General features: G+C 55.9%; 199 protein-coding genes, 4 tRNA genes, 3 rRNA genes, 1 pseudogene and 1 riboswitch (2 of these 208 cut by a window edge). Of the genes and pseudogenes, 118 read left to right on the forward strand and 89 right to left on the reverse strand.

Annotated features, from left to right (window positions below; genetic code table 11):
• Window positions 1-510: the beginning of a bifunctional phosphoribosylaminoimidazolecarboxamide formyltransferase/IMP cyclohydrolase gene (purH, locus tag BY447_RS11725; protein ID WP_110331181.1), read on the reverse strand. The gene continues 1,080 nt to the left of window position 1, outside the view; the window shows 510 of its 1,590 coding nt (coding positions 1-510); it begins with the start codon at window positions 508-510; its stop codon lies beyond the left edge, outside the window.
• Window positions 511-1,142: 632 nt separating this feature from the next.
• Here purH and BY447_RS11730 point away from each other — a divergent pair.
• The 8 genes from BY447_RS11730 to aceK all read left to right on the forward strand — a co-directional run bounded on the left by BY447_RS11730 (window position 1,143) and on the right by aceK (window position 12,380).
• A 16S ribosomal RNA gene (locus tag BY447_RS11730) occupies window positions 1,143-2,684 on the forward strand.
• Window positions 2,685-2,770: 86 nt separating this feature from the next.
• A tRNA-Glu gene (locus BY447_RS11735) sits at window positions 2,771-2,846 on the forward strand.
• 212 nt (window positions 2,847-3,058) lie between these two features.
• A 23S ribosomal RNA gene (locus BY447_RS11740) occupies window positions 3,059-5,968 on the forward strand.
• Between the two features lie 196 nt (window positions 5,969-6,164).
• Window positions 6,165-6,280 (forward strand): 5S ribosomal RNA (gene rrf / locus BY447_RS11745).
• The 16S, 23S and 5S rRNA genes sit together here with 1 tRNA gene alongside, the layout of an rRNA operon.
• Window positions 6,281-6,459: 179 nt before the next feature.
• Window positions 6,460-7,389, forward strand: coding sequence for a homoserine O-acetyltransferase MetA (gene metA, locus BY447_RS11750; RefSeq protein ID WP_110331182.1), 930 nt, complete (start codon window positions 6,460-6,462; stop codon window positions 7,387-7,389).
• Window positions 7,390-7,651: 262 nt separating this feature from the next.
• Window positions 7,652-9,250: a malate synthase A gene (gene aceB / locus BY447_RS11755; protein WP_107319235.1), complete on the forward strand. Its 1,599-nt coding sequence runs from the start codon at window positions 7,652-7,654 to the stop codon at window positions 9,248-9,250.
• Window positions 9,251-9,267: 17 nt separating this feature from the next.
• Window positions 9,268-10,569 carry an isocitrate lyase gene (aceA, locus tag BY447_RS11760; RefSeq protein WP_110331183.1) on the forward strand — a complete coding sequence of 434 codons (1,302 nt, stop codon included), beginning with the start codon at window positions 9,268-9,270 and terminating at the stop codon, window positions 10,567-10,569.
• Window positions 10,570-10,631: 62 nt separating this feature from the next.
• Window positions 10,632-12,380, forward strand: a complete 1,749-nt coding sequence (gene aceK / locus BY447_RS11765; RefSeq protein WP_110331184.1) for a bifunctional isocitrate dehydrogenase kinase/phosphatase — start codon at window positions 10,632-10,634, stop codon at window positions 12,378-12,380.
• Here the strand turns inward: aceK and iclR are convergent.
• A complete protein-coding gene (iclR, locus tag BY447_RS11770; RefSeq protein WP_033784456.1) occupies window positions 12,355-13,182 on the reverse strand; it encodes a glyoxylate bypass operon transcriptional repressor IclR in 828 nt (275 codons plus the stop codon). The two genes, aceK and iclR, sit on opposite strands and share 26 nt — an antisense overlap.
• Window positions 13,183-13,376: 194 nt before the next feature.
• Here iclR and metH point away from each other — a divergent pair, with 194 nt between their 5' ends.
• Window positions 13,377-17,060, forward strand: a complete 3,684-nt coding sequence (metH, locus tag BY447_RS11775; RefSeq protein WP_110331933.1) for a methionine synthase — start codon at window positions 13,377-13,379, stop codon at window positions 17,058-17,060.
• A 433-nt stretch (window positions 17,061-17,493) separates the two neighbouring features.
• Here the strand turns inward: metH and BY447_RS11780 are convergent, their stop codons facing one another.
• The 5 genes from BY447_RS11780 to pgi form a co-directional block, all read right to left on the reverse strand.
• Window positions 17,494-19,584 (reverse strand): YjbH domain-containing protein, encoded by a 2,091-nt coding sequence (locus BY447_RS11780; protein ID WP_013359754.1) that lies wholly within the window; start codon window positions 19,582-19,584, stop codon window positions 17,494-17,496.
• Window positions 19,584-20,327 carry a capsule biosynthesis GfcC family protein gene (locus tag BY447_RS11785; protein WP_033784457.1) on the reverse strand — a complete coding sequence of 248 codons (744 nt, stop codon included), beginning with the start codon at window positions 20,325-20,327 and terminating at the stop codon, window positions 19,584-19,586. The genes BY447_RS11780 and BY447_RS11785 overlap by 1 nt, the downstream gene beginning before the upstream one ends.
• Window positions 20,324-20,971: a YjbF family lipoprotein gene (locus tag BY447_RS11790; RefSeq protein WP_110331185.1), complete on the reverse strand. Its 648-nt coding sequence runs from the start codon at window positions 20,969-20,971 to the stop codon at window positions 20,324-20,326. Before BY447_RS11790 ends, BY447_RS11785 begins: the two co-directional genes overlap by 4 nt.
• Window positions 20,972-21,168: 197 nt before the next feature.
• Entirely contained in the window at window positions 21,169-21,426 is a 258-nt protein-coding gene (yjbE, locus tag BY447_RS11795) for an exopolysaccharide production protein YjbE (protein WP_013359757.1), read from the reverse strand.
• Window positions 21,427-21,992: 566 nt separating this feature from the next.
• Entirely contained in the window at window positions 21,993-23,639 is a 1,647-nt protein-coding gene (gene pgi, locus BY447_RS11805) for a glucose-6-phosphate isomerase (RefSeq protein WP_110331187.1), read from the reverse strand.
• A gap of 391 nt (window positions 23,640-24,030) precedes the next feature.
• Window positions 24,031-24,223: riboswitch (Lysine riboswitch) on the forward strand.
• 113 nt (window positions 24,224-24,336) lie between these two features.
• Here pgi and lysC point away from each other — a divergent pair.
• From lysC to panS, 3 genes are all read left to right on the forward strand, one after another.
• The gene (lysC, locus tag BY447_RS11810) at window positions 24,337-25,689 is read left to right on the forward strand and encodes a lysine-sensitive aspartokinase 3 (RefSeq protein WP_033734867.1); all 1,353 of its coding nucleotides are present in this window, start codon (window positions 24,337-24,339) and stop codon (window positions 25,687-25,689) included.
• 240 nt (window positions 25,690-25,929) lie between these two features.
• Window positions 25,930-26,622, forward strand: a complete 693-nt coding sequence (gene aqpZ, locus BY447_RS11815) for an aquaporin Z (RefSeq protein ID WP_110331188.1) — start codon at window positions 25,930-25,932, stop codon at window positions 26,620-26,622.
• A gap of 183 nt (window positions 26,623-26,805) precedes the next feature.
• Complete coding sequence (panS, locus tag BY447_RS11820; protein ID WP_110331189.1) at window positions 26,806-27,723, forward strand: ketopantoate/pantoate/pantothenate transporter PanS; 918 nt, start codon at window positions 26,806-26,808, stop codon at window positions 27,721-27,723.
• 86 nt (window positions 27,724-27,809) lie between these two features.
• Here the strand turns inward: panS and BY447_RS11825 are convergent, their stop codons facing one another.
• The 6 genes from BY447_RS11825 to BY447_RS11850 all read right to left on the reverse strand — a co-directional run bounded on the left by BY447_RS11825 (window position 27,810) and on the right by BY447_RS11850 (window position 34,074).
• The gene (locus tag BY447_RS11825) at window positions 27,810-29,435 is read right to left on the reverse strand and encodes a Na/Pi cotransporter family protein (RefSeq protein WP_013359762.1); all 1,626 of its coding nucleotides are present in this window, start codon (window positions 29,433-29,435) and stop codon (window positions 27,810-27,812) included.
• Window positions 29,436-29,545: 110 nt separating this feature from the next.
• A complete protein-coding gene (locus BY447_RS11830) occupies window positions 29,546-30,538 on the reverse strand; it encodes an ABC transporter ATP-binding protein (protein WP_110331190.1) in 993 nt (330 codons plus the stop codon).
• Window positions 30,539-30,540: 2 nt separating this feature from the next.
• Window positions 30,541-31,326 (reverse strand): ABC transporter permease, encoded by a 786-nt coding sequence (locus BY447_RS11835; RefSeq protein WP_013359764.1) that lies wholly within the window; start codon window positions 31,324-31,326, stop codon window positions 30,541-30,543.
• 11 nt (window positions 31,327-31,337) lie between these two features.
• Window positions 31,338-32,183, reverse strand: coding sequence for an ABC transporter permease (locus BY447_RS11840; RefSeq protein WP_013359765.1), 846 nt, complete (start codon window positions 32,181-32,183; stop codon window positions 31,338-31,340).
• Window positions 32,180-32,992, reverse strand: a complete 813-nt coding sequence (locus tag BY447_RS11845) for an alkaline phosphatase family protein (protein WP_033784463.1) — start codon at window positions 32,990-32,992, stop codon at window positions 32,180-32,182. The genes BY447_RS11840 and BY447_RS11845 overlap by 4 nt, the downstream gene beginning before the upstream one ends.
• 20 nt (window positions 32,993-33,012) lie before the next feature.
• Window positions 33,013-34,074 (reverse strand): ABC transporter substrate-binding protein, encoded by a 1,062-nt coding sequence (locus BY447_RS11850; RefSeq protein ID WP_110331191.1) that lies wholly within the window; start codon window positions 34,072-34,074, stop codon window positions 33,013-33,015.
• 206 nt (window positions 34,075-34,280) lie between these two features.
• On the opposite strand from BY447_RS11850, the gene BY447_RS11855 reads away from it, so the two are divergent.
• The 4 genes from BY447_RS11855 (at window position 34,281) to ubiA (ending at window position 36,962) form a co-directional block, all read left to right on the forward strand.
• Window positions 34,281-34,988, forward strand: a complete 708-nt coding sequence (locus BY447_RS11855) for a UTRA domain-containing protein (RefSeq protein ID WP_199226928.1) — start codon at window positions 34,281-34,283, stop codon at window positions 34,986-34,988.
• A gap of 69 nt (window positions 34,989-35,057) precedes the next feature.
• Window positions 35,058-35,468 carry a phosphate-starvation-inducible protein PsiE gene (gene psiE / locus BY447_RS11860; RefSeq protein ID WP_110331192.1) on the forward strand — a complete coding sequence of 137 codons (411 nt, stop codon included), beginning with the start codon at window positions 35,058-35,060 and terminating at the stop codon, window positions 35,466-35,468.
• Window positions 35,469-35,554: 86 nt separating this feature from the next.
• Window positions 35,555-36,067: a chorismate lyase gene (gene ubiC, locus BY447_RS11865; RefSeq protein ID WP_013359770.1), complete on the forward strand. Its 513-nt coding sequence runs from the start codon at window positions 35,555-35,557 to the stop codon at window positions 36,065-36,067.
• Between the two features lie 28 nt (window positions 36,068-36,095).
• Window positions 36,096-36,962 (forward strand): 4-hydroxybenzoate octaprenyltransferase, encoded by an 867-nt coding sequence (gene ubiA, locus BY447_RS11870; protein WP_370422478.1) that lies wholly within the window; start codon window positions 36,096-36,098, stop codon window positions 36,960-36,962.
• Between the two features lie 61 nt (window positions 36,963-37,023).
• Here ubiA and plsB read toward each other — a convergent pair whose 3' ends face one another.
• Complete coding sequence (gene plsB / locus BY447_RS11875) at window positions 37,024-39,447, reverse strand: glycerol-3-phosphate 1-O-acyltransferase PlsB (RefSeq protein WP_110331193.1); 2,424 nt, start codon at window positions 39,445-39,447, stop codon at window positions 37,024-37,026.
• 128 nt (window positions 39,448-39,575) lie between these two features.
• On the opposite strand from plsB, the gene BY447_RS11880 reads away from it, so the two are divergent.
• The 4 genes from BY447_RS11880 (at window position 39,576) to BY447_RS11895 (ending at window position 42,455) form a co-directional block, all read left to right on the forward strand.
• Window positions 39,576-39,944, forward strand: coding sequence for a diacylglycerol kinase (locus BY447_RS11880; RefSeq protein ID WP_013359773.1), 369 nt, complete (start codon window positions 39,576-39,578; stop codon window positions 39,942-39,944).
• A gap of 105 nt (window positions 39,945-40,049) precedes the next feature.
• Window positions 40,050-40,664 carry a transcriptional repressor LexA gene (gene lexA / locus BY447_RS11885; protein WP_013359774.1) on the forward strand — a complete coding sequence of 205 codons (615 nt, stop codon included), beginning with the start codon at window positions 40,050-40,052 and terminating at the stop codon, window positions 40,662-40,664.
• 99 nt (window positions 40,665-40,763) lie between these two features.
• Window positions 40,764-42,086 (forward strand): MATE family efflux transporter DinF, encoded by a 1,323-nt coding sequence (gene dinF, locus BY447_RS11890; RefSeq protein ID WP_110331194.1) that lies wholly within the window; start codon window positions 40,764-40,766, stop codon window positions 42,084-42,086.
• Window positions 42,087-42,242: 156 nt separating this feature from the next.
• Window positions 42,243-42,455 carry a CsbD family protein gene (locus BY447_RS11895; RefSeq protein WP_013359776.1) on the forward strand — a complete coding sequence of 71 codons (213 nt, stop codon included), beginning with the start codon at window positions 42,243-42,245 and terminating at the stop codon, window positions 42,453-42,455.
• A 64-nt stretch (window positions 42,456-42,519) separates the two neighbouring features.
• Here the strand turns inward: BY447_RS11895 and zur are convergent, their stop codons facing one another.
• On the reverse strand, window positions 42,520-43,041 hold the full coding sequence (gene zur, locus BY447_RS11900) for a zinc uptake transcriptional repressor Zur (protein ID WP_033734886.1): 522 nt from the start codon (window positions 43,039-43,041) through the stop codon (window positions 42,520-42,522).
• A 451-nt stretch (window positions 43,042-43,492) separates the two neighbouring features.
• Between zur and traF the strand changes: the two genes are divergently transcribed.
• From traF to pspG, 3 genes are all read left to right on the forward strand, one after another.
• Window positions 43,493-44,743 (forward strand): conjugal transfer protein TraF, encoded by a 1,251-nt coding sequence (gene traF / locus BY447_RS11905; protein WP_013359778.1) that lies wholly within the window; start codon window positions 43,493-43,495, stop codon window positions 44,741-44,743.
• Window positions 44,744-44,849: 106 nt separating this feature from the next.
• A complete protein-coding gene (gene dusA, locus BY447_RS11910) occupies window positions 44,850-45,842 on the forward strand; it encodes a tRNA dihydrouridine(20/20a) synthase DusA (protein ID WP_013359779.1) in 993 nt (330 codons plus the stop codon).
• A 180-nt stretch (window positions 45,843-46,022) separates the two neighbouring features.
• Window positions 46,023-46,289 (forward strand): envelope stress response protein PspG, encoded by a 267-nt coding sequence (gene pspG, locus BY447_RS11915; RefSeq protein ID WP_107319239.1) that lies wholly within the window; start codon window positions 46,023-46,025, stop codon window positions 46,287-46,289.
• 222 nt (window positions 46,290-46,511) lie between these two features.
• Here pspG and BY447_RS11920 read toward each other — a convergent pair whose 3' ends face one another.
• Window positions 46,512-47,495 (reverse strand): quinone oxidoreductase, encoded by a 984-nt coding sequence (locus BY447_RS11920; protein ID WP_110331195.1) that lies wholly within the window; start codon window positions 47,493-47,495, stop codon window positions 46,512-46,514.
• Window positions 47,496-47,591: 96 nt separating this feature from the next.
• On the opposite strand from BY447_RS11920, the gene dnaB reads away from it, so the two are divergent.
• The 6 genes from dnaB (at window position 47,592) to BY447_RS11950 (ending at window position 52,557) form a co-directional block, all read left to right on the forward strand.
• Window positions 47,592-48,998, forward strand: a complete 1,407-nt coding sequence (gene dnaB, locus BY447_RS11925) for a replicative DNA helicase (protein WP_033734894.1) — start codon at window positions 47,592-47,594, stop codon at window positions 48,996-48,998.
• Between the two features lie 129 nt (window positions 48,999-49,127).
• The gene (locus BY447_RS11930) at window positions 49,128-49,607 is read left to right on the forward strand and encodes an Lrp/AsnC family transcriptional regulator (RefSeq protein WP_003855753.1); all 480 of its coding nucleotides are present in this window, start codon (window positions 49,128-49,130) and stop codon (window positions 49,605-49,607) included.
• Window positions 49,608-49,848: 241 nt separating this feature from the next.
• Window positions 49,849-50,463, forward strand: coding sequence for a YitT family protein (locus BY447_RS11935; protein ID WP_110331196.1), 615 nt, complete (start codon window positions 49,849-49,851; stop codon window positions 50,461-50,463).
• A 36-nt stretch (window positions 50,464-50,499) separates the two neighbouring features.
• On the forward strand, window positions 50,500-51,693 hold the full coding sequence (locus BY447_RS11940) for an aromatic amino acid transaminase (RefSeq protein ID WP_110331935.1): 1,194 nt from the start codon (window positions 50,500-50,502) through the stop codon (window positions 51,691-51,693).
• 121 nt (window positions 51,694-51,814) lie between these two features.
• A complete protein-coding gene (locus BY447_RS11945) occupies window positions 51,815-52,234 on the forward strand; it encodes a secondary thiamine-phosphate synthase enzyme YjbQ (protein WP_110331197.1) in 420 nt (139 codons plus the stop codon).
• A complete protein-coding gene (locus BY447_RS11950) occupies window positions 52,234-52,557 on the forward strand; it encodes an MmcQ/YjbR family DNA-binding protein (protein WP_013359786.1) in 324 nt (107 codons plus the stop codon). The genes BY447_RS11945 and BY447_RS11950 overlap by 1 nt, the downstream gene beginning before the upstream one ends.
• 52 nt (window positions 52,558-52,609) lie before the next feature.
• Here the strand turns inward: BY447_RS11950 and BY447_RS11955 are convergent, their stop codons facing one another.
• Window positions 52,610-53,674: an NAD(P)-dependent alcohol dehydrogenase gene (locus tag BY447_RS11955; RefSeq protein ID WP_013359787.1), complete on the reverse strand. Its 1,065-nt coding sequence runs from the start codon at window positions 53,672-53,674 to the stop codon at window positions 52,610-52,612.
• A 232-nt stretch (window positions 53,675-53,906) separates the two neighbouring features.
• On the reverse strand, window positions 53,907-56,735 hold the full coding sequence (uvrA, locus tag BY447_RS11960) for an excinuclease ABC subunit UvrA (protein WP_110331198.1): 2,829 nt from the start codon (window positions 56,733-56,735) through the stop codon (window positions 53,907-53,909).
• A gap of 224 nt (window positions 56,736-56,959) precedes the next feature.
• On the opposite strand from uvrA, the gene ssb1 reads away from it, so the two are divergent.
• Complete coding sequence (ssb1, locus tag BY447_RS11965; protein ID WP_033734905.1) at window positions 56,960-57,517, forward strand: single-stranded DNA-binding protein SSB1; 558 nt, start codon at window positions 56,960-56,962, stop codon at window positions 57,515-57,517.
• A gap of 69 nt (window positions 57,518-57,586) precedes the next feature.
• Here ssb1 and BY447_RS11970 read toward each other — a convergent pair whose 3' ends face one another.
• The gene (locus tag BY447_RS11970) at window positions 57,587-58,108 is read right to left on the reverse strand and encodes an isochorismatase family protein (RefSeq protein WP_098051782.1); all 522 of its coding nucleotides are present in this window, start codon (window positions 58,106-58,108) and stop codon (window positions 57,587-57,589) included.
• A 119-nt stretch (window positions 58,109-58,227) separates the two neighbouring features.
• On the opposite strand from BY447_RS11970, the gene BY447_RS11975 reads away from it, so the two are divergent.
• Both BY447_RS11975 and BY447_RS11980 read left to right on the forward strand, forming a co-directional pair.
• Complete coding sequence (locus BY447_RS11975) at window positions 58,228-59,055, forward strand: AraC family transcriptional regulator (protein WP_110331199.1); 828 nt, start codon at window positions 58,228-58,230, stop codon at window positions 59,053-59,055.
• 77 nt (window positions 59,056-59,132) lie between these two features.
• Window positions 59,133-60,092: a DMT family transporter gene (locus BY447_RS11980; protein ID WP_110331200.1), complete on the forward strand. Its 960-nt coding sequence runs from the start codon at window positions 59,133-59,135 to the stop codon at window positions 60,090-60,092.
• A gap of 923 nt (window positions 60,093-61,015) precedes the next feature.
• Here the strand turns inward: BY447_RS11980 and BY447_RS11985 are convergent.
• Window positions 61,016-61,411: a transposase gene (locus BY447_RS11985; RefSeq protein ID WP_013359793.1), complete on the reverse strand. Its 396-nt coding sequence runs from the start codon at window positions 61,409-61,411 to the stop codon at window positions 61,016-61,018.
• 524 nt (window positions 61,412-61,935) lie between these two features.
• Here BY447_RS11985 and BY447_RS11990 point away from each other — a divergent pair.
• Window positions 61,936-63,192, forward strand: coding sequence for an oligosaccharide flippase family protein (locus BY447_RS11990; RefSeq protein WP_013359794.1), 1,257 nt, complete (start codon window positions 61,936-61,938; stop codon window positions 63,190-63,192).
• An 8-nt stretch (window positions 63,193-63,200) separates the two neighbouring features.
• The gene (locus BY447_RS11995; RefSeq protein WP_013359795.1) at window positions 63,201-64,151 is read left to right on the forward strand and encodes an ATP-grasp fold amidoligase family protein; all 951 of its coding nucleotides are present in this window, start codon (window positions 63,201-63,203) and stop codon (window positions 64,149-64,151) included.
• A 54-nt stretch (window positions 64,152-64,205) separates the two neighbouring features.
• On the opposite strand, the gene BY447_RS12000 is transcribed toward BY447_RS11995, so the two are convergent.
• On the reverse strand, window positions 64,206-64,487 hold the full coding sequence (locus BY447_RS12000) for a YjcB family protein (RefSeq protein WP_013359796.1): 282 nt from the start codon (window positions 64,485-64,487) through the stop codon (window positions 64,206-64,208).
• Window positions 64,488-64,742: 255 nt separating this feature from the next.
• Window positions 64,743-65,168, reverse strand: coding sequence for a superoxide response transcriptional regulator SoxS (soxS, locus tag BY447_RS12005; protein WP_013359797.1), 426 nt, complete (start codon window positions 65,166-65,168; stop codon window positions 64,743-64,745).
• Window positions 65,169-65,268: 100 nt separating this feature from the next.
• On the opposite strand from soxS, the gene soxR reads away from it, so the two are divergent.
• From soxR to BY447_RS12025, 4 genes are all read left to right on the forward strand, one after another.
• Complete coding sequence (gene soxR / locus BY447_RS12010) at window positions 65,269-65,754, forward strand: redox-sensitive transcriptional activator SoxR (protein ID WP_013359798.1); 486 nt, start codon at window positions 65,269-65,271, stop codon at window positions 65,752-65,754.
• Between the two features lie 39 nt (window positions 65,755-65,793).
• Window positions 65,794-66,459, forward strand: a complete 666-nt coding sequence (locus BY447_RS12015) for a glutathione S-transferase family protein (protein ID WP_095706362.1) — start codon at window positions 65,794-65,796, stop codon at window positions 66,457-66,459.
• 359 nt (window positions 66,460-66,818) lie between these two features.
• Complete coding sequence (locus tag BY447_RS12020; RefSeq protein WP_110331201.1) at window positions 66,819-68,168, forward strand: NCS2 family permease; 1,350 nt, start codon at window positions 66,819-66,821, stop codon at window positions 68,166-68,168.
• Between the two features lie 145 nt (window positions 68,169-68,313).
• Window positions 68,314-69,963 (forward strand): Na+/H+ antiporter, encoded by a 1,650-nt coding sequence (locus tag BY447_RS12025; RefSeq protein WP_013359801.1) that lies wholly within the window; start codon window positions 68,314-68,316, stop codon window positions 69,961-69,963.
• A 45-nt stretch (window positions 69,964-70,008) separates the two neighbouring features.
• Here BY447_RS12025 and BY447_RS12030 read toward each other — a convergent pair whose 3' ends face one another.
• The gene (locus BY447_RS12030; protein ID WP_013359802.1) at window positions 70,009-70,911 is read right to left on the reverse strand and encodes a LysR family transcriptional regulator; all 903 of its coding nucleotides are present in this window, start codon (window positions 70,909-70,911) and stop codon (window positions 70,009-70,011) included.
• Between the two features lie 103 nt (window positions 70,912-71,014).
• Between BY447_RS12030 and BY447_RS12035 the strand changes: the two genes are divergently transcribed.
• The 3 genes from BY447_RS12035 (at window position 71,015) to BY447_RS12045 (ending at window position 72,814) form a co-directional block, all read left to right on the forward strand.
• Window positions 71,015-71,440 (forward strand): CidA/LrgA family protein, encoded by a 426-nt coding sequence (locus BY447_RS12035; protein ID WP_013359803.1) that lies wholly within the window; start codon window positions 71,015-71,017, stop codon window positions 71,438-71,440.
• Window positions 71,433-72,128 carry an LrgB family protein gene (locus tag BY447_RS12040; RefSeq protein WP_110331202.1) on the forward strand — a complete coding sequence of 232 codons (696 nt, stop codon included), beginning with the start codon at window positions 71,433-71,435 and terminating at the stop codon, window positions 72,126-72,128. Before BY447_RS12035 ends, BY447_RS12040 begins: the two co-directional genes overlap by 8 nt.
• A gap of 140 nt (window positions 72,129-72,268) precedes the next feature.
• Window positions 72,269-72,814, forward strand: coding sequence for a YfaZ family outer membrane protein (locus BY447_RS12045; RefSeq protein ID WP_013359805.1), 546 nt, complete (start codon window positions 72,269-72,271; stop codon window positions 72,812-72,814).
• Between the two features lie 81 nt (window positions 72,815-72,895).
• On the opposite strand, the gene BY447_RS12050 is transcribed toward BY447_RS12045, so the two are convergent.
• The 3 genes from BY447_RS12050 to acs all read right to left on the reverse strand — a co-directional run bounded on the left by BY447_RS12050 (window position 72,896) and on the right by acs (window position 76,973).
• A complete protein-coding gene (locus BY447_RS12050; protein ID WP_013359806.1) occupies window positions 72,896-74,551 on the reverse strand; it encodes a cation acetate symporter in 1,656 nt (551 codons plus the stop codon).
• Window positions 74,548-74,877, reverse strand: a complete 330-nt coding sequence (locus tag BY447_RS12055) for a DUF485 domain-containing protein (RefSeq protein WP_013359807.1) — start codon at window positions 74,875-74,877, stop codon at window positions 74,548-74,550. The genes BY447_RS12050 and BY447_RS12055 overlap by 4 nt, the downstream gene beginning before the upstream one ends.
• Before the next feature lie 140 nt (window positions 74,878-75,017).
• Window positions 75,018-76,973 (reverse strand): acetate--CoA ligase, encoded by a 1,956-nt coding sequence (gene acs, locus BY447_RS12060; RefSeq protein ID WP_095706360.1) that lies wholly within the window; start codon window positions 76,971-76,973, stop codon window positions 75,018-75,020.
• A gap of 585 nt (window positions 76,974-77,558) precedes the next feature.
• Between acs and gltP the strand changes: the two genes are divergently transcribed.
• The 4 genes from gltP to BY447_RS12080 all read left to right on the forward strand — a co-directional run bounded on the left by gltP (window position 77,559) and on the right by BY447_RS12080 (window position 83,667).
• Window positions 77,559-78,860, forward strand: coding sequence for a glutamate/aspartate:proton symporter GltP (gene gltP, locus BY447_RS12065; RefSeq protein ID WP_013359809.1), 1,302 nt, complete (start codon window positions 77,559-77,561; stop codon window positions 78,858-78,860).
• Window positions 78,861-79,528: 668 nt separating this feature from the next.
• A complete protein-coding gene (gene murQ, locus BY447_RS12070; protein ID WP_033781566.1) occupies window positions 79,529-80,440 on the forward strand; it encodes an N-acetylmuramic acid 6-phosphate etherase in 912 nt (303 codons plus the stop codon).
• Window positions 80,440-81,894 carry a PTS N-acetylmuramic acid transporter subunit IIBC gene (gene murP, locus BY447_RS12075; RefSeq protein WP_110331203.1) on the forward strand — a complete coding sequence of 485 codons (1,455 nt, stop codon included), beginning with the start codon at window positions 80,440-80,442 and terminating at the stop codon, window positions 81,892-81,894. The genes murQ and murP overlap by 1 nt, the downstream gene beginning before the upstream one ends.
• A 228-nt stretch (window positions 81,895-82,122) precedes the next feature.
• Window positions 82,123-83,667: a methyl-accepting chemotaxis protein gene (locus BY447_RS12080; RefSeq protein ID WP_110331204.1), complete on the forward strand. Its 1,545-nt coding sequence runs from the start codon at window positions 82,123-82,125 to the stop codon at window positions 83,665-83,667.
• A gap of 9 nt (window positions 83,668-83,676) precedes the next feature.
• On the opposite strand, the gene BY447_RS12085 is transcribed toward BY447_RS12080, so the two are convergent.
• Window positions 83,677-84,642 (reverse strand): AraC family transcriptional regulator, encoded by a 966-nt coding sequence (locus tag BY447_RS12085; protein ID WP_013359813.1) that lies wholly within the window; start codon window positions 84,640-84,642, stop codon window positions 83,677-83,679.
• A 104-nt stretch (window positions 84,643-84,746) separates the two neighbouring features.
• Here BY447_RS12085 and BY447_RS12090 point away from each other — a divergent pair, with 104 nt between their 5' ends.
• From BY447_RS12090 to BY447_RS12100, 3 genes are all read left to right on the forward strand, one after another.
• On the forward strand, window positions 84,747-85,934 hold the full coding sequence (locus BY447_RS12090) for an MFS transporter (RefSeq protein WP_033734929.1): 1,188 nt from the start codon (window positions 84,747-84,749) through the stop codon (window positions 85,932-85,934).
• 212 nt (window positions 85,935-86,146) lie between these two features.
• A complete protein-coding gene (locus BY447_RS12095) occupies window positions 86,147-86,356 on the forward strand; it encodes a DUF1471 domain-containing protein (RefSeq protein WP_009092571.1) in 210 nt (69 codons plus the stop codon).
• 198 nt (window positions 86,357-86,554) lie between these two features.
• Window positions 86,555-87,607 carry a YncE family protein gene (locus tag BY447_RS12100; RefSeq protein ID WP_110331205.1) on the forward strand — a complete coding sequence of 351 codons (1,053 nt, stop codon included), beginning with the start codon at window positions 86,555-86,557 and terminating at the stop codon, window positions 87,605-87,607.
• A 50-nt stretch (window positions 87,608-87,657) separates the two neighbouring features.
• Here BY447_RS12100 and sbmA read toward each other — a convergent pair whose 3' ends face one another.
• The gene (gene sbmA / locus BY447_RS12105; protein ID WP_110331206.1) at window positions 87,658-88,899 is read right to left on the reverse strand and encodes a peptide antibiotic transporter SbmA; all 1,242 of its coding nucleotides are present in this window, start codon (window positions 88,897-88,899) and stop codon (window positions 87,658-87,660) included.
• Between the two features lie 275 nt (window positions 88,900-89,174).
• Here sbmA and BY447_RS12110 point away from each other — a divergent pair, with 275 nt between their 5' ends.
• Genes BY447_RS12110 through BY447_RS12120 form a run of 3 tightly spaced genes read left to right on the forward strand, consistent with a single transcriptional unit; the run spans window position 89,175 to window position 93,017 of the window.
• Entirely contained in the window at window positions 89,175-89,909 is a 735-nt protein-coding gene (locus tag BY447_RS12110) for a gluconate 2-dehydrogenase subunit 3 family protein (protein ID WP_095706354.1), read from the forward strand.
• A 2-nt stretch (window positions 89,910-89,911) separates the two neighbouring features.
• A complete protein-coding gene (locus BY447_RS12115; protein ID WP_013359818.1) occupies window positions 89,912-91,696 on the forward strand; it encodes a GMC family oxidoreductase in 1,785 nt (594 codons plus the stop codon).
• Between the two features lie 10 nt (window positions 91,697-91,706).
• Window positions 91,707-93,017, forward strand: a complete 1,311-nt coding sequence (locus BY447_RS12120; RefSeq protein ID WP_095706352.1) for a c-type cytochrome — start codon at window positions 91,707-91,709, stop codon at window positions 93,015-93,017.
• A gap of 46 nt (window positions 93,018-93,063) precedes the next feature.
• Here the strand turns inward: BY447_RS12120 and BY447_RS12125 are convergent, their stop codons facing one another.
• The 4 genes from BY447_RS12125 to BY447_RS12140 form a co-directional block, all read right to left on the reverse strand.
• The gene (locus BY447_RS12125) at window positions 93,064-94,473 is read right to left on the reverse strand and encodes an MFS transporter (protein ID WP_110331207.1); all 1,410 of its coding nucleotides are present in this window, start codon (window positions 94,471-94,473) and stop codon (window positions 93,064-93,066) included.
• A gap of 182 nt (window positions 94,474-94,655) precedes the next feature.
• Complete coding sequence (gene abgT / locus BY447_RS12130; RefSeq protein WP_110331208.1) at window positions 94,656-96,173, reverse strand: p-aminobenzoyl-glutamate transporter; 1,518 nt, start codon at window positions 96,171-96,173, stop codon at window positions 94,656-94,658.
• 158 nt (window positions 96,174-96,331) lie between these two features.
• Window positions 96,332-97,774, reverse strand: coding sequence for a M20 family metallopeptidase (locus tag BY447_RS12135; RefSeq protein ID WP_110331209.1), 1,443 nt, complete (start codon window positions 97,772-97,774; stop codon window positions 96,332-96,334).
• On the reverse strand, window positions 97,771-99,084 hold the full coding sequence (locus BY447_RS12140; protein ID WP_033781579.1) for an amidohydrolase: 1,314 nt from the start codon (window positions 99,082-99,084) through the stop codon (window positions 97,771-97,773). The genes BY447_RS12135 and BY447_RS12140 overlap by 4 nt, the downstream gene beginning before the upstream one ends.
• Window positions 99,085-99,198: 114 nt before the next feature.
• Here BY447_RS12140 and BY447_RS12145 point away from each other — a divergent pair, with 114 nt between their 5' ends.
• Together BY447_RS12145 and yjdN are read left to right on the forward strand one after the other, a co-directional pair.
• Window positions 99,199-100,095 (forward strand): LysR family transcriptional regulator, encoded by an 897-nt coding sequence (locus BY447_RS12145; protein ID WP_013359824.1) that lies wholly within the window; start codon window positions 99,199-99,201, stop codon window positions 100,093-100,095.
• A gap of 73 nt (window positions 100,096-100,168) precedes the next feature.
• Complete coding sequence (yjdN, locus tag BY447_RS12150) at window positions 100,169-100,606, forward strand: VOC family metalloprotein YjdN (protein WP_013359825.1); 438 nt, start codon at window positions 100,169-100,171, stop codon at window positions 100,604-100,606.
• A 122-nt stretch (window positions 100,607-100,728) separates the two neighbouring features.
• Here the strand turns inward: yjdN and BY447_RS12155 are convergent, their stop codons facing one another.
• The 3 genes from BY447_RS12155 to BY447_RS12165 all read right to left on the reverse strand — a co-directional run bounded on the left by BY447_RS12155 (window position 100,729) and on the right by BY447_RS12165 (window position 103,886).
• Window positions 100,729-101,595 carry a nucleoside-specific channel-forming protein Tsx gene (locus BY447_RS12155; RefSeq protein ID WP_033781580.1) on the reverse strand — a complete coding sequence of 289 codons (867 nt, stop codon included), beginning with the start codon at window positions 101,593-101,595 and terminating at the stop codon, window positions 100,729-100,731.
• A 279-nt stretch (window positions 101,596-101,874) separates the two neighbouring features.
• On the reverse strand, window positions 101,875-103,230 hold the full coding sequence (locus BY447_RS12160; protein WP_033781582.1) for a sensor histidine kinase: 1,356 nt from the start codon (window positions 103,228-103,230) through the stop codon (window positions 101,875-101,877).
• On the reverse strand, window positions 103,227-103,886 hold the full coding sequence (locus tag BY447_RS12165; RefSeq protein ID WP_003855687.1) for a response regulator: 660 nt from the start codon (window positions 103,884-103,886) through the stop codon (window positions 103,227-103,229). Before BY447_RS12165 ends, BY447_RS12160 begins: the two co-directional genes overlap by 4 nt.
• A gap of 331 nt (window positions 103,887-104,217) precedes the next feature.
• Between BY447_RS12165 and BY447_RS12175 the strand changes: the two genes are divergently transcribed.
• The 3 genes from BY447_RS12175 (at window position 104,218) to BY447_RS12185 (ending at window position 106,969) form a co-directional block, all read left to right on the forward strand.
• Window positions 104,218-104,586, forward strand: a complete 369-nt coding sequence (locus tag BY447_RS12175) for a helix-turn-helix domain-containing protein (RefSeq protein ID WP_013359828.1) — start codon at window positions 104,218-104,220, stop codon at window positions 104,584-104,586.
• Window positions 104,587-104,756: 170 nt separating this feature from the next.
• The gene (locus BY447_RS12180; RefSeq protein ID WP_110331211.1) at window positions 104,757-105,653 is read left to right on the forward strand and encodes a LysR family transcriptional regulator; all 897 of its coding nucleotides are present in this window, start codon (window positions 104,757-104,759) and stop codon (window positions 105,651-105,653) included.
• Between the two features lie 110 nt (window positions 105,654-105,763).
• A complete protein-coding gene (locus BY447_RS12185; protein WP_110331212.1) occupies window positions 105,764-106,969 on the forward strand; it encodes an MFS transporter in 1,206 nt (401 codons plus the stop codon).
• Window positions 106,970-107,024: 55 nt separating this feature from the next.
• Here BY447_RS12185 and BY447_RS12190 read toward each other — a convergent pair whose 3' ends face one another.
• Together BY447_RS12190 and BY447_RS12195 are read right to left on the reverse strand one after the other, a co-directional pair.
• Window positions 107,025-109,415, reverse strand: a complete 2,391-nt coding sequence (locus BY447_RS12190) for a glucose/quinate/shikimate family membrane-bound PQQ-dependent dehydrogenase (protein ID WP_110331213.1) — start codon at window positions 109,413-109,415, stop codon at window positions 107,025-107,027.
• A gap of 276 nt (window positions 109,416-109,691) precedes the next feature.
• Window positions 109,692-110,291, reverse strand: a complete 600-nt coding sequence (locus BY447_RS12195; RefSeq protein WP_110331214.1) for a hypothetical protein — start codon at window positions 110,289-110,291, stop codon at window positions 109,692-109,694.
• A 401-nt stretch (window positions 110,292-110,692) separates the two neighbouring features.
• Between BY447_RS12195 and BY447_RS12200 the strand changes: the two genes are divergently transcribed.
• Window positions 110,693-111,934, forward strand: coding sequence for an MFS transporter (locus BY447_RS12200; RefSeq protein ID WP_110331215.1), 1,242 nt, complete (start codon window positions 110,693-110,695; stop codon window positions 111,932-111,934).
• A gap of 439 nt (window positions 111,935-112,373) precedes the next feature.
• Here the strand turns inward: BY447_RS12200 and BY447_RS12205 are convergent, their stop codons facing one another.
• Window positions 112,374-113,531: a Gfo/Idh/MocA family protein gene (locus tag BY447_RS12205; RefSeq protein WP_013359835.1), complete on the reverse strand. Its 1,158-nt coding sequence runs from the start codon at window positions 113,529-113,531 to the stop codon at window positions 112,374-112,376.
• Window positions 113,532-113,800: 269 nt separating this feature from the next.
• On the opposite strand from BY447_RS12205, the gene BY447_RS12210 reads away from it, so the two are divergent.
• Both BY447_RS12210 and BY447_RS12215 read left to right on the forward strand, forming a co-directional pair.
• A complete protein-coding gene (locus BY447_RS12210) occupies window positions 113,801-114,685 on the forward strand; it encodes a BadF/BadG/BcrA/BcrD ATPase family protein (RefSeq protein ID WP_110331216.1) in 885 nt (294 codons plus the stop codon).
• A gap of 40 nt (window positions 114,686-114,725) precedes the next feature.
• A complete protein-coding gene (locus tag BY447_RS12215; RefSeq protein ID WP_110331217.1) occupies window positions 114,726-115,844 on the forward strand; it encodes an ROK family transcriptional regulator in 1,119 nt (372 codons plus the stop codon).
• A gap of 59 nt (window positions 115,845-115,903) precedes the next feature.
• Here the strand turns inward: BY447_RS12215 and BY447_RS12220 are convergent, their stop codons facing one another.
• Both BY447_RS12220 and BY447_RS12225 read right to left on the reverse strand, forming a co-directional pair.
• Window positions 115,904-116,995, reverse strand: coding sequence for an ABC transporter ATP-binding protein (locus BY447_RS12220; RefSeq protein ID WP_107319253.1), 1,092 nt, complete (start codon window positions 116,993-116,995; stop codon window positions 115,904-115,906).
• Window positions 116,996-117,007: 12 nt separating this feature from the next.
• Window positions 117,008-117,607: a GNAT family N-acetyltransferase gene (locus BY447_RS12225; RefSeq protein WP_110331218.1), complete on the reverse strand. Its 600-nt coding sequence runs from the start codon at window positions 117,605-117,607 to the stop codon at window positions 117,008-117,010.
• Between the two features lie 550 nt (window positions 117,608-118,157).
• Between BY447_RS12225 and BY447_RS12230 the strand changes: the two genes are divergently transcribed.
• From BY447_RS12230 to BY447_RS12245, 4 genes and pseudogenes are all read left to right on the forward strand, one after another.
• Window positions 118,158-119,489 carry an extracellular solute-binding protein gene (locus BY447_RS12230; RefSeq protein ID WP_033781595.1) on the forward strand — a complete coding sequence of 444 codons (1,332 nt, stop codon included), beginning with the start codon at window positions 118,158-118,160 and terminating at the stop codon, window positions 119,487-119,489.
• A 57-nt stretch (window positions 119,490-119,546) separates the two neighbouring features.
• Window positions 119,547-120,419 (forward strand): carbohydrate ABC transporter permease, encoded by an 873-nt coding sequence (locus tag BY447_RS12235; protein ID WP_013359841.1) that lies wholly within the window; start codon window positions 119,547-119,549, stop codon window positions 120,417-120,419.
• Entirely contained in the window at window positions 120,419-121,234 is an 816-nt protein-coding gene (locus BY447_RS12240; protein ID WP_010252038.1) for a carbohydrate ABC transporter permease, read from the forward strand. The genes BY447_RS12235 and BY447_RS12240 overlap by 1 nt, the downstream gene beginning before the upstream one ends.
• Window positions 121,235-121,337: 103 nt before the next feature.
• Window positions 121,338-122,669, forward strand: a pseudogene (locus BY447_RS12245) (glycoside hydrolase family 28 protein).
• 1 nt (window position 122,670) lies between these two features.
• Here BY447_RS12245 and BY447_RS12250 read toward each other — a convergent pair.
• On the reverse strand, window positions 122,671-123,741 hold the full coding sequence (locus BY447_RS12250) for a tartrate dehydrogenase (protein WP_110331219.1): 1,071 nt from the start codon (window positions 123,739-123,741) through the stop codon (window positions 122,671-122,673).
• A 64-nt stretch (window positions 123,742-123,805) separates the two neighbouring features.
• Between BY447_RS12250 and BY447_RS12255 the strand changes: the two genes are divergently transcribed.
• Together BY447_RS12255 and BY447_RS12260 are read left to right on the forward strand one after the other, a co-directional pair.
• Entirely contained in the window at window positions 123,806-124,744 is a 939-nt protein-coding gene (locus tag BY447_RS12255) for a LysR family transcriptional regulator (protein ID WP_110331220.1), read from the forward strand.
• Window positions 124,745-124,948: 204 nt separating this feature from the next.
• Window positions 124,949-126,040: a YncE family protein gene (locus tag BY447_RS12260; protein WP_095706339.1), complete on the forward strand. Its 1,092-nt coding sequence runs from the start codon at window positions 124,949-124,951 to the stop codon at window positions 126,038-126,040.
• Window positions 126,041-126,069: 29 nt separating this feature from the next.
• Here the strand turns inward: BY447_RS12260 and BY447_RS12265 are convergent, their stop codons facing one another.
• The 4 genes from BY447_RS12265 to BY447_RS12280 all read right to left on the reverse strand — a co-directional run bounded on the left by BY447_RS12265 (window position 126,070) and on the right by BY447_RS12280 (window position 129,400).
• Window positions 126,070-126,363, reverse strand: a complete 294-nt coding sequence (locus BY447_RS12265) for a DUF1330 domain-containing protein (RefSeq protein ID WP_095706338.1) — start codon at window positions 126,361-126,363, stop codon at window positions 126,070-126,072.
• An 11-nt stretch (window positions 126,364-126,374) separates the two neighbouring features.
• Complete coding sequence (gene yghU, locus BY447_RS12270) at window positions 126,375-127,241, reverse strand: glutathione-dependent disulfide-bond oxidoreductase (protein ID WP_013359849.1); 867 nt, start codon at window positions 127,239-127,241, stop codon at window positions 126,375-126,377.
• Between the two features lie 218 nt (window positions 127,242-127,459).
• Complete coding sequence (locus BY447_RS12275; RefSeq protein ID WP_003855643.1) at window positions 127,460-128,338, reverse strand: sugar phosphate isomerase/epimerase family protein; 879 nt, start codon at window positions 128,336-128,338, stop codon at window positions 127,460-127,462.
• 18 nt (window positions 128,339-128,356) lie between these two features.
• Entirely contained in the window at window positions 128,357-129,400 is a 1,044-nt protein-coding gene (locus BY447_RS12280) for a Gfo/Idh/MocA family protein (RefSeq protein WP_110331221.1), read from the reverse strand.
• 340 nt (window positions 129,401-129,740) lie between these two features.
• Between BY447_RS12280 and BY447_RS12285 the strand changes: the two genes are divergently transcribed.
• The 3 genes from BY447_RS12285 (at window position 129,741) to BY447_RS12295 (ending at window position 133,014) form a co-directional block, all read left to right on the forward strand.
• Window positions 129,741-130,766, forward strand: a complete 1,026-nt coding sequence (locus tag BY447_RS12285) for a LacI family DNA-binding transcriptional regulator (RefSeq protein WP_013359852.1) — start codon at window positions 129,741-129,743, stop codon at window positions 130,764-130,766.
• 150 nt (window positions 130,767-130,916) lie between these two features.
• Window positions 130,917-131,834, forward strand: coding sequence for a TIM barrel protein (locus tag BY447_RS12290; protein WP_107319259.1), 918 nt, complete (start codon window positions 130,917-130,919; stop codon window positions 131,832-131,834).
• A 10-nt stretch (window positions 131,835-131,844) separates the two neighbouring features.
• On the forward strand, window positions 131,845-133,014 hold the full coding sequence (locus tag BY447_RS12295) for a Gfo/Idh/MocA family protein (RefSeq protein WP_013359854.1): 1,170 nt from the start codon (window positions 131,845-131,847) through the stop codon (window positions 133,012-133,014).
• Between the two features lie 139 nt (window positions 133,015-133,153).
• On the opposite strand, the gene BY447_RS12300 is transcribed toward BY447_RS12295, so the two are convergent.
• The 11 genes from BY447_RS12300 to aspA all read right to left on the reverse strand — a co-directional run bounded on the left by BY447_RS12300 (window position 133,154) and on the right by aspA (window position 145,064).
• Window positions 133,154-134,170 carry a fimbrial protein gene (locus BY447_RS12300; protein WP_370422410.1) on the reverse strand — a complete coding sequence of 339 codons (1,017 nt, stop codon included), beginning with the start codon at window positions 134,168-134,170 and terminating at the stop codon, window positions 133,154-133,156.
• The gene (locus BY447_RS12305; protein WP_110331222.1) at window positions 134,167-134,685 is read right to left on the reverse strand and encodes a fimbrial protein; all 519 of its coding nucleotides are present in this window, start codon (window positions 134,683-134,685) and stop codon (window positions 134,167-134,169) included. The genes BY447_RS12300 and BY447_RS12305 overlap by 4 nt, the downstream gene beginning before the upstream one ends.
• Complete coding sequence (locus BY447_RS12310; protein ID WP_110331223.1) at window positions 134,676-137,204, reverse strand: fimbria/pilus outer membrane usher protein; 2,529 nt, start codon at window positions 137,202-137,204, stop codon at window positions 134,676-134,678. The genes BY447_RS12305 and BY447_RS12310 overlap by 10 nt, the downstream gene beginning before the upstream one ends.
• 20 nt (window positions 137,205-137,224) lie before the next feature.
• Window positions 137,225-137,905 (reverse strand): fimbria/pilus periplasmic chaperone, encoded by a 681-nt coding sequence (locus BY447_RS12315; RefSeq protein ID WP_110331224.1) that lies wholly within the window; start codon window positions 137,903-137,905, stop codon window positions 137,225-137,227.
• Window positions 137,906-137,956: 51 nt separating this feature from the next.
• Window positions 137,957-138,535 (reverse strand): fimbrial protein, encoded by a 579-nt coding sequence (locus BY447_RS12320; protein ID WP_013359859.1) that lies wholly within the window; start codon window positions 138,533-138,535, stop codon window positions 137,957-137,959.
• 799 nt (window positions 138,536-139,334) lie between these two features.
• Window positions 139,335-139,410 (reverse strand) — tRNA-Phe (locus BY447_RS12325).
• A 107-nt stretch (window positions 139,411-139,517) separates the two neighbouring features.
• A complete protein-coding gene (dicD, locus tag BY447_RS12330; RefSeq protein ID WP_033731223.1) occupies window positions 139,518-140,096 on the reverse strand; it encodes a division control transcriptional repressor DicD in 579 nt (192 codons plus the stop codon).
• Window positions 140,097-140,159: 63 nt separating this feature from the next.
• A complete protein-coding gene (locus BY447_RS12335; protein WP_110331225.1) occupies window positions 140,160-141,860 on the reverse strand; it encodes a protein-disulfide reductase DsbD in 1,701 nt (566 codons plus the stop codon).
• The gene (cutA, locus tag BY447_RS12340) at window positions 141,836-142,150 is read right to left on the reverse strand and encodes a divalent cation tolerance protein CutA (protein ID WP_013359862.1); all 315 of its coding nucleotides are present in this window, start codon (window positions 142,148-142,150) and stop codon (window positions 141,836-141,838) included. Before cutA ends, BY447_RS12335 begins: the two co-directional genes overlap by 25 nt.
• A 64-nt stretch (window positions 142,151-142,214) precedes the next feature.
• Window positions 142,215-143,516 (reverse strand): anaerobic C4-dicarboxylate transporter, encoded by a 1,302-nt coding sequence (locus BY447_RS12345; protein WP_110331226.1) that lies wholly within the window; start codon window positions 143,514-143,516, stop codon window positions 142,215-142,217.
• Between the two features lie 111 nt (window positions 143,517-143,627).
• Window positions 143,628-145,064: an aspartate ammonia-lyase gene (aspA, locus tag BY447_RS12350; protein ID WP_041457294.1), complete on the reverse strand. Its 1,437-nt coding sequence runs from the start codon at window positions 145,062-145,064 to the stop codon at window positions 143,628-143,630.
• Window positions 145,065-145,391: 327 nt separating this feature from the next.
• Here aspA and BY447_RS12355 point away from each other — a divergent pair, with 327 nt between their 5' ends.
• From BY447_RS12355 to BY447_RS12370, 4 genes are all read left to right on the forward strand, one after another.
• Window positions 145,392-145,853, forward strand: a complete 462-nt coding sequence (locus BY447_RS12355) for an FxsA family protein (RefSeq protein WP_013359865.1) — start codon at window positions 145,392-145,394, stop codon at window positions 145,851-145,853.
• A gap of 228 nt (window positions 145,854-146,081) precedes the next feature.
• The gene (locus BY447_RS12360) at window positions 146,082-146,375 is read left to right on the forward strand and encodes a co-chaperone GroES (RefSeq protein WP_009092502.1); all 294 of its coding nucleotides are present in this window, start codon (window positions 146,082-146,084) and stop codon (window positions 146,373-146,375) included.
• A gap of 48 nt (window positions 146,376-146,423) precedes the next feature.
• Complete coding sequence (gene groL, locus BY447_RS12365) at window positions 146,424-148,073, forward strand: chaperonin GroEL (RefSeq protein WP_003848314.1); 1,650 nt, start codon at window positions 146,424-146,426, stop codon at window positions 148,071-148,073.
• Window positions 148,074-148,397: 324 nt separating this feature from the next.
• Complete coding sequence (locus BY447_RS12370; protein WP_008925394.1) at window positions 148,398-148,745, forward strand: DUF4156 domain-containing protein; 348 nt, start codon at window positions 148,398-148,400, stop codon at window positions 148,743-148,745.
• Between the two features lie 52 nt (window positions 148,746-148,797).
• On the opposite strand, the gene epmB is transcribed toward BY447_RS12370, so the two are convergent.
• Window positions 148,798-149,826, reverse strand: a complete 1,029-nt coding sequence (gene epmB, locus BY447_RS12375) for an EF-P beta-lysylation protein EpmB (protein WP_095706329.1) — start codon at window positions 149,824-149,826, stop codon at window positions 148,798-148,800.
• Between the two features lie 43 nt (window positions 149,827-149,869).
• Between epmB and efp the strand changes: the two genes are divergently transcribed.
• The 3 genes from efp to BY447_RS12390 all read left to right on the forward strand — a co-directional run bounded on the left by efp (window position 149,870) and on the right by BY447_RS12390 (window position 150,856).
• On the forward strand, window positions 149,870-150,436 hold the full coding sequence (gene efp / locus BY447_RS12380; protein ID WP_010251979.1) for an elongation factor P: 567 nt from the start codon (window positions 149,870-149,872) through the stop codon (window positions 150,434-150,436).
• A 51-nt stretch (window positions 150,437-150,487) separates the two neighbouring features.
• Entirely contained in the window at window positions 150,488-150,619 is a 132-nt protein-coding gene (locus BY447_RS12385) for an entericidin A/B family lipoprotein (protein ID WP_003848306.1), read from the forward strand.
• A 102-nt stretch (window positions 150,620-150,721) separates the two neighbouring features.
• Window positions 150,722-150,856: an entericidin A/B family lipoprotein gene (locus BY447_RS12390; protein WP_003848302.1), complete on the forward strand. Its 135-nt coding sequence runs from the start codon at window positions 150,722-150,724 to the stop codon at window positions 150,854-150,856.
• Between the two features lie 55 nt (window positions 150,857-150,911).
• Here BY447_RS12390 and BY447_RS12395 read toward each other — a convergent pair whose 3' ends face one another.
• Complete coding sequence (locus BY447_RS12395) at window positions 150,912-151,436, reverse strand: lipocalin family protein (RefSeq protein ID WP_110331227.1); 525 nt, start codon at window positions 151,434-151,436, stop codon at window positions 150,912-150,914.
• A gap of 135 nt (window positions 151,437-151,571) precedes the next feature.
• Between BY447_RS12395 and epmA the strand changes: the two genes are divergently transcribed.
• The gene (epmA, locus tag BY447_RS12400; protein ID WP_107319262.1) at window positions 151,572-152,549 is read left to right on the forward strand and encodes an elongation factor P--(R)-beta-lysine ligase; all 978 of its coding nucleotides are present in this window, start codon (window positions 151,572-151,574) and stop codon (window positions 152,547-152,549) included.
• A 160-nt stretch (window positions 152,550-152,709) separates the two neighbouring features.
• On the opposite strand, the gene degS is transcribed toward epmA, so the two are convergent.
• From degS to zapG, 3 genes are all read right to left on the reverse strand, one after another.
• On the reverse strand, window positions 152,710-153,771 hold the full coding sequence (gene degS / locus BY447_RS12405) for an outer membrane-stress sensor serine endopeptidase DegS (protein ID WP_033781618.1): 1,062 nt from the start codon (window positions 153,769-153,771) through the stop codon (window positions 152,710-152,712).
• 89 nt (window positions 153,772-153,860) lie between these two features.
• Window positions 153,861-155,234: a serine endoprotease DegQ gene (gene degQ / locus BY447_RS12410; protein WP_010251960.1), complete on the reverse strand. Its 1,374-nt coding sequence runs from the start codon at window positions 155,232-155,234 to the stop codon at window positions 153,861-153,863.
• Between the two features lie 110 nt (window positions 155,235-155,344).
• On the reverse strand, window positions 155,345-155,746 hold the full coding sequence (gene zapG / locus BY447_RS12415; protein ID WP_003848291.1) for a Z-ring associated protein ZapG: 402 nt from the start codon (window positions 155,744-155,746) through the stop codon (window positions 155,345-155,347).
• Between the two features lie 179 nt (window positions 155,747-155,925).
• Between zapG and zapE the strand changes: the two genes are divergently transcribed.
• From zapE to sspB, 5 genes are all read left to right on the forward strand, one after another.
• Window positions 155,926-157,053 (forward strand): cell division protein ZapE, encoded by a 1,128-nt coding sequence (zapE, locus tag BY447_RS12420; protein WP_095706327.1) that lies wholly within the window; start codon window positions 155,926-155,928, stop codon window positions 157,051-157,053.
• 227 nt (window positions 157,054-157,280) lie between these two features.
• Window positions 157,281-157,709, forward strand: coding sequence for a 50S ribosomal protein L13 (gene rplM, locus BY447_RS12425; RefSeq protein ID WP_008925400.1), 429 nt, complete (start codon window positions 157,281-157,283; stop codon window positions 157,707-157,709).
• 15 nt (window positions 157,710-157,724) lie between these two features.
• Window positions 157,725-158,117 carry a 30S ribosomal protein S9 gene (rpsI, locus tag BY447_RS12430; protein WP_008925401.1) on the forward strand — a complete coding sequence of 131 codons (393 nt, stop codon included), beginning with the start codon at window positions 157,725-157,727 and terminating at the stop codon, window positions 158,115-158,117.
• Window positions 158,118-158,447: 330 nt separating this feature from the next.
• A complete protein-coding gene (sspA, locus tag BY447_RS12435; RefSeq protein WP_003851135.1) occupies window positions 158,448-159,089 on the forward strand; it encodes a stringent starvation protein SspA in 642 nt (213 codons plus the stop codon).
• 3 nt (window positions 159,090-159,092) lie between these two features.
• Window positions 159,093-159,578: a ClpXP protease specificity-enhancing factor gene (gene sspB, locus BY447_RS12440; RefSeq protein ID WP_013359871.1), complete on the forward strand. Its 486-nt coding sequence runs from the start codon at window positions 159,093-159,095 to the stop codon at window positions 159,576-159,578.
• A 111-nt stretch (window positions 159,579-159,689) separates the two neighbouring features.
• Here sspB and BY447_RS12445 read toward each other — a convergent pair whose 3' ends face one another.
• Together BY447_RS12445 and BY447_RS12450 are read right to left on the reverse strand one after the other, a co-directional pair.
• The gene (locus tag BY447_RS12445; RefSeq protein ID WP_013359872.1) at window positions 159,690-161,447 is read right to left on the reverse strand and encodes a sulfite reductase subunit alpha; all 1,758 of its coding nucleotides are present in this window, start codon (window positions 161,445-161,447) and stop codon (window positions 159,690-159,692) included.
• Window positions 161,448-161,632: 185 nt separating this feature from the next.
• Complete coding sequence (locus BY447_RS12450) at window positions 161,633-167,164, reverse strand: glutamate synthase-related protein (RefSeq protein ID WP_110331228.1); 5,532 nt, start codon at window positions 167,162-167,164, stop codon at window positions 161,633-161,635.
• An 890-nt stretch (window positions 167,165-168,054) separates the two neighbouring features.
• On the opposite strand from BY447_RS12450, the gene arcB reads away from it, so the two are divergent.
• Both arcB and mtgA read left to right on the forward strand, forming a co-directional pair.
• The gene (arcB, locus tag BY447_RS12455) at window positions 168,055-170,406 is read left to right on the forward strand and encodes an aerobic respiration two-component sensor histidine kinase ArcB (protein WP_013359874.1); all 2,352 of its coding nucleotides are present in this window, start codon (window positions 168,055-168,057) and stop codon (window positions 170,404-170,406) included.
• A gap of 869 nt (window positions 170,407-171,275) precedes the next feature.
• Window positions 171,276-171,995: a monofunctional biosynthetic peptidoglycan transglycosylase gene (gene mtgA / locus BY447_RS12460; protein ID WP_013359875.1), complete on the forward strand. Its 720-nt coding sequence runs from the start codon at window positions 171,276-171,278 to the stop codon at window positions 171,993-171,995.
• Window positions 171,996-171,998: 3 nt separating this feature from the next.
• On the opposite strand, the gene npr is transcribed toward mtgA, so the two are convergent.
• The 11 genes from npr to BY447_RS12515 form a co-directional block, all read right to left on the reverse strand.
• Window positions 171,999-172,271: a PTS phosphocarrier protein NPr gene (npr, locus tag BY447_RS12465; protein ID WP_010251923.1), complete on the reverse strand. Its 273-nt coding sequence runs from the start codon at window positions 172,269-172,271 to the stop codon at window positions 171,999-172,001.
• Entirely contained in the window at window positions 172,268-173,122 is an 855-nt protein-coding gene (rapZ, locus tag BY447_RS12470) for an RNase adapter RapZ (protein WP_010251920.1), read from the reverse strand. Before rapZ ends, npr begins: the two co-directional genes overlap by 4 nt.
• A 47-nt stretch (window positions 173,123-173,169) precedes the next feature.
• Window positions 173,170-173,649, reverse strand: coding sequence for a PTS IIA-like nitrogen regulatory protein PtsN (gene ptsN, locus BY447_RS12475; protein WP_013359876.1), 480 nt, complete (start codon window positions 173,647-173,649; stop codon window positions 173,170-173,172).
• Between the two features lie 150 nt (window positions 173,650-173,799).
• Window positions 173,800-174,087: a ribosome hibernation promoting factor gene (hpf, locus tag BY447_RS12480; RefSeq protein ID WP_013359877.1), complete on the reverse strand. Its 288-nt coding sequence runs from the start codon at window positions 174,085-174,087 to the stop codon at window positions 173,800-173,802.
• Between the two features lie 21 nt (window positions 174,088-174,108).
• The gene (gene rpoN, locus BY447_RS12485) at window positions 174,109-175,542 is read right to left on the reverse strand and encodes an RNA polymerase factor sigma-54 (protein WP_033731275.1); all 1,434 of its coding nucleotides are present in this window, start codon (window positions 175,540-175,542) and stop codon (window positions 174,109-174,111) included.
• A gap of 48 nt (window positions 175,543-175,590) precedes the next feature.
• The gene (lptB, locus tag BY447_RS12490) at window positions 175,591-176,316 is read right to left on the reverse strand and encodes an LPS export ABC transporter ATP-binding protein (protein ID WP_009092467.1); all 726 of its coding nucleotides are present in this window, start codon (window positions 176,314-176,316) and stop codon (window positions 175,591-175,593) included.
• A gap of 5 nt (window positions 176,317-176,321) precedes the next feature.
• On the reverse strand, window positions 176,322-176,873 hold the full coding sequence (gene lptA / locus BY447_RS12495; protein ID WP_110331229.1) for a lipopolysaccharide ABC transporter substrate-binding protein LptA: 552 nt from the start codon (window positions 176,871-176,873) through the stop codon (window positions 176,322-176,324).
• The gene (lptC, locus tag BY447_RS12500; RefSeq protein ID WP_013359880.1) at window positions 176,848-177,420 is read right to left on the reverse strand and encodes an LPS export ABC transporter periplasmic protein LptC; all 573 of its coding nucleotides are present in this window, start codon (window positions 177,418-177,420) and stop codon (window positions 176,848-176,850) included. Before lptC ends, lptA begins: the two co-directional genes overlap by 26 nt.
• A complete protein-coding gene (gene kdsC / locus BY447_RS12505; RefSeq protein WP_013359881.1) occupies window positions 177,417-177,983 on the reverse strand; it encodes a 3-deoxy-manno-octulosonate-8-phosphatase KdsC in 567 nt (188 codons plus the stop codon). Before kdsC ends, lptC begins: the two co-directional genes overlap by 4 nt.
• Before the next feature lie 13 nt (window positions 177,984-177,996).
• Window positions 177,997-178,980, reverse strand: a complete 984-nt coding sequence (gene kdsD, locus BY447_RS12510; protein WP_033781625.1) for an arabinose-5-phosphate isomerase KdsD — start codon at window positions 178,978-178,980, stop codon at window positions 177,997-177,999.
• Between the two features lie 16 nt (window positions 178,981-178,996).
• Window positions 178,997-179,977 (reverse strand): calcium/sodium antiporter, encoded by a 981-nt coding sequence (locus BY447_RS12515; RefSeq protein ID WP_033731280.1) that lies wholly within the window; start codon window positions 179,975-179,977, stop codon window positions 178,997-178,999.
• Between BY447_RS12515 and BY447_RS23185 the strand changes: the two genes are divergently transcribed.
• The 8 genes from BY447_RS23185 (at window position 179,976) to murA (ending at window position 185,011) form a co-directional block, all read left to right on the forward strand.
• Complete coding sequence (locus BY447_RS23185) at window positions 179,976-180,233, forward strand: hypothetical protein (protein WP_146210993.1); 258 nt, start codon at window positions 179,976-179,978, stop codon at window positions 180,231-180,233. The two genes, BY447_RS12515 and BY447_RS23185, sit on opposite strands and share 2 nt — an antisense overlap.
• Window positions 180,205-181,020, forward strand: coding sequence for a phospholipid ABC transporter ATP-binding protein MlaF (gene mlaF, locus BY447_RS12520; protein ID WP_033781626.1), 816 nt, complete (start codon window positions 180,205-180,207; stop codon window positions 181,018-181,020). The genes BY447_RS23185 and mlaF overlap by 29 nt, the downstream gene beginning before the upstream one ends.
• Window positions 181,021-181,024: 4 nt before the next feature.
• Window positions 181,025-181,807, forward strand: coding sequence for a lipid asymmetry maintenance ABC transporter permease subunit MlaE (gene mlaE, locus BY447_RS12525; RefSeq protein WP_013359885.1), 783 nt, complete (start codon window positions 181,025-181,027; stop codon window positions 181,805-181,807).
• Window positions 181,808-181,811: 4 nt separating this feature from the next.
• On the forward strand, window positions 181,812-182,357 hold the full coding sequence (mlaD, locus tag BY447_RS12530) for an outer membrane lipid asymmetry maintenance protein MlaD (protein WP_110331937.1): 546 nt from the start codon (window positions 181,812-181,814) through the stop codon (window positions 182,355-182,357).
• Window positions 182,358-182,372: 15 nt separating this feature from the next.
• Window positions 182,373-183,008: a phospholipid-binding protein MlaC gene (gene mlaC, locus BY447_RS12535; protein ID WP_010251887.1), complete on the forward strand. Its 636-nt coding sequence runs from the start codon at window positions 182,373-182,375 to the stop codon at window positions 183,006-183,008.
• Window positions 183,008-183,313 (forward strand): lipid asymmetry maintenance protein MlaB, encoded by a 306-nt coding sequence (mlaB, locus tag BY447_RS12540; protein ID WP_110331230.1) that lies wholly within the window; start codon window positions 183,008-183,010, stop codon window positions 183,311-183,313. The genes mlaC and mlaB overlap by 1 nt, the downstream gene beginning before the upstream one ends.
• A gap of 113 nt (window positions 183,314-183,426) precedes the next feature.
• On the forward strand, window positions 183,427-183,684 hold the full coding sequence (gene ibaG / locus BY447_RS12545; RefSeq protein WP_003851098.1) for a BolA family iron metabolism protein IbaG: 258 nt from the start codon (window positions 183,427-183,429) through the stop codon (window positions 183,682-183,684).
• 67 nt (window positions 183,685-183,751) lie between these two features.
• Window positions 183,752-185,011 (forward strand): UDP-N-acetylglucosamine 1-carboxyvinyltransferase, encoded by a 1,260-nt coding sequence (murA, locus tag BY447_RS12550; protein WP_013359888.1) that lies wholly within the window; start codon window positions 183,752-183,754, stop codon window positions 185,009-185,011.
• A 72-nt stretch (window positions 185,012-185,083) separates the two neighbouring features.
• On the opposite strand, the gene BY447_RS12555 is transcribed toward murA, so the two are convergent.
• On the reverse strand, window positions 185,084-185,368 hold the full coding sequence (locus tag BY447_RS12555; protein WP_013359889.1) for a helix-turn-helix domain-containing protein: 285 nt from the start codon (window positions 185,366-185,368) through the stop codon (window positions 185,084-185,086).
• 237 nt (window positions 185,369-185,605) lie between these two features.
• Window positions 185,606-186,577, reverse strand: a complete 972-nt coding sequence (gene ispB / locus BY447_RS12560; protein ID WP_008925415.1) for an octaprenyl diphosphate synthase — start codon at window positions 186,575-186,577, stop codon at window positions 185,606-185,608.
• 256 nt (window positions 186,578-186,833) lie between these two features.
• On the opposite strand from ispB, the gene rplU reads away from it, so the two are divergent.
• The 3 genes from rplU to cgtA all read left to right on the forward strand — a co-directional run bounded on the left by rplU (window position 186,834) and on the right by cgtA (window position 188,834).
• On the forward strand, window positions 186,834-187,145 hold the full coding sequence (rplU, locus tag BY447_RS12565) for a 50S ribosomal protein L21 (RefSeq protein ID WP_008925416.1): 312 nt from the start codon (window positions 186,834-186,836) through the stop codon (window positions 187,143-187,145).
• Between the two features lie 15 nt (window positions 187,146-187,160).
• Window positions 187,161-187,418 (forward strand): 50S ribosomal protein L27, encoded by a 258-nt coding sequence (rpmA, locus tag BY447_RS12570; RefSeq protein WP_003851093.1) that lies wholly within the window; start codon window positions 187,161-187,163, stop codon window positions 187,416-187,418.
• Between the two features lie 243 nt (window positions 187,419-187,661).
• Complete coding sequence (cgtA, locus tag BY447_RS12575) at window positions 187,662-188,834, forward strand: Obg family GTPase CgtA (protein ID WP_033781631.1); 1,173 nt, start codon at window positions 187,662-187,664, stop codon at window positions 188,832-188,834.
• 71 nt (window positions 188,835-188,905) lie between these two features.
• Here the strand turns inward: cgtA and BY447_RS12580 are convergent, their stop codons facing one another.
• Genes BY447_RS12580 through BY447_RS12600 form a run of 5 tightly spaced genes read right to left on the reverse strand, consistent with a single transcriptional unit; the run spans window position 188,906 to window position 193,761 of the window.
• Entirely contained in the window at window positions 188,906-189,325 is a 420-nt protein-coding gene (locus BY447_RS12580) for a hotdog fold thioesterase (RefSeq protein WP_033731990.1), read from the reverse strand.
• A gap of 2 nt (window positions 189,326-189,327) precedes the next feature.
• The gene (dhbA, locus tag BY447_RS12585) at window positions 189,328-190,086 is read right to left on the reverse strand and encodes a 2,3-dihydro-2,3-dihydroxybenzoate dehydrogenase (RefSeq protein WP_033781632.1); all 759 of its coding nucleotides are present in this window, start codon (window positions 190,084-190,086) and stop codon (window positions 189,328-189,330) included.
• Window positions 190,083-190,937 carry an isochorismatase family protein gene (locus BY447_RS12590; RefSeq protein WP_033781634.1) on the reverse strand — a complete coding sequence of 285 codons (855 nt, stop codon included), beginning with the start codon at window positions 190,935-190,937 and terminating at the stop codon, window positions 190,083-190,085. The genes dhbA and BY447_RS12590 overlap by 4 nt, the downstream gene beginning before the upstream one ends.
• Window positions 190,938-190,955: 18 nt before the next feature.
• Window positions 190,956-192,572, reverse strand: a complete 1,617-nt coding sequence (locus BY447_RS12595; protein ID WP_013359894.1) for a (2,3-dihydroxybenzoyl)adenylate synthase — start codon at window positions 192,570-192,572, stop codon at window positions 190,956-190,958.
• A 10-nt stretch (window positions 192,573-192,582) separates the two neighbouring features.
• Window positions 192,583-193,761: an isochorismate synthase gene (locus BY447_RS12600; protein ID WP_110331231.1), complete on the reverse strand. Its 1,179-nt coding sequence runs from the start codon at window positions 193,759-193,761 to the stop codon at window positions 192,583-192,585.
• Between the two features lie 176 nt (window positions 193,762-193,937).
• Between BY447_RS12600 and fepB the strand changes: the two genes are divergently transcribed.
• Window positions 193,938-194,906, forward strand: coding sequence for a Fe2+-enterobactin ABC transporter substrate-binding protein (gene fepB / locus BY447_RS12605; protein WP_110331232.1), 969 nt, complete (start codon window positions 193,938-193,940; stop codon window positions 194,904-194,906).
• On the opposite strand, the gene entS is transcribed toward fepB, so the two are convergent.
• Window positions 194,901-196,145, reverse strand: coding sequence for an enterobactin transporter EntS (gene entS / locus BY447_RS12610; protein WP_110331233.1), 1,245 nt, complete (start codon window positions 196,143-196,145; stop codon window positions 194,901-194,903). The genes fepB and entS overlap by 6 nt on opposite strands.
• 147 nt (window positions 196,146-196,292) lie before the next feature.
• Between entS and fepD the strand changes: the two genes are divergently transcribed.
• Genes fepD through BY447_RS12625 form a run of 3 tightly spaced genes read left to right on the forward strand, consistent with a single transcriptional unit; the run spans window position 196,293 to window position 199,044 of the window.
• Window positions 196,293-197,282: a Fe(3+)-siderophore ABC transporter permease gene (gene fepD, locus BY447_RS12615; RefSeq protein WP_013359898.1), complete on the forward strand. Its 990-nt coding sequence runs from the start codon at window positions 196,293-196,295 to the stop codon at window positions 197,280-197,282.
• Window positions 197,279-198,256, forward strand: coding sequence for an iron-enterobactin ABC transporter permease (fepG, locus tag BY447_RS12620; protein WP_033781644.1), 978 nt, complete (start codon window positions 197,279-197,281; stop codon window positions 198,254-198,256). The genes fepD and fepG overlap by 4 nt, the downstream gene beginning before the upstream one ends.
• Window positions 198,253-199,044, forward strand: coding sequence for an ATP-binding cassette domain-containing protein (locus tag BY447_RS12625; RefSeq protein WP_033781646.1), 792 nt, complete (start codon window positions 198,253-198,255; stop codon window positions 199,042-199,044). The genes fepG and BY447_RS12625 overlap by 4 nt, the downstream gene beginning before the upstream one ends.
• A 42-nt stretch (window positions 199,045-199,086) precedes the next feature.
• Here the strand turns inward: BY447_RS12625 and BY447_RS12630 are convergent, their stop codons facing one another.
• The 3 genes from BY447_RS12630 to fes form a co-directional block, all read right to left on the reverse strand.
• Window positions 199,087-203,016, reverse strand: coding sequence for an enterobactin synthase subunit F (locus BY447_RS12630; RefSeq protein WP_110331234.1), 3,930 nt, complete (start codon window positions 203,014-203,016; stop codon window positions 199,087-199,089).
• Window positions 203,009-203,230 (reverse strand): MbtH family protein, encoded by a 222-nt coding sequence (locus tag BY447_RS12635; RefSeq protein ID WP_110331235.1) that lies wholly within the window; start codon window positions 203,228-203,230, stop codon window positions 203,009-203,011. Before BY447_RS12635 ends, BY447_RS12630 begins: the two co-directional genes overlap by 8 nt.
• Window positions 203,231-203,330: 100 nt before the next feature.
• The gene (gene fes, locus BY447_RS12640) at window positions 203,331-204,542 is read right to left on the reverse strand and encodes an enterochelin esterase (protein ID WP_110331236.1); all 1,212 of its coding nucleotides are present in this window, start codon (window positions 204,540-204,542) and stop codon (window positions 203,331-203,333) included.
• A 250-nt stretch (window positions 204,543-204,792) separates the two neighbouring features.
• Here fes and BY447_RS12645 point away from each other — a divergent pair, with 250 nt between their 5' ends.
• Entirely contained in the window at window positions 204,793-207,057 is a 2,265-nt protein-coding gene (locus BY447_RS12645; RefSeq protein ID WP_110331237.1) for a TonB-dependent siderophore receptor, read from the forward strand.
• 63 nt (window positions 207,058-207,120) lie between these two features.
• Here BY447_RS12645 and dacB read toward each other — a convergent pair whose 3' ends face one another.
• Window positions 207,121-208,554 (reverse strand): serine-type D-Ala-D-Ala carboxypeptidase, encoded by a 1,434-nt coding sequence (gene dacB, locus BY447_RS12650; protein ID WP_110331938.1) that lies wholly within the window; start codon window positions 208,552-208,554, stop codon window positions 207,121-207,123.
• Between the two features lie 249 nt (window positions 208,555-208,803).
• Here dacB and greA point away from each other — a divergent pair, with 249 nt between their 5' ends.
• The gene (gene greA / locus BY447_RS12655; RefSeq protein ID WP_010251811.1) at window positions 208,804-209,280 is read left to right on the forward strand and encodes a transcription elongation factor GreA; all 477 of its coding nucleotides are present in this window, start codon (window positions 208,804-208,806) and stop codon (window positions 209,278-209,280) included.
• Between the two features lie 106 nt (window positions 209,281-209,386).
• On the opposite strand, the gene yhbY is transcribed toward greA, so the two are convergent.
• On the reverse strand, window positions 209,387-209,680 hold the full coding sequence (gene yhbY, locus BY447_RS12660; protein WP_010251809.1) for a ribosome assembly RNA-binding protein YhbY: 294 nt from the start codon (window positions 209,678-209,680) through the stop codon (window positions 209,387-209,389).
• Window positions 209,681-209,807: 127 nt separating this feature from the next.
• On the opposite strand from yhbY, the gene rlmE reads away from it, so the two are divergent.
• The 17 genes from rlmE to BY447_RS12750 all read left to right on the forward strand — a co-directional run bounded on the left by rlmE (window position 209,808) and on the right by BY447_RS12750 (window position 227,803).
• Window positions 209,808-210,437: a 23S rRNA (uridine(2552)-2'-O)-methyltransferase RlmE gene (rlmE, locus tag BY447_RS12665; RefSeq protein ID WP_013359905.1), complete on the forward strand. Its 630-nt coding sequence runs from the start codon at window positions 209,808-209,810 to the stop codon at window positions 210,435-210,437.
• Window positions 210,438-210,550: 113 nt separating this feature from the next.
• On the forward strand, window positions 210,551-212,476 hold the full coding sequence (gene ftsH / locus BY447_RS12670; RefSeq protein WP_033731314.1) for an ATP-dependent zinc metalloprotease FtsH: 1,926 nt from the start codon (window positions 210,551-210,553) through the stop codon (window positions 212,474-212,476).
• 79 nt (window positions 212,477-212,555) lie between these two features.
• Entirely contained in the window at window positions 212,556-213,395 is an 840-nt protein-coding gene (gene folP, locus BY447_RS12675) for a dihydropteroate synthase (RefSeq protein ID WP_110331238.1), read from the forward strand.
• A complete protein-coding gene (gene glmM, locus BY447_RS12680; protein WP_013359908.1) occupies window positions 213,392-214,726 on the forward strand; it encodes a phosphoglucosamine mutase in 1,335 nt (444 codons plus the stop codon). The genes folP and glmM overlap by 4 nt, the downstream gene beginning before the upstream one ends.
• A 217-nt stretch (window positions 214,727-214,943) precedes the next feature.
• Entirely contained in the window at window positions 214,944-215,282 is a 339-nt protein-coding gene (gene secG, locus BY447_RS12690; RefSeq protein WP_003851074.1) for a preprotein translocase subunit SecG, read from the forward strand.
• A gap of 37 nt (window positions 215,283-215,319) precedes the next feature.
• A tRNA-Leu gene (locus tag BY447_RS12695) sits at window positions 215,320-215,406 on the forward strand.
• A gap of 59 nt (window positions 215,407-215,465) precedes the next feature.
• Window positions 215,466-215,542: transfer RNA gene (locus BY447_RS12700), tRNA-Met, on the forward strand.
• A 212-nt stretch (window positions 215,543-215,754) separates the two neighbouring features.
• Entirely contained in the window at window positions 215,755-216,207 is a 453-nt protein-coding gene (gene rimP, locus BY447_RS12705; protein WP_010251795.1) for a ribosome maturation factor RimP, read from the forward strand.
• A gap of 24 nt (window positions 216,208-216,231) precedes the next feature.
• Window positions 216,232-217,719 carry a transcription termination factor NusA gene (gene nusA, locus BY447_RS12710; protein ID WP_010251792.1) on the forward strand — a complete coding sequence of 496 codons (1,488 nt, stop codon included), beginning with the start codon at window positions 216,232-216,234 and terminating at the stop codon, window positions 217,717-217,719.
• A gap of 17 nt (window positions 217,720-217,736) precedes the next feature.
• Entirely contained in the window at window positions 217,737-220,430 is a 2,694-nt protein-coding gene (gene infB, locus BY447_RS12715; protein WP_013359910.1) for a translation initiation factor IF-2, read from the forward strand.
• A gap of 65 nt (window positions 220,431-220,495) precedes the next feature.
• On the forward strand, window positions 220,496-220,903 hold the full coding sequence (gene rbfA, locus BY447_RS12720; protein WP_033731320.1) for a 30S ribosome-binding factor RbfA: 408 nt from the start codon (window positions 220,496-220,498) through the stop codon (window positions 220,901-220,903).
• Complete coding sequence (gene truB, locus BY447_RS12725; protein WP_033781661.1) at window positions 220,903-221,847, forward strand: tRNA pseudouridine(55) synthase TruB; 945 nt, start codon at window positions 220,903-220,905, stop codon at window positions 221,845-221,847. The genes rbfA and truB overlap by 1 nt, the downstream gene beginning before the upstream one ends.
• 131 nt (window positions 221,848-221,978) lie before the next feature.
• Window positions 221,979-222,248, forward strand: a complete 270-nt coding sequence (gene rpsO, locus BY447_RS12730; RefSeq protein ID WP_003851063.1) for a 30S ribosomal protein S15 — start codon at window positions 221,979-221,981, stop codon at window positions 222,246-222,248.
• Window positions 222,249-222,558: 310 nt separating this feature from the next.
• Entirely contained in the window at window positions 222,559-224,697 is a 2,139-nt protein-coding gene (gene pnp / locus BY447_RS12735; protein ID WP_110331240.1) for a polyribonucleotide nucleotidyltransferase, read from the forward strand.
• Between the two features lie 129 nt (window positions 224,698-224,826).
• Complete coding sequence (gene nlpI, locus BY447_RS12740) at window positions 224,827-225,711, forward strand: lipoprotein NlpI (RefSeq protein WP_010251765.1); 885 nt, start codon at window positions 224,827-224,829, stop codon at window positions 225,709-225,711.
• Between the two features lie 105 nt (window positions 225,712-225,816).
• Window positions 225,817-225,873, forward strand: coding sequence for a protein YrbN (gene yrbN, locus BY447_RS23645; RefSeq protein WP_098053093.1), 57 nt, complete (start codon window positions 225,817-225,819; stop codon window positions 225,871-225,873).
• Window positions 225,874-225,889: 16 nt separating this feature from the next.
• On the forward strand, window positions 225,890-227,803 hold the full coding sequence (locus BY447_RS12750) for a DEAD/DEAH family ATP-dependent RNA helicase (protein WP_033781663.1): 1,914 nt from the start codon (window positions 225,890-225,892) through the stop codon (window positions 227,801-227,803).
• 55 nt (window positions 227,804-227,858) lie between these two features.
• Here BY447_RS12750 and BY447_RS12755 read toward each other — a convergent pair whose 3' ends face one another.
• Window positions 227,859-228,605 carry an SDR family NAD(P)-dependent oxidoreductase gene (locus BY447_RS12755; RefSeq protein ID WP_110331241.1) on the reverse strand — a complete coding sequence of 249 codons (747 nt, stop codon included), beginning with the start codon at window positions 228,603-228,605 and terminating at the stop codon, window positions 227,859-227,861.
• Window positions 228,606-228,779: 174 nt separating this feature from the next.
• Here BY447_RS12755 and BY447_RS12760 point away from each other — a divergent pair, with 174 nt between their 5' ends.
• Window positions 228,780-229,700 carry an AraC family transcriptional regulator gene (locus tag BY447_RS12760; protein ID WP_110331242.1) on the forward strand — a complete coding sequence of 307 codons (921 nt, stop codon included), beginning with the start codon at window positions 228,780-228,782 and terminating at the stop codon, window positions 229,698-229,700.
• Here the strand turns inward: BY447_RS12760 and BY447_RS12765 are convergent, their stop codons facing one another.
• A protein-coding gene (locus BY447_RS12765; protein ID WP_013359916.1) for a luciferase-like monooxygenase crosses the window boundary here: on the reverse strand, window positions 229,701-230,686 show its 3' portion. Its footprint extends 25 nt past the window's final position; the window shows 986 of its 1,011 coding nt (coding positions 26-1,011); its start codon lies beyond the right edge, outside the window — the gene reads right to left on this strand; it ends in the stop codon at window positions 229,701-229,703.

The raw sequence follows: 230,686 nt of genomic DNA on the forward strand, positions 1-230,686 counted from the left end.
CTCAAGCGTCAGCGCGTTCTCGTGAGTGTCCATTTCAGCAATGATGGCGTCGTAGTCGCCGCTGCTGACCACAATGGCGACATCTTTATGGTTCTTGGCAGCAGAGCGCACCATGGTCGGGCCACCGATATCGATGTTTTCCACCGCATCTTCCAGTGAACATCCTTCACGGGCGACCGTCTGTGCAAAGGGATAGAGGTTAACGACCACCATGTCGATTGGGCTGATGTCGTGCTGTGCCATGATGGCATCATCCTGGCCGCGACGACCTAAAATGCCGCCATGCACTTTCGGATGCAGGGTTTTGACGCGTCCATCCATCATTTCCGGAAAACCGGTGTAGTCAGAGACTTCAGTGACAGCCAGGCCCGCATCCGCCAGCAGGCGAGCGGTTCCACCTGTGGAGAGCAGTTCGACACCGCGATGGGAGAGCGCCTGAGCAAATTCGAGGATACCGGCTTTGTCAGAGACACTGAGCAATGCGCGGCGTACAGGACGAGGTTGTTGCATGGTGGTTTATCCCTTGGCTTTGTTTCGCGTATATAAGAGCGTTACATCAGGTTTTATCGCGTTTTTCTCTTCTATATAAGAAGAAAAGATCAAAAACCTCAGGTAACGCCCCGATAAGGGGGGTCCGGAATATTGCCCGGCATTGTAGCGAAAACGTTTGCGTGATGCTCGCCTAAATTCATTTACCCCAATGAGTGTGGATAACATTGTGCGTAACTGCGTATAACAGCGGCTTTTGCTGTGGAATGCAGCGAACGCGCTTTTTTATGCATTTTATGGGTTGCGCCCCTGCGCGAACTCCCTATAATGCGCATCCATCAACACGGAACACCGGCAACGGGAAACGGGCTGAGAGGCACAGGAGACTGCGCCGCCGGAGAAAAACTTCTGAGAAAGAGGTTGACTCTGCAGGAGGAAAGCGTAATATACGCCACCTCGCGACAGGACGCTAACGCACTGTTCGCACTGCTCTTTAACAATTTATCAGACAATCTGTGTGGGCACTCGCAGGATTGATATCAGCGTCTTAGGACGCAACAAAATATCAAAGCCTCACGAGTGAACACATAATGAAATTCATTATGACGTTTTACAGATGAGCACCGCTTAACTTGTTTAAGCAAATCAAACTTAAATTGAAGAGTTTGATCATGGCTCAGATTGAACGCTGGCGGCAGGCCTAACACATGCAAGTCGGACGGTAGCACAGAGGAGCTTGCTCCTTGGGTGACGAGTGGCGGACGGGTGAGTAATGTCTGGGGATCTGCCCGATAGAGGGGGATAACCACTGGAAACGGTGGCTAATACCGCATAACGTCGCAAGACCAAAGAGGGGGACCTTCGGGCCTCTCACTATCGGATGAACCCAGATGGGATTAGCTAGTAGGCGGGGTAATGGCCCACCTAGGCGACGATCCCTAGCTGGTCTGAGAGGATGACCAGCCACACTGGAACTGAGACACGGTCCAGACTCCTACGGGAGGCAGCAGTGGGGAATATTGCACAATGGGCGCAAGCCTGATGCAGCCATGCCGCGTGTATGAAGAAGGCCTTCGGGTTGTAAAGTACTTTCAGCGGGGAGGAAGGCGATGTGGTTAATAACCGCGTCGATTGACGTTACCCGCAGAAGAAGCACCGGCTAACTCCGTGCCAGCAGCCGCGGTAATACGGAGGGTGCAAGCGTTAATCGGAATTACTGGGCGTAAAGCGCACGCAGGCGGTCTGTTAAGTCAGATGTGAAATCCCCGGGCTTAACCTGGGAACTGCATTTGAAACTGGCAGGCTTGAGTCTTGTAGAGGGGGGTAGAATTCCAGGTGTAGCGGTGAAATGCGTAGAGATCTGGAGGAATACCGGTGGCGAAGGCGGCCCCCTGGACAAAGACTGACGCTCAGGTGCGAAAGCGTGGGGAGCAAACAGGATTAGATACCCTGGTAGTCCACGCCGTAAACGATGTCGACTTGGAGGTTGTTCCCTTGAGGAGTGGCTTCCGGAGCTAACGCGTTAAGTCGACCGCCTGGGGAGTACGGCCGCAAGGTTAAAACTCAAATGAATTGACGGGGGCCCGCACAAGCGGTGGAGCATGTGGTTTAATTCGATGCAACGCGAAGAACCTTACCTACTCTTGACATCCACGGAATTTGGCAGAGATGCCTTAGTGCCTTCGGGAACCGTGAGACAGGTGCTGCATGGCTGTCGTCAGCTCGTGTTGTGAAATGTTGGGTTAAGTCCCGCAACGAGCGCAACCCTTATCCTTTGTTGCCAGCGATTCGGTCGGGAACTCAAAGGAGACTGCCGGTGATAAACCGGAGGAAGGTGGGGATGACGTCAAGTCATCATGGCCCTTACGAGTAGGGCTACACACGTGCTACAATGGCGCATACAAAGAGAAGCGACCTCGCGAGAGCAAGCGGACCTCACAAAGTGCGTCGTAGTCCGGATCGGAGTCTGCAACTCGACTCCGTGAAGTCGGAATCGCTAGTAATCGTGGATCAGAATGCCACGGTGAATACGTTCCCGGGCCTTGTACACACCGCCCGTCACACCATGGGAGTGGGTTGCAAAAGAAGTAGGTAGCTTAACCTTCGGGAGGGCGCTTACCACTTTGTGATTCATGACTGGGGTGAAGTCGTAACAAGGTAACCGTAGGGGAACCTGCGGTTGGATCACCTCCTTACCTGAAGATACCTTCCCGCGCAGTGTCCACACAGATTGTCTGATAGAAAATAACGAGCAAAGTGTCTTTCGAAGACAGACTTAATTGTCCCCTTCGTCTAGAGGCCCAGGACACCGCCCTTTCACGGCGGTAACAGGGGTTCGAATCCCCTAGGGGACGCCAAAGCTTGGTGACAGGTGAAAGATGTTACCCACATATCTTAAAGATGACTTACGAGTCATGTTTAAGATATTGCTCTTTAACAATCCGGAACAAGCTGAAAATTGAAACGACGTGTCGTTTTCATTCTCCGTAATAAGAATGAAAAATACGATGCGTTCGAGTCTCTCAAATGCTTACAGCTTACAGCGTTGAAAAACGCCTGTGGGTTGTGAGGTTAAGCGACTAAGCGTACACGGTGGATGCCCAGGCAGTCAGAGGCGATGAAGGACGTGCTAATCTGCGTAAAGCGACGGTAAGGTGATATGAACCGCTACAGCCGTCGATGTCCGAATGGGGAAACCCGGTGCACTCTGTGCATCATTGCAGCATGAATACATAGTGCTGCAAGGCGAACCGGGGGAACTGAAACATCTAAGTACCCCGAGGAAAAGAAATCAACCGAGATTCCCCCAGTAGCGGCGAGCGAACGGGGAGCAGCCCAGAGCCTGAATCAGCATGTGTGTTAGTGGAAGCGTCTGGAAAGTCGCAGGGTACAGGGTGATACTCCCGTACACAAAAGCGCATATGCTGTGAGCTCGATGAGTAAGGCGGGACACGTGGTATCCTGTCTGAATATGGGGGGACCATCCTCCAAGGCTAAATACTCCTGACTGACCGATAGTGAACCAGTACCGTGAGGGAAAGGCGAAAAGAACCCCGGCGAGGGGAGTGAAACAGAACCTGAAACCGTGTACGTACAAGCAGTGGGAGCCTTGATTTATCAGGGTGACTGCGTACCTTTTGTATAATGGGTCAGCGACTTATATTCTGTAGCAAGGTTAACCGTATAGGGGAGCCGCAGGGAAACCGAGTCTTAACTGGGCGTTAAGTTGCAGGGTATAGACCCGAAACCCGGTGATCTAGCCATGGGCAGGTTGAAGGTTGGGTAACACTAACTGGAGGACCGAACCGACTAATGTTGAAAAATTAGCGGATGACCTGTGGCTGGGGGTGAAAGGCCAATCAAACCGGGAGATAGCTGGTTCTCCCCGAAAGCTATTTAGGTAGCGCCTCGTGAACTCATCCTCGGGGGTAGAGCACTGTTTCGGCTAGGGGGCCATCCCGGCTTACCAACCCGATGCAAACTGCGAATACCGAGGAATGTTATCACGGGAGACACACGGCGGGTGCTAACGTCCGTCGTGAAGAGGGAAACAACCCAGACCGCCAGCTAAGGTCCCAAAGTCATGGTTAAGTGGGAAACGATGTGGGAAGGCACAGACAGCCAGGATGTTGGCTTAGAAGCAGCCATCATTTAAAGAAAGCGTAATAGCTCACTGGTCGAGTCGGCCTGCGCGGAAGATGTAACGGGGCTAAACCATGCACCGAAGCTGCGGCAGCGACGCTTATGCGTTGTTGGGTAGGGGAGCGTTCTGTAAGCCGTCGAAGGTGTGCTGTGAGGCATGCTGGAGGTATCAGAAGTGCGAATGCTGACATAAGTAACGATAAAGCGGGTGAAAAGCCCGCTCGCCGGAAGACCAAGGGTTCCTGTTCAACGTTAATCGGAGCAGGGTGAGTCGACCCCTAAGGCGAGGCCGAAAGGCGTAGTCGATGGGAAACAGGTTAATATTCCTGTACTCGGTGTTACTGCGAAGGGGGGACGGAGAAGGCTATATCAGCCGGGCGACGGTTGTCCCGGTTTAAGCGTGTAGGCGGAGGGTCCAGGTAAATCCGGTCCCTTATTAACGCTGAGGCGTGACGACGAGGCACTACGGTGCTGAAGTGATAAATGCCCTGCTTCCAGGAAAAGCCTCTAAGCATCAGGTAACACAGAATCGTACCCCAAACCGACACAGGTGGTCAGGTAGAGAATACCAAGGCGCTTGAGAGAACTCGGGTGAAGGAACTAGGCAAAATGGTGCCGTAACTTCGGGAGAAGGCACGCTGGCGCGTAGGTGGAGGGATTTACTCCCCGAGCCGAAGCCAGTCGAAGATACCAGCTGGCTGCAACTGTTTATTAAAAACACAGCACTGTGCAAACACGAAAGTGGACGTATACGGTGTGACGCCTGCCCGGTGCCGGAAGGTTAATTGATGGGGTTATCCGCAAGGAGAAGCTCTTGATCGAAGCCCCGGTAAACGGCGGCCGTAACTATAACGGTCCTAAGGTAGCGAAATTCCTTGTCGGGTAAGTTCCGACCTGCACGAATGGCGTAATGATGGCCAGGCTGTCTCCACCCGAGACTCAGTGAAATTGAACTCGCTGTGAAGATGCAGTGTACCCGCGGCAAGACGGAAAGACCCCGTGAACCTTTACTACAGCTTGACACTGAACATTGAGCCTTGATGTGTAGGATAGGTGGGAGGCTTTGAAGCGCGGACGCCAGTCTGCGTGGAGCCAACCTTGAAATACCACCCTTTAATGTTTGATGTTCTAACGTAGGCCCGTGATCCGGGCTGCGGACAGTGTCTGGTGGGTAGTTTGACTGGGGCGGTCTCCTCCTAAAGAGTAACGGAGGAGCACGAAGGTCAGCTAATCACGGTCGGACATCGTGAGGTTAGTGCAATGGCATAAGCTGGCTTGACTGCGAGAGTGACGGCTCGAGCAGGTGCGAAAGCAGGTCATAGTGATCCGGTGGTTCTGAATGGAAGGGCCATCGCTCAACGGATAAAAGGTACTCCGGGGATAACAGGCTGATACCGCCCAAGAGTTCATATCGACGGCGGTGTTTGGCACCTCGATGTCGGCTCATCACATCCTGGGGCTGAAGTAGGTCCCAAGGGTACGGCTGTTCGCCGTTTAAAGTGGTACGCGAGCTGGGTTTAGAACGTCGTGAGACAGTTCGGTCCCTATCTGCCGTGGGCGCTGGAGAATTGAGGGGGGTTGCTCCTAGTACGAGAGGACCGGAGTGAACGCACCACTGGTGTTCGGGTTGTCATGCCAATGGCATTGCCCGGTAGCTAAGTGCGGAAAAGATAAGTGCTGAAAGCATCTAAGCACGAAACTTGCCCCGAGATGAGTTCTCCCTGACCCCTTGAGGGTCCTGAAGGGACGTTGAAGACTACGACGTTGATAGGCCGGGTGTGTAAGCGCAGCGATGCGTTGAGCTAACCGGTACTAATGACCCGTGAGGCTTAACCTTACAACGCCAGAGGCGTTTTTGAGAGACAGATTTTCAGCTTATTCCGGATAAAATTAGCGGAAACGAAAGATTTTGCGGCGTGACAAGGCGCAGAGCGAAGACATCAGCGGGAGCATACTGAGGTATGTGACCGGTGTGGCTGAGCGATGGCAACGCGGTCATGGCGGGAAAGATTCGTTTCGTGCACCAAGATTTGCCTGGCGGCTGTAGCGCGGTGGTCCCACCTGACCCCATGCCGAACTCAGAAGTGAAACGCCGTAGCGCCGATGGTAGTGTGGGGCCTCCCCATGCGAGAGTAGGGAACTGCCAGGCATCAAATAAGTGAAAAAGCCCCGCACGAAAGTGCGGGGCTTTTTTACGTCTGTTGTTTGCCACTTTAAGCTGAAACATTTTCATTTTCTGCATGAAACCTCGACATCTTACAACGATCACGCTAATGTTGGGCATCCAGATGTCTAAACGTTTATATGGTTGCGAGAGGTGAGCAGGCTATGCCAATCAGGGTTCCCGACGAATTACCGGCAGTGAATTTTTTGCGTGACGAAAATGTCTTTGTCATGACATCGTCGCGCGCCAGTGTTCAGGAGATCCGACCGCTTAAAGTGCTCATACTGAATCTGATGCCGAAAAAGATCGAAACGGAGAACCAGTTTCTGCGTCTGCTTTCCAACTCGCCCTTGCAGATCGATATTCAGCTGCTGCGCATCGACAGCCGTGAGTCACGCAATACGCCCACTGAGCACCTCAACAACTTCTACTGCAATTTTGAAGATATCCAGCACGACAACTACGATGGCTTAATCGTGACAGGTGCACCACTGGGACTGGTCGATTTTAATGATGTCGCCTACTGGCCCCAGATTCAGCGCGTACTGCACTGGGCAAATGAGCATGTCACCTCCACCCTGTTTGTCTGCTGGGCCGTGCAGGCTGCGCTTAATATTCTGTATGGCATTCCCAAGCAAACCCGGCATAACAAGCTGTCTGGCGTCTATGAGCACCAGATTCTGCATCCCCATGCGTTACTGACCCGAGGTTTTGATGATAATTTCCTTGCGCCACACTCACGCTATGCTGATTTTCCTACTCAGCTGATCACGGATTACACCGATCTTGAGCTGTTTGCTGAATCGGAACAAACCGGCGCCTATCTGATGGCGAGTAAAGATAAACGTCTGGTGTTTGTTACCGGTCACCCGGAGTATGATGCGCTGACGTTGTCGGGTGAGTATCATCGCGATTATGAAGCGGGAGTCGGCCCGGAAGTTCCATATAACTACTTCCCGCAGGATAATCCGGCTCTGCCACCGCGCGCCACCTGGCGAAGTCACGGCAATCTGCTGTTCTCGAACTGGCTCAACTACTATGTTTACCAGATCACTCCGTTCGATCTGCGCCGCATGAATCCAACGCTGGAATAGTCCCACCTGACGATCAACTGAACCGTGTTAGCCAAAGGCAACACGGTTTTTTTTCGTCTGTAAAACGCTAATGAAATCCGTTCCTTTAATAAAAAGGACTTTAATTGCATGTAAAACATCGGGATAGAATAATTTATATGCAAAAATGGAAATAGTTTTTGATTTAGAAAAATAAATGCTTATGCTCTGATCCTGTCGCTCACAAAACGAACACCGTGTGGATCCGCTGCATTCGATCCTTTGAATACAGGAGAAAACCAGCATGACAGACTCAGTGATCAGCCATACCCTCTCTTTCAGCCAGCCCTTTAACCATGCCGAACAGCAGTTATTAACCCTCGAGGCCGTCTCTTTTCTGGAGGCGCTGGTTGCGCGCTTTGCACCGCAACGCGACGTGCTGTTATCAGATCGCCAGCAGCGTCAGCAGCAATATGACCAGGGCTATCTGCCAGACTTCGATATGGAAACCGCTTCCATAAGAGCCAGCGAATGGCGTATTCAATCCATTCCGGCAGACTTAGAAGATCGTCGGGTCGAGATCACGGGGCCACCCGAGCGAAAAATGGTGATTAATGCCCTGAACGCAAACGTAAAAGTTTTTATGGCCGACTTTGAGGATTCGCTGTCACCGGAGTGGTCAAAACTGATTGACGGGCAGCTGACACTGCGCGAAGCGGTGCAGGGCACCCTGAGTTACACCAGCGACACGGGCAAAATTTATCAGCTCGGCGCTAATCCAGCGGTGCTGATGTGCCGGGTTCGCGGCCTGCATCTGTCAGAAAAACATGTCAGCTGGCAGGGTGAGGCGATTCCGGGCGGGCTGTTTGATTTCGCACTCTATTTCTTCCACAACGTCCGGCCTTTGCTGGCTAAGGGCAGTGGACCTTACTTCTATCTGCCTAAGACCGAGAGCTGGCAGGAGATCGCATGGTGGCGTGAGATCTTCAGCTTCAGCGAGGATCAGTTCGATCTGCCGCGCGGCACGATCAAAGCAACAGTGCTGATTGAAACCTTACCCGCCGTGTTTCAGATGGATGAGATCCTCTGGAATCTGCGCGATCACATCGTTGGACTCAACTGTGGCCGCTGGGACTACATCTTCAGCTACATCAAAACCCTGAAACAGCATCCGGATCGCGTCCTGCCGGATCGCCAGTCCGTCACCATGTCTCAGCCATTTCTGGATGCTTACTCGCGTCTGCTGATTAAAACCTGTCATCGCCGGGGAGCATTCGCGATGGGCGGTATGTCAGCGCTGATCCCCGCTAAAGATCCGACGCGCAATGCCTGGGTGCTGCAGCGCGTGACGGAAGATAAACAACGGGAGGCGGGCAACGGGCATGACGGCACATGGATTGCGCATCCGGGCCTGGCAGATACCGCTATGGCGGTCTTTGATGCTGCGCTGGACGACCGGCCGAATCAGCTGCATGTCATGCGTGAAGAAGATGCCCCGATCACGGCGGAGCAATTACTCGCACCCTGTCAGGGTGAGCGCACCGAAGCGGGGATGCGCGCCAACATCCGCGTCGCCCTGCAATACCTTGAAGCCTGGATCAGCGGTAACGGCTGTGTGCCGATTGACGGGCTGATGGAGGATGCCGCTACCGCTGAGATTGCACGCACCTCAATCTGGCAATGGATTCGTCACCAGCAAATGCTGAACAGTGGCCAGCGGGTCACGGCCGAACTGTTTCTGCGCTGGCTGAACGAAGAGCTGCATCTGCTGCAAAACGCGCTGGGTGAAGCCCGCTTTAGTGCCGGTCGCTATGATGACGCGGCGCAGCTGATGGCGCAGATCACCACCGAGCGCGAGCTGGTTTCCTTTCTTACCCTGCCAGGCTACCGCCTGATCCCCTGAACAGAGGAGCTATTGCCATGACACGTACTCAACAGATCGATCAACTGGAACAACTCTGGCAGACCGCACGCTGGGAGGGCATTACCCGTCCTTATAGCGCCGCAGAGGTCGTCAATCTGCGCGGCTCGGTCCTGCCCGCCTGTACGCTGGCAGAGCGCGGTGCGGAGAAGTTATGGGCGCTGCTGAACGGCGAAGCGAAGAAAGGGTATATCAACAGTCTGGGGGCGCTCAGCGGTGGACAGGCGCTGCAGCAGGCCAAAGCGGGCATTGAAGCAATTTACCTTTCTGGCTGGCAGGTGGCTGCGGATGCCAACGTAGCCGGGCAGATGTATCCCGATCAGTCGCTCTACCCGGTGAACTCGGTGCCGGAAGTGGTGATGCGCATCAATCAGACCTTTCAGCGTGCCGATCAGATTCAGTGGTCCAGCGGTATCGAAAAGGGTGACAGCCGATACACCGATTTCTTTCTGCCGATTGTCGCTGATGCGGAAGCCGGTTTTGGCGGCGTGCTCAATGCGTATGAGCTGATGAAGGCGATGATTCAGGCGGGCGCGGCTGCGGTTCACTTCGAAGATCAGCTGGCGGCGGTAAAAAAGTGCGGTCACATGGGTGGCAAAGTGCTGGTACCGACTCAGGAAGCGATTCAGAAACTGGTGGCGGCGCGGCTGGCTGCGGATGTCATGGGCGTGCCAACGGTACTGCTGGCCCGCACCGATGCCGACGCCGCGGACCTGATTACCTCAGACTGCGATGAATACGATCGTCCTTTTATCCGTGGCGATCGGACGGCAGAAGGCTTCTTCCGCACACACGCTGGCATTGAACAGGCGATCAGCCGCGGGCTGGCCTATGCCCCTTATGCTGACATTCTGTGGTGCGAAACCTCGACGCCGGATCTGGCGATGGCGCAGCGCTTTGCCGACGCCATCCATGCGCGCTTCCCCGGCCAACTGCTGGCCTACAACTGCTCGCCATCGTTCAACTGGAAGAAGAACCTCGACGACCGCACCATCGCGAAGTTCCAGCAGGCGCTGAGCGACATGGGCTATCGCTTCCAGTTCATCACGCTGGCGGGCATCCACAGCATGTGGTTCAACATGTTCGATCTGGCGCATGCCTATGCCCAGGGCGAAGGCATGCGTCACTACGTGGAAAAAGTGCAGCAGCCTGAGTTCGCCGCCCGCGATCGCGGTTACAGCTTCTCGTCACATCAGCAGGAAGTGGGCACTGGCTATTTCGATCAGGTGACCAACATCATTCAGGGCGGTAAGTCTTCGGTCACCGCGCTCACCGGTTCGACCGAAGAGCATCAGTTCTGACGCTTCTCCTATGACGGATTCCCCGCCCGCACCACGCGGGCGGGCATTGACCGGATCTGACTATGCCGCCACGTGAATCCCTGATCGCCCACACTATCCTGCAGGGTTTTGATGCTCAGTATGGCCGTTTTCTGGATATTACCGCCGGGGCGCAGCAGCGGTTCGAGCAGGCAGAATGGCAGGCAGTGCAGCATGCGATGAAGGCCCGCATTCATCTCTATGATCATCACGTCAGTCTTGTCGCCGATCAACTGCGGGTGCTGAATGGCGCGGCCAGCTGGGATGAGATTTTCTGGCTGCGGGTCAAGGAACACTATCAAAGCCTGCTGCCCGGCTATCCCCGGCATGAAATTGCTGAAAGCTTCTTTAACTCGGTTTACTGCCGGTTGCATGGACATACCGACCTGCAGCCGGACCGGCTGTTTATTTTCAGCTCTCAGGCCCAGACTGCGCCGGTGACACCTTTGCGACCGTTGTCGCGCCATTATCAGCCGGAGCGGGGCTGGCAGGCATTGGTGGATCAGGTGCTGGGAGATTTACCGCTGACGCTGCCCTGGCAGCACCGCGCGCGTGATGTCGGGTGGATTGTCCGCCATCTGGCGTCGCATTTCCCCCGGCTTGATCAGGGCTGGCTGGAGGTCAACAGTGAACTCTTCTATCGCAACAAAACCGCCTGGCTGGTGGCGCGCCTGCAGCTGCCGGAAGGCATTTTTCCCTGTCTGCTGCCGATCCAGCGCACGGAAGCTGGCGAACTGTGGATCGACACCTGCCTGACTGATGTGAATGACGCCAGCATTGTGTTTGGTTTTGCCCGTGCCTATTTCATGGTGTATGCCCCGGTGCCTGCAGCGCTGGTCGCCTGGCTGCAACCGATTCTGCCCGGTAAAACCCTGGCGGAGCGCTATATGGCGATTGGCTGTCAGAAGCACGGTAAAACTGAAAGCTATCGTGAATATCTTCAGGCGCTGGCAGAGAGTGACACCGCTTTTGAGATCGCGCCTGGCGTGCGCGGCATGGTGATGCTGGTCTTCACGCTGCCGGGCTTTGACTGGGTGTTCAAGGTAATAAAGGATCGCTTCGCACCGCAAAAAGAGGTGACGGAAGCGCAGGTCCGCGCCTGTTATCAGCAGGTCAAAGAGCACGATCGCGTGGGACGGATGGCGGATACGCAGGCGTTCGAGCAGTTTGCGCTGCCACTGTCGCGTATCTCACCGGCACTGCTGGCGGAACTTCACGCCTGCGTGGCAGAGAAGCTGCATATCGAAGGCGATCGCCTGATCATCCATCATCTGTGGCTTGAGCGTCGTATGCAGCCGCTTAATCTCTATCTGGCTCAGGCCAGCGACGCTGAGCGACGACACGCCATTGAGGAGTATGGTAATGCCATTAAACAGCTGGCAGCCGCCAACATCTTTCCTGGCGACATGCTGTTTAAAAACTTCGGCATAACCCGCCATGGGCGCGTGATTTTCTACGACTACGATGAGATCCGCCCGATGCAGGAGCTGAATTTTCGCGAGGTGCCCGCGGCGCGCTATGAGGAGGATGAACTCAGCGCCGAACCGTGGTACAGCGTCGGGCCGGACGATGTCTTCCCGGAAACCTTCCGCTATGCGTTATGCAGTGAAGCCGCGACCGGTGCCTTGCTGCTGCAACTGCATCCCGAGATATTCGACGCCCGCTGGTGGCGCGCGCAGCAGCAACGCCTCGCCCTGGGTCATGTGGAGGAGGTGATCGCCTGGCGGCAGACACAGCGTTTCAGCGTCTGCTATGCGGCGGAGACGGTCAACGGCCGCTATACGCCAGCGTAACCTGACGCGCTTCGCGGATGACCAGCGCACCTAATTCCGTAATCCGATCGTCTGTCATGCGCGCGATGGGGCCGGAAATCGAAAGAGCGGCAAACGCCTCGCCATGTTCATCATAAATGGGCGCGGCGACACAGCGCAGTCCGAGCGCATGCTCTTCATCATCCAGCGAAAAACCCGCTTTGCGCACCTGCGCCAGATTCTCTTTCAGACTCTGTGGCGACATCAGGGTTTTCGGCGTGTAGTAATGCAATCCTTTCTGATGCAGCAGGGCGGTGACCTGCTCATCACCCAGATGGGCCAGAAAGGCTTTGCCTGCGCCTGACGCGTGCATCGGCAGTTTGCCGCCAATCGGCGCAGACATCCTCATCAGCTGGGTGCATTGTACCTGATCAATGATCACCGCCTGGTGGTCGCTGAGATCCAGCACCGCCAGATTCACCGTCTCACCGGACTGCTCCATCAGGCTGCGCAGCACCGGGTGGACCAGCGCCAGCAGATTGCGGCTTTGCAGAAAACTGCTGCCAACCACAAAGGCGTGCGCGCCGATTGTCCACAGCCCGAGATCGCCCACCTGGCGGACAAAGCCCTGCTGCTGCATGGTGCTGAGCAGGCGATGCGTGGTGGAGTTAGGCAGGCCCGCCTGCTGTGCCAGCTCGGTCAGCGCCACGCTGCCATGTGAATCCGCAATCAGCTCCAGCAGCGTCAGGCCGCGCGTCAGCGATTGAACCTGACCGCCCGCCGGTGCGGCGACAGGGGTGCCGCGGGGTTTCTTACCGCGCTTAACAGGAACGGGCGTTGCCATCGTTGTCTCTCCTTTTGCATTGTGGAAATCATTTTCGTTTTAATCACACCGTTTGCAAACGCTGGTTTTCTGGTCAGACCTGTATGACCATGGATGGAACCTGTCGCAGAAGAGGTTACTTTGTCGCCAGACAGGCTTGTGCCAGAATGAAAAAGAGGGTTTTCCGCCAGCAGACTGACGTGAATGGGGCAACAGTGAGCACTAAAATCGACGCGCTACATCAGCAGCTCGCCCAACGCATTATGGTGTTGGATGGCGGCATGGGCACTATGATCCAGAGCTACCGGCTGGAGGAAGAAGATTATCGCGGCAGCCGTTTTGCTGGCTGGCCCTGCGATCTCAAAGGCAACAACGATCTGCTGGTGCTGAGTAAACCGTCGGTGATCCGCGAGATCCACGACGCTTATCTGGCTGCCGGTGCAGATATCCTCGAAACCAACACCTTCAACGCCACGTCGATTGCGATGGCAGATTACCAGATGGAAAGCTTGTCGGCGGAGATCAATTTCGAAGCAGCCCGGCTGGCGCGCGCCTGCGCCGATGCGTGGACGGCGAAAACGCCGGATCGTCCGCGTTACGTTGCGGGTGTGCTCGGCCCGACTAACCGCACCTGCTCGATCTCACCCGACGTCAACGATCCTGCTTATCGCAACGTCACCTTTACACAGCTGGTGGAAGCCTACCGTGAATCGACCCGTGCGCTGGTGGAGGGCGGTGCTGACCTCATCATGATCGAAACGGTGTTCGATACGCTGAATGCCAAAGCGGCTGTCTATGCGGTGAAGACCGAGATGGACGCGCTGGGTGTGAAACTGCCGCTGATGATCTCCGGCACCATCACCGATGCGTCCGGCCGGACGCTCTCCGGCCAGACCACCGAAGCGTTTTACAACTCGTTGCGTCATGCCGAACCGCTCTCTTTTGGCCTGAACTGCGCGCTGGGACCCGATGAGCTGCGTCAGTATGTGGCGGAGCTGTCGCGCATCGCCGAGGGCTACGTCACTGCCCATCCCAACGCCGGACTGCCGAACGCCTTTGGCGAATACGATCTCGATGCAGAGCTGATGGCGCAGCAGATAGGTGAGTGGGCTACTTCGGGCTTCCTGAACATTATTGGCGGCTGCTGTGGCACTACACCGCAACATATTGCGGCCATGGTCGCGGCGGTTGACGGCGTTGCGCCGCGCAGGTTGCCTGTGATTCCGGTGGCCTGTCGCCTCTCTGGTCTGGAGCCGCTGAACATCACCGCAGAGTCGCTGTTTGTTAACGTCGGTGAGCGCACCAACGTCACCGGCTCAGCAAAATTTAAGCGGCTGATTAAAGAAGAGAAGTACAGTGAGGCGCTGGAAGTGGCGCTGCAGCAGGTGCAGAGCGGCGCGCAGATTATCGACATCAATATGGATGAAGGAATGCTCGACGCCGAAGCGGCGATGGTGCGGTTTCTGAATCTGATTGCGGGCGAACCGGATATTGCCCGCGTGCCGATTATGATCGACTCCTCGAAATGGGCGGTGATTGAGAAAGGGCTGCAGTGCATTCAGGGCAAAGGGATTGTGAACTCGATTTCGATGAAAGAGGGGGAAGCGGCCTTTATCCATCATGCGCGCCAGGTCCGGCGTTACGGCGCGGCGATGGTGGTCATGGCGTTTGACGAAGTGGGCCAGGCAGATACCCGCGCCCGTAAAATCGAAATCTGTCGTCGCGCTTACCGGATTCTGACCGAACAGGTCGGCTTCCCGCCGGAAGATATCATTTTCGATCCCAACATCTTTGCGGTCGCCACCGGCATCGACGAGCACAACAACTACGCCATGGATTTCATCGGTGCCTGTGAAGACATCAAGCGTGAACTGCCCCATGCGCTGATCTCCGGCGGCGTCTCAAACGTGTCGTTTTCCTTCCGTGGCAACGACCCGGTGCGTGAAGCGATACATGCGGTGTTTCTCTACTACGCCATCCGTAACGGCATGGATATGGGCATCGTCAACGCAGGCCAGCTGGCCATCTATGACGATCTGCCGGCAGAACTGCGCGAGGCGGTGGAAGATGTGATCCTCAACCGACGGGATGATGGCACCGAGCGGCTGCTGGCGCTGGCGGAAAAATACCGTGGCGGCAAAAGTGATGGTGCGCAGGACAAGCAGCTCGCCGAGTGGCGCAGCTGGGACGTGGTGAAGCGGCTGGAATATTCGCTGGTCAAAGGCATCACGGAGTTCATTGAGCAGGATACCGAAGAGGCGCGTCAGCAGGTGCCACGCCCGATAGAGGTGATTGAAGGGCCGCTGATGTCCGGGATGAACGTGGTCGGCGACCTGTTCGGCGAAGGCAAAATGTTCCTGCCACAGGTGGTGAAATCGGCGCGCGTGATGAAGCAGGCGGTAGCGTATCTGGAGCCGTTTATCGAAGCCAGCAAAGAGGCGGGGCGCAGCAACGGTAAAATCGTGCTGGCCACGGTTAAAGGTGACGTGCATGACATCGGCAAGAATATCGTCGGCGTGGTGCTGCAGTGTAATAACTACGAAATTATCGACCTTGGCGTGATGGTGCCGGGCGAGAAAATCCTCAAAACGGCGCGTGAAGTGAAGGCGGACATCATCGGCTTGTCTGGCCTGATTACGCCGTCGCTGGATGAAATGGTCAATATGGCGAAAGAGATGGAGCGGCAGGGCTTTACCTTACCGCTGCTGATTGGCGGCGCGACCACCTCGAAGGCGCATACTGCCGTCAAAATTGAACAGCACTACAGCGGCCCGACGGTCTATGTGCAGAACGCCTCACGCACCGTCGGCGTGGTGTCGTCGCTGCTCTCCGCCACGCTGAAAGACGACTTCGTTGCCCGAACGCGCAAAGAGTACGAAACCGTTCGCATCCAGCATGCGCGTAAAAAGCCACGCACGCCGCCGGTCCCGCTGCAGGCGGCGCGCCACAACGCCACCTCAATTGACTGGGAAAGCTACACGCCGCCGGTACCGCATCGCACTGGTGTCAGTCAGGTGGAGGCCAGCATTGCGACGCTACGCAACTACATCGACTGGACGCCGTTCTTTATGACCTGGTCGCTGGCGGGTAAATATCCCCGCATTCTTGAAGATGAGGTGGTGGGTGAAGAAGCGCAGCGTCTGTTTGCCGATGCCAGTGCGATGCTCGACAGATTAAGTGAGGAGTCGCTGCTGAAGCCGCGTGGCGTGGTCGGTATTTTCCCGGCTAACCGGGTTAGCGATGATATCCATGTTTACCGCGATGAGCGACGCGATGAAATTTTGTGTGTGAGTCATCACTTACGTCAGCAGACCGAGAAAACGGACTTCGCCAACTACTGCCTGGCGGATTTCGTTGCCCCGAAGTCAGCGGGAAAAGCGGATTACCTTGGCGCGTTCGCGGTGACCGGCGGACTGGAAGAGGATGCGCTGGCGGAGGCCTATGATCGTCAGCACGATGACTACAACAAGATCATGGTCAAAGCGCTGGCGGACCGTCTGGCGGAAGCCTTTGCTGAATACCTGCACGAGCGGGTGCGTAAGGTGATCTGGGGCTTTGCGCCCAACGAAAACCTCAGCAATGAAGAGCTGATTCGCGAAAATTATCAGGGGATACGTCCGGCGCCAGGCTATCCGGCCTGCCCGGATCACACTGAAAAAGCTGCCATCTGGCGTCTGCTGGCGGTTGAAGAGCAGACCGGCATGAAACTGACCGAATCCTTTGCCATGTGGCCGGGTGCGGCGGTGTCCGGCTGGTATTTCAGTCATCCTGACAGCCGCTATTTCGCCGTGGCGCAGATTCAGCGTGATCAGGTGGAAGATTATGCGACACGCAAAGGGATGTCGGTGAGTGAGGTGGAGCGCTGGCTGGCACCCAATCTCGGCTACGATGCGGACTAAATAAAAAAAGCGGCCTGAGGGCCGCCTGAAGGGAGATCAGCCGCACCGTACTGGTCAGCTGTAATATCGAGCCAGCACAGGAAACACGGTCAGATTGGAAAGGCGCTAAAGCCAGTCCCTGGCCGCTCGGCCCGCGCCGTCCCTGGCGCGGGACGCTTTCCTCTTCTGCCCGTGTTCCCTGCGCATCAGGCTTCTTCATTGCTGAGAGTCACCCTGACCGGGCCTGTCAGCCAGCTCATGTATACAGGTGACTTCCTGAAACGCGTGCCAAAGTCAAAGCGATGGGAGCATACGCCCGGAGTAAAGCATCGCGGGCCAGGGATGGCCCGCGCTGAGCATGCCACGGATGGCGTTTTTGCGTCTTTACGCAGGGCGTTTGCGCCCTGAGCCTGCTTCTGTAAACAGCGTTGAGCGGCCCGGAGGCCGCCTCGGCTTAGTTGAAGCGAGCGTCGCGATCCGACGTCAGATCATACAGCTGGTACTTACGACCCAGCATCTGACCGCCATCACGCGTCAGCGGCACCCAGTTCACCTGCGCGCGACCGCGTGTTGGCGTCACGGTGAACAGATCCATCGGGATAGAGATATAGAAGCCTTTGGTGAAGTCGCCTTCGCCATACTCTTCAGACGACACGTTGGTTTTGGTGGCATAAACACCGACCATCACGCCGCTGTCGAAGCGCTTCGACACATCAACCGTCACACCTTTATCTTTCGCCAGATACTGACCAACGCTGGTTTTCACCAGCACATCCTGCATGAACCACGGACGCCAGTAACCGGTCAGGTTGCCGGTTGACGCTTTGTAGCGGTTAAACTGCATCATATTGTCCCAGTCACGCTGACGGACGTAGTTGGCATCGACGCCGACCGCCCAGTTCGCATCGACTGGGCGATAAAGCAACTCGCCGCCCACGCCGCCGTACATCGTCTCCAGATAGCCGCCGTAGACCTGACCATAGAAGCCGTTACCGAGGTGGCCCATATAGTTCGCCTGCAGATCGTTAACGTAGACGTTGTTCTCAACGTAATCGCGAATATGGGTACGCACGCGCGGCAGCGAAGAGTCCGCCGGGGCGCCGTTGTAGTTGAATTTGTCGTAGTTGTTAGCGAGGTTACCAAACAGACTGCCGCCCACCAGCAGGTGATCCGTCAGCCAGTAATCCGCGCTGGCCATCACGCCAACCTGATACATGTAGAAGCTTTCCGGGCCGCCCACCGACTGATTCAGCACTGGTGACAGGCTATAGTTCAGGCGATCCTGGCGGATAAACATCCCCTGCTCGGTGTTACCCGGATCGACCGGTTCTTTGCGGGTTTGTTGCAGCGGCTGCTCATGGCCCAGTGGGTAGCCTTCCAGATCGTTACGCAGACTGGCAACTTTCGTCTCAGTAGTCACCTGCGGCATGTTAAAGCGCGACTCGGTCACATTGATGGTGTCGATGCCGTCCGGCAGGTGGTTCATGATGATGCGGTTAGCGCGATCTACCCCTTCACGGGTATCACGATACTTCGTCTGCTCGCCTGACACATACAACGTGTGGCCCTGAGTCTGAATCCGCGGACCATCAAGACCAGCGTTGTATTTCAGATCGGTCAGCTGAGTCCCGACTACCGTCGGTTCCAGCAACTGAGGCTGCGGCTGCGGATTGTAGGCCGGCTTCTCGCTGTCGATGTGCGCCTGACGCAGATCGTTGAAGTTGGTACGGATGGTGACACCAAACATAAAGGTGTTGCCGCGCTCGTAGCTGGCGTTGATGTCAGCCCAGTCGGTCACACGATAAATCGCGCCGACGTTGAGCTTGCTGCGCTGATCAAGGCGGCCAGCAAAGTCATTCTGGTAGTCGTTGCCCTCATACTCCATCTTGAGACGCAGCGGCTGCCAGGGCGTCTGATACTCCACGCCGCCGAAAAATGCTGTCGGACCGTGGAACATCTGCGAGCCATTGATGGAACCCGCTTCGCCCACCCGTGGACGCTGGCAATAGCTGTCGCTATAGGAGCAGAACGGGTTCTTCACGGTGCCGCTGTTGCCGAGATAGCCCCAGCCGAGGCCCAGGGTGAAGTCGAACGGTCCCCAGGCTTTGGTTCCCACCACATATTCACTGTCAAACAGGCCGGTACCGCCGAGATCGCGGGTTCCCACCGCCACTTCCGGCAGCCAGAAGCCTTCCTGCCACAGACGCAGTTTCAGGTCGAAGGCTTTATCCTTATAGCTCTGCGTGCCGCTGAATTCTGACACTGCACTGTACTGCCGGGTGCGCACGTCGGTATAACGCACGGTCGTCTCCAGCCAGGGAAAGAGCTGCAGTGACGCAGAGTAATAGCGGTACTGATCGTTGTCGCGCGCATTGAGGCTGAACTCGCCTTCTTTGGCCATGCGCGCCGTCGGCACCTGCATCAGGCCCACACCACCGAAATCAGATTGTGACGGGCCCACCGGCGCGGGGAAGGTGTCGGCCTGCGCCTGACAGGCTGCCGCCACGGAAACAGCCAACAGGCTGAAGAGATAACGTTTTTTCATCAGTCTGGTATCCGGTGAGTCAGTACGGAAAGAATGCGATCGTTCAGATCTTCATAGCTGCCTGGCAGGCTCCATGAGGAAAAGCCGAGCCAGATAACGCTGCCTGGCTCCACTTCCGCGTGGCGATGATTCCAGTAAGCAACCGGCACCTGCTGTGTGGCGCCGGAAGGCGAAATCACCGTGACAAAATTGCGTTCTGCGCCGGAGAGTGACGGGTGACCCTCCAGATAGTCGCGTACTGATTTACCCGGCTGCCAGCTCACTTTGCCTGCGCCGCTTAATGCGCCGAGCAGCAGCACTGAATCGGATGGCGTCTGCAGCCAGAGGTCATAGCTGCCTTCCAGCCGACGGTTGTCCGCCGGATGGAGACGGATCCAGTCCGGGTCAAGCGGGGTGAACTGACGACCTGTCACGTTGATGGCGCTCAGCTGGCGGATGACCTCATCAATAGCCGCCGCCCGATCGCCGCTGCTGTCAGCACGCCAGGCACGTAAAGCACCCAGCGTCTGTTGATATTGCTGTTGTGCGACGGCGCTGGCACCGCGCTCGGCAATAACGGTACGGCGCCAGTCCGTGTTGGCCTGCAGCGGAGGCAGTGTCACCAGCTGTGAGAGATCCGCGATCTGGCTCAGCTCAGCCTGACCGCCGTTGTGCGGTGCATGAACGATAACCTGCGCAGTCGCCTGCGCTTCTGCGGCGCTGAGCAGGCTCAGCCCGGCCAGCAAAATAGTGATTTTTTTCATGATTTCGCCGGCTTCAGAATAGTGATATCGACAGGGAAGGCATCGGCCGCCAGCATCTGATGGGCCTGCACCACATCACCGCTGCTGTTGTCGATCCAGAAGGTGTTTTCCCACTCGCGGTTACTGCTGTCGATGCTTACCTGCTCATGCCAGACACGGCACGGGATACGGTTGCCCGCCACGGTCAGCACTTCGTCGGTGCCGCGCTGGAAGGTGGAACGCACGGTCGCGCCGCGAACCTTGCCCTGCTCGGTCCACTGCACGATGCGGGTCCAGCCTGCGCCATTGCTGATATGCAGGCTGTCAGCAAGCGGATCCTGTTGCAGATTGCTGACGCTCAGCAGGTTATCCGGTAAGCCCAGGGTTTTAACCAGGCGGCCGTGCTGTGTCACCAGCATCGCCTGATCCTGCGTCACCCATTTCTGCTGCCCCTTCTCGTTGTAGCCCAGCACCACAAAAATGCGCGGACCGTCATTCAGACGAGCATAGAGACTGGCATAAGGAAGATTGTTGACCTGTTGATCGGTGACGGTCACGTCATCCGGACCGTTAACAGCGAGCAGCAGGGTCTGTTCAAGACCTTTTTGCGTTTGTGTACAGGCCTGCAGCAGCAGGCAAGCGAGCAGCAGAGGAAGTCGGCGCACTGTGTGTCCCTGATAAGTCATGCCAAAGTAAAAAATAACCACACATGCGTGTGGTTATGTTTAAAGGTGCTCTGCCCGTCACGGCTGGCTGCAGAGATACAGGTTACAAGGACTCAGCGTCATCACTTAACGAAGTCAGTGATTCAGCCTCGGCCCGTTTGCTGCACATCAGCAATCAGACGGGAGTCGGGCATCCATCAACGAGTGGTGCTCGTCGTGGTCGTGGTTGTTGTACCGGTATTTGCGCCGTCACCACCGCCAGAAGCAGCAATGCCGAGCCCGACCAGCGCGCCAAGTGCGCCGATACCCACAGCCGTGGACGTGCCAGCAGAGATTGCTCCCGCCTGCGCGCCAGCTGCAGTACCTGCTTCACCTGCTTCCTGCGGCGCAGCAAATGCGCTGGAAGAAGCGGCAACGAGGATCAGGGCTGCACCGGCAACCATAGTTTTTTTCATAACAACGTTTCCTGCATTGAGTGAATGAAGGATCTCTGACCGGCGACAAGGGCTATACAGACAGGCTGCAACCAGAGCGACGGACAGTCCCATTGCGGGCGCGTTCATTATAGGGCAACAAAATATCAGAGTTCAGTGCCATAAAAACCAGGGCAAATAGCGGGGTGATTGCGTGATTTAATCAGCTGGATTGGGGATAACTACTTTTTATATCGGAGTTTTTCCGGTTGATACCCTATATTTCGCTACGGGTGAGGTAATTGCAAAGCGGAATGTTCTTTTTTAGTTATATCTGGTACGGAATAAGAATAATCAGAATTTACTCAGAAGGGCTTAAATTAAATATGACTATAAATCAACAGCTAACCCTGCGTACCGCCTGTTTTCAGATCCATTTTATACTGGATTACACTCTGTTTTTTCGCCAGATGTTCAGAATTATCTTAGGGTATTTTAAGACTTTTCCCGCGCTGGCGTGAATGACAGAATCGATAATCAGGTCATCCGGATGGAAAAAGAGACAAAAAAAGGGCGGCAACGTTGCCGCCCGATGAAATTAACGCCGATTAACGCCAGGATTTATAGCGGTTAATTAAGGCATTAGTGGAACTGTCATGAGAGGTAATTTCGTTCTCATTTTCCAGTTCCGGCAGAATACGGTTCGCCAGCTGCTTACCTAATTCCACACCCCACTGATCAAAGGTGAAGATATTCAGGATGGCACCCTGCGTGAAGATTTTGTGCTCGTACAGCGCAATCAGCGCGCCCAGGCTGTACGGCGTAATCTCACGCAGCAGGATGGAGTTAGTCGGGCGATTACCTTCAAACACCTTGAACGGCACAATGTGGGCCACAGATTCTGCAGATTTGCCGGCATCGGTAAACTCTTTCTCCACGACGTCGCGTGACTTACCAAACGCCAGCGCTTCGGTCTGGGCAAAGAAGTTAGAGAGCAATTTTGGATGGTGGTCCGCCAGCGCGTTATGAGTAATAGCCGGCGCAATAAAGTCACACGGAACCAGTTTAGTACCCTGATGGATCAGCTGATAAAACGCATGCTGACCGTTAGTGCCGGGTTCGCCCCAGATAATAGGGCCCGTCTGGTAGTCCACCGGGTGACCGTCGCGATCCACATACTTGCCGTTTGACTCCATATTTCCCTGCTGGAAATAGGCGGCAAAGCGGTGCATGTACTGGTCGTAAGGCAGAATCGCTTCGGTTTCGGCACCAAAGAAGTTGTTGTACCAGATGCCAATCAGCGCCAGCAGCACCGGCAGGTTCTGTTCAGCCGGGGTGGAGGCGAAGTGCTGGTCCATGGCATGTGCGCCGCTCAGCAGCTGCTCGAAGTTATCGAAACCAATCGAGAGAATGATCGACAGGCCGATCGCTGACCACAGTGAATAGCGGCCGCCAACCCAGTCCCAGAATTCAAACATGTTATTGGTGTCGATACCGAATTCGCCCACCGCTTTGGCATTGGTCGACAGTGCAGCAAAGTGTTTCGCTACATGCTGCTGATCGCCTGCGGTTTTCAGGAACCAGTCACGCGCGCTGTGGGCGTTGGTCATGGTTTCCTGAGTCGTGAAGGTCTTCGATGCAACCAGGAACAGGGTGGTTTCCGGGCTGAGATCTTTCAGCGTTTCGGCGATGTGGGTGCCGTCAACGTTGGAGACAAAATGCATATTCAGATGGTTTTTGTACGGGCGCAGCGCTTCCGTCACCATAAACGGGCCAAGGTCGGAGCCGCCGATACCGATGTTCACTACGTCGGTGATCGCTTTACCGGTATAGCCTTTCCATTCGCCGCTGATGATGCGCTCTGAGAAGCCTTTCATCTTGTCCAGCACGGCATTGACCTCTGGCATCACATCTTTGCCATCCACCAGAATCGGCGTGTTACTCCGGTTACGCAGTGCGACGTGCAGCACCGCACGATCTTCGGTACGGTTAATCTTCTCACCCGAGAACATAGACTTAATGGCACCGCTGAGATCGGTCTCTTTGGCCAGCGCCTGTAACTTATCGAGGGTTTCCTGGGTGATGCGGTTTTTGGAGAAATCCACCAGCATCTGATCATCAAAGGTGGCAGAGAATTTGGCAAAACGATCGGCATCCTGAGCGAACAGATCGGCAATTTCTACCGATTTCATCTGCTCAAAATGCTGTTGCAGCGCTTTCCAGGCTGCGGTTTGTGTCGGATTGATATTTTTCATGGCAACACTCTTGTTGATATTAAGAACCGTCATTCCATCGGAGGCACATCATGCCCGTTTAGCGTTTCAGTATGACCACACTTGTAACTGAAAGGAAAAATTTTGTCAGCGCACGCCGCGCAGGCGAGGTGAACGCTGCGATCTGACGTCAGCATTCACTGGCGCGAACAGCCTGCGGATGGCAGCAGTATCACGCGCTAAAGTGTGACGCGAAAGTCTGCGCAAAACGTTGTGCCGTGTCAGGGATTGTTGCAGGGGCTGAACCCATTAAGCACTGTAGCCGCTGCGGCGCAGGGGCATTTGTTTTCTGATGCGGCTCTCCGGCCGTCGCTGACATTGACAGCAGGTCCAGAAAAGGCTAGATCTATGCGCCTACTTGCGCACCTGTGTGCAAGCCAGAAGAGGCGCGTCGCCCAGGCAGTGTGTTGGAGGAACCGTATCCGGTGAAAACACATCATGGGGAGCGACGCCGAGGTGGGTCAGCACGCGGTGTGTTGCCTGTCGGCTACAGGGGCTGAATCCTCTGGGTTGTCACCAGAAACGTCTGCAGTCGACGTTTTGCAAGGTGGGGCGCTTCTGGGTGACTCGTCTATCCGATCTTGTCCGCCCGTTTCTGCTCTTTCCTTGTGCCTGGCTGAAAGCATGTTTCTCGACCCTTTCATCGGCGAGAACAAGATAACCTGACACGAGGTCCTACATGTCTCAAACTCTGATAGTGGCAAAATTTGGCGGCACCAGCGTAGCCGATTTTGAAGCGATGAACCGCAGCGCCGATGTGGTGTTGCAGGACGCCAGCACGCGTCTGGTGGTGCTCTCTGCCTCAGCAGGCATTACCAATCTTCTGGTTGCGCTGGCTGAAGGCCAGCAGGCACCCCAGCGCGCTGCTCTGCTTGATGATATCCGCCGTATCCAGTACGCCATCGTCGATCGCCTGCAGCGTCCGGACGTGATCCGCGATGAAATCGATCGGATGATCGACAATATCAGCATGCTCTCAGAAGCGGCGTCACTCGCTACCTCAAATGCCCTGACCGATGAACTGGTCAGCCACGGCGAGCTGATGTCTTCACTGCTGTTTGTTGAAATTCTGCGTGAACGTCAGGTGAATGCAGAGTGGTTTGATGTTCGCAAAGTGATGCGCACCGACGATCATTTTGGCCGCGCAGTCCCGGATGTTCAGGTGCTGGCGGAGCAGGCGACGGCACAGTTGCAGCCGCGCATTGAGCAGGCGCTGGTGATTACCCAGGGCTTCATCGGCAGTGAAAGCGAAGGGCGTACCACCACTTTAGGGCGTGGCGGCAGTGATTACACCGCCGCGCTGCTGGGCGAAGCGCTGAATGCGGCGCGAGTCGATATCTGGACGGATGTGCCAGGTATCTATACCACCGATCCACGCGTGGTGCCGACGGCGAAGCGTATTGATGAAATCACCTTCGAAGAAGCCGCTGAGATGGCGACGTTTGGTGCCAAAGTATTGCATCCGGCGACGCTGCTGCCCGCCGTGCGCCGGGGTATTCCGGTCTTCGTCGGTTCCAGCAAGGATCCGGCCGCAGGCGGTACCCGCGTCTGCAACGAAACCCGCAATCCGCCGCTGTTCCGGGCGCTGGCGTTACGTCGTAAGCAGACGCTGTTAACGCTGCACAGCCTTAACATGCTGCATACGTTTGGTTTCCTCGCCGAACTGTTTAACATTCTGGCGCGTCATAACGTCTCCGTTGACCTGATCACCACCTCCGAAGTGAGCGTGGCGCTGACGCTGGACACCACGGGATCGACCTCAACCAGCGCCAGTCTGCTGACGCAGGCGCTGCTGACTGAACTCTCGTCGCTGTGCCGGGTAGAAGTGGAGGAAGATCTGGCGCTGGTGGCGATTATCGGCAATGAGCTGTCAAAAGCCTGCGGTGTCGGCAAAGAGGTGTTTGGTGTGCTCGACCCGTTCAACCTGCGGATGATTTGCTATGGGGCCAGCAGCTACAATCTCTGCTTCCTGGTGCCGGGCAACGACGCGGAAAGCGTCGTCCGTACGCTGCACCGCAATCTGTTCGAGTAAATTTATCTGCTGTTCAGGCCGCGTCTGCGCGGCCTGAACAGCGGCAAAAAAACTTCACTTCGTTCTGATCCTCCGCTGGTTTCTTTTTCCCAGATAATTTAATTAATCCAACGGCTTATTGCCCACTATTGCCAAATGGTAACCCCTTTCTTTGCGCATTTCGTGTACTGGCGTTGCGCTCCCTTTCCTCAGATTTATAATCCCGCCGCTGAATCAATTCACCCAAATTTAGGAAATATCATGAAAAGGTTAGTCGCAGAGACGCTGGGGACTTTTGTACTGGTCGCAGGCGGTTGTGGTAGTGCCGTACTGTCAGCGGCGTTCCCGGAACTCGGCATTGGCTTCGTGGGCGTCGCGCTGGCTTTCGGTCTGAGCGTACTGGTCATGGCGTATGCGGTCGGTCATATCTCGGGCGGTCATTTTAATCCGGCGGTCACTCTGGGATTAGTGGCAGGCGGACGTTTCTCCGCCTCGCAGGCCATTCCTTACATCATCGCGCAACTGGTAGGCGGCATTGCTGCTGGCGCGGTGCTTTATCTGATCGCCAGCGGTAAAGGCGACTTCAGCGCAGCGGCCAGCGGCTTTGCGGCGAACGGCTACGGCGAACACTCGCCGGGCGGCTTCAGTTTGCAGGCAGGCATGATCACTGAGGTCGTGATGACGGCTATCTTCCTGATTGTGATCATGGGCGCGACCAGCGAACACGCGTCAAAAGGCTTTGCGCCGATCGCGATTGGTCTGGCGTTAACCCTAATCCACCTGATCAGCATTCCAGTGACTAACACTTCTGTTAACCCGGCACGCAGCACCGCAGCAGCCCTCTTCCAGGGCGACTGGGCGATCGCTCAGCTGTGGATGTTCTGGTTGATGCCGATTATCGGCGCCGTGATTGGTGGTTTGATCTACCGCGGTTTAGAGGATAAAGCAGCGTAATTTCGTCGATATTCAGCGGATCGGCAGCAGTCGATCCGCATTTTCCTGCCTCGCCCCATCTTCGCCTTACGCCATGATAATGAAGTGTTATGATCCCGGCCTCGTCACGGCAGTCGTTCCTGCATGATGACGCTCTATGGCAAATCTGCACTAAACATAACATTCTTATAAGGAAGTCTGGCTATGCTCGCCACGTTAACCCGCCTGTTCCCGCTCTGGGCCGTGCTGCTGTCTGCCGCCGCTTATTACTCTCCAGGTACCTTTCTCGGCATCGGACCCTGGGTCACTTATCTGCTGATGCTGATTATGTTCGGCATGGGCGTGACCCTGAATATCGACGATTTCAAACGGGTGCTGACCCGGCCTGCGCCGGTGATTGCCGGCACCTTTCTGCACTATCTGGTGATGCCGTTAGCCGCCTGGGGGCTGGCAAAACTGTTTCATATGCCGCCCGATCTGGCCGCCGGTATGATTCTGGTCGGCTCAGTTGCCAGCGGCACCGCCAGCAACGTGATGATCTATCTGGCGAAAGGCGATGTGGCGCTGTCGGTAACCATTTCTTCCGTCTCTGCGCTGGTGGGCGTGTTCGCCACGCCGCTGTTAACGCGCTTTTATGTCGATACCCACATTCAGGTTGATGTGGTGGGCATGCTGCTGAGCATCGTGAAGATCGTCGTGATCCCAATCAGCCTCGGACTGATCATTCATCACAGTATGAACAGCGTGGTTCGCCGGGTGGAACCGTGGCTGCCTGCGTTTTCGATGGTCTGCATTCTGCTGATCATCAGCGCGGTGGTGGCGGGCAGTCAGGGCTTTATCGGGTCGGTGGGTCTGATGGTGATCGCGGCGGTGATCCTGCATAACGCGATTGGTCTGCTTGGCGGCTACTGGGGCGGCAAACTGTTTGGCTTTGATGAGTCAACCTGCCGTACGCTGGCGCTGGAGGTCGGCATGCAGAACTCCGGTCTGGCGGCGACGCTGGGCAAACTCTACTTCTCGCCGCTGGCGGCATTGCCGGGCGCACTCTTCTCGGTGTGGCACAACCTGTCAGGTTCGTTGCTGGCGGGTTACTGGTCCGGAAAGCCGATTAAGAAGAAGTAACCGTGGCGGCGCATTATTGCGATGCGCCGCTTCTCACTGCTGTTGCGCCGGACGCGTGCTCCGGCGTAACTGTCTGTTCACACCCCTTATTCATAATCCCGTTCATCGTCGGGCTGGTCCAGCACAGTATAGGCCACGCTGCAGAACAGGGAATTCAGGCGCTTCATGTCGCCGAGTAAACCGAGGTGCAGCGAGCTGGTTTCAATGCTCTGCACGTTCTGCTGATGCAGGCGATCAACGTGGGCGTGAGAGTAGCGACGAATCATCAGGCGGAAGCGATGTTTTGCGCGGCGCAGACGTCTGGCGCTGGTGACATCGTGCGAAAGAAAGACTGACAGGCTCATTCTGAGGTTGGCGATCAACAGTTCCTGCAGCTCCTGCAGCTCCTTTAATCCCTCGGCAGAAAACGCGCGGCCCGCTGCCAGCGACTTGTCAGCGACATCGCCGCTCATCCGCTCAATAATGTCACCGGCCTGCTCCAGATTCAGCGACATCTCAATAATTTCGCCCCAGCGGCGCGAATCCTCTTCAGGCAGATCCTCTTTGGGCATCCGCGCCAGATAGAGTTTGATGGCGGTATAAAGCACATCGACATCATCATCCAGCCGACGCACCGTGCGCTCCTCGCGGGACTCACCATGCACCACTTTATTAAACGCTTCCAGCATCTGCTCCAGCACGTCACCCATGCGCAGCGCTTCGCGGGCGGCATTCACCAGCGCCAGCGCCGGGGTATCCAGCGCGCTGCGATCGAGATGCTTTGGCTTAAGCTGCAGCGCGTTATCCACGTCGTCAGCAATGAGTCGACGGCAGAGGCGCGCCATCAGGTCCGCAAACGGCACCATCGCCACGCAGCGGATCAGGTTGTAAAACACATGGAAGAAAATCACTAACTCTTCATCGTTGACCGGCAGCTTATCGAGCCAGGTCGCCACAATATCGACAAACGGCAGGATCAGGACGCAGCCAATGAACTTGAACAGCAGGCTGCCGAGCGCAACGCGCTTACCGGCGGCATTCGAGCCGCTGGCGTTGATCATCGCCAGCAGGCCGCTACCGAGATTGGCACCAATCACCAGACAGAGCGCGACCTTGAACGAAATCACGCCGGTGGCAGTCAGTGTCGCGGTGATCAGCACCGCGGCCAGACTGGAGTAACTGATAATGGCAAACACCGCGCCCAGCAGCGCATCAAGCATCACGTCGCCGGTCAGGCTGGAGAAGAGTACCTGCACGCCCGCGGCCTGAGTAATCGGACGCGCCGCTTCGACAATCAGCTGCAGCGCCAGCAATATCAGGCCCAGGCCGATACTGGCACGGCCTAACTGACCGGCGCGGGTCTGCTTGCGGCTGAGGAAGAACACCACACCAAAGAAGATAAACAGCGGTGAGAGCCAGGAGAGATCAAAGGTCAGGATGCGCGCCATGATGGCGGTACCAACATCCGCACCCAGAATGACCACCAGCGCGGGCGTCAGGCTGACCAGATTCTGTGCCACAAACGAGGTGACCAGCAACGTCGTGGCATTGCTGCTCTGTACCAGCGTAGTCACGCCGAGACCCGCCAGAAACGCCATCGGTTTTTTTTCTATACTGCGGCTCAGCACGCGGCGCAGATCGGCGCCGTAAACCCGCATGATGCCGGTTCGCACGATATGTGTGCCCCAGACCAGCAGGGCCACTGCAGAGAGCAGATTAAGCAGAGTTAACACGGGGTATCGCTCCTCGTTTGTCAGGCTTCAAACAGCACAGACTGCCAGCCTGACATCAAGAGCAATCTGTGAAGGGGATTGCCGTGCTATGCGTGATTTTTTCCTGTGTTTTAAGCCACCTGGCGCAAAGTCGACAGCTCTAATTGTAGACCAATCTGCCTGCCAGCGGGGTGCAAATCCGCCGCCGATCGGTTCAGCACATCGACTGAAAGCTCCACGTCATGCGCCCGGATACGGTAGCGGATGACGTTGCCCAGCAGGCTGTGGCTGAGGATTTCCGCAGGAATACCCTGGCCCGGCGCGATAAACAGCATCGATTCCGGGCGAATGGCGACCTGGCTGTGGAAAGGCTGGCCGGTCAGCCGCGTCGCCTGCTCGGCACTCAGCAGGTTGTAGTTGCCAATAAATCCGGCGGCAAAGAGATCGACCGGCTGGGTATAGAGCGCTTCGGCATCGCCGTTCTGCACGATTTTGCCCCGGTTCATCAGCACAATGCGGTCGGAGAGCGTCAGCGCCTCCTCCTGATCGTGGGTGACGAAGAGGGTGGTGAGATTCAGCTCGCGCTGAATGCGCCGGATTTGATCGCGCAGATGGCGACGGATGCGCGCATCCAGCGCCGACAGCGGCTCATCCAGCAGCAGCAGACGCGGACGCGTCACCAGTGAACGCGCCAGCGCCACGCGCTGACACTGGCCGCCTGACAGCTGATGCGGATAACGACGCGCATAGTCACTGAGTTCCACCAGTTCCAGCACCTCCAGCACCCGCTGGCGGATCTGTGCCTCGGGCAGCTTCTGCATCTTCAGGCCAAACGCGACGTTCTTCTCCACCGTCATGTTGGGAAACAGCGCATAGCTCTGGAACACCATGCCAATGGCGCGTTTCTGCGGGGCCAGCGGCACGATATCCTTGCCCTCCAGCCTGATTTCACCGCTGTCGACGCCGGTTAATCCCGCCAGACAGCGCAGCAGCGTCGATTTGCCGCAGCCGCTGGGGCCGAGCAGGGTGACAAACTCTCCTTCGGCGGCGCTGAAATCGATCTGCTCAAAAATCGGCGTCGGTCCATAAGACTTGTTCAGCTCTCTGACCTCAAGGTAACTCATATTCAGCCTCGTTCAGGATTCAGGGCGTTGGCCAGCCAGGTGACCAGCAGCACCACAAAGAAGTAGGAGATCACCAGCGCGCTGGTGAAGTGACCGCTGCCGTTGCGCATATTGAACAGGTAAACCTGGAGGGTTTCATAGCGGTTGCCGACCAGCAGGTTAGCGAAGACAAACTCACCAATCAGAAAGGAGAACGAGAGCAGCACGGCAATCAGCATCCCCTTGCGCAGGTTAGGCAGCACCACCCACAGCGCCGCCTGCCAGGTGCTGGCACCCAGCAGCTGTGCAGCATCAATCAGCTCTTTAAGGTTGATCGCCTGCATATTGTTCGCCAGCGCCCGATAGATAAAGGGCAGTGCGATGGTGAAGTAACAGCCGATTAAGATCCACGGCGTGCCGGTGAGCATCAGCGGTGACGAAGAGTAGAGCTGGAGTAATCCCACAGATGACACCACCGGCGGCACGGCAAAAGGCATCAGGATCAGGATGTTCATCACCGCATCCAGTCGGGGAAAGTAGTAAGCGATTACAAACATGGCAGGCAGCACCAGCACCAGAGAGAAGAGCAGCGCACCGAAGCAAATCAGCAGCGAATGGCCCAGCGCTGTCAGAAAACGTGAATCGCTCCAGAGCTGAATGAACCACTTCAGGCTGTAGCCCTGCGGCAGAATGGTATTGCTCCAGTCGGACGAAATCGCATAGAGCAGCGTCGCCAGCAACGGCAGCGCCAGCAGAGTAAAGAGTAACCCGACCATGATCCGGTGATAGAGATGCTCAGCACGTGACATGACGGCTCCTTTCATGGCTGTTTCGCATTGAGGTAGCTGCGGCGCACCAGATACTGCTGCACCAGGGTGATCAGCGCCATGATTGCCACCAACAGCATCGCCAGCGCGCTGCCGGTGTTGGGATCGAGCGAAATATCTCCGGAGACCAGCGCTGCGATGCGCACCGGCACCACGTTGAAATTACCGGTGGTCAGCGCGTAAATCGTGGCGTAAGCCCCCAGCGCATTCGCCAGCAGGATCACAAAGGTTCCGAGCAGTGCCGGGAACAGAATCGGCAGGGCGATGTGCCAGACGTAGCGCCAGCGGCTGGCACCCAGCAGCGCAGCAGACTCCTGCCACTCTTTTTTCAGCCCGTCGAACGCCGGGTAGAGCAGCAGCACACCCAGCGGGATCTGAAACCAGGTGTAAACCAGCACCATCCCGTTGCGCGAGAAGAGTCGGAAGCTCTCAATCACACCATAATGGCGCAGCAGCAGCGTCAGGCAGCCGTTCAGTCCCAGCAGAATCACAAAGGCAAACGCCAGCGGGACACCGGCAAAGTTGCTGGTCATGTTGGTAAAAGAGATAAGGAAGCGCTGCAGTCGTCCGCCGCCGAGCTGATGCAGTGAATAGCCGGTGATGAGCGCAATCAGCAGTCCCCAGACGCTGGACCAGAGCGAGATATCCAGTGAGAAGCGAAATGCCTGCTGGTAGAACGGTGAGGTGAGGATGTCGTGATAGTTATCCCAGCCCCACTGGCTGTTCATCTCACTCCAGAAGCTGTTGATGGCGATCCACAGCAGCGGGGCCAGCTGAAAGGCGACCCAGAACAGGGTGAAAGGCAACAGCAGCAGCAGCGCGAATCCTTTTCCCTTCATCTTTGCGGCTCCGCCAGCAGCCCGCGACAGACCGGCTTGTCATGGGCCACTTCCAGCAGTTCACACAGCGTGCCGCACAGATCGGTCTGCTGCGGCGCAAGGTCAGGCTGCAGCGAGAAAGCGTGGCCAAAGACAAACAGCGGCACCGTGGTCTCCTCAGGCAGAATTCCGCCGTGGGAGCGATCGTCATTCATGCCGTGATCGGCCGTCACCATCACCTGGTAGCCTTCGGCCAGCCACAGCGGCATCCACTGCGACAGAAGGCCGTCGGCAATGCGTGCCCGGTTGCGGTACTGCGGCGAGGAGAGCCCCGATTTATGACCGGCATCATCGATATTCATCGGGTGGATCAGCAGGAAATCGGGATCGTGACGCAGCCGCAGGCTCTCTGCATCCTCAAACAGATGTGAGTCAGGATAGCTATCGTCAGAATAAAAATGACCATACTGAATCGGCAGGTCCGGCGCGTCGGTATGACGATCGCGCGCCGGAACGAACGGTGTGCGGTTATAAAGCTCACTTACCCAGTGGTAGGCCGCCGCCGCTGTCGTCAGCCCCGCCGCGCGCGCAAAGTGAAACACGCTGCGTTCGCGACTTAACCGGCTGACGCCATTATGAATAATGCCGCTTCTGACCGGCGGAACGCCGGTCAGTATGCACTCATAAAGCGGGCGCGACAGCGACGGTAATTCACAGGTCATACGGTAATAGAACCCGTTGCCTTGCGAACACTCGGCATGCAGGTAACCCATTGCATGTTGTGCGACCTGATTGCTCAGTCCGTCCAGTACCACCAGGATGGTCTTCATTCCGTTCTCCCTGCCGCAAACTACTGCTGCATGTTGATGATGACGTTTTCCTGCCACAGGCGCGGCAGCATTTTCGACGATTTATCCCAGGCAGCCTGATCCTTAACCGGACGGGCATTTTTGTATTCGGACTGCGGCAGCAGGCGAGCCTGAACGTCCGCTGGCAGGGTCAGATGCTCGGCACGAATCGGGCGGGCATAGCCCTTCGCCAGATTGATCTGTCCCTGATCTGAGAAGATATATTCGCGCGTCAGTTTTGCGGCGTCAGGGTGTTTCGCATATTTGTTGATGATAGTGGTGTAGCCGGAGGTGACGGAGCCGTCAGACGGGATCACTACTTCGTAGCGATTTTTGTCGATCTGGTCACGGTAGTTCAGGGCGTTAAAGTCCCATACCACCGCCATCTGTACTTCGCCTTTTTCGATGTTAGCAATGACCGGATCGGTCACGCCAAGACGCCCCTGTTTGGCCAGATCGGCAAAGAACGCCAGCGCCGGTTTCAGGTTCTTTTCATCGCCGCCTAAGGCGTAGTTTGCAGCCAGTACGCCATTGGCCGCCTGAGCTGCCACGCCGACGTCGCCGATAGTAACCACATACTTACCTTTCTTCAGATCGGCCCAGCTGTGGGGAATATCTTTCACCTGCTGCTTGTCGATCAGAAAGGCAATGGTGCCGGTGTAGGCCAGCGCCCAGTGTCCGTCTTTATCTTTGGCCCAGGCAGGAATCTGATCCCAGTGTGTCGGTTTGTAGGGCTGAGTTACCCCTTTGGCGACGGCGATCGGGCCAAAGGCGGCGCCCACGTCACCGATATCAGCGCTGGCGTTCTCTTTCTCTGCATCGAATTTCGCCAACTCCTGCGCCGATGACATATCGGTATCGCTGTGCTTAAGGCCATATTTGCTGCTGATGTCGTTCCAGGTCTCTTTCCAGTTGGCCCAGCTATCCGGCATCCCGACGCTGTTAACCTGACCTTCACTGCGCGCGGCTTTTTCGAGTGCGGCGAGGTCGTTATCGGCGGCCTGCGCAACGGGCAGGGTGAGGACTACAGCACTGGCTACTACAGAGGCGATAAACGCTTTCATCTCAGTTGCTCCGGGTGTAAGTTGATGGGCCTGGCTGGTCTAGTCCAGCAAGAACCGAGCCAATGTAGCCCCTCTATATGAACGATTTATGACAAGGCGGCGCGGTGCGGGGAAGGGGCGACAAAAGACGCGGCCCGTTCGCCCACCTCAGGCGCGTTTACCTGAACAGTAAGAGTGCGAAGTCGCACCAAAATGAGGCTACTGTTGTGGAGTCGATAGCACTCAAAACGGCGGATGCGATTGCCAGCGCACTGCTGACGCGCATCCAGGCGGGAGAGTTCAGCGGCGGGCGACTGCCGGCAGAACGAGCCTTAAGCGAGGCGTTCAGCACCACGCGGATTACCCTGCGGGAAGCGCTGGGTAAGCTGGAAGCCCAGGGGATGATCTACCGGGAACTGCGTCGCGGCTGGTTTATCGCGCCACCACGTCTGATTTACAATCCGCTGCATCACAGCCACTTTCATGCCATGGCGAGGGAGCAGGGAAGGCAGGCGACCACTGAGGTGATCGCTGCTGAGCAGGTCGCAGCGCACGACAGCGTAGCGACCGCGCTGCGTCTGGCACCCGGTTCGGCGGTTTACTGCATCCGCCGTCTGCGGCGCATTGATGGGCGTGCGGTGCTCTATGTTGAACACTACCTCAATCCGCGTTTTTTCCCTGGCCTGCTCGATGAAGATCTGACCCGCTCCCTGACCGATCTCTATGACCAGCGCTACGGCATTCGCTACGGCGGCGCGCGCTTCACGATTCTGCCCGGTCCGTTACCGGAAGTCGCGGCACCCACGCTGAATGTGGCGCCGGGCAGCCCCGGTTTGCTGATCACCCGTATTAACCGCAATCAGCAAAAAGAGGTGATTGATTGCGACTGTGAATACTGGCGGTACGACGCGCTCTGTGTGGATGTGGAGGCTTAGGGTTATTGTGATTTGCATCACACTCACGCATGATATCGCGCGCTGATAACTCCTTTTTAAAGGCGCAACATGAGTGACAAAAATCCTTTTGCCCGCCACCTTGCAACGGTTCTGCAATGGGTGCTGAATCTGGGTCTGCTGAGTCTGGCGATCATCCTGATCGTCTTTTTAGGCAAAGAGACTATTCATCTGGCAAACGTCCTGTTTAACACCGGCGAGCAGGCCTCTTCTTACCTGCTGATTGAGGGAATTGTTATCTATTTCCTCTACTTCGAATTTATTGCCCTGATTGTTAAGTACTTTCAGTCGGGCTATCACTTTCCCCTGCGCTACTTTGTCTATATCGGTATCACGGCCATTATCCGCCTGATTATCGTCGACCATAAAAATCCCTTCGATACCCTCTGCTACTCAGCGGCGATTCTGATTCTGGTGGTCACGCTGTGGCTGGCCAACAGTAACCGGCTGAAACGCGAGTAATCCCCCTGCCGTCTGACACGACGGCAGGTGTTCGCATCGCCGCTCTGCGCTAAACTAGCGTCCTGAAAATTATCGGGAGTGGTGCCATGTCGCAAGACGCACTCAGCTTATTACGTTCGCTCAACTGGCTTTCTCCGTCGCAGGCCACCCTTGCGCCGCCCTTGCTCGACTGGCTGATGGAGGAGGATTCGATGACGCGCCGTTTTGAACAGCACTGTCAGCGGGTCACGGTTCAGCCGCTGCGTGAAGGTTTTATCGACGCCAGCGAGTTGGGTGAGGAAAGGGCGTTGTTGCCAGACGATGAACGCTTCTGGCTACGCGAAGTGCTGCTGTCCGGCGACGATCAGCCCTGGCTGGCTGGCCGCACGCTGGTACCGGAAAGCACCCTTAACGGGCCAGAGGCGATGCTGCAACAGCTCGGCACCCGTCCTCTGGGGCGCTATCTTTTTTCGTCGTCGACGCTGACCCGCGATTTTATTGAGCCGGGGCAGGTGGAGGGATTGTGGGGACGGCGTTCCCGCCTGCGTCTCTCTGGCAAACCGCTGCTGCTGACTGAACTGTTTTTACCGGCATCGCCGCTCTATCGCGATCTGGTCTGAGGATTTTGTGGTGCAAACGAGCTTAAGTATGAATAAATGGCGGGCCTACGCTCGCCTGATGCGTATCGACAAACCGATCGGGACGCTGCTGCTGATGTGGCCCACGCTCTGGGCATTATGGCTGGCTGACATGGCGATCCCGCCACTGCCGGTGCTGGTGGTATTCGTTGCCGGGGTGTTTGTGATGCGCGCGGCGGGTTGTGTGATCAATGACTACGCCGACCGCAAAGTTGATGGTCATGTGGAGCGTACGAAGCACCGGCCACTGGCCAGCGGCGCGGTGAGTGCAAAAGAGGCGAAGCTGCTGTTCGTGATCCTGGCGCTGGTGGCGTTTGCGCTGGTGCTGACCATGAACCTGATGACGATCATGCTCTCCGTCGTGGGGCTGGCGCTGGCCTGGGTTTATCCCTTTATGAAGCGCTACACCCACCTGCCGCAGGTGGTGCTGGGGGCCGCGTTTGGCTGGGCGATTCCGATGGCCTGGTCCGCAGTTAGTGAGTCCTTACCTCTAGTCTGCTGGCTGGTGTTTATTGCCAACATCTGCTGGACGGTCGCTTATGATACGCAGTATGCGATGGTCGATCGGGACGATGACCTGAAGATTGGCGTGAAGTCGACGGCGATTTTATTTGGCCGTTTCGACAAGCTGATTATTGGTCTGCTGCAACTGGCAACCCTGCTGCTGATGGCGCTGGTGGGCATGATGCTGCATCTGAACGGCGCCTTCTACTGGACGCTGCTGCTGGCGGCTGCGCTGTTTGTTTATCAGCAGAAGCTGATCGCCGGGCGCGAACGCCAGCCCTGTTTCCAGGCTTTCCTGAATAACAACTATGTCGGGATGGTGCTGTTCCTGGGCGTACTGATGAATACGCCGCCGTTCAGTCAGCTGTTCTGACAGAGCGTTTTGGGCATAAAAAAGGCGACCTCATGAGGTCGCCTTTTTACTGTGCGCGGGGTCAGTCGTGCGCCACCGCGGTTTCAATCGTCATGCGCACATCACTGGTGACCAGGTCAGCCAGGATATGCCAGGTCGCCAGAGTCTGCGCGACATCGGCATCACCGCTGTCGCTGATATACCCTTCGTCACGCAGCGTCAGCACCAGTGAGGTAAAGACCGCTTTGTCGAAGAACTCCGGCGCATTGATCCCGTGCAGCACCGACAGACGCTGTGCCAGCGTCCGGCTCTCTTTCTCCAGCGTGCCACGGTTAATCGTCGGCTTGGCGCTGAGAATCGAGAAGGTAATGGCATAACGCTGCAGCGTTTCGCGCACACCGGCAGCCAGCAGTTGCAGCGTGCGGTAGCGCGCCGCAGTAAAGCGCAACTCACCGGCTTCGAAGGTAATCAGGCCCTGACGCGCCAGCTCCTGACTGATATTGGTCAGCAGTTGCGGCAACTCATCGGTCTGCCAGCGCAGGAACAGTTCGCTCTTCAGCATCGGGTAGATCAGGCTTACCTGACGCAGCAGTTCGGCTTCAGTCAGCGTCTGATGCTGCTGAACTATGGCGGCAATCAGCGACGGCATCACCAGCATGTGATGAATATTGTTGCGATAGTAGGTCATCAGCACCGCCTGCTCCCGCGGCAGAATGATGATGTCGCCGATACTGTCCTTTTCATTCTCAAACTTATTCATACCCATGGCGTGATCCAGCAGCGCTTCCGCTGAGAGATCGGGTACGGTCGCGTTAGGTGAATAAGGCACATTGCGCAGCAGCTGGGTATAGCATTCCAGCTGTTCAATCAGCTGTTCACGGGTGAGTGAGCGCTGACGTGACGCCAGCAAAGCGGTAACACAGAGGTTCATGGCATTGGCCGCGCCCGCTTCATTGATACGTACCATCAGGCTGGCCGCGATATCATTGACCGTCGGTGTTAACCAGCTCGGACGCTGCGGCTCAATCGGATCGATGGCATCGCGCCATTCCGGTACCTGCTTGTTGAGATAGTTGACCAGCGGCAGCGGTTCGCCAAAGTTAACGTAACCCTGACCGAGATTGCGCAGCTTGCGCAAGCCACGCACCATCTGCATGAAGCCCTCTTTCTCTTTCGCCGCGCCGCGCAGTTCTTTGGCGTAAGTACCCACTTCCATCACGTGCTCATAGCCGATGTAGATCGGCACCAGCGTGATCGGGCGGTTACCGCCGCGCAGCATCGCCTGCAATGTCATGGCTAAGGTGCCGGTTTTCGGGTCCAGCAGGCGGCCGGTACGAGAACGTCCACCCTCGACAAAGTACTCAACCGAATAGCCGCGGGTAAACAGCTCGCCGAGATATTCACGGAACACCGTGGCGTAGAGCTTGTTGCCTTTAAAAGTACGACGAATAAAGAATGCGCCCAGCCGACGGAAAATCGGGCCGGCTGGCCAGAAGTTGAGGTTGATACCGGCAGCAATGTGCGGCGGGACCAGGCCCTGATGATAGAGCACGTAGGAGAGCAGCAGATAATCCATATGGCTGCGATGGCACGGCACATAGACAATCTCGTGGCCATCCTGCGCCAGCTGGCGCACTTTTTCGCCGCCATTAACGTTGATGCCCTGATAGAGACGACTCCATAGCCAGCCCATCACGCGGTCAGTAACGCGAATCGCTTCATAAGAGAAGTTTGCAGCAATCTCCTCCATCATCTCGACGGCATTCTGCTGCGCTTTCTCATGGGAAATTTTTTTGCTGCGTGCTTCATCTTCGACGGCTTTTTCAATCGCTTTGGATTGCAGCAGACGGTTAAAGAGATCCTGACGCGCCGGTAACCGCGGGCCAATCGCCGCCAGCCGCTGACGGGCAAAATGGATGCGCGCTACGCGAGCCAGCTTCTGGGCAATCGACTTATCCGTACCGTGTTCCGTGGCCATGCGGCGCAGCGAAACGGTCGGCGAGAAGCGAACAAAACTGTCGCGTCCGTGCCAGATCACCGCAAAGAATTTCTGTACGCCGTTCAGCACCCGCAGGTGTGGCGTGGCTTCGCCCTGAACTTCACGTCCTGGTGCGCGGCCAAACATCACCGTGACCGGCAGCATCTGGATATCCAGCGTAGGATTATTGCGATGCAGATCGAGGTAATCGTGAAAGATTTTCACCGATTCCACGCTGGGCACAAAATAGGGGAAAACGCGCGGGCCATCGTGGATAAATACGTGGCGCGGCAGCAGTGAACCATCAATCTCCAGCGGAGAGAGTGGGTCAGGCAGATGATGCCGCAGACACTGCGCGCGTAAAGTCAGTAAGTCGGCCTTCGAATCGTAAGGCAAAACATACATAATAGGTCGGGTCGGATCCAGACCATGTTCAGACACGGGATCGGCCGGAATGGCCTTACTTTTTACCAAAAACGACAGTGGTAAATTAAGCAATTTGTAATAGAGTTTACGCCAACCTGACATAGACAACATGAAGCCTCTTGTTAGCAAAGCGCCGCAAGCATACCAGAAAGTGCAGCGAAGATCTGTGGTGGTGCCAATTGCACGCAGCCCAGACATTGACGTCAATCCGATAAAAGGGTTCCCACATCATGGCAAATAATGCCACCGGACTTATCAGAATAGTTAAAGCCGCAGGTTACTCCTGGCAGGGACTGCGTGCCGCCTGGCAACATGAAGCGGCGTTTCGTCAGGAAGCCCTGGCTGCGCTGGTCGCCATTATTATCGCCTGCTGGCTGGATGTCGATGTGGTCTCACGCATCCTGATGATTGGGTCGGTGGTGCTGGTGGTCATTGTTGAAATCCTCAATAGCGCCATTGAAGCGGTCGTTGACCGCATCGGTCAGGAGCATCATCCGCTGGCGGGCCGGGCCAAAGATATGGGCTCTGCGGCGGTACTGATCAGCATCTTACTGGCACTGTTTGTCTGGATCGCGCTGCTCTGGACACATTTGCGATAAGCGTTCCATATCGCGCCGGAAGCCGCGTTTTGCCTGACAATCGGTTTCCATTTCGCCAATACCTGTATATACTCACAGCGACTGTATAAACAACCAGGGGGCGGGATGAAAGCATTAACCAGCAGGCAGCAGCAGGTCTATGACCTGATTCGCGACCATATTTCTTCAACAGGCATGCCGCCTACGCGCGCAGAGATTGCTGCACAACTGGGCTTCCGATCACCGAATGCGGCAGAAGAGCACCTGAAAGCGCTGGCGCGTAAAGGCGTCATTGAGATCGTTTCGGGTGCATCGCGCGGCATTCGTCTGCTAATGGAAGAAGAAGCCTCAGAAGGCATACCGTTGATTGGCCGTGTTGCTGCCGGTGAGCCGATCATGGCGCAGGAACATATCGAAACCCACTACAAGGTCGATCCGGGCCTGTTTAAGCCGTCTGCCGACTTCCTGCTGCGCGTCAGCGGAATGTCGATGAAAGATATCGGGATTATGGATGGCGACCTGCTCGCGGTACATAAAACCCAGGATGTACGAAACGGCCAGGTTGTCGTTGCCCGCATTGATGATGAAGTCACCGTTAAGCGCTGGAAAAAGCAGGGTGCTATCGTGCATCTGCTGCCTGAAAACAGTGATTTTGACCCGATTGTTGTCGATACCCGTGCACAGTCCCTGACCATTGAAGGTCTGGCGGTTGGTGTGGTGCGCAACGGCGAGTGGCTCTGATTTGAGGCCTGCGTGCATTCGCCTTTTCTGATGCTATTCTGTCTGCCCTAATTTTGTCGCTGCCTGTTTTGCGCAGCGACACCGAGCACGGAACGGCGAATGCGCTTTATCACGGCAACCGATAAAAATCTCTGGCGGCTTGCGCTGCCAATGATCCTTTCAAATATCACCGTTCCCTTACTGGGGGTGGTCGATACGGCAGTAATTGGTCATCTCGACAGCCCTGTCTATCTTGGCGGGGTTGCGGTCGGGACCACGGTGACCAGCTTCCTCTTTATGCTGCTGCTTTTCCTTCGAATGAGCACGACTGGCCTTACGGCGCAGGCGTTTGGTGCGGGCGATAAAACTGCGCTGGCACGCGCACTGACGCAGCCGCTGATTATTGCGCTGCTGGCAGGTGGACTGTTCATCGCTTTACGTTATCCGATTATTCAGCTGGCGACCCATCTGGTTGGCGGCAAACCTGCGGTACTGGAACAGGCGGCACTGTTTATTCAGATTCGCTGGCTCAGTGCGCCTGCTACGCTGGCAAATCTGGTCATTCTGGGCTGGCTGCTGGGCGTGCAGTATGCGCGCGCGCCGGTGATCCTGCTGGTGGTGGGCAATGTGGTTAATATCGTGCTCGATCTCTGGCTGGTGATGGGTCTGCACTGGGGTGTCGCGGGTGCGGCAACCGCCACGGCGCTGGCGGAGTACATTACGCTGGGTGTCGGCAGCATCATGGTCTGGCGGGTCCTGAAGCTGCGCGGTATTCCCCTGAGCCTGCTGAAGCAGAGCTGGCGCGGTGACAGCGGCCGGCTGCTACGGCTGAACCGGGATATTATGCTGCGCTCACTGATGCTGCAACTCTGTTTCGCCTCGCTGACCGTGCTGGGCGCGCGGCTGGGCCCGGATGTGGTGGCAGTTAACGCGGTATTGTTGATGTTCATTACGTTCACGGCCTATGCGCTGGATGGCTTCGCCTACGCGGTTGAAGCGTTTGCCGGCGAGGCGCATGGTGCAAAAGATGGCGGCAAACTGCGGCGTGTCTGGCACTCTGCCTGTCGGCAGGCGGTGGTGGTGGCGCTGTTCTTCTCGCTGATCTATGCCATTGCTGGCCCGCAGATTGTTACCCTGTTGACCTCCCTTCCTTCGCTTCAACAAAGTGCTGACCGCTATCTGGTCTGGCAGATCGTTATGCCGCTGATCGGCGTCTGGTGTTATCTGCTGGATGGGATGTTTATCGGCGCGACACGCGGACGTGAGATGCGTAATAGCATGGTGATAGCAGCAGCAGGCTACTTTCTGACGCTGTTGAGCGTACCGGCGCTGGGCAATCATGGACTGTGGCTGGCGGTAACGGTTTTCCTGGCGCTGCGCGGTCTGTCACTGTGGCTCATCTGGCGCAGGCACTGGCGTCAGAACAGCTGGTTTGATGCCTGACGCTGCACAGATTGATACAGATTATTCCGTATTATTCCGGGTTTGTGAATCTGGTTGCTACAATTAACTTTATCCGGCGCAGTTAACCAGCGCTTTATATCGTTATTTTGTTAAGTAACAAGATAATTGTTAAACCCCGAGGATTGGAGGTCTGCCATGAATAAAGACGAAGCAAGCGGCAACTGGAAGCAGTTCAAAGGCAAAATGAAAGAGAAATGGGGCAAGCTGACCGACGATGACATGCAGGTTATCGAAGGCAAACGCGATCAGCTGGTCGGCAAAATCCAGGAACGTTATGGCTATGCGAAAGATGAAGCTGAGCGTGAAGTGACGGACTGGGAAGGCCAGAATAAAGACCACCGCTGGTAATGCAGCGCTGATCAGTTAACACGTTCCGGTGCACCCGCACCGGAACCACACAAGGATGCGCCAGTTACCCGCGTTTTCCCCGCTTTTTCCCCTCATCCTGATGATCGTGTTCGCAGCTTTCATGGTGCGTACAGGCTTCTACTGCAGCACAATTTTCACACAGGCCATGCGCTTCAATCACACTGTGGCGTAAAGCGAACTGCGCTTCACCCGCCAGCGTCGCGATAATCTTCTCCACGCCCTGCGCCTGTTTCTCCGTTACTGCTGCACAGCGGTCGCAGACCAGCATCACTGACGTATGCGCCGGTGCCTCAAAGTGGTGACACATAACGTAGCTATTGTTGGACTCCACCCGATGTATGAAACCCTGCTCCAGCAGGAAATCCAGCGCACGATAGACGGTGGGCGGCTTGGCCTGCGGTTCGCTGATGCGGAGTTGATCCAGCAGATCGTAGGCGCTGATCGAGCCAGGCTGTTCGGCCATCAGGCGCAATACCTCAGCACGCTGCGAAGTCAGACGTACACCGCGCTGCAGGCACATTTTTTCGGCCTGAATCAAAATTTGCTGCGACGTCATGTTTGTCATGAAAAATTCTCCGCTGGATAAGTGATGTTATTTTATCACACATGGTTTTGCGGCGCTGATGTTCGTTTTCGCCTGTTAAAACAGCATTATTTGCCTGATAAAGCAGCATTTTAAGAATTTCAGCCGCTATCTATCTCAAATCTGACGAGAAATCAGATCCATTCTCAATCGACATGAAGCGGAATTTGTTGGCATTTTGCTTTGCATCTCACTGAGTTAAGAAGTAATGTTCAGAAAGACTTAAGGAAAGTCTGGCAGTATTTGAAATAACCCGACACAGTCTGAACAATTACAACGGTTTTTTGATTGGAAAACGTCCAATCCTTTGAATTAAGACACTGTTTCCTTTGAATTCACAGCAATAACGCGTTAGCCAGGGTTCACAATAGGGCTAACAAACTATTCAGTCGTTGAATGTTTCAATGACAATTTCTCAGGTGATGGCAGGCAAATGGTGAAAAAATCCGCTCAACGTTCAGCGCTGAAGTATTCCGCTGCAGCGACCGCGCTTTTCCTTTCTTCTTCCGCCATGGCGGCAGGGACCTGGTATGATGCACGTAATGACGCCATGGGAGGCACCGGCGTAGCATCTTCTGTTTATGGCTCAGCAGTGCTGGCGAACCCGGCATTAATGACGCGTGCTAAATCTGACGATAACGTCAGCATTATTATTCCCTCGGCAGGAATTCAGGTTACTGATAAAGATAAGCTGATTGATAAAGTCGATGATATTACCGACACCGTGGATCGCTATCGCGACGTGATTGGTAACCTGACTTTTGCGGATTATCTGCGTGGCTACCCTGAACTGCGTGCTGCCTCCGGCGATGTTGCTGACAAGCTCAGCGATTTGCGCGGTAACAAAGCGGACGGCAGTGCAGGCGTGGCCGTGGCCGTCACGATCCCTAATGAGACCCTGCCTTTTGCGTTTATTACCAAAGCCTACGGTACGGCGCACGTCCGTGCCAACGTGGTCCAGGGTGATATCGACTACCTGCGCGGTGTTGCTAACGGAACGGTGCTGCCACGTCCTGGCGATCAAAATAACCTGCGTTCCAGTGCAAATGGCTTAGCGGCACTCACCATTGATTATGGTGTGGCGGTCGCGCATGAGTTCACCATCGCCGGTCAGCCGGTCTCGGTGGGCGTAACGCCGAAAGTGCAGAAAACCTCGCTCTATAACTACACTGCCAGCATCTATAACTACGACAAGAACGACATCAACAATAGCCAGTATCGCAGCACCGACACCGGCTTTAACGTTGATGCCGGTCTGGCGACCACCTTTGCTGAAAACTGGACGCTGGGTGTGACCGGACAGAACCTGGTTTCGCGCGATCTGCAGACCAAAGAGGTCAACGGGTTCCGCGATACCTACCAGATTCGCCCGCTGGTCACCACCGGACTATCCTGGGATAAAGGGCCGTTTACCGTGACAGGCGATGTGGATCTGACTGAAACCAAACGCTTCAAAACCCAGGATAACAGCCAGTATGCGGCAGTGGGCGCGGAGTACCGCGTGCTTGACTGGCTGCAACTACGTGCCGGTTATCGTGCGGACATGCGGTCTAACGACGAAAATGTTGCCACCGCAGGTTTTGGTCTGTCACCGTTTAACAAAGCTGTCCATCTGGATCTGGCTGGCTCGGTGGGGGCTAACAACACCTGGGGCGCGATGATGCAGTTGGGCTTTAACTTCTAAGCACGATATTCAGGCTGTTCGGGGGCGGGCGATGCACTATCGCCCGCCCTTGTGTTATCCTTGCACAGAATTCCATCACCCTTAATTACCGGATTGTCTGCGCTTCATGCCTAATTTCTCTTCGCAACGTTTCTCTATCGCCCCCATGCTCGACTGGACCGATCGCCACTGTCGCTATTTTCATCGTCAGCTGACCGGTGACACGCTGCTCTACACCGAAATGGTGACCACAGGCGCGATCATTCATGGCAAAGGGGATTACCTGGCATACAGCGAGGCGGAACATCCGGTCGCGTTGCAGCTTGGCGGTAGCGATCCGGCGGCGCTGGCGCAGTGTGCGAAGCTGGCAGAGCAGCGCGGCTACGATGAAGTAAACCTGAATGTCGGCTGTCCTTCGGATCGGGTTCAGAATGGTCGTTTTGGTGCCTGCCTGATGGCCGAGGCGAATCTGGTCGCGGATGCGATTAAAGCGATGCGCGATGTGGTCTCCATTCCGGTGACGGTGAAAACCCGCATCGGGATTGATGAGCTGGACAGCTATGAATTCCTGACGGACTTTATCGGCACGGTGGCGGGTCGCGGTGAGTGTGAGACGTTTATCATCCATGCGCGCAAAGCCTGGCTCTCTGGCCTCAGCCCCAAAGAGAACCGCGAAATTCCACCGCTGGACTATCCACGCGTATATCAGCTGAAACGCGATTTCCCGCATCTGACGATCGCGCTTAATGGCGGCGTAAAAACGCTGGAAGAGGCACAGACCCACCTGCAGCACCTGGACGGTGTGATGATGGGACGCGAAGCCTATCAAAACCCCGGCATTCTGGCGCAGGTCGATCAGACGCTGTTTGGTCGTCAGCACCCGGCGGCAAACCCGGTGGAAGTGGTGCGCGCCATGTATCCCTATATCGAAGCGGAACTGGCGAAGGGCACATATCTGGGACACGTCACACGCCATATGCTGGGACTGTTCCAGGGTATTCCGGGCGCCCGCCAGTGGCGACGTCACCTGAGTGAAAACGCTCACAAGCCGGGGGCGGATGTTCGCGTACTGGAAGCCGCGCTGGCGCTGGTGGCGGATAAGATCCCACAGGAAGTCTGATCCGTGATCGTAACCCTGATAAACCAGCTCTGATAAGCTGGTTTTTTTTACGCCAGAATGTGGTTTTTCTCACCAGGTCGCTACACCTTTTTTAATCCTTATCAGCTTTAAATCAATAAGTTATCAGTTGGCACGCTTTTTGTAATAGCTATAACAACTGATTTTAAAAGGAGCGCTGACGTGGAAATTTTATTCGTATTGGGGTTTTTCCTGATGCTGTTGCTGACCGGTGTTTCACTGCTGGGCGTGCTGGCGGCACTGGTGGTCGCTACCCTCGTGATGTTTGTCGGTGGACTGTTTGCACTTGTTATCAAAGTGTTGCCGTGGCTGGTGCTGGCGGTCATCGCTGTATGGCTGCATCGTGCCTTTTTTGGCGACAGTGATGAGCGAGCGCGCCGTAAGCTGAGACGTAAGATCAACAGGTTAGACCGCAAAGGCTGGCGCTAAATGCGGTAGCGATCACAGTGTGAGAGATTGTTCGGCGCTGATCTGTAATTAAACATATTTTTTACTTATGTTTTCTGGCAGGATGCCTGTCGTCAAATCGATGTGCCATCGACTCGACATGAATTCATCGCCGCTGTCCCTACACCAGCGCGAACAAAAAATAAAAAAAAGAAGAGGGCTTCCCATGGGAAGCCCTTTTTGTTGCTTACGGGGTGCTGGCTGTTACGGGATTAACAGGCATGATCCCTGTGTGGCGCGGCTCTCCAGCATCTGGTGCGCCTGGCTGGCCTCTTTCAGCGCAAACTTCTGCTGCTCCGGCACATCAACCTTGATCGCGCCGCTCGCCAGCAGGGAGAACAGCTCGGCACTGGCGGTCTCCAGCTCCTGGCGATTGGTGATATAGCCAAACAGGGAAGGACGGGTCACAAACAGCGAGCCTTTCTTATTCAGAATGCCCAGATCGATGCCGGTCACCGGACCCGATGCATTACCAAAACTGACCATCAGACCGTGACGGCGCAGCGAATCCAGCGATGCTTCCCAGGTATCTTTACCCACGGAGTCATACACGACACCCACTTTTTTCCCTTCTGTCAGTTCGCTGACGCGCTGCGCAATATTCTCTTCGCGGTAGTTAATGGTGGCCCAGGCACCGGCGTTCTTAGCCATGGTGGCTTTTTCTGCTGAACCCACGGTGCCGATCAAATGCGCACCCAGCGCTTTTGCCCACTGACAGGCGATTAACCCGACGCCGCCCGCCGCGGCATGAAACAGAAAGGTCTCACCGGCGCTGATTTTATAGGTCTGACGCAGCAGATATTGTGTAGTCAGTCCTTTCAGATAGCTTGCCGCACCCTGCTCAAAGCTGATCGCCTCCGGAAGATGCATCAGGCGATCTTCCGCTACGTTGTGCACTTCACTATAGGCCCCCATCGATGCCAGACAGTAGACTACGCGATCGCCAGGTTTAAACAGAGTCACGCCACGGCCAACCCGCGACACCACACCTGCGGCTTCCGTTCCCAGGCCAGAGGGAAAAGCGGCAACCGGATAGAGCCCGCTGCGAACATAGGTATCGATGTAATTAATCCCGATAGCGCGATGCTCAACCTGCACTTCATGTTCAGCCGGGTCAGCAGGTTCAAAATCTGTCCACTCTAAGACGTCCGGGCCGCCATGCGCGCTGAACTGAATACGCTTTGCCATTCTGACTCCTGTGATTGTTTCATCATGAGGGTGAGGCGCGCACCCCAACTAAGGTATACTTGCGCGTCCCCACAGAAGATCGGTAATGCATTCACTATGGCAGGAAATAAACCCACCAACAAATCGAACGAAACGCAGGATCGCCAGCTCGCAGGCGTGAAAATGCCCCCGCATTCTCTGGAAGCGGAGCAGTCGGTGCTCGGTGGGTTAATGCTGGATAACGAGCGCTGGGATAACGTCTCTGAGCGCGTCGTCGCGAATGATTTTTTCAACCGTTCGCATCGGCTGATTTTTTCCGAGATGCAGCGGCTGCTGGAAAACAGCAAACCCATCGACCTGATTACGCTCTCTGAATCGCTGGAAACCCGCGGCGAACTGGAGATGGCCGGTGGCTTCGCCTATCTGGCTGAGCTGGCGAAAAATACCCCGAGTGCGGCGAACATCGGCGCTTATGCTGACATTGTGCGCGAACGCGCAGTGGTACGTGAGATGATCTCCGTCGCCAACCAGATTGCTGATGCCGGCTACGATCCGCAGGGACGTAACAGCGAAGAGCTGCTCGACTTCGCAGAGTCGAATGTCTTTAAAATTGCGGAAGCGCGTGCGGATAAAGATGCTGGCCCGAAAAACATCGAGCAGATTCTGGAATCAACCGTCTCCCGTATCGAATCGCTCTATCAGACACCGCATGACGGCGTCACCGGCGTGGATACTGGCTATCAGGACCTCAATAAAAAGACTGCCGGCCTGCAGGGCTCTGACCTGATTATTGTTGCCGCCCGTCCATCGATGGGTAAAACCACCTTTGCGATGAACCTGTGCGAAAACGCCGCCATGCTGCAGGAGAAGCCGGTGCTGATCTTCAGTCTGGAGATGCCCAGCGAGCAGATCATGATGCGTATGCTGGCGTCACTTTCCCGCGTCGATCAGACCCGCATCCGAACCGGACAGCTGGATGATGAGGACTGGGCGCGCATCTCCGGCACCATGGGCATCCTGCTGGAGAAGAAGAACATGTACATCGATGACTCTTCTGGCCTGACGCCCACCGAGGTGCGTTCGCGCGCCCGACGCATCTACCGTGAAAACGGTGGCTTAAGTATGATCATGATCGACTACCTGCAGCTGATGCGCGTGCCGTCACTGTCGGACAACCGTACGCTCGAGATTGCTGAGATCTCCCGCTCGCTGAAAGCGCTGGCCAAAGAGCTGAATGTGCCGGTGGTGGCGCTGTCGCAGCTTAACCGCTCACTGGAGCAGCGTGCTGACAAACGGCCAGTCAACTCGGATCTGCGTGAATCGGGTTCGATCGAGCAGGATGCGGATTTGATCATGTTTATCTATCGCGATGAGGTTTACCACGAGAACAGCGATCTGAAAGGGATTGCCGAGATCATCCTGGGTAAACAGCGTAATGGCCCGATCGGTACGGTGCGCCTGACCTTTAATGGCCAGTGGTCACGCTTCGACAACTACGCGGGTCCGCAATACGACGACGAATAATCTCCGCTTTGTGCTGTCATGCACGATCTGTGCATGACAGCCCTCATCATCAGAAAATAGTGTTGGACAACCTCTCGGGTTATCGGGTTATCTGTAACAAAGCGACGCCCATTACGCTGTGGAAACGGAATGACTCACGTAGACGATTACGACCTTAAAATCCTGACTTTATTACAATCTAACGGCCGTCTGACCAATCAGGAACTCAGCGATCTGGTCGGCCTTTCTGCCTCTCAATGTTCCCGCCGCCGTATCAATCTGGAACAGGCTAATCTCATCCTGGGTTATCACGCCCGGCTGTCGCCCGATGCGATCGGGCTTGGCATGGTGGGATTAATAGAGGTGCGCCTGATTAATCACACCGCAGAATATGTTGAGAGCTTTCACCGCATGGTGGAGCAGGAGCAGGCGATCGTGGATGCCTACAAAACCACGGGTGATGCAGACTACCTCCTCAAAGTGGCGGTGGCCGATCTCAACTCCCTCAGTGCGTTAATCAGCCAGTTAGTTGCCGGACACCAGAGCGTTTCCCATGTGAAAACCTCCGTGGTACTGGGACGAATGAAAGAGAACGGGCTGATGATGATCCCCGGAGAGAAGACGCGCTAAAAGAGTGCGTGCTGTGCGATTTTGGTGCACACTGGCGGCAGTTAATGCAAATAACGCGCATTTAAGATGGCTTTGGCGCATAGGTTGACGGCATCAGTCGAAATTCATGCACAAAGTTCCGTTATAAAGCGCCTTAGATATCAACGGGATATCGCTGGCATCCGCTTTACAGACGTTCAGTGCTGTGACGATGGTGCGTTTTTTGCATCGGAACCGCATCATTTGCACTGAGAAAACCCCCATGGATAACATCGCAGAACCCACCCGCGTCCCGCATTCGCGCATTGAAGATGCGCTGGCGATGGTGCTCGGCACCCTGATGGTCTCGTTCGGCGTCATTATGCTGAAACAGGCGGGCGCGCTGACCGGCAGCACCGCAGGTATCGCCTTTCTGATCAGCTATCTCTCGCCGCTCTCGTTCGGCAGCGCGTTCTTCCTGATCAACATCCCGTTTTACTGGCTGGCGGTTAAACGCATGGGCTGGGAATTTACCCTGAAAACCTTCTGCGCCGTCGGACTGGTGTCGCTCTTCACCCAGCTGCACCCGCTGTTCGTCCACTTTTCTGACCTTAACCCCTTCTATGCGACACTGTTCGGTAACGTCATCATGGGAATCGGGTTTATAGTGTTATTTCGTCATAAGGCGAGCCTGGGCGGCATCAATATTCTGGCGCTGTGGCTACAGGATCGCTTTGGGATCCGCGCGGGTAAACTGCAGATGGCAGTCGATACCTGCGTCGTGCTGGCGTCACTGTTTGTGGTGAGTGGCCCCATCCTGCTCACGTCGATTGCGGGTGCGGTGATCCTGAACCTGATTATTGCAATGAACCACCGTCCGGGACGCTATCGGGTTTAATCCGCCGCTTACGGACCAATCATGGAGACCTACACCGTGTTTCAAAACGTTGATGCCTATGCTGGCGATCCGATTCTGTCGTTGATGGAAGCTTTCAAACAAGACCCACGCGAACACAAAGTTAACCTGAGTATCGGGCTCTATTACGACGAACAGAACATTATCCCGCAGCTGAAGGCTGTAGCGGCTGCCGAAGAGCAGATCTATGCTGAGCCGCATCAGGCATCGCTCTATCTGCCAATGGAAGGGCTGAACAGCTACCGTAGTGCGATTGCACCGCTGCTGTTTGGTGCCGATCATCCGGTATTAAAAGCGGGCCGTATTGCGTCGATTCAGACCCTGGGTGGTTCTGGCGCGCTGAAAGTCGGCGCGGATTTCCTCAAGCGCTACTTCCCGCAGTCTGCCGTCTGGGTCAGCGATCCGACCTGGGAAAACCACATCGCGATTTTTAACGGTGCAGGTTTAGAGGTAAATACCTATCCCTGGTATGACGCCGAAACCCACGGTGTGCGGTTTGATGCCTTTATCAGCACCCTGAAAACCCTGCCCGAGCAGAGCATCGTGTTGCTGCATCCCTGCTGTCATAACCCGACCGGCGCTGACCTGACGGATGCGCAGTGGGATCAGACCGTTGAGGTGCTGAAAGCACAGCAGCTGATTCCTTTCCTGGATATCGCCTATCAGGGCTTTGGTGCGGGTATGGAACAGGATGCCTATGCCCTGCGCGCGGTCGCGGCGGCGGGTCTGCCTGCGCTGGTCAGTAACTCCTTCTCCAAAATCTTCTCGCTTTATGGCGAGCGCGTAGGCGGTCTCTCTATCGTCTGCGACAGTGCCGAAGAGTCATCACGTGTGCTGGGCCAGTTAAAAGCTACCGTTCGCCGTAACTACTCCAGCCCGCCAAATTTTGGTGCGCAGGTTGTGGCACGCGTCCTCAACGATGAGGCGCTGAAGGCCAGTTGGCTGGCTGAAGTAGAGGCGATGCGTCTGCGCATTCTTGCGATGCGCCAGTCGCTGGTGGACGTACTGAGCACCGCGCTGCCAGGTAAAAACTTCGACTACCTGCTGAAGCAGCGTGGCATGTTCAGCTATACCGGCCTGAGTGCGCAGCAGGTTGATCGCCTGCGTAACGAATTTGGCATCTATCTGGTGGGCAGCGGCCGCATGTGTGTGGCCGGTCTGAACAGCAAAAATGTGCAGCAGGTAGCGGAAGCGTTTGCCGCCGTGATGTAACAGCAGCCAGGCTGTAAACAAGACCGCCAGGGTTTTCTCTGGCGGTTTTTTTATGGGTCAGGGTTTACCTTTCGGCGACATGCTGCACACTTAAACGGGATAACCGTTTCAGGAATAAGCTATGTGGCATCAACAAACTATAACGCTGAGTGCGAAGTCGCGCGGGTTTCATCTGGTCACCGATGAGGTCGTTAATTCGCTTTCCGGACTGCATGATATCAAAACCGGACTGCTGCATCTGCTGTTGCAGCACACTTCGGCGTCGTTAACCTTAAACGAGAATTGCGACCCGACGGTGCGCAGCGACATGGAGCAGCATTTCATGCGGCACGTGCCGGAGAATGCGCCTTATCAGCACGACTACGAAGGACGTGATGATATGCCAGCGCACATCAAATCATCGACCTTAGGGGTTTCGTTGTTATTACCGGTTCAGCGGGGACGTCTGGTGCTGGGCACCTGGCAGGGTATCTGGCTGGGCGAGCATCGCATTGATGGCGGTGCCAGGCGGATTGTCGCCACTTTACAAGGGGAGTCGTAATGAATAACTCAGACTTACTGACCTATTGCATGAGCAAGCCGGGCGCGGAGCAGAGCGTCCACAATGACTGGAAGGCCACGCAGATTAAAAGTAACGGCGTGCTGTTTGCAATGGTGCACGAGGTAAAAGGGCGGCCCGCCGTCTCGCTGAAATCGACGCCAGCGCTGGCCGAATTGCTGCGCGATGAGCACAGCGATATTATTCCCAGCGAGCATCTGAATAAGTCTCACTGGAGCACGCTGTTCCTCGACGGTTCGCTGAAAGATTCGCAGATATACTATCTGGTCGATGCCTCATACCAGCAGGCGGCGGCTGCCCGTTAAACGGCAATAAAAAACCCTCTTACCTGAGCAGGAGGGTTTCAGATCAGACCGCTTACGCGGCAGACTGATCGCGCAGGGTGTTAATATCAATAACAAAGCGATACTTCACATCGCTTTTCAGCATGCGCTCATACGCTTCGTTGATCTGGTCCATCGCGATCAGCTCAATGTCTGACGTAATCCCGTGCTCGCCACAGAAATCGAGCATCTCCTGGGTTTCCGCGATGCCGCCAATCAGTGAACCGGCGATGCTGCGACGTTTAAAGATCAGGTTAAAGACCTGCGGTGCCGGATGATCGTGCTCCGGTGCGCCCACCAGCGTCATGTTGCCATCCAGCTTCAGCAGGGTGATGAACGGATTGAGATCGTGCTGAGCCGCCACGGTGTTCAGGATGAAGTCAAAGCTGTTCGCGTGCTGCGCCATCTGATCCGCATCTTTGGAGATCACCACTTCATCGGCACCCAGACGTTTGCCATCTTCAATTTTGGATGGTGAGGTGGTGAACAGCACCACATGTGCGCCCATGGCATGCGCAATCTTCACGCCCATATGGCCCAGGCCGCCTAAGCCTACGATACCCACTTTCTTGCCAGGACCGACATTCCAGTGACGCAGCGGCGAATAGGTGGTGATACCGGCACACAGCAGCGGTGCCACGCCCGCCAGCTCCAGGTTTTCCGGGATCCGCAGCACAAAGCTTTCATCAACCACCATCGACGTTGAGTAGCCGCCGTAGGTAATGGCGCCGGTTTCGCGATCTTCGCCGTTATAGGTGCCGACAAAGCCGTTTTCGCAGTACTGCTCCAGACCCTGCTGACAGCTCGGACAGCTGCGGCAGGAATCGACCATACAGCCGACGCCAACCAGATCGCCGACTTTGTATTTCTGCGTCTGTGGACCAACAGCAGTTACGCGACCCACAATTTCATGCCCCGGAACGACGGGAAAAATGGTGTTTTTCCACTCATTACGGGCCTGATGCAGGTCTGAGTGGCAAACGCCACAGAACAGCACCTCAAGCTGAACGTCATGGGCGCGCAGCTCACGCGGCTTAAAATCGAACGGTGCCAGTTTGGATTTTGCATCCTGAGCAGCATACGCATGCGTAATATTCATGGTGTCTCCAGTTTCGATGTGTCGTGAGTGTTTTTTGATGATGTGCAGCAGCGTGGATGTGCTGCGAAAACAGGGCGACGCCAGGGGCGTGCCAAAGAGGAACCGCTTAAGGATAGTCAGCGTGAGGAAAAGCGTATATGCCTATACATGTCTGAATCTTGCCTGATTCTGCATTTTTCTGGCTGAATCGGCAGGGGATAAAAAAGGCCCGCACGCGGCGGGCCTGAGAGAATTACTTCTGTAACAGGGGCTTCAGGAAGCGCGCGGTGTGGGATTTATCACACTCCGCCACGGTTTCTGGCGTACCCGCCACCAGGATTTCACCGCCGCCGCTGCCGCCTTCCGGACCAAGATCGACAATCCAGTCTGCGGTTTTGACCACATCGAGGTTGTGCTCAATCACCACGATGGTATTGCCCTGATCGCGCAGCTTATGCAGCACTTCCAGCAGCTGCTGGATATCGGCAAAGTGCAGGCCGGTGGTCGGCTCATCCAGAATGTAGAGCGTCTGACCGGTGCCACGCTTCGACAGCTCACGCGCCAGCTTCACACGCTGGGCTTCACCGCCGGAAAGGGTGGTGGCGGACTGACCGAGGCGGATATAGGTGAGACCCACATCGATCAGCGTCTGCAGCTTACGCGCCAGCGCTGGCACGGCATCGAAGAACTCACGCGCCTCTTCGATCGTCATCTCCAGCACTTCGTGAATGCTCTTGCCTTTGTATTTCACTTCCAGCGTTTCACGGTTATAGCGTTTGCCTTTGCACTGGTCGCACGGCACATAAATGTCCGGCAGGAAGTGCATCTCGACTTTCAGCACGCCATCGCCCTGACAGGCTTCACAGCGTCCGCCCCGCACGTTGAAACTGAAGCGACCTGGATTGTAGCCGCGCGAACGCGCTTCCGGCACGCCCGCAAAGAGTTCACGCACCGGGGTGAAGATACCGGTGTAGGTGGCCGGGTTGGAGCGCGGTGTACGACCAATCGGGCTCTGGTCGATGTCGATCACTTTGTCGAAGTGCTCCAGGCCTGCCACGTCACGGTAAGGTGCCGGTTCGGCGATGGTCGCGCCGTTCAGCGCACGCTGAGCAATCGGGAACAGCGTATCGTTGATCAGGGTCGATTTACCCGAACCAGAAACACCGGTAATACAGGTGAACAGCCCGACCGGCAGCGTCAGCGTAACATCCTTAAGGTTGTTGCCGCGTGCGCCGGTAATCTTCAGCACTTTGGCCGGATCGCCTTTAACGCGCTCCTCTGGCACCACAATGCCACGCTTGCCACTCAGGTACTGACCGGTCAGCGATTCTTCCTGCGCCATAATCTGATCAACGGTGCCTTCTGCGACCACCTGACCGCCGTGTACGCCTGCACCCGGACCGATGTCGATCACGTGGTCTGCGGCACGAATCGCATCTTCATCATGCTCAACCACAATCACGGTGTTGCCGAGGTCGCGCAGATGAATCAGGGTGCCAAGCAGTCGTTCGTTGTCACGCTGGTGCAGGCCAATAGAAGGCTCATCCAGCACATACATCACGCCGACCAGACCGGCACCGATCTGGCTGGCCAGACGGATACGCTGTGCTTCCCCCCCGGACAGGGTTTCCGCAGAGCGTGACATCGACAGATAGTTCAGGCCGACGTTGACCAGGAAGCTCAGGCGATCGCCAATCTCTTTCAAAATTTTCTCGGCGATCTGCGCACGCTGGCCGCTGAGTTTCATGTTTTCAAAGAAGGACATCGCATGGCCGATGCTCATCTCAGAGATGGTCGGCAGCGTGGTGTTCTCCACGAAGACGTGGCGCGCTTCACGACGCAGACGGGTGCCTTCACAGCTGGCACAGGCGCGGTTGCTAATAAACTTCGCCAGCTCTTCGCGAACCGCAGAGGATTCCGTCTCTTTATAGCGGCGCTCCATATTATTGAGCACGCCTTCAAACGGATGACGACGAACCGAGGTATCGCCGCGATCGTTGATGTACTTAAATTCGATGCTCTCTTTGCCTGAGCCATACAGAATCACTTTCTGCACATTGTCTGGCAGGCTGCCGAATGACGCTTCGATATCAAAATCGAGGTGTTCCGCCAGCGAACGCAGCATCTGGAAATAGTAAAAGTTACGACGATCCCAGCCGCGAATGGCGCCGCCCGCCAGCGAAAGCTCGGGATTCTGCACGACGCGGTCAGGATCAAAATATTGCTGTACGCCCAGGCCGTCACAGGTTGGGCAGGCGCCCGCCGGGTTGTTAAACGAGAACAGGCGCGGTTCCAGCTCGCTCATGCTGTAACCACAAATCGGACAGGCGAAGTTAGCCGAGAAGAGCAGCTCTTCTGCGTCGCTGTCATCCATGTCCGCCACGATAGCCGTGCCGCCGGAAAGCTCCAGCGTGGTTTCGAACGACTCCGCCAGACGGGTTGCCAGGTCTTCACGCACTTTGAAGCGGTCAATGACCACCTCAATGGTGTGCTTCTTCTGCAGCTCAAGCTTCGGCGGATCGGAGAGGTCACACACTTCGCCATCGATACGCGCACGGATGTAGCCCTGCGTCGCCAGATTCTCCAGCGTCTTGGTGTGCTCACCCTTACGATCTTTCACCACCGGGGCCAGCAGCATCAGGCGACGACCTTCCGGCTGGGAAAGCACCTGATCCACCATCTGGCTCACGGTCTGCGCCGCCAGCGGCACATCATGATCCGGGCAGCGCGGTTCGCCTACGCGGGCAAACAGCAGACGCAGGTAGTCATGGATCTCTGTGATGGTTCCCACCGTCGAGCGTGGGTTATGCGAGGTGGATTTCTGCTCAATGGAAATGGCGGGCGACAAACCTTCGATATGATCGACGTCCGGCTTCTCCATTAACGAAAGAAACTGGCGCGCATACGCAGAGAGCGACTCCACATAGCGGCGCTGACCTTCCGCATACAGCGTATCAAACGCCAGTGAGGATTTACCGGACCCTGACAGGCCGGTTACCACAATGAGTTTGTCGCGTGGGATGGTCAGGTTGATGTTTTTCAAATTATGGGTGCGGGCACCACGAACTTCGATCTTATCCATTCACCTTTCCCGGATTAGCTGCACTCACCGTGCCTTGCCGACACGGCCAGAATAAACGTGTCATTATGGCACAAAAAATAGACTGAATATATATCCAGTACTCTCGGCCGGGAAGCTGAGAGGGATTAAAACTGGAACCCCGCTCGAAAGTGGGAAACAGTCCGCAGGACGTGTTAGAATTGATAGATTAGACTGTATGCATTAACTCATCGGGAGACAGCAACATGGCCAGTCGTGGCGTTAACAAAGTGATTCTTGTCGGGAATCTGGGTCAGGATCCGGAAGTACGTTACATGCCAAATGGTGGCGCGGTTGCCAACATTACGCTGGCTACGTCGGAAAGCTGGCGCGACAAGCAGACCGGTGAAAACAAAGAGATCACTGAATGGCACCGTGTGGTGCTGTTTGGCAAACTGGCTGAAGTCGCAGGCGAATACCTGAAAAAAGGATCGCAGGTTTACATCGAAGGTCAGCTGCGTACCCGTAAATGGCAGGATCAGGGCGGCCAGGAACGTTACACCACCGAAGTCGTGGTCAACGTTGGCGGCACCATGCAGATGCTGGGTGGCCGTCAGCAGGGCGGCAACGCGGGTGCACCAGCAGGTGGTGGCGCGCAGGGCGGTGGCAACAACAATGGCTGGGGTCAGCCGCAGCAGCCGCAGGGCAACAACAACCAGTTCAGTGGCGGCGCGCAGTCCCGTCCGCAGCAGCAGCCACAGAGCGCACCGGCCAGCAATAACAACGAACCTCCAATGGATTTCGACGACGATATTCCGTTCTGATCCCGCTGGACAGAGAGTGCAAAAAAGCCCGCTTATGCGGGCTTTTTTATGCGCGTCTTTTGCGGGCGGTTACGACCATTCGGCCACAATCTGATCTGTGCTCAATACGCGTGGCACGTGGCCGGGAATCGACAATGAGGACCAGACCTCATTGTGCTGGTTTATCAACGCTTCAGCGCTGACCCAGCGACGATCGGCGGTGGTATGCGCATCAGCAGCCACGGTAATGGCATAGCCCGCACTGGCACCCACTTTTATGGTGGTATCCAGACAGTAGTCAGTGGCACAACCGCACGCCACAAACTCTTCCACCGCCAGCTTCTTTAACAGTGCGGCCAGCTCTGTCTGCCAGAAGCTGTCGCAGGCGGTTTTTGTGACGTAATGCGCGCCAGCAGGCTGAACCAGTTCCGGCAGCAGATTAAAAGCCTCATTCCCCTCGCACATCGCGCCTTCGCGGTGCTGGATAAAAATGGTGATGTCGGCGCGTTCAGTCAGCCGGTTAATCTGCGCCACCCGACCCGCCTGGTCGAAGCGTGGCGAGCTGAAGACCCCATTCTGCATATCGATAACCACTGCCACACGCTGTGCCATGCTTGACCCCATCCGTCTGAAAAAAACAGTGTTACCTGTGGCATTGCAGATAGCAATCTTTTGCATTTCAGACCCGGTCACAGGCATGCTTAGCAGACTGGTTAAATAAGGAGAGAGAAGTGGACGGTGTTCCGGCAAGTTTCCCCTGTGAGAAAGATCGCGCCCGGTTCCGGCAACTCGCAGAGCTGCCCGGTGTGGAACTCTATCAGGCCCACATCTCCCGCTACGCCTTTGAACCCCATACCCACGAAGCCTTTGGGATCGGCACCATTGAAGCGGGCGCGCAGCGCTTTCGCTATCGCGGCACCGAATATACTGCGCCGGAGAACTCACTGGTCATGATGAACCCGGATGAGCTGCACACGGGTGAGTCAGCGTGCGAAGAGGGCTGGCGCTATCAGATGATCTACATTGAGCCGCAGCTGATGGATGAACTGACCGGCGACCGCGGTTGGTGGTTTAACGAGGCGCTGCTGACCGATCCGCGCGTGGCGCAGCCGCTCTCCCGCCTGCTTGCCGCACTCTGGCAGGCAGAATCTGAACTGGCGCGCCAGAGCCTGATTGCTGAGCTGCTGCTGCAAATCCGTCCGCTGGCGCATATGTCTTCACAGAGCAGACCCGATGCCCGGCATCGTTTCGACCAGGTCAGAGATTTTCTGCGCGCAAACCTCGCAGAACCGGTGCGGCTGGAGGAGCTGGCGGCGCTGGCTTCACTGTCGCCGTGGCACTTCTTACGTGCCTTTCGCCAGCACTATCACGTTACGCCGCATCAGATGCTGATGGCTTTCCGGCTCTTTGACGCCAAGCAAAGGCTGGCACAGGGTGAAGCGGCCGCCAGCGTCGCGGCGGCGGTGGGATTGACCGATCAGGCTCATCTCACCCGCGCCTTTGCTCACCGTTATGGCATTACGCCGGGCCGCTATCAAAAGCAGGTCCGCCAGCCCTGATACCACCGCAATCTGCTACAAGCATTTCCCGCCCGAACCCGCCACACTCTGCCAAAAGTCTGTATAAGGAAGAAATCATGTTTGCGGGAATTATGTTTGCCGTCACTGCCGGACTGATGTGGGGGCTAATCTTTGTCGGGCCGCTGCTGGTGCCGGACTATCCTGGCGCGCTGCAATCGGCGGGACGTTATGTGGCGTTTGGGCTGATTGCGCTACCGCTGGCCTGGCACAGCCGTCGTCGTCTGCGTCAGCTGTCACGCGCTGACTGGCTTGAGGCCGTAAAGCTCTCGCTGGTGGGAAACCTCTTTTACTATGCGTTTCTGGCTAACGCCATTCAGCGAACCGGCGGGCCGGTCTCCACCATGATTATCGGCACGCTGCCGGTGGTGATCGCCGTCACGGCTAATCTCTGTTATGGCCATCTTGAAGGACGATTGCCGTGGCGGCGGTTGTTCCCGGCACTGGTCATGATGGCGGCTGGCTTGCTTTGCGTGAACGCGGCGGAGCTGCAGAGTCAGGGTGCTACGCTGGATCTCAGTCGTTATCTGACCGGTATCGTGCTGGCACTATTGGCGGTAGTCTGCTGGACCTGGTATCCGCTGCGTAATGCCCGCTGGCTGCGTACGCATCCCGAACTGCGCCCCTCAACCTGGGCTACCGCGCAGGGGCTGGTGACGCTGCCGATGGCACTGATCCTGTACGCGCTGGTCAGCGTTCAGCTCGCCTGGCAGCAGCCCGATTTTTCGCTGCCGTTCGGGCCGCGACCCATGGTATTCATCGCATTGATGCTGACGATTGGCCTGCTCTGTTCCTGGCTGGGTACCTTATGCTGGAATGCTGCCAGCCAGCGTCTGCCTACCGTACTGATGGGGCCGCTGATCGTTTTCGAGATACTCTTTGGCCTGTTATGGACTTTTCTCTGGTATCAACGCTGGCCGCCGCAGCTCACTCTGATGGGCATTGTTTGTCTGATAGCGGGTGTGATCTGGGCAATGCGCATCAAACCCCAACCCCAGGTCGTCGCGATTAAAGAGTAAACCGTAAAGCTCACCTGAATGCCTTTACCGCGCGGACAAGACGCCACGCGGCTTTTTAAGATTAAACCCTATCCTGATTTGCTCGCTCTCCGGCAGATTTATACCGCGAAATCGATTTCATGGTTCCGCACTGTTGTCCGGTATCCCCCGATAACCCCCTTCATCCTCCCTTTGTCAGTAAAAAAACGGCCCTTTCTGGCGGCTGAAAGTGGCCTGTTCCAGCGCTGGCAACCGTTCACCGGTCAGATATCGGTCATTAATCAGGAAAAATAGCGCAGCATTATGGACGTTACGCTTTTATCCACTGCTGTTTATTGCGTTATGGACCTGAGAAAAGGGGACTAAAAACCACCATTAACTTCACTCAGTGATAAATGAGTAAGAGAATTCCGCCGCTGCGTTAATAATTAAAGATTAATCTCTGGCATCAATGATGCGCAATGAAGAGAGTCAAAAGATAGACCCATAACGTTAGTGATAAGGAGTAATAAACTATTTAACCCGGATTAATCCTGGAGTAAGTTAATGCAATAAACCCATCATCGGGAATTAAAGCGCAACCGCAAAATTTCAGGCAGGTCCATCATTAACTCAAATTTACGGTGATTAATGTTTGTGCGATGTTCAAAGCGGCTTAATGATATTGAGACGATTTAGTTCCGACGATTAGCAGGACTAAACTAAAAAAGGGAAGGCCCAATCCCGCGTAAACGAGATTGGGAGGGGAAGATAAGGCGTGGAGTGCGAGACTTTTGCTGTTGTGAATCAATTTTACCGCAAAAAAAGAAGCTTAGCCGTGAAGCCATTCATTAGTTATAAATGGAGCGGAAAAGGGTGCCGCAATTGTCCTGTTAAATGATCTTCATCTCTTCTGGTAAGAACAAATCTCAGCGTTAAGTCTAAAAAGCGCGGTAGCATTAGGTTTAGCGATTCTCCGTGCCTGACGGATAGTGGTATACGCTGCGGCTGATATCTAATAAGCGGCAGCTGCGGCGGGTGCCAATGTCGAAGGTGGTCTGCAGGAAATCCACAGCCTGTCGTTTTTCATTAGTAGTAAAGAAGTGCTTCAGAACGCTCTGCAGCATCTCTTTGTCCGAGTTGAGCGTCTGCAGTTCACGTGTGACATTCTGCAGTTTTTCTTCCAGCTCCTTGATTTTTCTGCCTTCTTCCGAAGACAACCCAGAAAACTTCTTTTTCCAGCTATAGAACGTGGCTTCAGAGATGCCTAACTCTTCACAAATCTCTCTGACTTTCACGCCCGATTCAGAAGCTTTAATGGCATTTGTGATTTGATCTTCGCTGTATCGTGACTTTCTCATAAATGCTCTTACCTTTCTTATCGATTAATGGATGAGAATGACTTTAATAATTTCTGGCACTGTAAGATTTTATTAAGGCAGTATTAAAGTGCGCGAATTGAATTGCGAAGCCTAAATTAAGATATTTAGAAGAAATATCATCATGGGATAAATCTTATTTTATTCTTATCCGGGGGGCGTGCCTTCCTGGAGGCGGGTTTTTGTTATAAATTCATCGCATCCAAAATACGAAAAAATTCTACGTACACTGGATATTTAGCTTCGCCGACTTGATTAATATGCCGGTATAGCTCTTTAAGGTTGTTTTATTTTCAGCCTGAAATCGTTTCCATCAGAAGTGATTCGCGCCATTTATAATAAGAATTATCCTGAATTCACTCTCCGGATCATGATTTACATCTCAATTTTCGGACCAGTTTGGTCTGAAGTCATACATTTTCGCCAGGCCCACTGAGCGCTTATTAATTCGTTACAGGGATGTTGTACCGAAGCGGTTGTAGTTGAGTAATACTAAGGAAGAGTCGATGAAATTGAGCGTAATGTCTAATGCCGCCTGGATGATGTCTGAGAAGATCATCTCCGTTTTTGGCGTCATTTTTGTGACGTCTTACGTGGCTAAATCCTTTGGTCCAACGGTGTTTGGCCAGATGGCGTTTTCTACTTCACTATTTGCCATGGTGCAAACCGTCGCAATCTTTGGCACCGAAACCATTCTGTTTAAGCGCGTCAGCAAAAATGCGTCGAAAGGCCTGCGCCTGATGACCATCGCCCGTACGCTGCGCATGGTGCTATTGCTGGTCACGTCGGTGCCAGTCTTAATTTGGGTCTGGTACAACATGCAGGAAAACTTCCTGGCGTTTGCACTGGCCTCATTTGTTGCCTCGGTTTTTGTTACCCAGGACACCTTCAGCGTTTATAACAACGCACGTCTTGCTTCGCGTCTTAACACCATCGCTAACGCTGTGGGCATGCTGCTGAGTTTCGGCATCAGCTTTACCGTCGCCTGGCTGCGTCTTAATCCGCTCTGGCTGACGCTGTCGATTGTTGCCGTGACGCTGGTGCCTTACCTGATCAAGCGTCACAACTTCTATCAGGACCATCAGGATCAGATGCCGCCGCGCGAAAAGCGCACCGCCTATCTGCGCTATCTGATGTATGCCGGTCTGCCGCTGGCGATCTCCAGCATCTTTATCTCGGTGCAGGTTAAAGCGGCGCAGATGTTTCTGGCAGGCACGGCGCCTGCGCGCGACCTCGGTCTGTTTGCGGCGGCAAATACCATTTCCGCCTCCTGGATTTTTATCCCGGTTGCGCTGATCACCTCCTGCTTCACTGAAATCTTCAGGGAGCGCGGCGAGGTGGCTATTAAGCTGGCTGCCCGGCTCAATGGCTACGTTATGGCAGTTTCATTGCTGATGCTGCTGGTCATTTCGCTTTACGGCGAGCAGATCATCATCGCGTTGTACGGACCGGAATACACACAGTCAGGAAGTCTCATTACGTTGCTGTCGATAGCGACCAGCTTTTCGGCAATGGGGACCGTAGCGTATCGCTACATGGTCAAAGAGGGAGGATTTAACTACTTGCTGAGGAAAATCATCTGCCTGATGGTCATCAGTCTGCCGCTCTCCTGGTGGTTGATCCAGGGTCACGGCATCATGGGGGCCGCGTGGAGCGTTTTCCTTTCAGAACTTTTGTCCCTGACCGTAATGAATTACTTCTTTAAAAACGGCGTCATTCAAAAGATTCAGGTTTCCTCACTCAACTACAAAACATACAAATGAGGTCAGATATGCTCAAGTTGAAAGAAGAACTCAGAAAAAGTGTGCAGTACTTTATCAAGAAGATGCCCTGGGCTTATCAGGACCGCATCTACTACTTCCATAAGTTCAGAAAGCTGCCCAATCTGCGTCAGCCAAAAGTGTTCAACGAGAAGGTGTTGTACCGTAAGTTTATCTTCGGCGATTACCAGAACTACGGTCGTCTGTCAGATAAGTACTCGGTGCGCGAATTCATTGCTGAAAAAATCGGTAATGAATACCTGATCCCGCTGGTACACGAAACCACTGACCCGACCACGCTGAACAGCCTGCCTTGCTGGAAGGGAACGGTGATCAAGCCGAACCACGCTTCCAACATGGTAGAAATTCTGCTGGAAGAGCCGGACGCGTTGCGCAAGCAGCAGATCATTCATGACTGCTATCGCTGGCTGAAGACCGACTTCGCCAACGAAGCGCGTGAGATTCACTATCGCTACATCAAGCCACGCATCCTGGTTGAGAAGTACATTGGTGATGGCAAAAGCGCGCCGATCGATTACAAGTTTCATATGTTCAACAAGCGTGATGGCCGGTTCGAATATGTGCTGCAGGTGATCTACAACCGCTGTCAGCCGCTGCTGTCGATGAATTTCTACGTGAATAACCTCAATGAGGCCTATCACAAGATTCGCGATACCGGTCTGGATGTTTCACCGATTATGCCGTCACTGGAACATGCGCTCGAACTGAGCAAAAAGCTGGCCAGTGATTTCGACTACGTGCGTGTGGACTGGTATATCCATGACGAGCACATCTACTTTGGCGAACTGACCTTCACCCCAGGTGCAGGGCTGGTTACCGGATTGGATCGTGGTTTAAACCAGATGATGGGAGATATGTGGATTCAGGACCGCCGCGGAACGCAGAGCCCGGGCGTTACAGTGCAGGATGTTAATATCCCTGCCATGTTGAAGAAAATTTAAGTTCACACAGCAATATAAAAAACCCCGCTAAGCGGGGTTTTTTATGCGTAAAAATCAGGGCATCGGCCAGTCAGCAGGCGCCTGGCTCATCGCATCAATAAAGGCGTGCTTTGAGATTTCCACGAAGTTATGCACGTTTTCCATGCTCAGGGTAATGCCCATCAGACCGGTAACAAACCAGCAGGTCATGCCTAAACCAATCCCGCCACACATAAAGGCCATCACGTGACGGCTGTCCTGACGAAGTTTGGTTTTCAGGGTGCTGGCAAAAAACATCATGATTGCGCTCAGCAGTTCCCAACGCATAACAAGAAAACTGGCGGTTAACGTAGCCATCGGCCGGACCTCAATATCAGTAAGTATTCCTGACAATCTGCGGACATCACCGGCGACAAAAAAGTGTGTCAGGTAGGACTTTTTTGCCGTCAACCCAGGTTCAAAGTGTGACTTGGGTCACATTATATCACCCGATTTTAAATTTTGAACAAAATTTGACTCTTGTATGGTAGAGACGTGCGGAAAAAGTGAGCAGCAGAAGAAGAACGGCGGGGGAAATCAGGCAGATGCGCCCGGAGCGGGCGCAGCAAAGAATTAACGGACCGGGCAGCACTCGCCGGTGGTGCGCTGGGTAAAGCTGGTAATGCCGTCGTTACAGCCAAAACTCAGCAGGCGAGGGCGCTGAATCGCCTGGCGGCGCATGGTGTGGCGGTAAGCGGTCGGGGTCTGTGAAAACTGACGACGAAACACCCTGGAGAAGGTCTGCTGCGAGTCATAGCCATATTGCATCGCGATATCAAACACCGGACGCTGTGTCTGCGATAGCGCTTCTGCGGCCAGCGTCAGGCGGCGCTCACGAATATAGCCACCCAGCGTCTGTTTCGTCACGGAACGGAACATACGCTGCAGGTGCCATTTCGAATAGCCTGATTTTGCCGCAACCTCATCAATCGACAGGCTCTTATCGAGGTTCTGGTCAATCCAGTCCGTCAGGGAATGAATGATCTCTTCTTGCATCATGGCCTCATCCTTCTGGTGCTTAATAAGGGGTAATGGGAGTTTAGGGGTTTCAATGGAGAAGGAGTATAATTCCTCAAGTTAACTTGAGGTAAAGGGTCTGATGAAAAAAGAACGCAACTATCCAAAACCGGTTTTAACACCCGGTGAAGTGGCGCGCCGCAGCGGTGTGGCGGTCTCGGCGCTGCACTTTTATGAAACCAAAGGCCTCATTTTCAGCACCCGTAACAGCGGTAATCAGCGCCGTTACAGCCGCGACGTGCTGCGACGCGTGGCGATCATCAAGATTGCGCAGCGCATTGGCATCCCGCTGGCGACGGTCAGCGATAGTCTTGACCACATTCCGCCCGATAAGCGCATGTCGACGACGGAATGGGATGCGCTGACCCGGCACTGGCGCGAAGAGCTGGATAAGCGCATTGAAACCCTGACTCGCCTGCGCAATGACCTGGATGGCTGTATCGGCTGCGGCTGCCTGTCGATGCGCGACTGTCCGCTGCGCAATCCTGGCGACCGGCTGGGTCAGCAGGGCTCGGGTGCAGTGCTGCTTGACCCGGAACAGGATGATAAACATCCGCCTGTGGAGTGATGTCTATACTTGGTGAAGGTCAACACACAGGGAATCATGATGATCACCGTTCACCATCTTGAAAAATCGCGCTCGCATCGGGTGCTGTGGCTGCTGGAAGAGCTGGAAGTGCCGTACCAGATTAAACACTATCAACGCGAACCCACCATGCTGGCCCCGGAGGCACTAAAAAAAGTGCATCCACTGGGAAAATCGCCGGTCATTACTGACGGAAACCAGGTGGTAGCTGAATCGGGTGCTATTCTCGAATACCTTGAAGAGAAATATGATCGCGAATTCCGGCTGAAAGTGAGTGATGAGGCGTCACGGTTACAGTGCCGCTACTGGCTGCACTATGCTGAAGGCTCACTGATGCCGCTGCTGGTAATGAAGCTGATCTTCGGGCAGATGGGCAAAGCGCCGGTGCCGTGGCTGCTGCGTCCGGTCGGCGCGGCATTTGGCAAAGGGGTGCAGAAGGCTTTCCTGGATAAACAGCTTAAGCCGCACAGGCAGATGATCGAACAGCATCTGGCGACGCATCCCTGGTTTGCCGGTGAGCGTTTCACCATTGCGGATATCCAGATGAGCTTTCCGCTGCTGGCACTGGCGCGCCGTGCCGGACTCGATCAGATGCCCGCCACCGGGAAATGGTTGCAGACGGTGCAGCAGCGCGCCGCCTGGCAACGCGCGATTGCGCAGGGCGGCGAGCTTTCGCTGCCAGGTTAATCGTCTCTCTCCACCGGCGCGTGCTGTACGATCACCGCTGCGCCGGTGTAAATCCTCTCTTTATATGACATTAAGTTTATGGCCTCAGCGTTTCAGACTGGCTTCCGCCGGGTGTCGGCCAGCCTGTTACGCCCAATCTTTATGCCAAAGAATCTCCCTCTTAGAGTTGAAAACGTGGCGCTAAACGCCGGATAATCGCATGCCTTTTTATCTGGCCGCTTTTGACGGCTAATTATCTGCGGCAAGGTAAACGTTTGCCTGGCGGGTTAATCCCGACAGTGACGTCGTTTACCCGCTTATTCCAGGGACAGCGATGGTCGCAGAGCGATCCACACAACAAAAATTTTTGAGGCTCAACTATGTCAACTGAATCACGCCCGGCCAGTGGAAAACTGGACGCCTGGTTCTCGATCTCGGTGCGCGGAAGCAGCGTTCATCAGGAAATTCTGGCCGGACTCACCACCTTCCTGGCGATGGTTTACTCCGTCATCGTGGTACCGGGAATGCTGGGCAAAGCCGGTTTCTCCCCCTCCGCCGTGTTTGTCGCCACCTGTCTGGTCGCCAGCTTTGGTTCCATCCTTATGGGACTGTGGGCCAACCTGCCGATGGCGATTGGCTGTGCCATCTCCTTAACCGCCTTTACCGCTTTTAGTCTGGTGCTGGGTCAGCATATCAGCGTGCCGGTGGCGCTGGGCGCAGTGTTCCTGATGGGCCTGCTGTTTACGCTGATCTCCGTGACCGGCATTCGTGCCTGGATTTTGCGTAACCTGCCGATGGGCGTGGCGCACGGCACCGGCGTCGGGATTGGCCTGTTTTTGCTGCTCATCGCCGCTGATGGCGTGGGTCTGGTGGTAAAAAACCCGGCTCCGGGCCTGCCGGTAGCGCTGGGTCACTTCACCACTTTCCCGGTGATGATGACGCTGCTGGGACTGGCCGCGATTATCGGACTGGAGAAGCGCCGGGTACCGGGCGGCATCCTGCTGACCATTATCGCTATTTCGCTGCTCGGCCTGATCTTTGACCCGTCGGTGACCTGGCAGGGACTGTTTGCCCTGCCGAGCCTGCGTGACGCCAGCGGTCAGTCGCTGCTGTTCAGCCTCGACATCATGGGCGCGATGCAGCCTGTGGTGCTGCCCAGCGTGCTGGCACTGGTGATGACGGCAGTCTTTGACGCCACCGGCACCATCCGCGCGGTCGCAGGGCAGGCTAACCTGCTGGATAAACAGGGCCAGATTATCAATGGCGGTCGTGCGCTGACCAGCGACTCCGTCAGCAGCCTGTTCGCAGGTCTGGTAGGCGCATCACCGGCGGCGGTCTATATCGAATCGGCGGCAGGAACGGCGGCGGGCGGTAAGACCGGCCTTACCGCGATTGTGGTGGGCCTGCTGTTCCTCGCCATCCTGTTTATGTCGCCGCTGGCTTATCTGGTTCCCGCTTACGCGACTGCGCCTGCACTCATGTATGTCGGTCTGTTGATGCTCAGTAACGTGGCGAAAGTCGACTTCGGTGATTTTGTCGATGCGATGTCGGGCCTGCTAACGGCGGTGATCATCGTGCTTACCTGCAACATAGTGACCGGCATCATGATCGGTTTCGCCAGCCTGGTAGTGGGGCGTCTGTTCGCCGGTGAATGGCGTAAGCTCAACGTCGGCACCGTGATCATTGCCGTCGTGCTGGTGGCGTTTTACGCCGGTGGCTGGGCGATCTGACTGTATAACCGGGTGTGCGACTGCGCGCCCGGAATTTTTCACTTTTTTCCCACCCGGCGCACGCGTAGCTGACAACCTTCACCGCCGTTTGTTTTACACTTTAGCGCTTAACCAATGATTGAAAGAAACGACGCCTAAGGAAAGCATGGAAATCTTTTTTACTATTCTCATCATGACGCTGGTCGTGTCGCTCTCTGGCGTCGCGGCCCGCATTCTCCCTTTTCAGATCCCGTTGCCGCTGGTGCAGATCGCCGTAGGTGCGATGCTGGCCTGGCCCACGTTTGGTCTGCATGTCGACTTTGATCCGGAGCTGTTTCTGGTGCTGTTCATCCCGCCGCTGCTGTTCGCAGATGGCTGGAAAACGCCGATCAGTGAGTTCCTGCATCATGGTCGCGAGATCATCGGCTTAGCACTGGCGCTGGTGCTGATTACCGTGATCGGTATCGGCTATCTGATCTACTGGATGGTGCCGGGTATCCCTTTGATCCCGGCCTTTGCGCTGGCGGCGGTGCTCTCGCCGACCGATGCCGTGGCGCTCTCCGGCATTGTCGGTGAAGGCCGCATTCCCAAGAAGATTATGTCGATCGTGCAGGGTGAAGCCCTGATGAACGATGCATCGGGCCTGGTATCACTGAAGTTTGCCGTGGCCGTGGCCATGGGCACCATGGTGTTTACCTGGGGCGGAGCCAGCGTTGAGTTCATGAAAGTCGCCATTGGCGGCCTGATTGCCGGTGTGGCCATCTGCTGGCTATACGGGAAATCACTGCGCCTGTTCAGCCGCTGGAGCGGGGATGACCCGGCGACCCAGACCGTGCTACTGCTGCTGCTGCCGTTCGCTTCTTACCTGATTGCCGAACATCTGGGTGTCTCAGGCATCCTGGCGGCCGTGGCTGCCGGTATGACTATTACCCGTTCCGGTATTATTCGTCAGGCACCGCTGGCGATGCGCCTGCGTGCTAACAGCGTCTGGCAGATGCTGGAATTCATCTTCAACGGCATGGTCTTCCTGATGCTGGGCCTGCAGCTGCCGGACATTCTGCAGACCTCTATCGACCAGGCGCAGGCCGACACCAACGTCGAGCTGTGGATGTTGTTCGCCGATATCGGGCTGGTCTATGCCGCGCTGATGCTGGTACGTTTTGGCTGGCTGTGGATCATGCAGCGTCTGAGCAAACGCCTGTTGAAGAAGAAGCCGCTGGAGTTCGCGAACTACTCGCTGCGTGAGCTGCTGATCGCCACGTTTGCCGGGGTGCGCGGGGCGATTACCCTGGCGGGTGTGCTGTCGATTCCACTGTATCTCACCACGGGTGATCCCTTCCCGGCGCGCTATGAGCTGGTGTTTATCGCCACCGGCGTGATTCTGGTCTCATTGCTGGTAGGGGTCGTGATCCTGCCGATTCTGCTGCGCGGCATTGATAGCATCGATAAAGGTGCCCATCGCCGTGAGCTGCAGAATGCCCGTGCGGTGATGGCGGGTGCCGCCATTGAAAGCCTGCATAAGATGGAAGATCGGCTGGAGAATGAGTCGGAAGAGAACATCGATCCGGAACTGCTGAAAGAGGTCAGTCTGCGCGTGATTGGCAACTTACGCCGTCGCGCTGAAGGGAAGAATGATCTTGAGCATGCGCTTTACGCTGAGAACCTTGAGCGTCGCTTCCGCCTGACCGGGCTGCGTGCCGAACGCGCAGAGGTCTATCATCTGCGCGCCACCCAGCAGATCTCCAATGAGACGATGCAGACGTTACTGCACGACCTGGATCTGCTGGAAGCACTGCTGATCGAAAAAGAAGAGTAAGCCCTGACCTGCACGCCTGCACATTCATGCAGGCGTGCCAGCTTTTCATACCGACAGGCGCGGCGGTTCATCCGGCCAGTGCTCGCGACAACAGTTGATCCACGCCTGCGCACTGCGCGACAGATAACTCCCTTCCCGCCAGATCAATCCCAGACTCCACTTCAGTTCCGACTCCAGCGGCAGCCACAATAATGACTGCTTATCCAGACGCTGACAGATCGGCTCCGGCAGAATCGCCAGCCCCATCTCCGCCTGCACCATTGCCGCCAGAAAATCCCACTGACCGCTGCGCACCGCCACCGTTGGCGTCAGGTTAAGCCGCTGAAACGCCTGCATCAGCTGGCGATTCAGCGAGAATTCCTCATTGAAAATAAGTAAGGGATGCTCTGCCAGCTCTGCCAGTCCTACCTGCTGGCGGCTGAGCCACTCCGGGCGGCGCGGCAACAGCACGCAGAGCGGATGATGCATCAGGGGCAGCGTGTTCAGCGGCAGCTCAGGGTCAACCGGCAACGCAGTCAGGGCAATATCCAGACTGCCCGCCAGCACCGCCTGCTGTACGGTCAGGCCGCCGAACTCTGAAATTTTCAGCTTCACACCGGGATAGCGACGGCGAAAGGCGGAAATCGATCCCGCTATCTGCATACCCACCATCGGCGGAATACCGAGCCGCAGCTCGCCGGTTTTGAGCTGGTTGATGTCACCAATCTCCGCCTCCAGCTGATGAAACTCCTGCAGGATCGCCAGACCGCGCTGATAAACTGCCTGGCCGCTGTCGGTAAGGTGCAGACGACGGCCATCTCGCAGGATCAGCGTGCAGCCCAGCTCCTCCTCCAGCTGACGCAGCATTTTGCTGATGGTCGGCTGGGTGACAAACAGCTTTTGCGCCGCACGGGTAAAGCTCTGCTGGCGGACCACTTCAGTAAAGTAACGCAGGGCGCGGACATCCATAACTATTCCTTTAAGGCATGATTGCGATAATTTTAATTCATTTTTTTCACCTTGTGCTGGCGTTTTATACTGGTGACATCAATTTAATCGGGGAGACAAGGTGATGGCGTCAGCACTCACTTTACGCAGCAACCGCGCCATGCAGTGGATCAGCCTGCCGCTGCAGCTGGGTTTCTATATCGGCCTGTTTGTCGCCTGTGACCGGCTGGTGAGCTGGCTACATCTGCCGCTGCCCGCCAACATTGTCGGGATGCTATTGCTGCTGGCGTTAATCGTGACGCGGGTTGTGCCGCTGAACTGGGTAAAAGCCGGATCGCGCTGGCTACTGGCCGAGATGCTGCTGTTCTTTATTCCGGCGGTGGTGGCGGTGGTAAATTATGGCGATCTGCTGCGGGTCGATGGCTGGCGCATCTGCGTGGTGATCGGCGTCAGCACGCTGCTGGTGCTGGCCTCCACCGCCTGGGTGGTGGATCGGCTTTATCACTATGAAGTCGCGCGCGCCGCGCGTAAGCAGGATCCTCATGCGTGATTTTCTGCTCAGCCTGCTGTGTGTGGTGGTTACGCTGCTGGTGTATGCGCTGAATAAACGGCTTTACCGCCGCTGGCGGACGCTGCTGTTAATGCCGCTGGTGATGACGCCGCTGGTGCTGGTGGCACTACTGCTGCTGACCCACATCAGCTGGCAGGATTACATTGCAGAAAACCACTGGCTGCTCTGGCTGCTGGGCCCGGCGACGCTGGCGTTTGCGGTGCCGGTCTATGAGAACGTGGAGATTATAAAACGCCACTGGCTGTCACTGAGCGCGGGTGTTCTGACCGCCACGCTGGTCGCCGTCTGCAGTTCGGTCTGGCTGGCGCGGCTGCTGACGCTGCCGGAGTCGATCCAGCGTAGTCTGGCGGTGCGATCCATTACTACGCCGTTTGCGCTGGCCGCAGCCGGACCGATTGGCGGTCAGCCCGATCTGGTGGCGCTGTTTGTGGTCATTACCGGCGTGTTTGGCATGGCGGTGGGTGACGTGCTGTTTCTGCGCATCGCGATTAAGCAGGGGGTGGCGAAAGGGGCCGGGTTTGGGGCTGCGTCACACGGTGCCGGCACAGCTCGCGCTTATCAGCTTGGGCAGCAGGAGGGCGTCGTCGCCAGCCTGGTCATGATGCTCTCGGGCGTCGTGACCGTGATACTGGCTCCGGTGATTGGACACCTGATGTGGACAATATAGTCTACACTGCGTTGCGCAGGGACAGCTGTAATTCTGAACGCGACACGTATTTTTACGTAAAGTTTCCCGGATTTTGTTGTCTCCCCGTTTCAGGCTGTTAACCTTGCGGCCGAATTAATTGTCCTTCACGGAGTGGAATCATGTTTAAGCAACTTGTTACCGGGAGCGCCCTCGGGCTGGTTTTACTGAGTGGTGCCGCTCAGGCGATTGAAGGGAGTGTTGATGTCAGCGAACACAACACCAACCTGAATCTGGGTCTGGGCACCACTACACCCGGTCTGTTTCTGAAAGGTAACTGGCTGCGTAGCGACCATGACGGCAGCACCTACGGTGCCGGTCTGGGCTACAACGTTGACTTCGGGCCGCTGCGTCTGGCGCCGACCGCAAAAGCGATCTTCACCCATCCTGAAGATGGAAAAGATGGGTTTGCGGTGGCGGTGGGTGGTGCAGCGCACTACAGCCTGAACAGCATGTGGGGCCTGTATGGCGAATATTATTATGCGCCAGAGTCGTTCACCGATCAGCTCGACAGCTATCAGGAAGCCGCTGGCGGCCTGAGCTTCACGCCGGTTTCACTGCTTAACCTGCGTGTGGGTTATCAGTACATCGAACTGAACAACAAAGATGGACGCAAAGATAACGTGCTGGTCGATGGCCCGTACGTGGGTGCATCACTGCGCTTCTGATTCTGCTGCGTGAAAGAAAAGGGCGACTACCCAGGTAGCCGCCCTTTTTTATTGTCCGATCGTCAGGAATGAAAATGGCGATCAGTGCGCTTTGCCCTGTTCAATGCCGGTACCGGTCTGCGAACGAATAAATTGTGCGCGGAAGCGTGAACGCTCCTCTGCGCCCTGCTGCGAATGGTCGGTAATCGAGAAGAGCCAGATACTGACAAAGGCCACCACCATCGAGAACAACGCCGGATACTCATACGGGAAAATCGGCGTGGCGTTGCCCAGCACCTGTACCCACACGGTCGGGCCGAGGATCATCAGGATAACCGCGGTCAGCAGACCGAGCCAGCCGCCCACCATCGCGCCACGCGTAGTGAGTTTTGACCAGTACATCGAGAGCAGGATGATCGGGAAGTTACAGCTGGCCGCAATCGAGAAGGCCAGCCCGACCATAAAAGCGATATTCTGCTTCTCAAACAGTATTCCCAGCGCAATCGCCACCACGCCCAGCGCCAGCACGGTAATTTTGGAAACCCGCAGCTCATCTTTCTCGCTCGCCTTGCCTTTACGATAGACGCTGGCGTAGAGGTCATGCGACACCGCTGACGCACCCGCCAGGGTTAAGCCTGCGACTACCGCCAGAATCGTGGCGAAGGCCACCGCAGAGATAAAGCCCAGGAAGGTGCTGCCGCCGACCGCGTTAGCCAGATGCACTGCCGCCATATTGGTGCCACCAATCAGCGCGCCGCTTGCATCTTTGAAGGCCGGGTTCGCACCCACCAGCAGAATCGCTCCGAAGCCGATAATAAAGGTCAGGAAGTAGAAGTAGCCCATAAAGCCGGTGGCCCAGAAGACGCTTTTGCGCGCCTCTTTGGCATCCGCGACGGTGAAGAAGCGCATCAGAATATGCGGCAATCCGGCCGTACCAAACATCAACCCCAGCCCCAGCGACAGCGCCGAGATAGGATCTTTGACCAGCCCGCCAGGCTGCATGATCGCGATCCCTTTGGGATGGACCGCCATCGCCTCGGTGAACAGTGTGTTAAAGCTGAAGTTGGCCGCTTTCATCACCATTATGGCCATAAAGGATGCACCAAACAGCAGCAGCACCGCTTTGATAATCTGCACCCAGGTGGTCGCCAGCATGCCGCCAAACAGCACATACATCACCATCAGAATGCCGACCAGAACCACCGCCACATGATAGTTAAGACCAAACAGCAGCTGGATCAGTTTACCGGCTCCCACCATCTGGGCGATCAGGTAGAGCGCCACCACCACCAGCGAACCGCAGGCTGACAGCGTACGGATCGGCATCTGCTTCAGACGATAGGAGGCGACATCGGCAAAGGTATAGCGACCCAGGTTGCGCAGCCGCTCGGCGATTAAAAACAGAATCATCGGCCAGCCGACCAGGAAGCCGAGCGAGTAGATCAGCCCGTCATAGCCGGAGGTGTAAACCAGCGCCGAAATGCCCAGGAACGAGGCCGCTGACATGAAGTCACCCGCCATCGCCAGGCCATTCTGGAAGCCGGTGATATTGCCGCCTGCGGTGTAGTAGTCATTACGCGAACGGGTTCGCTTTGACGCCCAGTAAGTAATCCCCAGGGTGGCACCGACGAAAATCGTAAACATGATAATCGCCTGATAGTTAGTCGCCTGGCGCTGCACCGCACCGGTGATCGCATCGGCGGCCAGCGCTGAAAACGGCAACATTAAGGCCAGCAGCCATAAGGTGAGACGGGTCATGATTTCACCTCGCTGAGGATCGCTTTGGTTAAACGGTCAAACTCACCGTTGGCGCGCCAGACATAGACGCCGGTCAGCACAAACGACATCACAATCAGCCCGACACCAATCGGGATACCGCGCGTGACGTTGGTACCGGCATGCAGCGGCGTGCCGAGCCAGCCGGGGGCAAATGCAATCAGCAGGATAAAGCCGACATAGAGCACCAGCATGATCAGCGACAGCAGCGTCGCGAACGCCTGGCGCTTACGGACTAACTCATGAAAACGGGGATTACGTTCAATCTGCTGATTGATTGCATCCTGATTCGAAAGGGCGTCATTCATCACATTTTCTCCAGAGGGCTTGCAGGCGAGAACCTCACGACAGGGCGCGGATTCAGCTGGTTATAATTTTTGTGACTAGCGAAACAGACTGCGTAGGGCGGGTGTGGCGGGAAGCGATCTTCCCGCCGGACAGCGTGCGCTTAAGGCATTTTGATCGACTGTTTCTCCTCAAGCAGTTTTTCGACAACGCCAGGATCGGCGAGGGTAGAAGTGTCACCCAGGTTACTGGTATCGCCGGTGGCAATTTTGCGCAGAATACGGCGCATGATTTTGCCGGAGCGGGTTTTCGGCAGTGAGTCGGTCCAGTGCAGTACATCCGGCGTGGCGAGCGGGCCAATCTCTTTGCGGACCCACTGACGCACTTCGGTGTACAGCTCTGGCGACGGCTCTTCGCCGTGATTCAGCGTGATATAGGCGTAAATCGCCTGACCTTTAATGCTGTGCGGAATCCCGACCACGGCCGCTTCGGCAATTTTAGGATGCGACACCAGCGCCGATTCAATCTCGGCAGTGCCAAGACGGTGACCGGAGACGTTGAGCACGTCGTCGACACGTCCGGTGATCCAGTAGTAGCCATCTTCATCGCGACGGGCACCGTCACCACTGAAGTAGACGTTTTTAAAGGTGGAGAAGTAGGTCTGCTCGAAACGGTCATGATCGCCAAAGAGGGTGCGCGCCTGTCCTGGCCAGGACTCGGTGATCACCAGATTGCCTTCACAGGCACCTTCCTGGGGCTGACCTTCGTTATCCACCAGCGCCGGTTGCACGCCAAAGAAGGGTCGGGTGGCGGAACCTGCTTTCAGTTCGGTCGCACCCGGCAATGGCGTGATCATGAAGCCCCCGGTTTCGGTCTGCCACCAGGTATCCACTATCGGACAGCGGCTGTTGCCGATTTTTTTGTAGTACCACTCCCAGGCTTCCGGGTTAATGGGCTCACCGACCGATCCCATAATGCGCAGGCTGCTGCGATCGGTACCTTCAATGGCCTTGTCTCCTTCGGCCATCAGTGCACGGATGGCGGTGGGTGCGGTGTAGAGCAGGGTGACTTTATGTTTATCGACCACTTCCGCCATACGGCTCGGCGTTGGCCAGTTCGGCACCCCTTCAAACATCAGCGTGGTGGCACCGCACGCTAGCGGGCCATAAATCAGATAGCTGTGTCCTGTTACCCAGCCGACATCGGCGGTACACCAGTAAATGTCATCCTGATGATAATCAAAGACGAACTTAAAGGTGGTGGCGGCATAGACCAGATAACCGCCGGTGGTATGCAGCACGCCTTTGGGTTTGCCGGTAGAGCCAGAGGTATAAAGGATAAACAGCGGATCTTCCGCGCCAACTTCGGCTGCAGAGTGGTTGGTGCTCGCGTCCCGCATCAGGTCATGCCACCACCGATCTCGGCCTTCAACCCAGCCTACATCTTTGCCGGTGCGCTGGAACACCACCACGTTTTTCACGCTGGTGACATTCGGATTTTTTAACGCGTCATCGACATTTTTCTTCAGCGGAATACTGCGACCGGCGCGGATCCCTTCATCGGCGGTAATCACCAGCGAGGCGCTGGAGTCGACGATGCGGCCAGCGACTGCTTCCGGTGAAAAGCCGCCAAAGATCACGGAGTGAACGGCACCGATACGCGCACAGGCCAGCATCGCCACCGCCGCTTCCGGCACCATCGGCATGTAGATCGCCACCACGTCGCCTTTTTTCACTTCCAGCAACTCAAGCACATTGGCGAAGCGACAGACTTCAGCATGCAGCTGGCGGAAGGTCAGGGTTTTGCTTTCGCTGGCGTCGTCGCCTTCCCAGATAATCGCCGGGTGATCGCCGCGCGTCGCTAAATGACGGTCAAGGCAGTTTGCCGCCAGGTTGAGCGTGCCATCTTCGTACCAGCGAATGTTAATGTTACCTGGCGCAAACGAGCAATTTTTCACCTTGCTGTAAGGTTTAATCCAGTCAAGGATTTTGCCCTGTTCGCCCCAGAAACTGTCTGGATCGTCGACAGATTGCTGATACATCGCCTGGTACTGTTCAGCCGTAATCAGGGTGTTTGCTGCAATGTTCTCTGGAACGGGATGTTTATGTATTTGGCTCATGGCGGATCTCCTTGAAGATGTTAATGATATGTCAATCAATGGTTAATTGAAGCCTGCGCCATAGCTTTGTTTCTTTTTTGCGCCACAGATCACGAGATAAACCTCTTCGGGAGAAGCGTGAAGCCGTTCTGATATTTCCGGTTAACTCTCTGGCGGCGAGGGGGAATTAAGAAGCGGTGTCATCCGGGATTAGACTGGATAAAAAGCAAGCAAACGCGCCGGACGCGTTTTTAACCCACTCTGCATAGCTATGCGGAAATTCATCTAAGTATTACTTTTCATAACAGCAGGTTAGGGATTTTTACTTCCGGCAGCACTTTATGCTACTCAGGTGGCTAACTTTTAATCGGATTCGCCAGGGGTTGCATTTACCACAGTGAAAATGGTACTTATCTCGCCCCTGTTCTGCAGGTATCAACTCAGACCGCGTCTGAAAATGGGTATGGGAATCATCAGATTTTCATACGAGGCGCTGTTTCTAAACACCCTCTAATTTACCGGGCTTTTTGCTCACTCCCTGTGTGTATTGTCTTCTGCACCTTCGCAGTAGAGAGAAACGGGTTTTGACTGAGGAAATTACGCGTTATGAAAGGTTTTAAAATCAGCCTGGCCTGGCAGATTCTGACAGCCCTGGTGCTCGGCATCGTTGTGGGTGCTGTGTTGCATAATCAGCCAGACAATCGTGAATGGTTAGTCACCAACATTCTCAGTCCTGCTGGCGATATCTTTATTCATCTTATCAAGATGATTGTGGTACCGATTGTGATTTCATCCCTGATTGTCGGCATCGCTGGCGTGGGTGATGCAAAGAAGCTGGGACGCATCGGCGTCAAAACGATTCTCTACTTTGAAGTGATCACCACCATTGCCATTGTGGTCGGTATTACGCTGGCCAACGTATTTCAACCCGGCACCGGCATTGATATGTCAACGCTGGCAACGGTGGACATCTCTAAATATGAAGCCACAACGGCAGAGGTACAGGGCGGTCCGCACAGCCTGGTGACCACCATTCTGTCGCTGATCCCGCAGAATATTTTCGCCTCTATGGCGAAGGGCGACATGCTGCCGATTATCTTCTTCTCGGTGCTGTTTGGCTTAGGCCTGTCGTCACTGCCGTCAGAACAGCGCGATCCGCTGGTGAACCTGTTCCGTGGTATCTCTGAAGCGATGTTTAAAGTGACGCACATGATCATGCGTTATGCGCCGGTCGGTGTGTTTGCGCTGATCGCGGTGACGATTGCTAACTTCGGTTTTGCCTCGCTGTGGCCGCTGGCTAAGCTGGTGCTGCTGGTTTATGCGGCGATTCTGTTCTTCGCCTTTGTGGTGCTGGGCGGGGTAGCGCGCTTCTGTAAGCTGCGCATTACCACGCTGATGCGCATCCTGAAAGATGAGCTGATTCTCTCTTACTCCACGTCCAGCTCGGAAACCGTGTTGCCTCGCATCATGGAGAAGATGGAAGCTTACGGCGCGCCGAAAGCGATCACCAGCTTCGTGGTGCCGACCGGTTATTCATTTAACCTGGATGGTTCAACGCTGTATCAGAGCATCGCGGCGATCTTTATTGCGCAGCTGTACGGCATTGACCTGTCGCTGACTGATGAGATTGTGCTGGTTCTGACGCTGATGGTGACCTCGAAAGGGATCGCTGGCGTGCCAGGCGTATCCTTCGTGGTGCTGCTGGCTACGCTGGGCAGCGTCGGCATTCCGCTGGAAGGTCTGGCGTTTATCGCCGGTGTTGACCGCATCATGGACATGGCGCGTACCGCGCTGAATGTGGTCGGTAACGCGCTGGCAGTGCTGGTGATTGCCCGCTGGGAAAACCAGTTCGACGCCGAACAGGCGAAAGCGTATGAGCTGCAGCTGCGGACGCAGACGGCAAGCTGAGAACAGCGCTAACGTAAAAAAGGGCTCAACGAAAGTTGGGCCCTTTTTGTTTGTGCGGCTTAGTTCTTACCTGGTCAATAAAGCAGAAATGAAAGATCAGCCTTTGTGCCGTTCAGTCGGGCACAAAGGCAGGCTGCGTAAAGTCGGCATAAACCCGTCCCTGGGCCTCGGCCGCCGGTTACTCGCCTCATCCATGAGGCTCGCCCGCAAGCGGGCCAGCGCTTTACGTTGTTCAAAAACGCTCCAGGCGTTTTTGTCCATGCGGCGGATGCTTTACTCCGCTACTCATGTTTATTCGCCACACTTGTTCGAACAGCAGTAAAACAGCCTGAGGGAAGAAAGGATTCACCTGAAGAGTAAAGCGTCCCACGCCAGGGACGGCGTGGGACGAGCGTCATGGATGACGAATGCGTCTTTACGATCAGGTGAACCTTTTCTGACCGGCTCCGATTTCCCAGCAACACTACTCACACACCCTGCGCCCAGGCCGGAATGCACAGCATTTAAACCCCGTATACCAGTCACCCTGCTTAAACTCAACGCTGTCCCGCCCACTCCCCGCAACATGATTCACCCCACATCCATTGAAAAAAGATCTCACTCAATGAATTAATCATTCGTTATGATGTTTTGTAATTTGAATAATTTATTCCTTAACGGAGCCCGCCATGAAACTCGACCTCAGCCAGATGATCACCGAAGGCCGCAACCCGGCCAGCCAGAACATCGATGAACTCTCTACCGAAGCGATGCTGCGCGTCATTAATGATGAAGATAAAAAGGTGGCGCTGGCGGTAGAGGCCATCGTGCCGCAGATCGCCGACGCCGTTGACGCCATCTGCGCTGCGTTCCAGGCGGGTGGGCGATTAATCTATTGCGGTGCGGGCACCTCCGGGCGGCTGGGCATCCTGGATGCCAGCGAATGCCCACCCACCTTTGGTACGCCACGCGAGCAGGTCATCGGCCTGATTGCCGGCGGTCATACCGCCATACTCCAGGCGGTGGAAAATGCCGAAGATAACCGGGAGCAGGGCGCGCAGGATCTGAAAGACATCCACTTCAGCCGCCACGATGTGCTGGTCGGTATCGCCGCCAGCGGTCGCACACCTTACGTGCTCGGTGCGCTGGCTTACGCCAACGAGCTTGGCGCGACGACCGTGTCGCTCACCTGTAATCCCGGCAGCGCCATGTCGCAGGTCGCTGCGATTGCGCTCACGCCGGTGGTCGGCCCGGAAGTGGTCACCGGCTCCTCACGGATGAAAGCGGGCACGGCACAAAAACTGGTGCTCAACATGCTCACCACAGGCTCGATGATCCGCAGCGGAAAAGTCTACGGCAACCTGATGGTTGATGTGGAAGCGACCAACCAGAAACTGGTGCAGCGCCAGGTCAACATCGTCATGCAGGCAACGGACTGTGATGACGCGACCGCCAGCGCTGCGCTTACCGCCTGCGGCGGACACTGCAAAACCGCGATCCTGATGGTGCTGGCTGACCTGGCCGCCGATGAGGCGAAAGCGCTGCTCAGTCAGCATCAGGGCTTTATCCGTCAGGCTCTGCAGGCAGCGGGAGCACGCTAATGGCGAAAATCACCGAAGCACTGTTGCGTGACATCCTGCAGGCGGTCGGTGGCGCGCAAAATATCGCGGCCTGTGGTCACTGCATGACGCGGCTCCGCCTGACGCTAAATCAGCCGGAACAGGCTGATCTGGCAGGATTAAAAAACCTGCCGGGCGTGCTGGGCGTTATCGACAGCGAGGCGCAATTACAGATTGTCCTGGGGCCAGGCAAAGCGCAAACCGCCGCCGAGGGGATACAGAGCCTGCTGGCGCAGGGCGATACCGCGCTGGCACCGCGGGGTGAAACAGCCGATCTTAGCCAGCGGGCGGCGCAGCAAAAGCAGCAGCTAAAGGCAAAACAGACCAGCGGCGTGCATCAGTTTCTGTCGCGCTTCGCGACTATTTTCACCCCGCTGATTCCGGGTTTTATCGGCGCGGGGCTGCTGCTGGGCTTTGCCACGCTGATTGAACAGAGCCTCCACCTTAATGCGCCCGGCGACCATGCGCCCTGGCTGCTGCACACCGTGGCGTATATGAAAGTGTTCGGCAAAGGGCTGTTTACCTTTCTCAGCATCCTGATTGGCTACAACGCGCAAAAAGCCTTTGGCGGCAGCGGCGTCAATGGTGCCATCATCGCCTCACTGTTTGTGCTCGGCTATGTGCCCACCGCCACCACCGGCTACTACAGCGGCATGGAGAGCTTCTTTGGCCTGACGATCGACCCGCGCGGCAACATTATTGGTGTGCTGATGGCGGCGATTATCGGGGCGTGGATTGAGAAACAGCTGCGCAAAATCATTCCCGACAACCTCGATATGATCCTGACTTCACTGTTTACGCTGGTGATTACCGGGGCCATCACCTATCTGCTCATCATGCCGCTGGGTGGTGAACTGTTTAAGGGGATGTCGTGGCTGTTTATCCATCTCAATAACAATCCCTTTGGCTGTGCGCTGCTGGCCGGGCTATTCCTGATCGCGGTGATGTTCGGCATCCATCAGGGCTTTATTCCGGTCTACTTTGCGCTGATGGAAACGCAGGGTTTTAACTCGCTGTTTCCGATTCTGGCGATGGCGGGCGCAGGGCAGGTCGGTGCATCCCTGGCGCTGTGGTGCAAAGCAGAAAAAGGCGCGCTGTTACGGGCGCAGATCAAAGGAGCTATCGTGCCCGGCCTGCTGGGTGTTGGAGAACCGCTGATCTACGGCGTCACGCTGCCGCGCCTCAAGCCGTTTATCACCGCCTGTGGCGGCGGGGCACTGGGCGGTTTCTTTATCGGTCTGGTGGCGTGGCTGGGTTTGCCGGTCGGGATGAATACGGTATTCGGACCCTCCGGGCTGGTCACGCTGCCGCTGATGACCTCTAGCCAGGGGATCTTCGCCGGTATGGCGGTTTACCTGGCCGGGCTGATGGTGGCCTGGAGCGGCGGATTTCTGCTGACCTGGTGGTTCGGCACCCGAAATGTCGACCTCAGCTAGCCGACTGCCGGAATTCTGAAATCCGGCTAACGGATAAATAATCACCTGAAAATGTGAAAGCCGCTGCAAAGCGGCTTTTTTATTGCCAGTAATTTAACTTAATCGCTAAAGAGTAGGCGGACGGATGCCGAAAACATAAAAAAAGGTAATCGTTATTTCTCAGCCCACCGTTTTCACGCTGACACGCAGACTGTCACGTGCAGGACGTCGGGTCTTCAAGGACTTTTGATGCGTAACAACCAGCCTGTCTCTCAGCGTGAATATCAGTTTGACGATCATGCGACACTCATGTCGACCACCGATCTCAGCAGCCACATCACTTATGCCAACGATGCCTTCATTGAAGCGAGTGGATTCTCTGCCGACGAGATTAACGGCCAGCCGCATAACATAGTGCGTCATCCCGATATGCCACCAGAAGCGTTTGCTGACATGTGGGCGACGCTGAAACAGGGTGAACCCTGGACTGCACTGGTTAAGAACCGCCGTAAAAATGGCGATCACTACTGGGTGCGGGCTAATGCCATTCCGGTGGTGCGCGACGGTAAAGTGCAGGGCTATATGTCAGTACGCACCAAACCCACGGCAGAGGAAGTCCGTCAGACCGAAACGCTCTATCAGGATTTTCGTGAAGGCCGGGCCAGAGGGCGACGTTTTCACAAAGGCCTGCTGGTTCGCAGCGGCTGGCGTCGTCCCGCCTCTATCCTGAAAACGCTGCCCCTGCGCTGGCGGATCCGCAGTACGCTGCTGGCGTTACTGCCCCTCTCGGTGGCAGGCGTCTGGGCGCTGGGCATGACGCACGCAGCACTGGCCGGCTTTGCCGCAGGCATGGCGGCGCTACTCACACTGAGCAGTCTGTGGCTGGAGCAGCAGATTTCACGGCCTATCGAGCGGATGTGCAAACAGGCGCTGAGCGTGGCGACCGGTGCGAGTCACAAGGTCGAGCAGATGGATCGCGTTGATGAGGTCGGCGTCACGCTGCGCGCTATCGGTCAGCTCGGATTGATGTTCCGCTGGCTGGTGGATGATGTCAGCGGTCAGGCGATCAACGTGCTGAGCGCCAGCGACGCCATCGCCCGCAGCAATAACGAACTGAGCCGACGTACGGAGCAGGCCGCCGCTAATGTACAGCAGACTGCCGCCACCATGAACGAAATGACCGCCACGGTGAAGAGCAATACTGAAACGGCGAACGAGGTGAATACCCTGTCAGCTGACACCAGTCAGGCAGCCAGTAAAGGCGGTGAGGTAATGACCGAGATGATGGGTATGATGGGCGAAATTGCTGACAGTTCAAAGCGGATTGCCAATATTACCAGCGTTATTGACGGCATTGCTTTTCAGACCAATATTCTGGCGCTGAACGCCGCAGTAGAAGCGGCACGGGCCGGTGAGCAGGGCAAAGGCTTTGCAGTAGTGGCAAGCGAAGTCCGTAGCCTTGCACAACGCAGCGCCAAAGCCGCCAGCGAAATCAAAATGCTGGTCGAAACCAGTGCCAGCCGCGTTCAGTCGGGCAATGAGCACGCCAGCGCGGCGGGCCGGACGATGCAGGATATCGTGTCACAGGTACAGAATGTGACTGCCCTGATCGCTCAGATTAGCGCCGCCACGGCCGAACAGGCAACCGCGCTCAGCGAAGTCAGTTCAGCGGTGGAAGATCTCGATGACATCACCCACCAGAACGCCGCCCGCGTAACAGAAAGCGCCGAGGCTTCAGGTCGCATGACCCACCAGGCTAACCGGCTGGTGGAAGCGATTAGCGTGTTTCGTTAAGAGATTAGATTACGAGGCCAGCGCCTGCGTGCCGTCGCGTCCGGCACGCAGCGCGCCTGGCGACTGCCCGACAATCCGCTTGAAGGCGCGACTGAACGCCGCAATCGAGCCGTAGCCGAGATGATAAGCGACGGCTTCCACCGCTTCGCCATTGTTTACAATCCGTTGCACCGCCAGCCGCATCCGCAATTCGGTCAGATATCGCAGCGGCGTCATGCCGGTAGCCGTGAGAAAACGTCCGGCGAACACCGAACGCGAACAGCCCGCCACGCTGGCGAGTCGCGCCACCGTCCAGTTTTCGCCCGGCTCCCGATGCATCGCGGCAATAGCCTGGCTCAGACGCGGATCGCGCATCGCCTGCACCAGCCCGCTACTCTGGCCGCAGCCGTTCTCTACCCAGCCGCGAACTATCAGCGCGGCAACCACATCAGCCAGACGCGACAGAATCCCGGCAAAGCCCGCCTGGCGGGTCCGCGATTCCCGCTCCATCGCCGCCAGAATAGGCTGAATCTCCGGGTACTGCGACAGCAGCGTACTCACCAGCATCACATCCGGCATGGTGTTGATCAGCGGTTGCATGCCGCCAAGCTCAAACGCCATGCAGGCGCTGAACAGCAGCACGCTGTGCTCGTCATCACAGGCATCTTCCGGTGCAGCAATCGCACAGACGCTGTCGCAAATCGGCTTACTCGCCATGTTCTTAATACACTGGCAGTCCGCCTCCTCACTGGAGATCAGGCTGTGCGGCTTACCGTGCGGCACCAGTAGCGCATCGCCGCTGTTGAGTTGAAATACCTCACCGGAGGCGCCGCGCACCAGCAATGAGCCGCGCCCGACAAAGTGAAACTGCGCCCGCCCCGGCGCGTGCTCATAATGCAGCCCGAACGGCGCGCTTACCGCGATACGCTGATAGTTCACGCCATACAGACGCATTCCCATCAGCAGTTCACTGGTCAGATCTCCATAGTGGCTCATACGATTCCAGACGAATTATCAAAAATGAAGGTGTAAGCATCATAGATCGTCCTGACGCTCCACTCTATGCTCTCACTCACTTTTTTATCTTCCGGAGAAGCAGCATGAGTCTGACAACCGAAGTGGCTGATGAGGTTTCCTCGCCGACCCGTCCCGCCTGGGGCGCGGTGTTTGCTATGGCGTTTGGGGTGTTCAGCCTGATTACCGCCGAATTTTTACCTGTGAGTCTGCTGACGCCAATGGCCCACAGCCTGGGCGTTTCAGAAGGGCAGGCGGGACAGACCGTTACTATTACCGCGCTGGTGGCGCTGTTTACCAGTCTGGTTACCGGCAGCGTCACGCGGCGCATCGATCGCCGCATCGTTATGCTGGTGTTCTCGCTATTGCTGATCGCCTCGGCGCTGATGGTGGCGTTTGCGGCTGACCTGACGGTGATCCTGCTGGCGCGGGTGCTGCTGGGGATGGCCATTGGCGGCTTCTGGACGCTCTCAACGGCCATCACCATGCGTCTGGTACCCACCGATCAGGTACCGCGTGCGCTCTCTATTGTCTTCAGCGGGATCTCGCTGGCGACGATTATCGCCACGCCACTTGGCAGCTATCTCGGTGGACTGGTGGGCTGGCGCAACATCTTTATGCTGACCGCCGGACTGGGTGCGGTGGCGCTGCTGTGGCAGTTCTTTACCCTGCCCGCCATGCCAGCAGAGAACAAAGCCCGTAATGGCGGCGTGCTGGCGCTCCTGCGTATCGGCGTGATGCGCTGGGGCATGCTGGCGGTGATCATGATGTTTACCGGCCACTTCGCTTTCTTCACCTATCTGCGTCCATTCCTGGAAGGCGTTGCACAGCTCAATCTTAATCAGCTGTCGCTGGCGCTGCTCGCCTTTGGCGTGGCGAACTTCTTTGGTACCTCGCTGGCGGGTTTCCTGGTCACCCGTAGCGTATCGCTGACGCTGAGCGGGATGGCGCTGTTAATGAGCGTCACTGCGCTGATGCTGGTGAGCTTTGGCGATGTCAGCTGGATGGTAGGCGCAGGCGTGGCAATCTGGGGGATGGCATTTGGTTCGATGCCAACTGGCTGGTCGACCTGGATTTCGCGCGCGGTGCCGGATGACGCGGAATCGGGCGGCGGGTTACTGGTCGCTACCATTCAGCTGGCGATTACCGTCGGCGCGGCTGCGGGCGGCTGGATGTTTGACCTGCGCGGAGCAGGCGGCGTGTTCGTTGCCAGTGGCGTGCTGATGCTGCTGGCTGCACTGACTATCTTCACGCGGGTGCGGCATCACGGTTAATCTTCTGAGGGCAGCGCATTATGCTGCCTTTTTTTATTGTAGTGGGTTATTAACCTTTTGAGCGATAACTGTGCGATACGTGCTTTTTATGTTCAGTTTTACTGAAAGAGATAAGCAAAACCCTCCGCTTTTTACTGATCAAATTCCGGACTAATATATCTATCAACAAGGCAGCACGCCTTACCTGATAAAAATTAACCGAGGAATTGACCATGAAATCTATCAAAACTTTTGCAGCTGTTATCGCGCTTTCTGTTCTGCCATTCGCCAGCTTCGCGCAATCTGTGACCGCCATCGACTCTACGCTGGATGGTGCAGAAGCGAAAATTGCTGCACAGGCGCAGGAAGCTGGTGCTTCATATAAAATCACTGAAGCTTACACCAACAATGGCGTTCACATGACCGCTGAGCTGCTGAAATAAAACGCTTTACCCTCTTGTGCTGACAGGACGCCTCCAGGCGTCCTGGCTTCGTTTCTCCGCGAATAATCCTGTCCCTTTCCTTCATAAATAATTATCATTCTCAAAAAAACGTAAATCAGCCTGTGCGTCAGGCCTTTCTGGTTGCAATGTCGGGCTTTCTTATCACTGCGTCTGCAGTGGATTAACTCTGGAGAAGTTATGAAAGCGATTACCATTACGCGCCGGACTCTGCGTCCGCTGTTACTGGCTACGGCCCTGTTCTCTGCCTCAGGATGGCTGGCAGCGCAGGCGGCGGATCTTAATCAGTCCGTGGGTAAAGGTGTTTATGAACTGGCGGTCAGCCCGAAAGACAACGCGCTGTTCGTGGCGACAGCGCAGAACAGCAGCGGTAACGGCGGTACGGTTTTCCGTCTCGACCCGTCTACGCTGGCGGTACAGCAGGCAATCAACACTGAACTGAAATCCTTTGGTGCGGCAATCAATCCCCAAACCAACGTGCTTTATATTGGTAATACCGTAAACGGTTCGGTCACCGCTATCGATGCCAGTAGCGGTAAGGTACTGAATACGCTGGTGCTGGATAGCCGTCCGCGCAGTGAGACCGTGCGTCCGCTACAGGCGCGCCAGGTGGCGGTTGATGTGAAAACTAACCGGGTGTATATCACCGGACTGGGACCGCAGAGCGTGGTCTGGGTGGTGGATGGCAGCACGATGAAGCTTGTCAGCACCATTCCGAATACCGGCAAAATGGGCACCGGTCTGGCTGTGGATGCCGATGCGCAAAAGGTCTACGTCACCAATGCCGATGGCGAACTGGTCATGATTAATGCGCGTACAAATGCGGTTGAGAAGAAGCAGAAGATTGACGGCGATAAAGAACACTTCTTCCTGAACCTTGCGCTGGATACCGGTGGTCAGCGCGCTTTCCTGACAGATTCAAAGCAGGCGCAGGTGCTGGTTGTGGATCTGCGTAATCAGCAGGTAATTCAGCGGATTGATGTGCCTGAATCGCTGGCGGTGTTGTTCAATGCGCAGCGTGATGAGCTTTATGTTACCCACCGCAAAGCCGGTGAAGTCAGCATCATCGACGCCAGCAGCTATAAGGTGAAGCGCACGGTAAAAACCCCGGCATTGCCTAACAGCATGGCGCTCTCGGCGGATGGTAAGGTGCTGTACGTCAGCGTAAAACAGCCCGGCTCGCGCAAGGAACCGCCAAAAAATCCTGACAGCGTGATGCGTATTGTACTGTAAGTGATTCCTCTTCCTCTCCAGCCAGAGAGGAAGAGTCTTCCCCTGAACCACTAAACCTCTTCCGATGCCTCGCGCATCATCTCATCATGCGGCACATCATCCAGGATCTGTTCAAAGCTGCGCAGACGTTTGTAGATCGACATCAGCTCGATCAGCGTTGACCAGGAGGCGATCAGATACTGGAACGAACCGCGCACCTGATCAAACACATTGGTGATCTGGTTGAGTAAGCCTAGCGTGATGGTGCCTGCCACAATCGACGGGAATAGCAGGAACAGACCAAACACGTTATCGACCTGCAGATAGAGAATGCGGGTGATGTTGAAGTAGAGATAGTGGAAGTAGAGACGGAAGTAGTTAACCCGCACCCGACTGAACAACTCCTGCACCGTCTGTGGCTGTGCACGATCGGCATTATCTTCGCCGTAGACCAGCTCTTTACGGTATGCAGCTTCAACCCGCTGATTACGGAACTCCAGACCCGGTAGCTTAATCCCGACCAGCGCCAGCAAGCCGGTGCCAAACACAGACCAGAGCACCGCTGCAATCACCAGCGCGTAAGGGATATTGCCGAGGATCGGGATATCTTTCACGTGATGTGACAGCGCCACCAGCACCGGTAAAAACGCCACCAGCGTCATAATCGCCTGAATAAAACTAACACCCCAGTTTTCCAGCGTAGTTGCAAACCGCATGGTGTCTTCCTGCACACGCTGTGCGGCACCTTCCACATGACGCAGACGCTGCCAGTTATGCATGTAGTAGTTATTCATGGCGGTACGCCAGCGGAAAACCCAGTGGCTGATAAAGAAGGAGTTGAGAACGCCAATCACCACCGCGATTAATGCGATGCCGAGAAAAGAGATAACCTCATGGTAAAACTCTGCAATCTGCACCGATCCCGCTTTGGTCAGGGCTTTCTGAATCAGGTCATAGAACGGACCATACCAGGCATTAATGGCCACGCCCACCTGTACACCAAACCAGGTGACAAAGATAATCAGCGCGGAACCCCATACTGACCAGCGTTGCCACGGATGCGCATCAATCAGCCGCCAGGCCAGGGCAAAAATGGCTACCATGATCCAGTAATAGAGATAAAACCAGATCTGACTCGCGGCGATAAAACGTGCCGCTGTGGTCGGTAAAGGTTGTTTCATTGCCGTTTCAAAAGTTGGCCACATGCCGGGCAGATGCGCGGCAAAGCCGAACCAGGCTAAAATCGCTACTAAGCTCCAGACAGCCGCAGAGCTGAAAAACAGCGCTGGCCGCGGAAAAAAAGACTTAAACATAGGCACTCCGCTGTTGTGTGTTGCCTGTTATAACGTTTTTGGCGGGTCGCTGTCTGTAGTCTGTTGTTTCTGCTCATGACAGGACGGTGATAGATGTTAATGAAATTGTGCGGTTTTGTTTCGTGGAACTAAATCTTTGTGAATGGCAGTGTTACAATATGGTGCTTTGTTACCGGTAACAAAAATCTGTCACCCTGAGTTTGCTTATAAAAACCATTACAACGCAACCCTCTACTTTTTCATACCGCTCACGATAGCGGGAATGAGGCAATGTCATGTCAGAACAAAAAAAGGGTCATTCACGCAGGGATTTTTTGCTGAAGACTATTACCCTGGCGCCTGCAATGGCAGTGGGTTCCACAGCGATGGGCGCGCTCTCCCTGCCGCTCGCTGCGCAGGCGGCTGAAACCCCGGCGGGTCCACAGCAGGCGCGTGACTACCAGCCAGCCTGGTTTACCGCCGAAGAGTTTGCCTTTATTACTGCCGCCGTAGCTCGCCTGATCCCCAGCGATGAACGCGGGCCGGGTGCGCTGGAAGCGGGCGTGCCGGAGTTTATCGATCGTCAGATGAATACACCGTATGCCACGGGTTCAAACTGGTATATGCAGGGGCCGTTTAATCCCGATCTGCCGAAAGAGCTGGGCTATCAGCTGCCGCTGGTACCCCAGCAGATCTACCGGCTCGGTCTGGCCGATGCCGACAGTTACAGCAAACAGCAGCACGGCAAGGTTTTCGCCCAGCTCAGTGGCGAGCAGCAGGATGCCCTGTTGCAGGCGATGGAGAGTGGCAGCGCGGAATTCAGTCAGCTGCCATCAAAAGTCTTCTTCAGCTTCCTGCTGCAGAACACCCGCGAAGGCTTCTTCAGCGATCCCATCCACGGCGGAAATCAGGGCATGGTCGGCTGGAAGCTGATCAACTTCCCTGGCGCACGCGCCGACTTTATGGACTGGGTAGAGCGCGGCGAACGGTATCCGTTCCCGTCAGTGTCGATTCGCGGGGAGAGAAGCTAAGCATGGCTAACGAAATGAAAAAAGTGGATGCGGTGATTGTCGGATTCGGCTGGGCAGGCGCGATTATGGCGAAAGAGCTGACCGAAGCGGGCCTTAACGTGCTGGCGCTGGAGCGCGGACCGCATCGCGACACCTATCCTGATGGCTCTTATCCGCAGTCCATTGATGAGCTGACCTATAACATCCGCAAAAAGCTGTTCCAGGATCTGTCGAAAAGCACCGTGACAATTCGTCATGACGCCTCGCAGACGGCCGTTCCCTATCGCCAGCTGGCGGCGTTTCTGCCCGGTACCGGTACTGGCGGCGCGGGCCTGCACTGGTCCGGCGTCCATTTCCGTGTCGATCCGGTTGAACTGCGGATGCGCAGCCATTACGAAGAGCGCTACGGCAAGAACTTCATCCCGGAAGGCATGACGATTCAGGATTTTGGCGTCAGCTACGATGAGCTGGAGCCGTTTTTCGACAAAGCAGAAAAAGTCTTTGGCACCTCCGGCAGCGCCTGGAGCATCAAGGGGAAAGTGGTCGGCAAAGATAAAGGCGGCAACCCGTTTGCGCCGGATCGCTCCGATAACTTCCCGCTGCCCGCGCAGAAGCGCACCTATTCGTCACAGCTGTTTGCTCAGGCGGCCGAGTCGGTTGGTTATCACCCTTATGATCTGCCGTCCGCCAATACTTCGGGTCCTTATACCAATACCTATGGCGCGCAGATGGGGCCGTGCAATTTCTGCGGTTACTGCAGCGGCTACGCCTGCTACATGTATTCCAAAGCGTCTCCTAACGTCAACATCCTGCCCGCGCTGCGTCAGGAGCCGAAGTTTGAGCTGCGCAACAACGCTTATGTACTGCGGGTCAACCTCAGCGATGACAAAACGCGCGCAACTGGCGTGACCTATGTGGATGGTCAGGGTCGTGAGCAGGTTCAGCCTGCTGATCTGGTGATCCTTTCCGCTTTCCAGTTCCACAATGTTCACCTGATGCTGCTGTCAGGCATTGGTAAACCCTACAACCCGATCACCAACGAAGGCACCGTAGGCCGCAACTTCGCCTATCAGAACCTCTCTACGCTCAAGGCGCTGTTTGATAAGAACACCACTACCAATCCGTTTATCGGCGCGGGTGGTGCAGGCGTAGCGGTTGATGATTTCAACGCGGATAACTTCGATCACGGGCCGCTGGGCTTTGTCGGCGGTTCGCCATTCTGGGTTAACCAGGCGGGCACTAAACCGATCTCTGGCCTGCCGGTGCCAGCGGGTACACCTAACTGGGGCAGCAAATGGAAAGCGGCGGTGGCGGATACCTACACCCACCATCTGTCGATGGATGCGCACGGTGCACATCAGTCCTATCGCGCCAACTACCTCGATCTCGATCCCAACTACAAAGATGCCTATGGGCAGCCGCTGCTGCGCATGACCTTTGACTGGCAGGATAACGACATCAAAATGGCACAGTTTATGGTTGGCAAGATGCGCAATATCGCGGAAGCGATGAATCCGAAGATGATCATCGGCGGCGCGAAAAAGCCGGGCACCCATTTTGACTCGACGGTGTATCAAACCACCCACATCAGTGGCGGGGCGATCATGGGCGACGATCCTAAAACCAGTGCGGTGAACCGTTATCTGCAAAGCTGGGACGTGCCAAATGTGTTTGTACCGGGCGCATCCGCCTTCCCGCAGGGACTGGGTTATAACCCGACCGGCATGGTGGCGGCGCTGACCTACTGGTCAGCCAAAGCGATTCGCGAACACTACCTGAAAAACCCCGGTCCACTGGTGCAGGCATAAGGAGATGGCGATGAAAAATGGCATTCTGGCTCTGATTCTCGGCTCCCTGTCGTTCGCCGCCCTGGCGGATAACAGCCAGGACGATCTGGTTAAACGGGGTGAATATCTGGCGCGTGCCGGTGACTGTGTGGCCTGCCACACCAGCAAAGGCGGCGCGGCGTTTGCCGGTGGTCTGCCGATGGCGACACCGATTGGCACCATCTACTCCACCAACATCACGCCCGATCGCGACACCGGCATTGGCGAATACAGCTACGACGACTTCCAGAAAGCGGTGCGTCACGGCGTGGCGAAGAACGGCGATACGCTCTATCCGGCAATGCCATTCCCCTCCTACGCGGTGGTCAGCGATGAGGACATGAAGGCGCTTTACGCCTACTTTATGCATGGCGTTGCGCCGGTTGGACAGCCAAACCGGGAGAGCGACATTCCCTGGCCGCTGTCAATGCGCTGGCCGCTGGCGATCTGGCGCGGCATTTTTGCGCCCGATGTAAAAGCCTTCCAGCCTGCAGCGCAGGAAGATCCGGTACTGGCGCGTGGTCGTTATCTGGTTGAAGGACTGGGTCACTGCGGGGCCTGTCACACGCCGCGTAGCATTACCATGCAGGAGAAGGCGCTGACCAACGAGGAGGGCAGCGACTATCTGGCGGGCAGCAGCGCACCCATTGATGGCTGGACCGCCAGCAACCTGCGCGGCGACAACCGTGACGGGCTGGGTCGCTGGAGCGAAGAGGACCTGCGTCAGTTCCTGCGTTATGGCCGCAACGATCAGACCGCCGCTTTCGGTGGTATGACCGACGTGGTAGAACACAGTCTGCAGCACCTTAGCGAGGCCGATATCACGGCTATTGCACGCTATCTGAAGTCGCTGGGTGCAAAAGACCCGCATCAGGCAGCGTTCAGCGTGGATGATGCCACGGCAAAAGCGCTGTGGCGTGGCGATGACAGCCAGACCGGTGCGGCGACCTACGTCGACAGCTGTGCGGCGTGCCATAAGACCGATGGCAGCGGCTATAAACGCTTCTACCCGGCACTGCGCGGTAATCCGGTCGTCATGGCGGATGATCCGACCTCGCTGATCCACATTGTGCTGGTGGGCGGACAGTTGCCTGGCGTGAATGGTGCGCCGTCGACCATTACCATGCCGGCATTCGGCTGGCGCCTCAACGATCAGCAGGTGGCGGACGTGGTGAACTTCGTGCGCAACAGCTGGGGCAACAAGGCGTCGGAGCAGGTCAGCGCGAAACAGGTGGCTGAGCTACGTAAAGATGAAAAAGATCGGCTGGGCAGTGCAGATATCCGGGTACTGGAAGGCAAGTAACCGGCAGTAAAAAAGGCCGTCATCATCAGGATGACGGCCTCTTCTTTTAAATATTCTCCAGATCGATTCCGCGCGTTTTCGGCCCGTAAATTCCCACCGACAGCATTACCATCACCATGCTCAGCACGATAAAGGTAATCACGCCTGGCGTTCCGGCATACTGCAATATCACCCCGATCAGGATGCTGCTGAAGACTGTAGAAAGGCGGCTGAAGGAGTAGCAAAAACCGACTGCCCGCGCCCGAATATGGGTGGGGAAGATCTCGGTCTGATAGGCGTGGAAGCTGAAGGTCAGCCAGGCATTTGACCAGGTGATCAGGAAGCCGCACATAATCAGCAATACCGGCTGCGTCTGGAAGGCAAAGAGCGTACCGAACACCACCGTCATCAGCGACGACAGGACGATTTGCCACTTATTCTCCATTTTGTCAGCGTAGCGGCTACAGATTAGCGATCCCAGCGGATAGGCCAGCGTGATGAAGAAGGCGTAGAGCAGGCTATGCGTCACCGTGGCACCGCGGCCTGACAGCAGTGCAGGCAGCCAGTTACCAAAGCCGAAAAAGCCAATCGCCTGGAAGAAGTTCATCACCACCAGCATCAGGGTGCGCTTACGGTAAGCGGGTGACCAGATCTCACTGAAACGCCCCTGTTTTGGCAACTGTGCCGCCGCATCATCGGCTGAAAATGCGGGTCCGGCCGGGATGCTACAGCGCTGCTCCATCGCGGACAACACCTGATGCGCCTCCTGATGACACCCCTGCTGCGCCAGCCAGCGTGCTGATTCCGGCAGGTTCCTGCGTACCAGCCAGATCACCAGCGAACAGACCGCGCCCGCGATCACCACCCAGCGCCAGCCTTCCAGGCTGAGCAGCGTTTGCGGAATCAGCCACCACGACATCAGCGCCACGGCAGGCACCGACAAAAACTGCACGAAAAAGGAGAAGGCAAAAGCGCGGCTGCGCAGATGGCTCGGCACCCATTCCGACAGATAAGTATCAATGGTCACCAGTTCGACACCCAGCCCGATCCCCACCAGGAAGCGAAACAGAATAATCATCTCCGCACTCTGCTGAAACGCCATCAGCAGCGAAAACAGTCCATACCAGAGCAGCGCGCACATAAAGGTCAGGCGGCGGCCAAAGCGGTCAGCATAGGGTGCCAGCAGGCTGGCACCGAAAAACAGACCGAGAAAGGTGGCCGAGGCGAACGCGGCCTGATCGGAGAAGCCCAGTACACCCGCCGCGCCGGTGTGAAATACGCCCGCCGATAGCAGGCCGGTGCTGATATAACCGGTTTCAAACAGATCATAAAGCTCAAAAAAACCGCCCAGCGCCAGTAGCGTGATAAAGCGCCATAATCCGGCAGAGGAGGGCAGCGCATCAACGCGTGCGGCTAAGCTGTTACGGGCCGCCGATGAAGCGTGCATCGGCGGCAGTCTGGTGGAAGTGGTGGTCATATCAGCGTGAACCTCAGGCATTGTGGATACGACTCGCAGCCGGTCAGAGGCTTATTAAAATAGTTAACCGTTAGCAAGCGAAGAGATAGCAGGATAATCAATTCATCCGCCGTTGCCGAGAGCGTCGTTGCTGACGATTTAGCAATGTACGTTGCAGGTTTTGCCATCCATGGCACGGCGCCTTAAGGCAGTTTCGGCCAGACGCCTGGCCCGATTGGCAGACCCAGCAGATACCACACCATCAGCAGCGCTATCCAGCTGATAAAGAACACCAGCGGATAGGGGAAGATCAGCACGTAATAAGTGCCGAGCTGCGCATCCTTCTGGTAACGCTGCAAAAAGGCCAGGAACAGCGGCAGAAACGGCGACATCGGTGCCAGCGGCAGCACGGCGGAGTCGGCGATGCGAAAAATCATCTGGGCAAAGGCGGGATGGAAGCCAAGCAGCATAAACATCGGCACGAAGACCGGGGCGAGAATCGACCAGATTGCTGAGCCGCTGGCAATAAACATGCAGAGAAACGCCGACAGGAACATCAACCCCAGAAACGCGGGCGCACCGCTGACGCCTGCGCTTTCCAGCACGTCGGTCAGCCCGATTGCCATGAACTTGCCCATGTTGCTCCAGTTAAAGAACGCCACGAACTGCGACAGCGGAAACACCATCACGATAAAGCCCGCCATGCCCTTCATCGGATCGACCAGCAACTGCGGGATATCATCCGGACGGCGGATCTGTCGGGTGACCACACCGTAAGCAATGGCGACCACAAAGAAGAACAGAATGATGATCGGTACGATGCCCTGAATAAAGGGGGAGGGGATAATGGCGCCGGTAGCGGGGTTGCGCAGCGGCGCATGTTCCGGCACCACCAGCAACGCCATTACGGCGATAAACAGTAATGCGTTAATCCCGGCGGCCCGCAGGCCGCGGTTCTCCAGCGGCGTCAGTGCCGCCAGCTTCTCACCATTGCCCTGCCACTCTGGCAGGCGCGGCTCGACAAATTTGTCGGTCAGCAGCGCACCCACAATCGTCAGTACAATCACCGAGGTAGCCATAAAGAACCAGTTATCGATGACGCTGACGTGCACTGTGTCGCTGACCGCTTTAGCCGCCTCGGTGCTGATCCCCGAGAGCAGCACATCGGTGGTGACAATCAGCAGGTTGGCGGTAAAGCCAGAAGCCACACCGGCAATCGCGGCCAGCAGGCCCGCCACCGGATGACGCCCTACCGCCAGGAAGATCAGCGCCCCCAATGGCGGCATCACTACCAGCGCGGCATCCGAGGAGATATGGCTGAAGAAGGCGATAAACAGCACCATGTAGCTGGCATAGCGGCGGCTGACGCGCGATGCCATCTTTACCATCAGCGACTGTAACAGGCCGACCTTTTCTGCCAGTCCGGCACCAATCACCAGCGCCAGAATCGATCCCAGTGGGGTAAAGCTGCTGAAGTTCTTAATGATATTGGGCAGTATCCACTGAATGCCTGCGACGCTCAGCAGGTTGTTCACCCGGACAAGTTCGCCGTTGCTGGGGTTTTTTACCGTCAGGTCCAGCGCGCTGATAACGGCGGTCGCCACCATCAGAACAACAATCAAATAGACAAACAGTAAAAAAGGGTTGGGCACTTTATTGCCCACGCGCTCGATCCAGCTGAAAAGCCGGCCAGGGCTGCGGTTCCCGGAGGTTGCTTCCATGGTATTGGTTCTCGTCTTGTGTTCCCTTATCGGCGGAGGTCCGGCCTGGCGCCGGTCGTGGTAGACGACAGACGGTGAGTTCAGTTCCGGCTCCGCTGAATCAGGGAAGTGTTTGCAATATTTTTATAATGGTCCGCGTCAGAGACACGGCCGTTGGCTCATTCGGCCAGTTTTGTGGGTGTGATCCCCGCCGGGATCGGACAGATATAAGGCTGCGCGGCGCGTACTCGATCAAACTCGGCCCGGCAGCCAGCCAGCGCCTGCGGATCCGTTAACAGCGTTAACACCGTGGCCGCCATCACTTTGCCCGCCAGAAACATCCCCTTATGCCCGATACTGGTGCGGCCCTGCGCCACCAGTTGCCAGGTGTGCAGCGGTGTACCGAAAGTAAAGCAGGGCGCAAAGCACTGTGCGGTCGGCGTCACCCAGCTGACATCGCCGACATCGGTGGAGCCGTAGAGCAGCTCGCGCGTGACCGCATAGGGCGCGACCTCATCCATAAACAGTTTATCGCCCAGCTGTTCAGCCCAGGTATGACCGGCTTTGCCACCGGTGCGGGCGGCATTGAGCCGGGCATTGCGCAGATCGTCATCGGTCAGGGTGGCACGCAGTTCAGCCGCAAACGCGCGTTCTTCGTCGCTGTAACCGGGCAAACCAAACTGATGCAAATAACGCTCCATCACCGCTTCCAGCGCGCGATTAGGCACGTAGTCAGAACAGGCTTTGTCAAAACGCACGGTCAGCGTGGTGTCGGTCATCAGCGCTGCGCCCCTGGCGATATTGATCACCCTCTCATAGATCGCCTGCGCCTGAGGCAGTTCCGGGGCACGAATCAGGTAGAGCACCTCCGCATCGGCCTGCACCACATTCGGCGAGACGCCGCCGCTGTTGGTGATGGCGTAATGCAGACGCGCTTCCTGTACGATATGCTCGCGCAGGAAGTTGGCGCCGGTGTTCATCAGCGTGACGGCATCCAGTGCGCTGCGGCCCAGATGGGGTGAGTTGGCGGCGTGAGCGGCGACGCCTTTGAAGCTGAAGGCCGCCTGAATATTGGCAAGCGTGCGCAGATTAAACATCCCGCTGAAACCTTCCGGATGCCAGGTCACGGCGGCGTCAACGTCGTCAAACAGCCCCTCGCGCACCATAAAGGTTTTGCCCGAGCCGCCCTCTTCGCCAGGACAGCCATAAAAGCGAACCGTGCCGCGGGTATGATGCTGCTCCATCCAGGCTTTCACGGCGCAGGCGGCGGCAACACCCGCCGTGCCAAGCAGGTTGTGGCCGCAGCCATGTCCGTTGCCATTAGCTTCCAGCGGTTGTGGCCGGGCGCAGCCCGACTGCTGGCTCAGACCGGCCAGCGCATCAAACTCACCCATGATAGCAATCACCGGCTTACCGCTGCCCTTGCTGGCGATAAAGGCCGTGTCGATACTCCCCACACCGTGTTCCACTGTAAATCCTTCTCTTTCCAGCGCATCGGCCAGCAGAGCAGAGGAACGGGTTTCGGCGAAGCGCGTTTCCGGCGTGTCCCAGATGGCGTCGCTGAGCGTGCTGAAGCGGAGCTGATGGCGATCGATATAATCGGCAATAAACGCTTCCATCATCGTGAGCCCCCAAACTGCGCCTGGTTCAGCACCAGCGTTGCCAGCAGCGTGATGGCGTCTGGCATGACCCGCTCGTCAAAGTCGAATTTCGCATTGTGGTGACCCGCCGCCAGCGCACAGCCGAAAATAACGTAAGAGGCCTGGCCGCCGCGCTGTTTTACGCGCTCCATCATGTAGGTCGCATCTTCCGAACCTGCTGCCTGCGCTTTACGATCGACCACCGAGTCGAAAAGGCCGAGTGCATCTGCCTGCTGGTGGATGAAATCAACCCACGGCTGTGTAGGCGTACAGCTGCGCGCGGCACCCATCAGTGAAACCTGCTGCTCAACGCCATACATCGCTGCCGCACCGGCAATCACCCGCAGCGCCTGCTGATAAATATCGTCGTTAACCTGATTGGTCACGCCACGGGTTTCGACTTTCAGCAGGGCGCAGTCGGCCACTACGTTGCGGCCGGTTCCCGCCTGCAGCACGCCCACGTTAACCCGCGCCACACCGCCGCTGTGCTGGGTTAAACCATGCAGCGCCAGCGTCGCCTGTGCCGCGGCCAGCAGAGCATTGCGACCCTCTTCAGGGCGACCGCCCGCATGGGCACCGACGCCGGTAAAGTGAACATCCAGCTTGGTGGTAGCCAGGAAGCTGTCGCTGCCGCACACCACTTCACCTGCCGGCACGCCGGTACCGATGTGAATCGCAGTGAAGCGCTCAACGTCATCGACCACGCCCGCGGCGACCATCGCTTTCGCGCCGCGCACACCCTCTTCGGCGGGCTGGAAGATCAGTTTAATCGTACCGCTGAGCTGATCTTTCATCGCCATCAGCACTGCGGCGAGGCCCAGGCCAATGGTGGTATGGCCGTCGTGCCCGCAGGCATGCATCATGCCCGCGTTACAGGAAGCAAATCCTTCACGCTGCGGCAGATGATCGGTGGCCTGGCTTTCGTTGAGATCCAGTGCATCCATATCGACGCGGAAGCCCATCACCGGGCCGGGACGGCCGGTATCGAGTGTTGCCACGATGCCGCAGAATCCGCCAGAGAAGTGGCTGATCCACTGCGGCAGTGCGCCCTGCTGCAGCGCACGGGCTTCCTGCTGCTTCAGCACGGCGTCGTCGGGCAAGCCCATCCGCGCATCGGCATCGATCACTTCACGGCCCAGCTTCAGTTGATAACCGAGCCTATGCAGTTCTTCAGCCACTAAGGTGGCGGTACGGAACTCCAGCCAGCCTGATTCGGCGTAGTGATGGAAGTCGCGACGCCACTGTTGCAGCTGTGGCAGCAGGGCGCTGACGTGGTCTGAAAGGGGTTTCATCGGCTCTTTCCTCATTGTTGCTTTTTTATGCACTGCGTTGAATCTACACAATGGTACTGGGTGGCATAAGATGCGAATATCTTGTGACTGATAAACAACGGTTATCGCAAAACTATGTCTGCCAATCTTAAACTTCATCAGCTGCGCGCCTTCACTGACGTAGCACGACAGGGCAGTATCCGGGCGGCAAGCCGGCTGTCCGGGCTGTCGCAACCGGCGTTAACCAAAGCGATTCAGGAACTGGAGCGAGAGCTGGGCGCAAAGCTGTTTATCCGCCGTCAGCAGGGCGTGGTACTGACCGATATCGGTGATAACTTTTTTCGCCATGCCAGCCTGGTGCTGGCGGAACTGCGGGTCGCAGAAGAGGATATCCAGCAGCGGCTGGGACTGGGTGGCGGTCAGGTGAACATCGGCGTGGGGGGCAGCGTGGCGCGCACCATCATGCCGCAGGTGATAAACCAGTTTCATCGCGAATACCCGCTGATTAAGGTACGCATCGTCGAGGGCCAGCTGGTGTCGATGGTGCATGAGCTGCGTCAGGGCGCGCTCGATTTCACCATCAACACCTACGATCAGAGTCATCTCGATCAGGAGCTGATGTATGAGCGGGTGATGGAGCGCGAGTATAGAGTGGTGGTGCGTAAAGGCCACCCGCTGGAAAAGGCCCGTTCTCTGGCGGCGTTACAGCAGGCGGACTGGACGATGCCAACGCCAAAAGGGAGTTACTACCGCCTGCTGCACGATTTGTTTGGCGAGCGCGGTATGGCACCCAAAATCGTGGTGACCTGTGAAACCTTTATGGCCTGCACCAGCCTGGTCGCGCAAAGCGATTTCATCAGTATTCTGTCGGTCGACGTGATTGACGATCCCATTCTGGGGCGGTCGCTGGTGGCGCTGACGCTCGACGAGCCCCTGCCGAAAGCCATCTTCTATCTGATCCAGCGCAAAGACACCGCGCTGACGCCGATGAGCAGTTATATGGCGCAACTCTTCCGGCGTTATTGCCAGTAAATTCAGGGAGTAAAGTCGATCGTCTACACTATAGGGGTACTGTAAAAAATCCACCCGACAAATAGAGGTTACGATGCAAGTCAGTCCTTATCTGTTTCTCTATGGCCGTTGTGAAGAGGCTATCGACTTTTACCTGCAGGCGACCGGGGGAGAGCTGCTCTCTAAAATGAAATTTGGTGATATGCCGGATCAGGGTGAGCAGGTAGGCGATCAGTCTGCTGCGCCGCAGCCGCCAGAAAAGATCATGCATGCGCAACTGCGTATCGGTGACGGTGAGCTGATGTTGAGCGATGGTAATACCGAGAAGCCGCCCGCGTCTGAACATGCCGGTTATGCGGTCAGCCTTTCAACTACTGATGTCGAAAAGGGTAAAGCCTGGTTTGAGAAACTATCGGCAGGCGGCAAGGTCACAACGGAGTGGCAGGAGACGTTCTGGTCGAACGGATTCGCGATGTTTATCGATAAGTTCAACATTCCATGGCGCATCAACGTTGAGAAGCCACAGGAATAACCGAAGGTATGATGCAGGACTGAGTTGCTAAAACTGCCTCTCAAAAGCTGGCCTGGAGAGACAACGCTCCAGGCCAGATCTCCTGCGTGACGGGCGGTTTTTTCAGCCGCCCGTTATCTTTATCAGAAGTTGTAACCCGCCACCAGGTAGTAACCCCAGCCCGTCGATTTCACTTCAAACGGGCCTTTGCCGAAGTTCAGCTCCTGACCATCCGCCCACTGTCCGCCGTTGTGGAAGTAACGCGCCACCGCAGAGAAGTGCCAGTGATCGTAACCCAGTGACAGAATGTGGCTGGAGGCGATGGAGTTGCTGGTGCGTGATGAACCGCCTTTCTCGTTGAGATCGGAACCCCAGTCGAAGTTGGTGAAGCCCACATAGCCTAGATTACCGCCCCACAGCGTGGTGATAGGCACGAAATATTTCACCTTGAAGCGATAGCCATCCCAGCTGTTTTCGTTCGCCGCGCCGTAGTTTTCCCACTGATATTTGGCGTAGACGTTCAGCGACAGGCCGACATCGCTGTGCGTATCGATATCGGTGCCCAGACCCATATACCAGGTGTTCTGGCGGTTATCGCTATTGCGGCCCATATCGTAGATGTAGTTGTTAGCGAAATACCACTCTTTGAACGGACCAAAGGCCAGGCTGGTGCCGGTCAGTTTGTCGATAGAGAAGCGCGGCTCAATCTCCATAAACATCGGTGAACCGTGGTCGAATACGCCGTTGGCATTGCTGTTGCCGACGCCGAAGAAGTTAGGCACGTCGAGATAGCCGTAGAAATCGAACCAGTCTTTCTTTGCAAACGCTTCATATTCCAGATAAACGTCGTTGTTAAACTGCGGTCCGAAACGCGTGTGGTAGCTGCCTACCACGTTAACGCTCTGATGCCACCAATCCGAGAGATACTGCGGATCGCTTTCAGCGGCCTGCGCAGCACCACTCAATGAACATGCCAGCACGGCACCTGCTATCAACGTTTTATATTTCATTATTATCAGCCACATGCTTTTGACCGCTGCACACCAGACGCAGTCAGAGAGAAATCGGTCCCTTGATGGGAATGAGGGTTTCACAGCGAATAACAACCCGTTCTTCAGCCCGCGTAGCGTGCCTGTAACAGATCGATAGAAAATAGATTTTGCTCACGTTTGTCAAAAAGTGTTGCATTACAATTCAGCTAAAATGTGATGCACTTCACAATAACGGCGTGGATCGAACGGAACCAGGCAACCGTTTACGTTGTCTGGTTCGTGATCAAACAGGCTGGATCAGGGAAGAGTGACGCGAACCTGCAAACCACAAATTGCACCCTGTGGCGTCAGGCAATTGGAAAGGGCGACGTGAATCTGATGTTTCTGTGCGACGTTGCGCACAATCGATAATCCCAGCCCGCTGCCCTGGGCTTTAACGTCTGGCGAACGGGTAAAACGGTCGAACGCACGTTCGATAAAGGATTCCGGCATGCCCGGTCCGTTATCAACAATATCGACCACCGTTTTGCCCGCGACCCGATGCAGCAGCACATCGACCAGGCTGCCTTCCGGCGTGTGCAACATAGCGTTACCAATCAGGTTGTCGAACAGGCTGCGCAATTCGGAACGGCTGGCCTGCAGGCGATACTGCGTGGAGCCATTAAAGCCGATATCGATGCCGCGCTTATCCGCCACCACCATCAACTGCTCAATGCTCTCTTTTAGCAGATCTTCAAGTTCGATCTGCTCCACGCTGGACACCACGCTCTGGTCATCCTGACGTGAGACATTGAGTAACTGCGTGACCAGGTGACGGGTACGCGTGACGCCCGCTTCCAACTGGCTGAACTGACGGCTCGCTTCACCCGGCTGAATATGCTGACGCAGGTTTTCCAGCTGTAACGTCACCGCTGTTACCGGCGTACGCAGCTCATGCGCGGCATCTTCCAGGAACTGACGCTGCGACGACCAGGCGTCACGCAGCTTACTCAGCAGCGAGTTGTAAGCGGCTACCAGCGGCAGGATCTCATCCGGTAAGCCTTCCGGTGAGACATTGTGTGGATGATGGGTTTCCTGCGCCGCAATCTGACGCGAAGCGACCTGCAGATCGCGGGTGATCTTGCGCACCACCAGCCAGATCACCAGCAGCGACAGCGGCATCATCAGGATCATCGGAATGATCGCCGACAGCGCCCGCTTGACCATTGAGGCCTTCATGTAGCTGAGGTTGTGCATCACCTGAATCGTTTTGATCTCGCTGCCAGGCATGCCGGGCCGGGAAAAAATACGCCATTCACAGTCGTCGCACTGACCCACATGCACATCGTGATAACCGCGCTGGTTTTGCAGCGGAGCCTGCAACTCCGGCCATGAACTGGCCCGCAGCTGGCCCTGATCGTCCCAGAGCTGAACTACAAAGGCGCTCTTTGCTTTGTCAGGTGCAATAAGCATCGGCATCAGGGCGGGCATCTGTTTATTGGTGGACCAGGCATCAGCGATTTTTGCCAGCTGATCGTCCTTCATGGTACCGACCATATCGCCGTAACAGCTGAAGAAATACCAGGTGACGCCGCCGATCATCAGCAGATGAATAATCAGCAGGGTAGAGAGAAGTTTATTGCGCAGTGAGCGCATAAAGCGGAAAGGTTTCATATTGCCGGAACCCGCCAGCCCAGTCCGCGCACGTTACGGATCACGTCGTTATCCAGCTTACGCCGCATGCCGTGGATCAGGACATCCACTGCGTTGCTGCTGACTTCATCGCCCCAGCCGTAGATACGGTTTTCCAGCTGTTCACGCGACAGAATAGCGCCCGGCCGCTCCAGCAGCGCGTAGAGCAGGGCATATTCCCGCGCCGTCAGCTGTTCGCGCTGGCCTTTGTATAACACCTCGCGGGTCATCATATCCAGCTGCACATCGCCGCTGCCCAGTACGGAGTCAGCCGCGCCGTGGCTGCGTCGGGTAATGGCGCGCATCCGGGCCATCACTTCCTGGAGATCGAACGGTTTAAGCAGATAGTCGTCCGCGCCGCTGTCGAGCCCCTGTATCCGCTGCGCCACGGTGTCGCGTGCGGTAAGAATCAGCACCGGCGTCGCGTCGCCGCGCCCGCGCGCCCGGCGCAGCACCTGCAGACCGTCATCGCGCGGTAAGCCGAGATCGAGCAGCACGCAGCTGTAGCCGCCCTCGCTCCAGGCATTCTGGGCATAGACGCCATCGCGCACCCAATCTACTGACCAGCCCGCGCCCTGCAGTGCCTGTTGCAGGTTCGCGCCGATCATTTCATCATCTTCAACCAGTAACACGCGCATGGCTGATCTCCTTCGTAAAGATAAGAGAGAGTTTACTCACCAATTGTTAGGCCAGAATTATCCTTTCGCCTTCATACTTCGCACTGTGGCGGCGTTGGCTGCTTTTGCTCACCCCAGTCACTGACCAATGTCAGCTCCTGGGAATTCGCGCCTTTGCCGCCTTGCCACAGCACGAATTATTTTGGCGGACAATCGTCATAGCTTGCTCTGAAATGGCTATTATCGCCCCATTCCCGCCGTTGCTAATTCTGCGCTAATTTTCTGCTAATTAAGGGATAAATTTTAGCGGGTAGAGTGGCTCCACTGCACATCAGCATCAACAGGAGGAACCATGAATCAGCGCGAGTTTATTCGGAGTTTGCTGGACTGGATTGAGAACAACTTAGGACACGATCTGCATCTGGATGAGGTGGCACGCCGCTCGGGCTATTCGCGCTGGCATCTGCAACGCCTGTTTCGCCAGCACACCGGCTTTTCACTGGCAGAATATATCCGCCAGCGCCGCTTAACCGAGTCTGCACTCAGTCTGCTAAGCAGCAACGAAGCGATACTGCAGGTGGCGATGAACTACGGCTTCGATACCCAGCAGGCCTATACCCGCACCTTTAAAAACTACTTTATGATGACGCCGGGCCAGTTGCGCCGTCAGCGTCGCGTTGAGCCGGATCGGCTGCTGTTTCCTCTGGCGATGGCCAGCTGATGCTTGTTAAGACCTTCCCGTCACCGCGCATACAGACGGGAAGGTCGGCCCGCGCTCAGCGCCGCTCTCCTCCTGAACTTTGCCTCGTCTTTTTTTGCCCGCCCGCCACAGTGACCCCGCCCTGACGTGTTAGTTTGTTGCCTGCCCCTTTTACTGTCGGAGTCGGGAACATGGAAAACGGCGAGAATTTAACCGCCATGTTGGTGTTTGCACGGGTCGTGGAATTGCAGAGTTTCAGTGAGGCAGCACGGGCACTTGGCCTGTCCAAATCTCACGTCAGCCGGGAAATTGCCCGTCTGGAGCTGCGGCTCGGTATCCGGCTGCTACAGCGTACCACCCGGCGGCTGGCACTGACTGAGCTGGGCCAGGCTTATTATCCCTACTGTGTGCGGATGCTGGCTGAAGTGCAGCGCGCCGAGGCGTTTGTGCAGCAGGTGCATCAGCAGCCCACTGGGCATGTCAGGCTGCAGGCGCCCGTCACGTTCGGCTGCCAATGCGTGGTTCCCGTTCTCAATCATTTCCTGCGCCGCCATCTGCATATTAACGTCGATCTCGATCTGACCGATCGCAATCACGATCGGCTGGACGATCAGGTTGATCTGGCGATTGTGATCCGATCCTGCTCGCCGCAGCAGGGCAATTTCCGGGTACTGAGCGATATCGAGTGGGGGCTTTATGCCGCGCCGGCTTATCTGGCGCAGCGACCCGTAATCACCCATCCTGAAATGCTGCCGCGCCATGACCTGCTGCTATTTCACGGTCCGGCGCACACCGCTGCGCTGCCATTCCGCCGTGATAAACAGCGGCTGGCACTGGACGTGCGCAGCCGCTTTCGCGCCAATAACAGTATGGCGCTGCTCAATGCCGCACTGGCAGGCAGCGGTATCGCTTATCTTCCGTCCTACATGGCGCAAGAGGCGGTGGCACGTGGTGATATCCAGCAACTGCTGCCGGAGTGGCAGATGGATCGCCTGCAAAGCTATCTGCTGCTGCACAATACGCCTGAACCGGCGTCGCCGGCGACACTGCTGTGCGATGCCCTGATTACGGCGCTGAATCCGGGCTGATTGTTGCCTGCTGACAACAATCAGCGCCACAGAGTAACTATTACGCCACGACTGTTGTTACTCTGCGACTCCGGTTAGCCTGTATCCCTGATCATTCAACGGATATCATCATGCAACAGTCACCCGAAACGGCAGAGTTTCAGCACTGGCGACGTAACTTAGCGGTCTGCGTCGTCGGCTCTTTTACCACCATCGTGGCGATGACGCTGCTGCTGCCGTTTCTGCCACTCTATGTGCAGCAACTGGGCGTTGAGCAGCCGGCAGCCATCGCCCGCTGGTCCGGGATAGCCTATGGCGCGACCTTTTTCAGCGCCGCGCTGACTGCGCCGCTGTGGGGCAGGCTGGCTGATCGCTATGGTCGTAAGCTGATGCTGATTCGGGCCAGCCTGGGGATGGCGATTGCGATGTCGCTGATCGGCATGGCGACCGCGCACTGGCAGCTGGTGGCGCTGCGGCTGCTGGCCGGGCTGCTGGGTGGCTACGCATCGGGATCGACCATTCTGGTGGCAGCGCAGACGCCAAAAGCGCAGACCGGCTGGGCGCTGGGCGTATTGTCCTCCGGCATTATGGCGGGCAATGTGGTCGGGCCGCTGCTGGGTGGAGTGTTACCGCCGCTGATCGGCATCCGTCAGACGTTCTGGCTGACCGGCGCGGTAATCTTTCTTGCCTTCCTCGCCACCACCTTTTTACTTAAAGAGCAGTCGAGCGCTACCGCGACGTCGCGCGCCAGCCAGCAAGCGCAGTCCGCAGACGAGCCGGTTAATCACACCCTGGTACGGCTGATGTGGCTCTCCGGCATGTTGCTGATCTTCGCCAGCATGTCGATTGAACCGATAATCACGCTCTACGTGGGCGAGTTCGTGCAGGGCGACCATCAAATCACGATGATCGCCGGACTGGTGATGTCTGCGGCGGCGCTGGGCACGGTACTGGCGTCACCCCGGCTGGGTCGTCTGGCCGATCGGGTAGGGCACTGGCGGGTTCTGACCGGCGGACTACTGGTCAGTGGGGTGCTGCTGATTCCGCAGGCGTTTATTACCGCGGCCTGGCAACTGGTGATACTGCGTTTTCTGATGGGGATGGCGCTGGGCGGATTGATGCCGTGCATTACAGCGATTATCCGCCATAACGTGCCCGGTTCCCAGGTCGGGCGGATGCTGGGATATTCGACGTCGGCGCAGTATATCGGCCAGGTCAGCGGTCCGTTGTTCGGTGGGCTGGTGGGAGGGACATTCGGGATGCGGCCAGTGTTTCTGGCGACCTGCGTGGTGATGCTGTTTTGCGCCTGGCTCAACTGGCGCGGGATGCGTAAATAACGCGATCAAAAAAGGCGGACCGGAGTCCGCCTTAGGTTATTCACAGCGTCGTGAATTACTTCTGGTCTGGCAGGGCGTAGGCAATCACATAATCGCCCAGCTTAGTACCAAACGAACCGTGACCGCCTGCTGCGATGACAACGTACTGCTTGCCATTCACTTCATAGGTCATTGGGGTCGCCTGGCCGCCTGCTGGCAGACGTGCCTGCCATAACAGCTCGCCAGTATCGGTGCTGAACGCACGCAGGTAGTTATCTGCTGTCGCACCAATGAAGAACACCTTACCGGCAGTGGTGATAGGACCACCCAGCATCGGCATACCCATTTTGAACGGCAACGGAACCGGTGCGCTATCGCGAACGGTACCGATACGCTGTTTCCACACCACGTCGTTGGTCTTCAGATCCACCGCGGAGATGTAACCCCAGGCAGGCTGTTTACATGGCAGACCAAACGGTGACAGGAACGGATTCAGCTCGACGCCATACGGCACGCCATACTGTGGCTGAATACCGGTTTCCGTACCTGAACCACCCTCAGCGCCTTTCGGCGGCTCAATCGGGTTGCCCGGGCCACGTGGAACCAGCTTCGAGACAAACGGCAGCGCCATTGGGTTAGCAATCGCAATCTGACGATGTGGATCGACAGCAATACCGCCCCATTCGAACATACCGAGGTTACCCGGGAACACCAGTGTACCCTGCTCAGAAGGCGGGGTGAACGGACCTTCATAGCGCAGGCGCTTGAAGATCACGCGGCACACCAGCTGGTCAAACATCGTTGCGCCCCACATATCCTTGTCCGTCAGGTTCTGCTTCGGACGGAAGGTCAGCTCAGAGTAGGGCTGAGTAGCGGCAACGTGATCGCCTTTGGCAGCACCCTGTGGTACTGGCGTTTCTGGCGCAGGTACCACTGGCTTGCCGGTGCGGCGATCCAGGACAAAGATGTTGCCGGTTTTCGCTGGCGCATAAACCACCGGTACGGTGTTGCCATCTTTATCGGTGATGTCAGCCAGCGTTGGCTGCGACGGCAGATCCATATCCCACAGGTCGTGATGCACGGTCTGATAAGACCAGACCAGCTTACCGGTGGTGGCGTTCAGAGCCAGCACGCTGCTCGCATAACGCTCCTGCTCTGGTGTGCGGTTACCGCCCCAGATATCCGGTGTGGTCACACCCATTGGCAGATAAACGGTATCCAGTTTCGGATCGTACACTGCCGGTGCCCATGAGTTCGGTGAATTCATGGTAAAGGTGTGTTCATCAGCCGGAATGGCATTCGGGTCTTTCGCGCCTGGATCAAACACCCACAGCAGTTTGCCGGTATTCACATCAAAACCACGAATCACGCCTGACGGCTCGCGGGTTGAGAAGTTATCGGTAACCGCACCCGCCATGACGATGGTGGTGTTAGTAATGATCGGTGGCGAGGTCGGCTCATACATACCCGCAGTCGTGACAGGCTGTTTGTGCTGCAGATCCAGCTCGCCGTTGACGCCAAATGACGGGCAGCGTTCGCCGGTCTCTGCGTCCAGGGCAAACAGGCGACCATCGTTTACAGGCAGATAGATACGACGTGAGCAAAGCGCAGGCTGCGTGTTTGCCGCATCGGCGGCTGCCGGCACTTCGTGATAAGAAACACCACGACAGGTCACATGCTGGAAGGTTGGGTTAACCTTCATGCCCGGATCAAATTTCCACTTCTGCTTACCGGTGGCCGCATCCAGAGCAAACAGGATCTGGTGTGGCGAACAGAGGTAAAGCGTGTCGCGGATTTTAATCGGGGTAACTTCGTCGGTGATTTCACCCGGATCGTTAGGGGTTTTCATGTCGCCCGTCTGGAACTGCCAGGCAACCTGCAACTCTTTCACGTTCTGGTGATTGATCTGCTTCAGCGGCGAGAAACGGGTTCCCTGCTGATCGCGCGCATAAGCGGGCCAGTCAGCATCCGGGATGTTGCTCAGCGGCGCAGCCTGCGGGGCGTTGTCAGCGGTTTCTGGCACTGAACCGTTTATCACCTGCGGGTCGTTAAACACCGCATAGGCCAGCACGATAGCACTGGCAACCAGCGCCACAGCCATCGTACCCAGCGCGGCTTTACTGCCTGCGTTAACACTGCGATAAACAAACGGCAGGATCAGCCAGACACCAAAGATCACCAGCACATCGGTGCGCGGTGCCAGTGCCCAGAAGTCCGTACCCACTTCCCATACACCCCAGATCAGGGTGGCGATTAGCAGCAGCGCATAGAGAACCAGCGCGGTGCTTTTACGACGGGAAAGCAGATAAGCGGTGATAAGCATCACCACACCGCCGAAAACGTAATACCAGGAACCACCAATGGCGGCTAACCAGCCACCGCCAATCAGCATAAACGCGCCCGTCAGCGCTGCGAACAGCACTGTCAGAAAACGAATTACGCCAAATGATGAGGAGTTTTTCCCCATAATATCGACCTCGTTTCGTTACCATAAAACACACGAAAACAACCAGATAGGTTGCTTCCAGTTATCAAGTACAAATGATTAAGGGTGTTCTTGAGTATCTCTTCCGCTAAGACAGACGATCCCTTTGTGTTAAATGTTATAGCAAAATCAGATCGAGGTTTGATTTTTTTAGCTTAAAGCGCTTAACAAATGCAGTAATGCGACATTTTATGAGGGATTAAAGGACGTTAAGCGCACCGCCGTGTGCCCTTAACGCCGGAAGGCAGGATTTGTGAATCAGCAGCTAATAAGATCGCCGTCCGAGCGTTGCTGTTGCCAGCCGCTGATATTTATCTCAGCAAACTGCTCAGCCGTTAAAGTCGGCGTATGACTTCGCACGATGACCTCTGCTCCTTTTTCACGAAATGTCGCCATAAAAAAGGGAAAGGTAAATTTTTCATAATTGTCATTAAAGAACGCTTCGTTTAAAACAATTCCTGAAAAAGGAAAGGATTCCAGCAGTCGCCAGTCTGCTCCCGGCGGCGCAAAATCATAAAGCCAGAAATCAAATTTCTTAGTTAATTCAAGCAGTGGCGCATAATGTGCCACTAAACTGGAATAATTGATTCCAATCCGGATACGCCCATTCTGTAAATGTGAATAAGCGTCCGGTACAGCAATCATTCCCCGTAATCGCATATCATCGATCGGAATAATCATTAATGCTGCTTCAGTGGCAATTTGATTGTGTAATGAAATAATGTTGTTTGTATTAAGTGTATTTCTGCTTTCCTGGTTTTGCTGAAGATAAGGCACGCTATAGCAAATGCCAGAGACATTACGCTTAACGTGATGGATAGGTTCAGTAACATAGGGGTTATATAAACTGTTTTTCATTATCTCTATGAAATGCAATAAAAAAGGATTTGTTGATAATTAATCATATAAAAAGTCGCATTTTTTTAAACGCGTGAATAAATATAGATCATCTGCTTAATCCAAATCATCCTTTTGTTGCCTGAGAAAGTAAATAAACCCATTAGCAAAGAGATGATAATTCCTTTGGCGTCTGATGATGTGCTGGAATATATTCAATAGTCGGGACCAATAGGCTGGTAATAGTCAGGAGAGGTCGGACGTGCCTGTGCCAGACGGGTATGCCTTTTGTTGGGCAGAGAGACAGGGCTGGAGCCGCAGCCATTCAGGTCTCATCCGGTCTGTTAATTTAGCATCATCAATCACCACACCAATAATACCGTGCAACGATGCGGGCTTCCTCACCTGATTTGGGATAAGACATGGGATTTATGGCATCAACAGCGGAAGAGTCGCTGTGGCGACATCGGACATTTGTCGCATTCTGGCTGGCGCGCACCTGCTCATCATTTGGTTTTCAGATGTTCTCGGTAGCGATCAGCTGGCAGATCTATGCGCTGACCAACAGCGCAATGGCGTTAGGGATGATTGGCCTGATGCAGTTTCTGCCGTCGGTATTGCTGGCGCTACCTGCAGGTCATCTTGCGGATCAATATGACCGGCGGCGCATTGTGCTGCTGGGGCAACTGGTGGAATTTGCTGCACTGGTGGCATTAGTGGTGCTTACCTTATTCCATACCGCCGATAAGATCGCGCTGTGGGGGCTGGTGTTTATGATTGCGGTGGCGAAGGCGCTGGAGTGGCCCGCGATGTCCTCAATGTTGCCGTCGCTGGTGCCGCCCTCGATTCTGGCACGCGCGATGGCGATGAACTCGGTAGGGGGCCAGGCGGCGGTGATTATCGGGCCGACGATAGGCGGCTTGCTGTATGTTGCCGGGCCGCATGTTGTGTATGGCGTTTCCGGGCTGTTTTATCTGATTTCGCTGACGCTGGTGAGTCTGCTGCGTTATGAGCGTCCGGTGCAGACCCGTCTGCCGATGAATATGAAGAATCTGTTTGCCGGGATTCACTTTATCCGCGAGCGCAAAGATGTCCTTGGAGTGATTTCGCTCGATCTGTTTGCGGTGCTGCTTGGTGGCGCAACGGCGCTGCTGCCGATTTTTGCCAAAGATATTCTGCATACCGGGCCGTGGGGGTTAGGGATGCTGCGCGGTGCGCCCTCGGTAGGCGCATTACTGGTGGGCATCTGGCTGAGCCGTCACAAGCTGGACAAGCATGTCGGGATGATTATGTTTGGCTCGGTGGCGGGATTTGGCGTGGCCACGCTGGTATTCGCGCTGTCCACGCAGCTGTGGCTGTCGCTGATTGCTCTCTGTGCGCTGGGCGGCTTTGATATGGTAAGTATGGTGATTCGGGGTGCGCTGGTGCAGCTGGATACGCCGGATGCCATGCGCGGACGGGTGAATGCGGTTAACGCAATTTTTATCAATACGTCAAATCAGCTGGGCGAGTTTGAGTCGGGATTGCTGGCAGCCTGGATGGGGGCGGCACCCGCGGCAGCGATTGGCGGCATCGGTACACTGATTGTGGTGGCGTTGTGGATGAAGCTGTTTCCGCATCTTCGGCGGCGTCAGAAGCTGGAGAATGAGGTGGATCCGGTTTAGAGCTGGTTAGAGGTATGCAGCGGTCATGGGCCACTGAGCAGGCTCAGGGAGTATACGCCTTTCGCAAAGACGCAAAAGACGCCATCCCTGGCAGGCTCAGCGCGGCCCATCCCTGGCCCGCGATGCTTTGCTGCAGGCGTATGCTCCCATCGCTTTAAGTGCGTAAGTTGCCTTGGGCTGAGGAGTGGTTTGTTAGGGCTGGTTGTGGAGAGCAGGTCTGGATCGGATGCAGGCCTATGTCCCAATCGCTTTAAGAATGTAAGTTGCCTCAGGCTGAGGAGAAGGGAAAAGACGTTGGTTGAGAGTTGGGCAGAGTTATTAAGGTGGCGCTCAACATCAATAATGTCACTGGCCCGAAGGCCAGTACAGGAAGTTACCAGTCATACTGCCATTCAAAACCCGGAGTCAGAGGGGGAGTCTGACCCGCAGGCTGGGACCATCAGGCCCCGGTTTTTCCCAGGTTGGCGTCAAATGTTAGCCAGCTTTCACGCATGTCCACTACGCTGCGGGTTTTGCGCGCCTCATCGATTTTTATGGCGGTGAGGCCCGCTTCCAGCGCGTCCACAACTGAAACTTTCAGCGGTGTTCCCTGTTTAATATGTTTAACGATCTCTTCTGCCATCAGGGCATCTGCACCGTAGTGACCATCATAAGCATTGCCGCTGTAAGCGGTGTCGACCTCTTTCTCACCGCTGCGCGCGTTGTGTACGCGGAAGTAGTTTCGTACGAAGTCGCCTTCCGCCATGCCGTCGGTGCCCATGACGCAGAAACGGCGGAACTCATCCGGCACGTTCAGGTTGGCGTGGAAGGCGAGCGTCGCGCCGCCTTCGTACTCAATCAGTGCAGTCTGGTAGTCAACAATATCGGCATCGCTGTCGAAGACCGCATCGGTGCTCGACCAGCCGCTGGGTTTTTCGTGATAGAGCGCTGATTCAGCGGTGATCGCCCCCTGCGGGGCATGCGCCGGGGTAAAAGATTTGCGGCCACCAAAGCTGGCGACGCGGATCGGACGCTCCTGCAACAGGCCCTGATAGAGGTCGATGTCGTGGCAGCACTTCTCCAGAATGTAAGGGCCGGCATACTTCTCCAGACGTCGCCAGTCGCGCTGGAAGAACGCGCCGTGGTAAGGCTTGATATGTTCCGTCGCCTCAATCGAGGTGATTTCACCTAATTGCCCGGCATCGCGTGCCGCCAGCAGATCGTGATAAAGCGGGGAGTAGCGCAGCACCAGGCCGACCAGAATGCGTGCCTCGCCATACTGGCGCACCAGCTTCGCCATCTCCATGGTCTGCTCTTCATTGATCACTACCGGCTTTTCGGTAAAGACCGTGTAGCCCGCCGCCAGCGCCTGACCTACATGCTCCAGATGCAGGAAGTTGGGGGAGCCAACCAGCACCACATCCATGCCGCCGTGTTCCAGCAGCGCGTCGATGGATGCAAAGGCCTGGCCGGGCGCGATACCAAAGCTGTGCAGATTAGGCAGTCCGGCCGGGGCCGGGTCGTAATAACCCACTACCGAGAAGGCGTCATCGGCTTTGCTGAACTCTTTGATCACGTGGGACAGACGAAAGCCGAGACCAATAATGCCTACTTTCATGTTAAACCCCTGCTCCTGAAATCGGATAATGCATAGCCCGCCTGCGATCGGGCGCGCCTGTTGATAATCTGACCACCAACTTATTACGACGGAAAAACTAATGTCAATAACACGCTGCGCGTTTTGCGGCGCATTTTTTGTTATCTCAATGTAAAATAAACAAAAAGTGTCGATATATTTTTGCCATATTTATTTGTTATTGCGATTTAAGTTTTTTTATCCTATCGTTCGCTCATTATGGCTATAACCCAAAATCGGGAAGGAAGCGCGTGCAACCACACTATCTTCTTGGCATTGATGGCGGCGGTACACAGTGTCGCGCGCGGTTAACCGACCTGCAGGGCCGCGTGCTGGCGGAAGCCACCGGCGGGCCTGCCAACGTCTGGTCAGACTATGACGCGGCGCTGACCTGCGTCGGACAGCTGATTGACCGGGTATTGTCACTGGCGGGATTAGCGCCGGAGGCGCTGGCGCAGACCGCGCTGGTGGCCGGATTAGCGGGTGCCAATGTCGCTTCGGTGCAGGCGCGGCTCGCCAGCTGGCAGCCTGCCTGCGCGGCGTTACAGGTGGTCAGTGATGTGGAAATCGCCTGTGCGGGCGCGCATGCTGGCGCTCCTGGCGCCGTCTTTATCATCGGCACCGGCAGTCAGGGCGCGGCCTGGGATGGCGAACGCTTTACGCTGCTTGGCGGCTGGGGCTTTGCCCTGTCCGATCAGGGATCGGGCGCGGAGTTGGGCCGCCGTGCGCTGCGTCTGGCGCTGCTGGCCCATGAGTTCATTATTACGCCGACCGCCTTTTCCCGGCAGCTGATGGCACAGTTCGGTGACAGCCCGGAAACGATGCTGCTCTGGACGCGCTCAGCGACGCCTGCCGACTGGGCGCGCGTGGTGCCACAGATTTTCGCATCCGCCGATGCGGGCGACAGCCACGCACAGGATCTGCTGCATCAGACCGCCGCCGATATCGGCCTGATGGTGCGCCGTCTGATTGCGCTGAGCAGCGGACGGGTGGCGCTGATGGGTGGCCTGGCCACGCCAATTCAGCGCTGGCTGGACGACGATATCCAGGCCCGGCTCGTGACGCCACAGGGCGATGCCCTGAGCGGGGCGCTGATACTGGCGCAGCAGCTGACCTCTGTCCGATTACCGATCTGAAACTGGCTGAGCCTTCTCAGCCAGATAACCCGAGGAATTTATGACCGCTCCCAACGTAACCGCGCGTATTCTGCGGTTGATTGTTGAAAATGCGCCGATCAGCCAGTCAGACCTGAAAGTCCGCAGCGGACTGAGCATGTCGACCGTGTCGCAGGCCACTAATCGGCTGCTGGCGCAGGAGATTGTGCAGGAGCTGGGGCTGCGTCGCGTGTCGATGGGGCGACCAAAAACCCTGCTGGGCCTCAATCCCGATCGCGCCAGCGTGATTGGCATTCAGCTCAATGCGGAACGTAACCTGATCGTCATGACCGATCTCAGCGGCAATCTGCTGGGCGAACAGCAGATGCCGAAAGGTACGCTGACACCACGTCAGCTTGGCGATGCGCTGGCGAAGTTCCTGCGCGGCGTGGAGGAGAAGCGGGTTGGGGCGATAGGCCTGGCGCTGTCGGGCCTGGTCGATGCCGAAAATGGCTACTGCATCCGTTCCAAAGTGCTCGACTGGGATAACGTCCCGATTGCATGCCTGCTGGAAGAACGCTTCTCGCTGCCAGTGTTTATCGAGAACGACGCCAACGCCATGGCAATGGCGGCGCTGGTGTTTGGTCAGCTCGGCAACGCCCAGTCGGCGGTGATCGCGACCTACGGCAAAGGGATCGGGGCGGGCATCATCCTGAATCGTCAGCTCTACCGCGGTCGTCACGGCAAGGCAGGCGAGATCGGCAACGGGCTGGTGGGTGACGGCTCGCTGCGTCTGCTGGAGGATGTCGCCTCATCGCGCGCCATTCTGCAGCGGTTGGCTGAGCAGGAACCGGTAGAAGGCCTCACGTTGCAGGCGCTGGATCAGCGACCCACGCCTGAGGTTCTGGCGGTACTGCAGGAAGCCGGGCGCGAGCTGGGAATTTCGCTGGCGAACCTGTCGGTGGCCTACGACCCGGATGTGGTTTATCTGGCGATGGAGCCGCATATGGCGTCACGTATTCTGCTCGATCACATCACCCAGAGCTTCCAGGCTTACCGGCTTAAACTGACACCGCACATGACGCCGCTGCAGTTCCTGACGGAATCGAACCGGATGTGGGCGCTGGGCGCAGCGGGTTTTGCCGTCAACCGGCTGCTGGATCTGCTGGCGGCGCAGGCCGACGAAGAGCCGGTCACCTGATTGAGCTCTCAAATAAAAAACGGGCGCTTCGGCGCCCGTTTTTTATTTCCGCGTTTGCCTTAGCGCAGGCGCATTCCCTGCTCATCAAACAGCAGGCAGTGTGCGGCAGAAAAGCCCAGTTCAACCTGCGTACCCAGATCGCGCGTAGTTGCCTCGCGCTCTTCCACCACCAGCATCTGCTCGCGCCCGATATCCAGGTAGAGATAGTTGGTGTGGCCCAGCATCTCGCCATAGGCCAGCTCGCCATGAAAGCGCTGTGCCTCCGGTGTCTGCGCGGCAGGCTGGAAGTGCTCAGGACGAATGCCCAGCGTCACGGTTTGCCCCTCGCGGCAGTCGGCGGCAATCTTCAGCACCAGCCCCTCAATCTTTAGTTCCGGCACCCGCAATTGCACTTCACCTTCGCCGGTGGCGCTGATCTCCGCCCGCAGAAAATTCATCTTTGGCGAGCCGATAAAGCCAGCGACAAACAGATTATCCGGATCGTGATAGAGCGTCAGCGGCGCGCCGACCTGCTCAATGCGGCCCTGACGCAGCACCACAATGCGGTCAGCCAGCGTCATCGCCTCCAGCTGATCGTGGGTCACATAAATCATCGTGTTACCGAGCGAGGCGTGTAGCCGGGCGATCTCAATCCGCATCTGCAGGCGCAGCTCGGCATCAAGGTTAGAGAGCGGTTCATCGAACAGGAAGATACGCGGATGACGGATAATCGCCCGGCCAATCGCCACGCGCTGCCGTTGTCCGCCCGAGAGCGCGCGCGGCAGGCGATCGAGCAGTTCGGTGAGATGCAGACGGGCTGCCGTCTGAGTGATCGCCTCGTTGATCTCCGCTTTGGACTTTTTCATCACCTCCAGCGGATAGGCCAGATTGCCGCGCACCGTCATGTTGGGGTAGAGCGCATAGGACTGAAACACCATCGCGATGCCGCGCTCGGTGGCGGGCTGCTGCGTCATGTCCTGCTCCTCAATCAGCAGCTGTCCGCTGCTGATCTCCTCCAGCCCGGCGATCATCCGCAGCAGCGTCGATTTGCCACAGCCGGATGGCCCGACAAACACCACAAATTCGCCGCTGTTGATCGTCAGATCGATGCCATGGATGACATTCACGTGTTCATACGACTTCTTCACATTCTGCAAGCGCAGGCTGGTCATCGGCTACCTCACTCAGAGTAACTGGCCCATGTAGATGGCATTGCTGCGCAGGATCGGGGTAAAACCCATGCGCGCATAGAAGGCACAGACCTGCTCGTTCTGCAGGCTTACGCCAAGATGGACACCGCTCACACCGGCAGCGCGCAGCGCCGCCAGTTCATGCTCAATCATCCGGCGACCCCAGCCGCCTTTCTGAGCCGCCGGCAGCAGGTTGATATGCAGATGCGCGGGCCATTGCGTCACCAGGGTGTCAGCGGCCTGGTCGGGATGGCGGATCGCATCGAGTACTTTGCTGTCGAGCGGGGCGCTTGCACGGCGATCGCGATATTTTTCCTGCAGCTGTGGCCACCATTCGGCCTCAAGCTGTGCTTCGAACGCGCGGGTATCCGGTGTTGCCACCACATATCCCTGCACCTCATTGTCCCGCTCCAGCACAAAAGCAAAGTCTGGCGCGAAGCGCGCATAGGGGACGGCAAAACGCTGGCCGGGATAGTCAGGATCGGAGTAGAGCGCGCGGGCATCGCCGCCTGCATCGGCTGTTTCCAGGCAGATGCGGTAGAGCGCCGGGTAGTCCGCCGGCGTGGCCGGACGAATGACACCTTGATTCGCCATGGTGAATTCTCGTGAGTGAGGGAACCGGTCAGGGATTGAACAGATCCGCAGGTGAAAGTTACGTTAATGAAAGTGGACTTAGTTTTCAAGATAGAATAATTACCTTATCGCACTAACATGGGCGGTTCGGCAACGTTTAACGGCGTCAGGATGCACAACTGTGATCGCCAACACGCCCGGAACAGGGCGGCTGGCGGCAGATTCACGGCCGATCAAAGGAGAAAAGTGTGAGCGTGATAGGATTTTCATATGTTTTATCAGGACGTTATTTTGCGATTATCAGGCTGGTATCTCCTGCTGAAGAAAAAGCGGCTGGCGACGTGCCGCCACGGTTAATGACGTAAAAGCCAGCGTGGCGTGCTGAATTTCGCCTCATATCGTTGTTTATTTGCGCGTGCTCACAGCGTTGCAATTCCCAATGCAGGCTGTTTGACTTTATTTTTCCATTAAAGTAAGTATGAGTGAGTGCATTTGTGTGCGGCTGCAGCCTGCAGGATGTCAGGCGGTGAGATGAAAGGATGCCGATCCTGGTCTGAAGAAGGTGAGCATAATGTCTGTTTCCTCCGTTCGTTCGTTCCGAATTCGCAATGTGGGTCGGCTGCTGGCAGCGGGCCTGCTGGCGGGCAGCGTTTCTCATGCCGCTCACGCCGCCGTTACTCTGAATGAGTGGGATATCTACAATTACCCGGAGCAGACTGCTGCGGTGGATGAAGGGATTAAAGAATTCTCACAGCAGAATCCCGGCATCGTGATTAACCGCTCGGTTCACTCCTTTGAAGATACCCGTATTCCGCTGAAGCTGGCACTGACCGCCGGTGATGGCCCGCAGATCGCGCAGGTCAATCAGGGCGGCGGTGATATGGGTTCGCTGGTCAAAGATAAGCTGCTGCTGCCGCTCGACAGCTACGCCGCCAGCTATGGCTGGACGACCCGCTTCCCGGACTCGATTCTGAAACGTAACCGCTGGTCAGACAGTGGCGAGTTCGGCAGCGGCAAGCTTTACGGCGTCGCCAGCCTGGGCGAAATGGTCGGCCTCTATTACAACAAAGCGCTGCTGGATAAAGCGGGCATCGCGGTGCCAAAAACCCTGGCCGAACTGGAAAGTGCCATGGCGAAGCTGAAACAGCAGGGCACCGCACCGATGATGCTGGGCCTGCTGGATGGCAACATGGGCCAGCAGCTGCTCAGCACCCTGTGGCAGGCGCAGATTGAGAGCCACGACCGCAAGACGCTGGATAATCTGATTTACGATGTGGGCGGCACCTTCAAAGACAGCAAGCTGGTCAATGCTGCCACGATGATGAAGAGCTGGACCGACAAAGGGTACTTCTTCCCGGGTTTCCAGGGCATTGGTCACGACGATGCGGCGACACTGTTCCAGAACGGCCAGGCGGCGTTCCTGGTCAGCGGCACCTGGTATCTCGGCCAGTTTAAAGACAACAAGGATATTCACTTTGCTGCGATGCCTGCCGGTGACGGCGTGAAGCAGCCGCTGATGGTAGGCGGAACCGATCTGGCGTTCTCGATTACCAGCACCGCTAAAGGCAAAGATCAGCAGGATGGGGCGGCGAAGTTCATCAACTATATGGTCTCGGATGCCATGGCGAACCGCTGGCTGAAAGTGGGCTTCCTGCCGGCCAGCACCAACAAGGCGGCCAAAATGCCGGCGGATAATCCGCTGCTGGCAGAGGCGTATCAGGTCTGGCTGACGCTCAACGACTATGACGGTTTAGGTCACTATGTAGACTGGGCCACGCCGACCATGAATGCCGAGCTGAATCAGAATGTCCAGCTGCTGCTGGCGGGTCGTCAGACTGCCGATCAGATGGTGGTAAATTTTGATAACAACTATCAGCGTTACCTGAAAACTCTGAAGCATTAAGCCGGAGGCCCGGCGCACAGCCGGGCCTGAGCATCGTTCTGAACCACGAGTAGGGTTATGTTGAATTTAAGCAGCTGGCGTAATTTTCTCTATGTTCTGCCTGCGGTGCTGGTCTATGCGGTGTTTCTGCTGTTCCCGCTGCTGGCCTCGCTGGGCATCAGTTTTACCGAATGGGACGGCACCTCGCTGCCGGTGTTTAGCGGCATCAGCAACTATCTGCGGATGTTCAGCGATCCGGTGTTCTGGATTGCGCTGGGCAATAACGCCATCCTGATGCTGTTCTATACCCTGTTGCCGATTGGCGTCGGCCTGCTGCTCTGCAGCTTTCTCTATGATACGCGCAACAACAGCGAACGCAGCGTGCTGCGCATTCTCTTCTTCCTGCCCTACATTATGCCGATGGCGGTCCTGGGCGTGGTGTGGCGCTGGCTCTATAACCCGGCGTTTGGCCCAATCGACCAGATATTACGCGCGATCGGCCTGCCACAGCTGGCGCTCTCCTGGCTGGGTGATTTTACCTGGGCGCTGCCCGCTGTCGGTCTGGTCGCCACCTGGTACTTCTTTGGCTTCTGTCTGGTACTGTTTATGGCGGGCCTGCAGCGCATGGACCCTTCACTGCTGGAAGCCGCCGACCTGGATGGCTCATCGCGTCGCCAGAAATTTATGCGTATCACGCTGCCTGGCCTGCGGCCTGAGCTGCGGATTGCCCTGCTGCTGACGGTGATCGCCAGCCTGAAAGCCTTTGACCTGGTCTATGTGATGACCCAGGGCGGGCCGGGCACCTCCACCATGGTCACCAACATCTTTATGTATAAGCAGGGTTTTGACCTGCACTACTTTGGCTACGCCTCATCGGTGGCGGTGTTCAGTATGATCATTGTTTTAGGGATTAACTATCTGATCCATCTGGCTTTAAAGGAGCGTTACTGATGCGAAGCACGCCGGTGATTTCACGCGCGCTGATCTGGATCGTGGCGCTGATGACGATTCTGCCATTTCTGATGGCGCTGATGACCTCGTTTAAAACCCAGATGGAGCTGTTTCAGGGCGTCTTCACGCTGCCCGCCTCGCTGAATTTTAAAAACTATCTGACCGCATGGCAGCAGGGACACTTCAACGTCTACTTCCTCAACTCGGTGCTGGTGGTGATCCCGGTGGTGCTGTTCAGCGTGCTGCTCGGCATTCTGGCCGGGTTCGGTTTCGCCTGGCTGAAAATCCCCGGTAAAAAAGTCATTGGGGCGATGCTGGCGCTGGGGATGGTGCTGCCGAGTGAAGCCTTTATTATTCCGCTCTATCACGAGCTGCGCTGGATGGGGCTGACCAACACCTACCTGGCGCTGATCCTGCCGCAAATCGCCCTGTCGCTGCCCTTTACCACATTGATGATCGCCAGCGCGTTTCAGCAGGTGCCGAAAGAGCTGGTAGAAGCGGCGGTGATGGATGGCGCGTCACGCGTCAAAATTCTGTGGGGCATTCTGGTGCCCGCTATCTGGCCGACTCTGTCAACGCTGGGGCTGCTGCTGTTTATCTGGACCTGGAATGAGTTCCTGATCCCGCTGATTCTGGTTAACAAGGATGAGCTGCGCACGCTGCCGATTGGCATGATGTTTTTCCAGAACAAAAACACCATCGACATTCCGGTGCTGATGGCGGGCGCGATGATTGTGATTATGCCGCTGATCGTGGTGTTCCTGATTTTCCAGCGCAAGTTTATCAGCGGCGTCACCGAAGGGGCCGTTAAGTAATTTGTGATGTCCCGCACGAAACGGCGCACTGGCGGCCAGACAAAGGTTTGCCGCGCCGTGTCGTGCTGCAATTCCTCCTCCTCAACCCTGCGGGAGACGCATGATGCACCTTTCCCTTGCTGATTTTCACCCTGTCGCCGATGGCGAAACCCCGGACACGGCCGTGTTGCAACGCGCGATGGATCAGATTGCGGCGGCAGGCGGTGGCCGTCTGACGCTGCCTGCCGGACGTTATCGCAGCGGCTGCCTGAATCTGCCCTCTGATTTTGAACTGCACCTTGAAGCAGGTGCGGTGCTGATCGCCAGTCCGCGGCTGGCCGACTACCAGGCGGTGCAGGCGCTGAGCTGCGCGGAAAAGTCCCACAACGTGCTGCTCTATGCGCTGGGCCAGCGCAATATCATCATCAGCGGCACCGGTCGCATCGATGGCGAGGGTGAAGCCTGGTTTGCCGCTGAGCGGGATGAGCAGGGCTATCGTCTGCCGTGTGCCGACCGGCCACGCATTATTGTGTTTGAGGATTGCGAGCAGGTGACGCTCACCGCTTTTACCATTGTGCAGGCACCGATGTGGACAGTGCATCTGGTGAGCTGTCGCCATGTGCATATCGACCACCTCACCATCGACAATGCGATGACCATGCCGAATACCGATGCGCTGGATATCGACAGCTGCGAAGCCGTGTTTGTCAGCAACAGCTACCTCAGCGCCGCTGATGATGCCATCTGCATTAAAACCACCCATAAACCGGCCGCGCTGCGGCGTCCGGCGCGGCAGATTATGATCACCAACTGCCTGCTGCGCAGCTACAGCTGCGCCTTTAAGATCGGCACCGAAACCTGGGATGACGTCGAAGATGTCACGGTAACCGGCTGCACCATTTTTGATTCCAACCGCGGCATCGGCATTCTGTCGCGTGACGGCGGCGCGATGCGGCGTCTGCTGTTCAGCAACCTGACCTTCGCCTGTCACCACGCGCCGCCCTGTCACTGGGGTAAAGCCGATCCGCTGCATATTTCGGTGCGCCGCCGCGATCCCGCCATCACGCCTGGCATTGTGGAGCAGGTGCAGTTCAGTAATCTGACGGGGGTGGCAGAAGGGGCGATTAACCTGCATGCGGCTGAACCCGGCTGGATACGTGATGTGGTGATCAGCTAGCTGCAGATGCGGCAGAGCGTGTCGCCGATGACACAGGGACACTATGACGTGCGGCCGCCTTGTAACCCGGACTCACCGACCGGCATGGGGCTGGATAACGCCTACAAACTTGACCTGAAAACTGGCGAAGCCTTTGGCGTAGAGCGCTATCCCGGCGGACTGCCGGGCCTGTTCGCGCGTGGGGTAAAGAACCTGCAACTGCACAGCCTGGTGATAACACGTCCGGAGCCGCTACCGCCAGGCTGGCACCCTGAGTGTGTGGTGCAGTTGCCGGATTGATTTACAGCGCGGCGGCGATGGTGGCACCAAGCTGTCCGGTGCTGGCGCTGCCGCCGAGATCGCGCGTCAGATGCTGTCCCGCCGCCAGCGTGCGTTCAATCGCATCTAACACCGCATCACCCGCGGCTTTGTAGCCGAGGTGTTCCAGCATCATCGCCCCGCACCAGATCTGACCGATGGGATTGGCGACACCTTTGCCAGCGATGTCGGGCGCAGAACCGTGAACCGGTTCGAACAGGCTGGGGAACAGGCCTTCCGGATTGATATTGGCGGACGGCGCAATGCCGATGGTGCCGGTACAGGCCGGGCCGAGGTCGGAGAGGATATCGCCAAACAGGTTGCTGGCGACCACCACATCAAACCAGTCCGGGTGCAGCACGAAGTTGGCGGTGAGAATATCGATGTGATATTTGTCGACGCGAACCTCGGGGAACTGGCCGGACATCGCTTCGACGCGGCTATCCCAGTAAGGCATGGTGATGGCGATGCCGTTGGATTTGGTGGCGGAGGTCAGGTGTTTCTTCGGCCGGCTCTGCGCCAGCTGATACGCAAACTTCAGGATGCGATCGACGCCGGTGCGCGTCATCACCGTCTCCTGAATCACCACTTCACGGTCGGTGCCGGGGAACATGGTGCCGCCAACGCTGGAGTATTCACCCTCGGTGTTTTCGCGTACCACATAGAAGTCGATATCGCCGGGCTGACGATTCGCCAGCGGCGCTTTGACGCCTGGCATCAGTCGTACCGGGCGCAGATTAACGTATTGATCAAACTCCCGGCGGAACTGCAGCAGCGAACCCCACAGCGAAATGTGGTCGGGCACCACATCGGGCCAGCCCACCGCGCCAAAATAGATCGCATCAAAGGCTTTCAGTTGCGGGAACCAGTCGTCAGGCAGCATTTTGCCATGCTGCTGCCAGTAGTCGGCGCTGGCGTAATCGAACCACTCCCAGCGCAGCGGAATGTTAAATTTCTCTGCGGCCGCATTCATTACGCGGACGCCTTCCGGCATCACTTCTTTGCCGATGCCGTCGCCAGGGATCACAGCAATGCGGTGGATTTTGTCAGTCACAGGGCACCTTTCCGGTTGATGTTCGAATTGTGTACGCAGTATAACTGTCGATTCCGGGGAAATAATGAGCCTGAAAGGCAATCCATTGTTGAATCAAAGTAGAGAATCCCGCACCTCCACCGATGACTTAGCCTTCTTTGTTCGCCTCGCCGCACTGGATAGTCTGACTGCGGCGGCGCGCGAACTGGGCCTGTCGCTGGCGGCGGTAAGCAAACGTCTGAGCCAGCTGGAGCAGCGCCTTGGTGTGCAACTGCTGCGCCGCACCACGAGACGGCTGGAGCTGACGCCGGAAGGCCGCCGTTATCTGGCAGGAGCGCGTCCGTTGCTGGATCAGCTGGTGGCGCTGGAAGAGGCGGTCAGCGGTGAAACGGCTCAGTTGCGTGGCACGCTTAACATCAACGCCTCATTTGGTTTTGGCCGTCGCCATATTGCGCCCTGCGTCTCGGCCTTTGCCGCGCTGCATCCGCAGCTCTCGCTGTCGCTGTCGCTCAGCAGTCAGCCGCTTAATTTTCTGGATGCGCACATGGACATTGATATCCGCGTCGGCGAACCGCCGGACTCGCGGCTGGTGGCGCGTAAACTGCGCACGAATCCGCGCATCCTCTGCTGCTCACCCACCTATGCTGCCCGCCACGGCCTGCCCGTTATGGTGCGCGATCTGGCGCAGCACAACTGTATTCTGCTGCGCCAGCACGACAGCGATTTTACCCTGTGGCGGCTGACCAGCGGCGAACAGAGCATCAGCCAGAAAGTGCGCGGCAGCCTGATCACCAACGATGGTGAAGTGGCGATGCGGCTGGCGATGGATGGGCATGGCATTCTGCTGCGTTCCTGGTGGGACGCGCAGCACAGCCTGGCAACAGGCGAGTTACTGCATGTTTTACCCGACTGGCAGGCACCTGATGGCGATATTTTTGCGGTCTGGCAGGCGCAGCGCCAGCTGCCGGCACGCATCATCGCGTTTGTGGCGTTTCTGCAGAGCAATCTGCAATCGGTTGATTAATCATGTTTTTATACTGACTGACTGGCGTGCGTGAAAAAGCGCCTGTGGACAATTAACATACCGTATTAAGCTGATTCGGTGGCTTCAGGCTGCCGCTGCGTTTACAGCCTTTTTTCTGCTGCGTATGATTCTCATTCATTTTCTTCCCTGCCTGCCCTCTGCATTGCGGCCAGCCGGGAGAGCAGGTCGATAGGGGAGTTAAGCATGAAAGCGTTGTTCAGCCCGCGTAAAACGGCACTCGCACTGGCGGTGGTCATCACCTTCAGCCTGACGGCATGCCAGACCGCGGTGAAAAAAGTCGATGGTGGCGCCGTAGTGATGCAGCCCTCCAGCCCCGATAACCTGATTGAGCGCGAGCTGGGTGAAGGTTTGTATGAGATGGCTTATCTGCCCGCGAAAAACGCGCTCTATGTCGCCAGTGCGCCGGAAGGTAAGGATATCAGCGGCGGGATGATCTACCGTCTTGATGGCACCACGCTGCAGAGCACCGGGGCGGGGCATTTCGACCTGAAAAATTTTGGGCTGATTAGCGAGCCGGACGGCAGCGCACTCTACGCCACCAACTCACTGGACGGCGGTATCTCGAAGATTGATCCGGAGAACGGAAAGGTGCTGAAGCGCCTGATGTTTGACGACAAAAACGAGAAAGGGTTACCTGTTGGCACGCGTGAAATCTTTCTGCATGACGGGCTGCTCTATGTCGGCGGCACAGGCGATCCGGGTGTGATCTGGGTGGTCGATGCCAAAACGCTGACCCTGAAAACCCGGATTAAAAATGCCGGGAAGTGGGTCACAGGCATTATCTTCTCGCCGGTCAGCGACCGGATTTACGCGGCGAACGGCAGCGGCGAAATCCTGGTGATCAATCCACGTAATCACAGGATCGAACAGCGTCTGACAGCCGGTGACGGGCAGAACACTCAGTTCCTGAACATGGCAGAGGATCCGGCGACGGGCCGCCTGTTTGTCACGGATAATTCTAAGGCGAAAAACACTCTGGTGTTTGATGAGCGCAGCGGCAAGCTGATTCAGCGTCTGGATCCGGCTGATTCGATGGGGATTAAGTTTAATGGCAAGCGCAATGAGATTTATATCAGCCAGCGCGACTCGAAGAAGGTGCTGCAACTGGATGGCACGACCTATGAAGTGAAAAACAGCTGGTCATTTGATAGTCACCCGAACAGCCTGCTGGTGTCACCGGATGGGCAGACGCTGTTCGTGACATTGAAGCAGGGCTTTAATAGCGATCACAGCAGTCAGAGGCTGGATGGCGTGGCGCGTATTACGCTGCAATAAAAAAGGCGGCATTGCTGCCGCCTGTTTAGTTACTTATCCACACCCTGAACCAGCACCACGCGGTATTCCGCACCTTTCAGGCGGTGCTGTTTCGCTTCCTGATATTCCGGGCTGTCATACCAGCCGTGCGCTGCTTCAGCCGTCGGAAACTCCAGCACGACAACGCCGTCCGCTTCCGGTCCTTCCAGCGTCTCAAGCTGTCCATAAAACGCCAGCGGCGTAATGGGATGGTCGCCGCGCGCTTTGCCCGCTTTCTCGCCATAAATAGCGAATTCCTCAGGGTTAGTAATTTTGTCGCGAATAAAGATTACATATGCGCTCATTGTGGGCTCCTTTACGCCTGGCGTTTATCTTCAGTGTTAATGTCAAAATCGGCTGCATCATGACGCTCATGCAGCTGGTCGGCCGGGTCACCCATAACGCGGTTAACCTTGCGGCCACGGATGACGGCAGGACGCTGTGCGATCTCTTTCGCCCAGCGCACCACGTTTTTATAGGACTGCACATCCAGGAATTCGGCTGCGCCATACTGATCGTTGAGCACCATGTTGCCGTACCACGGCCAGGTGGCGATGTCGGCGATAGTGTAGTCATCACCGGCCAGATAGCGGTTATCAGCCAGCTGGCGATCCAGCACGTCAAACTGACGCTTCGCTTCCAGCGTGAAGCGGTTGATGGCGTACTCAATTTTTTCTGGCGCGTAGTGATAGAAATGGCCGAAACCACCACCAAGGTAAGGCGCTGAGCCCTGCAGCCAGAACAGCCAGTTCAGCGTTTCAGTGCGGCCAGCGATATCTTTCGGCAGGAAGTAACCATATTTTTCCGCCAGATAGAGCAGGATATTGCCTGATTCAAATACCCGAATCGGCGGTGTTGCCGAGTGATCGCTCAGCGCCGGGATTTTTGAGTTCGGGTTCACGTCGACAAAACCACTCGAGAACTGATCGCCGTCGCCGATACGAATCAGCCAGGCATCATACTCGGCATCTTTGACGTTAAGCGCCAGCAGCTCTTCCAGCAGGATGGTGACTTTCTGGCCGTTAGGCGTGCCGAGCGAATAGAGCTGCAGAGGGTGTTTGCCGACCGGCAACGCTTTCTCATGGGTGGGACCAGCGAACGGACGATTAGTTTTAGCGCCGTTACCTTTGGCTTCAGGGTCCCAGGTCCAGACTTTTGCGGGCTGATATGCATTTTCCGACATAATGAAAGTTCGCCTTATGGTGTGGTATTGGTCTGGAGTGTAGCAGGTGCTGCGAAGGCGGTTTAACTCTGCTGGCTGCGCGAGGCCATACTGCGACGGGCCGAGGTCAGGCGGGGAGCGGCTTAGCGGAAAAGTGCTTACAAGTGTGTCAGACGGGGCGATGTTTGTCCTGCGCGGACATAACCGTGCAGCCAGCAACGGCTGCACGGCAGGCAGGGTTACAGCAGTTCGCGTTCAATCAGTTCGCGGGTTTCAATCGCCTGCACCTTCATCTTTTCCGGGTAGCCAAACAGTGACGCTGCGATAATCGGTTCACCGCCCACTTTATGCGTGCGGGTAGCAAAGCCGGTGTCGCGCAGGGTTTTAAACAGGGTATCGAAGTCCACTTCGCCTTCGCCTACGCCGACATGCTGGTGAATGGTGGCATCCACCCCTGGCGGGTTGACGATGTAGCGACAGTGCTTCGTATGGTTCATGGTGTCGGCGATCAGCATGTGCGACAGATCGTCACCCGCATACTCCAGCATCGGTTTCACATCGCCTTTGCCTTTGTCATAGAAGAAGGTGTGCGGCGCGCTGTAGATATACTTCACGTTATCGCTACGGAACGACTTCACGATATCCACCGTTTCATTGTTTTCTTCGCAGAAATCCCACGGATGCGCCTGAATTTCGACGCGGATACCTTCACGTTCGATAATCGGCAACAGCTCTTCCATGGAGCGATAGAACATCTCTTCACAGATTTCCGGCTCGTTAGGCGTGCCGGAGAGTTCGGTGTTAATGACCTGCACACCCATCTCAACCGCAATCTCAATCATCCGCTTCCAGTTCTTTACCGCCGCCTGACGACGCAACTCATCCGGGCCGGACCAGCGATAGACCACGATAAAAGAAGAGATTTCCAGCCCGGTGGCGCTCAATGCATTCTTATACTCGGTGATGATCTCACGGCTGGCTTTGGGATGTTTATAAAACGGGTTGATCTGCGGATGCGGCGACTGTTCGATATATTTGTAGCCCCAGTCGGCCACCTGATGAACCATTCGGGTGATGCCTAAGTCTTTAATCACATCCACATCAAAAGCGATTTTCATCTTTCTGCTCCGGGCACATTAAGGTTGCTGTTCTTCGTTGAAGGTCACGCCGATCTGCTGCCTGACGTTGTCCATTGCGGCCAGGGTGATGATCGCCTGGTCAAGCGAATGGACAGGTGAATCGATCAGGTTCTGGCCGACGCACCAGGCGAAGTGGTTAATTTCATGACAGAGTTGTTCATAGCGGTTAGTGGGTTCCTGCCACTGCAGGCGATGACGCCGATCGCTGGAAGTAAGCGTGAAATTACCGGGTGCATAGAACTGGCCTGCCAGCTCCAGCGTAGCGTCGCGACCGGCAATCACCGCGCAGCCGGGCGTGTTGCTGAACAGGGTAGTATTCAGCACCGACTGCATGCCGTGCTGATGGGTAAACAGCATCGACGTCTGACCGTTGACGCGGCCATCCGGGACGAGCTGACCACGGGCGATGATCGTGTCAGGCGCACCGCCGCCAGCAAACACGCTAAGCGCCACCAGATAACTGCCGAGATCGAGCATCGGACCGCCCGCCAGATCGGCATTGAAGATGCGGTGATCCGGAGTGAAAAACTCACCGTGATCGGCAATCAGGGTGTGGACGTCACCGAGTACGCCATCCGCCAGCAGCTGACGAATGACGTCATACTTCGGCGCAAAGTTGCACCACATCGCCTCCATACAGAGCCGATTGGCGGCAGCCGCAGCCTGTTTAAGCTGAGCCGCCTGCTGCGCATTCAGCGCCAGCGGTTTTTCGATCAGCAGATGCTTTCCGGCGGCAATCGCGCGCAGGCCATCGGGAAAATGGTGATTGTGGGGTGTCGCGATATAGACCGCATCCACATCATCCCGCGCCAGCATCGCATTGAGGTCGCCTGTGGCATGGCCGATTGACCATTTGTCAGCAAAGGCCCGTGCTTTTGCCGGGTCGCGCGCAGCCACCGCGGTGATCTGCTGGTGAGTATGCTGGCGCAGCGCATGAGCAAAATGGTCGGCGATCCAGCCTGGCCCGATAATGCCCCAGCGCAGTTGCGGAACCTGACGGGAATCGGTTATGCGTGGAGCCGGAAGCGTTGATGGGAACATTACTTTTCCTTTTTTACGTGCAGGCTGGGGGGGCTCAGGTCTCCACTATAAAAAGCTCACCGTCGCCGCTCTAACCTTTTGATGATGTGATCCCATCAACCGGATCGACGCGGGATTTTTACCCGTTTTAGCAAATAGACGTTTTAAAGAGAACACAGAAAGAAATGGATGTTTCATTTTGAGAGGAAGATCAAAATTAGCTCTGATTTTCTATCAAATAAATGAGAGGAAATGGCCCTGTCGCGATACCCTGTCGCGATAAAGTCGTGCTGTTTTAATACAACAGAACATAAAGACGTAGCCGTCAGTTAACGGGAACAGGAAAAGCAGGAGAAGGGTGATGTCAAAAGTGACGATGACGGCCATTGCGCAGGCGGCGGGCGTGGGTGTGGCGACGGTAGACAGGGTGCTGAACCGCCGTGCGCCGGTACGCAGTGTGACCGAGCAGAAGGTGCTGGCTGCGGCCCGTGAACTGGGCTATCGCCTGACCCAGGCACACAGCCAGACCACCGCGCCACTGGCTGCAGCCGCACTCCGCGTGAGCTTTATCCTGCTGCCTGCCCGCTACTCGTTTTATCAGCAGCTGGGCGAGGCGCTGAAACAGCAGCTCAGGGCGCAGCAGCCACAGGGCAGCGAACCTGAATTCTGCTGGCATGATATCCACGAGGTTGAAGCCGTCGCGCATTCCTTGCGTCAGCTGGCACAGCGCAGCGATGTGATTGCTCTGGTGGCGCTGGATCACCCGCTGATCCGTCACGCAATCCAGGATGTTTCACGGCTGGGTGTGCGGGTTTACGCATTGTTCTCCGATTTTTCGCCCTGTGACCATGCCGGATTTATTGGCATCGATAATCAGAAAGCAGGACGCACTGCGGCCTGGATGGCACAGCATCTCCTGCGTCAGCCGGGATGTGTCGGTGTGCTGCTGGGCGACCACCGTTTCACCTGCCAGGAGAGCAGCGAAATCAGTTTCCGCTCCTATCTGCGCGAGTCGGGCATCAGTCAACGGGTACTGGAACCGTTAAAAACGCATGAGTCGGGTGAAGGAGGCTATCAGGCGACCCGGCAACTGCTGGAAGCCCACGATGATCTGGTCATGATTTATGCGCCCTGTGGCGGCATAGAGGGCGTGATACAGGCGCTGCGTGAGAGCGGTCGCACGCAGATTGATTTGCTGTGCCACGGCCCGCTGCCTGGCGATGAACTGGCGCTGATTGATGGCACCATCACGCTGATGGTGCGGCACCGTATTGATGCGATGGCGGAGGCGGTGATCGCTACCTGTCTCAGCAGCCGGATGGATCAGCCTGACCATTTTGCACAGGTGACCGTACCGTTTGAGATCGTAACGCGTGAAAACCTGTAGAAAGAACAGGTTAGTCAGTATTTGATAGTAATCTATCATTTAATGGGATTTTTAAACGCGATCTCTATCAAAAAATGAAACTTTCATAGTTGTCTGAGATGAAATTTTTATTTGATACTGCCAGCAGTTTTCACTGCACAGGCAGATATCATGACCTTTCATATTGCAAATGCCCCCTGTAGCTGGGGCGTGGATGATCCCGCTAATCCCTTTCTGCCGCCGTGGCAGAAAGTCCTGACCGAAGCTGCGCAGGCCGGCTATCCCAGTATTGAACTCGGCCCCTGGGGCTATCTGCCAACCGATGCCGCTGAACTGACCCGGCAGCTTAATGCGCATCAGCTTTCGCTGGTGGCAGGCACGATCTTCGATGATTTGGTCAGTGAGGCGCATTTTCCGGCGCTGGTGACGCTGACCCACAATCTGTGTCGCACGCTGTCCAGCGTACCTGTTGCGACTAAAACGCCCGGTGCCAGCGCGCCTTATCTGGTGATCATTGATTTCAGTAATCCGGAGCGGGCGAAATATGCCGGTCAGTCTGAAAAAGCGCCACGGCTTTCCGCTGACGACTGGCAGCGCATGATGCAGCACATCACCATTCTGAGTGAGATCGCCTGGCAGGAGTATGGCGTGCGGCCGGTAATCCATCCGCATGCGGGCGGCTGCATTGAGTTTGCCGATGAGCTGGCACAGCTGGTCAGTGATATTCCGCATCAGGTCGCCGGTTTGTGCCTGGACACTGGTCATCTCTATTACGCCGGCATGGACCCGGTCGCTTCGCTGGAGCAGTACTGGGACCGTATCGACTATCTCCATTTTAAAGACGTTAATCAGCCGGTCTGGCGTGATGCCCTCTCGCAGGGACTCGACTTTTTCACTGCCTGTGCGCAGGGGGTGATGTGTCCGCTGGGGCAGGGCGCAATCGACTATCCGGCGGTGCGCAGCCTGCTGACTGAACGTCATTATCAGGGCTGGATCACCATCGAACAGGAGCGCGATCCGCGTCATGCCGACACCAGCCTGCAGGATGTGAAAGCCAGCCTGGACTATCTCCGATCAACAGGATTCTGAGGACAACAGCATGATTAACGGTAAAAAAGCAGTTAACCGCTCGCTACGCTGGGGCATGATCGGCGGCGGCGGCACCAGCCAGATTGGCTATATCCATCGTTCGGCGGCGCAACGTGACGGCAATTTTGCATTGCTGGCGGGGGCGTTTGATATCGACGCGGCGCGCGGCCGCGAGTTTGGTCAGGCGCTGGGTGTGGCACCTGAACGCTGCTATCCCGACTACGCCAGCCTGTTCGCCGGAGAAGCGGCGCGCGAAGATGGCATTGAAGCGGTGTCGATCGCCACGCCAAACAATACCCATTTCGCCATTTGTCGCGCAGCGCTGAATGCCGGGCTGCATGTGGTGTGCGAGAAGCCGCTCTGTTTTACGGTCGAAGAGGCCGATGAGCTGGAGCAGCTTAGCCGGGAGAAGCAGAAGATTGTGGGCGTAACCTACGGCTATGCCGGGCATCAGCTGATTCATCAGGCCAGAGAGATGATCGCTGAAGGCATATTGGGTGAGATCCGCATTGTAAATATGCAGTTTGCTCACGGCTTTCATAATGAGGCGGTGGAGTTGCAGAGTGAAAGCACTCGCTGGCGGGTGGATCCGCGCTTTGTCGGCCCGAGTTACGTGTTAGGCGATCTGGCGACGCATCCGCTGTTTATCGCCGAAACGATGTTGCCCCAGCTGAAGGTGACGCGTCTGCTCTGTTCGCGCCAGAGTTTTGTCGCCTCGCGTGCGCCGCTGGAGGATAACGCCTTTGTGATGATGGAGTATGACAACGGCGCGGTGGGTACGCTCTGGGCCTCGGCGGTGAATGCAGGTTCCATGCATGGGCAGAAAATTCGCGTGGTCGGATCGAAAGCCAGTCTGGAGTGGTGGGATGAGCAGCCAAACCAGTTGCGTTACGAGGTGCAGGGTGAGCCGGTTCGCATTCTGGAGCGCGGCATGGGCTACCTTAACCCGCGCGCGCTGGAAGAGGATCGTATTGGCGGCGGGCACCCGGAAGGGTTATTCGAAGCCTGGTCGAATCTCTATCGCCGCTTTGCGCTGGCGATGGATGCCACCGATCGCCGTGACACCGCTTTCCTGGAGGATTTCTGGTATCCCGATGTGCATGCCGGATTAGCGGGCGTGCGCTGGGTGGCGCAGTGCGTAAAATCAGCGGATGCGGGTGCAGAGTGGGTGATCTGCTGAATCGAGCCTTTATCGTGGGCCAGGGGGCACGCTTGCTCTACCCATAGAAGTGCTATTTATCATGACCGGGATATAAACCGGCTGGCTCTGGTTCAGGAAGTCAGCTCTGGCGGCTCGATCTGCTCACGAGGCGGTTCGGTTACTGATAGGAAAAAGTAATACTCGCCAGTGCATTAGCTGTTCCGGGCACCAGATCGCCCGTACGAATATACTGCGCCTGGAAAGGCAGTGACAATACCTGGTTTGCTGATGAGGTTGTCTGGATAAAGAACTGGTTGAGTGTACCATCAGCCGTGCTGTCCGGGCCCATGCTCAGAGGACCGATACCGTTGTAGAAGAACTGTACGCCTACGCCCGAAGCGGTAGAGTCGCCCGTTAGTGTCACAACCGATGAACTATTTGATGGGGTTGTCTGGTCGGTCATAACCGCATTCACCGCGATGTTCTGATCACAGGTGAGGGTGACGTTGAACGTGCCCGAAGGTGAGGTGCTACCCACGGTTGAAAGTGTGCGGATATCCAGCGTGCCCAGATCGACATTCGCACTTTTCGTATTGACCGTACAGCCGCTGGCGACCACCGTGATGGTGGTAGGGTTGATGATGACCTGCGCTGTTTTGGTTTCATTATTGTAGGCCGTCAGAATGGCAGCAGTGATTGTGGGCGTTGTATAGGTGCCCGACTTCAGTGCTGTTCCCGTTTTAATAAATGTTACTTTTGCTGACCAGCCCAGGTTCTGGGCATAACCTGATGTACCGGAGGCTGGATAGCTCTGAGTGATGCCAGTTTGTAATGGAACATATTCCGACCCATTAAAATCTTTGAGACCCAGGATGTAACCCACGCCGGGTATACCCGTTTCAAAAATGGTGTAATTTACGCCATCAACGGTAACCGTCATGCCGCTGGATATTGCTGAGGGAGAGGGTTCCAGCGTGCCCTTTGAGCAAGTCCATATCAGTCCGCACCAGAACACTTCCGAGACGTCAGCTGTCGCGCTCCAGGTCGAACCAATAATATCTCCGGGCATTACCGAATCCGCTGGCCCGGAATATTCCATTGGCAGGGGCGAGAGCGTGATGTCTGATCGCCACTCCAGAGCCAGCGCGCTGGCAGAGGTGAGAAAGCAGGCAAGCAACAGTAAAATTCGCATCATTGATACTCCGTAGTCCAGGTGGCGATGGCTGAAACGCCGCCAGCGGTAACCTCAGGGCCTGTAGCGGTTAACCGGGCATAAAAATTCATCTGTACGCTGTCGTTACCGGCTACGCCATAGGCGGTCGTCTGGGTATCAAGTGGGACAAGCGCGCCCTCCTGATCGAGAATTTGCACTGCCACGCCTGTTGCTCCGCCCTCAGCCACTTTAATCAGTCGCGGATCGATCTCATCCGGCGTGCCACTGAAGCGGATCTTCACGCCCGAAAAGGTGGGGCCGCACGCTTCCAGTGTGAGTGTGAACGGAGTTTTAATGTTGCTTACCGCACCTGCTTTACTTAGCTGTCTGGTGCCGATATCACCAAGCGGTACATTTTTCTCCAGCGAGTCGGCGGCCACTACACACGTGTTAGCGATCAGATTTCCCGTTACCGAAACCAGCACATCGTAGCCGCGCACCGGTAACGAACCGGCGAAAAAAAGGACGATGCATATCAGACGCTTTGTTACTGACATACTCCCTCCTGTGTATAGAGGCCCGTGCGGGCATTGAAATCCTGCTTATTGAGCTGGAAGCGAACAGAACAGCGTGCCATGTTATCTTTGCCCCAGACCGCGTTAAGTGTGCCTTTCATTGGCAGGCCCGATAAATAGACGCTGCCGCCATCACCCACAATGCTGCTAACCTCGCTGTCTTCCAGTGCGACGACGGTACCAAAAGGCAATACCGTGCCGTTCTGACGTAAGACAATCATCGCTTTTGCACCCTGCTGAGTGGCAATGGTGGCTCGCACCAGTGCGCCGTCGGTAGGCGTTTTGCTGATGATGGCGTTATCGGGTTCAACATCATTAGCCGTGGTCGTGGTGTCCAGTCCTACCCGGTTAATGCGATAAGGCGTAGCGTAAGGAATGACCGCATAACCCCGGCTGTCGGTTTTAATACTTCTATGATTCAGAACCGCAACCTCGCTGGCTCCCGGTGCTTTGATCAGAATATTGGTATTGCCCAGAGGCTGGCTCAGCGTCAGACCATCTTCGTGTAAAACAGCACCACCGCTTATGCCGTAGCTGAGATTGCGAGCATCACGCCCGTAGCTGTAACCCAGGTTGTACTGGCCCCGCTGATTTTTGTATTGCAGTGCAGTATCGCCGCCATACGCTTGCCGGGCGCTGTAGCGCTGATTGACGCTGTAATAAAGCTCATCCTGTCCAGGTACATAACCACTGACGCCACCGCTGTAGGTCGTTCCTGCTGATTTCCCCTGAGTGGTGGAGAAACGTGCCCGTGTCGAATTTTTAGGATTGCCGAAGGGTATCGAGAGCGATAACGCCAGAATGTTATCTTTACTGTCATCATACAGACTGGTACTGCGCTGGAAGCTCACCCCCAGCGAGGCCGATCGCAATGTCGTATTCCAGGCAAACTGGATTCCCTGAGTCGTTTTCGAAGTATGCCAGTAGGTTTGCTGATCCCATGACAGTGACAGTGAGCCATATTTGTCCATCGGCTGCGTGAGCTGCAGCTGGTTTCTGGCTTTGCGTGACATCCGGAGGTCATAGAGATTTTCATAGCGGGTAGTCACAGTTCCATCTGCTTCTACTATTTGTTCCGGCTTGCCGCCACTCATCCTTTTATAAGCCGTATCACTGAGGTTATAGAACCCTTGTGTGGAGTAGCGTAGCGAGTAGAAATTCACGCGCGTTCCGATGTCATTGAGCAGTTTGCTGTAGCGCAGGCGAATGGAATCACCTGTGTAATGTTTGTCATCCGCAAGCTGGCTCTGGGCATGGGTAATATCCAGCGAATAGGCACCAAAACGGCCCAGGTTCTGACCGATGCCTGCTGCAACTCCGCGATAACGCTCGGAAAGCTGAGCGCCACCATAAAAAGTGAGTCCATACCGCCAGCCATAAAAGAGTTCACCCTGGGCAAAAGTGGGTGCATTCTGATTATTAACGGGCTGGAATTTTCCTGCACTAAGGGCATATTTAGCCTGGCCGCTTCGAACCAGATTAGGAACGCTGGCGAAAGGCACGCTGAACTGGGTTTCGTAGCCATCGTTCTCCCTTATAGTGACAGACAGATCACCACCGGAAGAGGTTGGATAGAGATCGCTAAGCACAAATGGCCCGGGCGACACACTGGTTTGATAAATAACATTGCCGTTCTGCCGAACGGTGACGACAGCATTACTGCGGGCAATCCCCCTGACTTCGGGCGCGTAACCGTTCAGGCTGGCAGGCAGCATATTGTCATCAGTTTTAAGCGCCAGCCCGCGTACACCTATGGAATCAAATATCTGAGATGACGTGTACGTTTCCCCAGCGTAAAGCTGTGCGCCCAGCGCCGGAACATCGCGCTGTAGCCAGGTCTGTACATGCTTCAGCTCATTGGTGTCTTTAGTCCAGGTGGTATAGTCACGCAGCCGCCATGCGCCAATGTTTATGCCGCTGTTCAGGCTGGCAAACAGCTGCTGCTCGCGAGTTTTATTATTCCCTCGGTAGGTGTTATTTGAGCCGTTAATAACATAGTTCAGCCACCCGGCGTGAATGCCATGTTCCCAGCTTTCCGGACTAACGTAGCCACGTGGCAGATTGCGCATCATGCTCTGCGGTAAAGTGATGTTGAGCGTGAGGGTTCGCGGCTCATAATCCGTGCTGCTGCCGGGAAACAGCGTGTTGAGAAAATAGCACTGCTTTACCAGCGGCAGGCTGACACCCTGTGCCTGTGCCATGTCAACGCCGAGCGCATTAAACTGACTGGCCGTCAGGCACGCTGCGGTTATATCCTGCCCATTTGATTTATCCACAGCAAAAATGACGTTGCCAGTGAAGGCATAGTTCTTATTGATATAGACGTTAATATTATATTCGCCTGGTGGTAAGGCACTGCCTGTATTTACCCAGGATAAATCAGCCATTGACGCGCTCTCGCCGTTAAGGAAGGCGGGGTTAAAGTGCAAATCGCTTTCCGCGGCTGCGGTATACCGCATGGCATGGAAAGCCACCACCGCACAAACGATTTTCATTTTCACGCGATCATCCCTCAAAGAGTTTATTTACGGTTCAACGGGGCGCGGGTGACAGGTGTCCATGCACCATAATCATTGATGGTCTGAAAGGTCAGCGATGTGGCCTGGCTGAATTTCTCCGCCAGTGTGATAGTTGATTTTGGTGGCAACATTACAGGCTTAACCGTCTTACCATCAACTTTGAGATTGATTGTGGTAATGAACCAGGGCGTTGGATTGTTCAGCACGACTTTGCCCGAAGTGTATTTACCGCTAATTTTTTTCCAGCCTTCGTTAGCATTATCGGAAAGTGAAGCGGGGCGATAAAATACCTTAATACGATTTGCAGAGGCGAACTGCAGAGAGTTACCTGCACTATTTTTCGTTTGCTGTGGAATCGCTTTTACCGTCATCCAGTACAGGGATTCACGATCCTGTGGCAGAGATTTACCATTAAAGATAATCTTCACTACGCTTTCGGTTGACGGTTTTAAAACATAAAGCGGGGGCGTAATAACAAAATCCTGCGTGCGCTCACCGCTGGCATTCTCCATCCAGGACTGAATCAAAAATGAGGCTGTTGCATGGGTGTTTCTGACCTGAAGAGTGGACTGTTTTGAATCAGCTGAGTAGACCATACGTGTTGCACCTAACCCCACGCCACCCGCGTGTACCTCGGATGAACACAGTGCGGCAGCCAGAAAAACCCAGGTTAAAGAACGCATTTTTTCTCCTGAATGTCTATTTATGCCCGGTCGTTAAACCGGGCATAACGATTACGAGTAGGTTACGGTGTAGGTGGCAACTGCACTGGCATCGCCCGCAGTGGCACCACCGGTCGGGGAATAATATTTAGCGCTAAAGTTCAGCGTGTTAGAGCCTTTACGCAGTGGCGTTGCTGTCGCTGCTTCACCCAGTTTTACGACATTGCCCTGTTCGTCATAAAGACGAATGGCCACATTCTGCGCAGAGGCTGTACCACCGTTTACGCCCGCCGCCAGGCTGTTGGCATCATTAGCATCTGGCGTACCTGAAAAGGTCACCGAGACAGTGGTCGCAGCAACCGGGTTCTCTTCTGTAGAAGCTGAGGTATCAGCAATTGCGCAATCCTCCAGGGCGATAGAGAACGTTTTTGCCACGCTTGCTTCACTGCCTGCAGCGGCCAGCGTTGCAGTACGGACTTCACCCATATCAACATCAATGTTTGCGCTGTTGGCACTGATGGCGCAGGCTGATGTGACGACGCTTCCGTTAAAATTGACAGAACCACCGCTGGCCGTTGCCGCCAGCGCTGAGCCCATCGGAAACAGAGCTGAAGCACCTAATACCAGAAGGTCTTTTTTATTTAATTTCATGTAATCACCTTTATTGTTGAGTTTGCTTTGTTGTGTTTTGTAAATAAAGACTGACAATAAATATAAAAATTATTTTTACTGTAAATATGCGAAAACACAGGTGTTGGGTTTTAATATAATTTATTTTTTTCTTTATTGTTTGTTTTTGCTGCTTCGATGTATGTGGGGTGATTTCCTCCTCTTAATAATAAGGTGGGGGCATTATAATTTATTTAAGAAAAAAGCACCTGTGGTTTTTTATTGTATGGGCAGGGTGTTGATGAATAACTATTCTATATTGAACACTTATGTTAATAGGTTATTTATTTTTAATGAAATGGTGAGATTTATGAGTTTAGCTTTTCCCTGAGAGTGAATAGTAATTTCATCATCATTTGATATTTATTTTGATTCGTATTTCTATCGTAATAAATGAGAAAGATGTTATCTCTTCTGCCCACAGAAAATGCCTTGATGAAGATCATGAAAGATCGTTTATAATGATTTTTTTAAATGCCATTCTGGACTGTTGGATAAAAGGGGATAGCCCGGGCAAGTAGAGACTAGCTGGATCCCTGTTTGTGACAGCGAGCATGATCGCCGGGTCTTTGCCGGGATGGCCATTAATATAGTGAATAGGTTCATTAAAGCGTACAGAGGATAATTGAGGGTCAGTTCAGTCGTCATGCCTGACTCTCGGGGCTGGCGGACAACAGCAGAATAGTGCACATAAACCAGGGATGGTGGGAAACACGGCAGAGGTACGGGGACTGGCGTCCCAAAAGCAAAAAACCCGCCAGAGGCGGGTTTCTTTAAATTTTGGTGCCCGAACCCGGAATCGAACCAGGGACACGGGGATTTTCAATCCCCTGCTCTACCGACTGAGCTATTCGGGCAACGGGGCGCATTAAACCGTAAAGGCCGCGGGTCGTCAACGGCTTTCACTAAAAAACCCCTGGAAACGTGACTGATTGCCTGATTTTCAGTCAAAGCGGGCAAAACCTCAGGCCAGCGCGCCATTTTTACGGCACAGCGCGATGCTGTAAACATCCTCCGCCAGTCGCTGGGCGGTGGCGACATCCTGCACATTACGCTTCACCAGCAGCTTGCTCAGGCAGCCTTCAAGGATCAGCTCCATCTGATCGGCGACCATGCTGGGATTATCCAGCGCCTGCTCTACCAGAATCTCATGGGTGAACTGCCAGGAGCCGCGTTTCTGCTGCTCGGCCAGCTGATGAATGGGCTGATCGGGCTGTGGATAGAAGCTGCAGGCGGCGATAAACAGGCAGCCCGGAAAACGGCCTTTGCTGACCTGCTCACTCAGTACTTCATAGCGCGCCATCAGCTTCTGATCCGGTGACAGCGATTCATCCAGCAGGATCTGGCGGCGCCAGGTTTCGATCTGCTGGCCGTGATAGCGCAGCGCATCATAGAGCAGAGCATCACGATCGGGCCAGAACAGCTGAAGCTGCTCAAGGGTTAATTCAGTCTGTCCCGCCAGGGTTTCCAATGAGAGGGTGGCGGCGAGGCCGTTTTGTTCAAGCACATTCAATGCATGCTCGAGTATCTGTTCACGCTGCAAGTGACTCTCCTCTGGTATGCAGGCCCGGTCATTCACCGGGCAATGACCTGACTCCAGTGTTGTTTACGGGGTAAGTTTCTGCAAATGCGCTCTGAAGTCGGCGGCATTGAGAAACCCGGTGATGCGCGAGCCGGGGATTTCATGGCCCTGCGCATCGAAGAACAAAATTGTCGGTAAGCCCAGCACCTGAAGATGCTGCAACAGCACGTTGTCGCTGGCGCTGTTGGCGGTGACGTTGGCCTGTAGCAGCTGTACCTTGCTCAGGCTATCGCGCACGGCGCTATCACTAAAGGTATATTTTTCAAACTCTTTGCAGGCGACGCACCAGTCGGCGTAGAGATCGACCATGGTGATGCGGCCGCGGGCCTGCTGCAGCGCGCTATTGAGCTGCTGCGGTGTCTGAAGCGTCTGGAACGGCAGCGGAGCTACAGCATGCTGCGCGGCCTGACCGCCAAAGGCCCAGTCCTGCAACGGACGCGCGCTGATCAGCGCAGCGGCCAGCATGATAATCTGCACGACGCGCCACTTACCGCTGCTGGCGCGCAGGCTGACGGTGAACGCCCAGCCGAAGAAGGCCACGCCGAGCAGGCTCCAGAGCCGCACGCCCCACGCGTCACCCAGCACCCGCTCCAGCAGGAAGACCGGCAACGCCAGGATGACAAAGCCAAAGCCTTCTTTAACGGTTTGCATCCACGGGCCGCTTTTCGGCAGCAGCCGGTTACCAAACAGGGTCACGGCAATCAATGGTAAGCCCATGCCGACCGCATAGAGCCACAGCGTTCCGGCACCGGCCCACAGATTTCCGCTCTGCGCGATGTAAAGCAGAATGGCACTGAGCGGGGCCGTGGTGCAGGGCGAACAGATCAAACCTGCCAGCGCACCCATCAGGAAGACGCCGGGCAGCGATCCTCCCTGCTGGCGATTGCTCCACAGGGTCAGACGGGTTTGCAGGCTGGCGGGCAGTTGCAGCGTAAACAGGCCGAACATCGACAGCGCCAGCACGATGAACAGCAGGGAGAGCGTGAACAGCACGTAGGGGTGCTGCAACGCAGCCTGGAAGCGCAGCCCCGCGGCCGCGACCACCATCCCCAATAACGTATAGGTCAGCGCCATTCCCTGGACATAGACCATTGCCAGCGCAAATAGTCGGCCCAGCGAATAGTGGCGCTTGCCGCCAAGGATGATGCCGGAGATCAGTGGATACATCGGCAGTACGCAGGGGGTAAACGCCACGCCGATGCCGATCAATAACGCCCAGAGCGGAGAAAAGGGCAGCGGACTGGCAGGCGCGGGCTGAGCACTGACCGGCGCTGGCGCGCTGCTGGCTGCAATCTCACTTACCGGCACGCTGCGTGTCTCCGGCGGATAACAGAATCCGGCGGCAGCACAGCCCTGATACGTAACGCTGAGCGTGGCATCAGGGCCTGCCTGTTTCAGCGTCACCGGCAGCGTCAGGTCCTGCGGATAAACCTCACTTTTGCCGAAGAATTCATCTTCATGCGGCTGACCGGCGGGCAGCGTCAGCGGCGCAATGGTCGCGTTCTGCGGCGTGATGTGGATTTGCTGGCGATAAAGGTAGTAACCCGGTTTCACTTTCCAGTGCAGGTTGAGCTGCGCGCCCTGCTGGTCAAAGTCAAACGTAAACGCCTGATCGACCGGCACAAAGCGGCTGGTCGCCGGATTTGAAAAGAGTGATGCGTGCGCCTGCAGACAGATAAACAGCGTCAGCAGAAGCGTAATTAAGCGAGAGATGCGTGCAGCCATGACAAGTATTCACTGTCTCCATATTGAACCGGTAGCGCCAGCAGTTCAGGCACGTCGTAGGGATGCGCCTGTTTGAGCAGGTCACACAGCGCCTGCTGATGATCGCTGTCGCACTTCAGCAGCATCTGGACTTCGCTGCTCTGCTCCATTTTGCCCTGCCAGAGATACCAGGAGGTCGCGCCCGGCAGCATTGTGACGCAGGCCGCCAGTCGGGCTTCCAGCGCCAGGGCAGCAAGTTTTTCTGCCGTGGCCTGATCGGGCACGGTGCAGAGGATCACGACAGCGTTCATCCTGTGACTCCTGTTGAAAAGAGCGCCGATGATAGCACGCTCCATCCGTAACACGATGACGGCGCTATAACAGCAAGCCGCCAAAGACGAAGCCGGAGAGTACCGACAGCGCAATGGCGATCACACCGGGAATAATAAAGGCATGGTTAAAGACAAACTTGCCAATCCGGGTTGAGCCGGTGTCATCCATCTCCACGGCGGCCAGCAGGGTCGGGTAGGTCGGCAGCACAAACAGCGCCGAAACCGCTGCGAATGACGCGATGGCCGTCAGCGGCGTCACGCCCAGCAGCAGCGCGGCGGGCATCAGTGCTTTAGTGGTAGCGGCCTGAGAGTAGAGCAGCATGGAGGCGAAAAACAGCACCAGCGCCAGCATCCATGGATAGGTTTTCAGCGCGTCGCCCGCCAGCATCTGGATCTCCGCCAGATGCGCTTTGACAAAGGTATCGCCCAGCCAGGCAACGCCCATCACGCAGATACAGGCGCTCATGCCGGATTTAAAGGTGCTGGCACTAAGGATTTCGCTGGTGTCGAGTTTGCAGGTCAGGCTGATCAGCGTGGCGATGGTCAGCATAAATACCACAATCGCTTCGTTACGTGGTAGCGGCGGATTGGCGATCAGGCCGACGCTGGCGCTGGTCGCGGTGGCATAGAGCACCACGGCCACAATCCCTGTCAGAAACAGCAGCACCGACTTTTTCGCGCCCGGTTTTGCCTGGAAGATGCTGGCACCGCGCAGTGTGACTTCACCTTTGGCGAGACGTGCCTGATAGACCTCATCATCTTTCAGCTCACGGCCCAGGAAGTTGGTCATCAGTGCCGCCAGGAAGAGACCCACCATAGTTGAGGGGATGGCTATCGCCAGCAGCGTGATATAGCTGACGCCGCGCGGTTCAAGCAGGGTGGCGAAGAAGACCACCGCGGCTGAAATGGGTGACGCGGTAATCGCGATCTGCGAAGCCACCACCGCAATCGACAGTGGCCGGGAAGGGCGAACGCCTTGCTCCTTCGCGACTTCGGCAATCACCGGCAGCGTCGAGAACGCGGTGTGCCCGGTTCCGGCCAGCAGCGTCATCAGATAGGTCACCAGCGGAGCCAGTAGAGTGACATGGCGCGGATGACGGCGCAGCAGGCGTTCCGCCAGGCTCACCAGATAATCCATGCCGCCCGCCACCTGCATGGCGGCGATCGCGGCGATCACCGCCATGATGATTTCGATCACATCGAACGGGATAGCACCGGGTGCCATGCCAAATCCCAGCGTCAGCACCAGCACGCCCATGCCGCCGGCGAACCCGATGCCAATGCCGCCAAGACGCGCGCCCAACCAGATCGCCATTAAGACGATAAGCAGCTCAACCACAAACATGAATCACTCCTGTAAAGTAAACCGGTAAAACCTGGGTGTGCTGTGTAACAAAAAAAAAGGCACACCGTGTTGATCGCGGTGTGCCTTTGGTTAACCAGCGTCGGTTAACCCTTACTGTTCACTTTCATCGGTATAACGTTTCGCTTTGTAAACCGGGTACATCAGGTTCTGAACCGAGAAGATATCGTCCAGCTCACTTTCCGTCAGCAGGCCGCGCTCCAGCACCACCTCACGCACGCTTTTACCGGTTTCCGCACAGATTTTTCCAACGATATCGCCGTTGTGGTGGCCGATGTAAGGGTTGAGGTAAGTGACGATACCAATCGAGTTGAAGACGTAGGCTTCGCACACCGCGCGGTTAGCAGTAATGCCGTTGACGCACTTCTCCAGCAGGTTGTAGCAGGCATTCGTCAGGATGCTGATTGACTCAAACAGCGCCTGGCCAATCACCGGCTCCATCACGTTAAGCTGCAACTGGCCCGCTTCAGAAGCCATCGTTACGGTGATGTCGTTGCCGATCACTTTGAAGCAGACCTGGTTAACGACCTCTGGCACGACCGGATTGACCTTGGCCGGCATGATAGAGGAACCCGCCTGCAGCTCTGGCAGGTTGATTTCGTTCAGCCCGGCGCGTGGACCGGAGGAGAGCAGGCGCAGGTCATTACAGATTTTAGAGAGCTTCACCGCCAGACGTTTCAGTGATGAATGGACCATCACATAGGCACCGCAGTCAGAGGTCGCTTCAATCAGATCTTCCGCTGGCACCACCGGCAGATTGCTGACTTCCGCCAGACGCTGAACCGCCAGATGCTGATAGCCTTCCGGGGTATTGAGGCGGGTGCCGATGGCGGTCGCGCCCAGGTTCACTTCCAGCAGCAGTTCAGCAGTGCGCAGAATGCTTTTGGTCTCTTCATTCAGCAGCACGCTGAAAGCGTGAAACTCCTGACCGAGGGTCATTGGCACGGCATCCTGCAGCTGGGTGCGGCCCATTTTCAGGATGGTCTGGAATTCATCGGCTTTGTGCTGGAAGCCTTCGGCCAGCTGGCTGATGCCATCAAGCAGTTTCAGCAGCGAGCTGTAAACGGCAATGCGAAAACCGGTCGGGTAGGCGTCGTTAGTGGACTGGCATTTGTTCACATGATCGTTGGGGTTAAGGTACTGATATTCCCCTTTCTGGTGGCCCATCAGCTCCAGGCCGATGTTTGCCAGTACCTCATTGGTGTTCATATTGACCGAGGTTCCGGCCCCGCCCTGATAGACATCCACGGGGAACTGGTCCATACAGCGACCGTTGTTCAGCACTTCGTCGCAGGCCTTAATGATGGTATCGGCAATGTTACGCGGGATGGTCTGCAGCTCTTTATTGGCCATCGCTGCCGCTTTTTTTACCATCACCATACCGCGGACAAATTCAGGTATGTCGCTGATTTTACTGTTGCTGATATAAAAATTTTCAATCGCACGCAGAGTATGAACGCCATAATAGGCATCCGCCGGAACTTCGCGCATACCTAACAGGTCTTCTTCGATACGAATGTTGTTCGCCATGATAACCTTCTTGTTGTTGCCGCTAACCATCACAAAGGATGTGTTTATTTTGTTGTGGTGTGCCCGTGCCGACATATTATCCGTCTTCACCGTGGCATGTGCGATCATATTCTGATGCATAAGAAAAGCACGCATGCAGATCACTTAATGCTGCCGTCTGGTTAACGATATGTGAAGTTGGTTACAAAATTAACCCCGCAGGATAAATTTGACAGGATCGGTTGAAAATGGCGGCGTGGGTGCCCATCTCTTTTCTTATCATCCTCAGGATGAACGCTTTCTGCTGACCGGCACGCTGCCGTTCAGCCCTACTTACAGGAGAGTACGGTGCGCTGGATACCGTTATTAGTCTTTTTTGTTCTGGCCTGGATCGAGATTTCGCTCTTCATTCAGGTTGCGCACGTCATGGGCGTGCTGCTGACCATGCTGCTGGTGGTCTTCACTTCGTGCATCGGGGTGTCGCTGGTCAAAAATCAGGGCATGAAGAACTTCATGCTGATGCAGGAGAAGCTGGCGCGTAACGAAAGTCCTGCCAGTGAGATGATCAAAAGCGTATCGCTGATCATCGCCGGTTTCCTGCTGCTGTTGCCGGGCTTCTTTACTGACCTGCTCGGTCTGTTGCTGCTGCTGCCACCAGTGCAGAAGCATCTGACGCTGAAGCTGATGCCCCATCTGCGCGTCTGGCGCGGACCGGGTGCCGGACCGGACAGCGGTTACACCATGGATGGCGAATTCGAACGTAAAAACAGCGATCGCCTTGAGCACCATGACGATCACAAGGATCGTTAATCACAGCGGTTACCTTTGAAAGCGCAGCCTCCGGGCTGCGTTTTTTATTTGTCGCGCCTTCTGTTCAAAAAGCCGCCACTTATCACGTTCGCGTAAAAAATTTGTTGTCCGCCCCCTTGAAAGCAGGTGGGTATGGCCCTATCTCTCTGGTCACGAGGCCGGAAGCCATGCAGCCCGGTGTTCAACCCCAAAACTGAATGATTGGACTTCTCAAAGGAGAGCTATCAAATGAAAATTCGTCCATTGCACGATCGCGTCATCGTCAAGCGTAAAGAAGTTGAAGCTAAATCAGCTGGCGGCATCGTGCTGACCGGTTCCGCAGCAGGTAAATCCACTCGTGGTGAAGTTCTGGCTGTCGGCAATGGCCGCATCCTTGAGAGTGGCGACGTTAAGCCGCTGGACGTGAAGGTTGGTGATGTCGTGATCTTCAATGAAGGTTACGGTGCTAAAACCGAAAAGATCGACAACGAAGAAGTGCTGATCATCTCTGAAAGCGACATTCTGGCGATTGTTGAAGCGTAATTTTTTCGCGTAACTCACTGAACGAAACGAATTTAAGGGACAATTGAAATGGCAGCTAAAGACGTAAAATTCGGTAATGACGCTCGCGTAAAAATGCTGCGTGGCGTGAACGTACTGGCAGATGCAGTAAAAGTTACCCTGGGCCCGAAAGGCCGTAACGTGGTTCTGGATAAATCTTTTGGTGCACCGACCATCACTAAAGATGGTGTTTCTGTGGCACGTGAAATCGAGCTGGAAGACAAGTTCGAGAACATGGGCGCGCAGATGGTGAAAGAAGTGGCCTCTAAAGCGAACGACGCTGCGGGCGACGGTACCACCACGGCAACCGTACTGGCACAGTCAATCATCACCGAAGGCCTGAAAGCGGTCGCAGCGGGTATGAACCCGATGGACCTGAAGCGCGGTATCGACCAGGCCGTTATCGCTGCAGTTGAGAAACTGAAAGCGCTGTCTGTGCCTTGCTCAGACTCTAAAGCGATTGCACAGGTTGGTACTATCTCTGCTAACTCCGATGAAACCGTAGGCCAGCTGATTGCTCAGGCGATGGAAAAAGTCGGTAAAGAAGGCGTGATCACCGTTGAAGAAGGCACCGGCCTGCAGGACGAGCTGGATGTGGTTGAAGGTATGCAGTTCGATCGTGGCTACCTCTCTCCTTACTTCATCAACAAGCCAGAAACTGGCGCGATTGAACTGGAATCTCCGTTCATCCTGCTGGCTGACAAGAAAATTTCTAACATCCGTGAAATGCTGCCAGTGCTGGAAGCTGTTGCGAAAGCAGGCAAACCATTGCTGATCATCGCGGAAGATGTTGAAGGCGAAGCGCTGGCAACACTGGTGGTTAACACCATGCGCGGCATCGTGAAAGTGGCTGCGGTTAAAGCACCAGGCTTCGGCGACCGTCGTAAAGCTATGCTGCAGGATATCGCTATCCTGACCGGTGGTACTGTGATCTCTGAAGAGATCGGTATGGAGCTGGAAAAAGCGGCGCTGGAAGATCTGGGCCAGGCTAAACGCGTTGTGATCAACAAAGACACCACCACCATCATCGACGGTGTGGGTGAAGAGGCGACAATCCAGGGCCGTGTGACCCAGATTCGTCAGCAGATCGAAGAAGCAACCTCTGATTACGACAAAGAAAAACTGCAGGAGCGCGTAGCGAAACTGGCAGGCGGCGTAGCCGTTCTGAAAGTAGGCGCAGCAACTGAAGTTGAAATGAAAGAGAAGAAAGCCCGCGTTGAAGATGCGCTGCACGCAACCCGTGCTGCTGTCGAAGAAGGCGTGGTTGCAGGTGGTGGTGTGGCGCTGGTTCGCGTTGCCGCACAGCTGGCCGATCTGCGTGGTCAGAACGAAGACCAGAACGTCGGTATCAAAGTTGCGCTGCGTGCAATGGAATCTCCACTGCGTCAGATCGTCTCTAACGCCGGTGAAGAGCCATCCGTTGTTGCTAACAATGTGAAAGCGGGCGACGGTAACTACGGTTACAACGCGCAGACTGAAGAGTACGGCAACATGATCGACTTCGGTATCCTGGACCCAACCAAAGTGACCCGTTCTGCTCTGCAGTACGCGGCCTCTGTTGCGGGTCTGATGATCACCACCGAATGTATGGTCACTGACCTGCCAAAAGGCGATGCACCTGATTTAGGCGGCGGCGCTGGCGGTATGGGTGGCATGGGCGGTATGGGCGGCATGATGTAATTGCCGTTGACTGCTTAAGTCATCACAGAACCCCCGATCGGAAACGGTCGGGGGTTTTTCTTTTGGGCAGGAAAATAGTATAAGTAGTGGCGCAATCGTTCGTCTTTCCTCTTGATATCTCCCGCTGTCTGCGCGCTGACTGTTGCCGCCCTGCCGGATTGACTTACCGCTGTAAGTTTATCGGGATGCGCCAATCTGCCAGCCTGAACTCAGTATGAAATATTGAGGTGATATAACGGGATTAAGGCAATGAATGTTCAGAAAAAAGTGATCTTTTTCTGCTACGCTGCCACCCGACTCTGATGATAATAAATGGGGATTACAATGCGGATTAACCTCTTGCTCGGACTGACGGCTGGCGCGTTATTGCTGGCGGGCTGCAGCAGCTCTACGCAACTCTCTTCAGCAGGACAGCGTGTAACGTTTACCGATCAGCAGCCTGGCAATAACTGCCAGCTTCTGGGCAATATCACCGGCTCACAGAGCAACTGGCTGAGCGGTGCAGGCGGCGAAACCAGCGCACTGCGCGGTGCAGCGAATGATCTGCGCAATCGCGCAGCGGAGATGGGCGGCAACGTCATTTACGGTGCAACCAGCCCGACGCAGAATCTGTTGTCCGCGTTCGCGCCACTCGACAGCAAAATGACCGGACAGGTTTATAAGTGCCCATAATGTGAATCGGGCGTCTGCTTTATTTAATCGGCCAGCTTTTTGCTGGCCGTTTTTATTCCTGACGCAGCTGTAAATCCAGTGGTGTTTTACTTGGCTCTCCACCAATTTCACGCGCCAGTTTTGGCACCAGATAACCCGAGACCTGTGACAGCAGCGCACGCACCAGTTGACGGGCTTCCTCATCTGACACAAAGAAGTGCGCGGCACCCTGTACCTTATCCAGCACGTGCAGATAGTAGGGCAGAATACCGGCATCAAACAGCGCATTGCTCAGCGTGGCCAGCGTCCGGGCATTATCGTTGATACCACGCAACAGCACGCTCTGATTCAGCAGGGTGACGCCGGCACGCTTCAGGCTGCTCATCGCCTCACGTAATTCATCATCGATCTCCTGCGCATGGTTGATGTGCGTCACCATCAGTACCTGCAGGCGGGTTTCGCTGAGCATCTGACAGAGCTGATCGGTGATGCGCGCCGGGATCACTACCGGTAATCGGCTGTGGATGCGCAGACGCTTCAGGTGCGGGATCTTTTCCAGCGCCGCGATCAGCCAGGCGAGCTCATGATCTTTCGCCATCAACGGATCGCCGCCGGAAAAAATGATCTCATCCAGCTCGGGATGATCGGCGATATAGTCCAGTGCAGCCTGCCAGCTACGCTTGTTGCCGGGATTGTCCTGATAAGGGAAATGACGACGGAAGCAGTAGCGACAGTTGACGGCGCAGCCGCCTTTTACCAGCAATAACGCCCGGTTTCGATATTTATGCAGCAATCCAGGTACAACGTTGCTTTGTTCATCGAGTGGATCGGTGCTATAACCTGGCGCATCGATGAATTCCTGGCGGCGGGTCAGTACCTGAAGCAGCAGTGGATCGTGCGCATCGCCTTTTTTCATCCGGCGGATGAACGCATGCGGGACACGCAGGGCGAAAAGACGCCGCGCATCCGCACCTTCAGCCAGCTCAGTGTGCTGATCAAGGGCTAAAATCCGCAGTAATTCATCAGGTTCAGTGACAACATCCGCAAGTTGCTGCAACCAATCTTCTCTGGAAGGTGTTTTTAGGGTTACAATGTGTGCCATTTTTTTGGCTTAGTACCAGTGTCAATTTTCGTAGAGGGCCTTCATGGCGACTTATTCTAGCAACGATTTCCGTCCCGGTCTTAAAATCATGTTCGAAGGCGAGCCGTATGCCATCGAATCCAGTGAGTTCGTTAAACCGGGTAAAGGTCAGGCATTCGCACGCGTTAAAATGCGTCGCCTGCTGACGGGTTCTCGCGTTGAGAAAACTTTTAAATCTACCGACTCCGCTGAAGGCGCAGACGTTGTAGATACCAACCTGAACTACCTGTACAACGACGGCGAGTTCTACCACTTCATGCATCCGGAAAGCTTTGAGCAGTTCCAGGTTGAAGAGAAGACGGTAAGCGATGCAGCGAAATGGCTGCAGGATAACGCTGAATGTATCGTTACGCTGTGGAATGGTCGTCCAATCGCCGTTCAGCCGCCGAACTTTATCGAAGCTGAAGTTATCGAAACCGATCCAGGCCTGAAAGGTGATACTGCGGGTACTGGCGGCAAGCCAGCCAAGCTGTCTACCGGCGCCGTGGTGAAAGTGCCATTGTTCGTGCAAGAGGGCGAAGTGGTCAAAGTTGACACCCGCTCTGGTGAATACGTGTCACGCGTGAAATAAGATTCGCAGGCGCATCTTCTGGTGCGCCTTTTTCTTGTCTGAGAGAAAAAAATGATCAAGCTGGCAAAATTAATCGCATTCGCGTTGCTGGTCTCTTCTGCGCTTAGCGCCTGCAACACATTCCACGGTTTTGGCGAAGATGTCTCCCACTTAGGCGGTGCCATTTCGCGTGCGGCAAAATGACCTTAACTGATTGTCCTTTTTAGAGTCCCGCCCGCAGCAACTGCCTGAAATCCGGCTATGCTTAAAGCGCTGTACTTTACATCCATCAAAAAGGACATTGTTATGTTAAAGAAAAGTATTGCCGCAATCTTCTCTGTACTGGTGCTCTCTTCTCTGCTGACGGCGTGTAATACCACGCGCGGTGTCGGTGAAGATGTCGAGGCGGGTGGCCAGGCGATTCAGAACAGCACGAAGTAACCTGTTATTCCAACCGGTACGAAAGGCTTTTCGTACCGGCTTGTCATAATCTGCACTATTTCTGTTTTACCCAGATTAGCTCTTCGACCGGGAAACCATCCCGACGCGCCTGCTCAACCAGTTTCTCTTTTACGCCCGGCTCCAGTTGGGGTGTCCGTGACAGTATCCAGAGATAGTGGCGATTCGGGCCGCACACCAGCGCATAGCGATAGTCGGGATCCAGTGCGATAACGTTATAGCCGCCGTAGAAGGGGCCAAAGAAAGAGACTTTCAGCGACGCACGCTGGGGTCCACCAGTAAAGTAGGCTTTACCAACGCTCTCCTGCCAGCGCTGCTTTTTGACGTTATAGCCACGATTAATCACCTTCAGGCCGCCATCTTCACGCGGGCTGTAGTTTGCCGTCACCTGCTCAAGGCCACGCTCAAAGGGATGGTTGAGGCGGGCAATCTCATACCACTGACCGAGATAGCGCTGACTGTCAAAGTTATCAATGACCGTGACGTTCTTTGGCGGCGTGGTGCTACAGGCAACTGAGAGAAAAGCACTCAGGCTGGCAACAACTGTTTTCCATGGAGACATAGTGGGATTCCTTTGTGATTTAACCGCTTAAGTATAGAAGCCGAAACGCTGTTTTTGGCAGCGCGGGCACGAGATTGTTTGCCGCAGGCATTGCAGGTAGACTTCCCCCCCTAATTTGTATCAGGAGTCATCACCATGAGCGAAACGGCAAGCTGGCAACCAAGCGCATCCATCGCCAATTTGTTAAAACGCGCCGCTATTTTAGCCGAAGTGCGTCGTTTCTTTGCCGATCGCGGCGTGCTGGAAGTCGATACGCCGGCGATGAGCCAGGCAACGATTACCGATATCCATCTGGTGCCCTTCCAGACGCGTTTTGTCGGGCCTGGTGCGGCGCAGGGGCGCGATCTCTGGCTGATGACCAGCCCGGAATATCATATGAAACGCCTGCTGGCGGCGGGCAGTGGCCCGATCTACCAGATGGCGCGCAGCTTCCGCAATGAAGAGGCGGGACGGCACCATAACCCCGAATTTACCATGCTGGAGTGGTATCGTCCGCATTACGACATGTACCGTCTGATGAACGAAGTCGACGATCTGATGCAGCAGGTGCTGGAGTGTGACAGCGCCGAGTCACTCTCGTATCAGCAGGCATTTATCCGCCATCTGGATCTGGATCCGCTGTCAGCGGACAAAGCGCAGTTGCGTGAAGCAGCAGAGAAGCTGGGTGAAGGTGAGCTGGCGCGCACAGAAGAGGATCGCGATACCTTGCTGATGCTGCTGTTTATGCTGGGTGTGGAACCAAAGATTGGTCAGGATAAACCCTGCTTCGTTTATCACTTCCCGGCCAGCCAGGCGGCACTGGCGGAGATCAGTACGGAAGATCATCGTGTGGCCGAGCGTTTCGAGGTCTATTATAAGGGCATTGAGCTGGCGAACGGTTTCCGTGAGCTGACCGACAGCCGTGAGCAGCGTCAGCGCTTTGAGCAGGATAACCGTCGCCGTGCAGCGCGCGGCCTGCCTGTGCATCCGATTGATACCTATCTGCTGGATGCGCTGGCGCATGGCATGCCAGCCTGTTCCGGGGTCGCGCTGGGTATCGATCGCCTGATCATGCTGGCGTTGAAAGCGGAGTCATTGAGTGAAGTGATCGCGTTTCCGGTGGATCGTTGCTAAACGTCCGAGTGAAAAGGGCGGGGATGGCCCATCTGATCGCAAAGGAAACCTGCATCCCTGCAGGTCGGCCTCGCCATTCTGGCTCGGACGCTTTGCTCTTCAGATGGGCCCCCCCTGCCCGTCAGGCTAAGGCATTGCTGTTAGTCTACAACCCCGCCAATCAGCTGCTGCTATCCGGAAACTCCTGAATCGTCACCGGCAGCGTCAGCTTCTGGTCGTTTCGCAGCACCTGTACATCAATTACTGAACCCGGACGAATTTCGGCCACCTGATCCATGGTCTCCTGCGCGGAGATGGCTGGCTTGCCGTTGACGCTGAGCAATACATCATTGGCCTGAATCCCGGCTTTATCCGCTGGCCCATCTGGCGTGACCACACTGACAATAATCCCCTGAACCCGATCCAGATTGCTGCCCTGGCCATGCAGTGGTGGCAACTCACGCCCGGTAATGCCGATATAGCCGCGGATGACCCGGCCATCACGAATCAGCTTATCCATGATTTTTGAGGCTAAGACGGTTGGAATGGCGAAGCCGATGCCTTCCGGGGTTTCACCATCATTACTCTTATCAAACGTCAGGGTGTTAATGCCCATCAGTTCGCCAAGCGAGTTAATCAGCGCACCGCCGGAGTTACCCTGGTTGATTGAGGCATCGGTCTGCAGGAAGTTCTGTCGGCCTGACGAACTCAGGCCTACGCGGCCCGTGGCGCTGATAATGCCCTGCGTTACCGTCTGACCGAGGTTATAGGGGTTACCGATCGCCATTACCACATCGCCGATATGCGGCTGCCGGTTGGGATTAATCGGGATAACAGGCAGGCCAGAAGCGGTAATCTTCAGTACGGCCAGATCGGTCATGCCATCGGAACCCACCAGCGTCGCTTCAAAGAAGCGGCCATCCTGCAATGCCACGATAATCTGATCGGCATTGTTGATCACATGTTTGTTGGTAAGGATGTAGCCTTTCGTATTCATGATCACCCCTGAACCCAGGGTAGTGATGCCACGATTGTTGTTGCCATGAGCGCTGCGGTTGTAAACGTTCACAACGGCAGGCACGGCGCGGCGCACCCCCTGATTGAAGCTAAAGGGCGTTTCGTCGGTAATATTTTCGTGGTTATAGAGGGCGTCGCTGCCCATACGCAGTGCAGGCAGTGCTGCGAGCAAAATACCCGCTACAATCAGGCCCAGCACCACGGCACGCAAAAGTTTAAGAAACATGGTGTTAAATCACGCCAGGGGAGATCGCAGGGGAGAATAACATGAGAGCGGCGGACACACACGCGCTTGTGTCCGCCGTAATGCGAGGTTTATCTCAACAACAGATAGATACTTTCATCGCCGCGCACCACATTCAGTGCCAGTACCGGCGGTTTTCCTTCCAGAATTTTACGCATTTCTGCAATGGTCTGAACGCGATTGCGGTTAACGCCGATAATCACATCATCTTTCTGCAGGCCAACCTGTTCAGCCGGCGTGCCTTTTTCGATGGTATCGACCTTCACGCCTTTATCACCGGTTTTGGTCTGTCCATCACTCAGGGTTGCGCCCTGAAGTGCAGGTGACATCAGCTGAGCGCTGGCGGTACTCTGGGCGCTCTGTTCCAGCGTGACGGTAACGGTTAGCGGCTTACCTTCGCGCAGCAGGCCAAGTTTAACCTGTTCGCCTGGCGGCGTGGTGCCCACTTTGACGCGCAGCTCTGCGAAGCTGGTAATCGGCTTATCGTTAATCGACGTAATGATATCGCCTGACTTCACGCCCGCTTTCTGTGCGGCAGACTGCGGTAAGACTTCTGAGACAAAGGCGCCGCGCTGCGCATCGACATTGAACGCTTTAGCCATATCGGCCGTCATTTCAGTGCCTTTGATGCCGAGCTGACCGCGCTTCACTTCACCAAATTTGATCAGCTGTTGCGCGAGGTTCATTGCCATATCGCTCGGAATCGCAAATCCGATGCCAATGTTGCCGCCGCTGGAGGCCAGAATCGCGGTGTTGATACCGATCAGCTCACCGTTAAGGTTGACCAGCGCACCGCCTGAGTTGCCGCGGTTAATGGCAGCATCGGTCTGAATAAAGTTTTCCAGCCCTTCCAGGTTCAGGCCGCTGCGGCCCAGCGCAGAAATAATCCCGGAGGTGGCGGTCTGCCCCAGGCCAAACGGGTTACCGATCGCCACTGCGAAATCACCCACTTTCAGCTGATCGGAGTCTGCGACTTTCACCTGCGTGAGGTTTTTTGCACCCTGAATCTGAATCAGCGCGATATCGGTCTGCTCATCATGGCCGATCAGTTTGGCTTCATATTCGCTGCCGTCGCCAAGCTGTACGTTGATCTTATCCGCACCGTTAACCACGTGATTGTTAGTCAGCACATAGCCTTTAGCGGCGTCAATGATGACGCCAGAACCTAAGCCTTCAAATGGCTGCGGCTGACTGTTTCCGCCAGGCATCTGGCCGAAAAAACGCTTCAGGGGTTCAGGAATATCCTGAGCCTGCGCACCGGAATCAGTGCCTTCCACGTGAACACTGACCACGGCGGGCAACACTTTCTCCAGCATCGGCGCCAGACTTGGCAGCGGCTGGCCAGCAATTTGTGCTGGCAGCGTTGCCATCGCGTCTGGCGCGGCGGCAAGGCTCATCCCAATACTCAGGGCTAATGCGCTAAACAGGCGTGCTTGTTTTTTCATTGCTACAACGCTCTCGCTGCAAAAGGTGGGGGAAATTAATGAGTGTGACAGTCGTTTGCGGTCAGGGTTCGCAAAAACAGCGGGCGCAGACAGGCTGCGCCCCAAAAAGATTAGTCGCGGGCAGGGCGCTCGCCACGCAGTAAACCGGATGCGCCTTCAGAGTAGTCGCGCGGCATCTGCACCGGCACCTGATCGTTGTCCGCTTCAGCTTCAGTCAGCTGATAGGCAAACGGATTTTTCTGGCCAGGCAGATTTGGCAGCAGGTCATTCGAGCCTTTTGCCATATGCTGATAGAGCTGACGATAGTCACGCGCCATGTTGTCCAGCAGCTCCGCGCTCTGCGCGAAGTGATTGGTCAGCTCTTCGCGATAATCAGCCAGCTCCGCTTTCGATTTTTCCAGCTCATACTGCATGCTGCGCTGCTCACGCAGCTTTTTGTTGCCAAAACGCATGGCGACTGCGCCGACAATAATACCTACCACTAAACCAATTAGCCCGTATTCCCAGGTCATAATGACTCCCGTGTTATTTCCATTGTTCCGTAGGGCGTTACACCATATTCAATAATAGTCACTATACCCGTTAATCTTATGGATGTGGAACTCCGGAGCAGCATGGCTTAGTGTAGAACGGCCTTTTTTTCAGCAACCGTGGTATCAATCAGACACCATTCAGGGACTTTGAAACAATAATGCAAACCTCAACTCCGCTTGCACGCTATGAGCAGGCGCTGTCGCAGGGCGAATTCAGGCCCGATGACGTACAACGTGAAGCGATTACCCGTTTAGACGCGCTGCAGCAGGCGCTGGTTGCCCGGCAACAAGCCGCCGCGCCTTCCTCATCCGGCCTGCTGGGACGCCTCTCTAAATTGATGGGCAAAGAGAAAAACGAGACGGCACAACCGGTACGCGGGCTCTATATGTGGGGCGGTGTCGGTCGCGGTAAGACCTGGGTCATGGATCTCTTTTTTCAGTCTATTCCTGGCGATCGCAAACTGCGTCTGCACTTCCACCGTTTTATGCTGCGGGTACACGAAGAACTTACGCAGCTTCAGGGCCAGAGCGATCCGTTACTGATCGTGGCGGACAAATTCAAAGCCGAAACCGACATCCTCTGTTTTGATGAGTTTTTTGTTTCCGATATCACCGATGCCATGCTGCTGGGCACGCTGATGGAAGCGCTGTTTGAACGTGGCATCGCGCTGGTCGCCACCTCGAACATTCCGCCGGACGATCTCTATCGCAATGGTCTGCAGCGTGCGCGCTTCCTGCCTGCGATTGAGCAGATAAAACGGCACTGTGATGTGATGAACGTGGATGCCGGTATCGACTACCGGTTACGCACGCTGACCTCCGCGCATCTGTGGAACTTCCCGCTCAACGCAGAGACACATGCCGAGATGGGCCGGATGTTCAAAGCATTGTCAGGCAGCCAGCCTGAAGCGGCACCGGTTCTGGAAATTAATCATCGCCAGATGCCGACGCTGGGTGTGAGCGAAGGCGTGCTGGCCATTAATTTCACGACCCTCTGCGGTGAGGGACGCAGTCAGCATGACTACATTGCGCTTTCGCGCCGTTTTCACAGCGTGCTGCTCTATGACGTGCCGGTGATGATCTACAAAACCGAAGATCAGGCGCGCCGTTTCCTGGCGCTGGTCGATGAGTTCTATGAACGTCATGTGAAGCTGGTGGTCGCGGCGGAAACGTCACTGACCGAGATTTATCAGGGCACGCGACTGAAGTTTGAATACCAGCGCTGTTTATCCCGACTCCAGGAGATGCAGAGCGAAGAGTATCTGCGTTTGCCGCACCTGCCGTGAGAATAAACAGGATAAATACCGAAATAGGGTTCGATTTTTGTAACCGACTTCTCTATAATCTTGCGACCCCACGTTACAGCAAAGGATTTTTTTCCCAAATCCTCTGTGTTCCAGTAACTCTATCCGAAGGGGTGGCTTGCTGGTCAAAATGGTCGTGTGAGCCTCATTCGTTTACTTAAGCGTTTGGGATTTCACCAACGTGTAACTTAATTTGGGTAAGCTTTTCGATGAAAACTTTTACAGCTAAACCAGAAACCGTCCAACGTGACTGGTTTGTAGTTGACGCAACGGGCAAAACTTTGGGTCGCCTGGCGACTGAACTGGCGCGCCGTCTGCGTGGTAAGCATAAAGCGGAATACACTCCGCACGTTGATACGGGTGATTACATCATCGTTCTGAACGCAGAAAAAGTTGCTGTAACCGGCAACAAGCGTACTGACAAGATCTACTATCACCACACCGGCCACATCGGTGGTATCAAACAGGCGACCTTTGAAGAGATGATTGCTCGCCGTCCTGAGCGTGTGATTGAGATCGCGGTTAAAGGCATGCTGCCGAAGGGCCCGCTGGGTCGTGCTATGTACCGTAAACTGAAAGTTTACGCAGGCAACGAGCACACCCATGCGGCACAGCAACCGCAAGTTCTTGACATTTAATCGGGATTAAAGGCAATGGCTGAAACTCAAAACTACGGCACTGGTCGCCGCAAAAGCTCTACCGCTCGCGTATTCATTAAGCCGGGTAGCGGTAACATCGTAATTAACCAACGTTCTCTGGAACAGTACTTCGGTCGCGAAACTGCCCGCATGGTAGTTCGTCAGCCGCTTGAGCTGCTGGACCTGGTTGGTAAATTCGATCTCTATGTCACTGTTAAAGGTGGCGGTATTTCTGGTCAGGCTGGTGCGATCCGTCACGGTATCACCCGCGCTCTGATGGAATACGACGAATCACTGCGTGGCGAACTGCGTAAAGCAGGCTTCGTTACTCGTGATGCGCGTCAGGTTGAACGTAAGAAAGTCGGCCTGCGTAAAGCACGTCGTCGTCCTCAGTTCTCCAAGCGTTAATTGTTTGCAGCTCCGGCTGCGGCAATTGGCTCAAAAAACCCGCTTCGGCGGGTTTTTTATTTTCTGCCTTCCCACGACTTCCCGCGAAAACCGTAACATCGCGCTCAATTTACCTGCAAAGATTCATTACACGCCCACAAGCAGCCTAAAATCTGGTAAACTCTGTGTCACTTTGCGCCCGCAGGCCGGTGCGTTATGCGCCTTCCCTCTGTCGGGGCGTCAGTATCTGTGACGCGGCTAACCAGGTTGCGTGCGAGTTCGATAAGCTGGTGAATCGCCGTGTGGTTGGCTATTCGCAGTATCTTTTTGTGAACAAACTTGGAGGTTTTCATGGCTGTCGCTGCCAACAAACGTTCGGTAATGACGCTGTTTTCTGGTCCTACTGACATTTTCAGCCATCAGGTTCGTATCGTCCTGGCGGAGAAGGGTGTCAGCGTAGAGATCGAGCAGGTCGAAATGGATAACCTGCCGCAGGATCTGATTGACCTCAATCCGTATCGCACGGTACCAACGCTGGTAGATCGTGAGCTGACGCTGTATGAATCACGCATCATCATGGAATATCTGGATGAACGCTTCCCGCATCCGCCACTGATGCCGGTTTATCCGGTTGCCCGTGGTGACAGCCGCCTGATGATGCATCGCATCGAGCAGGACTGGTACAGCCTGATGCGGAAAGTCGAGAACAGCACGGGTCAGGAAGCCGAAGCCGCACGCAAGCAACTGCGTGAAGAGCTGCTGGCTATCGCGCCACTGTTTGGTCGTACGCCTTACTTCATGAGCGAAGAGTTCAGTCTGGTCGATTGCTACCTGGCGCCGCTGTTATGGCGTCTGCCTTCCATGGGCATCGATCTGATCGGCTCAGGTTCAAAAGAGCTGAAAGGTTACATGAACCGCGTATTTGAGCGTGATTCTTTCCTTGCTTCATTAACTGAAGCTGAACGTGAAATGCGCCTGCAAGCCCGGGCTTAACGTATGGAAATGTCGCAACTTACTGCACGTCGTCCCTATCTGCTGCGCGCCTTCTATGACTGGTTGCTCGACAACCAGCTGACGCCGCATCTGGTGGTCGACATTAATCTGCCGGGTGTGCAGGTGCCGCTGGAGTATGCGCGTGATGGTCAGATTGTCCTGAACATTGCGCCACGCGCTGTGGGTAACCTCGACCTGGCCAATGATCAGGTGTCGTTCAACGCCCGCTTTGGTGGCGTTCCTCGCCAGGTTAACGTGCCGATGGCGGCGATTCTGGCGATCTATGCACGTGAAAACGGTGCCGGCACGATGTTTGAACCGGAACCGGCTTACGAGCTGGGTATGCAGGAGGCATCAGAGGGTCAGGAAGAGACCATGATGTCCGTGATTGATGGTGATCGTCCTGACGATGCCAGCGATGACGAGACACCGCCTGATGACGATCCACCGCCACGTGGCGGACGGCCTTCACTGCGCGTCGTGAAATAGCCGTGACATAACAGCGAATACCCGCCCATCCGGCGGGTATTTTTTTGCCTGTCAGCCATAAAAAAAATCCGGCTGCCTGCGCAAGCCGGATTTTTCAGCAGACCTTCGCGATTAGTAGACGTCGCGCAGGTAGCGTTTCTCTTTCTTCAGCTGATCGACATAGTCGGCAGCGCGCTCGGTGGAGAGACCACCAAACTGACGAACCACTTCATACAGCGCATTATCCACATCTTTCGCCATACGCGAAGCATCGCCACAGACGTAGAAGTACGCCCCTTCCTGCAGCCAGGCGTAAAGCTCAGCGCCCTGTTCCAGCATCCGGCTCTGCACGTAGATCTTCTTCTCCTGATCGCGTGAGAAGGCCAGATCCAGACGGGTCAGCAGGCCGTTATCCCGCCAGGCCAGCAGCTCATCCTGATAGATAAAGTCATGTTCCTGATGCTGATCGCCGAAGAACAGCCAGTTTTTGCCCTGCGCGCCGGTTGCCTGGCGTTCCTGCAGGAAGGCGCGGAACGGTGCGATACCGGTGCCCGGTCCCACCATGATCAGTGGTGCGCTGTTATTGGCAGGGACGCGGAACGCTTTATTGGGTGAGATAAAGATGGCGGGCTTCTCACCACGACGCACGCGTTCGGCCAGATAGGTCGAGCAGACGCCACCGCGATTACGGCCGCCACTATGATAACGCACAGAGGCAACGGTCAGGTGCACCTGATTCGGATGGGCTTTAGAGCTGGATGAAATTGAGTAAGCACGATGCTGCAGCGGGCGCAACAGGGCAACAAACTCCGGCACTGTCAGCGTGCGCGTCAGTTCGAGCTGCAGCAGGTCAAGGGTATCTTTGCCCCACAACCAGACGCCCAGCGCATCTTTATCATCATGCTGTAAGACATGACGCAGTTCCTGATTGGTGGTGTTCTGTCCAACCCACTCGATTAACTTGCGTGAAGGCTCAGAGATCTCAAACTGATAGGTCAGCAGGTCGCCGAGGCTGCGGTCGAAGCCAGGTACTGGCGTCTGGTAATCAGCATTAAGCTGGGTCAGCAGCAGGCTGACCAGTGAAGGTTCGTTGACCGGAATCACGCCCAGCGCATCGCCCGCTTCATACTTCAGGCCGCTGTCAGACAGGTCGAATTCGAAGTGACGAATATCTTTGGCTGACTGCTCGCCTGACAAGCGCTTATTCGTGATCAGCGCGGCGGCATACGGATTCGATTTGTTGCTGCCTGGAATGACCGGCGCTTCAGGCGCGCTCTCCAGCACGGTGCCGCTGCTGCCTGCGCTGGCGGCAAACTGTGGCATTGAGCTGTTCAGCCACTCGCTGGACGGCTCTTCATAGTCGATATCGCAGTCAATGCGATCTACCACGCGTTTTGCACCCAACTGCTCAAGGCGCATATCGATGAATTTGCCCGCCTGACAGAAGCCATCGTAACCCGTATCGCCAATCGCCAGCACGGCGAAATGCATCTGCTCCAGACGCGGTGCGGTACTGGCAGAGATCGCATCCCAGAACAGCTGGGCATTGTCCGGCATCTCACCTTCACCATAGGTCGAGGTGACAATAAGTACATGGCGCATGGTGGCAAACACGTCGAGATCGACATCGCCCAGCGCCTGAACCACTGGCACCAGCCCTTTCGCTCGGGCAGATTTCGCAGCGGTCTGCGCCAGCGCTTCGGCATTGCCGGTCTGTGAGCCGTACAGAATATGCAGTTGCGTGGTCGCGGCTGCGCCCGTACCTGCAGCAGGTTGCTGCTTGTCTTCTAAAACCAGCAAACGGGAGTGAAGGCCCGCGAGAAAGCCAGCCAGCCAGTACTTCTGATCGCCATTAAAAGGTGCATCTTCTGGAATATAAGGAATTTTCATGGGTACTTTTACTCAATCCCGTTCTCGCCCGATATCAGTGGCGTTCCCCGGTCTGAAAGCGGTTCCGCTTCCCCGCGCCGCAGTGTGTGCAGCAGGGGAAAGCGGTTCTGCCTCTGTCCGGTACAACGATTAATCCGGGCAATGATCAATTAATAATATTCAGTTCAGCCTGATCAGTATCACTGTCAGGAGAGTTTACCCACCGCAGCGGCAATTTCCGGCAATGCCGCACGTGCAAACAGCTCTTCAAAGTCAGGCAGGTGGCCCAGCACTTCCCGGTTACAGGCATCCTGATACATGATCCAGCCGTAGGTCGCCAGACTGTCCATGGAGCGGATGTTACGTTGCGTCAGTGCCGCTTTGTAATCTGACATGCGTTTAGTACCAATCAGACTGGCCAGTTCATCATCGCTGTAACTCTCGATGGCAGAACGGGCATGACGTTGCAGCTTGCTGACCAGTGAAAAGTCTTCCGTCATCAGCAGATTGCGGACCGCTTTTTCCACCGCCGCATCTTCAACCGGCGTGCCTTTCGGCAACTTCGCCAGTGCCAGCTGCTGGGCAAAGCTCAGCACGGTGTAGTTGTTCAGCAGGACAAACATCTCCTGCGTATCGGTCGCGCCATAGGCCGGAACGGCACCGTTGGCGATGGTTTTACCCTGACGCCACGCGGCTTTGAATTTCGCTACCTGATGGCCTGCCAGCGCCGTGGACAGCTCTTCGAGCAGATCTTTGCGGCTCTTGGCTTTCAGGATCTCGCCGCCATCCTGATAGAGCAGCAGTGAGCGCGGCATCACGTAAACAAAGTGGTGGCACTCTGTTTCCCAGTTCTCCAGCAGCCACGCGGCACGTGGTGACTGGGTCGCCTCCAGGTGCCAGTTCAGCATGGTCAGCACGGCCTGCTTGTGCACCTGCGCCATCTCATCCTGATCCGCAATCGATCCGAAGCGTACTGAATCACCTGCAGCGTGGCTGGCCAGCGATCCATACGGGTCGTACTGGTAAGCAAAGCCGCCGCTCATGCCGTTGCCAAATCCTTTACCAAAGGTGCCGAGGTTGAGAATGGCACCGTTAGTCATATATTCGCAGCAGAAGTCACCCACGCCTTCAACCACAGCCGTTGCGCCGGAGTTACGTACTGCGAAGCGGTCGCCAGCCTGGCCCTGCACGAACAGTCGTCCGCCAGTCGCGCCAAACAGGGCAAAGTTACCGATCAGCACGTTGCCATCGCCATCCTGCGCGCCGCCCCCAGGCGACATCACAATCAGCTCACCACCACACTGTCCTTTGCCGACACCGTCGTTACAGGTGCCGTAATGGGACAGCTGCATGCCATCGTTGCAGAAGGCGCCAAATGACTGACCGGCAGATCCGGTGGTAGAAATTTTTACGCTTTCAGGGGCCAGATAGCGGCGACCGCGATCGTCGGTCATTACCGCAGGCATCGCCTGCAACTGCTGTGCGCTGAGCTGATGGTTCAGCATGCGCTCAATGTCGATGGCCAGCTGGCCGCCAACGCTTTTGTTGCGGTTGTTCAGGACGATGCTGTTGCCCAGTGAGACGTCAGGATTTCCCTGCTCCACCAGTGACTGCTTAACCTGCTCAATCCAGCCATCATCCAGCTCAAAATCTTTTTCCAGGTAAACCGGCTTGTCGATTTTCAGCTCTGGCACCACGGTGAGCATGGCGCGTAAGTCGAGTTTGCCGACTTCCAGCGGATGATCCATCAGGTGCAGCAGGTCAGAGCGACCACGCGCCTCACGCAGGGAACGCAGGCCCATACGTGCCAGAATTTCACGTACTTCATGCGCGACGTTGAGGAAATACTGCGCCAGCTGACGCGGATCGCCATCAAAGGCTTCTGCGTTAGTGGTTAAGCCAGCCGGGCACTTCACGTTGCAGTTCTTCGCCATCACGCATTTCAGCATCATCAGCGCGGTGGTACCGAACTCAAAGCTGTCACCGCCCAGCAAGGCAGATTTCACCACGTCGCTGCCGGTCTGCTGTGCGCCAGAGCAGCGCAGCAGCACTTTCTCACGCAGGCCGTTGGCACACAGCGCCTGGTGGACTTCAGCGATGCCGATTTCGGCCACGCGTCCGGTATATTTCAGGCTGGTCACCGACGCCGCGCCGGTACCGCCGGTGTTACCTGCAACGTTAATCACGTCGGCACCGGCTTTAGCCACGCCAACTGCGATGGTGCCGATCCCTTCTGACGACACCAGTTTGACAATGACGCGCACGCGCGCGGCTTTACAGTCGTGGATCAGCTGCGCCAGATCTTCGATGGAATAGGTGTCATGATGCGGCGGCGGCGAGACCAGCTCGACGCCAGGCGTACCGCCACGGGCCGCAGCAATCTCTACGGTCACTTTGGCCGCCGGTAACTGACCGCCTTCGCCAGGCTTCGCACCCTGACCAATTTTGATCTCCAGCTCTTCCAGCATCGGATCCGCCAGATAGGCAGCCCAGACACCGAACCGACCCGAAGCCAGCTGTTTGATACGCGAGGCACGGATGGTGCCGTGACGGGAGTAATGCTCGCCGCCTTCACCGCAGTTGCTCATGCCGCCGACCATGTTGGTGCCGTGTGCGACCGCTTCATGAGCCGGCGCGACCAGTGCACCGTGGCTCATTGCCCCGGAAGCAAAGGTACGGGTAATTTCACAGGCTGGCTGTACTTCGCTCAGCGGCAGTGAGGGCAGGGTGGTGAAGATACGTGACAGATAATCTGCCGCTTTACCGTATGCGGTCACTTTCAAGGCGCCAGTGACCACGTCGCTGCTCTCAATATCATCGCCGAAACGGGATTTCAGGGCGCGGGAGAGGTTCTGCAGGCGTTCGGTCTCAGGCTTCAGCCCCTCAATCGCATCGGTCAGACGCAGCATAAAGTGATTCAGGCTGCCATCCACCGCTTCACACTCCATGCCACGAATAGCAAAGCCGTTGTTGGTCAGCGAGTAGCGTCCCAGCTTGCGACGGAACTCCGCTTCGCTGTCAATGTGGGTCAGATCAGCCGGGAATGTCAGAATGTCACGCAGCGCCGCCGGGCGACGTTTACGCTCTTCATACATCAGACTTGAGAACTGACGGTAATCGGCCGTAATCGCAAAGTTGTTGATCACGTCATCCGGGATGCGCTCAAAGCTGCTGTCTTTGAAGGTCTCTGGCTTGATACCAAACGCGTTATCCAGTTTTGCCAGCGTCATCAGACGAATGAAGTTGTCCTCTTCGCGCGCCTTGTCGGCAAAGCGAATCGGCTCTTCGGTCATGTCGATGAAGGTGCGCACGGCGATAGTGCCGTAGGAGTGACCTGCACCTTCTGCACGCTCTTTAAACAGGCCCAGCAACGGCACTTCAGATTCGCCCTGAATCCTGAGCGCGCTCTGGTGCCAGTCAACGGCCATCGCTGCGATGGCTGCGAAGCCCGCGCCACCCACCGGGGTTTTGATATTCGGGAAATACTTTTTCAGCACCGGATCGTCAGTGTTGAGGAAGTTAGGCTCAAAGAATTCGCCGCTGCTGTAACTTTCAACGGTACAGAGGCCCACTTTGCCCATGGTTTTCATCAGCGCTTTTTCAGCGGCTTTGGCATAGCGCTTAAAGGCTTTGTTGCCTTCTTCACCTTCACCAAATTTTTCCTCTGCACGCATCTGTACGCCCAGCGGATAGATAGCGGAAGCCCCGAAGCCGAGGGTGGCAGCAATGTGGTGCGAAGATATGCTCTGGCCGCTTTCTACGACCAGAGAAACATCCAGACGCAGGCCTTCCTGCACCAGGCGCTGGTTAATGGCAGAAACCACCAGCAGCATCGGGATTGCGGCGTGCGTTGACGAGATGTGACGGTCAGTAAGCACGGCGATGCCACCCTGCGAACGGGCAAAATCCACGACCTGTTGCGCCAGGTCATCAATCGCTTTTTCCAGCGCGTTTGCGTTCGCGGTGGTGCTCAGCAGATCTTTGCCGATTACCGGCTCATAGAGCATCTCAAAGCGGGCATAAGGTGCGATGGTCTGCTCGCGCAAACGCAGCATATCAAGGTGGCTGAGGATTGGGGTCGGCACTACAATCTGACGACCTTTGCTGCGGCCCAGATGCGGTTTCGCACCCAGCGCGACACGCAGCGTCATACCATCCACTTCGCGGATTGAGTCCAGCGGCGGGTTGGTGACCTGAGCAAAGCGCTGAGAGAAGTAGTGCGCCATGCCGCCTTCATGATCGGATAAGCCGTTAATGGCGTTGCCGTAACCCATCGCGGAGATTTTCTCTGCGCCGGTGTTCAGCATCGGGTCCATCATGAACTTGAAGCTTTCCTGGTTGTAGTAGTAAGCCACAAAGCGCTGATAGGTTTTCAGATCGCCGCGATAACGCAGCGGTGAACCCTGCTGCTCTGCCGGGATTTCAGGCAGATCGTCAAGACCGACGCGCGCTTCACGCAGCAGCGCTGAATAATCTTTCTCCGCCGCCAGTTTTTCCAGTGCCTGCAGCGTGGTGTAGCTGCGTTTTTCACGGTGATCGAAATAGAGCATGCCGCCCGCTTCGATACGGCCGCGACGCAACACGCTTTCGGGTGGGAAGGCGATCTGACCGGCTTCAGACATCGCACCGATATACTCAGCCGTTTCGACTGAGCGCAGTGGACGCAGGCCAAGACGGTCAAGACGGGCGCCAATCACTTCACCATTGCCAAAGATTAATGCTGCCGGGCCGTCGTTCTTCTCTTCATACAGTGAGAAATATTCCAGCATGTCACGCACTTCTGGCGGCAGCGAACTGTCGTTTTCCCAGGCGGGTGGCATCATTGAAACCACGGCGGTGATGAGATCGAGGTTATCTTCCATCAGACGGCTGTGGATACTCTGGTCCAGACGCGAGCTGTCAGACTGACCTTTGGGCCGCACGATTTTCTTGCCACGGGCCAGTGCCAGCGCGGACTCAGCGATGCGGTTTTTACGGTCCGTATTCAGCTCACCGTTGTGCGCCATCAGGCGGAACGGCTGGGCCATTGTGGTATGCGGATCGGTGTTAGTGGAGAAGCGGGTATGGAAAAACAGCCCGCGCACCTGATGATCGGGATCGGTCAGATCTTTGAAGTAGGGGATCACTTCATTGGAATTCAGGCGGGCTTTAAACACCTGGGTGCGCGACGACAGCGACAGCGGATAGAGACCGCCAAATTCGCTTTCGGTAAAGGCACGGGCTTCAATCGTCAGCAGGGCGCGGTAGATGCGTTGTTCGAATTCGTTCTGGTCGACCACGTCCTGTGGCGCAGTGAAAATCCACTGCAGAATCGGTAACTGAAATTGTACGGCTGCCGGACGCGTCACGCTGCTGTCGAGCGGCATGTCACGCTTCATGATCACCGGCAGGCCAAAGCTGTTGAGTGTCTCATCTACCAGACGTTCGGCATTCGCGCGCAGCGCAGCATCTTTCGGCACAAAGAAGTTGCCGACGCCAAAGCGGCCCGCTTCCAGCGGCTGGCCGGTAATCTTGCGGAAGAAATGCAGGGAAAGGTCAACGTTGACCCCCGCGCCGTCGCCGACGCCTTCCGCTGACATACCGCCGCGGTGAGGCACCGTGCACAGGGCGCTGTGCGCCATCTGCAGAATTTCGTGGGTCTGCTCGCCGTCCTTGCGCGTAATGAAACCTACACCACAGCTGTCACTGCCTGCTGTCGGATCATACAAGCCATAGGATTGAGGTTTTTTAGTGGACATTGAGGGTCTCCTTAACTGCTTTGACATTACCTGCACTGTTTCAGGGTCTGAGCGCAACGGGGCGCAACATCATTTTCATCGCCATGCTCTGTCGAGCGCGCGTCATAGCCCTGAGCATTTCTCTCCAGACATCGATAAAACGTCCTTAATTGAGCTGCTCTCTGATTTCCGGTCTCTTAAAGGAGATGACTTAAACCGCGCGGGAGTCTTCTTGTTGCATAGATATGCCGAGACAATGGCCCGTCTGGAAAGCTTTCAGCGGATTTCCAACTTATCGGGAAAGCGTAATCAGGTCAAATAGGGCGGTCAGACAGGGTTAACAGGGGTTTTATCTGCGTAAAATATTGAATTTATTGCTTTTTAAGGTTTAAAATGTATCACTCTGCTGCCTGCCGATCGGCCCATAAATGTGAACTGACTCACTGTAGTGCAGGCGTCAGATCTCTGCACCATGCTGGTGACGGGGTGTTAGACAGCATTAAATGCTGTTCAGAACCGTTGATGCATAGCATGTATCTGTTTTTCTTATGTCCGTCTATTTGAATGAAACAGCGGTTGGTTATAAGAAAAATTAATCAACACTGTCTTGCTTAAAATATCATTTAAGTTGAATGGGTATGCATGTAAACAGGGTGTGCCTGCGCAACAGGACGTTGCCAGGATATTGAAAACAGGCCATACGAAGAAATCACGGATTCGCTGGGAGCATTACAGATTATTCATTTGGCACAATCAGTCAAGGGTTTTAACCGCTTTGTCCTTAACGTCGCCGATCGGCTATGCGAATGCACCATAAAAGCGCATTTGATCCCGTATCTCCACGCGACGTGCCGGGACGTCAGCAGGCTAACTGCGCTATTATGAGGCTGTTTCTCTTCCAGGGAGTTGTTATGAAACAAATTCGTCTGTTGGCGCAATACTACGTTGATTTAATGGTCAAGCTTGGACTGGTGAGGTTCTCGCTGCTGCTGGCATCTGCGCTGGTGGTGCTGGCGATGATCGTCCAGATGGCGGTTACGATGGTACTGCGAGGTCATGTCGAGAGCATTGACGTGGTGCGTTCGGTTTTCTTCGGGCTGCTGATTACGCCCTGGGCGGTCTATTTTCTGTCGGTGGTGGTCGATCAGCTGGAGGAATCGCGGCAACGGCTGGCACGGCTGGTGGATAAGCTGGAAGAGATGCGCACCCGCGACCTGGAACTGAACCAGCAGATGAAAGAGACCATCACGCAGCTGAATCAGGAGATCAGTGACCGTAAAAAGGCGGAGCTGGCTCGCGAGCAGGTGATGGACAAGCTGCGTGAAGAGGTGACCCGTCGCGAGCAGGCACAGATTGAGCTGGAGCAGCAATCCTCCTTCCTGCGCTCATTCCTGGATGCTTCGCCTGACCTGGTTTTCTATCGCAACATTGATAAGCAGTTCTCCGGCTGTAATCGGGCGATGGAACTGCTGACCGGCAAAAGCGAGAAACAGCTGATTGGCCTGACGCCACGCGATATCTATGATGATGAAGCGGCAACGAAGGTGCTGGAAACGGACGAGAAGGTGTTCCGTCATAACGTCTCGCTGACTTATGAACAATGGCTGCAATATCCCGACGGGCGCAAAGCCTGTTTCGAGATCCGTAAAGTGCCTTATTACGACCGCGTCGGTAAGCGCAGCGGGCTGATGGGCTTTGGCCGCGATATAACGGAGCGTAAGCGCTATCAGGACGCGTTAGAGAACGCCAGCCGGGAGAAGACCACCTTTATCTCTACGATCAGCCACGAGCTTCGTACGCCGCTTAATGGCATTGTCGGCCTGAGTCGTATTCTGCTGGATACCGACCTTAATCAGGAACAGCTGAAATACCTGAAAACCATTCACGTCTCTGCCATCACGTTGGGCAACATCTTCAATGATGTGATTGAGGTGGACAAAATCGAGCGCCGCAAAGTGCAGCTGGACAATCAGCCGCTCGACTTCACCGGTTTCCTCGCCGATTTAGAAAATCTTTCCGGCCTGCTGGCTCAGCCAAAAGGGCTGAAGTTTGTGCTTGCGCCACAACTGCCGCTGCCGCATATGATTTCGACGGACGGAACGCGTCTGCGTCAGATTCTGTGGAACCTGATTGGTAACGCCGTGAAGTTCACTCAGCAGGGCGAAATCGTGGTGCGGGTAGCCTATGAGCAGGACGAAACGCTGCGCTTTGAGGTGCAGGACTCCGGTATGGGTATTCGGCAGGAGGAGCAGGATAAGATCTTTGCGATGTACTATCAGGTTAAAGATCAGCATGGCGGTAAACCGGCGACTGGCACCGGTATCGGGCTGGCGGTTTCACGTCGTCTGGCGCAGGCGATGGGCGGTGACATCCATGTACATAGCGCACCAGGACAGGGCTCATGCTTCACCGTAGAGATTAAGGCGCCGCGCATTGCTGAAGAGGTGGAGGATGAAGGCCTGGACGACAGCCTGCCACTGCCTGCGCTGCATGTCCTGCTGGTTGAAGATATTGAGCTGAATGTGATTGTGGCGCGCTCGGTGCTTGAGAAGCTGGGCTGCAGCGTCGAGGTCGCCATGACCGGCAGCGAAGCGCTGGCGCTGTTCGACCCGCTGGAGTTTGATCTGGTGCTGCTGGATATTCAGCTGCCCGATATGACAGGGCTGGATGTCTCGCGTGCGATTCGCCAGCAGTATCAGGGAACGCATCTGCCACCGCTGGTGGCACTGACCGCCAACGTCCTTAAAGACAAAAAAGAGTATTTCGACGCGGGCATGGATGATGTTCTGAGCAAACCGCTGGCAGTGCCGGCGCTGACCGCGATGATCAAAAAGTACTGGGATTATCAGGCAGATTCGGAAGAGGAAACCGCAGAGGTCAGCGATGACAAAACCCGGATGCTGCTGGATGTCGCGATGCTCGAACAGTATATCGAGCTGGTTGGCCCGGGCCTGATTACCCAAAGCCTGACGATGTTTGAAAAGATGATGCCGGACTATCTTGCGGTGCTGGAATCGAATCTGATGGCGCGCGATCAAAAAGGCATTGCTGAAGAGGGGCACAAGATCAAAGGGGCGGCAGGTTCGGTCGGGCTGCAGCGCTTGCAGATGCTGGCGAAACAGATCCAGAGTCCTGAATTACCGGCGTGGTGGGACAACGTTGTTGAATGGATTGACGAGCTGAAGCATGAGTGGCGACATGATGTGCAGGTATTGCGCGACTGGGTGGCAGAGCAGGATAAGTCATATCCCGGAAAAAAATGACCCCAGCCGAGGCCGGGGTGCGCGAATACTGCGCCAACACCAGGGAAAACATTGCGGCCGCTATGATTTGAATAATTAATGCAGCCGCAGGGTATTGGTTAACACTGACATCACCTTAGCAAATTCATCTTCTCATGCGACAAGATTCATTAAAATTTGTGATATTGAGCAGCGTTTAAATACAGAAAACATTAATTTGGCAACACAGTCAAGTAAGGAATCATTTTCTCTGCTGCATTGCTGTTATTTTAATCAAATTTGTGGTTTTTGGTATAGTTTTGACGCTGCTCAGCTGCAAAGCAAAGGCTGAGCAGCTGTAAATTAAGCTGGTATTAACCTCTCCCTCTTCAGAGAGGCTAACGCGCTGATATTGCAAGTGACCACCCTGAAATGACACGAATTATCCAAAACGATTTGGAATGATAAAAAAGAATCTAAAACTTTGTCCTGCACTTGCACTGACATCATTGCGCTTAATGAGAGTAAAAAGGGCCACAACAACTCTGAGTAACGCTGTTAAGCGCTGTTTATTTATACGTTATCAGCGTGATTCTGTTTAAGCTTTGGGCGGCTCATCATTCATAAAAAAATAACAGTTAAGAATATCGAATGATTTAAACCGGCGCTTATCACCCATTATTAAGTGTTTATCTGGAAAGATGCTAAGCCGTGGCAATGAATGGAACCGATTCCTTTTTACCGGAAGTCCTTGAACTATTTCGAACTGTTGCAGCATTTTGATGCAAAATGATTGAATAAAGTCTGGAAACCGCCGCAAGGTTTTCAGCGATTTTTGTGAAAAAGCTGCTTTTCTGGCAGTGATTACATAAGTGATTAATTAACGTCTGAAACAGGTATGGGAAGATTGCATGAACAAGCATAAAGGAAGCGTCGGACAGCGTATCAGACGTATTATTGGTCGTGTCATGCTGGTATGGCTGGGCGTATGGCTGGCGGGAATTTTGCTCTTTTCGTTCCTGCCGGTACCGTTTTCAGCAGTGATGGCTGAACGACAGATCGGTGCCTGGTTACGCGGTGACTTTAGCTATGTCGCCCATTCTGACTGGGTCGGACATGATGAGATTTCGCCGTGGATGGGGCTGGCCGTTATCGCCTCAGAAGATCAAAAGTTTCCGGACCACTGGGGTTTCGATGTCGCGGCGATTGAATCTGTACTGGATAACAGCGATAGCCGGATGCGTGGTGCCTCCACGCTGTCACAACAGACAGCAAAGAATCTGTTTCTGTGGGATGGCCGCAGCTGGGTGCGCAAAGGTCTGGAAGCGGGGCTGACAGTAGGTATTGAGACAGTCTGGACGAAACGACGTATTCTGACCGTCTATCTTAATATTGCAGAGTTTGGACCGGGTATCTTTGGCGTTGAAGCAGCTTCGCAGCGCTACTTCCACAAGCCAGCCAGCCGGCTTACCGCTGCCGATGCCGCCTTACTGGCGGCCGTTCTGCCTAATCCTATCCGTTATCGTGCGGCTGCGCCTTCAGGCTACGTCAGAGAGCGACAGCAGTGGATAATGCGTCAGATGCGCCAGCTTGGCGGGGAAGGCTTCCTGCAGCGTAATAAGCTCGACTAAGACTTAGTCTTCATCAAAGCCTGCTTCAAACAGCTCAATGACCGCTGCCAGCGCCGGGATCTCCTCCGGACCGCTGGCTTCAATCTCTATGTGTCCGCCTTTAGCCGAGTCGAGCATCAGCAGCGCAATTACGCTGCTGGCTTCGGCTTCTGTGCCCGCTTCGTTGCGCAGCAACACTTCTGCATCGAAGCTCTGCACCAGCTCAAACAACTTCATTGCCGGACGGGCATGCATGCCCAGCTTATTTTTGATTTCTACAGTTTGTCTGACGGTCATGATTTGCGCTTTTCCAGCGTGCGATGGCGTGACTGTACATTCTTACCGCGCGAACGGAAGTAATCCGCCAGCTGTTCTGCAATATAAACTGAGCGGTGTTTGCCACCAGTACAGCCAATCGCCACGGTAAGATAGCTACGGTTGTTGGTCTCCAGCATCGGCAGCCAGAGTTCAAGATAGCTGCGTGTCTGGTAGATAAAGTTGTGCACTTCAGTGTGGCGGTCAAGGAAGGCCGCCACCGGACGATCAAGGCCGGTCATCGGGCGCAGCTTAGGATCCCAGTGGGGATTAGGCAGAAAGCGCACGTCAAAGACATAATCAGCGTCAATCGGGATGCCATGTTTGAAGCCAAAGGATTCAAACACCATGGTCAGTTCGCGTTCACGCTTGCCCAGCAGACGGGTACGCAGCATCTCGGCCAGCTCATGTACCGACATCTCTGAGGTGTCGATGATCAAATCGGCACGCGAACGCAGCGGCTCCAGCAGATCGCTCTCTTCATCGATAGCGCTCTCCAGCGACAGATTTTTGCTGGAGAGGGGATGCAGACGGCGCGTATCGCTGTAACGGCGAATCAGGGTATTGCGATCGGCGTCGAGAAACAGCAGCTGAGGTGAAAATGTGTCAGGCAGATTATTCAGCGCGGTTTCAAAAATTTCCGGGGATTCAGGCATGTTACGCACGTCGATGCTGACCGCCGCCGAAATATTGCGTTCCGCCAGCGAATTGGCCAATTCAGGCAGCAGCACGACCGGCAGGTTATCAACGCAGTAGAATCCCATATCTTCCAGCGCACGGAGCGCCACTGACTTCCCCGAGCCTGAACGACCGCTAACGATCATCAGCACCATGACCTTCTCTCCCGTTTTAAAACCGGCACCGGGCCGGTAAAGACGCGTTACTGCTCTGTCTGGACTTCCGTAATAATGGCATAGAGTTCTTCATCACTCTGCGCAGCACGCAGGCGACGGCAAACCGTTTTATCTGCCAGACGTTTTGCCACCAGTGAAAGGGTGTGCAGGTGTGTTTTGCACTGGTCAGCCGGAACCAGCAATGCAAACAGTAGGTCGACCGGCTGGTTGTCGACGGCATCAAACGCAATCGGCTGCTCGAGGCTGATAAATACCCCAACCGCACGCAGCGTATCCTCTTCCAGCTTGCCGTGAGGAATGGCTATTCCGTTACCAATACCGGTACTGCCCATGCGTTCGCGGGTCAGAATCGCTTCGAAAAGCGTCTGGTGCGGCAGGTTGAGCTGCTTAGCGGCCAGTTCGCTGATGATTTCCAGCGCACGTTTTTTGCTCTGGCAGTGTACGCCGCTGCGGGTGCAGTCTGGCGAAAGCACTGTGCTCAATTCCAGTGTAAGGTCGTTGTTCATTATCGTTTCACTTGCGTGTTCACCAGGCCATTCACCACCAGCGCGCTGATATGTGCGACAAACGGCGCTTGCTCAGATGACAAAACGGGGCGGATTATCCGCCCCATCCTGTCGGCTCTGCGCGGCAGGCGCGCGTAGCTAGCGTGAAGGTTAGTGTTTTTTCAGTTTATCTTTGTGTTTGGTCAGCTGACGGGCCAGTTTATCGATCAGCCCGTCAATTGCCGCATACATATCTTCCGCTTCCGACGTGGCGTGCAGCTCGCCACCGTTCACGTGGAGTGTTGCGTCAGCCACCTGCGTGACTTTCTCAACCTTCAGGACAATATAGACCTGATTGATATGTTCAAAATAGTGTTCCAGTTTGGCAAATTTACCGCTGACGAATTCACGTAAAGGTGGCGTGATTTCAACATGTTGCCCGGTCAGGTTCAGCTGCATAGGTCTTCCTTCTCATTTCTTTCAAACCAGCTGTTTACGCTGGTTCGATGGCGGGATGGATAAAGACTCACGATATTTGGCGACGGTACGCCGTGCCACCATGATCCCCTGATCAGATAACATGGAGGTCAGTTTACTGTCGCTCAAGGGTTTGGCTGGATTTTCCGCCGAAATTAATTTCTTCACCAGAGCACGGATCGCGGTAGAGGAGGCTTCACCGCCACCTTCCGTATTAACGTGGCTGGAGAAAAAGTACTTCAGTTCAAAAATGCCACGCGGGCTGTGCAAATACTTCTGCGTGGTCACACGGGAAATGGTCGATTCGTGCATCTCAACAGCCTGGGCGATATCGGCCAGCACCATCGGACGCATAAATTCTTCACCCTGCTCAAAGAACGCCTGCTGCTGCTCAACGATACAGCGCGTGACTTTAAGCAGCGTGTCATTGCGGCTTTCCAGACTCTTAATCAGCCAGCGCGCTTCCTGCAGATTACTGCGAATGAACTGGCTGTCGCTGTCATTGCGCGTTGCACCGCCCATTGCCGCATAGTGCTGGTTGATTTTCAGACGAGGCACGCTGTCGGCATTGAGCTCAACCGTCCAGCGGTTGCCGACCTTACGCACCAGCACATCGGGGATAACATATTCCGGCTCGCCGGTGTTGATGGACTGACCCGGCCGCGGGTCCAGCGACTGAATCAGCAGCATCGCCTCTTTCAGCACCTCTTCTTTGAGGCGCGTGACGCGCATCAGGCTACGGAAGTCGTGATTGGCCAGCAGGTCGAGATGTTCGCTGACAATCAGGCGTGCTTCAGTCAGCATCGGCGTTTCTGGCGCATACTGGGAGAGCTGAACCAGCAGACAGTCACGCAAATCACGTGCGCCCACACCGATCGGGTCAAAGCGCTGGATGCGTTTCAGCACCGCCTCAACCTCATCCGCTTCAAGCTCATCATTGCCGATGCTGTCGAGGATCTCCTCAAGCGAGACGGTGAGATATCCGGTGTCATCGATAGCATCGACGATAGAGGTCGCAATCGCGCGGTCGGTATCGCTGAAAGGCGTCAATTCGACCTGCCACATCAGGTAATCCTGCAGTGACTGCGTGGTTTCGCCCTGATAGACCGGCAACTCATCATCCTGATAATCGGTACCGGTGCCGGAAGGTGTGCCAGCGGTGTAGATTTCATCCCAGGTGGCATCCAGCGGCAGCTCATCAGGCATCTCTTTCTGCTCGAGCGCTTCACGGGTATCCAGCGCTTCGGCTTCTGACGATTCCCGGGAGTCAATCTCGTCATGCAGATCGGTCTGCTCAAGCAGGGGATTACTTTCCAGTGCAAGCTGTAACTCCTGCTGGAGTTCAAGCGTGGAGAGTTGCAGCAGACGAATCGCCTGCTGCAATTGTGGAGTCATTGCCAGCTGTTGGCTGAACCTGAGTTGTAAACCTTGCTTCATAGACAGGATGGTAGTTCCCAGGTAAACATCGGTATTAACGACACCTTATCAGAGTCTGAACTCTTCACCCAAATAAACCCGCTTAACCTGCTCATCCGCAAGAATTTCATTGGGTGTACCATGCGCAATCAGGTGGCCCTGGCTGACGATATAGGCCCGCTCACAGACCGCTAACGTTTCGCGCACGTTATGGTCGGTAATCAAAACGCCGAGGCCGCTGTCACGCAGATGCTCAATGATCTTCTTGATGTCGATAACGGAAATAGGGTCAACACCGGCAAAAGGTTCATCCAGCAGAATAAACTTAGGATTGGCAGCCAGCGCGCGGGCAATCTCAACACGACGTCGTTCACCACCCGACAGTGCCTGACCCATGCTGTCACGCAGGTGCTCGATGTGGAACTCTTCCATCAGCTCACGGGCGCGATCCTGGCGTTGCTCTTCGGTGAGGTCATCACGGATCTGCAATACCGCCATCAGGTTATCGTAGACGCTGAGGCGACGGAAGATCGATGCCTCCTGCGGCAGATAACCGATGCCGCGACGCGCACGCGCATGCAGCGGCAGGATACTGATGTCTTCATCATCAATGACAATGCGGCCAGCGTCACGCGGCACAATGCCCACCACCATGTAAAAGGTGGTGGTTTTACCGGCTCCGTTCGGACCCAGCAGGCCGACAATCTCGCCGGATTTTACCTGCAGGCTGACATCTTCTACCACGCGACGGCCTTTATATGCCTTCGCCAGGTTTTCTGCGATTAATGTGGCCATAGCTATCAGTTACTCTTCTTTCCGCTGTTGGACGAACCTTTATCCTGAAGTTGCGACGGCACCAGTACGGTCGTGACGCGCTTGTTCTGGCCCTGACTGTAAGCCTGCATTTTCTGCTCTTTCACCAGATAGGTAATACGATCGCCTTTGATGTTGCTGTCCTGCTGCTCTATGAACGCATTGCCGGTCAGTTCAACGAAATCGTTGGCCAGTTCGTAGTGCAGTTTAGACGCATGGCCCTGAACCGGCTTGCCGCTGTCCTGCATCTGATAGAAAGTGGCGGGATTACCGTAGGCGTCAACGATGGTTTTCTTGCTGTCGCCGCCCGGACGGGTCACCACGACTTTATCGGCCGTGATTTTGATAGAGCCCTGCGTCACGATGACATTGCCGGTAAAGGTCGCGACATTGCCCTGCAAATCCAGCGCCTGATTCTGCGAGTCAATATTGACGGGTTTGTCCGAGTCACCGGTCAGGGCCAGCGCCGGAACGCTGGTTGCCAGTAACATGCTGGCCAGTAAAATCTTCAGGCTATTTTTGTTCATTTTGGATTTCATAAGAGGTTTTGACCTTCTCGATTAACTCGGCGTTTTTTGTCCGTAAATTGCCGCGCATTTTCATGCCGGTGGAGTTAAAGCTGCGGCCATACAATGTCACCTGGTCATCAGAGGTAACGTCCTGAGTGACAAGGTTAATCTGTGCATTATCGGTTTTGATCCGCTCAAGCTGAGAATCCTGCGTCAGCGTATTCAGCTCAACATGGCCATACAGATAAAGCATACGATCTTTGGTGAGCTTTGCTTTATCTGCGCGTAACGTCCAGGTGGGAATTTTGTTCTCATCAAAGGTGGTCATTACCGGATTGTCGAACCAGCTCAGCTCGTCATCCGAGAAATAGGTCACTTTGTCAGAGACCAGTTTATAGGACAGCGCGCCCTGCGGGTTATACACCACAGTGTGAGAATCATCACTGGTATAGGTCGGCGACTGACTATCCGTCCCGACTGGCGTGCCATCGCCATCCTGGTTGGTAAGATTCCAGCCGATCAAAACCAGTGCAATCAAGGTCAGAATCAGCGTTATCCAACGCCTGCTTTTACTCATACTGATTGCCCTTTGGCATCCTCAAATTTGTTCTGCGCCATTAAGATCAGGTCACATACTTCGCGAACCGCGCCGCGTCCACCCGCAATCCGCGTAACATACTGCGCGCGCGGCAACAGGATCGGATGTGCATCCGCCACCGCCACGCTTAATCCCACTTTCGCCATCACCGGCCAGTCGATCAGGTCGTCACCGATATAGGCGACCTGATCATCAGAGAGAGACAGTTTATCCAGAAGTTCACGATAGGCCAAAAGCTTATCCGATTGTCCCTGATAAAGATGACGGATGCCGAGCGTTTTGCAGCGATCTTCCATCAGACGGGCATTGCGGCCAGTAATAATAGCCACTTCCACATCGGCGGTCAGCAAACAGCGTACACCGTAACCATCCCGCACGTTGAAGGCTTTCAGCTCTTCACCCTTGTTTCCCATGTAGATCACCCCGTCGGACATGACGCCATCGACGTCGCAGATCAGCAGACGAATGTTGCTGGCGCGCGCCATGACGTCAGCACTGACCGGTCCATAGCAGGTGTCAATCGTGGGCGTTACCTGTTGCATTTTCTTTTCCTGTTCAGACTACGCCAGCGCGCAGCATGTCATGCATATGTACCACACCGAGCAGATGGTCGTCATCGGCCACCAGAATCGAGGTAATGTTTTTGGTCTGCATCAGGTTCAGGGCTTCAACCGCCAGCATATTTGGCCGGACGCGGATGCCACCTGGCGTCATCACTTCCCCGATGGTGGCGCGCTGAAAATCGATGCCCATATCAAAGATGCGGCGCAGGTCACCATCGGTAAAGATACCTTCAATTTTCATCAGACCGTCGACGATGACCGTCAGGCCCAGATTTTTGCGGGTAATCTCCAGCAGCGCATCACGCAGTGAGGCGTCACGGGTGACGTGCGGCAGCTCATCGCCGCTGTGCATGATATCCGCTACATGCAGCAGCAGTTTGCGGCCCAGCGCACCGCCAGGGTGGGAGAGGGCGAAATCTTCCGCCGTGAATCCACGTGCTTCCAGCAGCGAAACTGCCAGCGCATCGCCCATCACCAGTGTGGCTGTGGTACTGGTGGTTGGCGCAAGGCCTAACGGGCAGGCTTCCTGCGGAACATGGACACACAGATGCACATCGGCAACCCGGCCCATCGCGCTGTCAGGCCGTCCTGTCATGCAGATCAGCGCAATGTGCTGACGTTTTAACACCGGAATCAGCGCGAGGATTTCATTCGACTCACCGCTGTTAGAGATGGCGATCACCACATCATTTTTGCTCACCATGCCCAGGTCGCCATGGCTGGCTTCGGCCGGATGAACAAAAAAGGCTGGCGTACCGGTACTGGCAAAGGTCGCCGCCATTTTTTTGCCGATATGACCAGACTTACCCATGCCCATCACGACCACTTTACCCTGACAGGCGTAGATCAGGGCACAGGCGCGGGCGAAATCGCCATTAATATATTGATCAAGCTGTTCCAGTCCTTCACGCTCGATGCGCAGGACGGTTTTCCCCGCCTGCTGAAAATCAAATGCTGTTGGTTGCTGATATGACATAGTGAGTCTGTCCTTGTTAGCCGTCCATGAATGCCGGCTGCATCCACAGCAGCGTCACCCAGACGAAGAAACCACAGAGTAAAATCAGGCCGGCGATGCGGCCAACGCGTCGGCGACGCAGCAGGCAGAGCAGGGCAAACAGCACGCTGACGCCCAGCATCACCCAGTAATCACGAGCAAAGGCGTGATAGTCGATACTGCCGGGGTGAATCAGCGCCGGCAGGCCCAGCACGATGGCAATATTATAAATGTTGGCACCGATCAGATTGCCGATCGCGATATCATCTTCACCTTTCAGCGCCCCGGCAATCACCGTCGCCAGTTCAGGCAGGCTGGTGCCTACGGCGATGAGCGTCAGGCCCATCACCAGTTCGCTGACGCCAAAGTAGTCGGCAAAGGCGGTGGCATTGTCGATTACCATCCGGGTAGACATCGGCAGAATTATCAGCGCGACGGCCAGCCAGAGAAAGGCCACCGTGTTTCCGCTCTCTTCACGGGGCAGCTCGGCCAGCTGCTCGCGGGTCAGGGTGTCGTTGTTGTCCCGTTCTGCTTTACGCGCAATCCGAATCACCACCATCAGATAAATAGCGGCGATGGCGATCAGGCCAATTCCATCCAGTCGACTAAGCTGATTGTCAAACAGCATGAAGCCGCTGAGCAGGGTAACCAGCAACATCAACGGTAGTTCACGGCGTATCAGATTAGAATGGACGCTGAGTGGATGCATGAGCGCAGCGGCACCCAGAATGAGTAAAATGTTGGTAATATTCGAGCCGAGCGCGGTGCCAACTGCCAGATCCATCTGGCCATGCTGGGCCGCGGAAAAAGAGAGGATCATTTCTGGCAGCGAGGTGCCGATGCTGACAACGGTCATGCCAATGATCAGCGGCGGAATGCCAAAGGATCGACACAATATAGAGGCGCTAAACACCAGACGATCGGCACCATATGCCAGTAAAAGCAAACCGATAATCAGCAGTGCAGAAGCTACGAACATGAAAAATCCTTGCGTAAAAACCCAGGCCGGCAATGCCTTTACCGACCGGTTTAAGGTTCTGTTTGGCGAGACAGCCGCTGATTTTGACCGTCTGAACGGCAAAAGTAAATTTAATGACCATTTTCGCCAAATCTTAGCGGTAAGTTTCTGTAAAGCTATCGTGAATCAGGACCGAACAGGCTACCATCGTACCCCATGTTTACGCCCGATCCTTACAAGAGGTAATAATGATCCAGCAGCAAACGAATCTGGTTGAGGTTCGTGGCGTGAGTTTTTCGCGCGGAGATCGCACCATCTTCGACGACATTTCGCTGACCGTGCCGAAAGGCAAAGTGACGGCGATAATGGGACCGTCGGGGATAGGGAAAACCACTCTGCTACGCTTGATTGGGGGGCAACTTCAGCCGACCCGCGGTGACATCTTTTTCCGTGGCGAAAACATTCCGTCATTGTCGCGCGCTAAATTGTATGAAGTGCGCAAGAAGATGAGCATGCTGTTCCAGTCTGGCGCGCTATTTACTGACTTAACGGTCTATGAAAATGTCGCCTGGCCGCTGCGTGAACATACCCGTCTTCCCGCCCCTATTCTGCACAGCACGGTATTAATGAAGCTGGAAGCCGTGGGGCTGCGTGGCGCAGCTCAACTGAAACCGGCTGAGCTGTCGGGCGGAATGGCGCGTCGTGTGGCGCTGGCGCGCGCGATTGCGCTTGAGCCGGAACTGATCATGTTTGATGAGCCTTTTGTCGGTCAGGATCCCATCACCATGGGTGTGCTGGTCAAACTCATTGATGAACTGAACCATGCTCTGGGCCTGACCTGTATTGTGGTCTCGCACGACGTACCGGAAGTACTGAGTATTGCGGACTATGCCTATATCGTGGCCGGACAAAAAATTATCGCACACGGCACCACGCCGGAACTGCGAGAGAATAACGACCCGCGCGTGCGCCAGTTTATTGATGGCCATGCGGATGGTCCGGTTCCCTTCCGTTTTCCTGCCGGCGACTATCTCGCTGATTTAACCGGCTCAGGGAGTAACTAAACAGATGGTCTTGAAGGCGCTGGCGTCATTCGGTCGTCAGGGAATTGAAACGTGCGCCAGTTTTGGACGCGCAGGATTAATGCTGTTTCACGCGCTGGTAGGAAAACCCGCGTTCCGCAGACACTCGCCGCTACTGATTAAACAGCTCTATAGTGTTGGCGTGTTGTCGTTACTGATTATTGTGGTGTCGGGCCTGTTTATCGGCATGGTACTGGGACTGCAGGGTTATCTGGTACTGACCACTTACGGTGCTGAAACCAGTCTGGGTATGCTGGTGGCGCTGTCGTTGCTGCGTGAGCTGGGGCCGGTCGTGACCGCGCTGCTGTTTGCCGGACGGGCAGGCTCGGCCCTCACGGCTGAAATCGGTCTGATGAAAGCCACTGAACAGCTCTCCAGTATGGAGATGATGGCGGTGGATCCGTTACGCCGCGTTGTCTCACCGCGCTTCTGGGCCGGCTTTATCAGCATGCCGCTGCTGACAATGATCTTTACCGCTGTAGGTATCGCAGGCGGTGCGCTGGTTGGCGTGAGCTGGAAGGGGATCGATCCCGGCTTCTTCTGGTCAGCGATGCAGAACGCGGTCGATTTCCGCACCGACGTTGTTAACTGCATCATCAAAAGCGCCGTCTTTGCCGTGACGGTTACCTGGATTGCTCTTTTTAATGGCTATGACGCGATTCCCACTTCTGAAGGGATCAGTCGCGCGACAACGCGTACCGTAGTACATGCTTCACTGGCGGTGCTCGGGTTGGATTTTGTGCTGACAGCACTGATGTTTGGGAATTGATGCAATGCAAAGCAAAAAAAGCGAAATCTGGGTTGGCATTTTTATGATTATGGCGTTACTGGCGGCGCTGTTTCTCTGTCTGCGCGTCGCCGATTTAAAGTCGATGGGTACAGAGCCAACATGGAAACTCTACGCCACGTTTGACAATATCGGCGGCCTGAAAGCCAGTTCGCCGGTCAAAATCGGCGGTGTGGTGATTGGCCGGGTAACGGACATTGAGCTTGAACCGAAAACGCTGCTGCCACGTGTCACGATGGAGATCAGCGATCAGTATGCGAATAAAATTTCAGACACCAGCTCGCTGGCGATTCGCACGCAGGGACTGCTGGGTGAGCAGTTCCTGGCGCTCAACTTAGGCTTTGACGATCCTGAACTCGGTTCGGCGATGCTGAAAGATGGCGATACGCTGCGCGATACGAAGTCAGCGATGGTGCTTGAAGATCTGATCGGCCAGTTCCTTTATAAGAGCGGCGATAACAAACAAAAAAATGACAACAAGGATGCGCAGGAAGGCGACAGTGCTGCACCTGCGGTACCGGCTCAACCTTAAAGAAGAGGGTATACCATGTTTAAACGTTTACTGATGATTGCCATGCTGGTGGTTGCCGTACCGCTGACGGCGACCGCAGCCGATCAGAGCAATCCCTACAAACTGATGAACGAAGCGGCGCAGAAGACGTTCACCCGTCTGAAAAATGAGCAGCCGAAAATCAAGCAGGATCCGAACTACCTGCGTCAGATTGTTCGTCAGGAGCTGCTGCCCTATGTACAGATTAAATATGCAGGCGCATTAGTGCTGGGCCGCTACTACCGTGATTCAACACCGGCTCAGCGCGAAGCTTACTTCAGCGCCTTTGGTGACTATCTGGCGCAGGCTTATGGTCAGGCTCTGGCGCTCTATAATGGCCAGAGCTATCAGATTCAGCCTGAGCAGCCGTTAGGCGATGCCCAGATCGTCGCTATTCGTGTCTCCATTATTGACCCAAATGGCCGTCCGCCGGTTCGCCTTGATTTCCAGTGGCGTAAAAACAGCCAGAGCGGTAACTGGCAGGCTTATGACATGATCGCTGAAGGCGTCAGCATGATCACCACCAAACAAAATGAGTGGAGCGATCTGTTACGTACCAAAGGCATTGATGGTCTGACGGCACAACTGAAGTCTTCTGCGGCACAGCCAATTACGCTGGATAAACAACAATAATGCACGAATCGTTACGCTGGGAGCGGGAAGCCAGCACGCTATTGCTGAAAGGCGAACTGGATCGCGACACGTTAATGAGCCTGTGGCACCAACGTGAAACGCTGATTAAAGATGTCGATACCATCGACGTTGCAGCGCTGGAGCGTGTTGATTCTTCCGGTCTCGCCCTGCTGGTGCACCTGCGGGAAATCGCCCGGGCACAGGGTATTACGCCACGCTTTACGGGTATCAGTGACAAACTGCACTCGCTGATTACGCTTTACAATCTGCAACAGATTATTGTTTCTGCGGATAAAAGCGCCTGATTTCCGGTTGTTATCCTAAGCCCCTGTTTTCAACAGGGGCTTTTGCGTATTTAAGAGTCAGCCGCTTTCCTCTACTATGTCAGCCTTATTATTATTAAGTGAAGTTAAGCCCAATGGAAAACAGTGAAATTCAGGCCGTGCTGATGGCCGCATTGCCTTTAGACGAAGTTCATGTGATGAGCAACGATGGCAGCCATTTTCAGGTGATCGCCGTAGGCGAACTGTTTGGCGAACTGAGCCGCGTGAAAAAACAGCAGGCTGTCTACGCGCCGCTGATGGAATTCATCGCGGATAACCGCATGCATGCTGTCTCTATCAAAACCTATACTCCCGCTGAATGGGCGCGTGACCGTAAACTCAACGGTTTCTGATCCCGCAGCGTAGTGAACTCGCCGTGGGCGAGTCCAATTTTTAGCTAGTTAATTGAGAGCCGTGTTAATGGAAAAATTTCGTGTGCAAGGCCCCACCCGCTTAAGTGGTGAAGTCACCATTTCCGGGGCGAAGAACGCCGCACTTCCTATTCTGTTTGCTGCCCTGCTGGCCGAAGAGCCGGTAGAGATTCAGAATGTGCCAAAGCTGCGCGACATTGATACCACCATGAAGCTGCTGAGCCAGCTGGGTGCGAAGGTGGAACGCAACGGTTCTGTGCATGTCGATGCCAGCGCGGTAGATGTCTTTTGTGCGCCTTACGATCTGGTTAAAACCATGCGTGCCTCAATCTGGGCGCTGGGCCCGCTGGTGGCACGTTTTGGTCAGGGTCAGGTTTCCCTGCCGGGTGGCTGTGCGATTGGCGCGCGTCCGGTTGACCTGCACATCACCGGTCTGGAACAGCTGGGTGCCGAGATCAAGCTGGAAGAGGGCTATGTCAAAGCGTCAGTCAATGGCCGTCTGAAAGGCGCGCTGATTGTCATGGACAAAATCAGCGTTGGCGCAACCGTGACCATCATGAGTGCTGCGACGCTGGCGACCGGTACTACCGTGATTGAAAATGCGGCCCGCGAGCCGGAAATTGTGGATACCGCCAACTTCCTTAACACCCTGGGCGCTAAAATTAGTGGCGCAGGCAGCGATAAAATCACCATCGAAGGCGTAGAGCGCCTGGGTGGCGGTGTTTATACCGTCCTGCCCGATCGTATCGAAACCGGTACCTTCCTGGTGGCTGCCGCGATTTCGGGCGGCAAAGTGATGTGTCACAAAACTCAACCCGATACGCTGGATGCAGTGCTGGCGAAGCTGCGTGATGCGGGTGCCGATATCGAAACCGGTGAAGACTGGATCAGTCTGGATATGCACGGCAAGCGACCAAAAGCGGTCAACGTGCGCACCGCACCGCATCCGGGGTTCCCGACCGATATGCAGGCGCAGTTCACTCTGTTAAACATGGTTGCGGAAGGCACGGGCGTGATTACCGAAACCATCTTTGAAAACCGTTTCATGCATATCCCGGAACTGATTCGTATGGGTGGACATGCTGAGATTGAGAGCAACACGGCGATCTGTCACGGGGTTGAAACCCTGTCAGGTGCGCAGGTGATGGCGACCGATTTGCGTGCGTCTGCCAGTCTGGTTCTGGCAGGTTGCATTGCAGAAGGAACGACGTTCGTTGATCGCATTTATCACATCGATCGTGGCTATGAGCACATCGAAGATAAGCTGAAAGCGATGGGCGCGAACATCGAGCGCGTCAGCGAAGAGTAATCCTGCAGATGCGCTGAAATAGCCAGCCCCCGCGGGGGCTGGTTTTTTTTCGCCTGAGGATCGCCAGATATCTCAGGTGTTATCCGTCTGGCCGGCAGGCGGCCGGATACGTTTTCTGCGATCCAGCAGGCAGTTTGTATCGGGATCGTAATAGCGGCTGGGCCAGATCTCACTGGGATGAACTTTGATCGCGTCGGCGATCAGCCATTCACCTTTGGGCCATGGACGCGTCAGTGCATTCGCCAGCGTGGATGAACTCAGGCCTGCTGCGCGTGACAGCGCTGCCAGCGTCATACCACGCTTATGCAGTGCCGCGATAATGTCAGCCGGGTGCCAGTCTTCCTTTATTTTTTGCATAACCTGTTCTCCTTTTCCTTGTCATTGCATCATCCAGCGAGACGCTGGCTTTCCTTTTACCATTATCTGGAAATAGTCAGAATTTTATAGCAAATGTTTCCTGTTAATTTCCAGTAATATTTGGATCCCGCGTCTGGTCTGTGTGGTGGCACGCAACAGGAGTGCAATAGCTAAGAGGGAACAAAAAGAAGTGAGAGCAGGGTCGTAAAAACGGAGCCCGGCAGGCTCCGTGAAAGATCAGAAGTCGCGCTGAACAGACATGTGTGCCAGCGACTCCAGCGCGCTGCGCCAGGGGGATTCAGGCAGAATCCGCAAGGCTTCAATCGCTTTATCCGCTTCCTGTTCCGCGCGACTGCGCGTCCATTCCAGCGAACCACACTGATTCATCGCTTCCAGCACTGGCTCCAGCAGATGGCGGCCATTTCCCTGCTCGATGGCTTCACGGATCATCTTCGCCTGTTCAGGCGAGCCGTGCTGCATGGCATGCAGCAGCGGCAGCGTCGGTTTGCCTTCGCTCAGGTCATCGCCGGTATTTTTACCCAGCGTCTCGCCGTCAGCACTGTAATCCAGCAAATCGTCAATTAACTGGAAAGCGGTACCCAGATAGCGCCCATAATCCTGCAGCGCTTTTTCCTCTTCAGGCGTCGCTTCAGCCAGTATCGCCGAGGCCTGTGAGGCCGCTTCAAACAGGCGCGCGGTCTTACTGTAAATCACGCGCATGTAGCTCTCTTCGGTGATGTCCGGGTCGTTGACGTTCATTAGCTGCAGGACTTCGCCTTCAGCAATCACGTTTACCGCCTCTGACATCAGCGCCAGGATACGCAGCGACCCCATGCTGGTCATCATCTGGAAGGCGCGGGTGTAAATAAAATCACCGACCAGCACGCTTGCCGCATTGCCAAACGCCGCGTTCGCGGTCGCTTTGCCACGACGCATATCGGATTCATCCACGACATCGTCATGCAGCAGCGTGGCGGTGTGGATAAATTCGATCAGCGCCGCATTGGTCACGTGCAGGTCGCCCTTGTAGCCCATGGCACGTGCAGATAGCACGGCAATCATGGGACGGATACGCTTGCCCCCGCCACTGATGATGTAGTAGCCCAACTGGTTGATGAGCGAGACATCCGAATTCAGCTGGTCGAGGATGGTCTGGTTAACGGCAGCCATATCCTGTGCGGTTAATTCATTAATCTGTTCTAAGTTCATTCGTCTTTTCAGCTATGACTCGTTATCTCTGCCATGGTAAGTGGTTTACCCAGCCAGCGTTCAGGTAATCTGTTACTGATTGTACTTGAATTTTGTGCCTGAGAAACGGTTGCATTCAGCCTGTGTTTTTTTTCTGCAAGAGTGTGCAAAGTGCTCTTGTCTTCTTCTGGAGTTTTGCGTAGAATTCGCGCCCTATTGTGAATATTTAGCGCGCCGCCTGATGAACTAAAAGGCAAGCGCAGAAGCGGAGTTTTATATGTACGCGGTTTTCCAAAGTGGTGGTAAACAACACCGAGTAAGCGAAGGTCAGACCGTTCGCCTGGAAAAGCTGGACATCGCAACCGGTGAAACGATTGAGTTTGACCAGGTTCTGATGATTGCTAATGGCGAAGACGTGAAAATCGGCGCGCCACTGGTTTCAGGCGGAATGATCAAGGCAGAAGTTGTTGCTCACGGTCGTGGCGAGAAAATTAAGATTGTTAAGTTTCGTCGTCGTAAGCACTACCGTAAGCAAGCAGGCCATCGCCAGTGGTTCACTGATGTGAAAATCACTGGTATCACGGCGTAAGAGGAGATCTGACAAATGGCACATAAAAAGGCTGGTGGTTCGACTCGAAATGGTCGTGACTCCAATGCAAAACGTCTGGGTGTAAAACGTTTCGGTGGCGAATCTGTTCTGGCAGGTAGCATCATCGTTCGTCAGCGTGGCACCAAATTCCACGCCGGTACCAATGTAGGTTGTGGTCGTGACCACACCCTGTTTGCTACCGCAGACGGTAAAGTACAGTTCGAAGTTAAAGGTCCGAACAACCGTAAATACATCAGCATCGTTGCTGAGTAAGGTTGTCGTGACGCAGACATCTGACGTCTGAACGCACGAATTGAAGGCCCCGCAGCTCCTGCGGGGCTTTTTACATTCTGCGGTCTGTCGCGGTAAAAGCGACGCATCACAAAAGTTTGCTGTACACTTTGTGTACGCACTGGCGAAAGCCAATCCTGATTTATCCGCCGCTGGTCAGCGCAGAAGACCCTGGCGGACCCGTCTGCAGAGTGCTGCAGGCGATTGTGTGACGGAGATTTAAAAATGAAGTTTGTTGATGAAGCGACAATTCTGGTCGTCGCCGGTGATGGCGGTAATGGTTGCGTCAGCTTCCGCCGCGAAAAATATATTCCGAGAGGCGGCCCTGATGGGGGTGATGGTGGTGACGGCGGTGACGTTTATCTGATCGCTGATGAAAACCTCAATACCCTTATCGATTATCGTTTCGAAAAATCTTTCCGCGCCGAACGTGGGCAGAACGGCCAGAGCCGCGACTGTACCGGTAAACGCGGTAAGGATATCGAAGTTAAAGTGCCGGTCGGCACCCGGGTTATCGACCAGGGTACCGGTGAGACACTCGGCGACATGACGCGCCACGGCCAGAAATTGATGGTCGGTAAAGGCGGCTGGCATGGCCTGGGCAACACCCGTTTCAAATCGTCAGTGAACCGCAGTCCGCGCCAGAAAACCATGGGTACCCCAGGTGAAAAGCGTGACCTGCAGCTGGAGCTGATGCTGCTGGCGGACGTCGGGATGCTGGGCTTACCGAATGCCGGTAAATCGACCTTTATTCGTGCCGTCTCGGCAGCCAAACCTAAAGTAGCGGACTATCCGTTTACCACCCTGGTGCCAAGCCTGGGTGTGGTGCGTATGGACAGCGAGCAGAGCTTCGTCGTGGCCGATATCCCGGGTCTGATTGAAGGCGCAGCAGAGGGCGCAGGCCTCGGCATTCGCTTCCTGAAGCATCTGGAACGCTGCCGCGTATTGCTTCACCTGATCGACATCGACCCCATTGATGAAAGCGATCCGGTTGAAAATGCCCGTATCATCCTCGGCGAGCTGGAAAAATACAGCGAGAAGCTGTTCAACAAACCACGCTGGCTGGTCTTCAACAAAATTGATCTGATCAGTGAAGAAGAAGCGCAGTCACGGGCGAAAGCGGTTGCTGAAGCGCTGGGCTGGAAAGATAAGTATTACCTGATCTCTGCCGCAAGCCAGACCGGCGTCAAAGAACTCTGCTGGGACGTGATGAGCTTCATCAACGCTAACCCGAAAGAAGCGGAGCTTGAAGAGAAGCAGCCGGAGAAAGTGGAATTCATGTGGGATGATTACCACAAAGAAACCATTGAAAACACGGTCGAAGTGGAAGATGAAGAGTGGGATGACGACTGGGATGATGAAGACGACGAAGGCGTTGAAATTATCTATCAGCGTTAACAGAACGCCTGCTACAGCGTAATATGTGATGCCCTCTTTCAGTATGAAAGGGGGCATCGTTCTTTCTGCCGCTAGCTCATGACCGCTACGCTCAGTCGCGCACTGCAGCACAGCTGATCCCGACTGTTCCGAATCTCAATCTGCCAGCTCTGACTGCGTTTACCCAGATGCAGTGGACGGCAGGTCCCCCGCACCCGTCCCGCTGACACCGCGCGATGATGGCTGGCGTTAACTTCAACACCGACCACGCTGCTGCCTTCTTCCACCGCCATATACCCGGCAATTGAACCCATCGACTCCGCCAGTACCACGGAGGCGCCACCATGCAGCAACCCGAACGGCTGCTGCGTCCGGGCATCGACCGGCATCGTCGCTTCCAGATAATCATCACCTATCGCGGTAAAAACGATCCCCAGATGCGCCACCAGTGAGTGCTCACCCAGCGCGTTCAGTGCAGGAAGATCAAGGGATCGTTTCCAGATCGCTGTCATCATCAGGCTCCCAGGGTTGCGCCGCCATCGACCACAATATCCTGCAGCGTCACATGGCTGGCAAGATCCGACGCGAGAAACAGGACGGTGGCCGCAATTTCCTGCGGCTGCGCGATCTTGCCCAGCGGAATACCCAGCTTAAACTGATCCGGGAAGCCCGCAATCATCTCCTGCTCGCCGGTCGGTGTATGCCACAGGCTGCGCTGCATATCGGTGTCAGTGGAGCCAGGCGAAACAATATTACAGCGCACACCGTAAGGCGCCATTTCCAGACCCACGGTCAGACAGAGGCTGCGCAGCGCGGCTTTTGACGCACCATAAGCGGACATACCAATACGCGGTGCATGCGCTGAATTCGATGCGACAGTAACGATGGCACCGGCGCGCTGTTCGCGAAAACGCGGCAGCGTCTGCTGGAACAGGTTAAACGCACCGCCCGCATTGACGTTAAGACAGGCCTGCCAGTCAGCAAATGAGAGCGCATCGGTGGCACCAGTACGCAGAATACCGGCTGCGTTGACCAGCACATCGATGCGCGGCTGGGCGGCCAGCACCCGCTGACACACGGATGTTACCTGCGCCGGATCGGCTACATCCATAATGTGACAGGAAAACGGATAGTCATGACCCTGGAACCGGAGATCAAAGGCCTCTACCTGCGCGCCCGCCTGGTGAAAGGCCAGCGCTGTGTGGTAGCCAATGCCCTGACCGGCACCGGTCACCCAGACGATTTTACCGCTGAAATCGGATAGATGGCTCATTCAGCAGGCTCCCGCGACAGCAGCGCCCACCAGCCGTCGATGCTCGGATTTCTGGCCAGGCTGACAAAATCAATGTCACGATGTACCTGACGCCAGCGTGCCGCCAGCGCCATCACGCGTACCGAATCCAGCCCGTAGTCGATCAGGTTTTCATCATCGTCCGGCACCTCATCATCTTCCAGCAGCGGCAGGATCAGCATGCGCAGTTCGTCTTTGCTGAGCGGTACAGGCATCAGATCGGCGGTCATCACCACTTTTCCGCTGCGACCCGCGGTGTAGGTCAGCGCCATCATATGTTCCTCACGGCTGAAGTCAGCCAGCGCATCGGCCACCATAAACGGCTGGATATTACGCATAAACGCATCCGTGGCGGTGGTCAGGCAGCCGATATGGGCATAGACGCCGGTAATAATCAGCTGATCGCGGCCCATCTCCTGCAGGATCGCCTCCAGCGGCGATCGGTGAAACGCACTGTAGCGCCACTTGGTCAGGACCTGATCGTGCTCATCCGGTGCCAGCGCCTCCACGATCTTCTGCTGATCGGGATGTTTATTCAGGCCGGGTCCCCACATATCATTGAGCAGCGCACGATCTTCATCGCTCTGCGCGTTAGGCTGAGCGGTGTAAAACACCGGAATGCCCTGCGCTTTGCAGTAGCGTCGCAGGCGGACAATATTGTCAACGACCTGCTCAACCAGCGGGCTGTTATCGCCCCAGAAGTTAAGGAAATAGCGCTGCATATCGTGGATCAGCAGGGCAGCACGGCCCGGCTCCAGCGTCCATTTCACCTTGTTGTTCGGCAACTCAGTGGCGTCAGGTAGCGGATAAGAGGTCAGCTGTGGAATAGCCATTAAAATTCTCCGGACAGATCAGGCTTGCGCACGCTGATCGGCAAGTTGTTGGCGCAGACGTTTTTTGTCTACCTTGCCGACCGCGGTCAGCGGCAGGGCATCTACGCAGGTAATACGGTCGGGCAGCTTAAATTCGGCGACGCCCAGTTCACGCAGGTGACGACGCAGCGCCACCGGTTTCACCGGCTGACGGGTGACAATAAACGCACAGCTCTTTTCACCCATCAGTTCGTCGCTCATAGAGACCAGCGCCGCGTGGATCACATCCGCATGGCGCTGCAGCAGGTTTTCAATCTCTTCAGCTGCGATCTTTTCGCCGCCCCGGTTGATCTGATCTTTCTCACGACCCTGCACAATGATGTTGCCAGCGGGGGTGATCTCAACCAGATCGCCAGAGCAGTAAAAGCCCTGGTCATCAAAGCTGGCGGCGTTATGTTCCGGGCTGTTGTAGTAGCCACGGAACGTATAAGGACCGCGTGTCATCAGGCGCCCAATGGCACCGACCGGCAGCGGATGCCCCTGTTCGTCTGCGACCCACACCTCGTCATCCGGTGAGATCGGACGGCCCTGCGTGGTGAGAATGGTCTGTTCATCGTCATCCAGCCGGGTGTAGTTCACCAGACCCTCCGCCATCCCAAACACTTGCTGAAGAGTACAGCCCATCTCGTTCTGGATGCGCGCAGCCAGCGTTTCACCCAGCTTTGCGCCACCGACCTGAATACGTTGCAGTGAGGCCAGCGCGGCATTGCTGCCCCATTCCTGAATCGCCTGCAGCCAGAGACTGGCCGCGGGTGGAACCAGGCCGGTATCAGTAACCTGATGTTTTTCAATCAGCGGGAAACAGAGGGTCGCGCTGGGATCGGCCGCTAAGATCACCTGGCCGCCCGCGTAAAAGACGCCCAGCGCGCCCGGAGAACTCATCGGGAAATTATGTGCAGCGGGCAGAGCAATCAGGTAACGGGTATCTGCGTTGACCCCGCAGATCACGTCACTTTCCCGGATGCTGTAGTAGTAATCATTGTGGGTACGCGGGATCAGCTTCGGAGTGCCGGTACTGCCGCCCGACAGCTGGAAAAAAGCGACGTCATCGCCTGCGGTCGGGGTTGCCCTGAAGTCACCTGCGGGTTCTGCCAGCAGGGCGTCGAGACTGTTTTCCGCATGAGCGTCATTACGCAGGATCACCTGCTGCAGTGAATGCTGTTCCCGGCGAAGCTGCGTGATAAAGGCGTCATCGGCGAACAGGGGATGGCTGCGATCGGCAATCAACAGGCACGGCGCGATCTGACTGGCATAGGCGACCAGTTCGGTACGTTGATGGCTGAAAAGAGCGTTAACCGGGGCGACGCCGATTTTGAACAGCGCAAACAGCGTCAGATAAAATTCCGCCACGTTGCCAAGCTGCACCAGCGCCGTATCACCGGGTTTCAGGCCACGATGCTGCAGGGCCGCTGCCAGATTGTCACTCAGTGAGGCCATCTGGCGATAGGTAAATTGCCGGTCGCCATCAATCACCGCCACGCATTCGCTGTCGCGGTGACGTTCCAGGATGTCGGTCATCGGCAGATCCAGCCAGTACCCTTTTTCACGGTAACGTGCAGCCAGATCGTCCGGCCAGCGGCTGTAAGCAATCGTCATACAGGTTCCTTTAGTGCAATCCAAAAGCGCGAAGCATGGTGTCGAGTTTGACGCCGGTTTCGCGCCACTCGGATTCAGGTTGTGAGTCCGCCACGATGCCCGCGCCAGCAAACAGCCGGACCCGCGGACCATTCACCGTGCCGCAGCGGATGGTGACGACCCATTCGCCGTTGCCCTGATCGTCACACCAGCCGACGATGCCGCCAAACAGCTGACGCTCAAACGGTTCAAGTTGCTGAATCAGCGCCTGAGCACGCTGATGCGGAAAGCCGCTGAGCGCCGGTGTCGGATGCAGCAGGCTGGCCAGTGACAGCGCATTTTCGCGGTCGTCCAGCACTTCGCCCCGAATCTGCGTAGCGAGGTGCCACAGTGTCGGGGTGGTCAGCAGGGAAGGGATTTCCGGGACTGACAGCAGGCGACTGCGCGGCTGCAGCGTCATGCGCATTGCGTCCGTCACCAGTTTATGTTCATGCCGGTCTTTGGCTGACCGCATCAGGCTGTCACCTGAGGCCTGGTCACGCTGTGGATCGCTGTTGCGCGGTGCTGAACCGGCCAGCGGACAGGAGCTGAACTTGCGGCCCTGCTTACGGATCATCAGTTCAGGGCTGGCACCCACCAGCGCGCCGCCATCAGGCAGCGGCAGATGAAAATGATAGCTGTCAGGGTTCTGCGCCAGGATGCGCTGCATCAGGGCGGCCGTATCGATCGGCTGTTCCGCCACGATCTCCATCAGCCGTGACAGCACCACTTTATCCGGATCGCCGCGCTGCGTGGCCGCTACGGCCTGCGCAACCATGTCAGTGAAGGTGGCGTGATCCGGCAGCGCCGTACGGCGACGAACTTTTGGCAGATTGCTTTCAGCCAATGAGGCGTGGGCTTTCAGATCGTCACGTTGAAAGGTCTGATACGACTCAGGGATAAACAGTGCAGCGGGCTGATCCACATCGAACGGGATCGCACCCACCAGAATGGGATGGGCTATGCCCTGTTTTCTGGCCAAGGCAAAATGATGCTGCAGTTGTTGCTGAAACTCTCCGGTCAGCTGCTCACCCTGGTTTACCGGAGCAGTGAGTGTCGTAAAACAGCCCTGAGTCGTCAGGCTTCGCCAGGGAGAAGTAAACAGGAAGCCACGGCAGAGTGCCGGAAAATCCTGCAGCAGGGGATGTTCAAATGCCAGTGATTCCACCATAATTTCACCTATAAATGATAAGATAACTAATAATGATTATCATTTGTATTATGGTGCAGTAACCTACGTCGAATAGCCGAAGGTGTCAATAAATACGCGGTGATTCAGCTGGTTTTGTTGGTTAAATCAGCACAAGTTGTCGCCCGGATTACCAGAGAGAAATAGGATGAAAACAAATGACTAAACAGGGAGTAACGTCGGCATTAGCGCTGTTTTTGCTGAGTATCACTCTGTTCAGCGTGACCGCTGTTGCACAGACCGGCTGGCCGCGCACCTTCGCGGGGGCAAAAGGTCAGGTCACCCTGGCTCAGGCACCGACCCGCATTGTCTCGACCAGTGTCACCCTGACTGGCTCGCTGCTGGCGATTGATGCGCCAGTAGTTGCCAGTGGCGCAACCGCACCCGGCAGCCGGCTGGCTGATGAGCAGGGATTCTTCCGGCAGTGGGGGCGTGTGGCGAAACAGCGTGGCGTAAAGCGGCTCTATATTGGTGAACCCAATGCGGAAGCGATCGCTGCGGAAGCGCCAGACCTGATTGTGGTCAGCGCCACCGGTAATGATTCAGCGATCAAACTGGCCGATCAGCTCTCGGCGATTGCACCGGTACTGGTCGTTAACTATGACGATAAAAGCTGGCAGCAGCTGGTGACGCTGCTGGGTGAGGCGACCGGGCATGAGGCGGATGCCGCTGCCCGGATAAGCGAGTTCGACGCGCGTGAAAAGGCGCTGAAGGCAAAGCTGACCCTGCCTCCGCAGCCGGTTTCTGCAATGGTGTGGAACGGAGATGGCCGGGCTGTGAATCTCTGGACGGAGGCATCGGCACAGGGGAAGTTACTGCAGGCGCTGGGCTTCACGCTGGCAACGCCACCGGCGACGCTTCAGTCTGCTCACAGCATGGGACAGCGTAAAGATATTCTTCAGCTGTCAGGCGAAAATCTGGCGGAAGGCCTGAATGGACAGACTTATCTGCTGTTTGCCGCCGAAGATAACACGGCTGCGCAGGTAATGAGCAATGCTTTTCTGGCGCAGACCCCAGCGGTGCGCGCTAAAGCGGTCTATGCGCTGGGGCTGGATAGCTTTCGTCTCGACTACTACAGCGCCAGTCATTTACTGACGCGGCTGGAAGCGCTGTTCGTGAAATCATGATGTGGCATCGTCGGAGGCAGGCCGTTGATAGCGTCGCAGGCGGGCCATCAGCAGCCACATGATGAGACCCAGCACGGTGGCTGCCAGGCCAGAGAGGGCGGCGGCCTGCTGCGGCAACAGCAGTGAACCCATCGCGCCAATTATTGCTGCACCTATCGCATCGCCGGTGACATTCTGCGCTGTCCAGAGGCTGTTGATCCTGCCAAGCAGAGCATCGGGCGTCAGCGTCTGAATCATCGCGTACTGCACCAGGCTGCTGATGGCACTGAAATAACCAAAGGCTACGAGGCAGATCAGACTCAGGCTGAACCACGGCATCAGGCTGAACAGAGCCAGTGCGACGAATGCCGCGATGGCACTGACCAGAATCAGGCGGCCCGGCTGTGGCGACTGTGCCAGCCGTCCGCTGGTCAGCGCGCCTGTCGCAGCACCCAACGGCACGGCGGCGTACATCAGTCCCAGCGCCGTCAGACCGACCTGCCAGTGAGGGGCCAGCGCCGGATAGAGCACACGCACCGCGCTGGCTAGCGTTACCAGCGCGCCAGTCAGCGCCGCCATACCTACAATTGGCGTATCGAACAGGAAGCGGACGCCGCTGCTTAGTGCCTTTATGGGATGTTCACGCGGCTGCGGCGGTGGCGCAAGCGGCGGCAATCGCAACAGGGTTAACACCGTCAGCAGCGTGCCGAACGCGGCCAGCCCGTAGTTCCACGCCACACCGCCCTGAGCAATCACCATACCCGCAATCGCGGGTGACAGAATCGCGCCAAAGCGCACCGTCAGCATAGTAATGGCACCCGCCTTCATCAGATTCTCACGCCCGACCAGCGCCGGCGTGGCCGCCAGCAGCGCCGTGACGCCTATCGCGCCGAAAAAACCATCCCAGAGTCCCAGCACGAAGACGGCGATGACCGACGGTGAAGGGAGCAGGGCATTAATGCACAACGCGGCAAAGCCCAGGCCACAGGTGGATCGGGCAAACAGGATCAGGCGACGACGCTCATAGCGATCGGCCAGCACGCCGCCGGTCAGCAGACCGACAAACATACCGGCTCCGGCCAGCGTCACCGCCAGTCCTACCAGCAATGGTGATTGCGTCAGTTGCTGAATCTGAACCGGGACCGCCACCGCCAGCATGCCGAGAGCGACAATCGAGATAAAGCGGGCGATAAACAGGGCGCGAAAGGCGGGATGGGTTCTCAGCAGAGTGAGATCGATAAAATGGGAGGGTTTGTTCATAGCGTCGCTTTTTAGCACCCATTTTCCTCATTATTGAATCTGAGAGTCATGGTAACATACAAAAAATAGTTAATAACGATAACAAGTATCATTATCATAAACACTCGCAATTGCGAGCCATGTTGAATTCGTGAAGGTTTAAACGTTATGCGTCAACTCCGTGCAATAGCCGGTTCAGGGATGCTGCTATTGTTGCTTATTGCGCTCAGCCTGATGCTGGGAGCCAGACCTGTACCCTTTCATGATGTCACACATGCCTTACTCTCCGACTGCAGCCGCATCGATTGCGTGATCGTGCGCGATGCCCGGCTGCCGCGAACCCTTGCGGGACTGCTGGCCGGGATCAGTTTAGGTCTGGCGGGCGCACTGATGCAGAGCCTGACGCGCAATCCCCTGGCTGACCCAGGCATTCTTGGTGTGAATGCCGGAGCGGGTTTTGCGGTGGTGCTTGGCATCGCCCTCTCTGGCGCCGATTCTCCTGCGGAATGGCTGGGTTTTGCTTTTACGGGTGCACTGCTGGCGTCGCTGCTGGTGGCCATGACGGGTGCGATCGGCGGCGGCCGCGTGAATCCGCTGCGTCTGACGCTGGCAGGCGTGGCGCTGGGTGCGGTGCTGGAGGGTTTAACATCTGGCCTGTCGCTGCTTAATCCCGATATTTACGATCATCTGCGTTTCTGGCACAGCGGCTCGCTGGATATCCGCAATTTCGCCATTCTGCGCACTGTCTTTCCGGCGGTCGTAGCCGGGAGCCTGCTGGCGTTGCTGCTGGCACGTTCGCTCAACAGCCTGAGTATGGGCGGAGATATGGCAACCGCGCTGGGCACCCGTGTGATGCGTACTCAACTGGTGGGATTGCTGGCGATTGCACTGCTGAGCGGTGCGGCGACGGCGGCAGTCGGCCCCATCGCCTTTGTCGGGTTAATGACACCGCATCTGGCCCGCTGGCTGCTGGGCAACGATCATCGCTGGATGCTGCCGGGAACCCTGGTGATCACTCCCTGTCTGCTGCTGGCGGCCGATATTCTGGGACGGCTGCTGGTGCCGGGTGAACTGCGCGTGTCAATTGTCACGGCCATTCTCGGTGCGCCGATGCTGATTGTGCTGGTGCGCCGTAAGCTGGGAAGAGGGCAGATATGACACGGACGATGATCAATGCGCTGCTGCTGATGGCCTGCGGGGCGCTGGCTTTTCTGGGCGTCACGCGCGGCACCTTACCGATCTCCGCCAGCCAGTTATGGGCACTTCTCAACGGCGAGGCAGCGCGCAATGTTCAGCTGATTGTACTGGAGTGGCGTCTGCCGCGCGTCATGATGGCGCTGCTGATTGGTGCGGCGCTGGGCGTCAGCGGGGCGATTTTCCAGTCGCTGCTGCGCAACCCGCTGGGCAGTCCCGATATTCTGGGTTTCAACACTGGCGCTTACAGCGGTGTGCTGGTGGCGCTGGTGCTGTTCCAGCAAAACATGGAAGGGATGACGCTGGCGGCGCTGGCAGGCGGGCTGCTCACTGCAGGTGTGGTCTGGCTGTTCAGCTGGCGCAACGGCGTGGAGACCTTCCGGCTGATTATTGTGGGCATCAGCGTGCGGGCACTGCTGATGGCGCTGAACAGCTGGCTGATTATCAGTGCTTCACTGGAGGCGGCACTGAGTGCCGGGCTCTGGAGCGCCGGTTCACTTAACGGCATTACCTGGGCAAAAACCACGCCGGTGATCACCGTGCTGCTGCTGGCGCTGCTGGCAACAGGCATGCTGGCCCGCCGCATGCGACTGCTGGAGATGGGTGACGACACGGCCTGCGCGCTGGGCGTTCCGGTTGAGCGCAGCCGCATCATGCTGATGCTGACGGGCGTTATCCTCACCGCCGCCTCGACGGCGCTGGCCGGTCCGATCTCTTTTATTGCGTTGCTGGCACCGCAGATTGCGCGGCGGCTCAGTGGTGGTACTAAAGGCGCGCTGCCGCTGGCTGCCTTGTGTGGCGCGCTGCTGTTAATCGCCGCGGATTACGCCGCGCAGCACTTTTTCCTGCCTTATCAGCTGCCGGTTGGCGTGATCACGGTCAGTCTGGGCGGACTCTATCTGATTGCGCTACTGGTGCGGGAGGCACGACGTCAATGAAAGTGACAACACGTTTGCAGGGTGACGCGCTGACGCTGGGCTATGACAAAAAAATCGTGGCGGAGAATCTCTCTGTCGCGATCCCTGACGGTGAGCTGACCGTGATCATCGGTCCCAACGCCTGCGGAAAATCGACGCTGCTGCGTACCTTAAGCCGCCTGGTCTCGCCGCTACAGGGCGAGGTGCTGCTGGATGGCAATACGATTGCTCACTACGCTACCAAAGAGGTGGCACGCCGGCTGGGGCTGCTGCCGCAAAGCTCGAACGCGCCTGCGGGTATCAGCGTCAGCGAACTGGTGGCGCGCGGGCGTTATCCGCACCAGTCGCTGTTCGGGCGCTGGCGACAGGAAGATGAGGCAGCGGTGCAGCAGGCCATGCAGGCCACCGGCGTGGCCGGTTTAGCGCAGCAGCAGGTTGATACGCTCTCTGGCGGTCAGCGGCAGCGGGTGTGGATTGCGATGGTGCTGGCTCAGCAGACACCGCTATTGCTGCTGGATGAACCGACCACCTGGCTGGATATCGCCCATCAAATTGAACTGCTGGAATTAATGCAGGATCTCAATCAGCAGCATGGCCGAACGCTGGTGGTGGTGCTGCACGATCTTAATCAGGCGTGCCGCTACGCCAGCCACCTGATAGCGATGCGCGACGGGAAAATCGTTGCCGAAGGGAAACCGGCGGAGATTGTGACGCCGGAACTGATAGAAGCGATCTACGGCCTGCGCTGCATCATCATTAACGATCCCGTGGCCGGTACGCCGATGATTGTGCCGCTGGGCAGAGGCTGACCCGCGCTTTCTCCGGTGAAGAAAGCGCGAGGTCAGGACGGCTCAGGAAATCAGCGCCGCCAGACACTGCTGCAGTCGTGGGCCAATCTGCTCGAACATGCGTGGTGAGATGATCTCGACGTGCGCACAGTCCAGCGGCCAGACGGTCAGCCCGCCAATCCAGGGCGCCCAGGCGCGACGCACATCCTGACCGGGCTGCTGCGTCTGTTGCGCCAGGAACAGCGTGGCGTGTCCCCGGAAGCGGGCGCTGCGTGCCGTCGCCAGCAGGCGCACCGAACTGGCGTAGTTGGCTTCAATGGTGGTGAACAGCGCCGCCATCCCTTCACCGGCCTGCTCGCGCTGTGCCGCGATAAACTGCTCACGCTCCCGATTCACTTCTTCCAGCACCGCCGGGTCCAGCACGTTTTCGCCGCGCCGTTCATCCCAGTTCTGCGTCTCTGGCGGCCAGGTATCCAGCAGCCCGAGGAAGGCGACCGTTTCACCTTCGGCCTCCAGCCGCGCAGCGATACCCTGTGCCAGCGTGCCGCCCAGTGAGTAGCCAAGGAAATAGTAGGGCCCCTCTGGCTGCTGCTGGCGCACCGTCGCCAGATGTGCGTCACACACCGCATCAAGGTGCTGCGCCTGATTCAGCGGGCTGGTAATGTCGGGTGACTGAATACCGAGCAGCGACCAGCGGGCATCCAGATAGCGCTGCAACACGCTGAACTGCCAGGCAAAACCGGAGGCGGGATGGAAGCAGAACAGCGTCGGGCCGGTAGTGCGCCGCAGCGGCAAGACCGCCTCAAATCCGGCGCGGGCTGTCTCCGCGGATTCGCTACTGAGCAGGGCGGCCAGCTTTTCTGCCGTAGCTGCCACCATAATCTGGCCCACTGACACCGGCTGATTCAGCGTCCGCCGCAACTGCGCCGCCAGCCGCATCGCCAGCAGCGAATGGCCACCCAGCGCAAAAAAATCATCCTGTGCGCTGACGGACTCACGTTCCAGCAGCGTGGCGAACGCCTGCGCCAGCGTGGTTTCCAGACCAGGGTGCGGCGCACGACCGGCAGCCGCTGTCCGGGTCTGTGGCAGCGGCAGCGCTTTACGATCCAGCTTGCCGTTGCTGCTGAGCGGTAATGCCGCCAGCTGAACAATCGCCACCGGCACCATATGCGCGGGCAACTGTGTCGCCAGCGTCTGGCGCATGACGACGGCATCAATCGGGCCATCTGCCACTACATAGCCGACCAGCTGGCGGGCATCACCCTGCTGGTCGCTGCTGCTGCCCAGTACCACCGCATGCGTCACGGCCTGCACAATGCCAGGCAGCGCAGCCATGGCATGGTCGATCTCATTCAGCTCGATGCGCTGTCCGCGGATTTTAAGCTGATCGTCGCTGCGGCCCAGATACTCCACCGCACCATCCGGCAGCCAGCGCGCCACATCGCCGGTGCGGTACATGCGGGAGCCGTGACCCCACGGATCGGCCACAAACCGGCTGGCCGTGAGGTCGGGGCGATCCAGATAACCCTGTGCCAGCTGCACGCCGGTCAGCCAGAGATCGCCCGTCACGCCTGGCGGCACCGGCTGCAGACGCGCATCCAGAATCCGTAAGCCGGTGTTCCAGACCGGGAAGCCAATCGGCACGCTGGCACCGTCGACGGCTGCCAGCGCGGGTCCGAACGCCGGGTAGAAGCTGACATCCACTGCCGCTTCGGTCGGGCCATACAGGTTATGCAAGGGTACCCGGGTCAGCGTCTGCCACTGGCGCGACAGCTCAGCGGGCAGCGCTTCGCCACTGCAGAACACCTGCCGCAGGGTGGTGCACCTTTCTATCGCATTGTCATCCTGCAGCGAGGCAACAAAGGCCGCCAGCATCGAGGGAACAAAATGGGTGGTGGTCACGCGGTAGCGGGCAAACAGCTGCTGCAGGGCTTCCGGGTCGCGGTGGGCATCAGGCGGTGCCATCACCAGCTGTGCGCCAGCAATCAAGGGCCAGAAGAACTCCCACACCGAGACATCAAAGCTGCTCGGCGTTTTCTGCAGCACGACATCATCACCGCCGAGCGGATAACAATCCTGCATCCACAGCAGTCGGTTGACGATTGCCTCATGACTGACCAGCACGCCTTTTGGCCGACCGGTCGAACCAGAGGTATAGATGAGGTAAGCGCCATCATGCGGACGCGGAGCCTGTGTCAGCACGCGATCAACCGGTGTTAACAGCGCGTCGTAAAACAGCGGCGCAACCGGTGAGAGAGCCGCCAGCCGGTCTGCCAGTTCGCGGCAGGTGATCAGCGTTTTCGGCGCGGCATCTTCCAGCATCATCTTCAGCCGATCGTCCGGGTAGCCGGTATCAAGCGGCAGCCAGGTTGCGCCTGTGCTGACAATCGCCTGCAGTGCCAACGATAAAAAGACCGAGCGCGGCAGCGCCACGGCGACAATGTCACCCCGCGTCACACCCTTCGCAATCAGCTGTTGTCCCAGCGCGACGACCTGCTGCTGCATCTGCTGATAATTAAGCTGATGCGCCTCATCCGCCAGCGCCACGGCGTGCGGCGTACGCTGCGCCTGCTGCAGCAGCAGGCTGCTTAGCGTCTCTGCAGGCAGCATCACGGCGGTCTGATTGATCGCTGCCAACTGCTGATGTTCTTCCGGCATCAGCATATCCAGCTCGCCACAGGCGCACGCTGGCCGGACGGCAAGCTGCTGAAGCAGCAGACTAAAGCGGCTGGCATGTTGCTTCAGCACGGTTTCGCTGTAGCGCGCTGCATTAGCCAGTAATTCCAGCGTCAGGTCGCCCTGTTCGCTGAGGTAGATAGCAATCTCCAGATCGCGAACCGGGCCTGACGCCAGCTGATGAGTGATGCCTTCAATGCCGGCGAAATCGAGCTGATAGTCGAACATCTTCAGGTTAATCACCGGCCCATAGAGCGGAGCACTGTCACCCAATCGCCCCAGATCGCGCTGCACCTGCTCAGCGTCGTAACGCTGATGACGGCGCATTTTTCTGACCTCACCCGCCAGCCGCGCGGCCAGTGCCGTCAGCGGCTGTGCCGGATCGTAATGGATCGCCATAGGCAATACGTTGATCACCGGACCGGTGGCGCAGAGCGCGGCCGAGCCGATGCGGCGCATAAAGATGAAACCGGCGGCAAAGTCGTTCTGACCGGTGAGGCGCGCCAGCCACAGCGCCACCAGCGCAAAGGCGGTGTCCGCCGCGCTGAGATTCTGCTGCTGAGTATGCGCCAGCAACGCCTGAAAGGTGTGTCGCTCCACGGCAAATGTGTGTCGCAGCAGGTCGGTGCTGGCACTCTGACCCGCCAGCGGCAGCGAGGATAACGAGGCGGGCGCAGGTAAATGCGCCCCTTTTTCCAGCCAGAACTGACGATCGCGCTGCCAGGTCGAAGAGTGCTGATAGCGCTGATACTCGTCGACGACCTCGCTGAACGGGACGAAGGGGCTCGGCTCCGGCGTGTCGCCGTGCCGCCAGGCGCTGTAGAGATGGGCGATACGGCGGGTCAGGGCGGTAAAGCTGAAACCATCAACCACCAGATGATGGTAGCGCTGATACCAGTACCAGTGATCCTCGCCCAGCCGAAGCAGGCTGTGATGATAGAGCGGCGCACCGCTCAGCACCCGCAGATCGCCGGACATATCCTGCTGCATCAGCGTCCGTGCGGCCGCCGCCGGATCGGCGGCATCGCGCAGATCGATTATTTCAGGCTCGCGAAAATGCTGGGGGGCAGGCCACTGCAGCGGTTCACCCTCCTGCTCGCCAAAGGCCATATTTAGCGTGTCCGCTTCCTGCATGCCGGCAACGATGGCGCGAGACAGCAGCGCGCTGTTCAGCGCACCACGCAGTTCAACGAAATGCGCCACGGCGTAGGCATTGGAATAGGGGGATAACTGGTCAGCGATCCAGATGCCGGGCTGAGCGGCCACCAGCGGCAATGTTTTTTGTTCTGTCAGCGGGTTCAGGGTGGTCTCAGACATTGCGGCTCCCACTGTCCTGCGTCATAACGGGACGGATATCGTGCCAGTTTTCATTCAGCCAGCTCAGGCAGCGAACCTGTGGTTCGGGCCCATAAACAGGCCGCCATCCTGGCGGAACCGCACAAAAGGCGGGCCATAAGCTGTATTGCTGCTGATCGTTTTTCAGCACCTGACAATCCTGCTGGGGATCGTCGAAAGGATTGAGTTGTTGCATGTTGGTCTCCTGTCCGAAGTCGTCGGGCGCGTTAACGCCGCTCTCCTGCGTATCCTTTTTCTTTCTTTTAATGGCGCACAGGCGGCGGGAGTTCAGCGGGTTATGACGATTGCCACATAGCTTTGAGGCCCGCCAGCAGCCCGCCGCGCCAGCACAGCGCATCGTGACCACCTTCAACCGGGTGATAGCTGACCTGATGTCCTGCCACAGTCAGATCGCGCTGAAACTGCTCGTTTGCCGCCAGAATCAGTCGTTCGCGCCGTCCCGCCTCCAGATAAAAGCGCCGGGAGGGCGCCTGCAGCAAACCCTGCTGTAACTGCTGCGGCAGCCAGCCATTCGGGTCGCCGCGCGCGGGCCACCAGAACGAACCGGAAAGACTGACGGCACCCGCAAAGGTTTCCGGCCAGGTCAGGGTGGCGTAAGCGGCAGAAAGGCCGCCAAAACTCTGTCCGGCCACCAGCGTACTGTCGGCCCGGAACGGTGCCCACTGCTGAATTTGTGGTAACAGCTCATGCTGAATCGCCAGCCAGAAATCGGGATTACAGGTCAGTTCACGCGTGCGGTGTTCGCGGTCAATGATATCGATCATGACATAGACCGCAGGAGGCAGTTCGCCTGCCTCAGTGAGTTCCTGAAGCGGACCGGCAACCGGCATGCTGTGCGCCCAGAACTGACCATCCAGCAGCAGTGCCAGCGGACGATCGGCAGCGTCTGCCTCGCCGGTGACATAAAGCCAGACCTGACGCTGATTGCCCAGCCGCTGGCTGCGCCACAGATGCTGCTGCAGCGGAAGAGTGGCGGCGCGACCTTCATCAACTGCACGCCAGACCTGCTGCTCAGGCGCAAGCGGCAGATGCAGCGGTGAGACGCTCATGCCGCGCCCGGCCGACCAGCTCCGCAGCGGATTGAGCGGATCGCTTTGTGCGTGCCGGAATTTCTGACCCCACCACTGGCGCAGCGCCTGCATATCAGTCTGCCCGGTAAACGTCTCTGTCTGGTTGTCAGGGATCAGGCAGTAACTGCCGCGCCAGTCAGCGGGCAGAGTGGTTTGCCACCACCAGACATCGGTATCAGGAACAGGTGTTAAGGAAGAAGGTGAGGCTGTGTGATGATGATCGGTTACACCGGTAATGTTGATCCAGACGCGCCGGGTATCAGAGTGCAGCGGATCACCCTGCGGATCACGCCAGAAAAAAGTGACCTGACAGGTCCCCTTTTCAGCGGGTTCAATCAGGGGAATGCCCTGTTGCTGCTGATGATGCCACCAGCGTTCGCTGCCGGTCTCTTCGTTTAACCACGCCATTCGCGCCATGATTCAATCACACTTGCTTAGGGTCATGCATGTTACAGATAATAGTATTGATAATTATTTGCATTTGCAATAGGGTGTTTCCGCTCGACAGGGAGCGCGCGCATTCTCTCTGTCGCATCGGATTTCAGACGGACGTAACGCGGTTCTGAAGCAGGTGTGGCGGGAGGGTTAATGCGTTGCAGGCAAGGTTATGACCTTTTTACCGGTACGCCGGCAGTGGCATGCTCGCTGGCACTCCAGGAACAGAAAAATGAAAAAGTTATCCCGGCTTTCGTTAGCCATTATGATTGAACTGGGTTTTACTGCCTCTCTCATTTCTGCTGGCGCAGTGGCTGCCCAAGCCCACAGCGACCCGGCGATCAACAACACGTCAGATACGATCCACGACGGCACCATGACGGTCACCGCCGCTGAGCAGACACTGCAGGCACCTGGCGTATCGACGATTACCGCCGACGAAATAAAAAAACATCCCCCTGCGCGCGACGTTGCCGAAATTATCCGCACCATGCCGGGTGTCAACCTGACCGGTAACTCCACCAGCGGCCAGCGCGGAAACAACCGTCAGATCGATATCCGTGGCATGGGGCCGGAAAACACCCTGATTCTGATCGATGGGCTGCCGGTAACCAGCCGTAATTCCGTGCGGCTTGGCTGGCGTGGCGAGCGCGATACACGCGGCGACACGAACTGGGTACCGCCAGAGATCATTGACCGCATTGACGTCATCCGCGGTCCGGCAGCGGCCCGTTACGGCAATGGTGCGGCGGGTGGTGTAGTTAATATCATCACCAAAAAAGAGATGGATAATCAGTGGCACGGCTCGTGGAGCGCCTATTACAACGTGCCGCAACACAAGGAGGAGGGCGCGACGCGGCGTACCAACTTCAGTCTTGAAGGACCGCTGGGCGATGATGTCAGTTTCCGGCTCTATGGCGGTCTGGCAAAAACGCAGGCCGACGCTTACGACATTAATGAAGGTCACGCCGCTGACCGCACTGGCAGTTATGCAGGATCCTACCCGTCGGGCCGGGAAGGTTCAGTCAATAAAGATATTCATGGCCTGCTGCGCTGGGCGTTTGCACCAATGCAGGCGCTGGAAGTGGGGGCCGGTTACAGCCGGCAGGGCAACCTCTATGCTGGCGACACCCAGAACACCAATACCAACGCGCTTGTGAAAAGCAAATATGGTGACGAGACCAACCGACTCTATCGGCAGAACTTTTCTGTTAAGTGGACCGGCGCCTGGGATAATGGCCTCAGCACCAATACCTATGCGCAGTATGAAAACACCCGTAACTCGCGCCTGAATGAAGGGCTGGCGGGCGGCACTGAAGGTATCTTTTCCAACAGCAACTTCAACACCATCCAGCTGGATGATGTGTTGCTGCACAGCGAGATCAGCGTGCCGTTTGAGTGGCTGGTGAATCAGACCGCAACCTTTGGCACGGAATGGAATCAGCAGCGGATGAAGGATCCGTCCTCGACGACGCAGGCCGCCAGCTACGGTTCGATTCCCGGTATCGCCTCCACCGGACGCTCTCCCTATTCGCAGGCGGAGATCTTCTCACTGTTTGCGGAAGACAATATTGAGCTGACCGACAGCACCATGCTGACGCCAGGCCTGCGCTTCGATCACCATTCGATTGTCGGCGATAACTGGAGCCCGTCGCTCAACCTCTCACAGGGATTAGGCGATGAGGTCACCCTGAAAATGGGCATTGCGCGCGCTTATAAAGCGCCGAGCCTCTACCAGACCAACCCGAACTATCTGCTTTACAGCAATGGTCAGGGCTGCGCGGCCAGTACCGGTGCCTGTTATCTGATGGGTAATGATGACCTGAAAGCGGAAAACAGCATCAACAAAGAGATTGGACTGGAATGGAAGCGCGACGGCTATCAGGCGGGTCTGACCTGGTTCCGCAACGACTATCGCAACAAGATTGAGGCAGGCACGGCTCCCACCGGCACCGCGTCTAACGGCAAAACCGACATCTACAAATGGGAAAATGTGCCAAAAGCGGTGGTTGAGGGGCTGGAAGGTACGGTTAACGTCCCGTTCTCCGACAGCGTAACGTGGAACAACAACTTCACGTATATGCTGCAAAGCAAAAATAAAGAGACTGGCGATCGTCTGTCAATTATTCCGGCGTATACGCTCAATTCGACGCTGAGCTGGCAGGCGACGCAGGATCTCTCCCTCCAGACAGCCCTGACCTGGTACGGTAAACAGGTGCCGAAGAAGTATGACTATAAGGGTAACGCCGTAACCGGCAGCGCGACCGATCAGGTCAGCCCCTATTCGGTGGTGGGGATGAGCGTCACCTATGATGTTAATCAGTATGCCAGCCTCACGGTCGGTATCGACAACCTGTTCGACAAGCGTCATTTCCGTCAGGGCAATGCGCAGACTACCGGCAATGCCACCACCGGCGCTTACCTCTACGGCGCGGGAGCCAATACCTTTAACGAATCGGGCCGCACATTTTATATGAGCGTGAACACCCGCTTCTGATCGGTTCAGCCATAAAAAAACGCAGCAGGGTGATCGCCCGCTGCGTTTTTTATCTCTGCTTTATCAGTTGTTCTGATTGATATCGCGGTAGAGTCGGCTTTCAAAACGTACCAGTGGAATACGACGGGTACGTTGATCTTCCGGCGGCACCGCATAACCGGAAAGGAACTGAACAAAGGCGACACGGGCACCACTGGAGGTGGTAATAAAGCCCGCCAGATTATAGACGCCCTGCAGTGAACCGGTTTTCGCCGAGACCTTGCCATCCAGTCCCGCCTCATGCAGCCCGCCGCGATACTGTAGCGTGCCGTCATAGCCCGCCAGCGGCAGCATCGAAATATAATCCAGCGTGTTGTCATTCTTCGCAATGAACTGCAACACCTGCATCATGGTTTGCGGCGAAATCAGATCGTGGCGCGACAGACCGGAACCATCGACCTGAATGCTGTTGCCCATATCCACATTGGCTTTGGCTTTCAGGATCCGGCGGACAGCATCCTGTCCGGCGCGGAATGTACCTGGCACGTTGAAGTAGTGATGACCAATGGTGCGGAAGACCGTGTCGGCTATCATGTTGTCTGACTTCTTCAGCATGGTGTGCAGCAGCGTGTGCAGCGGCGCAGACTGGGTCGATGCCAGTACAGTACCTGGCTCCGTGACCTGCGTCTGGCGTACCAGATGGCCACTGTAGTCAATCTCTGATGACCGCAGCTCTGCCTTCAGGATTTCACCCGCCCACGCCGCGCCATCCTGCACCGCAAAGGCCAGCGGCAGCGGTTCGGCACGCTGGCGCATACAGCCTGTCAGGGTGTAGCGGTTCAGCTCACCCGGCACCACATCCAGTTCACAATATTGCCCTTCACCGCTGTTACGGCCGATGGTGCGGACCTGGCTGTACATATGCGCCGGATAATAGGAAGCGATGCGCACAAACGCATTTTCACCCGGCGTATTAGCGCTGTAGAGCGACACCGAGAAGCAGTTTTTATCCACAATCGCGGCACCCGGCGGGGCGCTGAAGCACTGGGTCATATCGTTCCACGGCCAGCCCGGTGCCATGTCATGACTGGCAAAAACCGAGGTGTCAATAACCAGGTTGCCTTTGATATGATTAATGCCCTGCTTCTTTATCGCCGCGACCATGTTGCGCAGATCCTGACGGCTTAACGTCGGATCACCGCCGAAACGTGCGACTAAATCGCCGTTCAGGGTGCCATCTATAATGGCACCCCGGGTCTCAAACGTGGTCTGAAAACGGAAGTCGCCACCCAGTTCCAGTAGTGCCGCCAGCGCTGTCACCACTTTCATGGTACTGGCGGGCAGGGCCATCTGTTTGCCGTGGTAATCAATGATTGGTGTTGATGCACCCACTTTCTGAACCATCAGCGCCAGATTGGCGCCATCTGGCAGGTACTGCATGTATTCATCAACTGGCGCTGCGTGTGCCTGCAGCATAAATGCGCAGCCTAATCCGGTAACAAGTCGTGAAAATCGCATAATCTCGCGGTAACTGGCAGGTGAGGGCGTCAATACTACGTCGCTGGGCGGTGCAAAGTAAACGATGACCCGCAGGGAACTCTGGGGTAAAATACGTATCAAATTGCAAAACTCTTTTCTGGCCTGGAGGCATCTCCGGGTCAGGATTCTTTTATTTGCAAAAACGGGCTAATGCGCCGCAGAGCGCTTTTTTCTGCGGTCACCGGTCAGGATGACATCGTTAAACAGGAAAGAGGGCGAGGAGCTTAAATGAATCAGATTCCGATGACGTTAAGAGGCGCTGAAAGATTGCGCGAAGAGCTGAACGAGCTGAAAACCGTGAAGCGCCCGCGCATTATCGCCTCTATCGCTGATGCACGCGAACATGGCGATTTAAAAGAGAACGCGGAATATCACGCTGCGCGTGAAGAGCAGGGCTTTTGTGAAGGCCGTATCCAGGAGATTGAAGCCAAACTCTCCAATGCGCAGGTTATCGATGTCACGCAGATGCCGAAAACCGGCCGCGTGATCTTCGGTGCCACGGTGACCGTGCTGAACGTCGAGACCGACGAAGAAGCCACGTATCGCATCGTGGGCGATGACGAAGCGGACTTTAAGCAAAATCTGATTTCGGTCAATTCGCCAATGGCGCGTGGCCTGGTGGGTAAAGAGGCCGATGATGTGGCTATCGTAAAAACCCCGGGCGGCGACGTTGAGTATGAGATCCTGAAGGTGGAATACCTTTAAGATGTTGCTACGCTTTGAAAAGCGTTTAAGCACAATGTAAAGAAAGGAAAAAGGCCGCATTGCGGCCTTTTATCTGAGGTAAGAGCATGTCACTTTCTTTGCCCACTTAGCGTGGCAGAGAAATTTTGCTCTCTTTAGAGGGGCGATACAGCACCAGCGTTTTGCCGATCACCTGTACGTTGCTGGCACCGGTCTCACGCACGATAGCCTCGACGATCAGCTGTTTCGTTTCACGATCTTCAGAGGCGATTTTTACCTTGATTAGTTCGTGATGCGACAGAGCCTGCTCGATTTCGGCCAGCACGCCTTCAGTCAGGCCATTGCCACCCAGCATAACCACTGGCTTGAGCGGATGGGCGAGGCCCTTGAGGTGCTGTTTTTGTTTGGTACTTAGATTCATCGTAGTTTTTTACTTACTCAGGGATTGAAAACGGTTCATTCTACCGCCATCTCGGGTATATCACCAAATCGACGCAACCCATTGCGTGCAGGTTTATCGCTACGATGACGATTTAACTGGAATTATTATGACGGGTAAAAAGCGTTCGGCCAGCTCCAGCCGCTGGCTTCAGGAACACTTTAGCGATAAATATGTGCTTCAGGCGCAGAAAAAAGGGTTGCGCTCGCGCGCCTGGTTTAAACTTGATGAAATACAACAGGGTGACAAGCTTTTCAAACCCGGCATGACCGTGGTAGATCTGGGTGCTGCACCTGGTGGCTGGTCGCAGTATGTGGTTCAGCAAATCGGGAATAAAGGGCGCATCATTGCCTGTGATATCCTGCCAATGGATCCGATAGTCGGTGTCGATTTCCTTCAGGGCGATTTTCGTGAAGAATCGGTGATCAATGCGCTGCTTGAGCGCGTTGGCGATCAGAAAGTTCAGGTTGTCATGTCCGATATGGCGCCGAATATGAGTGGTACACCTGCCGTAGATATTCCCCGGTCGATGTATTTAGTGGAGCTGGCGCTGGAGATGTGTCGGGATATTCTGGCACCTGGCGGCAGTTTCGTAGTGAAAGTGTTTCAGGGAGATGGCTTCGATGAATACCTGCGGGAAATTCGCTCCCTGTTTACGAAAGTAAAAATTCGTAAGCCGGACGCTTCACGGTCTCGTTCACGTGAAGTGTACATTGTGGCGACTGGGCGCAAACTATAACCAAATTGCTGGAGATGTCCGCAGCTTTGCTGCGATTCCATGTATGCAGGAACTATAGTACCCTACGCTATCTGTTAACACCGATGTAATATGAGGTTAATCCCTTGAGTGACATGGCGAAAAACCTGATTCTCTGGTTAGTCATCGCGGTCGTGCTGATGTCAGTATTCCAGAGCTTTGGGCCCAGCGAGTCGAATGGCCGTCGGGTTGATTATTCAACCTTCCTGTCGGAAGTGAACCAGGATCAGGTCCGCGAGGCACGTATTAACGGGCGTGAAATTAACGTTGTCAAAAAAGACAGCAATAAATATACCACCTACATTCCTGTCAACGATCCCAAGTTGCTCGATAACCTCTTGACCAAAAACGTCAAAGTGGTTGGCGAACCGCCGGAAGAACCGAGCCTGCTGGCTTCCATCTTCATTTCGTGGTTCCCGATGCTGCTGCTGATCGGTGTGTGGATCTTCTTTATGCGTCAGATGCAGGGCGGCGGCGGTAAGGGCGCGATGTCCTTCGGCAAAAGCAAAGCCCGCATGTTGACAGAAGACCAGATTAAAACCACTTTCGCCGACGTTGCGGGTTGTGACGAAGCGAAAGATGAAGTGGCTGAGCTGGTGGAATATCTGCGTGAGCCGAGCCGTTTCCAGAAGCTGGGCGGTAAAATTCCAAAAGGCGTTCTGATGGTGGGGCCGCCGGGTACCGGTAAAACCCTGCTGGCAAAAGCGATTGCCGGTGAAGCCAAAGTGCCTTTCTTCACTATTTCCGGTTCTGACTTTGTGGAAATGTTTGTCGGTGTCGGTGCATCCCGTGTGCGCGACATGTTCGAACAGGCCAAGAAAGCCGCACCGTGCATCATCTTCATCGATGAGATCGACGCCGTCGGTCGTCAGCGTGGCGCCGGTTTAGGCGGTGGTCATGATGAACGTGAGCAGACGCTGAACCAGATGCTGGTTGAGATGGATGGTTTCGAAGGTAACGAAGGAATTATCGTTATCGCCGCGACTAACCGTCCTGACGTACTGGACCCTGCGCTGCTGCGTCCAGGCCGCTTTGACCGTCAGGTTGTGGTCGGTCTGCCAGACGTACGTGGTCGTGAGCAGATCCTGAAAGTGCATATGCGTCGTGTGCCACTGGCAACCGACATTGATGCCGCAATCATTGCACGTGGCACGCCAGGCTTCTCAGGTGCCGATCTGGCTAACCTGGTGAACGAAGCAGCGCTGTTCGCCGCTCGTTCGAACAAGCGTGTGGTGTCGATGGTTGAGTTCGAGAAAGCGAAAGACAAAATTATGATGGGTGCGGAACGTCGCTCCATGGTGATGACGGAATCGCAGAAAGAATCCACTGCCTATCACGAAGCGGGCCACGCCATTATTGGCCGCCTGGTGCCAGAGCATGATCCGGTGCATAAAGTTACGATTATCCCGCGCGGCCGTGCGCTGGGTGTGACCTTCTTCCTGCCTGAAGGCGACGCGATTAGCGCCAGCCGTCAGAAACTGGAAAGCCAGATCTCAACACTTTATGGCGGTCGCCTGGCAGAAGAGATCATCTACGGTGTTGAACATGTTTCTACCGGCGCGTCCAACGACATTAAAGTCGCGACGAATCTGGCACGTAACATGGTGACGCAGTGGGGCTTCTCTGAAAAACTGGGTCCGTTGCTGTATGCAGAAGAAGAGGGTGAAGTGTTCCTTGGACGTTCTGTCGCGAAAGCGAAACATATGTCTGATGAAACAGCCCGCATCATCGACCAGGAAGTTAAACACCTGATCGACAGCAACTACCAGCGTGCTCGTCGCATTCTGGGTGAGAACATGGACATCCTTCACGCGATGAAAGATGCGCTGATGAAGTATGAAACCATTGATGCACCACAGATCGACGACCTGATGGCACGCCGCGAAGTGCGTCCGCCAGCGGGTTGGGAAGATCCAGGCAGCAACTCAGACAGCAATGGTACGCCAAAAGCGCCACGTCCGGTTGATGAACCGCGTACGCCGAATCCAGGCAATACCATGTCAGAGCAGTACAACAAATAAGACGCATCATCGTCAGACAAAACCCCGGCTGGTCCGGGGTTTTTTACATCCAGATATTGATCAGCAAGGAGTTTTCACCATGAAGTTGTTTGCCCGTGATTCCCATCTCGATTTATCGTTTCCTCATGTGATGGGCATTCTGAATGTCACGCCGGACTCCTTTTCAGATGGTGGTAAACATAACGCGCTGGTCGATGCGCTGACGCATACCAATGAGATGGTGAATGCCGGCGCAACCATTATTGATGTAGGCGGCGAATCAACCCGTCCTGGCGCTGATGAGGTCAGTGTGGAGGAGGAGCTGGAGCGGGTCATTCCGGTGATCGATGCCATTGCCCAGCGTTTCGAAGTCTGGATTTCCGTGGACACGTCTAAAGCCGAAGTCATCAGGGAAGCCGCGCGAGTGGGTGCTCACATCATTAACGATGTCCGCTCACTCTCTGAGCCGGGTGCGCTGGAAGCCGCCTCCGCAACCGGACTGCCTGTCTGTTTAATGCATATGCAGGGCGAACCGCGCACCATGCAGCAGGCACCGGTTTACGAAAACATCTTAAGCGAAGTGGACACTTACTTTGCACAGCAGATTGCGCGTTGCGAAGCGGCGGGAATGAAAAAAGAGCAGCTGATACTCGACCCGGGCTTCGGTTTCGGTAAAAATCTCAGCCACAATTATGAATTGCTGGCTCATCTCAGCGATTTTCACCACTTTGGTCTGCCACTGCTGGTGGGGATGTCGCGTAAATCGATGATTGGCCAGTTGTTAAATGTCGGCCCGTCACAGCGTTTGACTGGCAGCCTGAGCTGCGCGGTGATTGCTGCCATGCAGGGCGCGCAGATTATTCGCGTCCATGACGTAAAAGAGACGGCCGAAGCGATGCGCGTGGTCGAAGCGACCCGAAGAGCAAAAGGAACATCATGAGTAATCGTAAATATTTCGGTACAGACGGCATTCGCGGCAAAGTCGGTGAAACACCTATCACGCCAGATTTCGTCCTGAAGCTGGGCTGGGCCGCGGGTAAAGTACTGGCGCGCCACGGTTCCAAAAAGATCATCATCGGCAAAGATACCCGTATCTCTGGCTATATGCTGGAGTCTGCGCTTGAAGCGGGCCTCGCCGCCGCGGGCCTGACCGCTGCGTTTACCGGTCCGATGCCAACCCCCGCCATCGCCTATCTGACCCGCACTTTCCGCGCTGAGGCGGGCATCGTTATTTCAGCGTCGCACAATCCATTTGACGACAACGGCATTAAATTCTTCTCGTCCGAAGGCACCAAACTGCCTGATGACGTGGAAGAAGCGATTGAGCTGGAAATGGAAAAGCCGATTACCTGCGTGGAGTCCGCGCAGTTAGGGCGCGCCAGCCGCATCGTCGATGCAGCAGGGCGTTACATTGAGTTCTGTAAGGGGACTTTCCCCAGCGAGCTCAATCTGAATGGCCTGAAAATTGTGGTCGACTGTGCCAATGGTGCGACTTACCACATTGCGCCGAATGTCCTGCGCGAGCTGGGCGCAACCGTCATCGCAATCGGTGTGCAGCCAGACGGCATGAACATCAACAAAGAGTGCGGTGCGACCGATCTTAAACTGCTGCAGCAACGCGTACTGGCAGAGAAGGCGGATATTGGCCTGGCCTATGACGGCGACGGCGACCGCATCATGATGATTGACCATCTGGGTGACAAAGTTGACGGTGACCAGATCCTTTACATCATTGCACGTGAAGCGCTGCGTCAGGGGCAGTTACGTGGCGGTGTAGTGGGTACGCTGATGAGCAACATGGGCCTGGAATTAGCGCTGAAACAGCTCGGCATTCCGTTTACCCGTGCCAAAGTCGGTGACCGTTATGTGCTGGAGAAGATGCAGGAGAAGGGCTGGCGTCTCGGCGCGGAGAACTCCGGTCATGTGATCCTGCTGGATAAAACCACCACAGGCGACGGTATCGTGGCAAGTTTGCAAGTGCTCACTGCGATGGTGCGTAACCACATGAGCCTGCACGATCTCTGCAGTGGTATGAAGATGCTGCCGCAGGTGCTGGTCAACGTACGCTTCGCGGGCGAGCATGACCCGCTGCAAAGCGACGCCGTCAAAACGGTCACCGCCGATGTTGAAAAAGCGCTGGCGGGTCGCGGACGCGTTCTGTTGCGTAAGTCAGGCACTGAGCCGCTGATTCGTGTGATGGTCGAAGGCGAAAATGAGGCGCAGGTCACCGAACTGGCTAATCGTATTGCCGATCAGGTCAAAGCGGTTTAAACCTCTTAAAGGCGGTTCTCAGAATGCGGATCCGCCTGTAAAATCACCGGGATGGCGCTTTTTTCTGCAATCAGTTTGCGTAAGAGAAATTGCACTTGCAGAGATATGCGCCTTTGGTTAGTATTCACACCCGCTTCTGATGGGTGATGACGAGACGCCCCATCAATACTGGTTGAAGCTTTAACTGTACGATTATCGTGCAAGGAACAGGTTGAATATGTACGAAGCTCTTTTAGTTGTTTTCCTTATTGTAGCTATCGCCCTCGTGGGTATGATCATGCTACAGCAAGGCAAAGGCGCTGATATGGGAGCCTCATTCGGTGCAGGCGCATCCGGTACGGTGTTTGGTTCTTCGGGTTCAGGTAATTTCATGACCCGTACCACTGGCATCTTAGCGGCACTGTTCTTCATCATCAGCCTGGTTCTGGGTAATCTGAACAGCAATAAAGCCTCGAAAGGAAGCGAGTGGGAAAATCTTTCTGCGCCGGCGCAGTCTTCTCAACAGACTGAAAAGCCAGCTCAACCGGTTACACCGGGCAGCGATATTCCTAAGTAAGGTCGTCAGCACAACGAATCGTTGTGGTCAGTGCAGTGCCGTGGTGGTGGAATTGGTAGACACGCTACCTTGAGGTGGTAGTGCCCGATTGGGCTTACGGGTTCAAGTCCCGTCCTCGGTACCAAATAGCAGTATCTCTTGCATTTTATGCAGGTCTGGCGTATTATTCGCCACGTTTTCGGACGCGGGGTGGAGCAGCCTGGTAGCTCGTCGGGCTCATAACCCGAAGGTCGTCGGTTCAAATCCGGCCCCCGCAACCAATTTTCCCTTTGAGTTCTTTTTCAAATATACTGTATGCATCGACGGACGCATTCACGGCTATTTTTTGAAAGGAAATTCTTTGGATGGAGTCCGGGCCGCATTGCGGCATACAGGGTCCAGTGACTAAAAGCCCCGAATATTCGGGGTTTTTTGTTATTAGCGAATCGTAATACTGGGCTATAGGCCCTTTTTTTATGTCTTGGGGGTGGGCTTGTCCACATTAGAGCAAAAATTGACAGAGTTGGTATCGGCTCCCGTAGAAGCGCTGGGTTACGAACTGGTTGGAATTGAATTCGTTCGTAGTCGCACATCTATCCTGCGCATCTATATTGATAGTGAAGATGGCATCAATGTCGATGATTGCGCCGATGTCAGCCACCAGGTAAGTGCGGTAATGGATGTTGAAGATCCGATTACGGTACCTTACAACCTTGAAGTCTCTTCACCGGGACTCGATCGTCCTCTGTTCACCGCAGAACACTACACCCGTTTTATGGGTGAAGAAGTGAGTCTGGTGTTGCGTATGGCCGTTCAGAACCGCCGTAAATGGCAGGGAACCATCAAGTCAGTTGATGGCGAGATGATCACGGTGCACGTTGAGGGTAGCGATGAAGTGTTCGCGCTGAGTAATATTCAGAAAGCGAACCTGGTCCCCCACTTTTAAAAGTCCGGATTGAGGCTAACCAGGATGAACAAAGAGATCTTAGCTGTTGTAGAAGCCGTTTCTAACGAAAAAGCCCTGCCGCGTGAGAAAATCTTCGAAGCGCTGGAGAGCGCGCTGGCGACTGCGACCAAGAAAAAGTACGAGCAGGAAATTGAAGTACGCGTCAGCATTGATCGCCGCAGTGGCGATTTCGATACTTTCCGCCGCTGGGAAATCGTAGAAGAGGTGACACAGCCGACGCGCGAGATCACGCTGGATGCGGCCCGCTTCGAAGATGAAGCATTCAATCTGGGCGAATATGTCGAAGATCAGATTGAATCGGTCACCTTTGACCGTATCACTACCCAGACCGCTAAGCAGGTTATCGTGCAAAAAGTGCGCGAAGCTGAGCGCGCGATGGTGGTTGATCAGTTCCGTGAGCAGGAAGGCGAAATCATCACTGGTGTGGTGAAAAAAGTTAACCGCGACAACATTTCCCTCGACCTTGGCAGCAATGCCGAAGCGGTCATTCTGCGCGAAGATATGCTGCCGCGTGAAAACTTCCGTCCAGGCGACCGTATTCGTGGCGTACTCTACTCGGTACGTCCGGAAGCGCGTGGCGCGCAGCTGTTCGTGACGCGTTCCAAACCGGAAATGCTGATTGAACTGTTCCGCATTGAGGTGCCAGAAATTGGCGAAGAACTGATTGAAATTAAAGCTGCTGCCCGTGATCCGGGTTCGCGCGCTAAAATTGCAGTCAAAACTAACGACAAACGTATCGATCCGGTGGGTGCCTGTGTGGGCATGCGCGGCGCGCGCGTTCAGGCTGTTTCCAGTGAACTGGGCGGCGAGCGTATCGATATCGTGCTGTGGGACGATAACCCGGCGCAGTTTGTTATTAACGCCATGGCTCCGGCCGATGTGGCGTCAATCGTGGTTGATGAAGATAATCACACCATGGATATCGCCGTAGAAGCTGGCAATCTGGCTCAGGCGATCGGCCGTAACGGCCAAAACGTGCGTCTCGCTTCGCAGCTGAGTGGCTGGGAGCTGAACGTGATGACCGTCGATGATCTGCAGGCTAAGCATCAGGCTGAAGCGCATGCAGCGATCGATATGTTCACTAAACATCTCGACATCGACGAAGAGTTCGCCACCGTACTGGTGGAAGAGGGTTTCTCCTCGCTGGAAGAGCTGGCATACGTGCCAATCAACGAGCTGCTGGAAGTCGACGGCCTCGATGAAGAGACCATTGAAGCCCTGCGTGAACGAGCAAAAAATGCGTTAACCACCCTGGCACTGGCGAAAGAAGAGAGTCTTGGAAATCAGGAGCCCGCTGAGGACCTTCTGAATCTTGAAGGCCTCGATCGTGCGCTGGCGTTCCGCCTGGCGTCAAAAGGCGTTTGCACGCTGGAAGATCTCGCTGAGCAAGGTGTTGACGATCTGACGGATATTGAAGGCATGTCTGATGAACAGGCCGGCGCGCTGATTATGGCCGCACGTAATATCTGCTGGTTCGGCGATGACGCGTAATAACAGGAAGGAACAGCATGACAGATGTAACCGTAAAATCGCTGGCCGCAGAAATTCAGACTCCGGTCGATCGCCTGGTACAGCAATTTGCTGATGCGGGGATCCCTAAGTCTGAAAATGACGCGGTGACCCAGCAAGAGAAAGAAACCTTACTATCTCATCTGAACCGTGAACACGGTCAGGTCGGTTCAGCTAAGCTGACGCTGCAGCGTAAAACGCGCAGCACCTTAAATATTCCAGGCACCGGGGGTAAAAGTAAGTCGGTGCAAATTGAAGTCCGCAAAAAGCGTACCTATGTGAAAGGTGATGCAGAGTCTGAGCAAGCTCAGGCAGAAGCTGAAGCCCAGGCGCAGCGTGAAGCGGAAGAGCAGGCGCAACGCGAGGCTGAAGAAAAAGCCCGTCGCGAAGCTGAACAGAAAGCGCAACGTGAAGCCGAAGATAAAGCAAGGCGCGAAGCCGCTGATAAGGCCAAACGTGCAGCAGCGGAAAATGACAAAGTGACAAATCAACCTACCGACGAAGTGACCAGGGCTGCGCAATCAGACAAAGCCCGTCGCGAAGCTGAAGCTGCTGAACTGAAGCGTAAAGCTGAAGAAGAAGCCCGCCGTAAGCTTGAAGAGGCTGCCCGCCTCGTAGCCGAAGAAGCCCGCCGTCTGGCTGAAGAGAAATCAGCTGAATGGGAAAAACCGGAAGAAGAGGATAAAGGCGACTATCACGTCACCACTTCGACCCACGCCCGTCAGGCAGAAGACGAAAACGACCGTCAGGTTGAAGCAGGCCGTGCGCGTGCGCGTACGACTGCTAAAGCTGCGCGTCCGGCGAAAAAAGGCAACAAACATTCCGAAGCCAAAACTGACCGTGAAGAAGCGCGTGCGCAGGTTCGTGGCGGTAAAGGCGGTAAGCATCGCAAACCTAGCGCACTGCAGCAGGGCTTCAACAAGCCAGCGCAGGCCGTTAACCGCGATGTTGTGATTGGCGAAACCATCACCGTAGCCGAACTGGCGAACAAAATGGCGGTGAAAGGTTCTCTGGTCATCAAAGCGATGATGAAGATGGGCGCTATGGCGACTATCAACCAGGTCATCGATCAGGAAACTGCACAGCTCGTTGCCGAAGAGATGGGCCACAAAGTGACCCTGCGTCGTGAGAACGAGCTGGAAGAAGCGGTAATGGACGATCGTGATACCGATGCGGCACAGGAATCTCGTGCGCCGGTTGTGACCATCATGGGCCACGTCGACCACGGTAAAACCTCTCTGCTGGACTATATCCGCTCCACTAAAATCGCCTCTGGCGAAGCGGGCGGTATTACACAGCACATCGGTGCTTACCACGTTGAAACCGACAACGGTATGGTCACCTTCCTGGATACCCCGGGCCACGCCGCGTTTACCGCGATGCGTGCACGTGGTGCGCAGGCGACCGATATCGTTATCCTGGTCGTTGCCGCAGACGATGGCGTGATGCCACAGACTGTCGAAGCTATTCAGCACGCCAAAGCCGCTAAAGTGCCGGTTGTGGTTGCCGTGAACAAGTGCGATAAGCCAGAAGCGGATCCGGATCGTGTTAAAAACGAACTGACTCAGTACGGAATTATTCCAGAAGAGTGGGGCGGCGAAAACATGTTCGTGAATGTCTCTGCGAAAGCGGGTACCGGCATTGATGACCTGTTAAATGCAATCCTGCTGCAGGCGGAAGTGCTGGAACTGACGGCTATCCGTGAAGGTATGGCGAGCGGCGTAGTGATTGAATCGTTCCTCGACAAAGGTCGTGGTCCGGTTGCTACCGTGCTGGTTCGTGAAGGTACGCTTAACAAAGGCGACATCGTTCTTTGTGGTTTCGAATATGGCCGTGTTCGTGCAATGCGTGACGAACTGGGTCGCGAAGTTCTGGAAGCGGGTCCTTCTATCCCGGTTGAGATTCTGGGCCTGTCCGGCGTGCCGGCTGCAGGTGATGAAGCGACCGTGGTACGTGACGAGAAGAAAGCACGTGAAGTTGCGCTCTATCGTCAGGGCAAATTCCGCGAAGTTAAACTGGCTCGCCAGCAGAAATCTAAGCTCGAGAACATGTTTGCTAACATGACCGAAGGCGAAGTGTCTGAACTGAACATCGTTCTGAAAGCTGACGTTCAGGGTTCTGTGGAAGCCATCTCTGATTCCCTGCAGAAACTCTCCACCGACGAAGTGAAGGTGAAGATTGTGGGTTCAGGCGTAGGCGGGATTACCGAAACCGATGCAACCCTGGCGGCTGCTTCTAACGCCATCCTCCTTGGCTTCAACGTTCGTGCCGATGCCTCTGCGCGTCGCGTCATTGACGCAGAAAGCCTGGATCTGCGCTACTACTCTGTCATCTATAACCTGATTGACGAAGTTAAAGCGGCGATGAGCGGCATGCTGGCACCAGAGTACAAACAGCAGATCATTGGTCTGGCTGCAGTGCGCGACGTGTTCAAATCACCGAAGTTTGGCGCGATTGCTGGTTGTATGGTGACGGAAGGTAACATCAAACGTCACAATCCAATCCGTGTCCTGCGTGACAACGTGGTGATTTACGAAGGCGAGCTGGAATCTCTGCGTCGCTTTAAAGATGACGTCAACGAAGTGCGTAACGGCATGGAGTGCGGTATCGGCGTGAAGAACTACAACGACGTTCGCGTTGGCGATATGATCGAAGTGTTTGAAATCATCGAAATTAAACGCACCATCGAGTAATAGACTGCTGATGTGTTGCAATTTGGGAGGCCTCTGGCCTCCCGAATTATTTGGGAGAAATAATGATGGCGAAAGAATTTGGTCGCCCGCAGCGCGTGTCACAAGAGCTGCAAAAAGAGATTGCGATGATCCTGCAGCGTGAGATTAAAGATCCGCGCCTTGGCATGATGGTCACCGTATCCGGCGTTGAAGTGTCACGCGATCTTGCTTACGCAAAAGTGTTCGTGACGTTCCTCAACGACAAAGATGAAGATGCGATTAAGCATGGCCTGAAAGCGCTGAAAGAAGCCTCAGGTTACATTCGCATTCTGCTCGGCAAAGCGATGCGCCTGCGTATCGTGCCTGAGCTGACGTTCTTCTACGACAACTCGTTAGTCGAAGGGATGCGCATGTCTAACCTCGTCACCAGCGTCGTGAAGAACGATGCAGAGCGCCGTGGTCCGGATGCCACCGGCGATGACGAGGAGGCGTAATGAGTCGTCCGCGTCGTCGCGGTCGCGACGTCCATGGCGTGTTGTTGCTGGATAAGCCACAAGGCGTTTCGTCGAATGATGTCCTGCAGAAAGTGAAGCGTATCTTCAACGCCAATCGCGCAGGCCATACCGGCGCGCTTGATCCACTGGCCACCGGCATGTTGCCAATCTGCCTGGGTGAAGCGACCAAGTTTTCGCAGTATCTGCTCGATTCCGACAAACGCTACCGTGTGATTGCCCGACTGGGCGAACGCACTGACACGTCAGACGCCGATGGCAACATCGTGCAGACGCGTCCGGTCAGCTTCAGCCAGGCCGATCTGGATAGCGCCCTTGAGAGCTTCCGCGGCGACACGCTGCAGGTGCCATCAATGTTTTCAGCGCTGAAGCATCAGGGTCGTCCGCTGTATGAATATGCGCGTCAGGGCATTGTGATTGAGCGTGAACCGCGCCCGATCACGGTCTATGAGCTGCAGTTTATTCGCTGGCAGGATAATGAGCTGGAGCTGGAAATTCACTGCTCCAAAGGTACCTATATCCGTACCATCATCGATGATCTGGGCGAAAAGCTGGGATGCGGTGCGCATGTCATCATGCTGCGTCGTGTACAGGTTGCCCGTTATCCGTATGAAAGGATGGTAACGCTGGAACAGCTCAATACCCTGCTGGCGGAAGCCACAGAAGCAGGCATCCCACTGGAAACGCAGCTCGATCCGCTGTTGTTGCCGATGGACAGCCCCGCTTCTGATTTCCCTGAAGTGAATATCCCGCCCGCCGTGGCAGATTTTTTCCGCCAGGGACAGCCGGTGCAGGCCAGCAATGCGCCTGCGCACGGGCTGGTCAGGGTATCGGAAGGCGAAGCACGTAAGTTTATCGGTATGGCAGAAATTGCCGATGATGGCCGTCTTGCGCCACGTCGTTTAGTGGTTGAGTATCAGGATTAAGCCAGGCGTTCACTTTTCGCTGATGGGGCATTTGCGTTGCTATCGGGCGCAGAGTAGAATAGCGCGGCTTTAAAGCGGGATGCTGAATTAGAGATCGGCACCCATACATTCATTTATTACTGGAGTTTATTATGTCTCTAAGCGTAGAAGCTAAAGCAGAGATCGTTGCTAAATATGGCCGTGGTGCTAACGACAGCGGTTCAACTGAAGTTCAGGTTGCCCTGTTGACCGCGCAGATTACCCATCTGCAGGGTCACTTCTCTGAGCACAAAAAAGACCACCACAGCCGCCGCGGTCTGCTGCGCATGGTATCTCAGCGTCGTAAGCTGCTGGACTACCTGAAGCGTAAAGACGTTGCACGCTACAGCAGCCTGATCGAAAGTCTCGGTCTGCGTCGCTAAGTCTGAAGAATCTGATCGTCGGGGCATTATGCGAGCTTTTGCACTGTGTGCAGCTTACGATCAGATTTGTGCGAGTTTCGTGAAGAGGGGGCCTTTATGGCCCCTTTTTTCGAGCAATCGGCAGCAATCCGGGCCAAACTGATGTATTGTTGCTTAGTGTGATCTTTAGTTTGCAGAATTTCGCGCGGCTAATGAGAGGCTTTACCGCAGGGGCGGTCGAGGGTTGTCATTAGTCGCGAGGATGCAGCTGAAGATTGGTAATCAATGGCGGGCTACAGATAGCCCAGCCCCGAAGTTAAGGACTTTGATTTTGCTGAATCCGATCGTACGCAAATTCCAATATGGTCAACATACCGTCACGCTGGAAACCGGCATGATGGCTCGCCAGGCGACAGCCGCTGTTATGGTGAGCATGGACGATACTGCAGTGTTCGTCACTGTCGTAGGTCAGAAAAAATCTAAACCAGGTCAGGACTTCTTCCCACTGACCGTGAACTATCAGGAGCGTACTTACGCTGCTGGTCGTATCCCAGGCAGCTTCTTCCGTCGTGAAGGCCGTCCAAGCGAAGGCGAAACCCTGATTTCGCGTCTGATTGACCGCCCGATTCGCCCGCTGTTCCCGGAAGGCTTTGTTAACGAAGTTCAGGTTATTGCGACCGTGGTGTCTGTTAACCCACAGGTTCATCCGGACATCGTTGCAATGATTGGTGCCTCTGCTGCACTGGCGCTTTCTGGTCTGCCGTTTAATGGCCCGATTGGTGCTGCGCGTGTCGGTTACATCAACGATCAATATGTTCTGAACCCAACCGCAGATGAGCTGAAACAGTCTCGTCTGGATCTGGTCGTTGCCGGTACGCAGAATGCCGTACTGATGGTTGAATCTGAAGCTGAGATCCTGTCAGAAGAGCAGATGCTGGGTGCCGTGGTCTTTGGCCATGACCAGCAGCAGATCGTTATCGAAAACATCAATGCTCTGGTGGCTGAAGCCGGCAAACCACGCTGGGACTGGCAACCAGAAGCGGCTAACACCCCGCTGATTTCTCGTGTTGCTGCCCTGGCAGAAGCGCGCATCAGCGATGCTTACCGCATCACTGACAAGCAGGAGCGTTACGCGCAGGTTGGCGTCATCAAAGACGAAACCATTGCTGCGCTGCTGGCTGAAGATGAAACGCTGGATGGTTCAGAAATCGGCGACATCGTGCATAGCCTCGAAAAAACCGTCGTTCGTACCCGCATCCTGAATGGCGAGCCACGTATCGATGGCCGTGAAAAAGATATGATCCGCGGTCTGGACGTGCGTACTGGCGTATTGCCACGTACTCACGGTTCATCACTGTTTACCCGTGGTGAGACACAGGCACTGGTTACGGCAACGCTGGGTACTACCCGTGATGCGCAGAACCTGGATGAGCTGATGGGCGAACGTACCGACAGCTTCCTGTTCCATTACAACTTCCCTCCATACTCTGTCGGTGAAACCGGCATGGTCGGTTCGCCGAAGCGTCGTGAGATTGGTCACGGTCGTCTGGCGAAGCGCGGTGTGTTAGCGGTAATGCCTAAAGCGGAAGATTTCCCTTACACCGTGCGTGTGGTGTCTGAAATCACTGAATCTAACGGCTCCTCTTCAATGGCCTCTGTCTGCGGTGCCTCACTGGCGCTGATGGATGCAGGTGTGCCAATCAAAGCCGCCGTTGCCGGTATCGCAATGGGTCTGGTAAAAGAAGATGAGAAGTTTGTCGTTCTGTCAGACATTCTGGGCGACGAAGATCACCTGGGCGACATGGACTTCAAAGTAGCCGGTAGCCGTGAAGGTATCACCGCGCTGCAGATGGACATCAAAATCGAAGGCATCACGCGTGAAATCATGCAGGAAGCCCTGAACCAGGCCAAGGGTGCGCGTCTGCACATTCTGGGCGTCATGGAACAGGCTATCAGCACACCGCGTACCGAGATTTCTGAATTCGCTCCACGCATTTACACCATCAAAATCAGCTCTGACAAGATCAAAGATGTGATCGGTAAAGGCGGCTCAGTGATTCGTGCACTGACCGAAGAGACCGGCACGACGATTGAAATCGAAGATGACGGCACCGTGAAAATCGCTGCGACCGATGGTCTGAAAGCGAAAGAAGCCATTCGTCGTATCGAAGAGATCACTGCAGAAATCGAAGTGGGCCGCATTTATAGTGGTAAAGTGACCCGTATCGTTGACTTCGGTGCCTTCGTTGCTATCGGCGGCGGTAAAGAAGGTCTGGTTCACATTTCACAAATCGCTGACAAGCGCGTTGAGAAAGTGACTGACTATCTGCAGATGGGTCAGGAAGTACCGGTTAAGGTGATGGAAGTTGATCGCCAGGGTCGCGTACGTCTGAGCATCAAAGAAGCGACAGAATCTAAGCCGCAGACTGAAGAAGCTGCAGCGGTGACCACGCCTGACGCTGCTGAATAAGTCGTTGCTGATTTGCCCCTCTTTGCCTGGCAGAGAGGGGCGTTTGTATCATCGCGAGGGCGGGAATCCTTGTGCACAGCAGGCGGATGACAGGATGGTTATCCCAATGTTTGTATTCGGGAGTGGGAAATGAAGCCTTTTCTGCGCTGGTGTTTTGTTGCGACAGCTTTGACGCTGGCAGGATGCAGCAACTCCAATTGGCGTAAGAACGAAGTTCTTGCAGTGCCTTTACAGCCCACACTGCAGCAGGAAGTGATACTGGCGCGCATGGAACAAATTCTTGCCAGTCGCGCTCTCACCGATGATGAACGCGCACAGCTGTTATATGAGCGCGGAGTGTTGTATGATAGTTTAGGTCTGCGGGCATTAGCGCGGAACGATTTTTCGCAAGCGCTGTCTATAAGACCAGATATGCCCGAAGTGTTTAACTACTTAGGCATATATTTAACGCAGGCGGGCAACTTTGATGCCGCCTATGAAGCGTTCGATTCTGTACTTGAGCTTGATCCAACTTACAACTATGCGCATTTAAACCGTGGTATCGCCCTCTATTACGGCGGTCGATACAAGTTAGCGCAAGATGATCTGCTGGCGTTTTATCAAGACGATCCTAACGATCCTTTCCGCAGTCTGTGGCTCTATCTCGTTGAACGTGAGATGGATGTCGACAAGGCAAAAGTCGCGCTTCAACAGCGTCACGACAAAGCGGTCAGAGACCAATGGGGATGGAATATTGTCGAGTTCTACCTTGGAGATATCAACGAGAAAACGTTGATGGAAAGTCTCAAGGCGGACGCAACGGATAACACCTCGCTCGCTGAACATCTCAGTGAAACCAACTTCTATTTAGGTAAGTACTACCTAAGTCTGGGGGAGAAGGACGACGCGAAAGCGTTGTTCAAACTGGCGGTCGCCAACAACGTTAACAACTTTGTTGAACACCGATACGCATTGTTGGAACTGGCGCAACTCGGCCAGGCACAAGACGATTTATCAGAATCTGACCAGCAATAGCTGACGAACTTAATTTGCCTGTAAAACCTGTTAAGTCATCATCTTAAGGGATGAAGGCTTTTCTGTTCGTCAAAACTTCTAATTTGAGCCGGTTCACACTTTTTGATGAAAATGACTGAAAGTTTTCACGACGAGTTATGTAGACTGGCCGCCGCAATCTAAGAGGCACGTGTACTACATGACTGATATTCAAACCACTTTTGCTGACCTTGGCCTGAACGCCGACATCCTTGAATCACTGAATGGCATGGGCTACGTAAAGCCATCCCCAATCCAGGCTGAGTGTATTCCTCACCTGCTGGCGGGCCGTGACGTGTTAGGCATGGCGCAGACCGGGAGTGGTAAAACTGCGGCGTTCTCTCTGCCGCTGTTAAACAACATCGACCCGACTGTTAAAGCACCACAGATTCTGGTGCTGGCACCGACCCGCGAACTGGCGGTACAGGTTGCTGAAGCAATCACTGAATTCTCTAAGCACATGCGTGGCCTGAACGTGGTTGCCCTTTACGGCGGCCAGCGTTATGACGTGCAGCTGCGCGCTCTGCGTCAGGGACCACAGGTTGTTGTGGGTACCCCTGGTCGTCTGCTTGACCACCTGAAACGCGGCACGTTAGAACTCTCTAACCTGCGCGGTCTGGTGCTGGATGAAGCTGATGAAATGCTGCGTATGGGCTTCATCGAAGACGTTGAAACCATCATGGCTCAGATTCCAGCCGGTCATCAGACTGCGCTGTTCTCTGCAACCATGCCGGAAGCGATTCGTCGCATCACCAAACGCTTCATGAAAGATCCACAGGAAGTGCGTATTCAGTCAAGCATGACAACGCGTCCTGACATCAGCCAGAGTTACTGGACCGCTTACGGTCGTAAAACAGACGCACTGGTTCGCTTCCTGGAAGCAGAAGACTTTGATGCTGCCATCATCTTCGTGCGTACTAAAAACGCAACGCTGGAAGTGGCAGAAGCGCTGGAGCGTAGTGGCTATAACAGCGCCGCGCTGAACGGTGATATGAACCAGGCACTGCGTGAGCAGACGCTGGAGCGCCTGAAAGATGGTCGTCTGGACATCCTGATTGCAACCGACGTTGCGGCCCGTGGCCTGGACGTTGAGCGTATCAGCCTGGTTGTAAACTACGATATCCCGATGGATGCAGAATCATACGTTCACCGTATCGGCCGTACCGGTCGTGCCGGTCGTGCTGGCCGTGCGCTGCTGTTCGTTGAGAACCGCGAGCGTCGTCTGCTGCGCAACATCGAACGTACCATGAAGCTGACTATCCCTGAAGTCGAACTGCCTAACGCAGAACTGCTGGGTGAGCGTCGTCTGGCCAAGTTTGCCGCTAAAGTTCAGCAGCAGCTGGAAAGCAGCGATCTGGATCAGTACCGTGCTCTGCTGACTAAAATGCAGCCGGAAGATGAACTGGATCTGGAAACTCTGGCAGCCGCACTGCTGAAGATGGCACAGGGCGAACGTCCTCTGATTCTGCCACCAGAAGCACCACGTCCTGCACGTCGCGAATACCGCGATCGTGACGAGCGTGATGGCCGTCGTGACAGCCGTGAAGCGCGTAGCGATCGTGGCCCACGTGAAAGCCGTGATGGCGATCGTCCACGCCGCGAACGTCGTGACGTTGGCGAAATGCAGCTGTACCGCATCGAAGTGGGCCGTGATGATGGTGTTGAAGTTCGTCACATCGTTGGCGCTATCGCTAACGAAGGCGACATCAGCAGCCGTTACATCGGTAACATCAAGCTGTTCGGTAACCACTCGACTATCGAGCTGCCGAAAGGCATGCCAGGCGATGTGCTGCAGCACTTCACCCGTACGCGTATTCTGAACAAACCGATGAATATGCAGCTGCTGGGTGATGCACAGCCAAACGAAGGCCGTGGCGATCGTCGTCCAGCCGGTGCTGGCGGTGAGCGTCGCAGCGGTCCTGGCGCAGCCAACCGTGAAGGTGGTCGTCGCTTCTCTTCAGAGCGCCGTGAAGGTGGTCGTGAAGGCGGTGGACGTACTTTCAACCGTGAAGGTAGCCGTGGTCCACGTCGTGAAGAAGGTGCAGCTGCCGCTCCACGTCGTCGTGATGCATAACGATTTAACGTCGTAACGAAAAGGGAAGCCGCTGGCTTCCCTTTTTTTATGCCTGTCAGGCACCGCCGCTGATCATGACGCGCTCGCCGCTGACATAAGCGGACTCTTCAGAGGCCAGAAACAGCGCGACCTGCGCCACATCCTCCGGCAGACCAAAACGCCCCAGCGGGGTAGCCGCCAGCAGCTGTGCCTTGAGCTGCGGGCTCATCCTCTTCGCGGCCAGCAATCCTTCGGTCAGAATCATGCCAGGTGCCAGCGCGTTAACCCGGATATTTTTTGCGCCCAGCTCGCGCGCCAGCCCCTGAGTCAGCGTATCCACTGCACCTTTGGTGGCCGCCCAGAGCACGGAACCTGGCGTACTGTTTTTACTGTTCAGGGCGCTGAGGTTAATAATGCTGCCGCCGTGCGCGGGAAAGTGACGAATTGCCTGCTGACAGACCATCAGCGTGCCGAGCAGGTTAACGTTGATCTGCTGCTGCATCTCCTCCGGCGTCAGCGCCGCAAACTCGCCATGATGAAAACTGCCCGCATTATTCACCACAATATCGGGTGCGCCGAAACACTCCTCGGTGGTGGCAAACAGCCGTTCCACGTCCCGCAGATGAGAAATATCAGCCTGTACCGCCACGGCTTCACTGCCCAGCGTGACGATATCGCTCACCACGTCTGCCGCTCCCACCTCGTCCTGACGATAGTTGACCACGACCCTGGCGCCCGCTGCGGCGAACGCGATGGCAATCGCTGCACCAATCCCTTTTGAGGCGCCTGTCACCAGTGCGATTTTGTTCTGCAGTGCTTTCATTATGTCATTCTCCGCCGTAATGATTGCGTCGAAAGACTATGCGCGCTGGTGACGAAAAGCGGGTAGCGCAATCCTGCAAGCTTTTTGCACGATCCTGCAAAAGTGCGGCAGCAGGACAGGCATTTCGCCTGACGTCAGGTAATATCGGCACAGAGAGCGGAAGGGGAGAACGCAGTGACAGAGAGTGACAAGTGGCAGGCGCTGACACAGTTAATTGCCCGTCATGCGCCGGAGGATGGCCGGCATTCCAGTGCCATCGATTGCCTGTTTTTTGGCCGGGTTTCAGCACCCACAGAGCCGATGCACTTTGCTCAATGGGCCAGTTTTGCGCTGGTGGCGCAGGGCAGCAAAGCACTACATATGGGTGATGAGGTGCTGCACTATGGACCGGGGGATCTGTTGCTGGTGACGCTGGATATGCCAGTGCGCGCCTGCGTCACTGTCGCCACGCCGGAAAAGCCGAATCTCGGGATAGGTATCGCGATTAATGAATCCCGGCTTATGCGCTACCTTGAACAGTTTCCGCCAGCGCTGCCGCTGTCAACCGCAGGCAATGAACGTGGTGTCACCGTGCATAAGGTTTCACCTTTGCTGGTGGATGCGGTCATCCGGCTGGTGCGTCTGCTTGACCATCCGGAAGATATTGAGGCGCTGGCCCCGCTGATTGAGCAGGAAATTTTCTACCGGCTGCTGACCGGGCCGGAGGGATCGCGCATCCTGAACATGGCGCTGGCTGAGCGGCCGGGTAACCGGGTGGCGCAGGCTGCCCGCTGGCTGCGGGAGAATTTTCATCAGCCGCTGAAGATAGACCAGCTCGCCAGCAGTGTCGGCATGAGTATCTCTTCGCTGCATCATCACTTCAAAGCCGTCACGGCCATGACGCCGATGCAATATCAGAAACAACTGCGGCTCAACGAGGCGCGACGTCTGATGATGGTGGAAAAGCTGGATGCCGGTACCGCAGGCTATCGGGTGGGCTACCAGAGCGCATCACAGTTCAGCCGCGAGTATCGCCGCCTGTATGGGCAATCTCCGGCCAGGGACAGTCGTCAGCTGGCGGTGAGCCCGGATACCCTGCGCCCACCGCAAAACTGATTACAGGCTGTTTGCCGCTTCCATCGCAATGGCAAAGGAGCGCAGGCGTGCCTCGCTGTCAAAAATCTGACCATTAACCATAATTTCATCCGCCTGCGTTTCACGCATCAGCGAGGCCAGGCCATGACGCACCTTGTCGGTATCGCCTACCAGCGACATGCTCAGCGCCTGCTGCACGCCATACTGCTCTGACGGCGACCAGAGGTTATTCATGTTCTCAACCGGTGCCGGTAACGGGCCAGGTTTGCCGCGGCGCAGGTTAATAAACTGCTGCTGCTGCGAGGTAAACAGGAAGCGCGCATCACGTTCATTATCAGCGGCAACCACGTTAATACAGACGGTGGCATACGGCTTGTCGAGACGCGCTGAAGGCTGGAAGTTCTCACGATACACGTGCAGCGCCTGGAACAGCTGGTCAGGCGCGAAATGGGAGGCAAAGGCAAACGGCAGGCCCATTTTCGCTGACAGCTGGGCGCTGTAAAGGCTGGAACCGAGCAGCCAGACCGGGATCTTCAGGCCCAGACCCGGCACTGGCTGAACCGGTAGTTGCGCATCCGGGTCAGCATCAAACCAGTGAATCAGCTCAGCCACATCTTCGGGAAAGGTGTCAGCGTGCATGCTGGCCTGGTGACGGCGCAGCGCCATCATGGTGCGCTGGTCAGAACCGGGCGCACGGCCTAAGCCGAGGTCGATACGGCCAGGATAGAGAGAGGCCAGGGTGCCAAACTGCTCGGCGATGACCAGTGGCGCATGGTTAGGCAGCATAATGCCGCCGGAACCCAGCTTCAGGGTCTCGGTGTTCGCCGCCAGATAGCCGATCAATACCGACGTCGCAGCGCTGGCAATCCCTGTCATGTTGTGATGTTCAGCCAGCCAGTAGCGTTCGAAGCCCAGTTTTTCAGCCTGACGCGCCAGCGCCAGTGAATTATGGAACGCATCCCGTGCGGTCGCGCCCTGTGGAATCGGCGCAAGATCCAGCACGGACA

It is taken from the genome of Pantoea sp. JKS000250 (assembly GCF_003201065.1).
Lineage (GTDB): Bacteria > Pseudomonadota > Gammaproteobacteria > Enterobacterales > Enterobacteriaceae > Pantoea > Pantoea vagans.

What these genes read in the sequence shown, in the direction of transcription:
- iclR (WP_033784456.1), bottom strand. Translation starts at nt 13,182, where the DNA reads ATGGCAACGCCCGTTCCTGTTAAGCGCGGTAAGAAACCCCGCGGCACC.
- BY447_RS11835 (WP_013359764.1), bottom strand. Translation starts at nt 31,326, where the DNA reads ATGTCACGTGCTGAGCATCTCTATCACCGGATCATGGTCGGGTTACTC.
- dusA (WP_013359779.1), top strand. Translation starts at nt 44,850, where the DNA reads ATGCCTAATTTCTCTTCGCAACGTTTCTCTATCGCCCCCATGCTCGAC.
- BY447_RS12090 (WP_033734929.1), top strand. Translation starts at nt 84,747, where the DNA reads ATGAGTCTGACAACCGAAGTGGCTGATGAGGTTTCCTCGCCGACCCGT.
- BY447_RS12300 (WP_370422410.1), bottom strand. Translation starts at nt 134,170, where the DNA reads ATGATGCGAATTTTACTGTTGCTTGCCTGCTTTCTCACCTCTGCCAGC.
- mlaD (WP_110331937.1), top strand. Translation starts at nt 181,812, where the DNA reads ATGCAAAGCAAAAAAAGCGAAATCTGGGTTGGCATTTTTATGATTATG.
- BY447_RS12080 (WP_110331204.1), top strand. Translation starts at nt 82,123, where the DNA reads ATGCGTAACAACCAGCCTGTCTCTCAGCGTGAATATCAGTTTGACGAT.
- pgi (WP_110331187.1), bottom strand. Translation starts at nt 23,639, where the DNA reads ATGAAAAATATCAATCCGACACAAACCGCAGCCTGGAAAGCGCTGCAA.
- BY447_RS12385 (WP_003848306.1), top strand. Translation starts at nt 150,488, where the DNA reads ATGATCAAGCTGGCAAAATTAATCGCATTCGCGTTGCTGGTCTCTTCT.
- BY447_RS12235 (WP_013359841.1), top strand. Translation starts at nt 119,547, where the DNA reads ATGTTGAATTTAAGCAGCTGGCGTAATTTTCTCTATGTTCTGCCTGCG.
- ubiC (WP_013359770.1), top strand. Translation starts at nt 35,555, where the DNA reads ATGTCGCAAGACGCACTCAGCTTATTACGTTCGCTCAACTGGCTTTCT.
- soxR (WP_013359798.1), top strand. Translation starts at nt 65,269, where the DNA reads ATGAAAAAAGAACGCAACTATCCAAAACCGGTTTTAACACCCGGTGAA.
- dinF (WP_110331194.1), top strand. Translation starts at nt 40,764, where the DNA reads ATGCGCTTTATCACGGCAACCGATAAAAATCTCTGGCGGCTTGCGCTG.
- BY447_RS12750 (WP_033781663.1), top strand. Translation starts at nt 225,890, where the DNA reads ATGACTGATATTCAAACCACTTTTGCTGACCTTGGCCTGAACGCCGAC.
- BY447_RS12390 (WP_003848302.1), top strand. Translation starts at nt 150,722, where the DNA reads ATGTTAAAGAAAAGTATTGCCGCAATCTTCTCTGTACTGGTGCTCTCT.
- BY447_RS12165 (WP_003855687.1), bottom strand. Translation starts at nt 103,886, where the DNA reads ATGCGCGTGTTACTGGTTGAAGATGATGAAATGATCGGCGCGAACCTG.
- BY447_RS12215 (WP_110331217.1), top strand. Translation starts at nt 114,726, where the DNA reads ATGACCGCTCCCAACGTAACCGCGCGTATTCTGCGGTTGATTGTTGAA.
- dhbA (WP_033781632.1), bottom strand. Translation starts at nt 190,086, where the DNA reads ATGAGCCATCTATCCGATTTCAGCGGTAAAATCGTCTGGGTGACCGGT.
- BY447_RS12590 (WP_033781634.1), bottom strand. Translation starts at nt 190,937, where the DNA reads ATGGCTATTCCACAGCTGACCTCTTATCCGCTACCTGACGCCACTGAG.
- BY447_RS12200 (WP_110331215.1), top strand. Translation starts at nt 110,693, where the DNA reads ATGGGATTTATGGCATCAACAGCGGAAGAGTCGCTGTGGCGACATCGG.
- BY447_RS12020 (WP_110331201.1), top strand. Translation starts at nt 66,819, where the DNA reads ATGTCAACTGAATCACGCCCGGCCAGTGGAAAACTGGACGCCTGGTTC.
- BY447_RS11995 (WP_013359795.1), top strand. Translation starts at nt 63,201, where the DNA reads ATGCTCAAGTTGAAAGAAGAACTCAGAAAAAGTGTGCAGTACTTTATC.
- rlmE (WP_013359905.1), top strand. Translation starts at nt 209,808, where the DNA reads ATGACGGGTAAAAAGCGTTCGGCCAGCTCCAGCCGCTGGCTTCAGGAA.
- nlpI (WP_010251765.1), top strand. Translation starts at nt 224,827, where the DNA reads ATGAAGCCTTTTCTGCGCTGGTGTTTTGTTGCGACAGCTTTGACGCTG.
- BY447_RS11930 (WP_003855753.1), top strand. Translation starts at nt 49,128, where the DNA reads ATGACTCACGTAGACGATTACGACCTTAAAATCCTGACTTTATTACAA.
- BY447_RS11895 (WP_013359776.1), top strand. Translation starts at nt 42,243, where the DNA reads ATGAATAAAGACGAAGCAAGCGGCAACTGGAAGCAGTTCAAAGGCAAA.
- sbmA (WP_110331206.1), bottom strand. Translation starts at nt 88,899, where the DNA reads ATGTTTAAGTCTTTTTTTCCGCGGCCAGCGCTGTTTTTCAGCTCTGCG.
- BY447_RS12450 (WP_110331228.1), bottom strand. Translation starts at nt 167,164, where the DNA reads ATGTCCACTAAAAAACCTCAATCCTATGGCTTGTATGATCCGACAGCA.
- traF (WP_013359778.1), top strand. Translation starts at nt 43,493, where the DNA reads ATGGTGAAAAAATCCGCTCAACGTTCAGCGCTGAAGTATTCCGCTGCA.
- zapE (WP_095706327.1), top strand. Translation starts at nt 155,926, where the DNA reads ATGCAAACCTCAACTCCGCTTGCACGCTATGAGCAGGCGCTGTCGCAG.
- BY447_RS11950 (WP_013359786.1), top strand. Translation starts at nt 52,234, where the DNA reads ATGAATAACTCAGACTTACTGACCTATTGCATGAGCAAGCCGGGCGCG.
- infB (WP_013359910.1), top strand. Translation starts at nt 217,737, where the DNA reads ATGACAGATGTAACCGTAAAATCGCTGGCCGCAGAAATTCAGACTCCG.
- BY447_RS12515 (WP_033731280.1), bottom strand. Translation starts at nt 179,977, where the DNA reads ATGTTCGTAGCTTCTGCACTGCTGATTATCGGTTTGCTTTTACTGGCA.
- aspA (WP_041457294.1), bottom strand. Translation starts at nt 145,064, where the DNA reads ATGGCGAACAACATTCGTATCGAAGAAGACCTGTTAGGTATGCGCGAA.
- BY447_RS12370 (WP_008925394.1), top strand. Translation starts at nt 148,398, where the DNA reads ATGCGGATTAACCTCTTGCTCGGACTGACGGCTGGCGCGTTATTGCTG.
- BY447_RS12185 (WP_110331212.1), top strand. Translation starts at nt 105,764, where the DNA reads ATGCAACAGTCACCCGAAACGGCAGAGTTTCAGCACTGGCGACGTAAC.
- BY447_RS12305 (WP_110331222.1), bottom strand. Translation starts at nt 134,685, where the DNA reads ATGTCAGTAACAAAGCGTCTGATATGCATCGTCCTTTTTTTCGCCGGT.
- abgT (WP_110331208.1), bottom strand. Translation starts at nt 96,173, where the DNA reads ATGGAAGCAACCTCCGGGAACCGCAGCCCTGGCCGGCTTTTCAGCTGG.
- BY447_RS12205 (WP_013359835.1), bottom strand. Translation starts at nt 113,531, where the DNA reads ATGAAAGTAGGCATTATTGGTCTCGGCTTTCGTCTGTCCCACGTGATC.
- BY447_RS12335 (WP_110331225.1), bottom strand. Translation starts at nt 141,860, where the DNA reads ATGGCTGCACGCATCTCTCGCTTAATTACGCTTCTGCTGACGCTGTTT.
- zapG (WP_003848291.1), bottom strand. Translation starts at nt 155,746, where the DNA reads ATGACCTGGGAATACGGGCTAATTGGTTTAGTGGTAGGTATTATTGTC.
- aceA (WP_110331183.1), top strand. Translation starts at nt 9,268, where the DNA reads ATGACACGTACTCAACAGATCGATCAACTGGAACAACTCTGGCAGACC.
- lptB (WP_009092467.1), bottom strand. Translation starts at nt 176,316, where the DNA reads ATGGCCACATTAATCGCAGAAAACCTGGCGAAGGCATATAAAGGCCGT.
- BY447_RS11990 (WP_013359794.1), top strand. Translation starts at nt 61,936, where the DNA reads ATGAAATTGAGCGTAATGTCTAATGCCGCCTGGATGATGTCTGAGAAG.
- BY447_RS12055 (WP_013359807.1), bottom strand. Translation starts at nt 74,877, where the DNA reads ATGAATGACGCCCTTTCGAATCAGGATGCAATCAATCAGCAGATTGAA.
- arcB (WP_013359874.1), top strand. Translation starts at nt 168,055, where the DNA reads ATGAAACAAATTCGTCTGTTGGCGCAATACTACGTTGATTTAATGGTC.
- degS (WP_033781618.1), bottom strand. Translation starts at nt 153,771, where the DNA reads ATGTTTCTTAAACTTTTGCGTGCCGTGGTGCTGGGCCTGATTGTAGCG.
- lptA (WP_110331229.1), bottom strand. Translation starts at nt 176,873, where the DNA reads ATGAAATCCAAAATGAACAAAAATAGCCTGAAGATTTTACTGGCCAGC.
- BY447_RS11955 (WP_013359787.1), bottom strand. Translation starts at nt 53,674, where the DNA reads ATGAATATTACGCATGCGTATGCTGCTCAGGATGCAAAATCCAAACTG.
- degQ (WP_010251960.1), bottom strand. Translation starts at nt 155,234, where the DNA reads ATGAAAAAACAAGCACGCCTGTTTAGCGCATTAGCCCTGAGTATTGGG.
- BY447_RS12630 (WP_110331234.1), bottom strand. Translation starts at nt 203,016, where the DNA reads ATGTCTGAGACCACCCTGAACCCGCTGACAGAACAAAAAACATTGCCG.
- mlaE (WP_013359885.1), top strand. Translation starts at nt 181,025, where the DNA reads ATGGTCTTGAAGGCGCTGGCGTCATTCGGTCGTCAGGGAATTGAAACG.
- fes (WP_110331236.1), bottom strand. Translation starts at nt 204,542, where the DNA reads ATGGCGCGAATGGCGTGGTTAAACGAAGAGACCGGCAGCGAACGCTGG.
- yghU (WP_013359849.1), bottom strand. Translation starts at nt 127,241, where the DNA reads ATGTCGGAAAATGCATATCAGCCCGCAAAAGTCTGGACCTGGGACCCT.
- ssb1 (WP_033734905.1), top strand. Translation starts at nt 56,960, where the DNA reads ATGGCCAGTCGTGGCGTTAACAAAGTGATTCTTGTCGGGAATCTGGGT.
- aceB (WP_107319235.1), top strand. Translation starts at nt 7,652, where the DNA reads ATGACAGACTCAGTGATCAGCCATACCCTCTCTTTCAGCCAGCCCTTT.
- sspA (WP_003851135.1), top strand. Translation starts at nt 158,448, where the DNA reads ATGGCTGTCGCTGCCAACAAACGTTCGGTAATGACGCTGTTTTCTGGT.
- BY447_RS11780 (WP_013359754.1), bottom strand. Translation starts at nt 19,584, where the DNA reads ATGAAAAAACGTTATCTCTTCAGCCTGTTGGCTGTTTCCGTGGCGGCA.
- groL (WP_003848314.1), top strand. Translation starts at nt 146,424, where the DNA reads ATGGCAGCTAAAGACGTAAAATTCGGTAATGACGCTCGCGTAAAAATG.
- glmM (WP_013359908.1), top strand. Translation starts at nt 213,392, where the DNA reads ATGAGTAATCGTAAATATTTCGGTACAGACGGCATTCGCGGCAAAGTC.
- epmB (WP_095706329.1), bottom strand. Translation starts at nt 149,826, where the DNA reads ATGGCACACATTGTAACCCTAAAAACACCTTCCAGAGAAGATTGGTTG.
- BY447_RS12280 (WP_110331221.1), bottom strand. Translation starts at nt 129,400, where the DNA reads ATGTTCCCATCAACGCTTCCGGCTCCACGCATAACCGATTCCCGTCAG.
- BY447_RS11935 (WP_110331196.1), top strand. Translation starts at nt 49,849, where the DNA reads ATGGATAACATCGCAGAACCCACCCGCGTCCCGCATTCGCGCATTGAA.
- gltP (WP_013359809.1), top strand. Translation starts at nt 77,559, where the DNA reads ATGAAAGGTTTTAAAATCAGCCTGGCCTGGCAGATTCTGACAGCCCTG.
- BY447_RS12345 (WP_110331226.1), bottom strand. Translation starts at nt 143,516, where the DNA reads ATGTTTGTGGTTGAGCTGCTTATCGTCTTAATGGCGATCTGGTTGGGC.
- rapZ (WP_010251920.1), bottom strand. Translation starts at nt 173,122, where the DNA reads ATGGTGCTGATGATCGTTAGCGGTCGTTCAGGCTCGGGGAAGTCAGTG.
- BY447_RS12145 (WP_013359824.1), top strand. Translation starts at nt 99,199, where the DNA reads ATGTCTGCCAATCTTAAACTTCATCAGCTGCGCGCCTTCACTGACGTA.
- yhbY (WP_010251809.1), bottom strand. Translation starts at nt 209,680, where the DNA reads ATGAATCTAAGTACCAAACAAAAACAGCACCTCAAGGGCCTCGCCCAT.
- BY447_RS11840 (WP_013359765.1), bottom strand. Translation starts at nt 32,183, where the DNA reads ATGAAGGGAAAAGGATTCGCGCTGCTGCTGCTGTTGCCTTTCACCCTG.
- BY447_RS12315 (WP_110331224.1), bottom strand. Translation starts at nt 137,905, where the DNA reads ATGCGTTCTTTAACCTGGGTTTTTCTGGCTGCCGCACTGTGTTCATCC.
- BY447_RS23185 (WP_146210993.1), top strand. Translation starts at nt 179,976, where the DNA reads ATGAAAAATCCTTGCGTAAAAACCCAGGCCGGCAATGCCTTTACCGAC.
- murQ (WP_033781566.1), top strand. Translation starts at nt 79,529, where the DNA reads ATGAAACTCGACCTCAGCCAGATGATCACCGAAGGCCGCAACCCGGCC.
- yjbE (WP_013359757.1), bottom strand. Translation starts at nt 21,426, where the DNA reads ATGAAAAAAACTATGGTTGCCGGTGCAGCCCTGATCCTCGTTGCCGCT.
- BY447_RS12035 (WP_013359803.1), top strand. Translation starts at nt 71,015, where the DNA reads ATGGCGTCAGCACTCACTTTACGCAGCAACCGCGCCATGCAGTGGATC.
- BY447_RS12595 (WP_013359894.1), bottom strand. Translation starts at nt 192,572, where the DNA reads ATGACGATTGCTTACAGCCGCTGGCCGGACGATCTGGCTGCACGTTAC.
- psiE (WP_110331192.1), top strand. Translation starts at nt 35,058, where the DNA reads ATGAGTGACAAAAATCCTTTTGCCCGCCACCTTGCAACGGTTCTGCAA.
- nusA (WP_010251792.1), top strand. Translation starts at nt 216,232, where the DNA reads ATGAACAAAGAGATCTTAGCTGTTGTAGAAGCCGTTTCTAACGAAAAA.
- mlaC (WP_010251887.1), top strand. Translation starts at nt 182,373, where the DNA reads ATGTTTAAACGTTTACTGATGATTGCCATGCTGGTGGTTGCCGTACCG.
- BY447_RS12755 (WP_110331241.1), bottom strand. Translation starts at nt 228,605, where the DNA reads ATGAAAGCACTGCAGAACAAAATCGCACTGGTGACAGGCGCCTCAAAA.
- acs (WP_095706360.1), bottom strand. Translation starts at nt 76,973, where the DNA reads ATGAGCCAAATACATAAACATCCCGTTCCAGAGAACATTGCAGCAAAC.
- BY447_RS12155 (WP_033781580.1), bottom strand. Translation starts at nt 101,595, where the DNA reads ATGAAATATAAAACGTTGATAGCAGGTGCCGTGCTGGCATGTTCATTG.
- BY447_RS12025 (WP_013359801.1), top strand. Translation starts at nt 68,314, where the DNA reads ATGGAAATCTTTTTTACTATTCTCATCATGACGCTGGTCGTGTCGCTC.
- BY447_RS11850 (WP_110331191.1), bottom strand. Translation starts at nt 34,074, where the DNA reads ATGAAAGCGTTTATCGCCTCTGTAGTAGCCAGTGCTGTAGTCCTCACC.
- rpmA (WP_003851093.1), top strand. Translation starts at nt 187,161, where the DNA reads ATGGCACATAAAAAGGCTGGTGGTTCGACTCGAAATGGTCGTGACTCC.
- lptC (WP_013359880.1), bottom strand. Translation starts at nt 177,420, where the DNA reads ATGAGTAAAAGCAGGCGTTGGATAACGCTGATTCTGACCTTGATTGCA.
- BY447_RS12030 (WP_013359802.1), bottom strand. Translation starts at nt 70,911, where the DNA reads ATGGATGTCCGCGCCCTGCGTTACTTTACTGAAGTGGTCCGCCAGCAG.
- BY447_RS11830 (WP_110331190.1), bottom strand. Translation starts at nt 30,538, where the DNA reads ATGAGTTACCTTGAGGTCAGAGAGCTGAACAAGTCTTATGGACCGACG.
- BY447_RS12135 (WP_110331209.1), bottom strand. Translation starts at nt 97,774, where the DNA reads ATGATGGAAGCGTTTATTGCCGATTATATCGATCGCCATCAGCTCCGC.
- kdsD (WP_033781625.1), bottom strand. Translation starts at nt 178,980, where the DNA reads ATGTCATATCAGCAACCAACAGCATTTGATTTTCAGCAGGCGGGGAAA.
- BY447_RS11980 (WP_110331200.1), top strand. Translation starts at nt 59,133, where the DNA reads ATGTTTGCGGGAATTATGTTTGCCGTCACTGCCGGACTGATGTGGGGG.
- dnaB (WP_033734894.1), top strand. Translation starts at nt 47,592, where the DNA reads ATGGCAGGAAATAAACCCACCAACAAATCGAACGAAACGCAGGATCGC.
- BY447_RS11845 (WP_033784463.1), bottom strand. Translation starts at nt 32,992, where the DNA reads ATGAAGACCATCCTGGTGGTACTGGACGGACTGAGCAATCAGGTCGCA.
- BY447_RS12220 (WP_107319253.1), bottom strand. Translation starts at nt 116,995, where the DNA reads ATGACCAGCCTGCGCTTGCAGAATGTGAAGAAGTCGTATGAACACGTG.
- BY447_RS12180 (WP_110331211.1), top strand. Translation starts at nt 104,757, where the DNA reads ATGGAAAACGGCGAGAATTTAACCGCCATGTTGGTGTTTGCACGGGTC.
- aqpZ (WP_110331188.1), top strand. Translation starts at nt 25,930, where the DNA reads ATGAAAAGGTTAGTCGCAGAGACGCTGGGGACTTTTGTACTGGTCGCA.
- BY447_RS12290 (WP_107319259.1), top strand. Translation starts at nt 130,917, where the DNA reads ATGACCTTTCATATTGCAAATGCCCCCTGTAGCTGGGGCGTGGATGAT.
- aceK (WP_110331184.1), top strand. Translation starts at nt 10,632, where the DNA reads ATGCCGCCACGTGAATCCCTGATCGCCCACACTATCCTGCAGGGTTTT.
- BY447_RS12240 (WP_010252038.1), top strand. Translation starts at nt 120,419, where the DNA reads ATGCGAAGCACGCCGGTGATTTCACGCGCGCTGATCTGGATCGTGGCG.
- murP (WP_110331203.1), top strand. Translation starts at nt 80,440, where the DNA reads ATGGCGAAAATCACCGAAGCACTGTTGCGTGACATCCTGCAGGCGGTC.
- BY447_RS12275 (WP_003855643.1), bottom strand. Translation starts at nt 128,338, where the DNA reads ATGAAAATCGCTTTTGATGTGGATGTGATTAAAGACTTAGGCATCACC.
- BY447_RS12445 (WP_013359872.1), bottom strand. Translation starts at nt 161,447, where the DNA reads ATGAAAATTCCTTATATTCCAGAAGATGCACCTTTTAATGGCGATCAG.
- rbfA (WP_033731320.1), top strand. Translation starts at nt 220,496, where the DNA reads ATGGCGAAAGAATTTGGTCGCCCGCAGCGCGTGTCACAAGAGCTGCAA.
- BY447_RS12625 (WP_033781646.1), top strand. Translation starts at nt 198,253, where the DNA reads ATGAAAGTGACAACACGTTTGCAGGGTGACGCGCTGACGCTGGGCTAT.
- rpsO (WP_003851063.1), top strand. Translation starts at nt 221,979, where the DNA reads ATGTCTCTAAGCGTAGAAGCTAAAGCAGAGATCGTTGCTAAATATGGC.
- BY447_RS12580 (WP_033731990.1), bottom strand. Translation starts at nt 189,325, where the DNA reads ATGACAGCGATCTGGAAACGATCCCTTGATCTTCCTGCACTGAACGCG.
- BY447_RS12265 (WP_095706338.1), bottom strand. Translation starts at nt 126,363, where the DNA reads ATGAGCGCATATGTAATCTTTATTCGCGACAAAATTACTAACCCTGAG.
- BY447_RS12095 (WP_009092571.1), top strand. Translation starts at nt 86,147, where the DNA reads ATGAAATCTATCAAAACTTTTGCAGCTGTTATCGCGCTTTCTGTTCTG.
- BY447_RS12555 (WP_013359889.1), bottom strand. Translation starts at nt 185,368, where the DNA reads ATGCAAAAAATAAAGGAAGACTGGCACCCGGCTGACATTATCGCGGCA.
- ftsH (WP_033731314.1), top strand. Translation starts at nt 210,551, where the DNA reads ATGGCGAAAAACCTGATTCTCTGGTTAGTCATCGCGGTCGTGCTGATG.
- npr (WP_010251923.1), bottom strand. Translation starts at nt 172,271, where the DNA reads ATGACCGTCAGACAAACTGTAGAAATCAAAAATAAGCTGGGCATGCAT.
- BY447_RS12050 (WP_013359806.1), bottom strand. Translation starts at nt 74,551, where the DNA reads ATGACCCGTCTCACCTTATGGCTGCTGGCCTTAATGTTGCCGTTTTCA.
- BY447_RS12395 (WP_110331227.1), bottom strand. Translation starts at nt 151,436, where the DNA reads ATGTCTCCATGGAAAACAGTTGTTGCCAGCCTGAGTGCTTTTCTCTCA.
- BY447_RS12600 (WP_110331231.1), bottom strand. Translation starts at nt 193,761, where the DNA reads ATGGTGGAATCACTGGCATTTGAACATCCCCTGCTGCAGGATTTTCCG.
- BY447_RS12110 (WP_095706354.1), top strand. Translation starts at nt 89,175, where the DNA reads ATGTCAGAACAAAAAAAGGGTCATTCACGCAGGGATTTTTTGCTGAAG.
- metA (WP_110331182.1), top strand. Translation starts at nt 6,460, where the DNA reads ATGCCAATCAGGGTTCCCGACGAATTACCGGCAGTGAATTTTTTGCGT.
- murA (WP_013359888.1), top strand. Translation starts at nt 183,752, where the DNA reads ATGGAAAAATTTCGTGTGCAAGGCCCCACCCGCTTAAGTGGTGAAGTC.
- entS (WP_110331233.1), bottom strand. Translation starts at nt 196,145, where the DNA reads ATGAACAAACCCTCCCATTTTATCGATCTCACTCTGCTGAGAACCCAT.
- BY447_RS12100 (WP_110331205.1), top strand. Translation starts at nt 86,555, where the DNA reads ATGAAAGCGATTACCATTACGCGCCGGACTCTGCGTCCGCTGTTACTG.
- BY447_RS12285 (WP_013359852.1), top strand. Translation starts at nt 129,741, where the DNA reads ATGTCAAAAGTGACGATGACGGCCATTGCGCAGGCGGCGGGCGTGGGT.
- BY447_RS11985 (WP_013359793.1), bottom strand. Translation starts at nt 61,411, where the DNA reads ATGAGAAAGTCACGATACAGCGAAGATCAAATCACAAATGCCATTAAA.
- BY447_RS11880 (WP_013359773.1), top strand. Translation starts at nt 39,576, where the DNA reads ATGGCAAATAATGCCACCGGACTTATCAGAATAGTTAAAGCCGCAGGT.
- BY447_RS12015 (WP_095706362.1), top strand. Translation starts at nt 65,794, where the DNA reads ATGATCACCGTTCACCATCTTGAAAAATCGCGCTCGCATCGGGTGCTG.
- BY447_RS12175 (WP_013359828.1), top strand. Translation starts at nt 104,218, where the DNA reads ATGAATCAGCGCGAGTTTATTCGGAGTTTGCTGGACTGGATTGAGAAC.
- BY447_RS12360 (WP_009092502.1), top strand. Translation starts at nt 146,082, where the DNA reads ATGAAAATTCGTCCATTGCACGATCGCGTCATCGTCAAGCGTAAAGAA.
- BY447_RS12120 (WP_095706352.1), top strand. Translation starts at nt 91,707, where the DNA reads ATGAAAAATGGCATTCTGGCTCTGATTCTCGGCTCCCTGTCGTTCGCC.
- BY447_RS12320 (WP_013359859.1), bottom strand. Translation starts at nt 138,535, where the DNA reads ATGAAATTAAATAAAAAAGACCTTCTGGTATTAGGTGCTTCAGCTCTG.
- soxS (WP_013359797.1), bottom strand. Translation starts at nt 65,168, where the DNA reads ATGATGCAAGAAGAGATCATTCATTCCCTGACGGACTGGATTGACCAG.
- ispB (WP_008925415.1), bottom strand. Translation starts at nt 186,577, where the DNA reads ATGAACTTAGAACAGATTAATGAATTAACCGCACAGGATATGGCTGCC.
- BY447_RS11970 (WP_098051782.1), bottom strand. Translation starts at nt 58,108, where the DNA reads ATGGCACAGCGTGTGGCAGTGGTTATCGATATGCAGAATGGGGTCTTC.
- plsB (WP_110331193.1), bottom strand. Translation starts at nt 39,447, where the DNA reads ATGTCAGGTTGGCGTAAACTCTATTACAAATTGCTTAATTTACCACTG.
- efp (WP_010251979.1), top strand. Translation starts at nt 149,870, where the DNA reads ATGGCGACTTATTCTAGCAACGATTTCCGTCCCGGTCTTAAAATCATG.
- BY447_RS12125 (WP_110331207.1), bottom strand. Translation starts at nt 94,473, where the DNA reads ATGACCACCACTTCCACCAGACTGCCGCCGATGCACGCTTCATCGGCG.
- rplU (WP_008925416.1), top strand. Translation starts at nt 186,834, where the DNA reads ATGTACGCGGTTTTCCAAAGTGGTGGTAAACAACACCGAGTAAGCGAA.
- ptsN (WP_013359876.1), bottom strand. Translation starts at nt 173,649, where the DNA reads ATGAACAACGACCTTACACTGGAATTGAGCACAGTGCTTTCGCCAGAC.
- mtgA (WP_013359875.1), top strand. Translation starts at nt 171,276, where the DNA reads ATGAACAAGCATAAAGGAAGCGTCGGACAGCGTATCAGACGTATTATT.
- fepB (WP_110331232.1), top strand. Translation starts at nt 193,938, where the DNA reads ATGACTAAACAGGGAGTAACGTCGGCATTAGCGCTGTTTTTGCTGAGT.
- BY447_RS12000 (WP_013359796.1), bottom strand. Translation starts at nt 64,487, where the DNA reads ATGGCTACGTTAACCGCCAGTTTTCTTGTTATGCGTTGGGAACTGCTG.
- epmA (WP_107319262.1), top strand. Translation starts at nt 151,572, where the DNA reads ATGAGCGAAACGGCAAGCTGGCAACCAAGCGCATCCATCGCCAATTTG.
- ibaG (WP_003851098.1), top strand. Translation starts at nt 183,427, where the DNA reads ATGGAAAACAGTGAAATTCAGGCCGTGCTGATGGCCGCATTGCCTTTA.
- lexA (WP_013359774.1), top strand. Translation starts at nt 40,050, where the DNA reads ATGAAAGCATTAACCAGCAGGCAGCAGCAGGTCTATGACCTGATTCGC.
- secG (WP_003851074.1), top strand. Translation starts at nt 214,944, where the DNA reads ATGTACGAAGCTCTTTTAGTTGTTTTCCTTATTGTAGCTATCGCCCTC.
- zur (WP_033734886.1), bottom strand. Translation starts at nt 43,041, where the DNA reads ATGACAAACATGACGTCGCAGCAAATTTTGATTCAGGCCGAAAAAATG.
- folP (WP_110331238.1), top strand. Translation starts at nt 212,556, where the DNA reads ATGAAGTTGTTTGCCCGTGATTCCCATCTCGATTTATCGTTTCCTCAT.
- fepD (WP_013359898.1), top strand. Translation starts at nt 196,293, where the DNA reads ATGCGTCAACTCCGTGCAATAGCCGGTTCAGGGATGCTGCTATTGTTG.
- BY447_RS12040 (WP_110331202.1), top strand. Translation starts at nt 71,433, where the DNA reads ATGCGTGATTTTCTGCTCAGCCTGCTGTGTGTGGTGGTTACGCTGCTG.
- BY447_RS12645 (WP_110331237.1), top strand. Translation starts at nt 204,793, where the DNA reads ATGAAAAAGTTATCCCGGCTTTCGTTAGCCATTATGATTGAACTGGGT.
- BY447_RS12225 (WP_110331218.1), bottom strand. Translation starts at nt 117,607, where the DNA reads ATGGCGAATCAAGGTGTCATTCGTCCGGCCACGCCGGCGGACTACCCG.
- kdsC (WP_013359881.1), bottom strand. Translation starts at nt 177,983, where the DNA reads ATGCAACAGGTAACGCCCACGATTGACACCTGCTATGGACCGGTCAGT.
- cgtA (WP_033781631.1), top strand. Translation starts at nt 187,662, where the DNA reads ATGAAGTTTGTTGATGAAGCGACAATTCTGGTCGTCGCCGGTGATGGC.
- BY447_RS12085 (WP_013359813.1), bottom strand. Translation starts at nt 84,642, where the DNA reads ATGAGCCACTATGGAGATCTGACCAGTGAACTGCTGATGGGAATGCGT.
- fepG (WP_033781644.1), top strand. Translation starts at nt 197,279, where the DNA reads ATGACACGGACGATGATCAATGCGCTGCTGCTGATGGCCTGCGGGGCG.
- lysC (WP_033734867.1), top strand. Translation starts at nt 24,337, where the DNA reads ATGTCTCAAACTCTGATAGTGGCAAAATTTGGCGGCACCAGCGTAGCC.
- BY447_RS12635 (WP_110331235.1), bottom strand. Translation starts at nt 203,230, where the DNA reads ATGCAACAACTCAATCCTTTCGACGATCCCCAGCAGGATTGTCAGGTG.
- ubiA (WP_370422478.1), top strand. Translation starts at nt 36,096, where the DNA reads ATGAATAAATGGCGGGCCTACGCTCGCCTGATGCGTATCGACAAACCG.
- sspB (WP_013359871.1), top strand. Translation starts at nt 159,093, where the DNA reads ATGGAAATGTCGCAACTTACTGCACGTCGTCCCTATCTGCTGCGCGCC.
- BY447_RS11785 (WP_033784457.1), bottom strand. Translation starts at nt 20,327, where the DNA reads ATGAAAAAAATCACTATTTTGCTGGCCGGGCTGAGCCTGCTCAGCGCC.
- BY447_RS12260 (WP_095706339.1), top strand. Translation starts at nt 124,949, where the DNA reads ATGAAAGCGTTGTTCAGCCCGCGTAAAACGGCACTCGCACTGGCGGTG.
- BY447_RS12160 (WP_033781582.1), bottom strand. Translation starts at nt 103,230, where the DNA reads ATGAAACCTTTCCGCTTTATGCGCTCACTGCGCAATAAACTTCTCTCT.
- BY447_RS12230 (WP_033781595.1), top strand. Translation starts at nt 118,158, where the DNA reads ATGTCTGTTTCCTCCGTTCGTTCGTTCCGAATTCGCAATGTGGGTCGG.
- BY447_RS12295 (WP_013359854.1), top strand. Translation starts at nt 131,845, where the DNA reads ATGATTAACGGTAAAAAAGCAGTTAACCGCTCGCTACGCTGGGGCATG.
- truB (WP_033781661.1), top strand. Translation starts at nt 220,903, where the DNA reads ATGAGTCGTCCGCGTCGTCGCGGTCGCGACGTCCATGGCGTGTTGTTG.
- rplM (WP_008925400.1), top strand. Translation starts at nt 157,281, where the DNA reads ATGAAAACTTTTACAGCTAAACCAGAAACCGTCCAACGTGACTGGTTT.
- mlaF (WP_033781626.1), top strand. Translation starts at nt 180,205, where the DNA reads ATGATCCAGCAGCAAACGAATCTGGTTGAGGTTCGTGGCGTGAGTTTT.
- rpsI (WP_008925401.1), top strand. Translation starts at nt 157,725, where the DNA reads ATGGCTGAAACTCAAAACTACGGCACTGGTCGCCGCAAAAGCTCTACC.
- BY447_RS11945 (WP_110331197.1), top strand. Translation starts at nt 51,815, where the DNA reads ATGTGGCATCAACAAACTATAACGCTGAGTGCGAAGTCGCGCGGGTTT.
- BY447_RS12255 (WP_110331220.1), top strand. Translation starts at nt 123,806, where the DNA reads ATGAGCCTGAAAGGCAATCCATTGTTGAATCAAAGTAGAGAATCCCGC.
- dacB (WP_110331938.1), bottom strand. Translation starts at nt 208,554, where the DNA reads ATGCGATTTTCACGACTTGTTACCGGATTAGGCTGCGCATTTATGCTG.
- BY447_RS12115 (WP_013359818.1), top strand. Translation starts at nt 89,912, where the DNA reads ATGGCTAACGAAATGAAAAAAGTGGATGCGGTGATTGTCGGATTCGGC.
- mlaB (WP_110331230.1), top strand. Translation starts at nt 183,008, where the DNA reads ATGCACGAATCGTTACGCTGGGAGCGGGAAGCCAGCACGCTATTGCTG.
- yjdN (WP_013359825.1), top strand. Translation starts at nt 100,169, where the DNA reads ATGCAAGTCAGTCCTTATCTGTTTCTCTATGGCCGTTGTGAAGAGGCT.
- BY447_RS12190 (WP_110331213.1), bottom strand. Translation starts at nt 109,415, where the DNA reads ATGGGGAAAAACTCCTCATCATTTGGCGTAATTCGTTTTCTGACAGTG.
- BY447_RS12045 (WP_013359805.1), top strand. Translation starts at nt 72,269, where the DNA reads ATGTTTAAGCAACTTGTTACCGGGAGCGCCCTCGGGCTGGTTTTACTG.
- rpoN (WP_033731275.1), bottom strand. Translation starts at nt 175,542, where the DNA reads ATGAAGCAAGGTTTACAACTCAGGTTCAGCCAACAGCTGGCAATGACT.
- panS (WP_110331189.1), top strand. Translation starts at nt 26,806, where the DNA reads ATGCTCGCCACGTTAACCCGCCTGTTCCCGCTCTGGGCCGTGCTGCTG.
- hpf (WP_013359877.1), bottom strand. Translation starts at nt 174,087, where the DNA reads ATGCAGCTGAACCTGACCGGGCAACATGTTGAAATCACGCCACCTTTA.
- BY447_RS11920 (WP_110331195.1), bottom strand. Translation starts at nt 47,495, where the DNA reads ATGGCAAAGCGTATTCAGTTCAGCGCGCATGGCGGCCCGGACGTCTTA.
- BY447_RS12140 (WP_033781579.1), bottom strand. Translation starts at nt 99,084, where the DNA reads ATGAAACCCCTTTCAGACCACGTCAGCGCCCTGCTGCCACAGCTGCAA.
- uvrA (WP_110331198.1), bottom strand. Translation starts at nt 56,735, where the DNA reads ATGGATAAGATCGAAGTTCGTGGTGCCCGCACCCATAATTTGAAAAAC.
- cutA (WP_013359862.1), bottom strand. Translation starts at nt 142,150, where the DNA reads ATGAACGCTGTCGTGATCCTCTGCACCGTGCCCGATCAGGCCACGGCA.
- BY447_RS12195 (WP_110331214.1), bottom strand. Translation starts at nt 110,291, where the DNA reads ATGAAAAACAGTTTATATAACCCCTATGTTACTGAACCTATCCATCAC.
- greA (WP_010251811.1), top strand. Translation starts at nt 208,804, where the DNA reads ATGAATCAGATTCCGATGACGTTAAGAGGCGCTGAAAGATTGCGCGAA.